A 224914-nucleotide genomic window follows, 5' to 3' on the forward strand; every position below is an offset into this window, starting at 1 on the left:
ATGTGGAAGCCCGGTAACGGGTGGAGCTGACTGGTACTAATAGGCCGAGGGCTTGTCCTCAGTTGCTCGCGTCCACTGTGTTGGTTCTGAAATAACGAACTGCCGTGTTGTTGTCCGGTGTTGTTTATTTCATAGTGTTTCGGTGGTCATTGCGTTAGGGAAACGCCCGGTTACATTCCGAACCCGGAAGCTAAGCCTTTCAGCGCCGATGGTACTGCAGGGGGGACCCTGTGGGAGAGTAGGACGCCGCCGAACTCCTTTTAGGAAGAGCCCCGTGCCCTTGTGGCACGGGGCTCTTCTGCGTTTACGGACCTCCTCGGCACCCCTGTGCACCCGCCTGACGGGGCTGAGGGTAGGGTCAGGGAGCATCATTGGCACGTTCTTGACACAGGAGGCCCCCGGGTGGAGGTCCAGGAGACCCGCGTGCAGACGGACCGGGTACTCACCATCCCCAACATCCTCAGCATGGCGCGCCTCGTCGGCGTACCTGTCTTCCTGTGGCTGATTCTCCGCCCCGAGTTCGGCGGGCCCCAGAGTGACGGCTGGGCATTGCTGGTCCTGATGTTCAGCGGCGTCAGCGACTACCTCGACGGCAAGCTCGCGCGCCGGTGGAACCAGATCAGCAGCCTCGGCCGGCTGCTCGACCCGGCCGCCGACCGTCTCTACATCCTTTCTACTCTCGTCGGGCTGACCTGGCGCGAGATCCTGCCCCTCTGGCTCACCGCCGCACTGCTCGCCCGCGAGCTGATGCTTCTCGTGATGGTGGGAATCCTGCGCCGTCACGGTTATCCGCCGCCGCAGGTGAACTTCCTGGGCAAGGCCGCCACGTTCAACCTCATGTACGCATTCCCCTTGTTGCTGCTCAGCGATGGAAGTGGTTGGCTGGCAGAGGTGGCCACCGTTTTCGGATGGGCGTTCGCAGGATGGGGTACAACGCTCTATTGGTGGGCAGGAATCCTCTACGTGGTTCAGGTCCGCCGACTCGTCAAGGCGGATGCAGTAGCCGATTGAGCTCGCTTCGTGTGTGCCGCGCAACGTCGCCGGCCCGCGGCTGATGTCACAGATGCTGCCCTGACGGGCGAGGTCGGCTCGACCGTCGTCTCTCAAGGAGGACGTTTCCGACATGAAGGCCGTCGTGATGGCTGGCGGCGAAGGCACTCGCCTTCGCCCCATGACCTCGAGCATGCCCAAGCCGCTCCTTCCCGTGGCCAATCGGCCGATCATGGAGCATGTGCTCCGACTGCTCAAACGGCACGGGCTCAATGAGACGGTCGTGACCGTCCAGTTCCTCGCCTCTCTGGTGAAGAACTATTTCGGAGACGGCGAAGAGCTCGGCATGGAGCTCAGCTACGCCAACGAGGAGAAGCCGCTCGGCACCGCGGGCAGCGTGAAGAATGCCGAAGAGGCGCTGAAGGACGACACCTTCCTCGTCATTTCCGGCGATGCGCTCACCGACTTCGACCTCACCGACCTCATCGCCTTTCACAAGGAAAAGGGCGGCCTGGTCACCGTCTGCCTCACGCGTGTTCCCAATCCTCTGGAATTCGGGATCACGATCGTGGACGAGGAGGGACAGGTCGAACGGTTCCTGGAGAAACCCACCTGGGGCCAGGTCTTCTCCGACACCGTCAACACGGGCATCTACGTCATGGAGCCCGAGGTCTTCAACTACGTCGAGGCCGATGTCTCCGTGGACTGGTCCGGAGACGTCTTCCCGCAGCTGATGAAGGAAGGCAAGCCCATCTACGGCTACGTCGCCGAGGGCTACTGGGAGGACGTCGGCACGCACGAGAGCTACGTGAAGGCCCAGGCCGACGTGCTCGAGCGCAAGGTCGACGTCGAGATCGACGGATTCGAGATCTCGCCCGGGGTCTGGGTGGCCGAAGGCGCGGACGTGCACCCCGACGCGGTGCTGCGGGGCCCGCTGTACATCGGCGACTACGCCAAGGTCGAGGCCGGCGTCGAGATCCGTGAGCACACGGTCATCGGGTCGAACGTCGTCGTGAAGAGCGGTGCCTTCCTGCACAAGGCCGTCGTCCACGACAACGTGTACATCGGAGACCACAGCAACCTGCGCGGCTGTGTGGTCGGCAAGAACACCGACATCATGCGAGCTTCCCGGATCGAGGACGGAGCCGTCATCGGCGACGAGTGCCTCGTCGGTGAGGAATCGATCATTCAGGGGAACGTGCGTGTCTACCCCTTCAAGACCATCGAGGCCGGCGCCTTCGTCAATACCTCGGTGATCTGGGAGTCCCGCGGACAGGCGCATCTCTTCGGGGCGCGCGGCGTCTCCGGAATCCTGAACGTGGAGATCACCCCGGAGCTGGCCGTCAGGCTGGCCGGTGCCTACGCGACGACCCTCAAGAAGGGCTCCACCGTCACCACCGCCCGGGACCACTCCCGGGGCGCCAGGGCCCTCAAACGGGCCGTGATCTCCGCCCTCCAGGCCAGTGCCATCGATGTCCGCGACCTGGAGAACGTACCGCTGCCCGTCGCGCGCCAGCAGACCGCGCGCGGAAGCGCAGGCGGGATCATGATCCGTACCTCCCAGGGCGTGCCCGACTCCGTCGACATCATGTTCTTCGACGAACGCGGCGCGGACCTCTCGCAGGCACGGCAGCGGAAGCTGGACCGGGTCTATGCCAGGCAGGAGTACCGGCGCGCCTTCCCGGGCGAGATCGGGGACATCTACTTCCCGTCCAGCGTCTTCGACTCGTACACCGGTGCCCTCCTGCGGAACGTGGACACGACGGGGGTCGCGGACGCCCAGCTCAAGGTCGTTGTCGACGCCTCCAACGGCAGCGCCGGACTCGTGCTGCCGAGCCTCCTGGGACGGCTGGGCGTGGACGCGCTCACCATCAACCCCGGCCTGGACGAATCACGCCCCACCGAGTCGGCCGAGACCCGGCGCAACGGGCTCGTACGCCTGGGGGAGATCGTCTCCTCGGCGCGGGCGGCCTTCGGCGTCCGGTTCGACCCCGTGGGCGAACGGCTCTCGCTGGTCGACGAGCGGGGCCGGATCGTGGAGGACGACCGGGCCCTGCTGGTCATGCTGGACCTCGTCGCCGCCGAGCGGCGCAGCGGACGGGTGGCGCTGCCGGTGACCACCACCAGGGTCGCCGAGCAGGTCGCCGCGTACCACGGAACCCAGGTCGAGTGGACGACGACATCGCCCGACGACCTGACCCGGGTGGGGCGTGAGGAAGGCACCATCTTCGGTGGAGACGGCCGCGGCGGCTTCATCGTTCCCGAATTCAGCAGCGTCTTCGACGGGACGGCCGCATTCGTGCGGCTCATCGGGCTCGTGGCCCGCACCCAGCTCACGCTCAGCCAGATCGACGCCCGCATCCCGCACGCCCACGTCCTGCGCCGCGACCTCGCGACGCCGTGGGCCGTGAAGGGCCTGGTGATGCGGCGGGTCGTGGAGGCCGCCGGGGACCGTGACGTCGATACGACGGACGGCGTACGGGTCGTGGAGGCGGACGGGCGCTGGGTGATGGTCCTGCCGGACAGGGCGGAAGCGGTCACCCACCTCTGGGCGGAAGGCCCCGACGACGAGTCGGCGCAGGCGCTGCTCGACGAGTGGGCGGCGGTCGTCGACAGCGCGGGCGACTGAGGTCCGGCCCCCGGGACGGGTGAGCGGGCAGCCGGCCGGCACCGGCTGCCCGCTCCCGCGCCGGACGGGCCATCGGTGGGGCCATTCGGCGTATGCCACCGCGACATGCGACGATGTGCGGCATGTCGCAGCAGCCCCCCGGTCGGAGCACGGCCCCGTCGCCCAAGCGCCCCGACGCGTCCATGCTGCTGCTGACCAACGTGATGGAGCACAGCCTCGACGACGGCTACGCCGAAGCGTCGGCCAGACGCGCGGCCGACGGGCAGGCGGGCATGCCCCGTACGCTCAAGGCGAAGCTCGGGTTCGCCGCCTGTCTCGTCCTGGCCGCCCTGGTCGTCACGCTCGGCGCCGCTCAGGCGCGGGTCGCGGCCCCGGTGCTGGCCAAGGAGCGCCAAGAACTCATCGACCGGATCGACGCGGAGACCGCGGCGGCCGACACCCTCGCCTCGCAGGTGGAGGAAGTCCGCGACGACGTGAGCGAGCGCCAGCGCAAGGCCCTGCAGGAGCACGGGGGCGACCAGGGCGAGCTGGTGGCACTGCTCTCCGGGGCAACGCCCGTGCGCGGCCCGGGGGTCAAGGTCGTCGTCGACGACGCCGAGGACACCGCGCAGGGTGGTGGCGGCGCGCGTGAGACCAGTAGCTTCTCCGACACGGGGCGGGTCAGGGACCGGGACATGCAGCGGGTCGTCAACGGGCTGTGGCAGTCGGGTGCCGAGGCCATCGCCATCAACGGACAGCGGCTGACGGCCCTGTCGGCGATCCGGGCCGCGGGCGACGCCATACTGGTCGACAACAGACCGCTCGTGCCCCCGTACACGGTGCTCGCGGTGGGGGACGGCAAGAAGCTGGGCGCGGCCTTCCGGGACAGCGCCGACGGGCAGTACCTGCAGTCGCTGAAGGACACCTTCGACATCAGGACCAGCATCTCCGTCCAGGAGAAGGTGGACCTTCCGGCCGCCCCGAGCCTGATCGTACGGACAGCAGAGCCATACAAGGCCGCAGACACAGGGAAGGGCACATCGTGATCGCCGTACTGGGCCTCGTCGTGGGAGTCGTGGTCGGACTGTTGGTCCGGCCCGAAGTGCCGGCGGTCGTCGAGCCCTATCTCCCGATCGCCGTCGTCGCCGCACTCGACGCGGTCTTCGGTGGTCTGCGGGCCATGCTCGACGGCATCTTCGTCGACAAGGTCTTCGTGGTCTCGTTCCTCTCGAATGTCGTCGTGGCGGCCCTCATCGTCTTCCTGGGCGACAAACTGGGCGTCGGAGCCCAGCTCTCCACAGGTGTGGTGGTCGTGCTCGGCATCCGGATCTTCTCCAACGCCGCGGCCATCCGCCGGCACGTCTTCCGGGCCTGATGCCGATGAGCAACGACGCCCTCAACGACGGCGGCGAGCAGCCCGGCGAGCAGCGGGCGAACTCCTCCCAGGAGCTCACCGGACGCCAGCGGCTGGCGGCCGGTATCTGGCCGCCCCGGGTCACCCGCGCCCAACTCGTCGTCGCCCTGCTGCTGTTCGTCCTCGGCCTCGGGCTCGCCATCCAGGTGCGGTCCAACAGCGACAACAGCGCCCTGCGTGGTGCCCGCCAGGAGGACCTGGTACGCATCCTGGACGAGGTGGACGAGCGCACCCAGCGGCTGGAGGACGAGAAGCAGCGCCTGGACGACCAGCGCACCGAGCTGGAGAACAGCTCGGACCAGGCCGAGGAGGCCCGGAAGCAGACGGTCGAGAAGGAGCGGCAACTCGGCGTGCTCGCGGGCACCGTGGCGGCGCACGGCCCGGGTATCACCGTGACGGTCAACGACCCCGGTGGAGCCGTGCGGCCGGACATGCTCCTCGACGCCCTTCAGGAGCTGAGGGCGGCCGGCGCGGAGGCGGTCGAGGTCAACGGCGTACGCGTCGTGGCCAATACGTACTTCTCCGGCGACGGAGGTGCCGTCAAGGTCGACGGCCGTAAGATCTCCGCCCCGTACGTGTTCAAGGTCATCGGCAAGCCGCAGGATCTGGAACCGGCGCTCAACATCCCCGGAGGTGTGGTGCAGACGCTGGAGAAGGAGCAGGCCACCGTGCATGTGGCGCGCACCGACGACATTGTCGTGGACGCCTTGCGACCGGCGGAGCGGCCTGACTACGCTCGGTCGTCGGGCCAGTGAGCCCCGGGAGTCCCGGCGCCGGGGGACACGAGCGGAAGGTTGCGGGGGGTCGCCGCATCGTAATCGTGGCGCGTGGTGGAAACTGTCGAGTGGATACGGACGTTGTGAAGATGTCCGGGTCGGCAGGTGTGTTCATTCAGGGTTCGTCCTGCCCCACGGGCGGGTCTGTTTCGGTCAAGGGGAATCGCCCGTGAAGTTGTTTGGGAAGTTGTTCGGCAAGAGCGCACGCGACGAGGCCGCACGGCATCGCGCGCCGCGCCATGGTCAGCCCGACGAGCAGGGTGCTGAGCGCCCGCTCTTCCGCGACCAGGTGGCGGGCCAGGGGGGTGACCACCCGGGCGGTTCCGGCGCGTCGTCCGTTGACCCTGCCGGTCCCGGCCGCATAGGTTTCGGAGCCCCGAGCCAGGAGGCTTCGTCCATGCCGGTCTGTACGAGGTGCGGGCACCGCAATGCCGAGGCCAGCCGTTTCTGCTCCAACTGCGGTGCGCCGCTGAGGGGCGGGGTCCCCGAGCGTGCCTCGGAGACGACGTCGACCATCTCCATCTCGGGGCTGGAGGCCTACGAGGCGGAGGCGACCGGCCAGACGGCCGTACCGTCGCTCTCGCCCGAGGCACAGGCGGCCGTAGACGCCCTGCCGCTCGGTTCGGCACTCCTGGTGGTGCGGCGCGGCCCGAATTCCGGCAGCCGCTTCCTGCTGGACGGTGACCTGACGACGGCCGGGCGTCACCCGCAGAGCGACATCTTCCTCGACGACGTGACGGTCTCGCGCCGGCATGTGGAGTTCCGCCGCAATGCCGACGGCAGCTTCACGGTCGGGGATGTCGGCAGCCTCAACGGCACCTACGTCAACCGCGAGCGGATCGACTCCGTCGCCCTGTCCAACGGCGACGAGGTGCAGATCGGTAAGTACCGGCTGGTCTTCTACGCGAGCCAGCGCGGCATCTGACCCGCCCCCGGACCGCGTCCGGGGGGACCCCTCAGGAAGGTCCATGCTGAGAACACCGAGTGGCGGTGCCGGCAACGGCACCGCCGCCGACGACCGGCCGATGAGCATCGGCACGGTGCTCCTGCACCTGCGGGAGGAGTTTCCCGAGGTCACCATCTCCAAGATCCGCTTCCTGGAGGCCGAGGGGCTCGTCGAGCCGCAGCGGACCCCTTCGGGCTATCGGAAGTTCAGCCCCGCCGATGTCGAGCGGCTCGCCCAGGTGCTGCGGATGCAGCGGGACCACTACCTCCCGCTCAAGGTCATCCGCGAGCATCTGGACGCCCTCGCCCGGGGCGAACGGGTGGTCCTGCCGTCCCCCGACGGGGAGCGGCAGGACGCGGCGGACGGCGACTGGACCAGTGTCCGGGGGCGGGCCACGGCCGCTCGCATCGGCCGCGCCGAGCTGCTCGTCGCCGCCGAGGTCACCGAGAGCGACCTCGACGCCTGGGAGTCCTACGGCCTTGTCGCACCGACGCCGGAGGGCGGCTACGACGCCGAGATGGTGACCGTCGCCAGGCTTGTGGCGGATCTGGGGCGATTCGGTCTGGAACCTCGTCACCTGAGGCCCATGCGGGCGGCCGCCGACCGGGAGGCGGGACTTATCGAGCAGGTCGTCGCGCCGCTGCGCCGGCACCGGAATCCGCAGACCAGAGCGCATGCCGAGGCCACCACCAAGGAGCTGGCGGAGCTCTCCGTACGGCTGCATTCCGCGCTCGTCCAGAGCGCTCTGCAGGTGCGGCTCAATTGATGCCGGCCGAGCCCGACTACCCAAACCTGCCGAGCACGTCCTAGGGTTGCTGTGTGAACGAGCTCGACGTTGTGGGTGTCCGGGTGGAAATGCCCTCCAACCAACCGATCGTGCTCCTGCGTGAAGTGGGAGGCGACCGGTACCTCCCCATTTGGATCGGTCCTGGTGAGGCGACCGCGATCGCCTTCGCTCAGCAGGGCATGGCTCCGGCCAGGCCGCTGACCCATGATCTCTTCAAGGATGTGCTCGAGGCCGTGGGCCAGGAGCTCACCGAGGTCCGCATCACGGACCTGCGTGAAGGGGTTTTCTACGCGGAGCTGGTCTTCGCCAGCGGCGTCGAGGTGAGCGCGCGTCCCTCGGACGCCATAGCGCTCGCCCTGCGCACCGGCACGCCGATCTACGGCAGTGACGGGGTGCTCGACGACGCGGGGATCGCGATCCCCGACGAGCAGGAGGACGAGGTGGAGAAGTTCCGCGAGTTCCTCGACCAGATCTCTCCGGAGGACTTCGGCACGAACAACAGTCAGTGACGTCCCCTGAGGCCGCCCGCCGGTACATCCGGAGAGCCTTTCCCCGCCGAGGGTCACGCGAAACCACCCTCAGGGTGATTATCACTCGGCGTGCCGAGTGTGGCGATCGTTGACGCACCCCGGGTGACTGCCTACCTTCGAGTGGGCAGGTCAAGGAGGGAGGTCGGCGTGAGAAGCAGCGGCGACGGTACGGCGGCGGGTGCGCCGTATCCGCAGCAGGGGAGTACAGCCGACCGCACCGTGAGGCAGTCGGCAGTGCCGGCTGCGGTGGCAGGGGGCGGCGTGGCATCGGCCGACGACATCGGCTATCGCGGGCCGACGGCGTGCGCGGCGGCGGGGATCACTTATCGGCAGCTCGACTACTGGGCCCGTACCGGCCTGGTCGAGCCGAGCGTCCGCCCGGCGTACGGATCGGGCACACAGCGGCTCTACAGCTTCCGGGACGTCGTCCTGCTGAAGATCGTGAAGCGCTTCCTGGACACCGGTGTGGCCCTCCAGAACATCCGCACCACGGTCCAGCACCTGCGGGCCCGCGGATTCCAGGATCTGGAGCGCATGACGCTGATGAGCGACGGGGCGACGGTCTACGAGTGCTCCTCGCCCGCCGAGGTCGTGGACCTGCTCCAGGGGGGCCAGGGCGTGTTCGGGATCGCCGTCGGGGTGGTGTGGCGGGACGTGGACGCCGCGCTGTCGCAGCTGCACGGGGAGCGTGTGGACACCGGGGAGACCCTCATCGGGCACAACCCCACCGACGAGCTCGCGCGGCGCCGGAACCGGGCCGTCTGAGGCGCCGAGCGCCCGGCCCGGCGAGGTAATCGCGGGCCGGCGGGCCGTGGTGGCGCGGCGATTGTCAGTGCCGTAGGGCAGCATCGGCTGGTGTGAGAGCCGCGCCGACCATCCTGCACCTGGACATGGATGCCTTCTACGCCTCGGCGGAGCAGGCGGCGAAGCCGAGCCTGCGCGGTAAACCGGTTGTGGTGGGCGGGCTCGGCCCCCGCGGGGTCGTCGCGACCGCCTCGTACGAGGCACGGCGGTTCGGGGTGCACTCGGCCATGCCGATGGCGCAGGCCAGACGGCTCGCGCCGAACGCCGCCTATCTGGTGCCGCGCTTCGCGCTGTACCGGTCCGTGAGCGACCAGGTCATGGAGCTGCTGGGCCGGCTCTCACCCCTGGTGGAGCCGCTCAGCCTGGACGAGGCCTTCGTGGACCTGGAAGCGGGCGGTACCGCCGACGACACCGCCTCGGCCCTGGAGATCGGGCGGCAGCTGCGCGAGGCGATCGAGGCCGTCACCGGACTGAGCGGTTCCGTGGGGCTCGCAGGCTCCAAGATGCTCGCCAAGATCGCCTCCGAGGAGGCGAAGCCCGACGGGATACGGGTGATCGAGCCGGGCACCGAGCGGGAACTGCTCGCGCCCATGCCGGTGCGTACGCTGCCGGGCGTCGGGCCCGCCACCGCGGACCATCTGCGCCGCGCCGGCATGACCACGGTGAACGATCTGGCCGAGGCGGGCGAGGCGGAGCTCGTACGGCTGCTGGGCAAGGCGCACGGCGGCTCCCTGCACCGGATGGCGTTCGGTTACGACGACCGGCCGGTGGTGTCCGAGCGCGACGCGAAATCGGTGTCGGTCGAGGACACCTTCGACATCGATCTGCACGACCGGGTCCGGGTGCGCACCGAGGTCGAGCGGCTGGCCGGCCGGTGCGTCCAGCGGCTGAGGGCCGCCGAGCGGTCGGGGCGCACGGTGGTGCTGAAGGTGCGCAGGTACGACTTCTCCACCCTGACCCGCTCGGAGACGCTGCGCGGGCCCACCGACGACCCCGCCGTGGTGCGGGAGGCCGCCGCGCGGCTCCTGGAGGCCGTGGACACCACAGGGGGCGTGCGGCTGCTCGGCGTCGGCGTCACCGGACTCGCCGACTTCACCCAGGAGGACCTGTTCGCCCAGGCCGCGGGCGAGCGGGCCGAGGCCGGCCTCGCGGACGGGGCGGAGGAGGGGGCGCAGGCCGCAGAGGAGGGCCAGGGGCGGGCGGATGCCGAGCCGGGGCCGGAGAGCGCCGAGCAGCTCGCCGCGCGGCGCTGGCCGGCCGGACACGACGTACGGCACGACACCCATGGACACGGCTGGGTGCAGGGGAGCGGGGTCGGCCGGGTGACCGTGCGGTTCGAGGAACCGGGATCGGTGCCCGGCCGGGTGCGTACGTTCCGGATCGACGATCCCGCGCTGCGGCCGGCCGAGCCGCTGCCGCTCGTGCGGGAGCCGCCGGACTACTCCTCCTGGCCGGCCAGCCTGCCGAAGTCGCGGTCCGGGGGCGGGGTGCCCGGGGCGGAGTCCAGGCCGTAGTGCCGGTAGAGCTGGAGTTCCTGTTCGGGGGAGAGGTGCCGGCCCACCCCGAAGTCGGGTGCGTCCTTGATCAGCGAACGCTCGAAGGGGACTCGCAGGGTGTCCCCGACGCATTCGCTGGGTTCCAGCGGGACGAACGCGTCCCGGCTGAACAGACCGGTGCGTACGGCTGCCCACTCGGGCACTCCGGTCGCGTCGTCGAGGTACACCTCGTCCACGGTCCCGATCTTGGTGCCGTTGCGGTCGAAGGCCTTGCGGCCGATCAGACTGCGCGGGTCGATGTCGGTCTGCACAGGCCCTCCCACTGGTTGCGGCTGTCCACAGGGACTACAGAAATGCAGTTCCGTGGTGTTGGCCACTTGAGAATTCTCGTCGTGTACCCCGCTGGTAGGGTGGTTATGGCTGCTGACCCCGTGCGGGAGAGTCCTCCGGAGTCGATCCGGAGGCGCCGAAGGAGCAAATCCTCCCCGGAATCTCTCAGGCCCCCGTACCGCACGGACGAGGTCACTCTGGAAAGCAGGGCGGGTTGCGCGCGGCCGAGGGCCGGGTGGGGCCTCTCCCTCACCGACGGTGAAAGCCGGCGCCCATGGTGCCGGTGAAGCTCTCAGGTTGAGATGACAGAGGGGGAGGCCGTTCGGGCACCCCGCGCCGTGGTGCCCCTCGCAGGTCGTGACAGACCAGGAGGCCTCCACCATGACCCCCCGTCGCATCCCGCTCGCCCAGCTGGAGCAGGGCATTCCGTTCGAGCAGCGCCATATCGGCCCCGACGCCGAGGCGCAGGCGAAGATGCTCGCCCAGGTCGGTTACGGCTCGCTCGACGAGCTGACCGCGGCCGCCGTGCCCGACGTGATCAAGAGCGCCGAGGCGCTGCGGCTGCCGGACGCCCGTACCGAGGCCGAGGTGCTGGCCGAGCTGCGCGGGCTCGCCGACCGCAACGAGGTCCTCGCCCCGATGATCGGGCTCGGCTACTACGGCACCTTCACCCCGCCGGTGATCCTGCGCAACGTCATGGAGAACCCCGCCTGGTACACGGCCTACACGCCGTACCAGCCCGAGATCTCCCAGGGCCGCCTCGAAGCCCTCCTGAACTTCCAGACGATGGTCGCCGAGCTCACCGGGCTGCCCACCTCCGGCGCCTCCCTGCTCGACGAGGGAACGGCCGCCGCCGAGGCCATGGCGCTGGCCCGGCGCGTCGGCAAGGTCAAGAACGGCGTCTTCCTGGTCGACGCCGACACCCTGCCGCAGACCGTCGCCGTCATCGAGACCCGGGCCGAGCCCACCGGTGTCGAGGTCGTCGTCGCCGACCTCGCCGACGGCATCCCGGCCGAGATCGCCGAGCGCGGTGTCTTCGGCGTGCTGCTCCAGTACCCCGGCGCCTCCGGGGCGGTCCGGGACATCAAGCCCGTGATCGACCAGGCGCACGAGCTCGGCGCGATCGTCACCGTGGCCGCCGACCTGCTGGCCCTCACCCTGCTCACCTCGCCCGGCGACCTGGGCGCGGACATCGCCGTCGGCACCACGCAGCGCTTCGGCGTGCCGATGGGCTTCGGCGGGCCGCACGCCGGCTTCATGGCGGTCCGCGACAAGTTCGCGCGCAGCCTCCCGGGGCGCCTCGTCGGCGTCTCCGTGGACGCCGACGGCAACAAGGCGTACCGACTGGCCCTCCAGACCCGCGAGCAGCACATCCGCCGCGAGAAGGCCACCAGTAACATCTGCACCGCGCAGGTGCTGCTCGCCGTGATGGCCGGCATGTACGCCGTCTACCACGGCCCCGAGGGGCTGCGGACGATCGCCCGGCGCACCCACCGCTACGCCGCGATCCTCGCCGAGGGCCTGCGCACGTCCGGGGTGGACGTGGTCACCGGGGCGTACTTCGACACGCTCACCGTCCGTGTGCCCGGCAAGGCGGCCGGCGTCGTCTCCGACGCCCGTGAGCGCGGCGTGAACCTGCGCCTCGTCGATGCCGACACCGTCTCGCTCGCCTGCGACGAGACCACGACCCGTACCCAGGTCGCCGCGGTCTGGGCGGCCTTCGATGCCGACGGGGACGTCGAGGCGCTGGACGCCGCGACCGAGGACGCGCTGCCCGGGGCGCTGCTGCGCACCGACGAGATCCTGACCCACCCGGTCTTCCACCAGCACCGGTCCGAGACCGCGATGCTGCGGTACCTGCGCAAGCTCGCCGACCGTGACTACGCGCTCGACCGCGGGATGATCCCGCTCGGCTCCTGCACCATGAAGCTGAACGCGACGGCCGAGATGGAGTCGATCACCTGGCCGGAGTTCGGCGCGCTGCACCCGTTCGCGCCGGCCGAGCAGGCTCAGGGCTTCCTGACGCTCATCCGTGAGCTGGAGGAGCGGCTGGCGGAGGTCACCGGCTACGACGCGGTCTCGATCCAGCCGAACGCCGGCTCGCAGGGCGAGTTCGCGGGGCTGCTGGCCGTCCGCGCGTACCACCGTGCCAACGGCGACGAGAAGCGGACCGTGTGTCTGATCCCGTCCTCGGCGCACGGCACCAACGCCGCCAGCGCCGTGATGGCCGGTATGAAGGTCGTCGTCGTGAAGACCGCCGACGACGGCGAGGTCGACATCGACGACCTGCGTGCCAAGATCGCGCAGCACCGCGACGAGCTGGCCGTGCTCATGATCACCTACCCCTCGACGCACGGTGTCTTCGAGGAGCACGTCGCCGACATCTGCGCCGAGGTGCACGACGCGGGCGGCCAGGTCTACGTCGACGGCGCCAACCTCAACGCGCTGGTCGGCCTCGCCAAGCCCGGCCGGTTCGGCGGCGACGTCTCGCACCTGAACCTGCACAAGACCTTCTGCATCCCGCACGGCGGCGGCGGCCCCGGCGTCGGCCCCGTCGGGGTGCGCGCGCACCTGGCGCCGTACCTGCCCAACCACCCGCTGCAGCCCGCGGCCGGCCCGAAGACGGGTGTCGGACCGATCTCGGCGGCCCCCTGGGGCTCGGCCGGCATCCTGCCGATCTCCTGGGCCTATGTGCGCCTGATGGGCGGCGAGGGGCTGAAGCGGGCGACGCAGGTCGCCGTGCTGGCCGCCAACTACATCGCCAAGCGCCTCGAACCCCACTACCCGATCCTCTACAACGGCCCGGCCGGTCTGGTCGCCCACGAGTGCATCGTGGACCTGCGGCCGATCTCCAAGGCGACCGGCGTCAGCATCGACGACGTCGCCAAGCGGCTCATCGACTACGGCTTCCACTCGCCGACCATGTCGTTCCCGGTCGCCGGGACGCTGATGATCGAGCCGACCGAGAGCGAGGACCTCGCCGAGCTGGACCGCTTCTGCGACACGATGATCGCCATCCGTGCCGAGATCGAGAAGGTCGCTTCGGGGGAGTGGAGCGCGCAGGACAACCCGCTGACCAACGCTCCGCACACCGCGGCGGCGCTGGGCGGGGAGTGGGAGCAGGGCTACAGCCGCGAGGTGGCGGTCTTCCCGGCCGGGGTCTCGGCCGCCGACAAGTACTGGCCGCCGGTGCGCCGGATCGACGGTGCGTTCGGTGACCGTAACCTCGTCTGCTCGTGCCCGCCGCTGGACGAGTACGACAACTGAGGCATGAGCGGGAAGTGACGCGGACATGCGTCGGGGCCGGTGCGGAGACTCCTCCGGGCCGGCCCCCTTCCGTTCCGGGCGGCTCTCAGGCCGCCTTCATCACCCGGCTTGCCGCCAGAGGCCTGTGCGGGGCGATGATCTGCCCGTCCGGAAGCAGCTCACCGGTGTCCTCGAAGAGCAGGACGCCGTTGCACAGCAGGCTCCAGCCCTGTTCCGGGTGGTGTGCCACCTGGCGGGCGGCCTCCCGGTCGGGTGAGTCGGCTGTCGGGCAGGGTGGCTGATGCTGGCACATGGATGGGTTCTTTCGCTGCGTCGAGTTGAGTGTCCCGCGGTGTGGCGAGGTCTTCATGGCCGCCCCCGTTTCGATCGGTCCGGTCCCAGTGTTGCCCTACGGCCGTCAATCCGCAGGGATTTCGCCGTAGCGCTAGCACTCCTCCCATGACGCATCACCCGGCCGGACGGTTCAACTCAACTGCACTGTCCCTTCGGGTGGTTCGGGGTGGCCGGATGGGACTAGTCCGGTTGGGCCGGGGCGGTGCGGGCCGAACCGCGCGCTGTGCCCCGCCGCCCGGGAGGGGGCAACGGGGCACAGCGCGCGGACGGGCCGCCGGCTTCAGGCGGGGGCCGGGGAGCCCAGGAGGGGGCCCGTGCCCGGCGTGACGCGGGTGGTGATCACGGGCAGCAGGTCGGCGGCCCGGTGCGGGCGGTGCGCCGCGATGCCCGGCGGGGCGGGGGCCAGCGGCACCAGCAGATCGGCCGGGCCGGGCGAGCCGCAGGACGCGTCGGCCTCGGGGTCGTCGTGCAGCCACAGGGCCAGCATGTAGAGGTCGGGGATGGACAGCAGCCTCGGCTGGTAGGGGTGGCTCATCCCCTCGGCCTGGCGCAGGGCGAGTTCCGTCGAGGCGATGTACGGGCCTTCGAAGAAGTGCGAGAAGGCCCAGCCGTCGGGCGTGAGCATGGTGTCCGCCGCCGCTACCGCCCGCTCCGTGCTGCGGATCTGGAAGCGCCAGGCGGCGAGCCGGGTGGCGGGCGCGTCTCCGCCCGGGAGGAGGTCCAGCACGTGGACGGGCAGCGGGTGTTCGGGGCTCAGAGGTCCCTGTGCGGACCGCAGGGCGGGGGTACGGGCCTCGCGGACTGCGGTCGGTGAACCGAGCGCCGTGAGAACGCTTCGCAGCGCGGGCGCGGGGGCCAGGGGAACATGCAGCGGCATAATTGGGTCGCCTCTCACTTCGGAGACACGGTGGTGCGCGGGCGGGTGCAGACGGCGCTGTCGGCGTGCGGGGCCAGAGGAGGCCGGTGACTGAGCCGGTGCGTCAACTCTCTGCCTCGTCCGCGGAGTTTATACGACACGTGTTCACGCGGTGTTTCCACTAGCCGCCACGGCTATTGCCGGCAAGGCGGTATCCGGACTTTATTATGCGGAGATCGTGCTGATTCGGCGCGAGCGGCGCAGCCGCCGCCTCGGGTTTTTCCCGCACCGCGGACGGCCGAAACCCATCGGAGCTTTGAGAGCCCTCTGTAGGGGGAAACGGGTCTCAGCTTCATGCCGAGTGAATGTGCCGGAGGCCCCGGCGCTCAGATTACCGGGTGCGCGCCGTCCGCGGGGCGTTACGGATCACGTCCTGCGGGCATTATCGATCGTGATGCGAGCGGCCCCGGCCGCGTGCTGTCCACTCGAGGAGGGACCCTTCAATGGGGGAGAAGGTCGTCGCCGGCGCCTTTGATCTGTCCGATCGGCAGAAGTACCGGAGGAAGCTGCACCAGTGCCTGGAGGCACTGTCCGGACTTCTGGCCGAGCGGCGGTTCGACCGGCCGCGCAACCTCATGGGTATGGAGATCGAGCTGAATCTCACGGGCTCCGACGCCATGCCGAAGATGTTGAATGGACAGGTCCTGGAGCGCATCGCGAGCCACGATTTCCAGACGGAACTGGGGATGTTCAATCTGGAGGTGAACATAGTCCCCCATCATCTGTCGGGGCGTGTTCTCGATCAGCTGGCCGAAGAGCTGAGGGCCGGGCTCGGATATGCCGACCGGAAGGCCGGTGAAGTCGATGCCGGGATCATGATGATCGGAATCCTTCCGACGCTGGGGCGCGACGACATGGTCCGGTCCAACCTCTCCGACGTGGACCGTTACGCCCTGCTGAACGATCAAATGGTCGCGGCCCGCGGCGAGGATTTCTCACTGGATATCGAGGGCGTCGAGCGGCTTGTCTGCACCTCCGGGTCGATCACTCCGGAGGCCGCCTGCACCTCGCTCCAGCTCCATCTCCAGGTGACTCCGGAGCGTTTCTCCGACGTGTGGAACGCGGCCCAGGCGGTCGCCGCCGTCCAGGTGGCCCTGGGCGCCAACTCGCCCTTCCTGTTCGGCCGCGAGGTGTGGCGGGAGTCCCGGCCGCCGCTGTTCGAGCAGGCCACCGACACCCGGCCGCCCGAACTGCGCAATCAGGGGGTACGGCCCCGGACCTGGTTCGGGGAGAAGTGGATCGGCTCGGTCCGCGAACTCTTCGAGGAGAACCTCCGCTACTTCCCCCCGCTGCTGCCCATCTGCGACGAGGAGGAGCCGCTGCGCGTCCTCGCCGACGGCGGGGTGCCGCGCCTCTCGGAGCTGGTCCTCCACAACGGCACGGTCTACCGCTGGAACCGGCCGGTGTACGGGCTGGCGGACGGCGTCCCCCACCTCCGGGTGGAGAACCGGGTGCTGCCCGCGGGGCCGACCGTCGCCGACGTCATGGCCAACACCGCGCTCTACTACGGGCTGGTCCGGGCCCTCGCCGAGGAGTCCCGTCCGGTGTGGACCAGGATGCCGTTCGCCGCCGCCGCGGAGAACTTCGAGACCGCCTGCCGCCAGGGCATCGACGCCGAGCTGCTGTGGCCGCGGCCGGGCCGCTCCGGGGGCCTCACCCGCGTACCGGTGGTGAAGCTGGTGCGGGACGAGCTGCTGCCGCTGGCCGCCGCGGGGCTCGACGCCTGGAACATCGAGCCGGCCGACCGGGACCACTACCTGGGGATCATCGAGGAGCGGTGCAAGCGGCGGACGAACGGCGCGTCCTGGCAGGCGGACACCTACCACCGGGCGCGCGAGGCCGGACTCGACCGGGGTGCCGCGCTCGCCTCGATGACCCGGCGCTACGCCGAGCTGATGCAGGGCGGCGACCCCGTGCACAGCTGGCCGGTGGGCATCCCGGCGCCGTAACGGGACGGGCGGACCCCGGACGGGGAGCCGGGCCGGGTCCGGGGCGCGTCGCGAGCGCCCCGGGCCCCGCCGCTACTCGGCCGAGCGGCCGTTCTGGCCGGCCGTCATCACGGCTTGCAGGATCACCGCCTGGATCTCGGCCGGGTCGGTCACCTGGTAGCCGCCACCACCGGTGACCCGGGCTATCTGATCCACCTCCTCCCGGTCCGCCTCCGGGCCGACCGCGATGGCCAGCACCGGAACCGGCCGCTCCGGGTCGGCGATGGCCTTCAGCTCGTCGATCAGGGCGGAGCGCGAGATGGACCGCTCGTCCTGGTTCGAACCGTCGGTGAGGATCACGACCGCGTTGAACTTGCCCTTCACATACGTGCGCTGCGCCTCCTTGTACGAGGCCAGGATCGTGTCGTACAGGCCGGTCGCGCCGTCCGGCACGGGCTGGAGCGCGGCGAACGCGGCGGCGAGCTTCTCCCGGTGGGTGCCGCCGCCCTTCTCCGTGGCACCGAGACGGGCGGTCGGCACCAGACGGCGGTAGTCCTTGTCGCCGTCGAGGGTGGTGGCGAACTCCCAGAGGCCGATCTCGTCGTTCGGCGTGAACTGGTTGAGCGCCTGGATCAGGGACGCCTTGGTGACGTCCATGCGGGACTGGTTGCGGCCCGGGACGATCGTGGCCATCGAGCCCGAGGCGTCGACGACGGTGGTGAGCCGCGCGCTCTGCACGGTGATCGTCCACATGCCGAGCGTCTCCTGGAGCGTCTCGTCCGACGGCGCGGGCGGCTGCTGCTCGGCGTAGGGCTGGGGTGCCCTGCCGCCCGCCGCCGCGACCACCGCCTTGTCCGCCGTGCCGTCCGTGGTGCGGAAGCCGTGCTCCCGGAGGACGCGCAGGGAGCTGTCCTCGGACAGCAGGGTCATGAAGCGCAGCGCGGCCCGGCTCTCGTCCGTGGTCTGCTTCTGCTCGTTGACCAGTGTGAACGGATAGTCGAGCAGCGGGGTGCCGTCCTTCGGGTAGAAGAGGTCGACCTTTCCGTCGCCCGTGGACTCGGCGTTGTGGGCGAAGGCGGCCTGCTCGGAGAGGAGCACCGCCTGGTTGCGTGCCGGATTGCCGTCCTCGGCGCCGGAGCCGTCCTGCGGCAGGGTCGCCACGACCTGGGTGTCTCCGTCGGACATCCGCTGGGCGAGCAGCTTCGCGGTGGCCGCGACCCTGGTGTCGCTGTCCCCGCCCTGCTTGTCGGCGGACGCGCCGATGGCGGCGAGAGCCAGCAGCCCGGTGGCGGAGCGCGCGGGGTCGGCCGAGCCGAGCCGGACCTTGTCGGACTCCATGGCCGCGCCGGTCAACTCGGCCCACGAGTACGTCTTCTTCGGCCAGCCGAGGCTCTTGGCGGCTCCGGGGACCACGGCCATCGTGACGGGGGAGGTGGCGATCGAGTCGCCCGGGGTGATCGCGACGGCGTCCCCGTCCCCCTTGGCCCGGCTCAGCCACAGATCGGAGTCGGGAAGCCATATCTGGTAGCCGGGGGCGCGGGTGCCACCGGCGAGCTCGTCCGCCACTTTGTACGAGTCGCGGGCCTCCACCTCCACATCGAGGCAGTGGCCGTCGGACCGCAGCTCGTCCTTGCGCGCCCGGTCGGCGACGGCGCGCACGGCGGGGGCGATGTCCGGCGAGGCCATCATGGACAGGTGTACGGCGCTGTCCTCGCACGACTTCGAGAACGAGAGCAGCCCGCCCTGTGCCGCGATCGCCGTTCCCCCCGCCACGGCGAGAACGAGCATGGTGGCGATGATCACGGTGCGACGGCGGCGCGGTGGACGGTCCCCGCCTCCGGTCGCGGCGTGGTCGTCGGGCAAGCTGTGACGTCCCATGTCGGTGGTGCCCCTCCTTGAGGATGAACAAGGAAATGGGGGACCACACCATCGGCAATGGTGCTCGTCCCCCGGCCTGTCGCGCATGATCTTCGTACCTGCATTCGAGACCCTAGCGGGGCGGCGAGGGGCTTGGGACGCGAATGCACAACTGAGAGCAGGTGTACAGGTGGAGGCGGGGCGTGTGGCTGATTCTTTTCCCCAGGAGGCCGTTTCGCGACGGATTCTCCGGTCCGAGACGGTGCTCGTACTGGCGCTCTCGCTGGGTGCGAGCGGAGTCTCTGCCCTCATCAGTTTTGTCGGGTCACTGACGAAACCAGGGGGGTTGAAGGATCAGGCGGCCACCCTCAACAGTTCGTACGCTCCGGGACGCCCTTGGCTGGATCTCGCCTGGCAGCTCTTCGGAATCGCGACGGCTCTGGTGCCCGTGGCCCTCGTGGCGCATCTGCTGATCCGGGAAGGGGCCGGGCTACGGGCCATCGGCTTCGACCGCACCCGGCCGGGGTGGGACCTGGCGCGCGGCACGGTGGTCGCGGCGGGCATCGGCAGCGCCGGGCTGGCGTTCTACCTGGTGGCCAGGGCCGCCGGTTTCAACCTCACCGTCGTCCCCGAGTCGCTGCCCGACGTCTGGTGGAAGTTCCCCGTCCTCATCCTCTCGGCGATCCAGAACTCGGTGCTGGAGGAAGTGATCGTCGTCGGCTACCTGCTGCGACGGCTCGGGCAGTTGGGGTGGACGCCGATGGCGGCACTGGCCGCGAGTTCGGTGCTGCGCGGCTCTTACCACCTCTACCAGGGCATCGGCGGGTTCATCGGCAACATGGTCATGGGGATCGTCTTCGTGCTGCTGTACCGCCGCTGGCAGCGGGTGGGACCGCTGGTCGCGGCGCACGCGCTCCTCGACATCGGCGCGTTCGTCGGGTACGCGCTGCTCGCCGGGAAGGTGGACTGGCTGCCCACGCCGTGAACGGCGGAGCGGCCGGCGGGGGGCGTGCGGGGTCCGTACCCCCCCGGCGCCGTCAGGGGGCGACGAGCAGCTCGCCGTCCAGGACCGTGACCGCGTGGCCCGTCAGCAGGGTGCGCGGCCCGCGCAGCGAGGTGCGGACGAGCCCGGAGCGGGCGGAGGCCTGGAGCCCGGTCAGTTCGTCGCGGCCGAGCCGGGCCGACCAGAACGGGGCCAGCGCGGTGTGGGCGCTGCCCGTCACCGGGTCCTCGTCGATGCCCACCCGGGGGAAGAAACCGCGCGACACGTAGTCGTACGCTCCGCCCGGCGCAGCGGCCGCCGTGGCGATGACGCCGCGCCGGGAACGGGCGGCCAGCGCCGCGAAGTCGGGGGCGAGGCCCCGTACGGTCGCCTCGTCCTCCAGCTCCACCAGCAGGTCGCCGATGTGCGGGCCGGTGTCGTGCACGGAAAGCGCCTCGGCGCCGAGGGCCTCGGTGAGTCCGGCCGGAGCGGCCTCGGGAGTCAGCGGTGCGGTGGGGAAGTCGAGCGTGACCGAGCCGTCCGGGCGGGCGGTGGAGGTGAGCGTTCCGCACCGGGCGGCGAAACGCACGGTGCCGCTCGCGGCTTTGGTGGTGTGCAGGACATGGGCGGTGGCGAGGGTGGCGTGGCCGCACATGTCGACCTCGGTGACCGGTGTGAACCACCGCAGTGCCCAGTCCGCGGCGCCGCCCGGCGGCAGGGGGTGGGCGAACGCGGTCTCGGAGAGGTTCAGCTCGGCGGCGACCCGTTGCAGCGAGCTGTCCTCGGGGAAGCCCTCGGGGCCGAACAGCAGGACGCCGGCCGGGTTGCCGGTGAAGGGGCGGTCGGTGAACGCGTCGACGGTACGAATCCTCATGCGCCGACCGTAGGCGCGGGGAGGAGCCGCCGGCCAAGGCCAATTCCGGGTCGGTGGCCCGGAAGGCGCGCCGGCCTCTCCCGGCCGGTCCCCCTCCGCGTGCCCGGCTTGACCTTGTCACAGTGGCAAGCACTTCACTGTGCGGACGAGGAGGTGGTCCGGATGACCATGAACAACGAGGACACGACCACGGCGCGTGCGCTGCGGGGGCTGGGGCACGCCGACGCGTCGGTCCGGCTGCGGTCGGCGCTGGCGGTGGGTTCGAACCCGGACCCGCGGTTCGTGGAGCGGCTGATCGACATGTGCGGGACCGAGCCGGACTTCTCCGTACGCGAGATGCTGACGTGGGCCCTGACCCGTCACCCGCCGGCTCTGACGGTTCCCCGGCTCGTCGGCGAACTCCGCTCACCGCTCGCACAGGCCCGCAGCCAGGCTCTCCACACGCTGTCCAAGACCGGGGACCTGATCGCGGAAGGCACCGGGGACCGGCAGGCGTGGCCGGCGATCACCCGGGCGCTGCTCGCCGACGCCGACGACGAAGTGGCACGGACCGCCTGGCGGGCGGCGGTCGCCCTCGTCCCCGGAGGCGAGGAGCCGGGGCTGGCCGAGACCCTGGCGGAACAGCTCGGGCGCGGCGGGCGGGAGACGCAGCTGAGCCTCAGCCGTGCGCTGACCGCGCTGGGCGAGGCGATCACCCCAGCCCTGATCGCCGCGGCGGCGCATCCCGATCCCGGTGTGCGGCAGCACGCCCTCGCCACGCAGCGGCTGCTCCGTGACCCGGACGCCGGGTTCGATTTCGCGATCGAGGAGGCGAAGCGCATCGTGGCCCTGGGCGGTTTCGGACAGGAGGGGTGAAACGCGGTGCTGATCGGTGAGGTGGCACGCAGGTCGGGGGTCAGCGCCCGCATGCTCCGGCATTACGAATCGCTCGGCCTGGTACGCCCCACGGGGCGCAACGACGTCGGTTACCGGGAGTACTCCGGGGCGGACGTCCGGCGGATCTTCCACATCGAGAGCCTGCGGTCCCTCGGGCTGACGCTGCGCGAGGTCGGGCGAGCGCTGGACGATCCCGGCTTCAGCCCCTCGGAGCTGGTCGACGATCTCGTACGCCGGACGCGGGAACGCATCGCGAGCGAGACGGAGCTGCTGACCCGGTTGAGCCGGATCGACGCCGCCGGGCCGGAGGGCTGGGAGGGGGTCCTCCGTACCGTCGCCCTCCTCCAGGCGCTGGGGTCCAGCAGCCCCGGCACGCGCCAACGCGCCGCGCTGTCCTCGGTGGGCGAGGTGCCGGTGCCGGTGCGGGCCCTGGTGGACGCGGTCCTGAGCGAGCGGGACCCGGTCGTGGCCGGTGCGCTCCGGTGGGCCCTGGCCCAGGCCGGCGGCGGGCTCGTCCTGCTCGCGGGAGGCCTTGCGGCACCCGGGGCCGAGGTCCGTGCGCGGGCGGTCCAGGCCATCGCGGAAGTCCCGGGCGACACGGCGACCGCGCTGCTCCGGGAGGCCCTGGCCGACCCGGACCCCGTGGTCCGCGGGCACGCGGCTCCGGCGCTCGGGGCGCGGGGGGTGGACGACGCGGTGCCGGTGCTCATCGAGATGGTCGCGGAGGAGGTCCGGGACGTGGACGCGGCCGACGCGCTGGGCGTGCTGGCCGCCGCCCCGGAGGCCGCCGAGCGCATCGCCGCCGGCCTCGTCGCCCGCCTCGCCGACGGCACGCTCGCCCCGTCCGCCCGCCGCCGCCTCACGCAGGCGCTCGCGGACATCCCCGGCGCGAGGGCGTCGCAGGCGCTCGCGGAACTGGCACGGGACGAGGACCGGGGCGTGGCGCTGACGGCCGGGTACGTGCTCGGGCTGCGGGGCGGGGAGGGCGGGTAGCCGTCTCCCCGCGCTCACTCCTTCGTGCCCGCGGAGCCGGTGGCCCCGGCCTGCGCGGCGGCTGCCGCCTCCAGCAGGCACCAGCCGTCGATCTCCACCACCCGCCGCCCTTCCGGCCGCCACCCGCGGGCCGACGCCGCGTCGAGCAGGGCCCGGACCGCGCCGGGCTCGTGCAGGTTGAGGGAGACACCCCGGACGTGGCCCACGTCTCCAGAACCCAGGGGAGCCCCGCCCGGGACGTATCGGCCGGGGCCTTCGGCGAAGACGATGCGCAGTGGGCGGCCGGTGCCGGCCGGCTGCGGGTACAGCGTGAGGGTCTGGCGGCACGATCCGCCCCCGGCCTCCGGACCGTGACTGTGACGGAGCGTCCACAGGTACGCGCGCCCATCGGTCACCAGTCGACGAGGCTTCTTGGGGTTTCGGGGCACGGACCCGAGAGTACGGGCCTGAGCCACAGGCCAAGTCCTCGGCGAAGCCCGATGCGACAGGACATCCCACCCGCCTGGACCGGTCTTTGCACACCCGAACGGGCGGCACGATCGGCACCTTGTCCCACCGGTTTCGCGGGGCCGCCGTCACCGCCATCCTCACCGGCACCGAAAAGACCACCGAAGCAGGACTGCCGGCCGTCGACCTCGACATCGCCCCCCGACGCCGTCCTGTCCCGAAGGAGAACGTGGGGAAGGCAGAACGGCGGTTGAAGATCGCGAGGCCTGTCGGCGGCAGCATCAGCCGTGGAGCGTCACGGACTCCACGTAGTCTCCGAAGCTCGATCGCCCGGATACATGCCGAAAGTCATATTCGGTGCGGACCGGCTCCGTCCCGCCAGCGGTAGAGGTCGCGCAGCAGGGAGATCTCGGCGCCGTGATGGATCAGCTCCCTGTTGACGTGCAGGACCCTGTTCTCCATGGGAAACCGCTCGGGGCCCACCGTGGGCGGATTGTCCAGGTCGGCGTCCGAGAGCCCCCGGACCCCCGCGTCCCATCTCCCGTACATCTCGTCGAGCTGTTCCAGCGCCTCGTCAGCGGTCCCCGCGTAGGCGAATGTCTGGGAGTCGACGTCCTGGCCGCCGAAGTACCAGCCGGCCCGGTAGCCCATGCACGAGACGATGATGTGCGCCAGCCGCCAGGCAATCGTGGTCACCGGTGCCGGCTCCGGGGCCGGGGACGCGGAGTCCATCGTCCATTCCCCCGGGCCTTCGAGCGTCGGTGCGGCCGACGTGCCACGTGGGCGGATGCTCCAGCAGTCGCGCACCGGCTCCCAGAAGTACTCCTCGTCAGTAAGACCGTCCAGCCGTGGCCGCAGGTTCTTGCGCCAGTACCAATCCAACTGGTCCGCGAGGTGCTCGCTTCTTGTCATTGCCGCACCCTACAGACCCGTCGAGCGGAGTGATCGTCGCCGTCCGCGGCCGTCCTCCACTGTCACCAACCCCGCGGACAGTCATCCCTGGATGGCACGGAAGCCAATCGATCGGCCTGCGTCGGCAATCGGTCGACACCCACCGGCGGGCTCTGTCGAACAAGCGGTACAACTCGGGTTGTTGGAGCTACTGGCGTGCTGCGGAGAGTCGGCCGTCGAAGGTGTTCAAGGCTGTCTTCCAGGGCATGGTCCCGCAGGCGTGTCCCTTGCCGGTCGGGTCCAGCGACACGATCGCCATGTGGACGCACTTCAAGACGGCCTGCTCGTTCGGGAAGTGCCCGCGGGCATTCACCGCTCGCCGGATCCGCGCGTTGACGGACTCGATGGCGTTGGTGGTACGGACGATGCGACGGATCTCGGTATCGAAGCGCAGGAACGGGGTGAACTCCTCCCAGGCTTTCTCCCGGAGCCGGAGGATTGCCGGGTACTTCCTGAGCGATATGAAGGATCGCGGGGAGAAGTGGGCGATGCTGACGGCGTACGACATGTACACCGCGGCGACCTTCGACGAAGCCGGCATCCCGGTGCTGCTGATCGGGGGAGATGGTGGCGCAGGTGGAGCTGCTGACCCGGTGCGGGATTCCGGTGATGGCGCACATCGGGTTCACTCCGCAGGCCGAGCACAGCCTCGGCGGCTACCGGGTGCAGAGTCGGGGTGAGGATGCGCAGCGGCTGGTGTCGGCGGCGAAGTCGCCGGAGGCGGCCGGTGCGTTCGCCGTCCTGATCGAGATGGTGCCCGAGGACGTCGGTACGGAGATCACGCGCAGCGTGGCGGTGCCGACCGTCGGTATCGGCGCGGGGAACGGATGCGACGGGCGGGTGCTGGTCTGGCAGGACATGCGGGCCTGCGGACACGGCGGCCGCCGCGGTTCGTGAAGCAGTACGCCGACGTGCACGGTGTGCTGTGCGAGGCGGCCCGGGACTTCGCGGCCGACGTGGCGGCGGGAACTCACCCGGTACCGGAGCACACTGTCTGACCGGAGCGTGCAGACAGAGGGCGGGCGAGCAGTTGGAGCCGCTCACCCGCCCTCGATCCCCCACGTGTCAGCGCGGCTCGGTCGCGGGCCAGGCTCGTGGGTAGGGCGTGCGCATCGCCTCGGGCACCACAGGCGTGTGGTCGGCGGCGGCGTGGATGCGGCCGTCGCGGAGGACTATGGCGCCGCTGCGGAGCATGGTGGTGACCAGTTCGCCGGCGAGGACCTCGGGGCGCGCGTCCAGGAGGCGGGCGGCGTCTGCCACCCAGGCACGAGCGTGGAGGTACGTCTCGACCTCGTCGGCCGGGATGCCGCCACGGATCATCAGGGCGAAGGCGAGGATCCGGCGGGCGCCGTACCAGACCGCTCCGTCGGGGTCGTCGACGAGGCGTTGGGCGCGGCGCAGGGAGACGGCGAACGCGGCTGCGGGGTCGGCGGGGATCGGGCCGTGGGAGGGCAGGATCAACCGGGGGCCGAGGTCGGCCATCCGCTTGAGGGAGGCGAGCGCGGTGGTGGCCGCGTCGGGGCCGTCGAGCGCGAGGTTGACCCAGCCGACGTCGTAGTCCGACAACGCGTCACCGACGACGAGGAGCCGCTCATCAGGCTGCCACAGTGCGAGGTGGCCCGGGGTGTGCCCGGGGGTTCGTACGACCTCCCAGTCGCTGTCCCCGAGGCGGAGGACGCGTCCGTCGTCGAGTGGGACGTCCACGGTGTACGGGGCGACCGGCTGGTCGAGGTACTCGGCCGCGCAGCAGCCGGGGTCTCGGCGGGTGATCGCCTCGGCCTCCGGTGTTCCGGCGGCGATGGCGGCGCCACGGGCCTGGAGGAGGGCGTTGCCGCCGACGTGGTCGGAGTGCCAGTGGGTGTTGACGACCAGGTTGACGGTGCCGGCGTGCGCGTGGGCCCAGGCGGCGGTCTCGTCGGCGTGGCCGACGAACCCGGTGTCGACCAGGGCAGGTTGCCGTCCGGGCAGCAGGAGGGTGTTGGCGTCGGGGAAGGGGCGCTGCCACCACGTGAGCCAGGACGGCAGGGCCGGAGTGGACGGCTGGGGGCTCATGCGGTGGGCCTGTTCACGCGGATCAGGGTCTGCTGCCCGTTGGCGACGAGCTTTTGCGCGCCGTCGGCCTGGACGCCGTAGACCTCCAGCCGGCAGACGGTCAGGGTGCGTCCGGGCTTGAGGACGGTGCCGATCGCTTCGAGGTGGTCGCCGGCGGCGGGCGCGAGGAGGTTGATCTTGTACTCGACGGTGAGGACCTCGCAATCCTCGTCGAACAGGGTGAGCGCGGCATAGCCACCGGCGCTGTCCGCGATGGCGCTGGTAGCACCGGCGTGAACGTAACCGTGCTGCTGGGTCACCTCGGGGCGAGCCGGGAGCACGATGTGTACGCGGCCGGGGCCGATGTGAGCGAGGCGCGCGCCGAGATGGGACATTAGGCCCTGCAGGTCGAAGCTGTCCTGGACGCGCTTGTGCACCGCGGGGCTCGCCTGTTCCTGCTGCATCCGGTCTTCCACGTGTGTGCTCTCCTTCGGGTCCGTGACGGGTGGAGCGGGACGGGTTTCTCAGTCGGCCAGGCGTTCCGCCAGCAGGAAGGCGCCGATGGCGATCATCATGGCACCGCTGATGCGGGTGACGACCCGGGCGGCCGAGGGCCTGGTGCTCAGGACCGTGCGGGCCAGGACGCCGACGGCGAGGTAGACGACGGCGCACGCGGTCAGGTGCATCGTGCTGAGCAGCCCGGTCTGCGCGGCGACCGGCCAGCCCGTGGCAGGGTCGATGAACTGCGGGAACAGCGAGAAGTACAGCAGGAGCGCCTTGGGGTTCAGGCCGCTGATCCCGGCCCCCTTGAGCATGACCCGCACGCGGGAGGCGTTCGCGCTCCCTCCAGCGGCCGCCGGAACGGACGGCTGCCGCAGGACACCCCAGCCCAGCCACAGCAGGTAGCCGGCGCCCGCCACGGTCAGAGCGGTGAGCGCGGCCGGGGAGCTCGCCACGATCACCGCCAGGCCCACGACGGCCACCAGCGCATAGGCCGCGTGCCCGGCGATCAGACCTGTGACTGCCGGGACGACCGAGCGTCCCCGCAGTCCGGCGGAGATCGAGTAGGCCCAGTCCGCGCCCGGCGTGAACACCAGCAGCAGGTCCACAGCCAGGAAGGCCGCCAGCGTCGTCGTGTCCATCAACCGCTCCCTCTCGCATGTCTCGCTCTGGAGGGAAGGCTAGGCCGGATATGTCCGAAGGTGTTTGCGTCTTTACCCCATGATCGCGCAATGTGAGGGAGAATCTTCTCCATGGATGCCATGGATCGGAAGATTCTTGCCGAGCTGGAGCGCGACGGCCGCCTGACGGTCACCGAGCTGGCCGCCCGCGTGCAGCTCAGCGTTTCACCCTGCCACCGCCGACTGCGCGACCTCGAACGCGAGGGCGCGATCCGCGGCTACCGGGCGATAGTGGATCCGGCCGCCGTCGGCCTGAACTTCGAGGCCCTCGTCTTCGCCACCCTGCGCTGGGAGGGCGCCGACACCGTCACCGCCTTCGAAGAGGCCGTGACCGCCGTCCCGCACGTGCTGCAGGCGCAGCGCCTGTTCGGTGAGCCCGACTACCTTCTACGGGTCGCGACTGCCGACCTGGCCGCGTTCCAGCACCTCTACGACCAGCAGCTCGCCCGGCTCCCCGGCGTCCAACGCCTGACTTCGACCCTCGTCATGAAGAACGTCGTCCAGGACAGACCGCTGCCCGAATAGCCGCCCCCCTGATCGCCCTCCCTGTCGGCAAACGATGGCGCCCTCAAGTGATCAACGCACCGTCCACGGATGCTCATGTGATCGTGGAGGCACGGGTGCGTGGCTACGGGTCGCCAGCTCCTCGCCCGCTGCCGGCCCCTCGACGGCAACCAAGGCGCCCCGACCGTCCCGGCGCAGCGCAAGGCCCGCCGCGAGTACGAGAACCGCGTCACCGCTCTCCTGCCACCCCAGCCGGACCATGATCGTTTTCACTGATAACCGGTGTACCGATGTTCCCCGAGGCCGTTGAGGTCCGTGGGTTCAGAGGAACTGAAGGGTGTTCACCGCGAACCCACGGGTGGATCTCCTGATTCTGGCGGTTGGGTCCGCGGGTTCGTGGTCAACCCGCTGGGCCGGACTCGGGGTGTGACCGAGATACGCGCCAGAAGGGGCAACGGGATGATCCTGAAGCCCTGAGCGCCGGGCCCGCCCCGTATTTCAGAGGGACACCCGTGCTGTTCTGCCAACGGCAGAACACCGGCCGGACCGGGCTCGACGATCACTACGGTCCAGTCTCATGACGAAGATTACGACGCGTACGGTCGAGTACCCGGCCGACGGTTTGACGATGATCGGGCACCTCGCGCTCCCGGCCGGTGCCGACCGCCGGCCCGCGGTGCTGCTCGGACCGGAGGGCATGGGGCTCAGCGATGTCGAGCGCCGCCGGGCCGATGCTCTCGCCGAGCTGGGATATGTAGCGCTGGCCTTCGACCTCCATGGCGGGCGTTATTTGGGTGACCCCGAGGAGATGCTGGCCCGTTGCATGCCACTGCTCGCTGATCCCGACCGGATGCGGGGGATCGGCCATGCGGCGCTCGATGTGTTGCGCGCCGAGCCCCGGACCGACCCCGACCGGATCGCCACCGTCGGCTACGGAACCGGGGGCGCCGTCGGGCTGGAACTCGGGCGCGGCGGCGCCAACCTGCGCGCGATCGGGACAGTCAACGCACTGACCACGGGACGACCGGGCGAGGCGGCGCGCATTCGCTGCCCGGTGTGGGCCGGGGTCGGGTCGGAAGACCCGATCATGCCGCCCGCACAACGGAACGCGTTTACCGCTGAGATGCAGGCCGCGGGCGTCGACTGGCGCCTCGCGGTCTACGGCGGAGCCTTGCACGCCTTCCACCACCCGCCGGTGGACCACCCGGTGGTACCCGGCGTCGGCTACCACCGACAGCACGCGCAGCGAGCCTGGCGCGACGTCGTCGACCTGCTCGCCGAGTGCCTGCCCGTGACGGAGGACCTGGGGGCATGACCCAGGCAAACATGCTGGTGCCAGGCCTGGTCGGCGTCGCGCGCTGACAGTCTTCTCCCCTCAAGCCCTCACAGCAGACCCGCATTCGGGTGGTTGTGCGGCCGCGGAGACGTATTCCCAACAACCGTAGTAAATACCGGATTCGCTGCGACGGAGCCCTGGCCGTGAGCGTCGCGGCCTGCGGCGGACCGTTCCGGCTTCCAGGGCGAGGTGTGCGCATTTACTGCGGCGTCACTGTGCTGACCACGTGTAAAGCCGCATCGGGATCCACTGGGACCCGTTCGCGCTGCATATCGCCGGGCGTGTTGCATTCCGAGAGGGTCGCTGTGATGCGGCTCACCCGGTGGGTGTCTGAGGCAGGGCACGGGCGATCGTTGAGCTCACCGTGGTGACGCGGTGAGCCAGCTCGCCGGCGGGAATGTCGATGAGCTCGTAGCCGAACGCGCGGTAGCTCTCTTCGTGGATCTTTTCGAAAGCCAGTGATTCCTGGAAACTGATCCGCCGGGCCGCGGTCGGCTCGCAGAACCCCAGATTGCGGACGAAGAGCACTTGCCGCTCGTAGATCCTTTCCGAGGTGATCCGTTCGAGCTCCGCGGCCAGCGCCGGAGACACTGGCCACCCCAAGTACGTGGCGAGGGCGTGGGTGCAGACCGGTGACCGGTCGAACACCTGAACGGGGCCGGTGGCCTCCAGCTGTCGCTGTCGCTGCAGAGCGACGATCTCGTCGATGAAGGACGCCCGTGTCCATGGCTGGTCCTCGCCCAGCGCCTGCGCTTGTGCGATGCCGGCCGTTGCCGCCTCCTCGACAACCCCGTAGCCAAGCTCCTCCAGGCACCGCAGGATTGATGTCTTGCCCGCGCCCGGCGTGCCAGTGAGAACGTACCGCCGCATGATCCGAGAACCCTTTCTTGCAGATCGAGACAGGTCCACTGGTCACCGTTTGAGCCTCCGGCGGAGGCAGCGAGCCGGCGGAGCCCTGGAGATGGGAATGGGGGACACGGGCGGATCCTCGAACGGCTGATATGCCGGAGACACCCCTGATGTCCAAGGTATTGAGCAAGGCAACCACGACCAGATTGCTCAACGGCCTGCTTCGTTCCAGTACATCCTGCCGACCGGAGTCTCGGCAACCACCGCTGAGTGAACCGGGTGGCAGGGCGAACGGTTCAGGAGTCCCGCCGCATCAACCGCATGTCCCGATGACGGTGGCCCAGCCGGGTGCCGCAGAACCTTCCCGAAATCACCGAACCGTCATCCACTTCGCATCCACCGGACCGGACCGCGGGGTGCGGAAGGCGGCGCCTCCGGCTGGCAGACCGCCGCGCTCGCCGACGGACAGCCTCCAGGTGATCGGCTTCTGAAGTGCGGCTTAGCAGGTGATCGATCACGGTCCCGGACGGTCGCCGAGGCGATCAGCCTTCACCGAGGCAGGTCAAGCACGCAACGGTCAGCCCGAGCCGGTACAAACAGCCATGCAGTCGCTCTTATCCGACACGAACAAGCTTTGACCAACTCTTCCTGGCGATCGATCGACGATCGCTGTCACGGGTCACCCGTGTCATGACGTCGAGGATTGCCATGCGAGCTATTCCGATATATCGTTGAGGCATCGCGACAGATCAGCGATACATGAAGACTCAACGCGAGAAGGAGAACGGTCATGCGTTCACATGGATACGAGCACGGACATGGTCATGGGCACGGACGCGGGCGCGGCCCGGGCGGGCCCGATGAGCGGCGGGGTGGCTTCGAAGGGGAGCGGGCGGCGTTTGGGCCGTTCGGTCCGCCGTTCGGGGGTGGCCCCTTCGGTGGCGGGCGTAATCGGGGCGGCGGCCGGGGGAGGGCGCGGCGCGGTGACGTGCGGGCGTCGATCCTGGCACTGCTCAAGGACCGGGCGATGCACGGTTACGAGATGATCCAGGAGATCGGCGAGCGCAGCGGCGGGGCCTGGCGGCCCAGTCCGGGGTCGGTGTACCCGACCCTCCAGCTGCTGGAGGACGAGGGCCTGATCACCAGTGCGAGCGAGGGCGGCAAGAAGCTGTTCACGCTCACCGACGCCGGTCGCACCGAGGCCGAGACGGGGCCCGAGGCGCCCTGGGAAGAGGCCGGGCGCGGCGTCGACTGGGAGGGTATGAACGAGGTCCGGCAGGCCGGCTTCGGCCTGATGGAGGCGTTCGGGCAGGTCTGGAAGACCGGCTCCGCCGATCAGCGCGAGAAGGCGCTCGCGGTCATCAACGACACCCGCAAGAAGCTGTACCTGATCCTCGCCGACGAGCACTGAGCCCCGGACCGGATCGTGGGCGGTGCGGCGGTCGGAGGGGGAGTGGCATGGAAGGGGCCCGGCGGCCTGGTCGCCGGGTCCCTTCCCGTGTGGGGCGGGTGGCCGCTCAGGCGACGATCAGGCCGTCCAGCTTGCGCAGCGACTCGTTGAGCGCGACCGTCGCCGAGTCCTTCAGCTTGCCGGCCATCAGTGAGACCGCCGCGCCCGTGAACTCGCCGTCGATGCGGAGCGCGGTGGCGTCCCCGTCCGGGGTCAGTGCGTAGCGCATCACCAGGTTCACGCCCATCGGGCCCTTGCCCGTGGTCGTCAGCAGCCGGCCGGTCTCCAGTTCCGACACCGTCCACGTCACCTCGGCCGGGAAGCCCATGAGCTTCATGTTCTCCTCGTAGGTCGCCGCCAGTTCCAGTGCGGCAGGACCGCCCTTGGGGAAACTGGTGTGCGTGGCGTTCCACTCCCCGTACCTGCTGAAGTCGGTCAGCTGGGCCCAGACCTTCTCGGCCGGTGCTCCGATGCGCGTCTCTGCACTGACTTCGGCCATGCGACCACCCCTTCTCTACGGGTTACGGTGTCGCGGAACGTAGTCGTATCGGCCAGAACATTCAATACTGATGAAGCGTCAGTTCTGTGCGGCCCGCTCGGGGCCCGTCCGCCAGATCAGTGCCGCGTCGAAGCGGTCGGACGCGCGCGGATGCGGGCCGTCGTCGTGGCAGTGGAACGCGGCCCAGAACAGATCCGCCGGCAGAGCGTCCAGGGGTGCGTGGACCCGGTAGACGTAATCGCGCCCGTCGAGCGCCGGCAGGGACACCAGCCAGCTCACCCCGGCTCCCTCCGTCGTGCCGCGAACAACCGCTCCCGCCTGTGGGACGTGTACGGGTGGGCCCCTGGTTGCTCCGTGGCCACGACGATGCGCGTGTCCGCGCGCGTCAGGGGCGCCGGCGACATCGGAGTGTTACCCCGGTCAGGTGTCACAGGGGTGACGCTCCTGACCTCAGCTGTCATGATGTGCCGATGCACGCGTCTCAGGGGAGAAGCGCCGGCCTGGGACTCGCCCTCGCCTCGGCCTTCGCATTCGGCGGTTCCGGAGTGGCGGCCAAGCCACTGATCGAGGCGGGGCTCGACCCGCTCCACGTGGTCTGGCTGCGCGTGGCGGGAGCCGCACTCGTCATGCTGCCCGTGGCCTGGCGCCACCGGCGGCTGGTGCGCAGCCGGCCCGTGCTGCTGCTGGGTTTCGGGCTGCTCGCCGTTGCCGGGGTGCAGGCCTGCTACTTCGCCGCCATCTCCCGTATCCCGGTGGGTGTGGCGCTGCTTGTCGAGTATCTGGCGCCCGCACTCGTCCTCGGCTGGGTCCGCTTCGTGCAGCGGCGTCCGGTGACCCGGGCGGCGGCCCTCGGCGTCGTGCTCGCGGTGGGTGGCCTCGCCTGCGTGGTCGAGGTGTGGGCCGGACTGAGCTTCGACATCGTCGGCCTGCTGCTCGCGCTCGGTGCCGCCTGCTGCCAGGTCGGCTACTTCGTCCTCTCCGACCAGGGCAGTGGCGAACCGTCGCCGGGTGGCGCGGAGCCCCCGCATCCGGTCGGGGTCATCGCCTACGGGCTGCTCATCGGAGCCCTCGTGCTCACCGTGGTCGCGCGCCCGTGGGGCATGGACTGGTCGGTGCTCGGCGGCGGCACGGCGATGGACGGCACCCAGGTGCCGGCCTGGCTGCTGCTGGTCTGGATCGTGCTGCTCGCCACCGTCGTCGCGTACGTGACCGGTGTGATCTCCGTACGCCTGCTGTCCCCGGCGGTCGCGGGTGTCGTCGCCTGCCTGGAGGCGGTCATCGCGACCGTGCTCGCCTGGGTACTGCTCGGCGAGCACCTGGCCGCCCCGCAGCTCATCGGCGGTGCGCTGGTCCTGACCGGTGCCTTCATCGCGCAGTCGGCCACCCCTCGGCCGCCGTCGGGCCCCGTTGCCTCGGGGCCGGGCGGTGCGGGCGTGGCGGCCGGCGAGGGCGCGCCCGGCGAGCGGGCCGCGGTGCGCCACAAAGGTCCGGGCGGCCGGTCGTCGCGGGTCGATACCTCCGTCGTCCGGAGATTCCTTCCGGTGTTCACGTAGCCCTCCGAGGGGCACGTGCGCCGGGCGGCCCGGGGTGCCGGCGCTCGTGGATCAGAGGGCGTTCAGATACGCGGGGACCTCGATCGCGGGGTCCAGGTCGTCAGCCGGGACCGGCGCGGCGAAGGCGGGGGCGACGGGGACGACGCCGGACCAGTGCGGCAGGCCGATGTCCTGGGGGTCGTCGTTCGGCCCGCCCGTGCGGATCTTGGCGGAGACCTCCCGCAGATCCAGCCGGATCACGGCCGTGGCCGCCAGCTCCTTGCCGTCGGCGGGCCGGGCGTCCTTCGAGCGGCCCGGCACCACCTGGTCCACGATCGCGTCGAGGGCGACGCGCCGCTCCTCGGGGTCGGTCACGGTGTGCGCGGTGCCGTGGACGACCACGGAACGGTAGTTGAGCGAGTGATGGAAGGCCGAGCGGGCCAGGACCAGGCCGTCGACGTGCGTCACCGTCAGGCATACGGGCAGCCCCGCATCGTTTCCGTCCGCCGCCCGCAGCGGCCGCGAGCCCGTCGATCCGTGGACGTAGAGGCGTTCGCCGACCCGGCCGAAGAGGGTCGGCAGGACGACGGGGGCGCCGTCGCGCACGAAGCCGAGGTGGCAGAGGCAGGCGGCGTCGAGTATCGAATGGACCGTTTCCCGGTCGTACGAGGCCCGCTCGCGCGACCGGGTGGGGATCGTGCGGCCGGTCGGCTCGTAGCCGGCCGCGGGGTCCGGTGACGTGGTCTGCTGGGATGCGGTCTCCGGCATTGCGGACTCCATTGCACTAGTGCATACTGTTGTTTGTGCTAGGAGAGTATCGGATCAGTGGGCGGCGTGCATCCGAAATTGCCGCCAGTGTGGAGCAGGGGGTCGGTTCCGGGGAGCTGATGCCCGGACAGGTCCTGCCGCCCATGAGGGAGTTGGCCGGCCAGCTGGATGTGAACCCCAATACGGTCGCGGCGGCCTACCGCATCCTGCGTGAGCGCGGGGTGATCGAGACCGCCGGGCGCCGGGGCAGCCGGGTCAGGCCGCGCCCGGCGAGCACGGCGCGTGGGTCGATGCGGGTCGAGGCGCCGCCGGGGGTCCGGGATCTCGGCGAGGGGAATCCGGACCCGGCGCTGCTGCCGCGCCTCGGCGAGGCGTTCGCCGCGGTCGCGGAGGCATACGCGCGGGAGCCCGGCATGTACGCGCGGGCGTCCGTCGACCCCGAGTTCGCCGCACTCGCGCGCGCCGCCATGGACGCCGACGACATCCCGGCCGGACCGGTGATAGCCACCTCCGGGTCGCTCGACGCGATCGAGCGGGTGCTCGTCGCCCACCTCCGGCCGGGGGACATGGTCGCGGTCGAGGACCCCGGCTGGGGCGGGCTGCTGGACCTCGTGCCCGCGCTCGGCATGCGTCCCGTCCCCATGGCGTTGGACGACGACGGGCCGCTGCCGGACGCGCTCGATCAGGCGCTGCGGGCGGGTGCGCGGGCGGTCGTCGTCACGGACCGGGCGCAGAATCCGACGGGTGCCGCGATCTCCGCGGGGCGCGCGACGGAGCTGCGGGCGGTCCTCGCCGGATACCGGGGCGTCCTGCTCATCGAGGACGACCACGGGCACGCCATAGTCGACCTGCCCCTGTATCCCCTGGCAGGGGCCACGGACCGCTGGGCCTTCGTCCGCTCGGTGGCCAAGGCGTACGGGCCGGACCTGCGGGTCGCCGTGATGACCGGTGACGTGGTCACGGCCGACCGGGTGTCCGGGCGTCAGCGGCTGGGCCCCGGCTGGGTCAGCCGGCTGTTGCAGCGGACCGTGGTGCACCTGTGGCGTACGGACGCCGTGGACACACGCGAGGTGGCACGGTCCTACGCCCGCCGCCGCGACGCGCTCGTGGGGGCACTGGCCGACCGGGGCGTCGAGGCGTACGGGCGCAGCGGGATGAACGTGTGGGTCCCGGTGAGCGACGAGACCGGGGCGGTGGCGCGGCTGCTGCACGCGGGCTGGGCGGCGGCGCCCGGGGCGCGGTTCCGTCTCTCCGCGCCCCAGGGCATCCGGCTCACCGTCTCGCCGCTCTCCGACGCCGACATCGGGCCCCTGGCGGACGCGGTGGCGGCCGCGGCGGGTCCCGCGAGTCCGCTGAGCTACGGGTAGCTACGGGTGAGGGGGTGAGCCGTGGGCGGATCGGCGCGGGGGCGGGGCGGCGGGTTCGCTGCGAGGAGGGGGCGAGACGGCGCGGGGCCGGCTCTGGGTCAGTGCGGCGCCGGCCAGGACGATGAGCGCGCCCACGGGGGTGTTCCAGCTCAACTGCTCGCCGAGCACGGCCACTCCGGCGGCGGTGGCGATCACCGGAATGAAATACGTGACCATCTGCGCGGTCGTCGGCCCGACCTCGTTGACCAGGCCGTACTGGAGCAGCACCGCGACCCCCGTGCCCAGGGCCCCGAGGGCGACGACAGCCAGGGTGGGGAGCAGCGGGAAGCTGCCGGGGGGAGAGGTGAACAAGGGCGTGACCAGGGCGAGTTGGGCCGTGCCGAGGAAGAGCTGACTGCCGGTGAGGGCGAGGGTGGACGAACCGCTGCCCGCCAGCGTCCGGCGCACGTAGATCCAGCCGACCGGATAGCTGAGCGAGGCCAGGAGCGCCATGGCCGTGCCGCTGAAGTCCAGCCCGGAGAAGCCCTGCCAGGCACCCAGCACCGTCAGGACGCCGAGGAAGCCGAGCCCGAGACCGGCGACGCGGCGGCGGGTCGGCCGGTCCTCCGAGAGGGCGACGAGCGACAGCGCCATGCCCCACAGGGGTGAGGTCGCGTTGCAGATGCCGGCCAGCGTCGACGGGATGCTCAGTTCGGCATAGGCGAAGAGGGAGAACGGGAGAGCGTTGAGGAAGAAGGCCGCGACGGCCAGATGGCCCCAGGTGCGGGCGGAGCGCGGCAGCCGCTCCCGCTTCACCACCATGACCACGGCGAGAACGGCGGTACCCGAGAACAGCCGGCCGAACGTGACCTGGAACGGGGCGTACCCGTCGGTCCCGACCTTGATGAGGAGGAAGCTGAAACCCCAGATGAGCGAGAGCGCCGCGAAGCGCAGCCGCCAGTCCAGCGCCGGCCTGCGCGCCGGGCCGGGGAGGGCGGCGGTCCGCGCCGGGGGCGGAGGGGCGGGTGTCCTGGGCGGGGCAGCCGGCGTCCGGGGTGGGGAAGCCGGTGCCGGGGTCGGCTCGGTGGTGGGCCCGGGTGCGGGCGGTGCGCTCATGAGGTCCACGATGACCATTCCCACCTCGTAGCACAAGTGAGAATTTGTGCTGGGATTCGCGTAGTATCGCTTATATGTTGAACCTGGAGCGCTTGCGCACCCTGGATGCCCTGGCCCGGCTCGGTTCGGTCAGTGGTGCCGCCGAGGGGCTGCACGTCACGACGTCGGCCGTGTCGCAGCAGATGGCGAAGCTGGAGCGGGAGGTGGGGCAGCAGCTTCTCGCCAAGAACGGGCGCGGGGTGCGGCTCACCGACGCGGGGCGGCTGCTCGCCGACCACGCGGCCCGCATCCTCTCGCAGGTCGAGCTGGCCCAGTCCGACATCGAGGCCCAGCGGGGCGAGGTGGTGGGGGAGATCCGGCTCGGAGCCTTTCCGACGGCGGCCCGGGGCCTCTTTCCCGCGACGCTGCTGGCCCTGCGCGCCGGACATCCCGAGCTTCGGGTACGCACCCTGGAGCTGGAGCCCGAGGCCGGTATCCGGGCGGTGCTCAGGGGCGACATCGATCTGGCGGTGGTGCTGGACTGGAGCAACAAGCGGCTCCCGGTGCCCGGCGGCCTGACCAAGGCGGAACTTCTGGACGACGCCCCGGACATCGCGATGGCGGCCGGGCATCCGCTCGCCGGGCGGACCGAGGTCGACCTGGAGGACTTCGCGGAGGACGACTGGGTGTCCTGGCCGGAGGGTGAATTCTGTTACGACTGGCTGATGTTCACCCTCCGCTCCAAGGGTATCGAGCCCCGCATCGCCCACCTCGCGGGCGAGCACCACACACAGCTCGCGCTGATCGCCGCCGGTATGGGCGTCTGTGTGGCGCCCAGGCTGGGGCGCGGGCCGGTGCCCGAAGGGGTGCGGCTCGTGCCGGTGCGCCAGAAGATGCGGCGGCACGTCCACGCGGTGTGGCGCACGGACGCGGACCGGCGGCCGTCGATCCGGGCGGCGGTCGCGGCTCTGCGCGAGGCGGGCCGGGAGCTGGACGAACCCTGGAGGGAGGGGGGCCGGTAGCGGCGGCGGTCACCCGTTGTCCGGGCCGGGGAGTTTGCTGAAGTCCCAGCTGGTGATGGTGGTGGGGGTGAGACGGAGCCAGGCGTGGCGGTTGTCGTGGGGCATTGTCTCCATGCCGAAGTACTTGGCCGCGAACAGCCTCTCGGGCGTGTCGAGTTCCGGGCAGGGCTCGCCGGTGCGGGGGGCCTCGCCGATGAAGGACGCGTCGCCCGCGAGTTCTACGCCGCGCAGCTCGCCGTACTCCACGCCGTCGTCGATCACCACGGCGATGCGCGGGTCGCGGCGCAGCTGTGACCACCGCAGGCTCCGGGTGATCGAGTAGAGCCAGAGCGAGCCGCCGTCCCAGCAGAACCAGAGCGCGCCGGCATGCGGGCGGCCGTCCGCGCCGACGGTGGCGACCCGGCAGGTCCGCTGCCGGGTGAGATAGGCGTCGCGCTCCTCGTCCGTCATCATGATCCGGCGGCCCCGGCGCTGGGTGACAGCCATGGATTGCCTCCTGCTGCTGGTCGAGGACGAAGGTGAACTGACTGAGTGTCAGGAATCATGGCGTCTCTTCCTTCGTCACGCAATGGGGGCTACCCTCGCGCGCCCCGGTCCGGCGCCGACCCCGGCCCGGCCGACCCGCCGCCGAGAGGGGCCGCAGTGCCGTCCAGGGAACAGCTCGCCGCGCAGACCGACCCGGCCACCACCGCACTGCTGACCGTGGAATGCCAGGAGGGGGTGGTGGGACCCGACAGCGCACTGCCCGAACTCGCCGGGGCGGCGGTGGCGTCGGGTGCGCTGCGGCAGGTGGCCCGGCTGGTCGCCGGAGCCCACGAGGCCGGTGTCCAGGTGGTGCACGCGGTCGCCGAGCGCCGTCCCGACGGCCGGGGCGCCAACCGCAACGCCCGCCTCTTCCGCGCCGCCGGCCGGCTTCCCGTGCAGCAGCACCCCGGCACCGCGGCGGTCCGGATCGCCGCACCCATCGAGGTCACCGGTGAGGACCTCGTCGTCCGGCGGCTGCACGGGCTGTCCCCGCTGGCGGGCACCGATGTGGACGCCCTCCTGCGCAACCTCGGCTGCCGCACCCTCGTGGTCACCGGGGTATCGGCCAACGTCGCCGTGCCCAACGCGGTCTTCGACGCGGTCAACCTCGGATACACCGCGGTCGTGCCGGCCGACGCCATCGCGGGCGTGCCCGCCGACTACACGCCCGTGATGGTCCGCAACACCCTGGCGCTCGTCGCGACGGTGACCACGACCGACGAGCTGCTCGACCGCTGGCGCAACGCGGGGGCCGGGGCCGGCACGCGGGCATGAACCCGGGCCTCCGGCCCCGCCCCCGTCAGGCTCCCAGGGACTTCCGCAGGAAATCCAGCTCCAGCCGCAACAGCCCGCTCGCGGTGCCGTCCCGGCCGACCAGGTGACCGGCGCCGGACAACGGCAGCACCGTGTGCGGGCGCCCGGCGGCCAGGAGGGCGGCCGAGAACCGGAGCGTGTGGGCGACGGCCACGTTGTCATCGGCGAGGCCGTGCACCAGCATGAGCGGACGGACCAGGGCCGCGGCCTCGTCCAGCAGTGAGTTGCGCGCGTAGTTCTCCGGCAGCACGTCCGGGTGGCCCAGGAACCGTTCCTCCCAGTGCGTGTCGTAGAGCCTCCGGTCCGCGGGCGCCGCGCCCGCCACCGCCGCGTGGAAGACGTCCGGATGACGCAGTACGGCGGCCGCCGCGAGGTATCCGCCGAACGACCAGCCGCGCACCGCGACCCGCGTCGTGTCCAGCTCCGGACGGTCCCCGGCGACCGCGTGCAGCGCGTCGATCTGATCCTCCAGTACAGCCGTCAGCCGGTCGCCGTGCACCGACTTCTCCCACGCCTCGCCCCGCCCCGGCGTGCCCCGCCCGTCCGTGACGAGCACCGCGAACCCCTGCTCCGCGAACCACTGGGCCACCGCCGTCCACCACGTCCGCACCTCCAGCACGACCTGCATGCCGTGACCGGCGTACGGGCTGAGCAGCACCGGCAGCGGACCCGACTCGGGGCGGTGCCAGGACGGCAGGTGGAGCCGGCTGCGCAGTTCCCGCCGGCCCAGGCGGAGCGCCAGTGGCCGGGGGGTGACGAGCGGTTCCTCGGCCAGGACGGCGATCCTGCCCGCCTCGGCTCCGGAGCGCAGCACCGTCACGGTCTGCCCCTTCGGGGTCCTGCTGTCGAGCACCACGGTCGGGCCGCCGACCGCCGCGGTGTGCACGCCGGGTGCGCCGGAGACCCGGACGGGGCCCTCGTCCCGGCCCGTGGTGTCGTACGACCAGACATGGATCTCGGTCGGTTCCCCGCCCGCCGTGAAGTACACCCGCCCGTCCGCCGCGCCGATCACCTCGCGGACCTCCAGGCCCGGTGGTGTGACGGTGTCGCCGATGGCGAGGCCTTGGGTGTCGCCGCCGGGCCGCGCCGGGACGACGAGTGCCCCGTCGGACAGCCGCAGCGGGGTGCCGGGGCGCAGCGCGACCCAGGCGGGGTCGTGGGCGTGGTGCAGCGTCCGGGTCGCACCGGACTCCGCGTCCACCGCCAGGACGTGGACGGACCGCTGGTCCCGGGTCTGTACGCAGACCAGCGGGCCCCGGCCGTCCCAGCGCGCCGCCACGACGTACTCGAACGCCCGGTCCGTCCACGCCGCTTCGGGATGCCCCTCGCCCGCGGCCTCGGGCAGACGGACAACGACCCGCTCGCCCGAGACCCGCACCACGTGCAGCGACACCTTCGCGTTGGCCGTACCGGCGGCCGGGTACGCCACCTCGCGGGGCGGCCGTCCCGGGTCGGAGGGGTCCGCGACGTACCGGCGTGCGACGCCGGCCGTGTCCACGCGGGCCACCAGCAACGCGTCCCCGTCCGGGGACCACCAGTAGCCGCGCGACCGGCCGATGGACTCCTGCGACACGTAGTCGGACAGGCCGTACGTGACGTGCTCGCCGTCCGGTCCGGCGAGCGCCCGGTCGCCCGTGCCGTCGGCCCGTACCGTGCGCAGCGCGCCCCCGGCGACGTACGCGATCAGGGAGCCGTCGGGCGAGGGGCGGGGGTCGACGGCCGGTCCGGCCGTGCGGACCCGGCGGGGCGCGCCGCCGTCCGTGGGGACCACCCAGAGGGCGCCGCGGAGCGCGAAGGCCGCCAGACGCACGGAGGCGTCGGTGGCGTAGGAGACCACGCCGGACGAGGTCTCGTGGGCCCGCTCCCGCCGGGCCCGTTCCTCCGGCGGCAGCTCACCGGCCGGCCCGTCCGCGAGACCGGGCCCGAGCGGGTCGGCCAGGAGCCTCTCCGCGCCGTTCTCGTGCAGCCAGAGCCGGCTCACCGGGTCGGTGCCCGACGTGCCCCGGACGAACAGCACCCGCGCGCCGTCGGGGGAGACGGTGAACTGCCGGGGCACCCCCAGCGAGAAGCGCCGGGTGCGGGCGAACTGGTCGGGGAAGCGGTCGACGGCGGCGGCGCGGGTGCCGGAGGGGTGGGTCATGGCGACACCATGGCAGGCGGAACGGCCCGCGCGGCGCCCGGGGGCCGCCCGCCCCGGTACGGGGGAGGGCGGACCCCGGGGAGGGGGTCAGTGCGTCGGGGCCGCGGCTGCCTTCGCCGCGGCGCTCTCCTCCGCGAGCCGCTCCATGCCGCTCTGGGTGCGCAGCGGCTTCTCCTTGATGAACAGGACCGCGATCAGCGCCAGGAACGCGAAGGGCGCGCCGATCAGGAAGACGTCGGCGGTCGCGACACCGTACGCGTGCTCGACCACCTGCCGCGCGGACTCCGGGAGCGTGGTGAGGTCGGGGACGCCGCTGCCGGCGCCTCCGTTGTCCGCCGCGCCGCCGAAGCCCTTCTTCATCTCGTCGGCCACCCGGTGGGCGAGGACGGCGCCCAGGGCGCTCGTACCGATGGCCCCGCCGAGGCTGCGGAAGAACGACAGCACCGAGGTGGCAGCGCCGAGTTCGGCGGCGGGGACGTCGTTCTGGGCGGCCAGCACGAGGTTCTGCATCAGCATGCCGACGCCGACGCCGAGCACCACCATGTAGAGGCTGAGCAGGCCGAACGAGGAGTCGGCGCCGATCGTGGACAGCAGACCCATGCCCGCGGTCATGATGACGCCGCCCGCGATGAGGAAGCCCTTCCACTTGCCCCGGGAGGAGATGATCTGCCCGGCCACGGTCGTGGAGACCATCAGACCGAGGATCATCGGAAGGCTCATCAGACCGGCGGTGGTCGGGGTCTTGCCCAGCGAGATCTGGAAGTACTGCGAGAGGAACACCGTGCCGCCGAACATGGCCACACCGACCAGCATGCTCGCCACCGTCGTCAGCGCCACGGTGCGGTTGCGGAAGATGTCCAGCGGGATGATCGGTTCCTGGACCCGGGACTCGACCCAGACCGCGGCGGCCAGCAGGACCACGCCCCCGGTGACGAGTGCGGCGGTCTGCCAGGAGGCCCAGTCGAAGCGGTTGCCGGCGAGGGTCACCCAGAGCAGCAGCGCGCTGACCCCGCTCATGATGAGGACGGCGCCGACGTAGTCGATCTTCACTTCGCGGCGGACCGTCGGCAGTTTCAGGGTCAGTTGGAGCAGGGCGATGGCGAGCAGCGCGAACGGCACCCCGATGAAGAAGCACCAGCGCCACCCCAGCCAGGAGGTGTCGACGAGCACACCGCCGATGAGCGGGCCCGCGACCGTGCCGACAGCGAAGACGGCGCCGAAGATGCCGGAGTAGCGGCCGAGTTCGCGCGGCGGGATGATCGCCGCCATCACGACCTGGGCGAGTGCGGTGAGACCGCCCGCGCCGATGCCCTGCACGACCCGGCTCACGATGAGCAGCCCGACGCTGTGCGAGAAGCCGGCGACGAGCGAGCCGGCGATGAACATCGACAGGGAGAGCTGGATGAGCAGTTTCTTGTCGTACAGGTCGGAGAGCTTGCCCCAGATCGGGACCGTCGCCGTCATGGCGAGCAGTTCGGCCGTGACGACCCAGGTGTACGAGGACTGGCTGCCGTGCAGATCGGCGATGATCCGGGGCAGGGCGTTGGAGACGACGGTGGAGGCCAGGATGGCCACGAACATGCCGGCCATCAGGCCCGACATGGCCTGGAGTATCTGGCGGCGCGTCATGCCTGACGCGGGCCCCTCGATCGCACCGGCGGCGCCGGTTTCGGGTGTGACGGCAGCGGTCATCGGCTGACGTTCCTCATTCTCTGGTGACTGGCTCCGCGGTCAGTGGTTCTGCGCGGAGGGGTGGTGCGGTGGGTGACGTGGGCCCGGCGGTGTGTGCCGGTCGCGCTCAGGTCCTCAGGCCGGCGGCCAGCGCGGCGAACGCCTCGCGGTACAGGCCCTGGAAGGTGCGCGTACGGCCCGACGCCACCCAGACCTCGACGGCGGCGCGCACGGCGGCCAGGGCCACATGCGCGAGGAGCCGGGGATAGAGGTCGGTCTCGGGGTCCTGGCCGAGGCGCTCGGCGACGACGGCGACCATCGCGGTCTCATCGGCGCCCCGGGCGGCCAGGAAGTTCGGGAGCAGGGCGGGGCTCTTGCGCAGGACCGCCATCTGGAGCTCCCAGCGCTCGTGGTCCTCCTCGATCTGGGCGAGTTCCTGGGCGATGGCCTCGCTGAGGGCTTCGAGCGCCGAGAGGTGCTCCGGGGCGTTGAGTACGGCCCGGCGGGTCCGTTCGGCGTTCTCCTGGCCGGGGCGCGTGATCGCGTCCTCCAGGCACGGGAAGTAGTTGAAGAACGTGCGGACGGAGACGCCGACGGCATCGGTGACCGCTTCCACGGTCACATGCTCGAAGCCGCGCTCGGCCGCCATGCGCAGCGCCGTGCCGGCCAGGGCGTCACGCGTGGCGCGCTTCTTGCGCTCACGCAGCCCCATGGGCGGGTCGTCGCTCATGAAGGTGCATGCTATGCAATTTTGCAGCCTGGGCAAAATTTTGAACCGGCCGTCCGCATCCCTTCCCGGCGGCCGGGGGCGCTGTTACATTCCGGAAAACCAGAATTCATTTCAGTCTGTGACTGGAGGCTCCCCATGACGGCTGTCCATGATGCTCCTCACGTGCATGTGCCGGTTCGTCGCGAGCTGCCGCCGTCGATGGTCGAGCGGGTGACGCTGATCATGGACGTCTTCGACGGCAGGACGGCCAGGCTGTCCCTGGAGGAGGTCGCCCGGTCCACCCACCTGCCCAGGTCGACGGCGCACCGCATCCTCGACCAGCTGGTACGGCTGCGCTGGCTGGAGCACACCGGCCTCGGCTACGGGCTCGGGCGTCGCGCGCTCGGCCTCGGCGGCGGGGACGGCGCGCACAGCAGGATCCGGGAGGCCGCCGCCGCCCGGCTGCACCACCTCCAGATCAGGACCGGCCTCGTCGTCCACCTGGCCGTCCTGGACGGGGCCGAGGTGCACTACCTGGACAAGGTCGGCGGGCGCTTCGCCGCTGCCGTCCCCTCCCGGGTCGGCGGCCGGGCACCGGCCCACTCGACCGCGCTCGGCAAAGCGATGCTGGCCTGGCTGGAGCCGGAGGACGTCGAGGCCAGGGCCGCCGGGCTCACCGGCCGGCTGACCCGGCGCACCATCGCCGATCTCGGCACCCTGCACCAGGAGCTCAACCGGGTCCGGCGCCGTCACGGCCTCGCCTTCGAGCGCGGCGAGTGCTTCCCGGACATCGCGTGCGTGGCCGCCGCCGTCCGGGGCCCGGAGGGGCCGGTCGCCGCGATCTCCCTGGTGGGGGACGCCTGGTCGCCCCTGGAGAAGGTGGCCCCGCTCGTCGTGGACGCGGCGCGGCAGGTGTCCGCCGAGCTGTTCCCGGAGCGGCAGACCCCGGTGCGGGGCGGGCGGCGGGTGGCGGACGCACCCGAGGAGACGTGGTCGCCGCAGGCCATGGACAGCCTGCTCGCGGCGGGGCAGTACGGGGACTGGCAGTAGGGCGGGAGCGGGGCGGGAACGTATACGGCCCTGCTGGTCCTGCCGGCCCTGCTGGTCTCGCCGGTCCCGCCGGTCCCGCCGGTCCCGCTGGTCCCGCTGGTCCCGCCGGTCCCGCTGGTCTCGCCGGTCTCGCCGGTCCCGCTGGTCCCGCTGGTCCCGCTGGTCTCGCCGGTCCCGTACGCGTTCGGCAGGTCCCGTACGAGTTCGGCAGGCGTCGCCGGCCCCGCCCGGTCCCGCCGGCCCCGGTGTGAGTGCTCACCCGGCGTTCTCGACCCCGTACGCGACCGCCCGGCGCTCGCTCCCCGTACCCGCCGCCCGGCGCTCTCACCCCCACAGGTCGCCCCACCCCCACGGGCCCGGAGGTGCCGGGGCCGCCGGGTCCCCGATGCCGAAGCCGCCGCGGAAGAAGAGCATCGGACGGCCCTCCTCGCTCAGGGTCTCCAGGGCGAGGACCCGGCCCAGCACCACATCGTGGTCGCCCGCGCCGTGCACGTCGTACACATCGGCGTGCACCCGCGTGAGGACGCCCGGCAGGGACGGCGTCCCCCAGCGGGAGACCTCCCAGTCCAGCCCCTCGTACTTGCGGCCCTTGCTCGAACCGAACCGGCCGCAGAGATCCGTCTGCCCCTCGGCCAGGATGTTCACGGCGAACCGCCCCGCTTCCCTGATCCTCGGCCAGGCACGCCCCCGGTGGTCGGCGCAGAACAGCACCAGGGCCGGTTCCAGCGAGACGGAAGCGAACGACTGGCAGGCGAAGCCGGCCGGGACGCCGTCCCGGCCGAGGCCCGTCACCACCGTGACCCCGGAGGCGAAACTCCCCATCGTGCGCCGCATCCGCGGAGGGGTCGGCTCGGTCTCCTCACATGCCTCGGGCGCGGACAGGGGCTCTGCGGTCATCGGGTTCACCTCTGGGGGACGGGGCGGGAACATCGCCCGGGGCCGGGCAGGGGGCCGACCCTAGGACCGCCGTCCGGACCGCCGGGAACGCGTTCCCGATCAGTGGAACGACGCCGCGCAAGGCCCTCCGGGAGGCGTCGGAACCCGCCCGGCAACGGGCATCCCGCTGACCGAGACGTCCGCCGCGCCGCCCGGCACCCCGTGGTTACCGTCCAGGAACCGTTCACACGGCACCCATGGGCCGCCCGGCCGCCGACGACCGTCGCCGGGCCCCTCGGGCCTTCAGGTCCACCGGACACCGAGCTCGACCGAGGCAGGGATGATGACGGAGCTCAGCCACGACTCCACACTCCGCGAACTCGCCACCGACCAAGGCGTGTTGCGATACCACGAGGCCGGCGACGGCCCGCCCCTGCTCCTGCTGCACGGCTCGGGGCCCGGCGTCACCGGCTGGCGCAACTACCGCCACAACCTCGGGGTGTTCGCCGAGCACTTCCGCTGCCTCGTCCTGGAATTCCCCGGCTTCGGGGTCAGCGACCCCGCCGACGGACACCCGATGGCGACGGCCGCGTCGGCCGTGACCCGGTTCCTGGACGGGCTCGGACTCGACCGGGTCGACATCATCGGCAACTCGATGGGCGGCATCATCGGCACCCGCTTCGCCCTCGCACAGCCGGACCGGGTGCGGCGCCTGGTCACGATCGGCGGCATCGGCCGCAACCTCTTCAGCCCCGGCCCCGGCGAGGGCATCAAGCTGCTCTCCGAGTTCACCGACCACCCCACCCGCGAGGGCCTGGTCCGCTGGCTCAGCTCCATGGTGTACGACCCGTCGCTGGTGACCGAGGAGCTGATCGAGGAGCGGTGGGCGCAGGCCACCGACCCCCAGACCCTCGCCGCAGCCCGCCGCATGTACGGCACCGAGGCGTTCGCCGCCCAGGCCGCCGCCGCTGCCGCTTCCGACACCGCGCCGTACTGGGCGATGCTCCACCGGCTGCGCGCGAAGACCCTGCTCACCTGGGGACGTGACGACCGGGTCAGCCCGGTCGACATGGCACTGCTGCCGATGCGCACCATCCCCGACGCGGAACTGCACGTGTTCCCCGACTGCGGGCACTGGGTGATGATCGAACAGAAGGCCGCCTGGGAGAGCGCGGTACTCGCCTTCCTCACCCGTCAGGACGCGGCGTGAGCGCCCCGGCCCGGAGCGCCTGGGACGAGGAGTTCGACTTCGTCGTGGTCGGCAGCGGCGGGGGCGGCATGGCCGCCGCGCTGACCGCGGCCGACAGCGGCCTTTCCACCCTCGTGGTGGAGAAGGGCGCCAAGTACGGCGGCACCACCGCCATCTCCGGCGGCGGCATCTGGATCCCGAACAACCCCACGCTGCGCGCCAAGGGCCACGACGACAGCCGTGAATCCGTACGCCGCTACCTGGACCGGCTCACCGAGGATCGGGTGCCCGGCGCACGCCTCGACGCGTACATCGACCAGGGGCCCGCCGCGATGGAATTCCTCGGCCGGAGCCGGTGGATGCGGTTCTTCTGGGTCAAGGGCTACGCCGACTACCACCCCGAGTACGACGGCGGACGCCCGCTCGGCCGGTCCGTCGAGGCGCTGCCCTTCGACACCCGCAAGCTCGGCGAGGACGAGAAGTACCAGCGGCCCAACAGCCTCAAGGGCCCGCTCGGACTGTGGATCACCGCGAAGGACTACCGCGACCTCGCCATGGTCAAGCGGACCTGGCGCGGACGCCGGGCCTCCCTGACCGCCGCCTGGCGGGTCTCCTCCAACATGATCCGCCGCCGCCACATGGCCACCGGAGGGCGCGCCCTGGTGGCCAGGATGCGCATGGCGCTGAAGGACGCGGCCGTCCCCCTCTGGCTGCGCACCCCGATGACCGAACTCGTCACCGAGGGCGGCGCGGTCACCGGCATCGTCGTCCAGCGGGACGGCCGGACCGTCCGGGTCGGCGCCCGGCACGGAGTGCTCCTGGCCACCGGAGGGTTCGACCACAACCAGGAGATGCGCGAGAAGTACCTCCCCGAGGGCAGCCGCGCCGACCACAGCGCCGGCGCCGTCGAGAACGTCGGCGACGGCATCATCGCCGGCCAGGCACTCGGCGCCGCACTCGACTTCATGGACGACGCCTGGTGGATGCCGTCCGTGCACCATCCGGCGGGCGCGACGATCCCGCTCGTCTCCGAGCGGTGCATCCCCCCGTCCGTGATCGTCTCCGGCGACGGCCACCGCTTCACCAACGAGTCGTCGCCGTACGTGAACTTCGTCCACGACCAGCTCGCCGGCGGACACGTCCCCGCCTGGTTCGTCATGGACGCCAAGGCCCGCGCCCGCTACCCGTTCGCCCAGATCCTGCCCGGCGTGCCCTTCCCCAAGGCGTTCTACGAGAACGGCACCGTGCACCGCGCCAACACCGTCGCGGAACTGGCCCGGAAGACCGGCATACCCGAGGACACCCTCACCGCCACCGTCGCACGGTTCAACGGCTTCGCCAGGTCCGGCAAGGACACCGACTTCGGGCGGGGCGACAGCGCGTACGACCGCTACTACGGCGACCCGACACTGAAGAACCCCAACCTGGACGAGATCGACAAGGCCCCCTACTACGCGGTCCGCATCGAGGTCGGCGACCTAGGAACCAAGGGGGGCCTGGTCTGCGACGAGCACAGCAGGGTGCTGCGCGAGGACGGCACGGCCATCACCGGCCTGTACGCCACCGGCAACACCTCCGCCTCCGTGATGGCCAACGAGTACGCGGGACCGGGCGCCACCATCGGCCCGTCCATCGTCTTCGGCTACGTCGCCGCCCGGCACGCCGCCACCGCCTCCGCGCCCCGCCCGTCCGGCGCCCACGGAGGCACGCCATGAGCCCGGCTCCGCTGACCGTGCGCGTCGTGGAGGTGATCCGCGAGACGGCCGACGCCCACTCCCTCGTCCTGGAACCGGCCGACGGACACCGGGACGCGTTCGGCTACGCGCCGGGCCAGTTCCTCACCGTCCGGGTGCCGTCCGAGCGCCCCGGCGGAGCCGCCCGCTGCTACTCCCTGTGCAGCTCCCCGGTGCGCGACCGGCACCTCAAGGTCACCGTCAAGCGCACCGCAGGGGGGTACGCCTCCCACTGGATCTGCGACCACGTCACCGCGGGCGACACCCTGGAGGTGCTGCCGCCCGCCGGCACCTTCACCCCCGACTCGCTCGACGCCGACTTCCTGCTGCTCGCCGCGGGCAGCGGCATCACCCCGGTGATGTCGATCCTCACCTCCGCCCTGCACGCCGGGACCGGCCACGTCACCCTGATCTACGCCAACCGCGACGAGCGGTCCGTCATCTTCCACGACGAACTCGCCCGCCTGGCAGCCGAATCCGGCGACCGGCTCACGGTGCTGCACTGGCTGGAGTCCGCCCGGGGCAGGCCCACCGCGTCCGGACTGCGGGCCCTGGCCGGTCCGTACGCCGGGCGGCCCGCGTTCGTCTGCGGGCCCGGCCCCTTCATGGACCTGGCCACCGGCGCGCTCACCGGCCTGGGGGTGCCGGCCCGGCTGATCACCGTGGAACGGTTCACCTCGCTGGCCGGCGACCCGTTCGCCGAGCGCGCCCCGATGCCGCGGTCCGCCACGCCCGTCAGCACCGCGGAGGTGGAGCTGGACGGGGAGCGCCGCACCGTCGAGTGGCCGCGGGACACGCCCCTGCTGGACGTGCTGCTCGCCGCCGGCCTGGACGCCCCGTACTCCTGCCGCGAGGGCAGTTGCAGCGCCTGCGCCTGCGTCCTGGTCGAGGGCGAGGCGGCGATGGAGCGCAACGACGTCCTGGACGCCCAGGACGTCGCCGACGGGCTGATCCTCGCCTGCCAGGCCCGCCCGGTCAGCGACCGGCTGCACATCACCTACGACGGCTGACCACCGCACCCCCGACCGCACCCCGTACCCACTCGACCCGGATGAGGTTCGAACCGTGACCAAGGCGACCGCCGCGATCGTCGGATCCGGCAACATCGGCACCGACCTGATGTACAAACTCCTGCGCTCGCAGTCCATCGAGCCACGCTGGATGATCGGCATCGACGCCGAGAGCCCCGGCCTCAAGCGCGCCGCGGACCACGGTCTGCACGCGAGCGCCGACGGCGTCGACGCCCTGCTGGACGGCGAGGACCGCCCCGACCTGGTGTTCGAGGCCACCTCCGCGTACGTGCACCGGGCCAACGCGCCCAAGTACGCCGCGCTCGGCATCCGGGCCATCGACCTGACGCCCGCCGCGATCGGCCCGGCGGTCGTGCCCGCCGTCAACCTCGGCGACCACCTCGACGCGCCGAACGTCTCCCTCATCACCTGCGGCGGACAGGCCACCATCCCGGTCGTGCACGCCGTCTCCCGGGTCACCGACGTCCCGTACGCGGAGATCGTCGCGAGCGTCGCCTCGCCGTCCGCCGGGCCCGGGACCCGCGCCAACATCGACGAGTTCACCCGCACCACGAGCCGGGGCATCGAGACGATCGGCGGCGCCGCCAAGGGCAAGGCCATCATCATCCTCAACCCGGCCGAGCCGCCGATGCTGATGCAGGACACCGTCTTCTGCGCCGTCCCGGCCGACGTCGACCGGGACGCCGTCACGGCCTCCGTCCACGAGACCGTCGCCCGCGTCGCCGCGTACGTACCCGGCTACCGGCTGCGCGCCGAGCCGCAGTTCGACGGGCCGACCGCGGTCAGCGGCGGCCTCGCCCGGGTCGCCGTCTTCATCGAGGTGGAGGGCGCGGGCGACTTCCTGCCGCCGTACTCCGGGAACCTCGACATCATGACCGCCGCCGCCACCCGGGTCGGCGAGGGCTTCGCCCAGCGGATCTCCGCCCGCCGTGCCGCTGCCTGACCCCCGCCCACCGAGGAGTACACGCGTCATGCCCTACAGCCCCGACCTGGACATCCGGGTCACCGACTCGTCCCTGAGGGACGGTTCGCACGCCAAGCAGCACCAGTTCACCGTCGACCACGTCAGCTCCATCGTCGCCGCCCTGGACGACGCCGGAGTGCCCGTCATCGAGGTCACCCACGGTGACGGCCTCGGCGGGTCCTCCTTCAACTACGGCTTCAGCCACACCCCCGAGCAGGAACTCATCAAGGCCGCCGTGAAGACCGCGCGCCGGGCGAAGATCGCCTTCCTGATGCTGCCGGGCCTCGGCCTCCAGGACGACATCCGCGAGGCCGCCGGCAACGGCGCAGCGATCTGTCGTATCGCCACCCACTGCACCGAGGCCGACATCTCCGTCCAGCACTTCGGCCTCGCACGCGAACTCGGCCTGGAGACCGTCGGGTTCCTGATGATGTCGCACAGCAGCCCGCCCGAGGCCCTGGCCCGCCAGGCGCGCATCATGGCCGACGCGGGATGCCAGTGCGTGTACGTGGTCGACTCCGCGGGCGCCCTCGTCATGGAGCAGACGAGCGACCGCATCGCCGCCCTCGTCGCCGAACTGGGCACCGACGCCCAGGTCGGTTTCCACGGACACGAGAACCTGGGCCTCGGCGTCGCCAACTCCATCCTCGCGGTACGCGCGGGAGCCACCCAGATCGACGGCTCGACCCGGCGGTTCGGCGCGGGCGCCGGCAACACCCCGGTCGAGGGGTTCGCCGCCGTCGCGGAGAAGCTGGGCATCCGCACCGGCATCGACGTACTGAAGATCATCGACGCGGCCGAGGACGTGGTCCGGCCCGTCATGGACGGCGAGTGCCTGCTCGACCGCCTCTCCCTGACCATGGGCTACGCCGGGGTCTACTCCAGTTTCCTGAAGCACGCCGCCCGGCAGGCCGCCACCTACCAGGTCTCCGGCGCCGAAATCCTCATGGAGGCGGGCCGCCGCAAGCTCGTCGGCGGCCAGGAGGACCAGCTCATCGAGATCGCGGTCGCCCTCGCGGCGAAGAACTCTTCCGGGAAGTGAGAACAGCCATGCCCAACCCCGTACTCGAAGCCGTCGAGCAGCGCGCCGACGAGATCCGCGCGCTGGGCCCCGCCAACGAGGCGCTCGGCAGGCTGGACGACCAGGCGGCGAAGATCCTCAAGGACGTCGGCGCGATCCGCATGCTCCAGCCGAAGACGTACGGCGGCCTCGAACTGCACCCGCGCGAGTTCGCCGAGACCGTCATGAGGATCGCCTCCTGCGACGGGGCGACCGGCTGGGTGGCGGGCGTCGTCGGCGTCCACCCCTGGGAGATGGCGATGGCCGACCCCCGGGTGCAGGAGGAGATCTGGGGCGAGGACCCCGACACCTGGATCGCGTCCCCCTACGCCCCGATGGGCCTGCTCCGGCCCGTCGACGGCGGCTACGTCTTCAACGGCCGCTGGCAGTTCTCCTCCGGCACCGACCACTGCCAGTGGATCTTCCTCGGCGGCTTCCTCGCCGACGCCGAAGGCAACCGGCTCAGCCCCCCGCGGTCCGTGCACGTCATCCTGCCCCGCGCCGACTACGAGATCGTGGACGACTCCTGGGACGTGGTCGGGCTGCGCGGCACCGGCAGCAAGGACGTCGTCGTCAAGGACGCCTTCGTGCCCGCCCACCGCGTCATCGAGTACGCCAAGGTGGTCGACGGCTCCCTGGCCGCCGAGTCCGGGCTGACCAACCCCGCCTACCGGCTGCCCTTCTCCGCCGCCTTCCCGCTCGGCATCACCGCCGCGGTCATCGGCATCTGCGAGGGCGCCCTCGCCCACCACCTCACCTACCAGCGCACCCGGGTCCAGATCACCGGCCAGGCCGTGCGCGACGACCCGTACGTCCTCTACGCGATCAGCGACGCGGCCGCCGAGATCGCGGCCTCCCGCGCCGCGCTCCTGGACAACGTCTCGCAGATGTACGACGCGGTCGCGGCCGGCCGGGAGATCACCTTCGAGCGTCGCGCCGTGGGCCGGCGCGCCCAGGCCGCCGCCGCCTGGCGGGCCGTCCGCGCGGTGGACGAGATCGTCGCCCGCTCCGGCGGCAACGCGATGCGCCTGGACAACCCCATCCAGCGGTTCTGGCGCGACGCGCACACCGGGCTCGCGCACGCCATCCACGTACCCGGCTCGGTCTTCCACGCCGCCGCCCTCACCGAGATCGGTGTCGAACCGCCGCAGGGGCCCATGCGCTCGATGATCTGAGGTCCCGGTCCGCAGCACGCCCGTTCAGAGAGGAACCCCCATGACACAGATCCGCGGACTCGGGTATCTCCGGGTCAGGACCCGCGACGTCGACCGCTGGCGCGAACTCGCCGTGGACGCCCTCGGCTTCGCCGTGGGCTCCGGGCCCGACCCCGACGGCCTGTACCTGCGCATGGACGAGCGCCGCTCCCGGCTCGTCGTCCTGCCCGGTGACACCGACCGGGTGCTGTCGGTCGGCTGGGAGGTGCGCGACCGCTTCGCCCTCGCCGCCGTCGGCCGCGCCGTCGAGGCATCCGGTACGCCCGTCAAGCCGCTCACCCAGGAGGAGGCCGACGACCGGGGAGTGGAGGAGGCCCTCACCTTCACCGACCCCGCCGGGGTGACCGTCGAGGTGTTCCACGCCCCGGTCCTCGACCACAGCCCCGTGCTGACCGGGCTCGGCCAGCGCTTCGTCACCGGGGAACAGGGCATGGGCCACATCGTCGTACCCACCACCAGCCCGGACGAGACGATCGCCTTCTACACCGAGGTGCTGGGCTTCCTGCCGCGCGGGGCCATGCGGCTCGGCGGCGGCTCGTCCTCGCGCCGGGTCCGCTTCATGGGCGTCAACCGACGCCACCACAGCCTCGCCGTCTGCCCCGCCCCGCACGGCGAGGCGCCCGGACTCGTCCATCTGATGGTCGAGGCGGACACCCTGGACGCGGTCGGCCGGGCCCTGGACAACGTGGCGAAGCACGGCTTCCCGCTGTCCTCCACACTGGGCCGGCACACCAACGACAAGATGGTGTCGTTCTACGTACGTGCCCCGGGCGGCTGGGACGTCGAGTACGGCTGCGAGGGCATGCTCGTGGACGAACGGCACTACACCGCCGAGGAGATCACCGCCGACAGCTACTGGGGCCACGACTGGTCCGGCTCCGAACCGCTGGCCGCCTTCACCCCGCCGGGCCCGTCCGCGTGAGCGACGCGCCGGCCGCCGGTTTCGACACCGTCCGGGGCCGGCGCCCGCCGGGAGGCCGGCCCGGCAGCACCGTAGGACGGTCACACCCCCCGAGCAGACCGTCGCTCGGGGGGTGTGACCGTCCTACGGATTCCGGCCGGGTGCCTCACCCCCGCCCGACCGGGCCGCCACCGTCCACGACCTCGATCGCCCCGGTCAGCGCCGCCGCGCGGATCGTCTCGCGCAGCGCGCCGCAGCCCTCGAAAGCCGGAGCCGTCGTGTCGCGTTCCGCGCAGGCGGCCACGGCCGGGGCGTCCCACTGCACGCTCGTCTGCTGCCAGCTGCTCTTGCGCACCAGGACCCGCGCGGCGCACCGCTCGCAGGACAGCGGCCGCATCGGGGCGCCGTCGGCGAGCCGGTTGTCGACCCGCGTCACGCCGGCCCTCCCGCCGCCGCGGCCCTGCGGGCGAGGTTCGCCTCGACCTCCTTCTGCCACGCCTCGACGGGCCGGGTGGTGTCCAGCTCGAACTCGAAGCGGTCGGTCATCTCCGGCCGCACATCGGCCACGTCCACGTAGAACTGCTCGTACCAGCGCCGCAGCTGGTAGACCGGGCCGTCCTCCTCGCAGAGCAGCGGGTTGTCGATGCGCGCCTTGTTCTTCCAGATCTCGATGTCCTGCTCGAACCCGAGCTTGATGAACTGCGCCATCCCGGAGGCCAGCTGGTCGGCCGCCTCGCCCCGCATGGCGGGCGAGCGCCGCACGATGATCCCGTACTGGAGGATGAACCGGTCCGCGTCGACCGGATAGTGACAGTTGATCAGGACGCAGTCCACGTCGCCGGTCTCGTAGTGGTACGTCAGGTCGTCGATCATGAACGACGGGCCGTGGTACGAGGCGACCGAGGTGCTGCCGATCGTCTTCTGCTGCTTGCCGTCCTCCTGGGGCCGGGCGTCGGGGCGGCCGGTGGCGCGCATGCGCTGGGTGGCGGTGTGCCCCTCGAAGACGTTCTCGAAGTACGTCGGGAAGGAGTAGTGGACGTAGAAGAAGTGGGCCATGTCCACCACGTTGTCCACGACTTCGCGGCAGTTGGCGTCCACGACGGTCTCGTACCAGAGCCAGTCGGTCCACTCGTCGCTCGTCGCGCCCCCGATGCGGGGGATACGCACGTCGTCGGGCGGCGGGTTGCCCTCCGGGTCGTTCCAGACGAAGAGCATCCCGTCCTGGTCCAGCGTTCGCCAGGCCGCCGTACGGGCCCGCAGCGGCACCCGCTTGGAGTACGGGATCTGCTTGCAGCGGCCGTCGCCGCCCCAGCGCCAGTCGTGGAACGGGCAGGCGACCTGGTCGCCCTTGACGGTGCCCTGCGAGAGGTCGCCGCCCATGTGGCGGCAGTGGGCGTCCAGGACGTTGAGGGTGCCGTCCCCCGCCTGGAACACCACGAGCTGCTGCCCGAAGGCGTGGACCGCGTGCGGCTCGCCGTCCTTGTACTTCTCCGACAGGCCCAGGCAGTGCCAGCCGCGTGCGAAACGGGCGGGTGCCGCGGTGGCCTCGATGGCCCTGACGTCGTCGTGTGCCGACTCGACTGCGCTCACGTTGCTCTCATCCCCTTCGAGGACCCTGGTCTCCGAGTCCCGGACGCTAGGCCCGCGTTCCGGTGCGCGGGCGGGGGAGTCCCACTGACCGGTACCCGGCTCCTCCCGCCCGCCGGCGGCCCGTCCCGGTCGGTGGGACGGCGCACGAGCCCCGGCGCGGGGCGCGCGTACAGTCCGCCGCCCCGTCCGACGGCACACACCGTGAAGGAGCCCCGCGGAGAGGGCCTCGGCCACTGAGCGGGACTGGCCCTTGCCTGGTTCGAGAATGAATTCTAGTTTTCGAATCCCAGCTTCCCGGCCCCCACGGGCCCCGCACACCTTACGGAGAGCCATGACCGAGGCCGTCATCGTCGAAGCCGCGCGCACACCGGTCGGCCGGCGCCGCGGCGTCCTGTCCGGGCTCCACCCGGCGCAGCTCCTCGGGCTCGCCCAGAAGGGCCTGGTGGAGCGCGCCGGCATCGCACCGGACACCGTCGAACAGGTCATCGGCGGCTGCGTCACCCAGGCCGGCGAGCAGTCCAACAACGTGACCCGCACCGCCTGGCTGCACGCCGGGCTCCCGCAGACCACCGCCTGCACCTCCATCGACTGCGCCTGCGGCTCCTCCCAGCAGGCCGTCCACCTCGTCGCGGGCCTCATCGCCTCCGGCGCGATCGAGACCGGCATCGGCTGCGGAGTCGAGTCCATGAGCCGCGTCTTCCTCGGCGCCGCGCTCACCCCCGGCAACGGCTCCCCGGTCCCGGAGGACTGGACCGTGGACATGCCCGACCAGTTCACCGCCGCCGAACGCATCGCCCGCAACCGTGGCATCACCAGGGCCGACGCCGACGCCCTCGGCCTCGCTTCCCAGCAGAAGGCCGCCCGCGCCTGGGCCGAAGGGCGCTTCGACACACAGATCATCGAGGTCCGGGCCCCTGTCACCGGCCCCGAGGGCCCCACCGGGGCGACCGCGTCCGTCACCCGCGACCAGGGGCTGCGCGACACCACCCCCGAGGCGCTGGCCGCACTGCGCCCGGTCCTGCCCGACGGCATCCACACCGCGGGGAACTCCTCGCAGATCAGCGACGGCGCCGCCGCCGTCCTGCTGATGAGCCGCGAGCGCGCCGCCCGCGAAGGACTGCGCCCGCGCGCCCGGATCGTCGCCTCCGCCATGGTCGGCTCCGACCCGTACTACCACCTCGACGGCCCCGTCGCGGCTACCGAACGGGTCCTGCGCAGCGCCGGGATGACCCTCGCCGACATCGACCTCGTGGAGATCAACGAGGCGTTCGCCTCCGTCGTCCTGTCCTGGGCCCAGGTCCACAAGGCCGACCTGGACAAGGTCAACGTCAACGGCGGCGCCATCGCGCTCGGACACGCCGTCGGCTCCACCGGAGCCCGGCTGATCACCCAGGCCCTGCACGAGCTGGAGCGCACCGGCAGGTCCACCGCGCTGATCACCATGTGCGCCGGCGGCGCGCACGCGACCGCCACCATCATCGAACGCATCTGAGGGGCGCCCCATGACCATCGGACTCACCGAGGAGCACCTCGACCTGCGCGACGCCGTGCGCGCCTACACCGCCCGGCACATCACCGAGGACACCCTCCACGCGGCGGCCGACGCCGACAAGGAGATCCTCCCCGCCCACTGGAGCGGCCTCGCCGCACAGGGCCTCCTCGGGCTGCACCTGCCCGAGGAGGACGGCGGCGCCGGCTACGGGCTCCTCGAACTCGCCGTCGTCACCGAGGAACTGGGCCGCGCCACCGCCCCCGGCCCCTTCCTGCCGACGACCCTCGCGTCGGCCGTCCTGCACACCGCCGGACACCGCACCCACCTCGCCCCGCTCGCCGCCGGCAGCACGCTCGGCGCGGTCGGGCTCGACGCGGGCACCCTCGCGCTGACCCGCGCCGCCGACGGCACGGTCACGGTCACCGGAACCTCGGGGCTCGTCGTCGGCGGCCACCTCGCCGACGTGTTCGTCCTGCCCGCGTCCGACGGCGCCACCACCACCTGGCTGGTGCTGCCACGCGCCGTCGTCGACACCGCCGACGTCCGCAGCCACGACCTGACCCGCCGCTCGTCCCGCGTGACGGCGCACTCCGTGCGCGTCCCGGCCGCCGACCTGCTCGGCCTCGACCCGCGGACGCCCCGCGACCTCGCCGCGGTCCTGTTCGCCGCCGAGGCCGCCGGCCTCGCCGACCACTGCGTCACCACCGCCGCCGAGTACGCCCGGGTCCGCGAGCAGTTCGGCCACCCCATCGGCGCCTTCCAGGGCGTCAAACACCGCTGCGCCCGCATGCTCGCTCGGGCCGAACAGGCCCGCGCCTGCGCCTGGGACGCCGCCCGCGCGACCGCACCCGGCGGCACGGACGACCCCCGGGAGGCCTCGCTGACCGCCGCCGTCGCCGCGGCGGTCGCCGTCGACGCCGCCTTCGACGTGGCGAAGGACTGCGTCCAGGTGCTCGGCGGCATCGGCTTCACCTGGGAGCACCCGGCGCACCTCGCGCTGCGCCGGGCCCAGACCCTGCGCATCACGCTCGGTCCCTCCGCCGCCTGGCGCCGCCGCGTCGCCGCCCTCACCCTGGACGGGGTCCGCCGCCCGCTGGGAGTGGAGCTGCCGCCGGAGGCCGAGGACGAGCGCGAGGGCATCCGTGCCGAACTCCGGGCGGCCCGGGTGCTGGAGGGCAAGGAGCGCACCGACCACCTCGCCGCCCACGGCTACACCGCGCCCCATCTGCCGGTGCCCTGGGGCAAGGGGGCGGGGCCGGTGACGCAACTGGTCATCGCCGAGGAACTGGCGGCCGCCGGGCTCACCCCCGTGGACATGATCATCGGCGGCTGGGTGGTGCCCACCCTCATCGCCCACGGCGACCCGGCCCAGCAGGAGCGGTTCCTCGCCCCGAGCCTGCGCGGCGATCTCGCCTGGTGCCAGCTGTTCAGCGAACCGGGCGCCGGCTCCGACCTGGCCGGCCTCACCACCCGCGCCGAGAAGGTGGACGGCGGCTGGCGCGTCACCGGTCAGAAGGTGTGGACGTCCATGGCCGTCGACGCCCACTGGGGCGTCCTGCTCGCCCGTACCGACACCGACGTGCCCAAGCACAAGGGCATCTCCTACTTCCTGCTCGACATGACGAGCCCAGGCATCGAGATCCGGCCGCTGCGGCAGATCACCGGCGACGCCGAGTTCAACGAGGTGTTCCTCGACGGGGTGTTCATCCCCGACGACCTCCTCGTGGCCGGCCCCGGCGACGGCTGGAAGCTCGCCAGGACCACCCTCGCCAACGAACGCGTCGCCCTGTCCCACGACTCGGTCGGCTCCGGCGCCGAAGCGCTGCTGGAGATCGCCGCCGCCCTGGACGGGCTCGACGACGAACAGCTCACCACGCTCGGCGCCCACCTCTGCGACGCGCAGACCGGCGCCGTCCTCGCCCTGCGTACCACCCTGCGCAGCGTCTCCGGGCAGCAGCCGGGCGCCGAGGCGTCCGTCGCGAAGCTGCTCGGCGTCGAACACCAGCAGCGGGTCTGGGAGACCTGCATGGACTGGCAGGGCACCGCCGCGCTCAGCGGCGAGGGCGAACGCCACGACACCACCTGGATGTTCCTCAACTCCCGCTGCCTGTCCATCGCGGGCGGGACGACGGAGGTCCAGCTGAACATCATCGGCGAGCGCATGCTCGGCCTGCCCCGCGACCCCGAGCCCACCCGGAAAGGCTGACATGCCCATCGACCGCGACAAGGCGCTGACCGCGGACCCCGCCGTCCGCACGATCCACTGGACCACCCGCGACGTCCTCCTCTACCACCTGAGCCTCGGAGCGGGCGCCGACCCGGCCACCGGGCCCGAGCTCCACCTGACCTACGAGAACGGCCTCACCGTGCTCCCCACCTTCGCCGTGGTGGCCGGCTCCGGGATCTCCGCGGGCGAGGCGGAGCCGCCCGGATTCCACCTGCCCGGCATCGACATCGACCTGCGGGCCGTCCTGCACGCGGGCCAGGAGCTGCGGGTCCACCGGCCGCTGCCCGCCTCCGGCACCGCGACGCTCACCTCCCGCGTGGCCGAGGTGTGGGACAAGGGCAAGGCGGCCCTCATCGTCCTGGAGTCCGCCGCGACCGGACCGGCCGGCGAACCCCTGTGGACCTCCACCACCCGGATCTGGGCGCGCGGCGAGGGCGGCTTCAGCCACGACCCCGGCCCCGACGAGGAGCCGGTGACACCGCCGGACCGCCCGGCCGACGCCGTCGTCACCTCCCCCACCACACCCCAGCAGGCCCTGTGGTACCGGCTCAACGGCGACCTCAACCCGCTGCACGCCGACCCGGAGTTCGCCCGCGCGGCCGGGCTCGACCGGCCGATCCTGCACGGCCTCGCCTCGTACGGACTGGTCTGCAAGGCCCTGGTCGACGGGGTCCTGGACGGCGACGCCGGCCGGCTCACCCACCTCGCCGTGCGCTTCGCCGGCCCCCTCGTCCCCGGCGAGTCCCTCACCACCTCCGTATGGCGCGACGGCCCTTCCGCCGATGGCACCGAACGGCTCGTGCTGCACACGTCCTGCCCCGAACGCGACGGGGCGCCCGTGCTCACCCACGCGACGGCGACGGTGACCGCGTGATGAGCGACAGCCCGGCGCACACCGCGCCCGCCGAAGGCCCCCGCCTGGTCGCCGAGCCGCACAAGGACGGTGTCGACGCCGCCGTGGCGGCGGCCCGCCGGGTCGTCGACGCCCTGCTGCACGCCGGGGACGGGACCGGCGCCGACATGGAGGAGATCGCCGGCCGGCTCGACGCCGTCGCGGACGGCCTCACGGAGGGGGCGCCCGCCCTGCGCGAACGCCTCGCCGAGATGTGGCGCGGCGAGGGAGTCACCCGCCACGACCCCGTCACCGGACCGGAGAACGCCCTCGCGCCCCCGCTCACCCTGCGCGGTCTGGAGGACGGCTCCGTCGAAGGCGTCGTCACGCTCGGCCTGCCCTACCAGGGGCCGCCGGGACATGTGCACGGCGGCGTCTCGGCGCTCCTGCTCGACCACACCCTCGGGGTCGCCAACCACTGGGGCGGCACCTCCGGGATGACCGCCGAACTGACCCTGCGCTATCTGCGGCCCACCCCGCTGTTCGAACCGCTGACCGTCACCGGCCGGCAGGTATCGGTGGACGGCCGGCGCATCCGTACGGTCGGTGAGATCACCGCCGGGGGCACCGCCTGCGTCACCGCCGAGGGGCTGTTCATCGCCAAACAGCTGCCCAGGCCGAGCTGAGGGGGCGGGAGAGATGGGACATCTCGACGGCAGGGTCGCGGTCGTCACCGGGGCCGGTCAGGGCGTCGGGCAGGGCATCGCCCTCGCCCTCGCCTCCGAAGGAGCCTCGGTGGCCGTCGTCGGCCGGACCGCGGCCAAGCTGGACGCCACCTGCGCGCTGCTGCGCGAGCGCGGGGCGAGGGCCGAACCCTTCGTGCTCGACGTCCTGGACACCGGGCGCATCCCCACTGTGGTCGGGGACGTCGCCGAGCGCTTCGGCCGCATCGACATCCTCGTCAACAACGCCTACAGCGGCTGCTACGGTCCGCTCCTGTCGCTGAGCGACGAGCAGTTCCGGCGGGGCTTCGAGAGCGGTCCGTTCGCGGCACTCGCCCTGATGAAGGCCGCGCACCCGCACCTGAAACGGGACGGCGGCGGCTCGGTCGTCAACCTCGTCACCTCCGCCATGGTCCGCTGGGACCTGAGCACCTACGGGGCGTACGCGGCAGCCAAGTCCGCGCTCCGCTCCCTGACCCGGGCCGCCGCGAGCGAGTGGGGCCGCGACGGAATCCGGGTCAACTCCATCGCCCCGCACGCCGCCTCACCCGCCTACGCGGGCTGGCAGGAGGCCAACCCCGAGGAGGCCGCCGCGTTCTGCGAGTCCATCCCGCTGGGGTACGTGGGCGACTGCGAGCAGGACATCGGCCGGGCCGTGGCGATGCTGTGCGGCCCGGACGCCCGCTACCTGACCGGCGCCACGATCCCGCTCGACGGCGGCCAGGCCAACTTCGGCTGACCGGTCCGGAGCCGTCTCCCGGTCAGCGGGACAGCCTCGTCGCAGCGGCCCCGGCCACGGCTAGCGTCGCTCCCGGCGCGGCGCGGACCGGGGTCCGGCCGCCGGGCGGACAGACCGCCGCCCCGGGGCGCCGGACCGGCCCGCGGACCCCCGCCGCCCGCCGGCCCGCGCCACGCCCGCGCCCCCTTCCGGCGCACCGCCCCACGACACCCCGCGCCCCGTCCGCGTACCGACACCGGCAGACCCGTCCACCGGGTGAGAGGGACCGACATTGCCACACGAGACGATCGCCGACCTGCTGCTCGCCCGCACCGGGGACGACCACCCGGGCCTGCTGACCCGTGGCAGGAGCTGGACCTGGGACGAGGTGGTCGAGGAGAGCGCCGTCCGGGCCGCCCTGGCCCGGGAACTGCACACCGAAGGGCCCTTCCACATCGGCGTACTCCTGGACAACGTCCCCGAGTACGTCTTCTGGCTGGGCGCCGCCGCTCTGGCCGGCGCGGCCGTCGTCGGCATCAACCCGACCCGGCGGGGCGCCGAACTGGAACGCGAGGTACGGCACACCGACTGCGCGATGATCGTCACCGACCGGGCCGGCCTCGCCCTGCTCGACGGGCTCGACATCGGCGTGGACCGCGACCGGTTCCTCGTGATCGACACCCCGGAGTACAGGGAGCTGCCCGTCCCGCCCGTCGACCGGCCGGTGACCCCCGCGCCCGGAGTCACCGCCACCACCCCGATGCTGCTCCTGCTGACCTCGGGCACCACCGGCACCTCCAAGGCAGCGATCTGCTCACAGGGCCGGCTCGCCGCGCTGGGCGCCGCCAACAGCGCCAAGTACGACATCACCCGCGCCGACACCTGCTACTGCCCGATGCCGCTGTTCCACGGCAACGCGCTGATGGCGCTGTGGGCCCCCGCCCTCACCGCAGGCGCCACCATCGCCCTCACCCCCAAGTTCTCCGCCTCCGGATTCCTCCCCGACGTCCGCCACTTCGGAGCCACCTACTTCACGTACGTCGGCAAGGCCATCGGCTACGTCCTGGCCAGGCCCGAGACCCCCGGGGACGCCGACAACCGCCTCACCCACGCCTTCGGCACCGAGGCGTCCCCCGAGGACGCGACCCGCTTCCTGGACCGCTTCGGCTGCCGCCTCGTCGAGGGCTACGGCTCCAGCGAGGGCGCCGGCATGCTCAAGCGGGTCTCCGACGCGCCCACGGGCGCGCTCGGCATGCCCGCCCGGCCCGGCGTCCGCATCGTCCACCCCACCACCCGGGAGACCTGCCCGCCCGCCCGGCTCGACGTCCACGGCCGGGTGCGCAACCCGGAGGAGGCCATCGGCGAGATCGTGGACACCGAGGGCGCCGCCCGCTTCGAGGGCTACTACAACAACGAGGCGGCCAACGCCGAACGCGTCCGCCACGGCTGGTACTGGACCGGCGACCTCGGTTACGTGGACGAGTCCGGCTACTTCTACTTCGCGGGCCGCTCCGGCGACTGGATACGGGTCGACGGCGAGAACACCTCGGCCCTGCTCACCGAGCGCGTCCTGCGCAGGCACCGGGACGTGGTGGCCGCCGGAGTCTTCGGCGTGCCCGACCCGCGCTCCGGCGACCAGGTCATGGCCGCACTCGAACTCCCGGGCCGCACCCGCTTCGAGGACCTGGACCTGCCCGGCTTCCTGGAGCGCCAGGAGGACCTGGGCAGCAAGGGCGTACCCCGCTTCGTCCGCGTCTCGCACGCCCTGCCCACCACCGGCTCCAACAAGCTCCGCAAGAAGGAGATGCAGCTGGAGGGGTGGCGCACCGGCGACCCGGTGTACCGCTGGGCGGGCCGCGGCCGGCCCGTGTACGAGCTGATGACCGAGGACGACAAGGCCGCGCTGCGCGGCGAGTTCCTGGCCAACGGGCGCGGACGCTTCCTGCCTTGACCCGCCCGCCACCCCCGCCGCCGCGACAACCGAGGAGAACCACACATGCAACTGCGCGAGAGCGCCGCGCACCAGGAGCTGCGGCGGGAACTGCGGGCGTACTTCGCGGGCCTGATGCCCGAGGACGAGCGCCGGCGCGTCGGCGAGGAGGGCGTGGGCGGCGACCGCTTCCGCGAGGTCGTCAAACGGCTCGGCTCCGACGGCTGGCTCGGCCTGGGCTGGCCCACCGAGTACGGCGGCCAGGGCCGGCCCGCCGAGGACCAGTACGTCTTCTTCGACGAGGTCCAGCGCGCGGGCCTGCCCTTCCCGTTCGTGACCGTCAACACCGTCGGGCCGACCCTCATGGCGCACGGCTCGGACGAGCACCGCAAGCGGTTCCTGCCCGGCATCCTCTCCGGCGACATCGTCTTCGCGATCGGCTACACCGAACCCGGGGCCGGCACCGACCTCGCCTCGCTGACGACCCGCGCGGTCCGCGACGGCGACGCGTACGTGGTCGACGGCAGCAAGATCTTCACCAGCGGCGCCAACACCGCCGACTACGTGTGGCTGGCCGCCCGCACCGACCCGGACGCGCCCAAGCACAAGGGCATCTCCATCCTGATCGTGCCGACATCGGCCGACGGCTTCTCCTGGAGCCCGATCCGCACCGTCGGCGGGATGACCGTCACCGCGACGTACTACAGCGGGATCCGCGTCCCCGCCGGTGACGTGGTCGGCGCGGTGGACGGCGGCTGGCGGCTGATCACCGCCCAGCTCAACCACGAACGCATCGGCCTCGCGGCCCTCGGCGGCCGCATGATCCAGCTGTGGGAACGCGTCCTCGACCTGGCCCGGGAAGACGGCACGGCCGGCATCCCCTGGGTCCGGGCGGAGTTCGCCCGCACGTACGCCCGGCTGGAGGCGATGCGGCTGATGAACTGGAAGATGACCGCTGCCGTCGCCGCGAACACCCTGACCGGCGCCGACGCGGGCGCCGCCAAGGTCTACGGCACCGAGACCCACATCGACGTCCAGCGCGGCCTCACCCAGATCCTCGGCGCGGCCGGCCGCATCCGCCCCGAATCACCCGGCGCGGCCCTCGCCGGCCAGATCGAACAGCTCTCCCGGCAGGGCATCGTCAACACCTTCGGCGGCGGCGTCAACGAGGTGCTGCGCGACATGGTCGCCACCCAGGGGCTCGGGCTGCCGCGCGCGGGGCGTGGCGCATGAGCGGCGAGGAGCGGCGAGCGGACTACGAGGAACGGCTCCAGGCCTTCACCGGTCGCGAACTGCGCCCCCGCACCCCGGGCCAGGACCCCGTCAACCAGCCGATGATCCGGCACTGGGCGGAGGCGATGGGCGACACCAACCCGGTGTACACGGACGCCGCCGCGGCCCGCGCCACCGGCCGCAAGGGGGTGGTGGCACCCGCGTCGATGGTCCAGGCGTGGACCATGCGCGGATACGCCGCCACCGTGGACCCGCGACCCGGCGACGGGGACGGCTTCGAGGCGCTGGTGGCCCTGCTGGACGAGGGCGGCTACACCTCCGTGGTCGCCACCGACTCCGAGTTCACCTTCCTGCGGGAACTGGCCCCCGGGGACCGCGTCGCCGTCCGCGAGACCGTCGAGTCCGTCTCGGCCGAGAAGCGGACCGGGCTCGGGCCCGGGCGCTTCGTCACCACCCTGAAGACCTACACCGACGATGACGGGGAGACGGTCGCCACCCAGCGGTGGCGCACCCTGAGGTTTCGCCCGGCGGCAGCGGAAGAGGACCCCGCGCCCCAGCCCGCCCCGCGCCCGCGCCCCGCCGTCAACCGGGACAACGCCTTCTTCTTCGAGGGCGCGAAGGACCACCGGCTGCTCATCCAGCGCTGCGCCGACTGCTCCCGGCTGCGCCACCCGCCGGGCCCCTGCTGCCCCGCGTGCGGGTCGACGGACTGGGACACCGTCGAGGCCGGCGGACGCGGCGAGGTGTACAGCTTCGTCGTCAGCCACCACCCGAAGCACCCCGCGTTCGACACGCCGTACCTCGTGGCCGTCGTCGCGCTCGCCGAGGGCACCCGGCTCATCACCAACCTGACCGGTGTCGCCCCCGAGGACGTCACCATCGGCATGCCCGTCGTCCTGGACTGGCTCGACGCCGACCCCGATCCGACCCTGCCGGTGTTCCGGCCCGCCCCGACGGAGGCGCCCTGATGGATTTCTCCCTGGGAGAAGAACTCGAAGCGGTCCGTGACCTGGCCCGGGAGATCCTCACCGACCACGCCACGCCCGAGCGGCTGCGCGAGGCCGAGTGCTCCCCGTCCCGGGTGGACGAGCGGCTGTGGGCGGACCTGGCCTCGGCCGGACTGCTCGCCGCCGTGCTCCCCGAAGCCGACGGGGGCGCCGGACTCGGCATGGCCGGCCTCTGCGTCCTGCTCCAGGAACAGGGCCGGGTGGTGGCCCCGGTCCCGCTGTGGCCCGCGCTGACCGGCGCGCTCACCGTGGCCGCCCACGGCACGGCCGGGCAGCGCTCGGCCCTGCTGCCGGGCCTGGCGGACGGCGGTGCGCGGCTCACCGTCGCGCTTGAGGAGTTCGGCCCGGCCGGTCCGCTCGCACCCCGGACCACCGCGGCCCAGGACGGTACCGGCTGGCTGCTCACCGGCGTCAAGGCCGTGGTGCCCGCCCCCGCCGGAGCGGCCCACGTCCTGGTCACCGCCGCGACGGACGCGGGACCCGGTCTCTTCCTGGTCGCCGCCGACGCCCCCGGGGCGAGCTGGGAGCACGCCGAGACCACCAGCCACGACCTGAGCGCCCACCTCACCCTCGACGGCGCGCCCGCCGCACCCGTCGGCACACCGGGCGGCGCGGCCTGTGCGGACCTCGTCCGGTATGCCCGGCTCGCCCTGGCCGCCGTCCAGACCGGGGTGGCACAGGGGGCGCTCGGCCATGCGGCCGGGCATCTGCGCGAGCGCGCCCAGTTCGGCCGCCCGCTCGCCACCTTCCAGGCCGTCCAGCACCAGCTGGCCGACTGCTACATCGACATCGAGGCCATGCGGGTCACGCTGTGGCACGCCGTGGACGCGCTGGCCGAGCCGTTCGACGCCGATGCGGCGGACCGGGCCGCGCTCGTCGCCGAGTGGTGGGCCGCCGAAGGGGGACTCGACACCGTCCACCGGGTGCAGCACGTGCACGGCGGCATCGGCGTCGACACCGACTACCCGGTCCACCGCCACTTCCTGTGGGGCAAGCAGATCTCCACCACCCTCGGCGGTGCGGGCGCGGGCCTGGACCACTTGGGGGTCCTGCTGACCGGCGGGGCGGTGACCGCATGAGCCCGCGGCAGGGCACCGCGCTCCCGCCCACCCGCACCTACGACGAGGTGGCCGTCGGGGAGGTGCTTCCCGAGCTGGCGATCCCCATCACCCGCACCCTGATCGTGGCCACCGCGCTCGCGAGCCGCGACTTCCAGGATGTGCACCACGACCCCGGACTCGCCCGGGAACGCGGCTCGAAGGACATCTTCATGAACATCCTGACCAGCAACGGCCTGGTCGACCGGTACGTCACCGGCTGGGCCGGCCCCGCCGCCGTCGTCAAGGCCATCCGCATCCGGCTCGGCGCCCCCAACCACCCCGGCGACACGATGGTGCTCACCGGCACCGTCACCGGGAAGTCCGGCGCCGACCGCCACGTCGAGATCGCCGTGCGGGGCACCAACAGCGTGGGCGCCCACATCACCGGCAGTGTGTCGGTGCAACTGCCCGGGGAGGGCCGATGAGCAGGACTGCGCTGTCGGGGGCCGCCGCGGTGGCCGGGATCGGCGCCACCGAATTCTCCAAGAACTCCGGCCGCAGTGAACTCCGGCTGGCCTGCGAGGCGGTGCTCGCCGCCCTGGACGACGCGGGGCTGACCCCCGCCGACGTCGACGGGCTCGTCACCTTCACCGCCGAGACCAACTCCGAGGTCCATGTAGCCCGGAACACGGGGATGGGCGAGCTGACGTTCTTCTCCCGTATCGGCTACGGAGGCGGCGCGGCCTGCGCGACCGTGCAGCAGGCGGCCATGGCCGTCGCCACCGGGGCCGCCGAAGTGGTCGTCTGCTACCGGGCGTTCAACGAACGCTCCGGCGAGCGCTACGGGCTGGGACAGGCCGACCGGCCCATGGACACCACCGCGGACCGGGCCGCCTACGCCTGGATGACACCGTTCGGGCTGAGCACCCCGGCCCAGTGGGTGGCCATGTTCGCCCGCCGCTACCTGCACGAGTACGGGGCCACCACCGACGACTTCGGCCGGGTCGCCGTCGTCGACCGCAAGCACGCCGCGAACAACCCGGCCGCCTGGTTCCACGGACGCCCCATCACCCTCCAGGACCACCGCGACTCCCGCTGGATCGCCGAGCCCCTGCGCCTGCTGGACTGCTGCCAGGAGACCGACGGCGGGCAGGCCCTCGTCATCGTCTCCGCCGAGCGCGCCCGTGACCTGCCCCACCCGCCGGCCGTGATCCGCTCCGCCGCCCAGGGACTCGGGGCCGACCAGCACATGATGACCAGCTACTACCGGCCCACCATCAGCGGAATCCCGGAAATGGGCCTGGTGGGACGGCAGTTGTACGGGCAGAGCGGCCTTCGCCCCGGGGACATCGACGCGGCCGTGCTCTACGACCACTTCACCCCGCTGGTCCTTCCCCAACTGGAGGAGCTGGGCTTCTGCGAGCGCGGCGAGGCCAAGGACTTCATCGCGGACGGCCACCTCGAACTCGGCGGCTCCCTGCCCTTCAACACCCATGGCGGACAGCTCGGAGAGGCGTATCTGCACGGCATGAACGGCGTCGCGGAGGGCGTCCGGCTGATCCGGGGCACCTCCGTCAACCAGCCCGACCGGACCGACCACGTCCTGGTCACCGCCGGCACCGGAGTCCCCACCAGCGGGCTGATCCTGGGGGCCGACCGATGACCGGGTCCCCCTGGCAGGGCCGCGCGCTCGGCAGCCGTACCGTCTCCTGGACCGCGCGGGACGCGATCCTCTACGCGCTCGCCGTCGGAGCCCCCGCCGAACGCCTCGACCTCGTGTACGAGCAGCGGCTGCGGGTGCTGCCGACCTTCGCCCTGACCCTGGCCCAGTGGGCGCCCGACGCGCTCGGCGCACTCGGTGCCTTCGACGTCACCACCGCCGTGCACGGCGGCCAGCGCCTCGTCGTGCACCGGCCGCTGGAGCCGGACGGGGAGCTGACCGCCACCGCCCGGGTCTCCCAGGTGCGGGACAAGGGATCGGCCGCCGTGTTCGATGTGGAGGTGGACTGCGTGTACTTCACGGCCACCTGGTCCCTCTTCGCCCCCGGTGCCGGCGGCTTCGGCGGCGAACGCGGACCGGCGGCCCCGCGCCGCCCCGGCCGCCCGCCCGAGCACACCGCGACCGTCGCCACCCACTCCCGGCAGGCGGCCTTCTACCGGCTCCTCGGCGACCGGCACGCCATGCACATCGACCCCGGCGCGGCGCAGGCGGCCGGCATGCCCCGGCCCTTCCTGCACGGGCTGTGCACCCTCGCCGCGAGCCTGCTGCCCCTGGCCGACCGCCTCGGCGCCCACCCCGCCGACCTGGTGGAGCTGGACGCCCGGTTCGCCGCCCCCGTCTTCCCCGGCGACCGGCTCGGCGTACGGGCCTGGAACGACACGAGCGGTCCCGCCGTGCTCTTCGAGGCCTCCGCGGGGGACCGCACGGTCCTGACCGGCGGACGGGCCCGCTTCGCCCCCGACGCAACCGCCCCCGAGGAGACCCCCGGTGCTTGAGACCGCCCGGCGCGCCGAGGCCGCCGACCTGCTGTGGGCCGCCCAGTGCGCGCGGACCCCCGTCGAGCCGCTGACCACCACGTACCCGGGCATCGACGCGGCCGACGCCTACGAGATCCAGCTCATCAACATCCGCAGACAGCTCGCCCTGGGCCGTACCGTCCACGGGCACAAGGTCGGCCTGTCCTCCGAGGTCATGCAGCGGATGATGGGCGTGGACGAACCCGACTACGGCCACCTGCTGTCCGACATGGTGCTCAGCGAGGACACCCCCGTCGACACCGGCCGCTACTGCTACCCCCGCATCGAGGTCGAGATCGGCTACGTGCTCGGCCGGAGCCTGCCCGGTGAGGGCTGCACCACCGCCGACGTCCTGGTCGCCACCGAGTACATCGTCCCCTCCATCGAACTCATCGACAGCCGGATCAAGGACTGGCGGATCGCGCTGGCCGACACCATCGCCGACAACGCCTCGTCCGCCGGGGTGCTCCTCGGCGCCGCCCGCGTAAGGCCGGCCGAGCTGGACCCCGCCGACATCGCCGCCGTGCTGTACCGGGACGGCGAGGAGATCGCCCGGGGCAACACCAGCGCGGTCCTCGGGGACCCGACGGAGGCCGTCGCCTGGCTGGCCCGCAAGGTGGCCTCCTTCGGGGTGACGCTGGAAGCCGGCCACGTCGTCCTGCCCGGCTCGTGCACCGCGGCGGTCGACGTACGGCCGGGCGAGACGTTCCGCGCCGACTTCGGGGGACTCGGCTCCGTGTCCGTCGCCTTCGCCCACTCAACGGGACAGGACGGCACCCAGAACTGAAATCAATACTAGTTTTCTGAGCCGAAGGCGCACCCCGGTCGCGAACACGGGGTGCGCCGCTCCATCCACCGGCTCGACGCCACACCGGAAAGAGGCAGCATGAGCGCGACGAACACCCCATCGGCGGGCACCCTGGAGGGGCGCACCGCCGTCGTCACCGGAGCCGGAGCGGGACTCGGCCGCGCCGAGGCACTGGCCCTGGCGGGGCTCGGGGCCAATGTGGTGGTCAACGACATCGGCCCGGCCGCCGACGACGTGGCCGCCGAGATCAAGGAGCTGGGCAGCGGCGCGGTCGCGGTGACCGGCGACGTGGGGGACTGGTCGATGGGCGACCGCCTGGTCCGGGCCGCAGTGGAGAGCTTCGGCGGCCTGGACATCGTCGTCAACAACGCGGGCGTCCTGCGCGACAAGATGCTCTTCAACCTCACCGAGTCCGACTGGGACGACGTCATCCGCATCCACCTCAAGGGGCACGCCGGGATCTCCCGCGCCGCCGCGGCGCACTGGCGCGCGGCGAGCAAGGCGTCCGGCACCCAGGTCTACGGCCGGGTCGTCAACACCTCCTCCGAGGCCTTCCTCTTCGGCGCCCCGGGCCAGCCCAACTACTCCGCCGCCAAGGCCGGCATCACCGCGCTGACCCTGGCCACCGCCCAGGGCCTGGCCCGCTACGGAGTGCGCGCCAACGCGATCTGCCCCCGGGCCCGCACCGCGATGACCGCCGAGGCCTTCGGCGAGGGCGACACCGCCCCCGGCGGCCTGGACATCATGGCCCCCGAGCGCGTCGCCACCCTCGTCGCACACCTGGCCTCACCGGCCGCCGACAAGATCAACGGGCAGGTCTTCGTCGTCTACGGCGACATGGTCGCCCTGCTCGCCCCACCCACCGTGGAGAAGAAGTTCACCGCCGCCGACGGCACCTTCACCCCCGAGGAGCTGGACGGCCTGCTGACGCCCCACTTCGAGGGCCGCGACCCGTACCGGAGCTTCGCCGCCTACAGCGTCGCCGGACTCGACACGACGGGCACCCAGCGGCAGCGCTGAAACGGCACACCGACGCACCGACCCGGCCGGCGCACCCGCGCGGGCCGGGTCAGTCCGCTTCCGGGGCCGGTGCCAGCAGCAGGTGACAGGCCATCCGCAGGTCGGCGTCGGCCTCGTGCGGGGTGAGCCGTTCGTTGAGCCGGGACTGAAGCACCCCGTACCAGAGCAGGATCAGCAGCCGCAGCCGGGCGACGTGGTGTTCCGTGGGCCGCTCGACCTCCCAGGCCCGCAGCAGCAGGTCGAGGAAGCCCGAGTCGATCCGGGCCAGATCCGGCACGGTCGAGGCGCGGGCGGCGTTCGCGGACTGGATCATCGCGGTGGCCAGCGCCGGCCTGCGCAGCAGGTTACGGGTGGCGCTGCCCAGCGTCTCGAACACGGCGTCCTCGGGCGAGGTGCCCGCCGGGCGCTTGGGCACCCGCGCGGCGAACCCCTCGATCTGGTCGGCCATCAACGCGGTGAACAGGTGCGTCTTCGACGGGAAGTACCGGTACAGGGTGCCGATGGCCACCCCCGCGCCCTTCGCCACCTCGTGCATCTGCACGCGTTCGAGACCGGTCTCGGCGGCGAGGTCCGCCGCCGCCCTCAGGATGCTCTGACGGCGTGCGCGCTGGCGGGGCGAACTGGGCTCGGCCCCTGCCCTGGCCTCGGCGATTCTGGGCACGCGCCCCTCCTCCCGGCGTTCGGTTTCATGTCAACGGCCTCCGACAATACGCGTCCCCGCCGCCCGCGTCAGGCGTCGCCCGCCCCGGGTACCGGTCAGCGGGACCGGACCCTCCGCGGCCGCCCGGGACGGGGTCTGCTGGCCCGGCACGACCACCGAGCGGCAGAAGGGGCACACCTCATGCGGGACGGCCAGGACTGGCACGCCACCCACGACGTGATCGTCGTCGGGTCCGGCGCGGGAGCGATGACCGGGGCCCTCACGGCCGCCGGGGACGGCCTCGACACCGTCGTACTGGAGCGGACCGCGCTGCTCGGCGGCACGTCCGCCTACTCCGGGGCCGCCTGCTGGCTGCCCGGCACCCAGGTGCAGGAACGCGCCGGCCTCGGCGACTCGGCCGAGGACGCCCGGGACTACCTGCGGACCCTGCTCGGCGACAGCGAGGCGGCCCGCCGGGACGCCTTCCTGGGGCACGCGCCCGGCCTGGTCGCCCGGCTGGAGAGCGACCCCGCCCTCGCCTTCCGCTGGCAGGCCTTCCCCGACTACGTCGCCGCCCCCGGCCGCATGGACGCGGGCCGCTCCTTCGTCCCGCTCGACCTGGACCCGGCCGAGCTGGGCGACCTCGCCGGCCTGGTGCGCCCCGCCGTCGACCGGGACCGGGCCGGCCAGGGGCACCCCGACGCCCCGCTCACCCAGGGCCGCGCCCTGATCGGCCGCCTCCTGCTGGCCCTCACCCGCACCGGCAACGCCCGCATCCGCACCCGGCACCACGTCACCGGGCTGACCAGCGAGGACGGCCGGATCACCGGGGTCGAGGCCCGCACCCCGCACGGCACCGTCCGGATACGGGCCAGGCGCGGGGTCCTGCTGGCGGCCGGCGGCTTCGAGGGCGACGACACCCTGCGCACCGAGCACGGCGTGCCCGGCCGGGCGGCGTGGAGCATGGCGCCGGGCGGCACCAACACCGGGGAGCTGCTGCGCGCCGCCACCGGGGCGGGCGCCGCCACCGCGCTCCTGGACGAGGCCTGGTGGTGCCCGGGGACCGAACTGCCCGACGGATCGGCCGCCTTCACCCTCGGCCTGCGCGGCGGTCTGATGGTGGACGGCTCGGGGCGGCGGTTCGCCAACGAGTCCCTGCCCTACGACCGCATGGGCCGGGCCATCGCGGAGGCGGGGGGAGCGGACGCCTCCGTCCACCTGGTCTTCGACTCACGCGAGGGCGGCGCGCTGCCCGCCATCACCGTGCCGCCCACCGCACCGGCCGGGCACCTGGCGGCCGGCACCTGGGTGCGGGCGGATACGCCGGCGGAACTCGCCGGGCTCATCGGGGTGCCGGCCGCCGCCCTCACCGCGACCCTCGCCCGCTTCAACGGGTTCGCCGCGTCCGGCACCGACGAGGACCACCACCGCGGCGAGGACCCGTACGACCTGTTCTTCGCGGACCGGGCCGGTGCCCCCGGGCCCAACCCGTGCCTGGTCCCGCTCGACCGTCCGCCGTACTACGCGGCCCGGCTGGTCCTCGCCGACCTCGGCACCAAGGGCGGCCTGCGCACGGACCCCGACGCGCGCGTCCTGGACACGGCGGGCCGCCCGCTGCCCGGCCTGTACGCCGCCGGCAACACCAGCGCCTCCTTCACCGGCCGTGTCTACCCGGGCCCCGGCGTGCCCATCGGCACCGCCATGGTCTTCGCCTCGCTGGCCGTGCGGCACATGGCCGGCCGGGCCCTCTGACCCCGGGCCCCGGGCATCCCGGCCAGTGGGATGCCCGGGGCACACCCCCGTACACCCGCTCTACGGTCGCGGCACCGGGTCCGGCCGGCACGAGAGAGGCACTCGATGATCGACAAGAACCTGTACGGACCGTGGGCGGTCGTCGCCGGAGGGTCCGAGGGCGTGGGCGCCTCCTTCGCCCACCAGCTCGCGGACGCCGGGATCAACCTGGTCCTGATCGCCCGCAAGCCCGGCCCCCTGGAGGAGACCGCCGCCCGGGTACGCGCCCGGGGCGTCGAGGTCCGCACCCTCGCGCTCGACCTGCTCGACCCCGGGGCCCCGGACGAGGTCGCGGCGGCCACGGACGGACTGGAGGTCGGCCTGCTGGTCTTCAACGCCGGGGCCAACAGCTACGGCCACGACTTCGTCTCCGGGGACCTGGAGCGGGTGCAGGGAGTCCTGGACCTCAACATCACCGCGCAGCTCGCCCTGACCCATCACTTCGGGGCTCCGATGAAGGAGCGGGGCCGGGGCGGCATCCTGCTCGTCGGCTCGCTCTCCGGCTACCTCGGACAGGCCCGCATCAGCGTCTACTCGGCGGCCAAGGCCTTCAGCCGGGTCTTCGCGGAGGGCCTGTGGCTGGAGCTGCGGCCGCACGGCGTGCACGTCCTGGAGCTGGTGCTCGGTGTGACCCGCACCCCCGCCATGGAGCGTGCCGGACTGCGCATGGACCTGCCGGGCCTGCGGGTCGCCGAACCGGACGACGTCGCCCGGGAGGGGCTGGAACACCTCGCCGACGGCCCCGTCCACATCGCGGGCGGCAATGCCCCGGCGGCCGAGAAGCGCAGCGGATTCCCGCGCGCCGAACTGGTGCTCGGGGCCGACGAGGCGTCCCGGCGGCTCCTGCCGCCGGCCTCCTGACACCACCGGCCCGCCGCACCCCCGACCGCCCCCTCCCGGAGAGCAGATGAGCGAGACCGAGCACCCCCTCACGATTCCCGGCGCCCTCGCCCTCGCCGCCGCCCACCACCCCGGCCGGGACGCGGTCGTGTCCGGTGACACCCGGCTGACCTGGGCGCAGTTGCGCGACCGGGTGCACGCCGCCGTGAAGTCGCTGATCGCGCTCGGTGTCCGGCCCGGCGACCGGGTCGCCGTCTGGGCACCCAACAGCCACCACTGGGTGGTCGCCGCGCTCGCCGCGACCTCGGCCGGGGCCGTGCTGGTCCCCGTCAACACCCGCTACCGGGGCGAGGAGGCGCGCCGGCTCCTGGAACGCGGCGGGGTGCGGCTGCTGTTCGTGGAGAACGGCTTCCTGGGAAAGGACTACCTCGCCATGCTCGGGGCGGGCCCGGAAGCCGGCGAGGAGGGCCGGCCGGTGCCCGGACTGCCCGCCGTGGAACGGGTCGTGGTCTTCGACGACGACACCCGCGGGCGTCCCGGCACCCAGCCGTGGGACGGGTTCCTGCGCGAGGGCGCGCACCTGTCCGACGCCGGGGCCGCCGCCCGGGGCGCCGCCGTACACCCCGACGACCCGTCCGACCTGCTCTTCACCTCGGGCACGACCGGCCGCCCCAAGGGCGCCCTGACCACGCACCGGCAGAACCTCACCACGTACCGGGCGTGGAGCAGCCGGACCGGGGTCACCGGAGACGACCGCTGTCTGGTCGTCAACCCGCTGTTCCACTGCTTCGGGTACAAGGCCGGGGTCCTCGCCTGCCTGGTGCGCGGCGCCACCATGGTCCTCCAGCCGGTCTTCGACGTGGAGCGGGTCCTGCGCGCCGTCGAGACCGAGCGGATCACCGTGCTCCCCGGCCCGCCCACCATCTACACCGAACTGCTGGACGCGCCCGCCCGGCACCGTCACGACCTGTCGTCGCTGCGGCTCGCGGTGACCGGCGCCGCCGTCGTGCCGGTCGCCCTCGTCCGGCGGATGCGGGCCGAACTCTTCCCCGACGTGCTCACCGCGTACGGACTGACCGAGAGCTGTGGCACGGTCAGCGTCTGCTCGGCCGACGACGACGCCGAGACCGTCGCGCTCACCTCGGGCCGCCCCATCGACGGCACCGAAGTACGGATCGGGGACGCCGAGGGCACCCCGCGGCCCGCCGGACGGGACGGCCGCATCCTGGTGCGCGGCTTCCACGTCATGCTCGGCTACCTGGACGACCCGGCGGCGACCGCGGCGGCCGTCGACGCCGAAGGATGGCTCGACACGGGCGACATCGGCCACCTCGACCCACGCGGCAACCTGGTGATCACCGGACGCTCCAAGGACCTCTTCGTGGTCGGCGGCTTCAACGTCTATCCGGCGGAGGTCGAGCAGGTGCTCGCCGCCCACGACGCCGTCGCCGAGGCCGCCGTGGTCGCGATGCCCGACGCCCGCCTCGGCGAGGTCGGCCGCGCGTTCGTGACGGTCAGACCAGGCACCGGGGCAGCCCCGGACGATCTGATCGCCCACTGCCGCGAACGGATCGCCAACTTCAAGGTCCCGCGCGAGGTCGTGGTCCTCGGGAGCCTGCCGCGCAACGCCACGGGCAAGGTGGACAAGGCCGCCTTGCGGACGATCTGACCGCACCCCGCACGGTGCGACGAGCGAGGGAGAGCGACGATGGGCAACGAGGTTCTGGAATCGGTACGCGCCCTGCTGCCGGCCATCGGGAAACGGGCCGTCACCACGGATGAGGAACGGCGGATACCGCAGGTCACCGTCCGCGAACTGGCCGGTGCCGGGGTGTTCCGGATGCTCCAGCCGGCCCGCTACGGCGGCCTGGAGGGGGACCCGGCCGACTTCTACCAGGTGGTGCGGGCGATCTCCGCCGTCTGCTGCTCCACCGGCTGGGTGGCCTCCGTCCTCGGCGTGCACCCCTGGCAGTTGGGCCTGTTCCCCAAGCAGGCGCAGGAGGACGTGTGGGGTGAGGACCCGGACACCCGCATCTCCTCCTCGTACGCGCCGGTCGGCCGGCTCACCCCCGTCGACGGCGGCTACGAACTGGCCGGGCGGTGGAGCTTCTCCTCCGGCTGCGACCACGCCTCCTGGGCGCTGCTGGGCGCCCTCGTCGTCGGCGCGCAGGGCCGGCCCGTCGACTTCCTCACCGTTCTGGTGCCCCGCCGCGACTACCGGATCGAGGACATGTGGGACGTGGTCGGGCTCCGGGGCACCGCCAGCAACGACATCATCGTCGAGAAGGCGTTCGTACCGGCCCACCGGGTGCTGCGCAACTACGAGCAGGCCAGGCTGAAGGTGCCGGGACAGCAGGTCAACCCGGGCCCGCTCTACCGGCTGCCGTTCGGTGCGATCTTCACGAGCGCCATCACCGCACCCGTGATCGGGGCGGTGTCCGGCGGCTACGACTCGTACGTGCGGCGGATGAAGGAGCGGGTACGCCTCAGCCTGGGCGGCGGCAGGTTCACCGAGGACCCCTTCGCCCAGGTCGCCATCGCCCGCGCCGCGTCCGACATCGACGCGACGGTGCTCCAGATGGACCGCAACCTGCGCGAACTGTCCGAACTCGCCGCCGCCGGCCGGGAGATACCCATGGAGCTGCGCCTGCGCACCCGCCGCGACCAGGTCCGGGGCACCGAACGGGCCGTCGCCGCGATCGACCTGCTCTTCAAGACCGCGGGCGGCAACGCGCTCCGGCGCGGCAACCCCGTCGAACGCGCCTGGCGCGACGCCCACGCGGGCAGCGTCCACGTCGCCAACGACGTGGAACGCGCGCTCGCCATGTACGGCCGGGGCGCCTTCGGCCTGACCGTCGAGGACAACCTCGTCTGAGCCCCGGCCGCGGGCCCGCGTCAGCCCTGCCGTTCCCGGAGCGCCTTGCGCGCCGGCAGGGTGACGGCGGCGAGGGCGAGGCACACCGCTGCCGCGGCGAAGGACCCGTACACGAGCGGGGGCACGTACGGGGCCTCGCCCGTCAGGCCGCGCGTCATCGGGATCAGGGTGGCCGAGGCGATGGCGGTGCCCAGGACGACGCCGGCCACCGCCACCAGCAGCCCCTCCCAGCGCAGCATGTCCATCACCTGGCGCCTGGTGGCGCCGACGAGGCGGAGCATGCCCAGCTCACGGCGGCGGTCGAGCACGGTCATCACGAGGGTGTTGGCGGCGGCGAGGGCGGCGAAACCGCCCAGGACCGCGGCCATGGTGTTGTTGGCCCAGGCGTTGAGCTCGCGGTCGGTGGTCTGCCCGACCGCGTAGCCGGCCGCGTCGGTGACCGTGCCCAGCGGGGCGAGGGCCTCCGCGTGCCCGCCGCGTACCAGCAGCGTGGTGTCGAACCCCGAGGTGACGTGGGCGGCGAGCGACGCGCGGTCCATGGTCACGGCCGCCAGGCCGAGCCCCCGGCCGTACACGGCGACGACCTCGGGGCTGGTCCTGGTGCCGTCCGGAAGGTACATCGGCAGCTTGTCGCCGACCCCGGCCCCGGCCGACATGGCGAGCGTCCGGTCGATGGCGATCCTGCCCTTGCCGATCCGGTCCAGACTGCCGCCGCGCACATCGAGGTCCTGCACCTGTGCGAGCCCCGCGCCGGAACCGGAGACGCCCTGGACCGACGAGCCCTCCAGCCACCGGTCGCCGCCCGACCCGACCGGCACGAGCACCTGTGTGTCGAGCAGACCCACCGCCGCCTCGACCCCGGGCGTGCGGGCGGCCCGGCGCACCGCGTCGGCGGGCAGTCCGGCGGGGTGGGTGACGACATGGTCCGCGATGACACCGGCGCGCAACTGCTTCGCCGCCACATGGCTCTCGCTCGTGTGCATGAAGGCGAGCGTCGACGCGAAGGCCATGGCCAGCACGATCGGGGTGATCGCGGAGGCCAGCCGGCGGGCGTTCGTACGGGAGTTGGCGGCGGCGAGCGTGGCCGGAGCGGCGCCGCGGGCGTCCAGCGCGAGCCCCAGCAGCGCCGCGCACAGCCGCGCCACCAGCGGGCCGAGCAGTGCCACGGCGAGCATGAACAGCATGACGACGCCGAGGGCGGCGTTGGCCGCGTCCTCCCCGGCCGAGCGGGCGGCGTAGACCGTGAAGAACCCGCCGCCGACCAGCGCGCCCAGGCCCAGCACGGTACGGATCACACCGGGCCGCAGCCGCTCCACCGATGCCTCGGCGAGCGCCTGGCCCGGCTTGGTCTTCGCCGGCCGGCGTCCGGCGGCCCAGCCCGCGGTGAGCGCGGTCAGCAGCACCGTACCGACGGCGACGACGAGCGGAATCCAGGAGACACGCAGGTCCACCGGGCCAGGGACGGCCCCGCGGTCCTTCAGCTGTGCGAACCACCAGTGCGCGAGTCCGATCCCGGGCAGACAGCCGATGAACCCGGCGAGCGGTGCGACGAGCAGCGCCTCGGAGGCGACCGCGCGGCGGATCTGCCGGGGGGTGGCACCGACGGCGCGCAGCAGCGCGAACTCCCGGGCGCGCTGGGCGACGGACAGCGCGACCGTGCCGGACGCCGTGAAGACCGCGACCATGGCGGCGATCCCGCCGAAGGAGCCGCCGAGCCCGGTGAGCGTCTCCCTGGCGTATCCGAGTCCGTGGTCCTCGACAGCGCCGCGGCCGTCGCCCGTGTGCACCCGGGCGCCGGTGCCGGAGAGCGCCTTCCGCACCCCGGCGGCGAGGGCCGTCCCGTCCGCGGGGGAGGCCCCCTCCTCTGCCAGGACGGCGATGGCGTCGGCCCTGCCGGGGTGGCCGGCGAGCACCGGGGACTGGGCGTCGGCGAACCAGCCCGTAGCTCCCTCGGTCACGTCGTCGCCGGCTCCGGCCCGCGCCAGCCCACAGACGCGGAAGGCGGTCCGCCCGGTGGCCGTTTCGAGCGTGACGGTGTCGCCGACGCCCGCCTTCGCGGCCCGTGCGGCGGCGGCGTCGAGCACGACCTCGCCGGACCGGGGCGCGGCACCGGAGGTGAGCGCGGTGCCGGTGAAGGCGTGCGACCCCCAGCCATGGCCCGTCAGTACGTCCTCGCCCAGGCGCGCCGGGAACGTGAAGTCCGCTACCGCGGCCCCGGCGCCGGGCACCCGGGCCGCCTTCCCCGCCAGCGAGGTGTCCACGCGTGCCGTGTCCGGGAGCGGGTTCGCCGACTCGGAGCGGCTGTCGCCACTGCCCGTGACGAGGCGGGCGTACTGGTCCGCCGCCACGACGACCGGTGCCCGCGCGTACCGCTGGGCCGGGACCGACGCGCGGGAGCCCGTCTCCAGGAGGATGCCGCAGGCGGAGATGATCAGCGCCGCCATCATCAGCGCCACGAACGTGCCGGCGAACGACGCGGGCTTGAAGCGGACGGCCGCGCGGGCGAGTCCGTTGGGGACGAGGAGACTCACGCGGCGGCCCCCGCCATCGCGCCGGGGCGGGAGACGAGCGTGGCCATGCGTGCCGAGATCCGCTCCGCCGTGGCGCGTTCCAGGGAGTCGGCGAAAGCGCCGTCGGCGAGGAAGAGCACGCGGTCGGCCCAGGCGGCGGCGGCCGGGTCGTGGGTGACCATGACGACGGTGGCGCCGAGGGTGTCGACCGCGTGCCGGAGCAGGCCGAGGACCTCGGCGGCGGTGACGGTGTCGAGGGCGCCGGTGGGCTCGTCGGCGAAGATCACGTCCGGTTCGGTGATCAGGGCGCGGGCGATGGCCACGCGCTGCTGCTGGCCGCCGGAGAGCTCGCCGGGCCGGCGCTTCGCCTTGTCGGCGAGCCCGACCCGCGCCAGGACCGCGGCCGCCCGGCGGCGGTCCTGGCGCTGCCCGGCCAGGCGCATGGGCAGGAGCACGTTCTGTTCCACGGTGAGGGAGGGCAGCAGGTTGAAGGACTGGAAGACGAAGCCGAGGCGGCTGCGGCGCAGTTCGGTGAGGCTGTTCTCGCCCATGCCGGTGATCTCCGTACCGCCCAGGCGCACCGAGCCCTCCGACGGGCGGTCGAGGCCGGCGGCGCACTGAAGGAAGGTGGACTTGCCGGACCCGGACGGGCCCATCACCGCCGTGAACGAGCCCCGCGGCAGGACCAGATCGATGCCCGCGAGAGCGTGCACGGCGCCCGCGCCCCGGCCGTACCGCCTGCGCACACCGCGCAGTTCGACGGCCGGTCCCAGGGCGCCCCGGTCCTCGGTCCGGCCGTCCGCCTGCTGTCCTGTGCCGCCGCGCTGCCACATGTCAGTCCCTCTCACGATCCTTCGAGCCGATGATCCGACGCTACGGATCACGGAGATGACGGGCCATGACGGCTGCTGGCGGATCGGGGGTGGGGATAACCTGAGGCCGGGGCCGTCGCCGCGTCGGCGACGAGGGCCCCGGCTCAGCGGCTCACCGCCCCGTCAGCGCCCGGTCGATCAGCCGCCGCCCGGCGGCGTCCTGCGCGTCCTGAGCCGGGTCGCCCATCCGCAGGGTGAAGGCCACACTCGTCGCGGCCCGCGCGCCGTCCGCCGTCACCCCGCTCTCGGAGACGGTCCCCAGATGGGTACCGCCGTGGAACCAGATCCCGTCGCGGCTCCCTGCCACCGGCCGCCAGGCGATGCCCAGGCCGTAGCGGACCCCGGGGACCGCGATCCAGTCGCCGGCCGGCACGGTCTCCTTCATCGCGGCGAGCTGGGCCGGGCCCAGCAGACGTCCGCCCATCAGCGCGCGCAGGAAGACCCCGTGGTCGTGGGTGGTGCTGATGACCGAGCCGTCCGCCCCGCCGCCGGCGGCCAGCGTCGTGTCCACCGGCCGGTCGGCGTCCGGGAACCAGGTGTACGCGGAGGCGGTGGGCGCCGGTAGGTAGGGCGAGGTGCCCGGTGTGAGGGTGTGGCGCAGGTCCAGTGGCTCGATGATCCGATCGTGGATCTCCCGCGCCCAGGAGCGGCCCGTCACCTGCTCGACGATCAGGCCGGCCACCACGTAGTTGGTGTTGGAGTAGCCGAAGCGCCTTTCCCGTTCCGGGTGCCGGGCCTCCGGCAGCCAGAGCGGCGGCCGGCTCACGGCGGCCTTCAGCTGGTCCTCGGGGGAGGTGTACCGGAAGCGGGAGCGGAGGTAGCCGTCCGGTGTGAACGCGTCGGCCGCGTCGGGCGAGACGGCGAGATAGTCGTTGAGCCCACTGGTCTGCCGCAGCAGATTGGCGACCGTGATCCTGCGGCCGTCGTTCCCCTCGCCCCGCACCGCGCCCGGCAGCCACCGCTCGACCGTGTCGGAGAGAGCGAGCTGCCCCTCCCGGACCAGCTGGAGGAGGAGCACGGCCGTGAAGGTCTTGGTGTCGCTGCCCAGTCGGTAGTACGCGTCCCAGGGCACCGGACGCGACGGGCCGGACAGGTCCCTGCACCCCGCCCGAGCCGTCGTCCGGCCCTCGGCGGTCTGCACCTCGGCCAGTACGGCGCCGGCGCCGGCGGCCAGGACCGCGTCCGCATCGTGCTGGAGACGTGCGCGTGGTCCGGCGCCCTCGCGGGGTCCCGCGGCTCCGGAAGCGGAGGTGGCGGACGCCCCGGTGAGAAGGGCCGCGGCCGCGGTGGCCAGGCCCGTGCGGCGGCTGATCACCGGACCACCTCCGTACGGCCGCAGGTGACGTCGGCGGCGGGGAGCGTGCCGTCACGCAGGTAGCCGACGACGGCGCGGTCGGCGCAGGGGACGGGCGTGAGGCCGTCGAGGCCGCGCCCGAACACCCCGTGTGCCCGCATGTCCGCCGTCACCAGCCGCGAACCGGTCAGCCGGCGGTGCAGAGCGAGCGCGCCCTCGTACGGGACGTTGTTGTCGCGCCTGGCCTGGAGCATCAGCAAGGGCACCTGGTTGCCGATCACCGTCGCGGGTTCGCGGGAGGTGCTCTTCCAGAACGCGCACGGCGCGGTCATGGCGTTCACGAGCGGACCGAACACCGGTTGACTCACGCGGCTGCTCTCCATGTTCCGCCAGTACGCCTCCGGGTCCTTCGGCCAGCCCCCGGCGGGCCAGCCGCTGTCCCCGCACATGAAGACCGCCCCGCCGAGCATGCTGTCCGCCAGCTCGGGGGAGGTGAGCAGTTCCAGCATGGCGGCGAGTTCCGGACCGGGCTCGACCGGCCGGCCCGCGGCGGCCTCGACCAGGTCGTGCACCGTGGAGGCGAGCGCCGGATCGTACTCCTCGTGCTGGATGAACTGTCTCAGGACCAGTCGCAGTACCGGTGCCGTGAGGCGGACGCCGGAGACCTCGACCGGCCGCCGCTCCGCCCCGTCGAGCAGCTCCTCGACCCCGGCGCGGACGCGGGCGGGCGTGCTGCCGAGCCGGTAGGTCCCGTCGTGCAGGGCGGCCCATCCGGCCCAGTCGTCCAGTGCCTCTTCGAGGGGCCGGCCGGCCCGCTGGAAGAGCTGGTACTGGGTGGCGGTGGGATCGGTCGACGAGTCGAGGACGATCCGGTCGGCGCGGTGGGGGAACATCTGGGCGTAGACGGCGCCCAGATCGGCGCCGTAGGAGACGCCGTAGTACGAGAGCCCGCGCTCGCCCAGCGCGGCGCGGATCGCGTCCATGTCGCGGGCGACGTTCCGGGACGTGGCATGCGGCAGGAGCCGGGCGTTGTCGTCGTGTCCCTCGCAGCGGCGCGCGGTGTCCCGGGCGTCGTCCACCGACCGGTCGAACTCCGCCCGGCGCGTCGTGGTGGGGCCGGGAGCGGGCACCGGGGTGGCCGGGTCGCAGATGACGGGCGTGGACTCACCCAGGAAGCGCGGGTCGAAGCCGATCAGGTCGTAGCGGTCGGCCGCGTCCTTCAACGCGGGACGCAGGTACAGCGTGTTGGCCAGTCCCGTGCCCCCGGGGCCGCCGGGGTTGGACAGCAGGATGCCCCGGCGCTTCCCGGGCCCCGCTTTCGCCGCGATCCGCGAGACGGCGATCTCGATCGTCGGGCCCCCGGGGCGGGCGTGGTCGAGGGGCACGGTCACCTTCGCGCAGCGTGCGCCGGCGGCTCGCAGCTCCTCCTGCCGCGCCGGGCAGGGTCCCCAGACGAGGGCCTGCCCGGCGGACGGACCGGGTGGGGCGGGTGAGGCGGACGCGGGTACGCCGCCCGCGAGTAAACAGGTCAGGCCGAGCCCCGCGGTGGCCAGACGGATGACGCGCATCGTGCTCCTCGGATCGGGTGGGAGGTACCCGCACGACGCTAGGAGCCCACGTGACCTGGGAACACCGGGCCAGCCGGTCGACGCGACCGGGGGAAAACCCCCGGCACCCGCCGGCTCACCCCGGCCCGCCGGCCGCCTTCGCCGCCAGGTAGCGCGCCGGGAACTCCCCGCCGCCGTGCACCGCCAGGTCCGCGCCGCTGATGTATCCGGAGAGCCCGCTCGCGAGGAACAGACAGGCACGCGCCACGTCCTGGGGCACCGCCATCCGTTCCATCGGGATGACCGCCGCCACCGACGCCCCGCCGTCCGCGCCGTAGACCGAGGCGGCGCTCTCGGTGCGGATCAGGCCCGTGGTGATGTGGTTGACGCGGACCGCCGGCGACCACTCCAGGGCGAGCGCCTTGGTGAGGGCCAGCAGCCCCGCCTTGGCGGCGGTGTACGCGGCGGTGCCGGGCTGCGGGTCATGGGCGGAGACGCTGCCGATGTTGATGACCGCGCCCCCGCCCTGCTGCGCCCGCATGACCCGGTGGGCCTGCTGCGCCACGTAGAACGGGGCGAGGAGGTTGAGCGCGACGATCTTCTCCACGAAACGCGGCGAGACGGTGGCCGCGTCCGCGTCCGGGGAGCCGCCCGCGTTGTTGACGAGGACGTCGAGCCGGCCGAACCGCTCCACCGCGGCGTCCACCAGCGCGGACGCCGCCTCCGGGTCGCGCACGTCGGCCGGGACGAAGACCGCCTCGCGGCCCTCGGCCGAGGGGAGGGCCCGCGGGGTGTTCCGGCCGCAGACCACCACGTCCGCGCCGGCGGCCAGGAACGCTTCGGCGACGGCCGCGCCGATGCCCTTGGTGCCTCCGGTGACCAGCACCACGTGCCCCGTGAAGTCCAGCGGGTTGCCGATGTCCATGGTGTCGCGTTCTCCTGTTCCGGTCCGTCGGGAGCCGTTCACCGGGCGGCCAGGCCGATCCCGGCGGCGAGCCGTTCCCGGTGGCGCGCGGGCGCGCCGAACAGCTCGCCCGCCCCGTGCGCCCGCTTGAAGTAGCGGTGCGCGTCGTGCTCCCAGGTGATGCCGATCCCGCCGTGCAGCTGGATCATCTCGCCGGCCACCGCCGAGAACGCCTCGGAGCAGACGGACTGGGCGACGGCGGCCGCCCGGGGCAGTGCGCCCGGGTCCTCGTCGGCGGCGAACGCGGCACCCAGCGCCGCCGAACGCGCCGACTCCACCAGCACATAGGCGTCCGCCAGCCGGTGCTTGACCGCCTGGAACGAACCGATGGACCGGCCGAACTGCACCCGCTCCCGGGCGTATTCCACCGTCAGCTCCAGACAGCGCTCGGCCGCCCCGGCCTGCTCCGCCGCGAGGGCCGCGCAGGCCAGGTCCCGTACGTGCTCCAGGCACCGCCCGCCGTCCCCGTCCCGGCCCAGCAGGCGTCCCTCGGCCCCGTCGAACACCCAGCGCGCCAGGGCGCGGGTGGAGTCCATGGCCACCACGGGTTCCCGGCGGACCCCGGCGGCGCCCGGGGCCACCTCGAAGAGCGAGATCCCGGCGTCCGTGCGGGCCGCGACGACCAGCACGCCGATGTCCGGCCAGTCCAGGACGTACTCCTTCACCCCGGTCACCAGCCGGCCGCCGCCCGGACCCGGCACGGCGCGGGCGCGGACCGCCGCCCCGTCCCACGAGCCCCGCTCCGCCCAGGCCAGGGCGCCCACCGATGTGCCCTCGGCGAGCCCCGGCAGCAGCCGGCCGCACGCCTCCTCGTCGCCGGACGCCAGCAGGGCGCCCGCGGTGAGCACGGCGGAGCCCAGACAGGGCAGCGGGCTCAGGCCCCGGCCCAGCTCCTCCATCAGCACATGGACATCCCGCGCCCCACCGCCCGCCCCGCCGTACGCCTCGGGCACGGCGAGCCCGGCGACCCCGATCTGCTCGGTCAACGGTGCCCAGGCAGCGCTGCCCTGATGGCGGGTCAGCAGCGACCGCACGGCCGCCCTCAGCTCTTCCTGCTCCTGCGTCAGCCTCATCGGACCGCTCCCCCCTCGGTGTCCGCCCGGTCGGCCAGTACCCGGGCCCGGCAGGCGGTCGGGGTGCCCCAGGCGTCGCGCAGCGGACGGGCCTTGCGCATCCACAGGGACAGGTCGAGTTCGTCGGTGTAGCCCACGGCCCCGTGCAGTTGCAGGGCGGTGCGCGCGGCCCCGTACGCGGCCTCGCCCGCGGTGACCTTGGCGGCGGCGATGTCGCGGCCCGCGCCCTCGTCGCCGGAGGCCAGGGCGAGCGCGGCGCCGTGCACCAGCGGCTCGGCGAACTCCAGGGCCAGCAGGGTGTCCGCCAGGCGGTGCTTGACGCTCTGGAAGGACCCGATCGCCACCCCGAACTGGGCGCGCGCGGTGACGTATTCGACGGTACGGGCCAGCAGCGTCCGGCCGACGCCGAGCGCCTGGGCCGCCGTGGCGAGCGCGGCGACCTCGGCCGCGTACGCGGCGGCGGCCGTCACCCCGGGGCCCCGGGCGACGACCGCGCCGCCCGACGGCCGGGCGAGGCGCCGCCCCGGGTCGGCCGAGGGCTGCACGGGCCCCGGGCCGTCGGCCACCCGCAGCGTGTCGCCGTCCACGACGAACACCGTGCCGGCCGCGTCCGCGTCCAGCGCGTACGGGCCGAGCGCCGTCACGCACAGGGAGACCAGGGACGCGCCCGAAGCGATGGCGGGCAGGTGCCCGGCGGCGAGGGACTTGTCCCCGAGGCGGTCCAGCAGGGCGGCGGCGGCCACCGTCTCGACCAGCGGCCCCGGGACGGCGTGCCGGCCCAGTGTCTCGAAGGCGACGGCCAGTTCGACGGGCAGCGGGCCGAGTCCCTCGTGCTCCGGGGGCACCGCGAGGGCGAAGAGCCCGGCCTCGGCGAGCCGCGCCCAGACGGCCCGCCCCGGTCCGTGGTCGCCGGCCGCCCAGGACCGGACCGTGGCCGGGACGCCGGACGAGGTGAGCAGGGCGTCGAGGGAGCGGGCGAACTCCCGCTGCTCCCTGTCGAGGAGGAAACGCATCAGCGGCGTCCCTTCGGAAGGCCGAGCAGCCGCTCGGCGATGATGTCGCGCTGGATCTCGTTGGTGCCCGCGTAGATCGGGCCCGCCAGCGCGAAGGTGTACCCCTCGGACCAGCCGCCGCCCTCCGGCGCCTCCGGGGCATGGCCGGCGAGTTCGCCGCGGGGGCCGAGCAGGTCGAGGGCCGTCTCGTGCAGGGCGATGTCCAGTTCGGACCAGTAGATCTTGTTGAGGCTGGAGGCGGCCCCGGCCCGGCCGCCCTCGCCGTGCAGGACACTGGAGGCACTCGCGTACGAGAACAGCTGGTAGGCGCGGGCGCCGATCACCGCGTCCGCGACCCGGTCGCGCAGCGCCGTGTCCGACGGGTCGCCGTGCTCGCGCCACAGGCCGGTGAGCCGGCCGGCGGCGGCGGTGAAGCGGCCGGGGCTGCGCAGGGTGAGCCCGCGCTCGTTGCCGGTGGTGCTCATCGCGACCCGCCAGCCCTGCCCCGGTTCGCCGATGACGTCCTCGTCGGGGACGAACACCTCGTCCAGGAAGAGTTCGGCGAAGGCGGGCTTCCCGTCGAGCCGCCCGATGGGCCGCACGGTGACGCCCTCGGCGTCCAGCGGGAACATCAGATACGTCAGCCCCCGGTGCGGCCGGTCCGCGTCCGGGTCGCTGCGGAACAGGCCGAAGGCCCGGTCGGCGAACGCCGCCCGCGACGACCAGGTCTTCTGCCCGCTGAGCAGCCAGCCGCCCTCGGTCCGTACCGCCGTCGAACGCAGCGACGCCAGGTCGGAGCCGGACTCCGGCTCGGACCAGGCCTGCGCCCAGATGACCTCGCCGCGCGCCATCGCGGGCAGGACGCGGGCCCGCTGTTCGGCGGTGCCGTGCTCGAAGAGGGTCGGGGCCAGTAGGTTGATGCCGTTCTGGCTGACCCGGCCCGGCGCCCCGGCCGCGTAGTACTCCTCCTCGAAGATCAGCCAGCGCAGCAGGGACGCGCCGCGCCCGCCGAACTCCTCGGGCCAGGAGACCACCGACCAGCGGTCGGCGGCCAGGACGGCCTCCCACTCCCGGTGCGCGGCGAAACCCGCGGCGGTCTCCAGGGAGGGCAGGGCGGTGGCGGGGACGTGCGCGGCGAGCCAGTCGCGTACCCCGGTACGGAATTCCTCGTCCGCCGGGTCGAAGTCGAGGTCCATCAGCCGCCCGCCTTCTTCATCGCCCGGATGTCCATGCCGCCCAGCGCGTCCGGCGCGGTCTCGGCGTTGTGGGCGTGCGCCAGGTGGTGCAGGCCGAACACCGAGTCCATGCCGGTGTGCATCCCCTGGAGGTCCTCGGCCTGATTGACCGCGCGCTTGGTCAGGGCCAGTCCCATGCGCGGCATCTCGGCGATGCGCAGCGCCAGTTCGTGGCTGCGGTCGGCCAGCTCCTCGCGGGACACGACCCGGTTGACCATGCCTACCTCGTACGCGCGCCGGGCGCTCATCCGGTCGCCCGTGAACAGGAACTCCTTGGCGATCCGGGGCGGCATCACCCACGGGTGGGCGAAGTACTCGACACCGGGGATGCCCATGCGGACCACCGGGTCGGCGAAGAACGCGTCCTCGGACGCCACGATCAGGTCGCACACCCAGGCCAGCATCAGACCGCCCGCCACGCACGCGCCCTGCACGGACGCGACGACCGGCTTCGGCAGCTCGCGCCAGCGCCGGCACATGCCGAGGTAGACCTCGGACTCGCGGGCGAAGCGGCTCTCCGCGCCCTCCTTGTCCGAGTGGTCCCACCACAGCCCAGCCCGCCGCTCGAACGGCAGATGCGCGTCGCGCCCGGGGGTGCCGATGTCGTGTCCGGCGGAGAAGTGCTTGCCCGCACCGGCCAGGACGACGGTCTTCACCTCGTTGTCCTCGGCCGCGCGGTAGAACGCCCGGTCCAGGGCGTAGGTCATCGCGGAGTTCTGCGCGTTGCGGTAGTCCGGGCGGTTCATGGTCACCGTCGCGACCGGGCCCCGCTTCTCGTAGCGCACCGGTTCGTCATGGGCAGCGGACATCGTGGCCCCTCCTTCCCTAACAAGTGTTTGGTAGATTAACGTACCCCCATGAGCAGCGTCGAGGAGTTCCGCACCGAGATCCGCGGCTGGCTGGCCGCCCGGCTCACCGGGTCCTTCGCGGACCTGCGGGGCCGGGGCGGCCCCGGCCGCGAGCACGAGGTCTTCACCGAACGGCTGGCCTGGGAACGGCACATGGCGGCCGAGGGCTGGACCTGTGTGGGCTGGCCGAAGGAGCACGGCGGCCGGGGCGCGACCATCGGGCAGCAGGTCGCCTTCCACGAGGAATACGCCCTGGCCGACGCCCCCGCGCGGGTCAACCACATCGGCGAGCAACTGCTCGGGCCGACGCTGGTGGCCTTCGGCACCCCTGAGCAGCGGGCCAGGTTCCTGCCGCCGATCGTCGCCGCCGACGAGCTGTGGTGCCAGGGCTACAGCGAGCCCGACGCCGGCTCCGACCTGGCGAACGTCCGCACCAGGGCCGAACGGGACGGCGCGGACTGGGTCGTCACCGGGCAGAAGACCTGGACGTCACTGGCCCACGAGGCGCAGTGGTGCTTCGTGGTCGCCCGCACCGAACCGGGCTCCACCCGCCACCGGGGCCTGTCCTACCTCCTGGTCCCACTGGACCAGCCCGGCGTCGAGATCCGGCCCATCACCCAGCTGACCGGCACCAGCGAATTCAACGAGGTCTTCTTCGACGGCGCCCGCACCCGCGCCGAGCACATCGTCGGCGCCCCGGGCGACGGCTGGCGCGTGGCCATGGCCACCCTCGGCTTCGAACGCGGCGTCTCCACCCTTGGCCAGCAGGTCGGCTTCCGCCGCGAGCTGGAGACCCTCATCGCCCTGGCCCGCCGCAACGGCGCCGCCGACGACCCGCTGATCCGCGACCGGCTCGCCCGCGCCTGGACCGGCCTGGAGACCATCCGCTGCAACGCCCTGCGCATGCTCGACGGCGTCGCGGCCGGCGCCCCCGGCCCCGAGGCGTCCATCGGGAAGATCTACTGGGCCACCTGGCACCGCGAACTCGGCGAACTGGCCATGAGCGTCCTGGGCGCCGGCGGGATGACCGCGCCCGATGAGCCCTACGAACTCGACGAGTGGCAGCGGCTGTTCCTCTTCTCCCGCGCCGACACCATCTACGCCGGGTCCAACGAGATCCAGCGCAACATCATCGCCGAGCGCGTCCTCGGCCTCCCCAAGGAGCTGCGCCCATGACCTCCCAGCCGGCCTACGTAGCGGGCCACCACCTCCTGGACGGACGCACCGCGGTGATCACCGCGGCGGCCGGCGCCGGAATCGGCGGCGCGACCGCCCGCAGATTCCTGGAGGAGGGCGCCCGGATCGTCATCGGCGACGCCCATGAACGCCGGCTGCGGGAGAGCGCCGAGGCGCTCGCCGGCGAGTTCGGCGCCGACCGGGTCGCCGCACTGCCCTGCGACGTCACCGACCAGACCCAGGTCGACGCCCTGTTCGCGCTCGCCGCCGAACGCCACGGCCGGCTCGACGTCGTCGTCAACAACGCCGGCCTCGGCGGCACCGCCGACCTCGTGGACATGACCGACGAGCAGTGGGCCAAAGTCCTCGACGTCACCCTCAACGGCACCTTCCGCTGCACCCGCACCGCCCTGCGCCACTTCAAGGACGGCGCCGCCGGGGGCGTCGTCGTCAACAACGCCTCCGTCATCGGCTGGCGCGCCCAGCGCGGCCAGGCCCACTACGCCGCCGCGAAGGCCGGCGTCATGGCGCTCACCCGCTGCGCCGCCCTGGAAGCCGCCGACTTCGGGGTCCGCGTCAACGCCGTCGCACCGAGCCTGGCCATGCACCCCCACCTGGTGAAGGCCACCACCCCCGAACTCCTCGCCGAACTCACCGAGCGCGAAGCCTTCGGCCGGTACGCCGAACCCTGGGAGATCGCCAACGTCATCGTCTTCCTGGCCAGCGGCTACTCCTCGTACATGACGGGCGAGACCGTCTCGGTGAGCAGCCAGAGGGCGTGAGCGCCATCGCCCCCAATCCCAACGCCGAGCGGCGCGCCGAACTCCTCGCCACCGCTGCCCGGGTCTTCGCCGAGCAGGGCTACAACGCCACCACCGTCCGCCGCATCGCGGACGCCGCCGGGATGCTCGCGGGCAGCCTCTACTACCACTTCGACTCCAAGGAGGCGATGCTCGACGAGATCCTCACCGCCTTCCTGGACGAGCTGTGGGCGTGCTACGACACCGTGCTAGCCGCCGGACTCGGCCCCCGGGACACCCTCGGCGCGCTCGTCACCCAGTCCTTCCGGCAGATCGACCGGCACGGTCCCGCGGTCGCCATCTACCAGAAGGAGTCCAGGCACCTATCCGCCCAGCCGCGCTTCGCCCATCTCGCCGGATCGCAGCCGAAGTTCGAGCACGCCTGGCTGCGCACGCTGGAACGCGGCGTCGCGGAACGGGACTTCCGGGCCGACCTGGACGTCCGGCTCGTCTACCGGTTCGTCCGCGACACCGTCTGGGTCGCCGCCTCCTGGTACCGGCCCGGCGGTGCCCACAGCGCGGAGGAGATCGCCCGCCAGTACCTGTCCATGGTTCTCGCCGGCATCACCACGCGCGGCTGACCCACCCATCACGTTCACCACGAAGGAGCAGTCATGGCCGAGGCCTACATCATCGAAGCGGTCCGCACCCCGGTCGGCCGGCGCAAGGGCGGCCTGTCCGCCGTCCACCCCGCCGACCTCGGCGCCCATGTCATCAAGGCGCTGGTCGAGCGCGGCGGCATCGACCCGGCCACCGTGGACGACGTCGTCTTCGGCTGCCTGGACACCGTCGGCCCGCAGGCCGGGGACATCGCCCGCACCGCCTGGCTCGCCGCCGGTCTGCCCGAGGAGGTGCCGGGCACCACCGTCGACCGGCAGTGCGGCTCGTCCCAGCAGGCCGTCCACTTCGCCGCCCAGGGCGTCATGTCCGGCACCCAGGACCTGGTCGTCGCCGGCGGCACGCAGAACATGTCGATGATCCCGATCGCCTTCGCCGGCCGCCAGGCCGCCGAGCCCCTCGGCCTCACCGACGGCCCCTACCTCGGCTCCCAGGGGTGGCGGGCCCGGTACGGCGACGCGCCCGTCAACCAGTTCCACGGCGCCGAACTCATCGCCGAGAAGTGGGGCATCTCCCGCGAGGACATGGAGCACTTCGCGCTCCGCTCGCACCAGCGTGCCCTGCGCGCCATCGACGAGGGCCGCTTCGCCCGCGAGACCGTCGCGTACGGGGACGTCACCGTGGACGAGGGGCCGCGCCGCGACACCTCGCTGGAGAAGATGGCGGGGCTCAAGCCGGTGGTGGAGGGCGGCCGGCTGACCGCGGGCGTCTCCTCGCAGGTCTCCGACGGCGCGTCCGCGCTGCTCATCGCGTCCGAGCGGGCCGTCGCCGAGCACGGCCTGACGCCCAGGGCCCGGATCCACCATCTCTCGGTGCGCGGCGAGGACCCGATCCGGATGCTGTCCGCGCCCATCCCGGCGACCGCGTACGCGCTGAAGAAGGCCGGCATGTCCATCGGCGACATGGACCTGGTGGAGATCAACGAGGCGTTCGCCCCGGTCGTCCTGGCCTGGCTGAAGGAGACCGGCGCCGACCCGGACAAGGTCAATGTCAACGGCGGCGCCATCGCGCTCGGTCACCCGCTCGGCGCCACCGGCACCAAGCTGATGACGACCCTCCTGCACGAACTGGAGCGCACGGGCGGCCGCTACGGCCTCCAGACCATGTGCGAGGGCGGCGGCCAGGCCAACGTCACGATCATCGAGCGCCTCTGACAGAACCGGCGGCCGGCCGGACCGGCCCCGCCACGCGGGGGCGGCCCGGCGCGCGCCTCATCCGCGCGAGGGAGACGATCCGGGCCCCGAAGCTCCTTCGGTGCTGCGAGACTTGGGGAGGGACAGGCCACGCGGTGGGCGGCCGACACGTGCGGCCGGCCCGACACACAGGCCGTCAATTCCTGCCTGGCGCCCGGAAGGAAAGCGATGCACGCGAACGAGACAGCCAAGACCTCCGAGGACAACAAGCGCTCCTCCGGCACCGCGAGAACCGTGACGCCGCGTGGGGGTACACCGGCCGGGCTGTCCGCGCTGCAGAGCACGGTGGGCAACGCGGTCGTCATCCAGAGGCTGCGGCAGGCGGGCCACCCCTGGGCGCAGGAGGAGCACCAGCACGAAGCGGGCTGTGGCCATCAGCGGTCCGAACGGCCCGCGGTACAGCGGTCGGCCGTCCACGACGTCCTGCGCGCCCCCGGCCGTCCTCTCGACGACGCCACCCGCACCGATATGGAAGCGCGGCTCGGGGCCGACTTCTCCGCCGTGCGCGTTCACACCGACAGCGCTGCCAGGGCCTCGGCCGCCGAGGTCGGTGCCCGTGCCTACACCTCGGGCAACCATGTCGTCATCGGCGACGGCGGCGCCGACAAGCACACCCTGGCCCACGAGCTCACGCACGTGATCCAGCAGAGCAGGGGCGCGGTCGCGGGCACCGACAACGGTGCGGGGCTGAAGGTCTCCGACCCCTCCGACCGCTACGAACGCGAAGCCGTGAGCAACGCCCGACGGGTGATGAGCGGGCCCAGCCCCCTCCAGCGGACGGCAGCCGCCGGCCCGGACAGGGCGGTCCGGCGTCCGGACGTGACCACCGCCGCCGTGCAGCGCGTCCATTACGGGGAGGGCGAAGACGTCACGGCCCATCCGAACTTCTCGGTGACCCTGCGGGCGACACTCAACGGCACGGCCATCGGAACGTTCAGCAGCGAGACCACCGCGTACTCACCCAAGGACCACGCGGAGGACCAACTGCTCGACGAACTGGACGCGACCATCGGCGGCCTCTACCCGAACGCTCAGATCGCGGCAGCCCTGGCGGCGGGCGGCCAGACGCACACGCTCCTGATAGACCTCTCGGCGAGCCCGTGCTCCAGCCGCCACGGAACGACGACGAAGACGGGCGGGGAGGGCTGCGCCGAGCGGCTCGCCGAGCTCGCCGGAAACGGCTACCTGGGCCACACCTTCACCATCACGGTCGTCGCCGACCACCTGTACGGCAGGAGCAACGCGGACCGGGGGAATTCCGTCCGGGCCATCAACGACATGAGGGCGGCGGGGATCACCGTGCAGTGTCCGGGCGCCTGAACCGAGGCCGCGAGACGGGGGCGCCCTCTCGCCGCGGCCATCCTCAACCTGGACATCTGATGTCTGACCTTGCGTAGAATGCGGCGCCATGGACATCGAACCGCCCTCCGCTCTCGTGGGTGCCTACGCGGCCCTGCCCTCTTCGCGCGCCGACCAGGAACGCTTCTACGAGGGGCTTGGCGACAGAGGTATCGCCGACGGGCTGGAGATCCCGTTCCGTGACGGCCTCGGTGACGACGCCCGGTGGCTGGCCGCGCGGATGCGCGGCCGTTTCACCCGTTCGGTGATCACGCTGATCCCGGGCACGATGGCGCGCGTGGCGGCCTCGGGCGGCTTCGGGCTGGCCTCCGGCGACCCTGACGGCCGGCGGGCCGCGCTCGGCTTCCTCCGTGAGGCCCGCATCGCCGCCGAGGAGTTGAACCAGCTCACGGGCGAGCAGTCGGTCTCCGTACTCCACATCCACACCGCGCCCTCGGTGACGGCCGTCGCGGACATGTTCGCCCGCTCGCTCGACGAGATCGCGGCAGGCGAAGGCGCTGTGGGCGGCTGGTCCACCCGGCTCGTCCTGGAGCACTGCGACGCGTACGCGACGGGCGTTCCGGGTGAGAAGCGGTTCCTGTCCCTGGAGGACGAGATCCCCCTCGCGCGTGAACGGGGGATCGGTATCGCCGTCAACTGGGGCCGTTCGGCGATCGAGGCACAGGACCCGGGCCGGCCGCTCGCCCAGATCACCCGGCTCGCCTCCGAGGGCCTGCTGGCGGGCGTCATGTTCTCCGGCGCCGGCCCGGCCGCCAACGCGTACGGGGGGCCATGGGCGGACGCGCATCTGCCTCTCACCGAGGACGAGCCCGCCTCCCTCATGGACGCCGACGAGGTACGCCGTTGCCTCCGCGCGGCAGGAGGCGCGCTCTCCTACGCGGGGGCCAAGATCCAGGTGCCCGGTGGTGCCCCGGTCGCCGAGAGGCTCGCGATGGTGGGCCGCGTCATGCGGCTCCTGCCCGGGCGCGGAGCCGCCCCGGCACCCGCGCCCTCCGGGGCCACCGTGCGCCCCTGAGCCCACCGCTGACGTCGCACGGCGAAACAGGTCGGCGACGCGGTCAGCTGTCGGCTCATGGAGAGACACGGAGAGACGGCGGTGGGAACACTCCGCCGGGCCCGGCCATGAGCCCCGCCATCGACGGTGACCGCCCCTGCCAACAGGACGCCGGTTCCATCGGACCGGGCGACGAGGCGACCGGTGGCCGAGGCGGGCGCCGACCAAGCCGCGGATCAGAGCGGATGCCTTACTGGTCCGGGCACATGGTGGAGTCGTGGGTCGTGCTCAGGATGCGGCGATTCCGGTCGCGGTCGTTGCTCATCGCGGACGCCAGCTGGGTGCGACCGCGGATCCTGAGTTTGCGGTAGATGCGGCTGAGCGTCGTCTCGACGGTCTTCACCGAGACGAATAACCGAGCGGCGGCATCCTGGTTGCTGGCGCCCTCGGACACGAGGCGGGCCAGGCGCCGTTCCACATCGGTGAGCGGGCCGGTGACCCCGGGGCTGCGACCGTTGATGCGGGTCAGCAGATCGCCGGTGAGCGTCGACCAGGGTGTGGCGTCGGCGGCATCGAACAGGGCAAGAGCCTTGTGCCAGCAGGCTCGCGCGGCGGCAACCCGGCGCCGGGAGCGTTCGAGACGGCCGATGGCCAGGAGCGTGCGGCCCTGCTCCATGGGCAGCCCGAGGGCGGCGAAATGGCCGGCGGCCTCGACGAGGAGCGGTTCGGCCTCGTCGAGTCGGCCCTGGGCGGTCAGGCACGCGGCGTGGGAGCGAAGCGCGGCCGCGGCGAGGCTGCTGCCGGGATGACGGGCGGCAGCCGGGGCCAGCCGTCGCAGCTCCGCCTCCGCGGCGGAGAAGTCCCGAGCGGCGGCCAGCGCCTCGGCCAGTTCCGGCTGCCAGACCAGGGCCCGCGCGTCGGTGACGTGCTGGCGCGCCTGCAACTCGGCGACGCGACGCAGGCAGACGACCGCCTCCTTCGGCCGGCCTGCCGCGAGGTGCGCGCTGCCGAGGGCGAGCAGGTTGCGGGAAGTGAACAACGCGTCGCCCTCCTCCTCGGAGGCGCGCAGGCCGTGCGTGGCACAGGCCACGGCCTGGCGGAACGTTCCGCCCGCCCACTCCGTCAGGGCCGCGGTGTACCAGGCTGGACCTGGCGACAGGCCCGTCGTCGTGCACAGGACGAGGGCGCGCTGCGCCCAGGTACGGGCGCGGGCGCAGCGTCCCGCGCGGGCGTCCACCTCGGCGAGACTGCGCAGCACCTCCTCCACGTCCTCGGTGTCGCCGCGCTGTTCCGCGACGGGCAGCAGACGCAGGAGGCTCGCGCGGGCCTCCGGCAGCCGGTCGTCGAACACGGCGTGCCGGACGGCGAGGTACTCGGGGCTGCCGCTCACCCCGATCGCGGACAGGGGCACCTTCAGCGCGAGGGCCCGGGTGAGGGTGCTCGCGGAGTCGTCGAAGTGGCCGAGGACGCGTTCGACGCGGGCCCGCATGGTGAGCGCGAGCGCTTCCGTGGCGTGGTCGGCGGCGCTGTGCGCCAGCCGGGCGGCGGTGTCGGCCGCCGCGCGCGCCCGGCGCGGATCGCCGTCGCAGACGTTCGCCTTGAGGGCGATGCGCAGGTGGACGGTAGCCGACAGGTTGGCGTCACCGGCGGCGAGGACGGCCGCATGCGCCAGGAGGTGGTCCAGCTCGTGCATGTTCTGCCCGGCCGCGTCCACCACGCCGAGCAGCGCCGCCACCTGGTCGGCCGGGCCGCCCCGGGCCGCCCCGATCGCGTCCGCCGCCTGCCGTGCCAGGGCGAGGCTGCTGCCCGTGGCGGCGTCCGTCACGGCCGCCCGCAGCCGGGCCAGCCTCGCCGCCGGGAACTCGGGGGGAGTGCGGTCGGCGGCGAGGAGGAGGAGCTGGGCGGCCTCGGCCGGGTGGCCGGTGCGGCGGGCGGTGGTCGCGGCCTCCTCCGCGTGTGCGGCGGCCACGGCGTCGAACCCCGACCTGGTCAGGGTGCGGTGCAGAACCGCCCGAACCGGATCGGGCTCGGCTGCCGCCAGCGCGGCATGGGCCTCGGCGCGGTGAGCGGTACTCGCGGTGGACGCCAGCGTGTCGCGGAGCCAGCGGGCCGCGAACTCCGGTTCCGGGGCGGGGTGATGAGGGTCGCTGTCCGGGGTGAGGGGGTCGGTCGCGCGGGCCGGGTGCGGGGGAGCGACGCGGAGGACGCCGGCCTCGATGGCCTCCGCCAGGTGGGCCTCCGCGTGGACGCCGCCGGCCCGCCGCGCGGTCGCCGGGTGCCGGGCCAGTGCGGTCAGGAGCAGGGTGTGGCGGGCGGCCGGGGACAGCAGCGCCGGCCAGTCCGCCGTGATGTCGGGCGGTGCTGTGGTGCCCTGCCGGGCGGCGGCGAACACCAGCGCCGCGTTGCCGCCCGAACCCCGGTGGACCTCGGCCGCCCAGCGCGTGGGTCTGCCGTGCCGCGCGAGGACGTCCACCACGTCGTCCAGGGTCAGTGGGCCGAGGTGCACGTGCGTCGCCGGGACGCCGAGGAGGAGCCCGGCCTCACGGGGAGGACGGTGACCGCGCACGGCGAAGACGGTCGGCACGAGTGCCGCCGGGGTGCTGCGCAGGACGTAGCCGATTGCTTCGGCGCTCGCCCCGTCCACCCATTGGGCGTTGTCGATGACGATCAGGTGCGGCGCGGTGGCGCCCGGTGGCGGGGCCAGCGCCGAGGCCAGGGCCGCACGTACGGCCAGGGCCGGTGGTGCGGCGCCGCCGTGCGGTGCGGTCAGCGCCGCGAGCGTGTCACGTTGGGGTGCGGAGAGGCGTGCGGTGGCGTGCGGGGGCAGTGCGGCGAGCAGTTCCGCTGCGGCGGACCAGGGCAGGGTTCGGTCGATGGGGCTGGGCGCGGCGCGCAGGACGGTGGCCCCGGTACGGCCCGGCATGGTGTCCGCCACGGCACGGAGCAGTGTCGACTTGCCGGAGCCCCACGTACCGGTCACCACGACGCGGCCACCGTTCTCCAGGGCGGCGTCGACGTCGGGGGTCATGGGGGGTGGTTGAAGGTCCATGCCAGCGCCTCCGGGTGGGTGCGCGCCAGTGTCTGTGATGGCACCGGCGACGTCAACGCCGTGCCGGTGCCGTTTTCCGTCTGCCACGGAGGCGAAACGAGGGGGAAGCCGGAGCCGTCGTCGCCGGTGACCGAGACGACGGTGCCACTCGGCGCCCAACCAGCACCCGCGACGTCCCGGCCGAGGGTGGAAGCGGAGAGGCGCCGCCGTGCGGGTGGCGCTCGCGCACCTCGCGGACGAGGTTGACAGCGGAGCGCGTCCCCAGCGGACGGTATGCAATATTCTTCGCGTCAGAAGACGGAGAGACCGGTGAGGGTGGTGAAGCGGTCCAGGGCCGCGACGCCCGCCACTGAGTTGCCGCGCCGGTCGAGCCCCGGGCTCCATACGCACAAGGTGCAGACGCCGGGCACGATCGCGATGATTCCACCGCCGACGCCGCTCTTTCCCGGCAGGCCCACTCGGTAGGCGAACTCACCTGCTGCGTCGTACGTGCCGCAGGTGAGCATGACGGCGTTGACCTGCTTGGCCTGGCTGCGGGTCAACAGGGCCGAGCCGTCGGCCCGGATCCCGCGGCGGGTGAGGAAGCCGGCGGCAAGGGCCAGGTCCGCACAGGACGCGGCGATCGAGCATTGCCGGAAATAGGCGGTGAGCAGTTCGGGGACCGGGATGGTGACGTTGCCGTAGGAGGCCATGAAGTGAGCCAGTGCCGCGTTGCGGTCCCCGTTCGCCGCCTCGGAGTCGGCCACCTTCTCCACGAAGTCGATGGCCGGGTTGCCGCTCTCGACGCGTAGCAGCTGTCGCACGTGGCCGGCCGCGTCCCCGGTCAGGGCCTGGAGCCGGTCGGTGACCACCAGGGCCCCGGCATTGATGAACGGGTTGCGCGGAACGCCGTCCTCGTATTCCAGCTGCACCAGCGAGTTGAAGGGGTTGCCCGAGGGCTCGCGGCCCACCCCGTTCCAGAGCCGTTCACCGTCCAGCGAGAGCGCCAGCGCCAGAGCGAAGACTTTGGTGATGGACTGCGTGGAGAAGGGCTGCTGCCAGTCGCCCACGCCGTAGACCGTACCGTCCGGTTCTGCGACGGCCATGCCGAACTGCCCGGGGTCGGCGCCGGCCAGACTCGGAATGTAGTGCGCGGGACTGCCGCGCTCACTGAGGGTGGCCATCTCCTTCTCTATGCAGTCCAGTACGGCGCCGAAGCGCCTGGGCTCCCCGGTGCCGGGTGCGGCCACCGCAGCCGGACGAGCGGAAGGGAGGCTGTCAGACATGGTGTATCCCCTGGAGGTGTGCACTGGCCGGGCGGAGGACGGGACGGTTCGACCGGCAGTCCGCCCCCGTCGGCCCGGTCCGGGTGAGGTGCAGCCTACGAGGCGTGCCCGCCGCCAGTGGCGGGCGGTCAGCGGGCCGGATGCGGAGGAGGGTGCCGCCCTCAAAAGATCTTGAGGGCGGCACCGGGCGCCGACGCCGAGGAGCTCGGGCACGCCGAGACGTGCGCGGCGACAGTTACGGGGAGGTCACCAGCGAGGCGCCGAACTTGCTCAGAGCCTCATTGACGGGCTGGAAGATGGTGTTCGTCTGGCCGCTGCCGCTGGAGCATGTGGCGAAGCTCCCTCCGGAGTGCAGACCCACCGCCTTGCCGGTCGCGGTGACGTAGCTCCCCCCGGAGTCCCCGCCGTCGGAACAGGCATTGGAGTACGACAGGCCGCCGATCGAAACATTGCCGTAGTTCACGGTCTGGTTGACCTTGGTCACCTGGCCGCAGCGCAACCCCGTGGTCTGCCCGGAGTGGCAGACGGCGGTGCCGACGACGGCTTGGGCGGAGCCCGTCACCCGGCGGTCGCCCTGGCCCCAGCCGGCCACCGTCGGCGCGAGCTGCCAGCCGGCCTGGTCGACGTCGACGATGCCGAAGTCGCCTTCGAAGGAGTTGACGCTGCCGGTGCCGGAGCGGTTGGAGACGCCGAGGCGGCTGTGGTCCTTCCCATAGGCGATCTGGTTGGCGTCGTTGGTGCAGTGCCCGGCCGTCAGGAACGCCTTGGCACCACCGGAGCGGGTGACGGAGAACCCGATCGAGCAAGCGCCCTCACTGCCGGGGTACCAGGCCTGCCCACCGATCACGCTTCCGCCCTGCTGGCGGGGGGCGTCGTGCACCTCGACGACACGCACACGGTCCCCCAGACCGGCCAGGCGCCGGCGCAGGGCAGCTGTCCCGACAGTGGCCCGGGCCGGGTCGACGCTGACCTCGATCCGGTCGGCGGAGGTGTCCGGTCCCCAGGAGACGACACCGGGTACGTCACGAGCCCAGCTGTCGACAGTGGCCAGGGTGGAGTCGAGCTGTGCCCGGCTGAGCCGGACTTGGTGGGCCACGGCTCCGGACCGCTCGACGACGGAGGCGTCGGCCGAACCGTGGACGGAGGCGTGCAGGCGTCCGTCCGAGGCGCTGAACCACATGGCGGTGATCCGGTCTCCTGCGGCGGACCGGATCGCGGTGGCGGTGCGTTCCGCCTTCTGTTCGGCGAGGACGCGTTCGCGGACACCGTCGGTGGTGAGGCCGAGGTCGCGGGCCATGGCCGCCTGCACGTCGGCCGGGACCGATGGTGCGGCAGGCGTCGGTGCCGCCGGGGGCGAGGCGTAGGCGGAGGAGGACGCCAGAGCGGCCAGGGTGGCTGTCGCTGCCAGACCGGCGGCGAAGGAGCGAAGTATGGCGGGAGGCATGAGATTCCTCTCGGGCAGAGCGGTGACGAGGCGCCACCGCGGTGGGGGCCTCCCCCGGGGCGGCGAACGGCGGGGCTCACCGGACTCGCGGCGCCCTGCGGGGAGGTGTACAGCGTCCCCGCGGCGGCCGGCTCCGGGATATCCGGCGGATCCCTTGCGTCTGCGGCGGCCCGGGGATTCGGACTGCCCCGCCGATCGCGCACACCAGGACCGTCAGCCCGCCCCCGGCAGGGCCTTCAGCGTCGCCCGCGCCTCGTCCATGACCCGCTCGACCAGTTCCGCGCAGGACGGCAGGTCGCCGATGAGCCCGGCGACCTGGCCCGAGGCCATCACGCCGATGTCCGTGCGGCCCTCCACCAGCGAGGCCTTGAGCAGCATCGGGGTGTTGGCGGCCAGCAGCACCTGACTCCAGGACAGGTCCTTGCCGTGCTTCATCGCGAGGCCGTCGCGCACCAGCTGCGGCCAGCTCGCACCGGACTCGCGGCGGAACGCCGAGGCGTGCCGCACCGCCCGCAGCAGCGAGGCGGCGCGGCCGGAACGCTCCAGCGAATCGACCATGGCGGTCCGCAGCATCCGGTGCGGCAGGCCGTCCACCTGGTCGGTGACCGTGACGTCCTTGACGGTGGCGGCGAGGTACTTCGCCTTCACCTGGCCGGGAACGGTGCTGTCGGAGGTGAGCAGGAAGCGCGTGCCCATCCCGATCCCGGCCGCCCCGTAGGCGAGCGCGGCGACCAGACCGCGGCCGTCGTGGAAGCCGCCCGCCGCGATCACCGGGATGCCCACGGCGTCCACGACCTGGGGGAGCAGCACCGTGGTGGCCACCTCGCCCGTGTGGCCGCCGCCCTCGCCGCCCTGGACCATCACCGCGTCCGCGCCCCATGCGGCGACCTTCTCCGCGTGCCGGCGGGCGCCGACGGAGGGGATGACGACGATACCGGCGTCCTTGAGGCGGGCGATCAGGTCCTTGGAGGGGGCGAGCGCGAAGGAGGCGACCCGCACCCCCTCCTCGATCATGATCCCGACCCGCTCGCCAGCGTCGCCCGCGTCCGCCCGCAGATTGACGCCGAACGGCGCGTCCGTACGGGACTTGACCTCACGGATCGCCGCACGCAGCTGCTCGACGCCCATCGTCGCGGAGGCCAGGATGCCGAGCGCCCCCGCCCGCGCGGACGCGGACACCAGACGGGGGCCGGCCACCCAGCCCATGCCCGTCTGCACGATCGGATACCGCACCCCGGTCAGCTCGGTGAGCGCGGTCGGCATCGGCGCAGGCCCGGTCATGCCGGGACCTCCCGCTCGCGCAGCCCCTTCGGGTCGATCACCTCGCGGATCAGCCGCAGTTCGGCCTCGGTGGGCTCGCGGGTGAGCGGCACGTCGTCGGGGACGGACAGGGCGAAGCCGGTGGCCGCGGTGACCTGGTCGACGGCGACGCCCGGGTGCAGGGAGCGGATGCGCATGGTGCGATCGGGGGTCTCGAAGTCGAAGACGCCCAGATCGGTGATGACGCCAGGGATGCGGTGGTAGCGGGTCGCGGACGGGCCGGCCGCCGCCGCCCGGTCGTAGCCGACCCCGCTCACCATGTCGACGTGCTCCACGAACACCCGCGCCGAGTGCCTGGGCACCCAGTAACTCGTCGGGTTGTTCAGGGTGTTGACGGGCGCACCGCGCACCCCGAGCAGCTGCCGGGTGGGCCTGGCCCAGTCGCCGATGCAGGAGATGTTCTGGTTGCCGTGCCGGTCGAGCTGGCTGGCGCCCATCATCACGTGCCGGCGGCCGGTGGCGGTGAGTGTCAGGTGCTGGCGGAACGGCAGCCAGCCCTCGACGCTCCCCGGCCGCGCCCCCATTGCCGGGGTGTCGCCCATCAGCAGGGCCTCCCCGTCGGTCAGCAGCAGGCCGGGGGAGAAGGTCAGCTTCGCCAGGCGGGCGCCGACCGCCGGGACGGTGCCCATCGGGCTGGCGAGGATCTCCCCGGCGTCGCGCCAGGCCTCGGCGCACGCCACCACGCAGTACTCGGCGCGGCTGGCCGGGGCGGCGGCGCCGGTCTCGGTGCGGCTCATGCTTCCTCCTCCTGGTGGAACGCGGTGACGGCGGCCTGGTAGGCGGCCTCGTCCCCGGACAGGAACCGGGCGACGAACGCGGGCCACGCCTCGGGGTCCCGGGCGGCCCGCACATAGGCGCGCTGGAAGGACTCGTCGCGGTCGTGGTCGGGCACGCAGGAGGTGAAGTGCGCGCCGTTCGGCGTCTCGACCACCCCGTCCACGAAGAGCCGCTTCACCAGCAGCGTCTGCGGCCCGTGCTCCTTCAGCAGATCCGCCGTCTCCACGATCCGCTCGCAGGAGACGTACGCCTGGTCCGCCGCCTCGCAGAACAGGTCGTCGAAGTACGGGTCGGGGCCCAGATACTGGCCGTTGCCCTGCGCGTCGCAGCGGTTGAGGTGGACCAGGGCCGCGTCCAGCCGCAGCGCCGGCGCCGCGACCAGCTTCTCCCCGTCCTCGTACGGCGAGGTGACCGTGCGCAGGGCCGGGTTGACCTCCATCAGGTCCGAGCCGAGACCGGCGCGCACCGGCATGAACGGCAGCCGCTGCGCGCCCGCCGTCAGGCCCCACATCATCATGGCCTCGTCCAGCTCGACCATCTCGAACGCGCCGCGCTGCCGGGCCGCCGTGAAGTGCGGCTCCAGCGGGACCGAGTCGAGCGTGCCGAACGCCGTGACCAGCTTGCGGATCCGCCCGGCCGCCGCGAGCAGGCCGACGTCCGGCCCGCCGTACGACACCACGGTCAGATCGGTGATGTCCGACCGCAGCAGCGCCCGGACCAGGGCCATCGGCTTGCGGCGCGAGCCCCAGCCGCCGATCCCGACCGTCATGCCGCTCTCCAGCCGGCCGACGACGTCGTCGGCCGTCATCGTCTTGTCCTGTGTCACGCCTGCTGCTCCTTGTCCGTGCCGAAGGTGTCGCGCACCCGGTCGGCCACGCCGCTGAGATTGGCCTCGAAGGTGAAGCCCTGCTCGAAGCGGTAGCTGCGGCGTACGTCGACGGGGTCGATGCCGTTGATGGCGGCCTTGGCCAGCCGGATCAGGTAGCCGTCCTTGGCGGCGATCTCCCGGGCGAGGCCGAGGGCTTCCGCGGCCAGCCGGTCGCGCGGGACGACGCTCCACACCGAGCCGTGCCGGTGCAGTTCCTGGGCCGTGACCGTGCGGGAGGTGTAGTACAGCGCCCGCATCAGGTGCTGCGGGACCAGCCGGGCCAGATGGGTTGCCGCGCCGAGCGCGCCCCGGTCCAGCTCGGGCAGGCCGAAGGTCGCGTCCTCACTGGCCACGATCGCGTCGGCGTTGCCCACCAGGCCGATGCCGCCGCCCAGGCAGAAGCCGTGCACGGCGGCGACCACCGGGACCTCGCAGTCGTACACCGCCGCGAACGCCTCGTAGCAGCCGCGGTTGGCGCCGATCAGCGCCTCGGGGCCGGTGGCGCGCTGCATCTCCTTGATGTCCACGCCCGCGTTGAAGCCGCGGCCTTCGGCGGTGAGGACCACGCACCGGATGTCCGGGTCGGAGCCGGCGGCCCGGACCGCCGCCGCGAGGTCGTACCAGCCCCGCACGGGCAGGGCGTTGACCGGGGGGAAGTCCACGGTGACGAGGGCGATGCCCTCTTCCGGGACGGAGGTGGAGACACCCATGAGCAGATCAGCTACCTTTCCACCTAACGTTTGTTTGGTTCAACGTAGCAGTGATGCGGACGCGGCGGGAGAGCGTCATACCACTCAGTGGTGACCGGCACCGCCGGTGGTGACGGCCCCCGCTCCCCGCTGACCCGCCGATGGAAAGGACACCCGTCATGACCTCATCGACCGCTCTGTGCACCGGACGCGTCGCCGCCGTGACCGGCGCGGGCCGGGGCCTCGGCCGCGCCCACGCCCTGGCCCTCGCCGCCGAGGGGGCGAAGGTCGTCGTCAACGACCTGGGCGTGGGCATCGACGGCTCGGGTACGGCCACCGGGCCCGCCCAGGAGGTCGTGGAGCGCATCCGCGCGGCCGGCGGCGAGGCCGTCGCGCACAACGGCGACATCGCCACCGACGCGGGCGCGGCCTCCCTCGTCGCCACCGCGCTCGACACCTTCGGCCGGCTCGACACGCTCGTCAACAACGCCGGATTCCTCCGCGACCGGATGCTGGTCAACCTGGACGAGGACGACTGGGACGCGGTCATGCGCGTCCACCTCAAGGGCCACTTCCTGCCGCTCAGGCACGCGGCGGCGCACTGGCGCGCCGAGGCGAAGGCCGGCCGCACCCCCTGCGCCCGCGTGATCAACACCAGCTCCGGGGCGGGGCTGCTGGGTAGTGTCGGCCAGGGCAACTACGCCGCCGCCAAGGCCGGGATCGTCGGACTGACCCTGGTGGCCGCCGCCGAGATGGGCAGGTACGGGGTCCAGGTCAACGCCATCGCCCCCGCCGCCCGCACCCGGATGACCGAGGACACCTTCGCGCAGACCATGGCGGCGCCCGCCGAGGGGGAGTTCGACGCGATGGCCCCGGAGAACGTCTCGCCGCTCGTCGTCTGGCTCGGCTCCCCGGGCTGCGAGGGGGTCAGCGGCCGGGTCTTCGAGACCGAGGGCGGCCGGATCACCGTGATGGAGGGCTGGCGGCCGGGCCCCACCGCGGACAAGGGCGCCCGGTGGAGCCCGGCCGAGGCCGGGGAGGCGGCGCTGAAGCTCCTCGGCCGGGCCGAGGCGCCGCAGCCGGTGTACGGGGCGCGCTGACGGCGTACGCGCACGCGGCGAGGCCCGGGTGACGGGCTGTCACCCGGGCCCCGCCCGCCGGAGGAGTCAGCCGCCCGCCGGCTCCCCGCGCACGCCCCGGGCCAGCAGCACGGGGGACTCCGCCCGGCCGTCCAGGACGCGGTTGGTACGGGTGACCACCTGCCAGCCCGCACCCCCCGGCGTACGGCACAGCCGCCAGTGGTTGGCGGTCGCCCGGCGCACGACGTACCGGCCCGCCTCGTGCACCACCATCAGCGAATGGCACACCGCCACCGCCTCGTCGCCCTCCACGGTGATGTGCGGCGGGCCCACCACATGCGCGCAGCCCTGCCGTATCCAGCCCCGGTGCGCGGGGGAGCGCACCATCTCGCCGATCCGCTCCCGGCCCGCGAGGTAGAGCTCGTCGATGTCGTACACCCCGTCCGGGGCCCAGAGCGCGGCCACCGCGTCCGCCTCGCCGCTGTCCACCAGCGGTCCGTACGAGGCCATCGCGCGGGCCACGGCGCGCTCGTCCTCCAGCAGCCTCAGCCGCGCCTCCAGGGCGGCGATCCGGTCCTCGCTCATGCCCGCGCCCCCGCCGGGAGGTCCGCGACGACGGCGAGCGCCTCCAGCTGTTCGGCGTAGTGGGCCGCCGAGCGCGCGCTCAACGACACGCTGACCAGCGTGGCACCGGCATCGGACACCTTCCGCAACGCCTCGGCCGCACCGTGCGCGTCGCCGGACGGGTCCAGCGGGCGGCCCGCGCTCAGCACCACCTCGAAGCCCTCCGGCAGTGCGGCGGCGCCCACCATCTCGCCCAGCCGGTCGAGCGGCAGCCCGAACGGCACCCAGCCGTCGCCGTGCGCGAGTGCCCGGCGCAGCGAACGCGGCGTACGCCCCCCGATCCACAGCGGCACCCGGTCCTGCACCGCGTGCGGCTCCACCACCAGCCCCGCGTAGTCGAAGTGCTCACCGTGGTAGGCCGGTTCACGCCGGGACAGCGAGGCCCGCAGCGCGGCGAGCGCGTCGTCCGCGAGGGCGCCCCGGCCCTCGAAGGCCGCACCGAGCAGCCGGAACTCCTCCTCCAGGCTGCCCACCCCCAGACCCAGGACGACCCGCCCGCCCGAGACGCGGTCCAGGGTGCCGTAGCGCTTCGCGATCTCCAGCGGATGGTGGTAGCCGAGGACCAGGACCTGGGTGGCGAACCTGATCCGGCTGGTCCGGGCGGCCAGATGGCCGAAGGTGGACAGCGGGTCCCAGTAGGTGCCGCCGCGCTGCTGTGCGATGTCAGCCGGCACCGCGACATGCTCCGAGCAGGTCAGATGGTGGAAGCCGAGCCGGTCGGCGGCCTCGGCGACCGCCCCCAGCTCCTCGATGCCGGCGGCGCGTTCCCAGGGGGAGTGGACGCCGGGGACGGCCGTGACGACGGGACTGTTGATGCCGAGCCGCATGGGGAAACCTCTCTCGGGCCGGACGGTAGGGGCAGCGAGACGCCATCCAAGCCGCCCCGCCGCGCACGCGAAGGCCGGGTCCCGGTGGGCGGGAGACCCTGCGCGCCGGGCGGCCCGTCCGGTCAGCGGGACGTCGCGCGACCACCCCGGCCCGCAGCTCCTACGGTGCGGGAGTCATCCACCGAGCTGAGGAGTACCCATGCCGCGCAATGTCGTCGTCACCGGATCGGGTTCCGGGATCGGTGCCGCCCTCACCGCACTGCTCCGCGCCCGGGGCGACCGGGTGATCGGGGTGGACCTGCGGGGCGGCGACCTGAATGCCGACCTGTCCACACCCGAAGGACGCGCCGCCGCCGCCGAGGCCGCGTCCCGGGCCGCCGGCTCCGTGGTCGACGCGGTCGTCACCTGTGCCGGCACCGCCGAACCGGGGCGCTCCATGGTGACCGTCAACTACTTCGGCACCACCGAGTTCCTGACGGCCCTGCGGCCGGCCCTCGCGGCGGCCGAGCGGCCCCGGGTCGTGGCCATCGGCTCCATCTCCGGCACCCGGACAGCCGACCCGGACGTCGTCGCCGCCTGCCTCGCGGGCGACGAGACCACGGCCCTGGCGCACGCCGACCGCGCGGTGGCCGAGGGCCGTGCGCGACAGCTGTACCCCTCGTCCAAGTCGGCGCTCGCCCAGTGGGCGAGGCGTACCGCGGTCGCCGAGGGCTGGGCGGACGCCGGAATCGCCGTGAACGTGGTGGCACCCGGCATCGTCCTCACCCCGATGAGCTCGGGCCTCTTCGACGACCCCGGGATGCGCGAGGTCATGGACGCGGCGGTCCCCATGCCCCTCAACGGCTACCTGGAGCCCGAGGACGTCGCCCGCGCCGTACTGTTCCTCGCCTCCGAGGCCAACAGCCACATCACCGGGCAGGTGGTGTACGTCGACGGGGGCGCCGAAGCGACCCTGCGCGGCCCCGGCGTGTTCTGAGCCTGCCCGCAGGGGCCCCGGTGGTCCGGGCCCCGGAAGACCGGCCACGGTGGACCGGCCCCTGAAGACCGGCCCCGGCAACACGAGGCCCCGTAAGCACCGCCCCGGGAACACGAGGCCCTCGTAAGCACCGCGCCCCGGGAACACGAGGCCCTGTAAGCACCGCGCCCCGCAAAACACGAGGCCCCGGCCGCCGAGTCCACCTCGGGCTGCCGGGGCCCACGCCTTCTCCGGGTTCAGACCCGCACCTTGTGCCGGGTCACCTTGCCCGTCGCGTTGCGCGGCAGCTCGTCGGCGGTCAGCCGCCACCGCGTGGGCACCTTGAAATAGGACAGCTCGCGCGCCACGTACTCCCGCAGCGCCTCCTCGGTGACCGTCGAGCCGGCGCCCAGGACCACGACAGCCGCGACCTCCTGGCCGAGGTCGGGATGCGGCGTCCCCAGCACCAGGCACTCGCGCACGTCCGGGTGCTCCGCGAGCACCGTCTCGATCTCGGCCGGATAGATGTTCTCGCCGCCCCGGATGATCAGGTCCGACCGGCGGCTGCCGAGATGGAGCCGGCCCTCGCGCAGCTGCCCCAGGTCGCCCGTGCGCAGCCAGCGGTCGGGCCCGATCGCCGCCGCGGTCGCCGCGGGGTCCCGCCAGTAACCCAGCATGTTGTACTGGCTGCGCACCCAGACCTCGCCCTCCTCGCCCTCCCCGAGCACCTGGCCCAGCGGGTCGCGGATCTCCAGCGTGACCCCCGTGACGGGCCGGCCGAGGGTGCCGGGCGCGGCGGCCAGCTCCTGCGGGCTCGCGGCGGCGACCGCGGTGCACGTCTCGGTCAGCCCGTAGCTGTCCACCAGCGAGTCCTTCGCGAACGGCAGGCTCTCGCGCAGCCGCTCCTTGAACGCCGTCGACGACGGCGCGGAGGCCAGTGCGAACGCGGTCAGCGAGGAGGTGTCGTAGCGGTGTGCCCCGCCGTGTTCCAGCATCCGGTGGGCCATGGTGGGCACCGCGCCCCAGTTGGTGACGCGCTCCCGCTCGACCGTGCCCAGCACGGCATCCACATCGAACGCCCCCTGGTACAGCGCGATCCGGCTTCCCGTGGCGAGGCGCGGTACGGCCAGGTTGTGCAGGCTCGCGATGTGGAACAGCGGCAGCGTCAGCAGGTAGACGCGGTCCTGCGGCTCCGTCGGATCGCCCAGGGCCTGGGCCAGCGCCTCGTTCAGGCGGTGGTATTCGACCACGGCCAGCAGATTGCGGTGGGTGTGCACGGCACCCTTGGGGCGGCCGGAGGTGCCCGACGTGTAGAGGATGACGGCCGGATCGTCCTCGGCCACATCGGCGGAGGGCAGCGGGGCGTCCGGGTGGGCCGCCGCGAAGCGGCTGATGTCGTCCTCCACGGAGAGGACCGGCACCGGGCAGCCGGTCAGCTTCGCCGCCCGCCGGGCGTCGGCCACCACGAGCGCGGGCTCCGCGTTGTCCAGACCGTGCGCCAGCTCGCGCTCGGTCCACCAGGCGTTGAACCCGACCGCGACCGCGCCGATGGACACGGTGGCCCAGAACGTGATGATCCACTCCGGTGAGTTGGCCGCGGCGATGGCCACCCGGTCGCCCTTCGCGACGCCGTACTCCTCACGCAGCACCCGGGCCAGTGACGCGGCCTGCCGCGCGTGCTCGGCGAAGGTGATCCGGCGGTCCGCCGTGACGATGAACTCACGGCCGGCGTGGGCGACGGAGGCGTGCAGCACCTCGTGCAGGGCCCGATGGCGGCGCGTGAACACCGGCAGCCGGCTGCCCAGCACCTCTTCGTCGGCAAGCTCGAACCGGCCGCCGGGGCCGGTGAGTGCGGCCACCTGGGCGAGGGCGGCGGCGCGGTGATCCGTTTCGCTGGGCATCGGGACTCCTGGGCGTCGTGAACTCCACTGGGATCGCGGACGACGCCAGTCTCGGCAGCCGGGGGCCCTCGCTCCCCGGCTGATTCCGGTCACTGGGACACCGTCCCACGGGCCGGCGAAGAGCGGAAGCACGCCCGCACCCCCCGCGCGCACACCCCCGGCCCGGGTTCCCGCTGAGTGGGATGCGTCACGGCGGCCGGATTTCGCCGGCCATAGCGTCCCCCCACGATCCGCCCCCGGGCACCCGCCCTCCGGCGTATCCGCACCCGCTCATCCCGCCCGCCTCCCGGGCACCGCTCTTCCCGCCCCCTCGGGCACCTGTTCTTCCCGACTTCGGGCTCCGGACAACTGGAGGATGCAATGAAGCGAACACCACGGGTCAGAGCCCGACTCGCCGCCGTCCTGGCCGCGGCGGCCCTGATCACCTCCGCCTGCGCCTCACCCGACGACGGGGCCGGCGGCAAGGAGCAGAAGACCGAACGCGGGCGGTACACGTTCGGCAGCATCGGTGAACAGCCGAAGGGCGGCACCCCGGTCCGCGGCGGCACCCTGCGCTTCGCGGACTACGGCGAGGCCCGCAGCCTCAGCCCCGCCGTCACCTTCGCGACCGGCGCCTCCGGCGGCTCGGCCCTGGCCGCCGTCTACGACGTACTGATGCGCTACGACACCGCGGCGAACACGTACGAACCGTGGCTGGCCGAGTCGCTGGAGAGCAGCGCCGACCTGAAGACCTGGACCCTGAAGCTCCGCGACGGCGTCAACTTCTCCGACGGCACCCCGCTCGACGCCGACGCCGTCGTCGCCAGCATCGCCTGGTACCAGAAGAACAAGGGCGCCGACACCGCGCTGCTGGCCCCGAACCTCGCGAAGACCGAGGCCACCGACGAGCACACCGTCGTCTTCACCCTCCGCCGCCCCTGGGCCACCTTCCCCGCGATGCTCGCCCAGGCACCCGGCATGATCGTCGCGCCGGCCGCGTACGCCACGAAGACCTTCCGCCCGATCGGCGCAGGACCCTTCACACTCGGTTCGTACGCCCCGCAGGAGGAGATGGTCCTCAAGGCGAACAAGAAGTACTGGAAGGGCGTGCCCCACCTCGACGCGCTGCGCTTCACCTGGCCGCAGGCCGACCGCGCCAAGCTGGAGGCGCTGAACGACGGCACCGCCGACGTGACGTACATGCGCAGCCCCGACGTCGTGGACGACGCCGTGAAGGAGGGCCACCCGGGGGAGCTGACCCTCACCGGCCTCGGCAACATGATCACCATCAACACCCGCAGCGGCCGGCCGGGCAGCGACCTGCGCGTCCGCAAGGCGATGGCGCTGGCGCTCGACCCGAAGCTCGACACCGAACGCGCCTACGACGGCAAGGGCCTGCCGGGCCAGGAGATCTTCCCGCCCGAATCACGCCTGCACTCGAAGACCGAGCCCCTCGGCATCGACCTCGAACAGGCGAAGAAGCTCCTCGCCGAGGCCAGGAAGGACGGCTACGACGGCAAGCTCACCTACATGGACGGCACCGACCCCGTCTCCCGGTCCAAGGCCGTCGTCACCAAGGCGATGCTGGAACGCGTCGGCTTCGAGGTGAAGCTCGACATGGTCCCCTCCATCGCGGACCGGGTCGCGAAGACCTATGTGGACCACGACTTCGACATCAGCCGGGGCGCGGCCAGCATCTCCGAGAGCGACCCCTACCACCGCCTCCAGAGCGTCCTGAACTCCGAGAGCTACGGCAACCCCGGCGGATACGCCAACAAGAAGATGGACGCGCTGCTCGTCGAGTTGCAGGCCGCCGACTCGGACGCGGAGACCCAGCGGATTCTGGACGACGTCCAGACCCTCTTCAACGAGGACGTCCCCCTGGTCAACCTCGGAGCCAGCGCCGGCTTCACCGCCTGGGGCAAGAACGTCCACGGCATCGTTCCGACCGACGAGTACATGGCCCTCTTCGGCGAGGCATGGATCAGCGAGTGACCCCGTCGACCGGCCTGCCTCCCCCGGCGGAACTGGAGGAACCATGAGCCCCGCCGCACTGCGCCGCCTCGCCCTGCGGGGCCTGGAACTGGTGGGCGTGCTCCTCGTCGCGAGCATCGGGGTGTTCTCCCTGGTGGTCCTGATGCCGTCGGACCCGGCCGTCGACATCCTCGGGGCGGGGCACTCGCCCGCCGAGTACGCCGAGGTCCGCCACGACCTCGGTCTCGACCAGCCGCTCGTCACCCGCTACTTCGACTGGCTGGGCAACGCCCTCACCGGGGACCTGGGCCACTCCGTCGTACCGCCGCAGAGCGGTGTCACCGACCGGGTGCTGTCCGCACTGCCCGTCAGCTTCGAGATCGCGGTGCTCGGACTGCTGATCGCCCTGGTCCTCGCGGTGCCGCTGGCCATGTGGTCGGCGTACCGGGAGGGTTCGGCGGCCGACCGGATCATCGGCGCCGGCACCTTCGGCGTGCTGTCCGTGCCGAGCTTCCTGGCCGGTCTGCTGCTGGTGCTCGTGCTGGTCGACTCGGCCGGCTGGTTCCCGCGCACCGAGTGGGTGCGCATCGGGGACGGAGACCTGGCGGGCAACCTGCACCACGCCTTCCTGCCGGCCCTGACCGTGGGGCTCGCCGAACTCGCCATGTTCACCCGGGTCCTGCGCGGCGACCTCATCGTCACCCTGCGCGAGGACTACATCCTCGCCGCCCGCGCCAAGGGCATGAACCCGCTGCGCGTCCTGTTCTCCGATGCCCTGCGCCCCTCCTCGTTCTCCCTGGTCACCCTTCTCGGGCTCAGCCTGGGCCGGCTCATCGGGAGCACCGTCGTCGTGGAGTACCTGTTCTCGCTGCCCGGCATGGGAACGCTCATCGTCAACGCGGCGGGCCAGGGCGACTACCCCATGGTCCAGGGCGCGGTGCTCACCATCGCCGTGATCTACGTGGTGATCAACGCCGGCATCGACCTCTCCTACGGCTACCTGGACCCGAGGACGCGACGTGTTCATGTCTGAGATCGTTCCGCGTGCGCGGACCTCCTTCCCGCTGCAACTGCTCACCGCCCTGGCCCTGACCGCCGCCGGCCTCGTCCTGCTGGTGTACGGGGCACGCACGGGCAGGCTCGTCCCGTTCGCCAGGACCGCCGTCGCCCTGGCCGGCCTCGGTCTGACGCTCGCCGGCGCCTCCCGGCTCGGGAAGCGGTGGGCGGGGCCCGGTTTCGACGTGGTGTTCTGGTTCGGCGCGGGCTGGCTGGTGCTGCTCGGCCTCGCGATGCTCGCCGCGCCCTGGCTGCCGCTCGCCGAGGACCGGGACGTCGCGACGACGGTCGCCGAACCCGTCTTCGGCGGACCGGTGTTCGCGGGCAGCCACCCGCTGGGCACCAACGCCTTCGGGCTCGACCTGCTGGCCCGGTCCCTGTACGGCGCCCGCTCCTCGCTGCTGATCTCCCTGTCGGCGGTCGCCATCGGTACGGTCGTCGGCGGCGCGATCGGCATGGCCGCCGGCTACTTCGGGAAGGCCGCCGACCGGGTGGTGGGCATGGCCACCAACTCGCTGCTCGCCGTGCCCCCGCTGATCCTGCTCATCGCCCTGGCGACCGTCCTCCAGCCGCACCTGCGCAACATCGCCTTCTCGCTGGCCCTGCTCACGATCCCCGGCATGGTCCGGCTCGCCCGCGCCACGACCATGGCGTACGCCAACCGCGAATTCGTCGTCGCCGCCCGCGCCATGGGAGCCACCCGCTCCCGCATCCTCCTGCGCGAACTGCTGCCCAACGTCCTGCTGCCCCTGCTGTCGCTGGCCGTCGTCATGATCTCGGTCCTCATCGTCGCCGAGGCGTCCCTCAGCTTCCTCGGACTCGGCATCCAGCCACCCGAACCCACCTGGGGAAACATGATCGCCGAAGGGGAGGGCCGGGTGTTCGAGCAGCACCCGCACATCGTGCTGGTACCCGGCGCGTTCCTCTTCCTCACCGTCTTCGCCTTCAACATCGTCGGCGAGAAGGCTCGCGGGCGCTGGGACTCCCGGAGCGTGAAACCGTGACCACCGAGCCCCTGTCCGCAGCGCCCCCGGCCGGCGCCGGCACCGAAACCCCCGCGCTGCTGAGCGCGACCGACGTACGGACCGTCTTCCACACCCACCGGGGGCCCGTGCAGGCCGTCGACGGCGTCTGCCTGGCCCTGCGCGAGGGCGAGACCCTCGGCATCGTCGGGGAGTCCGGCTCGGGCAAGTCCGTCCTCGGCCGCACCCTCATGGGCCTGATCACCGACGGCCCCGCCACCACCGTCTCCGGCACCGTCCTGCTCGGCGGCCAGGACGTCCACGCCCTCGGACCGGCAGGCCGCAGGGCCCTGTGGGGCACCGAGGTCGCCATGGTCTTCCAGGACCCGATGACCTCGCTCAACCCCGTGAAGAGGGTCGGCACCCACCTGTCCGAGAGCGTCCGGCTGCACCAGGGGCTGAGCCGTACGGCGGCCCGGGAACGCGCCGTCGACCTGCTCCGGCAGGTCGGCATCCCCGAACCGGCCCGCCGCGCCCGCCAGTACCCGCACGAACTCTCCGGCGGGATGCGGCAGCGCGTCGTCATCGCCATGGCCCTGGCCTGCGGGCCGCGCCTGCTCATCGCCGACGAACCGACCACCGCGCTCGACGTCACCGTGCAGAAACAGATCCTCGACCTGCTCCAGGCCCTGACCCGGGACCTCGGCATGGCGATGATCCTGATCAGCCACGACCTCGCCACGGTCGCCGGCCGCACCGACCGGGTCGCGGTGATGTACGCCGGCCGCCTCGTCGAATACGCCCCCACCGCCGCCGTGTTCGACCACCCCAGGCACCCGTACAGCAGCGCCCTCATCGCCTCCGTGCCGCGCATCGACCAGCCCCCGCACACCCTGCTGCCCACCATCGAGGGCCGCCCGCCCCATCTGCTGAACCCGCCCCCCGGCTGCCGCTTCGCCCCCCGCTGCGGCCACGCGAGCGACCGCTGCGCCACCGAGTCCCCCCGGCTCACCGGGGACCCCGGCTCCGGCGCCGTCGCCTGCCACCACCCCCTGGGAGCCGCCGAGGAGGCCGCCGTATGACGAGCACCCGACCCACCGCGCCCGCGCTCAGCGCCGAGGACCTCGTCGTGGAGTACCCGGCCGGCCGCGGACAGAAGGTGCACGCCGTCTCCGGGGTCGGCCTGGAGGTCGCGGCCGGCGAAACCCTCGGCATCCTCGGCGAGTCCGGCTGCGGCAAGTCCACCGTCGGCCGCTCCCTGATCCAGCTGCCGCCCCCGGACTCCGGCACCGTACGCCTCGGCGACGTGACCCTGACCGGGCTCGCCCCCAGGGAGCTGCGCCGGGCCCGCGCCCGGATGCAGATCATCATGCAGGACCCGGTCTCCGCCCTGAACCCCCGCCGCCGCGTCAAGGACCTGGTGTGGGAGGGCCCTTCGATCTGGGGGAGCGGCGAGGACACCCGCGACAAGGACGAGCGGATCGACACCGCCCTGCGCGACGTCGGCCTCGACCCGGCGACCGTACGCGAGCGCAGACCGCACGAACTCTCCGGCGGCCAGTGCCAGCGCGTCTGCGTCGCCCGCGCCCTGCTCCTCGACCCCGAGGTGCTGATCTGCGACGAACCCGTCTCCAGCCTCGACGTGTCCGTCCAGGCGCAGATCCTCAACCTGCTGGAGACGACGGTGCGCCGGCGCGGGCTGAGCATGGTGTTCATCGCCCACGACGTCGCCGTGGTGAAGAACATCAGCGACCGCGTCATGGTGATGTACCTCGGCAAGGTCTGCGAGGTCCTGCCCTCCGACGGCATGCACCACGAGGCCGTCCACCCCTACACCCGGCTGCTGCTCGCCTCGCTCCCCGAGGTCCAGCGCGGCCCACAACCGGCCGGAGCGCCCGAGCCCGGACCGGCCGGGACCGCCGCCGAACTCCCGTCCCCGCTGAACCCGCCGTCCGGCTGCCGCTTCCGCACCCGCTGCCCGCTCGCCACCGCCCGGTGCGCCGAGCGGGAGCCGCCGCTCAGGGAGATCCGCCCCGGCCACCGGATCGCCTGCCACCACGCCCCGCCCGAGAGGAACCCCGCATGACCACCACCGAGACCCCCGATGTCCTGGCACCCGCCCAGCTCGGCCCGCTCAAACTCCGCAACCGGGTCATCAAGGCCGCGACCTACGAAGGACTCAGCCACAAGTCCCTGGTCACCAAGGACCTCGTCGACTTCCACGTCGCCTACGCCAAGGGCGGCGTCGGCATGACGACCGTCGCCTACTGCGCCGTCGCCAAGGAAGGGCGCACCGACCGCCACCAGATCCACTGGACCGACGAGGCGATGCCCGGCCTGCGCGCGCTCACCGAGGCCGTCCACGCCGAGGGCGCCGCGGTCAGCGCGCAGATCGGCCACGGCGGCCCCGTCGCCAACCCCAAGGGCAACGGCGCCCCCGCGCTCTCCCCGTCCCGGCACTTCCACGCCACCACCATCAGCTGGGCCCGGGAGGCGACCCTCGACGACATCCGGCGCGTCACCGAGGCCCACGCCGAGGCCGCCCGCCGCGCCGTCGAGGCGGGCTTCGACGCCGTAGAGGTCCACCTCGGCCACAACTACCTGGCCAGCTCCTTCCTCAGTCCCAAGGTCAACCACCGCACCGACGCCTACGGCGGCAGCCTCAAGAACCGGGCCAGGTTCGCCCGGGAGATCATGCGGGCCGTCCACGACGCGGTCGGCGGCCGGATCGCCGTCATCGCCAAGATGAACATGGACGACGGGGTGCCCGGCGGCTTCTGGCTGGACGAGGCCATCCCCGTCACGCAGTGGCTCGAACAGGACGGCACGGTCGACGCCCTGGAGATGACCGCGGGCAGCTCCCTGCTCAACCCGATGTACCTCTTCAAGGGCGACGCCCCGCTGGACGACTTCTCCGCGATCATGCCGCAGCCCATCAAGCTCGGCGTCAAGCTCGTCGGCAAGCGGTTCCTGCGCAGCTACCCCTACCGCGACGGCTACCTCCTGGAGGACGCCCGCCAGATCCGGGCCGCGGTGAAACTCCCGATGATCCTGCTCGGAGGCATCACCACCAAGCCCGTCATGGACCTGGCCATGCGGGAGGGCTTCGAGTTCGTCGCGATGGCCCGCGCCCTGCTGCGCGAGCCCGACCTGGTCAACCGCATGCACGACGACGCCACCACACCCTCCCTGTGCATCCACTGCAACAAGTGCATGCCGACCAACTTCACCGGCACCCGCTGCGTCCTGGTCGACCGGAACACCACCCGCCGCGAGACCTGGGGCAAGCCCGCCGGGTACGTGTCATGAGCCGCCGGGACGCCGTCGCCACGGCCGGAGCGGTCCGCAGCGGTGCCACCGACGCCGCCACCGTCGCCGAACAGGCCATCGCCCGCATCGAGAAGGACAACCCCCGCCTGGGCGCGGTGGTCCACACCCGGTTCGACGCCGCACGCGCCGAGGTGGCGGCCGGACTCCCCGACGGCCCGCTGCACGGCGTCCCGGTCCTGGTCAAGGACCTCGGCACCGACGTCGCCGGCCTGCCCGCGACCAGTGGCAGCCGCCTCTTCGCCACCGCCACCGCCCGCCACGACAGCGAACTCGTGGCCCGCTACCGGCGTGCCGGAGCCGTCGTCCTCGGCACCACCAACACCCCCGAATTCGGGCTCAACGCCTCCACCGAACCCGCCCTCTTCGGCCCCACCCGCAACCCCTGGGACACCGAGCGCTCCCCGGGCGGCTCAAGCGGCGGTTCGGCGGCGGCCGTCGCCGCCGGGATGGTCCCCGTCGCGCACGCCAGCGACGGCGGCGGCTCGATCCGCATCCCGGCCGCCGCCTGCGGCCTGTTCGGCCTCAAGCCCAGCCGGGGACGCGTCTCGCCCGCGCCCCGCCCCACCACCCTCTCCGGCCTCGTCTCCGTCCACCACGCGCTCACCACGACCGTCCGGGACAGCGCCCTGCTCCTCGACGTCGTCGCCGGCCCCCTGCCCGGCGACGCCTACGCCACCCCGGCACCGGCGGCCCCCTTCTCCGAACTCGCCCGCCGCGACCCGGGCCGGCTGCGGATCGGCCTGCTCACCGCCCTCCCCGAAGGACCCGAGGTCCACCCGGAGTGCGCGCGGGCGGCCCGCGCCGCCGCCCTCCTGTGCCAACACCTCGGCCACGACGTCACCGAGACCACCGCCCGCTACCGCCCCGGCGACGTGGCCGCCACCTCCGCCGTCCTGATGGGCGCGGACCTGGTCGCCCAGATCGAGAGCCGCCTCACCGCCCTCGGCAGACCCCTCGCCGACGACGACATCGAACCCTTCACCCGCGTCGTGTACGACACCTACCGGGCCCTGGCGGCGGCCGACGTCAGCCGCGCACTGCGCCGCGCCCAGGAGATCGGCTGGGAGACCGGGGCCGCCTTCGGCCACTTCGACGTCCTGCTCAGCCCGACCCTCGCCCGGCCCACCCCGCTGCTCGGCACCCTGGACACCGCGGTCCCGGAGACCATCTACCGCCACGCCTCCGTCAGTTCCGCCTTCACCAGCGTCTACAACGTGACCGGGATGCCGGCCATGTCCGTCCCCTTCGGCCGGGACAGCCGGGGCCTGCCCCTCGGCGTCCAGTTCGGTGCCCCGCTCGGCGCGGAGGGCACACTGCTGGCCCTGGCGGCCCAGCTGGAGGCGGAGGCGCCCTGGGACACGGCGCCCTGAGGCGGACGGGCCGCAGGATCCCCGGCCGGGGGTGAGCGCCTCACAGCCGACGGCCTCAGCCGGGAAGGGCCGCGAGCCATTCGGTCAACAGGCCGTTGACCTCATCGGGGCGTTCCTGCTGGATCCAGTGACCGCAGCCTTCGAGCAGGTGCGAACCGGACAGGGCGGGGAGGGTGGAGGGGTACGCGTCGATGGCGTCCGCCATCCACGTGGTGGAGGCGTCCAGAGTGCCGCCGATGAACAAGGACGGCTGCTCGACCGGGGCTCCGCGCTGGGGCGCGAGGTCCTCCCAGTCACGGTCCATGTTCCGGTAGCGGTTGAGCGCCCCCGTCAGACCGGTGCGCTCGAACTCCCCGGCGTACACGTCGAGATCGTCCTCGCTCAGCCAGGCGGGCAGCCGGCCGGCCGGAAAGCGGTCACGCAGCCGGCCGCCGCGCGCGACGAAGTGCGGGTCCGGGGCGCCCGGGGCCGGCATGGTGTCGGCGGACAACGCCGCGTAGAAACCGGCGAGCCAGCCGCGCACACCGGGTTCGATCTCCGCCTCGGCGCGGCCGGGCTCCTGGAAGTAGGAGACGTAGAACTCCTCTTCGGGGCCGCCGATCCGGCCGAAGACGTCGGTCGGGCGGGGACCGCCCGGCGGTGCGTACGGAACGCTCAGCAGACCGACCGCGCGGAACACCTCGGGGTGGAGCAGGGCGGAAGCGGCGGCGATGTTGGAACCCCAGTCGTGGCCGACGACCACCGCCTTCTCCTCGCCGAGGGCGCGCACCACACAGACGTTGTCCTCCACCAGATCGAGCATCCGGTAGGCGTCGGCCGCTGCGGGCCGGGAGGAGCGGCCGTAGCCCCGTACGTCGATCGCCACCGCGCGGTAGCCGGCGGCGGCGAGGGCCGGGAGCTGGTGGCGCCAGGAGTACCAGGACTCGGGAAAGCCGTGCACGAGCAGGACCAGGGGGCCGGTGCCCTGCTCCACCAGGTGCAGGCGCCCGGCCGGGCTGTCGACGGTGCGGTGGCGGAAGCCGGCGGTCGGTTCGGGCTGCAAGGGTCTCTCCTCGGGTCATGGGCGGGCGGTCGCGCTTACGTGTCGATCATGCGACGGGCGGTCAATCGGCGCGATCGGCGTTGCCGTTCCGGCAAACTCGCGGCGGCGGGGCGGCGCCGTCCTCCACCCGCGCAAAGGCTTTCGCCCTGCCCCGCAGGGGAGTTGCTCCCCCTCAGGCTGGTGCGGATGTTGCACGTGAGGAAATATGGGCATGCGCGGTACGGAGTCTGTCCATGCCGCCGTCGTACGACGCGAAGAGGGCCGATGACTGACGGGCAGGGCATTCAGATGGCGGTGGACGGAATCGACACGGGTACGCCGCACTCGGCGCGGGTGTGGAACTTCTGGCTGGGTGGCAAGGACAACTACGAGGTGGACCGCCGGCTCGGGGCGACGATGGAGGAGCTGTACCCGCAGATCATCGAGATAGCGCGCGCCTCCCGGGCGTTCCAGGCACGCGCGGTGCGCTATCTGGCCGCCGAGGCGGGGGTGCGGCAGTTCCTGGACCTCGGCACCGGCCTGCCGACGGCGAACGCCACGCACGAGGTCGCCCAGGACGTCGACCCGACAGCACGCATCGTGTACGTCGACAACGACCCGATCGTCCTCGCCCACGCCCGAGCCCTGCTGACGAGTCGGCCCGAAGGGGCCACGGACTATGTGCACGCGGATCTGAGGGACGCGAAGACGGTGCTCCGCGAGGCCGCCCGCACGCTGGACCTCGACCGGCCGGTGGCCGTGATGGTGCTCTCGACGCTGGGACATCTGGCGGACGCCGACGAGGCCGCGGCGCTGCTCCGCAGCTACTTGGACGCGCTGCCCGCGGGCAGCCACCTGATGCTGTGCGACACCATCGAGACCCCGGAGACTCGGGCCGGGTCCGACGAGTACGCCAGTGGCGGCGCCATGCCCTACATCTCGCGCCCCAAGGAGATCATGGCGACCTTCGCGGACGGACTCGAACTGGTGGAGCCCGGCTTCGGCTCGATCAGCCTGTGGCGCCCCGAGGAGCCGGTCGTCACCGACCCGGTCGACCAATGGGGATTCGTGGCCGCCAAGCGGTAGCCGCCGCCCGCTGAGCGGGTGGCCGTGGCCGGCTGCGGAACGTCCTGGTTCATGGCCATGGCCTACGCCCGGTTGCGCGAGGGCAGCGGCCAGGGGGAGACCGACGCCTTCGCGGCATCGGAGTTCCCCATGGGCCGGCACTACGAACCGGGTCCTGGCGATCACCCGTTCCGGTACCACCTCGGAGGTGCTGGAACCGCTGTCCCGGCTGGGCGGCGCGGTGTCCGCGGTGGCCCTCACCGCGGACCCCGGCACTCCGATCATGGAGGCGGCCGACTCAGTGGTCGTGCCGGACTTCGTGGACGAGGAGTCAGTGGTCCAGACACGTCTCGCCACCAGCGTGCCGGCCCTGCTGCGCGGCCACCCGGAGTCGGCCGGCCCGCTGCCATCCGGGACGCATCCTCCGTCCCGTGCCATCCGGGACGCATCTCCCGTCCCGTGCCTTCCGGGACGCGGAACGGGCGGTGGCCGCACCGCTGGATCCGCAGCTGTGCGACGCCGGGCAGTCGACCTTCCTCGGCGCCGGCTGGATGTACGGGGCCCGGCCCCGGAGGCCGGGCTGAAGACGCGGGAGGCCGCCGGCGCCTGGACCGAGGCGTATCCGGCCATGGCGTACCGGCACGGGCCGATCAGCATCGCTGCCCCCGGCCGCGTCACCTGGATGTTCGGCACGGCTCCGCACGGCCTCGCCGACGGGGTCACCCGGGCGGGAGGCACGTTCGCCGGAGCGGAGACGGCGGAGGGCCGGGACCCGATGGCGGACCCGATCCTCGCGCAGCGGCTCTCGCCCGGACGCGTGGCCTGGACCCGGACCGCCCCCGCGACCTGACCCGCTCAGTGATCCTCGACGCCCATGCCTGACGCAGTCGCGAAGAGCGGTCACGTGCGCGACGGCAGCGGGGCGGAGAGGAGCCGGACACCGTGATCGTCACCGTCACCCTCAACGCCGCGCTCGACGTCACCTACGAGGCCGAGGCCTTGATCCCGCACGGGTCGCCCAGGGTGACCGGTGTCCCCCACAGGCGCGCCGGCGGCAAGGGCGCCGACGTCGCCCGAGTGCCGGCCGCGCTCGGTCACCCCGCCCTCGTGACCGGTTTCGCCGGCGGACCGACGGGCCGGGCCATCCGCGACGATCTTTGCGCTGCCGGACTCGCGGACGCCCTGGTGCCAGTGGCGGGCGACTCCCGCCGTACGCTCACCGTGGTCTCCCGCCGGGACTGCGACGCGACCGTCTTCAACGAGCCCGGGGCGACAGTGAGCACCGCCGAATGGGACGGCTTCGCGGACCGCTTCCCCCGCCTCGTGCAGGACGCCCACGTCGTAGTGCTCTCCGGCAGCCTGCCGCCGGGACTGCCGTGCGACGCCTACGCCGACCTGATCCGGGCATCCCACCAGGCGGGCGCGGCGACGGTCCTCAACACCAGCGGCGCCGCCCTGAGCGCGGGTCCGGACGTCGTCAAACCCAACGCCGCCGAACTCCTCGAAGGAACGGGCCGGCAGGACGTGGCCCCGGGCTGCGGCCGACCCGCGCACGCACGGCGCGAAGGCGGTGGTCGTCTCCCAGGGGCCCGAGGGTCTGCTCGCGGTCACGCGGACGGGGAGCCGGCACGCGTCCCAGCGGAGCGCTTGTCGGGAATCCCACCGGCGCGGGTGACGCCCGGGTGGCCGCGCTCGCCGCGGGTCTGGTGGACGGCCCGACTTGGGAGGCGGTCCTGCGGGAGGCGGTCGCCCTCTCCGCCGCGGCCGTGCCGTGCCCCCTGGCCGGCGACTTCGGCGCCCGCCTCCATCACCGTTTCCGCACCCACGTCGCTCTGGAGAAGATCCATGCCGCTCATACCTACTGACGACATCGTCGGCCCGGCCCACGAGGCAGGAAGGGGGTTGGCGCGTTCAACGTCGTGCAGCCGGAACACGCCGAGGCCATCGTGGCCGGGGCCGAACGGGCCGGACAGCCAGTCATCCTCCAGACCAGCGAGAACACCGCGCGCTACCTTCGCGCCCTGGCGCCCCTCGGCCACGCCTCGCTGGCCATCGCCCGTTCCTCACGTGTCCCGGTCGCCGTCCACCTCGATCACGCGGAATCCGTGGACCTGGTCCGCGAAGCCGTCGAACTCGGCTTCAGCTCGGTCATGTTCGACGCCTCCAAGCTGCCGTACGGGGAGAATCTCGCCGCCACCCGTGAGGTGACGCGGTACTGCCACCGGGCGGACGTGCGGGTCGAGGCCGAACCCGGCGAGGTCGCTGGCAAGGCCGGCGCCCACGCTCCCGGCGTACGGACCGACCCCGAGGAGGCAGCCGCCTTCACCGCGGCCACAGCGGTCGACGCCCCGGCCGTCGCAGTGGGCACTTCACACGCCATGGCCACCCGTGACGCCGCCGTCGACCTCACGCCGATCGCGCGGCTGCGCGAGGTGCTCGACGTGCCGAGGTGGCGAAGGCCTGGCCGTGGGCGGCGGCCCCGAAGGACGGGTTCCACGTGCTTCGGCACACCTGCGCCCCGATCATGCCGGAGGCCGGGGAGTCCGCCCTGGCCCTGGCTCGCCGGATCGGACGCTCACCGCCGGCGATCACCCTCGGTTACTATGCTCACTTCATGCCGGAAGCCGGCAGCAAGGGTCGCGGCACCATCGGCGGTCTGCCTGGGGAGCGGGAAGACCGGCTCGTGGGCCGAAACTCCCCGGACGCTCCCCGGCGCCGTTGACCCGTGATTCCTGCCGCTCCGCTCCGGAGAATCGATCCGTGGACTGTAAGGCTGAAGAGATGGGTGGCCTGGGAAAGTGCTGGAAGAGGTCGTAGCGACCCGCTATGTCACGCCCCTGCGTGAAGGCGGCTCGCTCCCCGGGATCGTCGAGGCCGACGATTTCGGTACGTACGTCATGAAATTCACCGGAGCCGGACAGGGTCGCAAGACCCTCGTCGCGGAGGTGATCTGCGGGCAGCTCGGGCGGCGGCTCGGGCTGCGTGTGCCCGAACTCGTGCGGATCCAGCTGGACCCGGTCATCGGGCTCGCCGAGCCCGACCAGGAGGTGCAGGAGCTGCTCAAGGCCAGCGGCGGCCTCAACCTGGGGATGGACTTCCTGCCCGGCTCGCTCGGCTTCGACGCGCTCGCCTACGAGGTGGACCCGCGCGAGGCCGGACGGGTCGTCTGGTTCGACGCGCTGATCAACAACGTCGACCGGTCCTGGCGCAATCCGAACATGCTGGTCTGGCACGGCGACCTCTGGCTCATCGACCACGGCGCCACCATGATCTGGCACCACAACTGGCCCGGCGCCCAGGCGTCCGCCGCCAAGCCGTACAACGCGTCCGACCACGCGCTCGCCCCCTTCGGGCCCGACATCGCCTCGGCCGCGGCCGAGCTGGCGCCGCTGGTCACCCCCGCACTCCTCGCCGAGGTCGCGGCCGAGGTGCCCGACGAGTGGCTGGTGGACGAGCCGGGCTTCGACTCGACGGACCAGCTGCGCCGGGCCTACGTGGACGCGCTGCTCGCGCGGGCCGCCACCATCCACGAGCGGATCGTCCTGGACGCGCCCACCCCCGACAAGCCGTCCCAGGCCCCGGGCTGGATCACCGAACGCCTGGCCCCGCGCCACGACCAGCAGAGCGACGAGCACAGCGACCAGGGCGGCCGGGCATGAACGAGCGCGATGTCTTCGAGTACGCCCTGCTGCGCGTGGTGCCCCGCGTCCAGCGCGGCGAGTGCTTCAACGCCGGGGTGGTGGTCTACTGCCGCGCGAAGGGCTTCGTGGCCGCCCGCACCGAACTCGACGAGGGAAAGCTGAGGGCGCTGGACCCCGGCGCGGACGTGACCGGGGTACGGGCCGCGCTGCACGCCGTCGAGGGGATCTGCCGCGGCGGCAGGGACGCGGGCCAGGCGGCCGGCGACGACGCAGGGCGGCGGTTCCGCTGGCTGATCGCGCCGCGCTCGACCGTCGTACAGCCCGGCCCCGTGCACAGCGGCCTCACCGCCGACCCCGCCGCCGAGGTGGAGCGGCTGCTCGACCTGCTGGTGCGCTGACACGGCACCGTTGCCGCCGTCCGCGCAGGGCGTGACGGCGGCCCGGCGGGGTGTGACATGCGCCGCTGCGCCCGTGGGCCGTTGACACCGGGTGCCAGGGCTTCTAGCGTCTCGTCTGCTGAAGGTACTAAGCGGTTGCTCAGTTATCGGGGCGGTTCTCGCGGGGAACGTCCCGACGTCCGCTGAGCCGCGATCCAAGGGCGAGGAGAGCCAAGCATGTCCACCAGCGAGCAGCGCGTAGCCATCGTGACGGGAGCGGCCCGGGGCATCGGTGCCGCCACCGCGGTACGTCTGGCGGCCGAGGGCCGCGCCGTCGCCGTACTCGACCTCGACGAGGCGGCCTGCAAGGACACGGTCGAGAAGATCACCGCCGCCGGGGGCAGGGCCCTCGCCGTCGGCTGTGACGTGTCGGACAGCGCCCAGGTGGAAGCCGCCGTCGCCCGGGTCGCCGCCGAGCTCGGCGCCCCGACCATCCTCGTCAACAACGCGGGTGTGCTCCGGGACAACCTGCTCTTCAAGATGAGCGAGTCCGACTGGGACATCGTGATGAACGTGCACCTCAAGGGCGCGTTCCTGATGGCCAAGGCCGTCCAGAAGCACATGGTGGACGCCAAGTTCGGCAGGATCGTGTCGCTGTCCTCCTCCTCGGCGCTCGGCAACCGCGGCCAGGCCAACTACGCGGCGGTCAAGGCGGGGCTCCAGGGCTTCACCAAGACCCTCGCCAAGGAGCTCGGCAAGTTCGGCGTCACCGCCAACGCCGTCGCGCCCGGTTTCATCGTCACCGAGATGACCGCGCAGACCGCGGCCCGGGTCGGCATGGGCTTCGAGGAGTTCCAGGCGGCCGCCGCCACCCAGATCCCGGTGCAGCGCGTCGGCTTCCCCGAGGACATCGCCAACGCCATCGCCTTCTTCACGGGCGACGACGCGGGCTTCGTCTCCGGCCAGGTCATGTACGTCGCCGGCGGACCGCTCAACTGACCAGAAGGGCTGCGGACATCATGACTGTGCAGGACAGCGGCAAGGTCGCGCTGATCACCGGCGCGAGCCGGGGCATCGGCTACGGCATCGCTCAGGCCCTCGTCGCGCGCGGCGACCGGGTGTGCATCACCGGGCGCGGCGAGGACGCCCTGAAGGAGGCCGTCGAGGCGCTCGGCGCGGACCGGGTCATCGGCGTCGCCGGCAAGGCGCACGACGAGGCGCACCAGGAAGCGGCCGTCGCCCGCACCATGGAGGCGTTCGGCCGGGTCGACTTCCTGGTCAACAACGCCGGCACCAACCCGGTCTTCGGGCCGATGGCGGAGCTCGACCTCGGGGTCGCCCGCAAGGTCTTCGAGACCAACGTCGTCTCGGCGCTCGGCTTCGCCCAGCAGACCTGGAAGGCCTGGCAGAAGGAGAACGGCGGGGCGATCGTCAACATCGCCTCCGTCGCCGGCGTCTCCGCCTCGCCCTTCATCGGCGCGTACGGGATGAGCAAGGCGGCCATGGTCAACCTGACCCTTCAGCTGGCGCACGAGTTCGCGCCGGTGGTCCGGGTCAACGCCATCGCGCCCGCGGTCGTCAAGACCCGGTTCGCCCAGGCGCTGTACGAGGGCCGTGAGGCGGAGGCGGCTGCCGCCTATCCGCTGGGCAGGCTCGGGGTGCCGGAGGACATCGGCGGCGCCGCGGCCTTCCTCACTTCCGGTCAGTCCGACTGGATCACCGGGCAGACCCTGGTGGTCGACGGCGGCATTTTCCTGAATGCCGGCGTGGGCTGAGATCGGCCTGGGCCGATATGGCCCTGATTGCCTCAAGTGCCCTGCCGGACCTCTCCATTGACCCGGCAGGGCGCTGCGGTATCGTCTGCCGACCCATGGCTGATCGAGGAGCGTGCACGTGTTCTACCGGGCCAGTCTGCAGGCTGCTGCAGCCCTTGCGTCCCTGTCCTTGCTGGCCGGCTGCGGGCTGCTGCCCGGCGGCGGCTCGGACGTGGATCAGAAGCTCGCCGTCGGGACGACGAGCGAGCCTTCGACCCTCGATCCGGCGGCGGCGTGGGACGGCTCCTGGGAGCTGATGCGCAACGTGTTCCAGACCCTGGTGAGCTTCCCCACCGGCAGTACGAAGCCCGAGCCGGACGCGGCGGAGGAGTGCAGGTTCACCGACCGCACCAGCACCGCCTACCGGTGCAGGCTCCGCAAGGGGCTGAAGTTCTCCAACGGGGACAAGCTCGACGCCGAGGCCGTGAAGTACTCCATCGACCGGATCTCGGAGATCGGGGTCAAGGGCGGACCGGTCGGCATGCTGGGCTCGCTCGACCGGGTGGAGACCAAGGGCGACGACGTCGTCATCTTCAACCTGAAAAAGCCGGACGCCACCTTCCCGTTCGTCCTGGCGACCCCGGCCATGTCGCTGGTGGCGCCGAGCGCCTACTCGAAGCACAAGATCCGCACCGACGGCAAGGTCACCGGCTCCGGCCCCTACCTGCTGGACTCCTACAAGCAGGGCGACCGCTCGGAGCTGGTGAGGAACCCCGACTACAAGGGGTTCGCCGACCGCAAGAACGACGCCGTGACCATCCGGTACTTCAAGGAGTCCGGCGCCATGGTGGCCGCGCTCAAGAAGAACGAGATCGACGCCACCTACCGCGGTCTGTCCGCCGAGGACGTCGTCAGCATCGAGGACAACCAGGACAAGGACAGCACGCTCCAGATCGTGGAGTCCGTCGGCGCCGACATCCGCTTCCTCGTCTTCAACCCGGACGACCCGGCCGCCGGGAAACCGGCCGTCCGCCGGGCGATAGCCCAGCTGGTGGACCGTGACGCGCTGGTCGCCAAGGTCTACCGGGGCACGGCCGAACCGCTGTACTCGATGGTCCCCAAGGGCATCGCCGGGCACACCACCAGCTTCTTCGACACCTTCGGCAACCCCAGCAAGGACAAGGCCCGCCAGATCCTCGCCGACGCGGACATCACCACACCCGTCCCGCTGACCTTCTGGTTCACGACCGACCGCTACGGTTCGTCCACGGCCCCCGAGTTCGACGAGCTCAAGCGCCAGCTCGATGCCTCCGGGCTGTTCCGCGTCACGCTGAAGAGCAGGCCCTGGAAGACCTTCCAGGAGGGCTTCACCAAGGGCGAGTACCCGGTCTTCGGCCGCGGCTGGTTCCCCGACTTCCCGGACCCGGACAACTTCATCGCCCCGTTCGTCGGCAAGGACAGCGTCACCGGCATGCCGTACGTGAAGGACGAGATCACCAAGCAGCTGCTGCCCCAGTCCCGCAAGGTCAGCGACCGCGGCGCCGTCGGCGAGGAGTTCGAGCGGGCCCAGAAGATCCTGGTGGACGACGTGCGGCTGCTGCCGTTGTGGCAGGGCAAGCTGTACGTCGCGGCGGGCGAGGACATCGGCGGCGGCGAGCGCGCGCTCGACCCGCAGACCGTCATGCAGATGTGGGAGCTGTACCGCAAGGCCAGCTGGTAGCCGCGCGTGAGCGGGCTCCGGCCCGCTCACGCACCTCGTTGTCAGTGGCGCCCGGTAGGTTCTGGCAGCAAGAACGGATCGCTACCGGAGGTTGTTTCACGTGACCGACACCGACCTGCTGCCCGAGTCCTGGCGCGGCGTCCTCGGCGAAGAGCTGCAGAAGCCGTACTTCAAGGAGCTCACCGAATTCGTCGAGGAGGAGCGGTCCGCCGGACCGGTCTACCCGCCCCGGGAGCAGGTGTTCGCGGCGCTGGACGCGACCCCGTACGACCAGGTGAAGGTCCTGGTCCTCGGCCAGGACCCCTACCACGGCGAGGGCCAGGGACACGGCCTGTGCTTCTCCGTCCGGCCGGGTGTGAAGACGCCGCCCTCGCTGCGCAACATCTACAAGGAGATGAAGGAGGAGCTCGGCCTGCCCGTCCCGGACAACGGATATCTCATGCCGTGGGCCGAGCAGGGCGTCCTGCTGCTCAACGCCGTGCTGACCGTCCGCGCGGGCGAGGCCAACTCCCACAAGGGCAAGGGCTGGGAGAAGGTCACGGACGCGGTGATCCGCGCGGTCGCCGCCCGCCCCGACCCGGCCGTCTTCGTGCTCTGGGGCAACTACGCGCAGAAGAAGCTCCCGCTCATCGACACCGAGCGCCACGTGGTGGTGAAGGGAGCCCACCCCTCACCGCTGTCCGCGAAGAGGTTCTTCGGCTCCCGCCCGTTCACCCGGATAAACGAGGCCGTCGCCCAGCAGGGCCACCAGCCCATCGACTGGCGCATCCCCGACCTGGGCTGAGCCGCCCGTGAGTCGAGCCTCACCGTGATCGCCCGCCCCGGCGCCCAAGGGGCTGTCCCGCCATTCCCGGTGGATCAGCGCGCGGCGTCGGATGCGGTGCACCGCAAGGCGGGGAGACGCCCGCATACTGGATGTATTCGGGCGTTTCGACAGCGCGGCGAGGTGCCGTAGCGAGCGTCGTGCGCCCGCCAGGAATTGCGGGACAGCCCTTGGCGTCGAAACCGGACGACCGTCCGGGACCGGCCGGGTGCGGGCGCAGAGGCGTGAAGGAGGCCGTGGTGACGGAGCAGCAGGAGATGTCGGAGGACGTCTTCATGACCAGGATCGGCCAGGCGGTCATGCTGCTGCACGGCGGCGACCGCGAAGAGGCCCGCAACCGCTTCGGCGCGCTCTGGGCGGAGATCGGCGAGGACGGTGACGCCCTGCACCGCTGCACGCTGGCGCACTACCTGGCCGATACGCAGGACGACCCGGCCGACGAGCTGGCCTGGGACCTCCGGGCGCTGACCGCCGCCCGGTCCCTGACCGACGCGCGCGCGGCCGGACACCGGGACGCGCTCGCGGTGCGCGCCTTCTACCCCTCGCTGCACCTCAACCTGGCGGCGGACTACGTGAAGCTCCGTCGCCCCGCGGCCGCCCGGCTCCATCTGGACCGGGCCAGGGCGGCCTCGGACGTGCTCGCGGACGACGGCGCGGACGACGGGTACGGGGGAGGCGTCCGCGCGGCCATCGGCAGGCTGGAGCGGCGGCTGCGGGAGTGGTGACGCGTGCTCCCGCGGCCCGTCGCAGCCCTCCCGTCACCGGCCGTACGTGTCGTCGCAGATCCGGGACTGGGGGCTGCCCGCCGGCCAGTTCCCGTACCCCCGCCCCAGGGCACACACCCCGTTCCCGGTGACGGGCGCGGGCAGGGCGGGGGCCGGTACGGAGGGGACGGCCCGGGGCGGCTGGGGCTCGGCCGGCGCGGCACCGCCCCGCTGTCGCGGAGCGCCGGGCCCGCCGGGCCGCGCGGCAGGGGGCGCCGCCGGACGCTGGGAGGCGACGGACGGGGCGGCGGAGGGTTTCGCCTTCGGCGCCGCCTCCAGGGTGTCGTGTACCGGGGGCCGGGCGGTCTGCGGGGAGAGGTCCTGGGCCGGCCGGCTGGTCTCCGGACGCGGCGGCGCGGCCGGCTGCGGCTGGACGGACACACACCCCGACAGGGCCGCGATCGCCACCCCGGCCAGGAGCTTCACGGTGGTTCTGGTTCGCTGCACCTGGTCAACTCTGGGTGCCCAGCCGCCCCCGGGTGGGCCGGAACGCCGGGATTGGCCCGCACGAGTGATCACGCGTCCGCGTATGCTGCCGGACGGCGCGCCGACGGGACCGCGGCGTACGGCGCCCTCCAGTGAGAGGAAGACTCTGTGAAGGTCGGCTGCATCGGGCTCGGCGACATCGCGCAGAAGGCGTACCTGCCGGTACTCGGCACCCTGCCGGAGGTCGAACTGCATCTGCAGACCCGCACCCCGGCCACCCTGGCCTCGGTCGCAGCCGCCCACCGCATCCCCGCCGGGCAGTGCCACCGGGACCTCGACTCGCTGCTCGCCCAAGGGCTGGACGCGGCGTTCGTGCACGCGCCGACCGCCGTGCACCCCGAGATCGCGAGCCGGCTGCTCGAAGCGGGTGTCCCGACCTACGTGGACAAGCCCCTCGCGTACACCCTGGAGGAGTCCACCCGCCTGGTGGAGCTCGCCGAGGCACGCGGCGTCGGCCTCGCGGTCGGCTTCAACCGGCGGCTGGCACCGGGGTACGCGCAGTGCGCGGAGCACCCGCGCGAGCTGATCCTCATGCAGAAGAACCGGGTCGGGCTCCCCGAGGAGCCCCGGGCCATGGTGCTGGACGACTTCATCCACGTCGTGGACACACTGCGCTTCCTCGTGCCGGGACCGGTCGAGCGCACCGTGGTGAGCGGGAGGACGGCCGACGGTCTGCTGCACCACGTCGTGCTCCAGCTGTCCGGTGACGGCTTCACCGCCATCGGCGCGATGAACCGGCTCAGCGGCTCCACCGAGGAGCGTCTTGAGGTCTCCGGGCAGGACACCAAGCGCGAGGTCCTCAACCTCGCGGAGGTGATCGACCACAAGGGTCGGCCGACCGTGCGGCGGCGCGGCGACTGGGTGCCGGTGGCCCGCCAGCGCGGCATCGAGCAGAGCGTGCTGGCATTCCTGGACGCCGTACGCGAGGGCAGGCAGCTGAGCGCCAGGGACGCCCTGGAGACCCACGAACTGTGCGAGCGAGTCCTGCGCGACCTGAACGTGGCCTAAGGGCTGTCCCGCAATTCCTGGCGGGCGCACGACGTCAGCTACGGCACCTCGCCGCGTTGTCGAAACGCCCGAATACATTCAGTATGCGGGCGCCTCTCCGCCTTGCGATGCACCGCATCTGACGCCGCGCGCTGATCCGCCAGGAATTGCGGGACAGCCCTTAGCGAAGAGCCGCCGGACAGGCCCTGGCCTCCTCAGGACCCGGCGGAGGCGGCCACCCCCACCGCCCGGGTACGCCCCCGGCCGCGCAGAGCCCGTACGCCCTCGAACGCGCAGTACACGGCCAGCACGCCCAGCGCCCCGTACAGCGGCCAGTCGCCCAGGCGTACGTACAGCGTCGTGCCCCGGGCCAGCGGCACCCCGTACACCGCGGTGCCGCTGGTGTCCGTACCGAGCGGGGCGCCGACGGCCTCGCCCCGGGGGCCGTACACCGCGCTCACGCCCGTGAGGGTGGCGTGCACCATCGGGCGGCCGCTCTCCGCCGCCCGCAGCGCGCCGAGCGAGGCGTGCTGGCCGGGGGCCCAGCCCTGCTGGAACGACGACGTGGAGGACTGGGCGACCAGGAGCTGGACCCCGTCCCGGGCGAGCCGGCGGCTCATGTCGGGGAACGCGGACTCGAAGCAGACCAGCGGGCCGAGCCGCAGGCCGTCCGCTCCGGGCAGCCGCATCGTCACCGGACCCGTGCCGCGAAGCCGGTCCTCACCCGCCGCCCGGCCCATCGAGGTCGCCCAGCCGAGAGCCGGCCTGGCCGGGATGTACTCGCCGAACGGGACGAGCCGCATCTTGTCGTAACGGTCCCCGGTCAGCCCGCGCGGACCCACCAGGACCGCGCTCTTGAAGATCCCGGTCCGCCCCGCCCCATCGGTCTGCCGGGCGTCCACGTTCACCAGCAGGTCGGCGCCCACCGTCCGCGACAGCGCGGCGAGCCGGGCCGCGACGTCGGGCCGCCGGGCCGGATCGACACCGAGACTGCTCTCGCCCCACACCACCAGGTCCAGATCCCGCCCCGCCAGCGAGCGCGTCAGCTCCTCGCTGCGCGCCAGACGGCGTTGCACACTGCCCGGACCCTCCACGACACCGGGCTGCACGACGGCGATCCGGGCCGTCCCCGACCACTCCGGCCGCGGCGCCCACATCCACGCCGAACCGACGGCCAGGGCGCCCACCACGAGCGAGACGACGGCCGCGGCGCGGGCGGCGGAGTGCGCGACCAGCACGGTGAGCGCGGTGTTCACCGCCACCACCAGCAGGCTCACCAGCCACACCCCACCCACCGAGGCCAGCCGGAGCGCGGGCGCCACCTGCCACTGGCTCGCTCCGAGCAGCCCCCAGGGGCCGCCCAGCGCCTCCCAGGAACGGACCAGTTCGATCATCAGCCAGCCGCACGGGACCACGACCACCGCCGCGGCCACCGAGACCCCGGTCATCGGCCCCCGCAGCAGCCGGCCCACCAGTAGCCCCCACGGGGCCCACAGCAGACCGAGCAGGGCCGCCAGGACCACGATGAACACATGGAGGCTCGGCATCAGCCAGTGGTGCACGGCGAGCATGTAGCCCGTCCCGCCCAGCCACCCGTCGAGCGCCGCCCGGCGAGCCGTACCGGCGGACCGGATCAGCAACAGCAGCGGCACCAGGCAGACATAGGCGAACCACCAGAGCGAAGGCGCCGGAAAGGCGAGCGCCGGCAGCGCACCGGCCACCAGCGCGGCGGCCGCACGCCACGATGCCCGGTCGAGCATCCGCGCGCCCCGCTCGCGCCACCCGGCCCACGAGTCCATGCCGCGCCTCCTCGTCCCGCCCCGGCAGGTCGGTCCCCGTCCGGTCCCGCTCTACTTCCCCAGTGTGGGGCAGCGGAAGCGGACCGGGCCGACCGGCCGTCAGCAGGGGACCACGGCGACCGGACCCATGGCGTGCGTGAGCGTCGTGTGCGCCACCGGTGAGAGCCCGAGCCCCAGGGACTCGCCGCCCCGCCGCCGCCCGATCACGGTCAGCGCGGCGGTCGCTGACGCGGTGACCAGGGTGCGGGTCGCGGAGCCGTTGACGGGTTCCTTCATGACCTCGACCTGCGGGTAGGCCGCGCGCCGGCCGGCGGTCAGCTCGGCCAGCGAACGCTCCGCCGCGTCCGCGGCCGCCTCCCGGTCGAAGACCGGACCGCCGGAGAGCATCGACGAGAACATCGTCCAGCCGTGCACGATCCGCAGCCGGGCGCCCGGACGCACCGCCGCCGTCCCGAACGCGAAGTCCAGCACCTCTTCGCTGCTCTCGTCGGCGGCCACCCCGGCGACGATGTCCCGGAACCCCTCGCCGGACGCCCGCTCCGGATCGTCGTCGGCCCGGCCGCCGTGCACGATCACCACGGGGCACTTCGCCATCGAGGCCGTCGCCAGACTGTTGGACCCCAGCATCAGGGAGCGGAACCCGCCGAGGCCGCGCGAACCGAGCACCAGGAGCGAGGCGTCCCGGCTCAGCGAGACCAGCGCCGCCGACGGGAAGTCGAGCGGTGCGAGCGTCGAGGGCCGCAGCCCGGGAGCCGTCCGGGCCACCTGGCGCAGGGCCGCCGCCAGCAACTCCCGCGCCTCCTGCTCCTGCACCTCCTGCCCGGTGCGCCGGCCCAGCTGCCGGACATGCACGACGAGCAGCGGCAGCCCCCGTAGGACCGCCTCGCGGGCCGCCCAGTCCAGCGCGTCCATGCTGTGCGAGGAACCGTCGACCGCCGCGATCACGGGAAGCTCGGTGCCGCTCATGGGTTCCTCTCCGCCGTCCGGACCTGTTGCGTACGTTACGGCGGACCTTGGCCGGATGCCGAGGCGGGAGAGGCCGTCCGGGCCCGCCTGCACCTATGCTCGCGGGATGGAGCAGAGCGAAGTCGTGAAGCGTGTGGTCGGCATCCTCACCGAAGCGGGAGAGATGCGCCGGCTCTTGGAGGAGAACCCCGACCGCGACGACCCCAGCACCGATTCCACCGTCGTCACCGCCCTCCTCAACGAGACGATGCCGCGGATCGCGATCCCGGAGGACGCCACCGTCGAGGACGTGGTGGTCCTGGTCGGCCGGGAGGTCGGCGGAGCGGTGGAGCAGCTCGTCGGCGCGTTCACGCTGGCGTTCGCGATGCTGGCGCAGGTGCACGACGCGGGGCAGATGGACGTGACCTCGGCGGACGTGCTTCAGGACCTGGCCCTGCGCGCCGAGCAGTTCGGCGCCGAGGGCCCCGACGAGACGGATCTCTGACCACGGTGGACCGACCGGCGTGGGTACTCCGACCGGCGTACCCCCGCCGCCTTCCCGCGTACGACGACGGGCGGGCGGCCCCCGGGAGATGCTCCGCACCATGGACCACCGGACCGCTCCAGCACCCGCCCCGCCCGGCCTCGCAGCCGGCCGCTCCCGCACCCGGCGTGAGGGCACGCCGCGGATCGAACGCCTCTGTCACGCCACCGGGGCCCTGCTCATCGGCTCCGGCCTCCTGCACCTGGCCGTCCTCGCCGTCGACGGGGGGCCGTGGGAGGGGCCGGTCTCCTGGCGCAAGCCCATCACCTTCGGAGTCTCCTTCGGCCTGACCCTGCTCGCGGTCGCGTGGATCTCCTCCTACCTGCGCATGGGCACCCGCCTCCGGGCCGTGCTGCTGGGCGTGTTCGCCGCCGACTGCGTGCTGGAGGTCGCCGGAATCACCGTGCAGGCCTGGCGCGGGGTGCCGTCCCACTTCAACATGGAGACCCCCTTCGACACCGCGGTCTCGATGTCGCTGGCCCTCGGCGGGGCGGTGCTGGTCGCCGTCCTGTCGACGCTCATGGCGGCCGCGTTCGCCCACCGCCCGGACGGACCGGCCGGCATGGCCCTCGCCCTGCGGGCCGGCTTCGCGATCCTCGGTGTCGGACTGCTCTCGGGGGCCGCCATGATCGCGCGGGGCGTGTATCTGACGCGTACGGGGCACCAGTTGGCCGGTTACGCCTCCACCGCGCCCCTCAAACCCCTGCACGGGGTGAGCCTGCACGCCGTACTGGTGCTCCCCGTGCTGGCCCGCGTCCTGGACACCACCTCCTGGAGCACGCGGACCCGGCTGCGCGCCGTGCGCACGGCCGTGGGCGCTTACGCACTGGCCGTGGCGGCCGCGCTGGCGTGGGCGGCCGTCACCTACTGATCGGCCGGGGAGGCGAATGCGCGGGCGGCCACGGCGACGGCGGCGACGGCCGGACCGGGAGCAGCGGATAGTCTCTGCGGGCCCCGTCAAAACCGGTGCCCCGGCGCGTCCGTGGGACCGGGACGGCGCCGCGCCCCCGCAGCCACGGTCCCCGGACCGGCGGCCCGGGGGCCTCCCACACCGACTGCGATGCAACAGGAGACTCGATGGCTGATACCCCGCCGCGTCAGGTTCAACGGCGCTCGGACGACAGCGCGGCGGCCGACGCCCAGGGCGGTGCGGAGGCCGTACCGGCACCGCGCTACCAGGGCCTGTTCGTCGAGCCCGACCTTCCGCCGTTCGCCGAGACCGACTGAGAGTCGCGCGGCACGGCCCTGCCACCCGCCCCACGGGCACCGGGCGGCAGGGCCATCGACGGGCTCAGGACCGCGCACGCGGAGTGGCTACCTGGGCCGCGAACACCGCGGCCTGCGCACCGTACTCAGGACCGCGCACGCGGAGTGGCTACGACCTTCCGTCGTCGCGCGGTGCGCCGGCTGCTGCCGCGGTTGTCAGTGGCTACTGCAACCATGGGCCCATGAACTCGGACGGCACGGAAAAGAAGACTCTGTCGGCGTTCCTCGCGGCACAGCGAGCCAGCGTGCCGGCCATCGTCGACGGGCTTGACACTCAGGCACTGACCACGTCGGTTCTGCCCTCCGGCTGGACACCCCTCGGACTCATGGAACACCTGGGACGTGCCGAGAGGTACTGGTTCCAGGAGATCGTCACCGGAGCAGCCGAGCCGTTGCCGTGGCCCGATGAACATGCTCCCCTGACGACACCACGAGGCGCGGTCTCTTCGATGACATGCATGATGATCGCGAACTGCTCGACGGACGAACAGGACTTGGACCTCGCTGAGCACCGGCCCATGGCCCGGACCCGAGACCAGCCCCACTGTCCCGACAGCCCCCGGGGCCGCTGCCCCGGCACCTGGCTCGTGGTGTCGGGGCAGCGGCGTCCGGTCAGCCCGCCGACTCGCCGGCGTGCGGGCTGAGCGCCCCGGCGCCGACCAGGGCGAAGAGCAGCACGCCCAGGATGATCCGGTAGATGACGAAGGGCATGAAGCTCTTGGTCGTGATGAACTTCATGAACCACGCGATGACCGCGTACCCGACACCGAACGCGATGAAGGTCGCGAAGATGGTCGGACCCCACGAGACATGGCCCTCGCCCGCGTCCTTCAGCTCGAAGACGCCCGAGGCGAGCACCGCCGGGACGGCGAGCAGGAACGAGTAACGCGCCGCCGCCTCACGGGTGTAGCCCATCAGCAGACCGCCGCTGATCGTGGCGCCGGAGCGGGAGACGCCCGGGACCAGGGCCATGGCCTGGCAGAAGCCGTAGATCAGGCCGTCCTTGACGCCCAGTTCCTTCAGGGTCTTGCGCTGCTTGATGGCGCGGTGCTTGCCACCCGTCTCGTCCCGGGCGGCCAGCCGGTCCGCGACGCCGAGGACGATGCCCATGACGATCAGCGTGGTGGCGATCAGCCGCAGATCGCGGAACGGGCCCTCGATCTGGTCCTTGAACGTCACACCGAGCACGCCGATGGGGATGGAACCGACGATGACGAGCCAGCCCATCTGCGCGTCGTGGTCGCCGCGCATCGAACGGTTCGTCAGCGACCTGAACCACGCCGAGACGATCCGGACGATGTCCTTGCGGAAGTAGATGAGGACCGCGGCCTCCGTCCCGATCTGGGTGATCGCGGTGAACGCCGCACCCGGGTCGTGCCAGCCGGCGAACGCCGCGGTGAGCCGCAGATGGGCGCTGGAGGAGATCGGCAGGAACTCGGTCAGTCCCTGTACGAGGCCGAGGACGAATGATTCGAACCAGCTCATGGGGCGTCGGCCATCCCGGGGTGCTCGTGCGGCGGCCGACGGCGTCGGCGGCGGGCGGATTGCGGTCGTGCGAGGACAGGGCCGCGCCGGGCCCCGCTTCGTCTGTCGGTCGCGGGCAGCGTATCGCCCCCGGGTGAACAGCCGACGACACCCCCCGCGCGGTCCGGCCCGTCGCGGGGGCCCTCACGGCCGGCGACGGAGCCCCGGGCGGTGACGGCGGCGCCACGCGATCACGGCCGCGCCGGCGCCCGTCAGCACGATGAATCCCATCGCCACGAGGAAGGCGGGCGAGGTGGGCGAGGAGGCCTCGCTGCCCGCCACGACGTACGCGGCCGTGTTCGGGATCGAGCCCAGACCGGTGGCCACCAGGAACGGCGGATAGCCCATGCGGGAGACGGCGGCACAGTAGTTGGCGGCGGCGAACGGCACCCCGGGGAAGAGGCGCAGCGCCAGCATCGAACGGAAGCCGTGCCGGCTCAGCTGCCCGTCCGCCGCCCGCAGCCAGCGTCCGCGCACCAGCGTGCGCAGCGCGTCCTGGCCCAGCACCCGGCCCAGCATGAAGGAGATCCCCGCGCCCAGCACGGTGCCCGCGAGCGCGGCCGCGAGACCGGCCTGCGAGCCGAACAGCGCGCCCGCCGCGAGGTTGAGCAGCGGCCGGGGCGCGAAGGCCACCGTGCAGACGCCGTACGCGAGTCCGAAGAGCGCGACCGTCGCGGCGCCACCGCTCAGCCGCGCGGGCGGGCCGGACATCAGCAGCCGTTGCGGCTCCATGAGCAGCATCACCGTCGTGGCGGCCAGCAACATCGCGACGAGCAGCGAGAGCCGGGACCACGGCGAGAGCAGCACCCGCGTGCAGCGCACGGCGAGACCGGGGGCGGGGCGGGGGACGGGGTCGAGCATTCGGGGAGAGTAACCGACATACGTGTGTGATCGCCGTAACGCGTCACCGGACACCGCCCGGCGCGCTGGGCGCCCCCGGACCGCCAATGCCCCTGGCCCCCGCCGTAATTCGCTCGACGGGCCGACGGGCCGTCGGAGATGATCGGGCCATGTTCCGGTACACCTTCCTCGCAGCGCGGTCCGCAGTCGCGGACGCGCCGAAGGCTGCCGTGAACACCCTCGCAGTCGCAGTCGCCGCAGCGCTCACCGCTGCCGCGGCGCCCTTCGGCGGCGCCCGAAGCTGACCCTCCCCCGACTGTCCGGCGGACCCCGCAAGGGGAGGGTCGGCCGGGCCCCGGGGTCCTCACGTCACGCTTCGCATCCAAGGAACGAACCATGCCCAAGACGGCCTACGTGCGCACCAAGCCGCACCTCAACATCGGCACCATGGGTCACGTCGACCACGGCAAGACGACCCTGACCGCCGCCATCACCAAAGTCCTCAGCGACCGGGGCACCGGCACCTTCGTCCCCTTCGACCGCATCGACCGTGCGCCGGAGGAGGCGCAGCGCGGCATCACCATCAACATCGCGCACGTCGAGTACGAGACCGGCACGCGGCACTACGCCCACGTCGACATGCCCGGCCACGCCGACTACATCAAGAACATGGTCACGGGCGCCGCGCAGCTCGACGGGGCGATCCTCGTCGTCTCCGCGCTCGACGGGATCATGCCGCAGACCGCGGAGCACGTGCTGCTCGCCCGCCAGGTGGGCGTGGACCACATCGTCGTCGCGCTGAACAAGGCGGACGCCGGTGACCCCGAGCTGACCGACCTGGTCGAGCTGGAGGTGCGCGAGCTGCTGTCCGCACACGGCTACGGCGGCGACACCGTGCCCGTCGTGCGGGTGTCGGGCCTGCGGGCACTGGAGGGCGACCCGCGCTGGACGGGGGCCATCGAGGCGCTGCTCGACGCCGTCGACACGTACGTACCGATGCCGGTGCGCTACACCGACGCGCCGTTCCTGCTGTCGGTGGAGAACGTCCTGACCATCACCGGCCGGGGCACGGTCGTCACCGGAGCCGTGGAACGGGGCACGGTCCGCGTCGGTGACAGGGTGTCGGTGCTCGGCGCGGACATCGAGACGGTCGTCACCGGTCTGGAGACGTTCGGCAAGCCGATGGAGTCCGCCGAGGCCGGGGACAACGTCGCGCTGCTCCTGCGCGGCGTCGAGCGCGACCGGGTGCGCCGGGGCCATGTGGTCGCGGCGCCGGGCAGCGTCACCCCGAGCCGTCGTTTCACCGCGCGGGTGTACGTCCTGTCGGGGCGCGAAGGCGGCCGCACCACCCCGGTCGCCACCGGGTACCGCCCGCAGTTCTACATCCGCACGGCCGACGTGGTCGGCGACGTGGACCTCGGCGAAGCGGCTGTCGCGCGGCCCGGCGAGACGGTCACCATGACCGTCGAGCTGGGCCGGGACATCCCGCTGGAGCCGGGCCTCGGCTTCGCCATCCGCGAGGGCGGCCGCACGGTCGGCGCGGGCACCGTCACGGAACTGCTCTGAGCCGTACGGGTGTTCGGGGCCCGCCTCGCCCGGAACCGGGGGAGGCGGGCCCGCCCGCGTACGGGGCGGCCGGCCGGGGCCCGCACAATGGGGGAGTGAACGAGTCGATACCCGTCATCCGCGACGTGGACCACGGCACCGCCCGACTGCTCCCGGACGTGGACCGGGAACGGGCCTGGCTGCTCACGGTCGACGGCGCACCGCAGTCGTACGTGGACCTCGACGCGCCCGAGCACCTGGAATTCGAGTACGCCCGGCGCCTCGGCCACGTCGTGGACTGCGCGGCCCAGCCGGGCGAGCCGTTGGACGTCCTGCACCTCGGCGGGGGCGGTCTCACGCTGCCCCGCTATGTCGCGGCCACCCGGCCCGGCTCCCGGCAGGAGGTCGCGGACGCGGACCGGGGGCTGATCGCACTCGTCGCCGAGCACCTGCCGCTGCCGGACCGCAGTGGCATCACCGTCCACGCGGCGGACGCCCGCGCCCGGCTGGAGGCGACCGCCCCCGGCTCGCTGGACCTTCTGGTCGCGGACGTCTTCGGCGGCTCACGGGTGCCCGCCCACCTCACCTCCGTCCCGTACGCCGGGGCGGCGGCGCGAGCGCTGCGCCCGGACGGGATCTACGCCGCCAATCTCGCCGACGGACCGCCGTTCGGCTTCCTGCGCTCGCAGCTGGCCACCTTCGCGACCGTCTTCGGTGAGCTGGCGCTGATCGCGGAGCCGGGCGTGCTGCGCGGCCGGCGCTTCGGCAACGTGGTGCTCGTCGCCTCCCGCTCCGCGTTCGACACGGCGGCGCTCACCCGCCGCTGCGCGGCCGACGCGTTCGCGGCGCGGGTGGAGTACGGCGACGCGCTGGCCGCGTTCGTCAAGGGCGCCCGGCCGGTCGGTGACGAGGAGGCGGTCGCCTCACCCGAGCCGCCCGACGGGGCCTTCAGCCTCGGCTGACGCGGGCGCCACGACCGGTGCGGCGGCCACCTCGACGGACACGGTCCGCCGGGTCAGGTTCCGTACGTCCGGCACGAACAGCACCGCGCCCGTGACCAGGACGACCAGGCCCGCGCACCCCCACAGCGCCTGGCCGCGTCCGACCAGTGACTCGACGGGGCCGGCCAGCGCGGTGGCGACCGGCACCATGGCCACCGAGCCGAACCAGTCGTAGGCCGAGACGCGCGACAGCTTCTCCTCCGGGATCTCCTGGTGCATGGCTGTCATCCAGGAGACGCCGAACACCTCGATCGCCGTACCGCTGACGAACATGACCACGCAGAGCCAGCCCGCGGACAGTGGCACGGCGAGCCCGGCGGACGGCAGGGCCAGCGGGAAGACGCAGAGGGTCCCGGCCAGCAGCAGCCGGCGCGGCTTCCACCGCGTCATCAGCAGCGCCCCGGCCAGGTTGCCGGCCCCGAACGCGGCCAGTGCGAAGCCCCAGGGCCGGGCGCCGCCCAGTGAGTCGCGGGCGACCAGCGGCCCGTAGACCGCCTCGGCGGCTCCGACGGCGGCGACCACCACGGAGAACTGGGCCACGATGGCCCAGAGCCACGGGCGGCCGGTGAACTCCTGCCAGCCGTCCCGCAGGTCCGCGAGCAGCCCGCCCCCGGGCTCCCGGGGCGGGATGTGGCTGACGTCGAGGAAGGCGCGCAGGGCTCCGGCCACCGCGAAGGCGGCGGCGTCCACGGCGAGTACCCAGCCCGGGTCCATCGCCGCGATCATCGCGCCGCCGAGGGCCGCACCGCCGATGGCCGCGCCCTGGGTGGACATCCGGAACAGGGCGAAGGCGCGGCTCGCCTGCTCACCGCTGACGCTCGACATCAGCATGCCCTCGGCCGCCGGGCCGAAGAACGCCTGCCCGGTGCCGCACAGCGCGGTGAGCACCATCATCTGCCACAGCTGGGGGTCGCCGGCCAGGACCAGCAGGGCGAAGAGGCCCTGCGAGACACAGTTGAGGGTGTTGGCCGCGACCATCACCCGGTGGCGCGGCAGCCGGTCCGCGACGGCCCCGCCGATCAGCAGGAAGAGGACCAGCGGCACCGTCCTGGCCGCCGCCACGAGACCCACGTCGCCGCCGTCGCCGCCCCCCTGGAGAACCGCGAACGCCGCCGCGATCAGCGCGCCGTGGGTACCCAGGCCCGTGATGATCGAGGCGGCGGTCAGCAGCCGGTAATTGCGGCCCGCGGGGGCGGGATGAGCGGAGGGGGGTACGGGGGCGGCTGCGTCGGTCACTCAGGGACTATCGCGGCCGCGCCCCGGTTGCGCAAATGCGTTTCTGCCAGGTCAGGAATCGGTTTCGGTGATCTCCACCAGGCGCACCGTGCTCAGGATCTTCTGGACCGTCGCCTCCGGCACCTCGTCATCGACCCCGGCGGCGGCGTACAGCACCCAGGAGGAGAACGCGCCGGAGCTGTTCCTGAAGGTGAACGCGTACGTCTTGCCGTCGCTGCTGCACTTCGTCTTCTTGGTGACGTTGGGCGCGGTGGCGGTGACCAGGCTTCCCGTGAGCCCCGACTTGGTGGTGTACTGCTTGGCCTTGCTGATCTTGATGGTCTTCTTCGGCATGTGCTGCGCGAACGCGCCCCACGCCCAGGTGCCCGCCTCGTTACGGGCGTTCACATCGGCGTCCTTGGCGCCCTCCGCGCCCCGGGTGCCGGTGCCGGCCAGGCTGTACTTGTCCTCGGTGCCGTCCTTGTCGTCGTCCTCGGTGCACCACTCCCGCTTGAGGTCCGCGGCCCCGGTGAACCCGATGAGCGGCGAGCCGTCGCCCTTCTCCTCGTCCTCGAAGTACGAGAGGACGCCGGGGGCGGACACCTCCCAGTCGCCGGGCACGTCGAACTGGGTGCCCCACTTGGGGTTGGTCACGACCTTCCAGCCCGCGATCTGCGGCTTGGCCTCCGCGTCGTCGCCGCGCGGGTTCGCCTCGGGCGACGAAGCCGAGTCGGACGGCTTGGCCGGCGCGGACGACTTCTTGTCGTCGGCGACGTTCTTGCCGTCCTTGTCGTCGTCCTTGTTCAGCACCACGACACCGGTGACGGCCGCGGCCACCACGACCGCGGTCGCCGCGATGATGGCCACCAGGGTCGTCTTCTTCTTGTCGTTGCCGGGCTGCGGTGCGCCGGGACCGGAGACCGCGTACTGCGGAACGGTCGGCTGCTGGTACGGGTTGGGCTGGCCGTAGCCCCCCGGTCCGCCCTGCTGCGGATAGCCGTAACCCGGCTGCTGCTCGGGGCCCGGCTGCTGATATCCCGGCTGCTGATAGGGATTCGGCTGCTGGTACCCCGGCTGCTGGTACGGGTTCTGGTTCTGGTCCTGCGGGTTCTGCTCGCCCCCGGGCGGCTGCTGTCCTGGCCACATGGCGAGTAACGATAGAGGTGCCGTGCCGGGGGTGCTACGCCCGCCCCCGTGTGCGAACGGTGAAGGCGCGTGCGACCGCTGCGCCGCCGAGGCATGGCCAAAGCGTTCTACTCATGAGTAACATCTCGCGCATGAGCGCTGAACAGATGACCGCGGGCGAGATGCTCGCCGCCACCGTCCCCATGGTCCGGACCCTCAACCTCGAATTCCTGGAGTCCACCGCGGACCGGGCGGTGGTCCGCATGCCGGACCAGGCCGACTACCACAACCACGTCGGCGGCCCGCACGCCGGAGCGATGTTCACGCTGGCGGAGTCGGCGAGCGGCGCCATCGTCATCGCCGCCTTCGGCGACCAGCTGACGCGGGCCGTGCCGCTCGCGGTGAGCGCCGAGATCGGCTACAAGAAGCTGGCCATGGGCGAGGTCACCGCGACCGCCACCCTCGGCCGCCCCGCCGCCGAGGTCGTCGCCGAACTCGACGCCGGCGAGCGCCCCGAGTTCCCGGTGTCCATACAGATCCGGCGCGCGGACGGCGCCGTGACCGGCGAGATGACCGTCATCTGGACGCTGCGCCCGAACTCCTGACCCCCGTACGGGCTGAAGGGCCGCCGCGCACCCGGCAGGGGCGGGGCGGCCCTTCGCGCTGTCCGCCCCGTGAGGCGCCGGGTAGGCTTTCCGCGGTGCGCCGATGAGTTGTCCGGCGGGCGACAGGACATCACTACGGAGGAACCGGCGTTGCACATCCAGGAATGGCTGGAGACCGTCCCCGCGATCAGCGTCTACCTCCTGGTGGGCGTCGTCATCGGACTGGAGAGCCTGGGCATCCCGCTGCCCGGCGAGATCGTCCTGATCAGCGCGGCGCTGCTGGCCGCGAGCCACGACGGCATCAACCCCTGGATCCTGGGTGCCTGCGCCACGGCCGGCGCCGTCATCGGCGACTCGATCGGCTACGCCATCGGCCGCAAGGGCGGGAGACCACTGCTGGCCTGGCTCGGCGGGAAGTTCCCCCGGCACTTCGGCGAGAGCCAGATCGCCCTGGCGGAGCGCTCGTTCCAGAAGTGGGGCATGTGGGCCGTGTTCTTCGGCCGCTTCGTCGCCCTGCTGCGCATCTTCGCCGGTCCGCTGGCCGGTGTCCTGCACATGCCGTACTGGAAGTTCCTGATCGCCAACGTCCTCGGCGGCATCGCCTGGGCCGGCGGCACCACGGCCGTCATCTACTCCGTGGGCGTCGTCGCCGAGGCCTGGCTCAAGCGGTTCTCCTACCTGGGCCTGGGCATCGCGGTGCTGATCGGGCTGGCCTCGATGCTGGTCCTGAAGAACCGTGCCAAGAAGGCCGCCGCCGCGCACTCCACGGCGGCCGCCGAGCCGGAAGCGGGAACGGTGCCGGTCGCCGACTGACCCGGCGGCCGGTCCTCAGCCCTCGAAGGCCGCGCGGTGGGCCTTGGCCAGCTCCACGTAGCCGACCGCGTTGAAGCGGACCCCCTCCAGCTCCTCCTCGGTCAACTGCCGCTTGACCTTCGCCGGTACGCCCGCCACCAGTGACCCCGGCGGGACGCGCATCCCCTGCGGGACGAGGGCCTGGGCCGCGATCAGTGAGCCCGCGCCGATGTGGGCGCCGTTGAGGACGGTGGCCCCCATGCCGACCAGGACGTCGTCCTCGATGGTGCAGCCGTGCAGGACGGCGTTGTGCCCGACCGAGACCCGCTCGCCGACCGTCACCGTGAAGCCGGGGTCGACGTGGACGCTGCAGTTGTCCTGGATGTTGGAGTCCGCGCCGATGACGATGGGGCCGCAGTCGGCGCGCAGCACCGCCTGGTACCAGAGGCTGGAGCCCGCCGCCATGGTGATGTCACCGATCGCCACCGAGGTCGGCGCGGTGAACGCGTCCGCGTCGATGGACGGCTCCTTGCCGCCCAGGCCCATGATCAACGCCTGCTCCGCCATCGCGTTCCTCCGTGCTCCGGTGCCCTGGGTCGCGGCTCCCCGGTGGGAACCGGCCGTCCGCCGGGGAAACGGTATGCGACGTACCGGGGCGCCACCGGCCTGTTGGGGTGAAGATCACAGGCCGGCGACGCCGACGCCCCGGTGGGCGCGGACTACCGTGAGCGCGTGCCCAAGAACAGAGACGTGTTCTCCTCGCTGACCGCCTGGCGGCGGCGCGCCCTGTCCGGGGCCGTCCACCGCTGCTGGCGCTGGGTGCGGGAGGCGGGCGCGGTCACCGCCGAGCAGCCCGGCCGTCTGCGGTTCGCCCGGATCGGCGAGGGCACCCGGCTGGCCTTCCCGCAGGGCACCGTCTTCGGCGAGCCGTGGATCGAGCTGGGCGACCACTGCGTCATCGGCGAACAGGTCACGCTGACCGCCGGGCTCATGCCCGACCTGGACCTGGGCCCCGAACCGATCCTGACCCTGGGCGACGGGGTGGTGCTGGGCCGCGGCAGCCACATCGTCGCCGACACGACGGTGGGCATCGGCTCGGACACGTACTGCGGGCCGTACGTCTACATCACCTCGACCAACCACAGCTACGACGACCCGCACGAGCCGGTCGGCAAGCAGTGGCCCCGGATGGAGCCGGTGTCCATCGGGCCGGGCTGCTGGATCGGGACCGGGGCGGTGATCCTCCCGGGCGCACGCCTCGGGCGCAACGTGGTCGTGGCGGCGGGCGCCGTGGTCCGGGGCGAGGTGCCCGACCGCGCTGTGGTGGCCGGCGCGCCCGCCCGGGTCGTACGGAGCTGGCACCCGGAGAAGGGCTGGCAGCCGCCCCTGCGGACGCCGGCCCCGGTGCCGATCCCCGCGGGCGTCACCCCCGAACAGCTGCTGGCCGTCGCCGAGCTCGAAGAGAGCTGACCGCCCGCCCGGTTCACCCGGTCGCGAGCAGCACCGTACCCACCAGGGCGAGCCCGGCACCCGCCGCCTGCACCCCGCGCAGCCGCTCCCCGGTCAAGCCCCGCGCGGCCAGGGCCGTGACCACCGGGTAGAGCGAGGCGAGTACGGCGGCGACGGTGACCGGGCCGTGGTGGGCGGCCATCGAGTAGGTGCCGTTGGCCGCGACGTCCGCGAGGCCCACGAACGCCAGCGCGGGCAGCGCCGCCCGGATCGCCGGTCCGCCCCCTTCGGGCAGTGCGCGCCCGCCGTGCCGCACCGAGGCGTACAGGGCGGAGCCACCCACCACCGTGTTGGTGACCCGCTGCACGAACAGCGCGAGGAACAGCCCGGTCACCGTGGCCGACGCCTCGGCGATCAACGACATCACGGCCCCGAAGCCGAAGGCCGCCACCAGCGTCAGCAGGATCGCGCGCCGCTGCACCGGCGCCCCGCGCAGCTGCGGGCCGCCCGCCAGCACGATGCCCGTGACGGCGACCGCGACCCCGCCGAACTGCAGGAGCCCCGGGCGTTCCCCGGCGATCAGCCCCACGCTCACCGGGACGGCGACGCCGAGCGAACCGAGCGGGGACACCACTCCCATCGGGCCCAGGGCGAGCGCCTTGTAGAAGCAGAGCATCGCCACCGGTCCCACGACACCCGCCGCGACCGCGAACCAGAGCTGCGGACCGGCCTCGCTCCAGCCGCCCGTGGCGGCCACGATCACGCCGAGCACCGTCACCGCCATGAGCTGCGAGACCACGACGACGGTGAGCGCGGGCACGCGCCGGGTCAGCAGGCCGCCCCCGAAGTCGGCCAGCCCCCACAGGAGGCTGGTGGCCAGGGCGAACAGTGCTGTCATCAGGGGCCTCGCAGTACAGTGCGGCGAACGGTTGGGTGCACCACACCGTAGTGCAGGATGCTTCACTGCGGCATACAAAATATTGGACGGAATGTGACTGACCTCGATCAGCTGACCCAGTCCCTCGCGCGGAACCTCAAGCGCTGGCGCGGTGAGCGCGGCTTCACCCTGGACGCGCTGGCCGCCCGCGCGGGGGTCAGCCGCGGCATGATCATCCAGATCGAGCAGGCCCGCACCAACCCGAGCGTCGGAACGACGGTCAAGCTCGCCGACGCGCTGGGCGTCAGCATCACCACGCTGCTCGACTACGAACAGGGATCGCCGGTCCGCCTGGTCCCCGCCGACCAGGCCGTACGCCTGTGGTCGACCGAGGCGGGCAGCGCCACCACCCTGCTGGTCGGCACGGAGGCCCGGGGCCCCCTCGAACTCTGGTCCTGGCGGCTGATGCCCGGCGACGGCAGCCGGTCCGACCCGCACCCCGAGGGCACGGTCGAACTGCTCCACGTCACCACGGGCACCCTCACCCTCGTCGTCGCCGACGCCCCGTACGCGGTGGCCGCCGGCACCTCCGCCACGTTCGAGGCCCACCATCCGCACGCCTACCGCAACGAGGGCACCGAACCGGTCGAACTCACCATGGCCGTCAGCATTCCGCCCGTCAGATGAGACACGGCCCAACCGGGCGGGCGGCGCTGTTAGCGTGACGCGCATGCGCGCACCCATCGGTTCCTTCGAGAACGCCTGCCCCGCCGCCGACCGTCAGGACCTGCTCACCGCCCCGGTGGCGAAGGCGGTGGGCACGGGCTGGGGAGGCATCCCCGCCGAGCAGATCATCCACGTGGACACGGACCCCGAGATCGCCGACACCGCGGTCTTCGTCGCGCACCACGGAGCCGACCTGCTGAACCACTCGGCGAACTGCGTCGTCCTCTCGGGCAAGCGCGGCGGCGAGGTCACGCTCGCGGCCTGCGTCGTCCTGTCGCACTCCCGCGTCGACGTGAACGGCGTCGCGCGCAAGCACCTCGGTCTGCGCAAGGCCCGCTTCGCCTCGATGGACACAGCGGTCGGCGAGACCGGTATGGAGTACGGCGGCATCACCCCCATCGGCCTCCCGGCCGCCTGGCCGCTGCTGATCGACTCCGCCGTCGTGGACGAGGAGTGGGTCCTGATCGGCAGCGGCTCGCGGCGCGGCAAGCTCATCGTCACCGGCAAGGCGCTGGCCGCGCTGCCGGGCGCGGTGGTGCTCGAAGGGCTCGGCGTCCGCGCGGAAGCGTCCTAGGGGCTGTCCGGCGGATCTTCGCGGGCCCGCGACGCCTGGCACGCACTCTCGCCGCACGCCCGAATCACCCGAGTACGTCCAGTACGAGGGCGACTCGCGCGCACGCCGAGGAGTGGGGTCTCCCCTGTTCGAGCGGAGCCGAGAACTCGGGGATGCACCGGACGCCGCGGGCTGATCCACGAAGATCCGCCGGACAGCCCTTAGCCGAGCCTCGGGATCTCGATGGCCGGGCAGCGGTCCATGACCATGTCGAGCCCGGCCGCCCGGGTGCGTTCGTACGCCTCCTCGTCGACCACGCCCAGCTGGAACCAGACGGCTCGGGCACCGGCCGCGACCGCCTCGTCCGCCACCGCGCCGGCCAGATCGCTGTTGACGAAGACGTCCACCACATCCACCGGGAACGGGATGTCCGCCAGCGAGGCGTACCCCTTCTCGCCGTGCACCCGCTCCGCCTTGGGGTGCACCGGCACCACCCGCTTGCCGAAGCGCTGGAGGACCTCGGCCACCCCGTAGGCCGCGCGTGAACGGTTGGCGGACAGCCCCACCACGGCCCAGGTGTCGCCGCTGTCTTCCAGAATCCTGCGGATCGTCTCCGTGTCTGCGTACATGAACCGGACAACCGGCGGCCCGCCCCGGCCATTCCCGCAGGTACGCATAGGGTGGCGGGATGCAGGAGCAGTACCGGACCGTCGCCCGCGCGGGCGTGCACGAGAGCGAGATCAACCGCTCCCGTTTCCTCTGCGCGCTCGCACCCGCGGCCACCGAGGAGGAGGCGCAGGAGTTCGTCGCCCGTGTCCGCAGGGAACATCCGACCGCCACGCACAACTGCTACGCCTACGTGATCGGCGCCGACGCCTCCGTACAGAAGGCGAGCGACGACGGCGAGCCCGGAGGCACCGCGGGCGTCCCCATGCTCCAGATGCTCACGCGCCGCGAGGTCTGCTACGTCGTCGCCGTCGTCACCCGCTACTACGGCGGCGTGAAACTGGGCGCCGGCGGGCTGATCCGGGCCTACGGGGGAGTGGTCGGCGAAGCACTCGACGCGCTCGGCACCCGTACCCGCCGGCGCTACCGCCTGGCCACCGTCACGGTCGGCCACCAGCGGGCCGGCCGGCTGGAGAACGAACTGCGGACCACCGGAAGAACCGTGCGCGAGGTGAGGTACGGGGCCGAGGTGAGCATCGGGATCGGGCTGCCGGAGGCCGAGGTCGAGGACTTCCGCCGCTGGCTGGCCGACGCGACGGCGGGGGAGGCACGGGTGGAGCTGGGCGGCGAGGCGTACGGCGACGCCTGACGCGGCTGCCCGCCCCCGCCGCTCCCCGGGTGATGGGAGACTGTGGGGCGTGAGGGCACAGGGGCGGAGGAAGCGAACCATGCGGGTCGGAGCCGGGTCTTGAGGATTTTGCACACATCGGACTGGCACCTGGGCCGGTCGTTCCACCGGGTCCCCCTGCTCGACGCGCAGGCCGCCTACCTGGACCACCTGGTGGCCACCGTGCACGCGCACGAGGTCGACGTCGTGCTCGTGGCGGGTGATGTGTACGACAGGGCGGTGCCCCCGCTCGGAGCCGTCCAGCTCTTCGACGACGCCCTGCACCGGCTCGCCGAAGCCGGAGTGCCGACGGTGATGATCTCCGGCAACCACGACTCGGCCCGCCGGCTCGGCGTCGGGGCCGGGCTCATCGGCCGGGCCGGCATCCACCTGCGGACCGACCCCGCGCACTGCGCCACCCCCGTCCTGCTTCCGGACGCGCACGGAGACGTGGCGTTCTACGGGCTCCCGTACCTCGAACCCGCCCTGGTCAAGGACGTGTTCAAGGCGGAGCGCGCCGGGCACGAGGCCGTGCTGGGCGCCGCCATGGACCGGGTGCGCGCCGACATCGCCGAGCGTCCCGCATCCACCCGGTCCGTGGTCCTCGCCCACGCCTTCGTCGCCGGCGGCGAGCCCAGCGACAGCGAACGCGACATCACCGTCGGCGGCGTCGCCGCCGTTCCCGCCGGGGTCTTCGACGGCGTGGACTACGCCGCCCTCGGCCATCTGCACGGCTGCCAGGCCGTCACGGACCGGGTCCGCTACTCCGGGTCCCCCCTCGCGTACTCCTTCTCCGAGGCCGGCCACCGCAAGACCATGTGGCTCATCGACCTGGACGCCGAAGGCACGGTCACCGGCCAACGCATCGACTGTCCGGTGCCCCGCTCCCTCGCCCGGCTCCGAGGCCGGCTCGACGACCTCCTGGAGGACCCGGCGCTGGACCGCCACGAGGAGGCGTGGGTGGAGGCGACGCTCACCGACTCCGTCCGCCCGCCCGACCCGATGGCCCGGCTCACCGAGCGCTTCCCCCACACCCTCAGCCTCGTCTTCGAACCGGAGCAGGCACCCGAGGACCCGCACACCTCCTACGCCGGCCGCCTGCGCGGACGCGACGACCAGAGCATCGCGGAAGACTTCGTGGCCCACGTCCGCGGCGGGTACGGCACCGACGAACGGGAGCGGGCGGTGTTGCGCCGCGCCTTCGACCACGTACGGGTCGAGGACGGCGTCCGCGAGGTGAACCGGTGAGGCTGCACACCCTTCACATCACCGCGTTCGGCCCGTTCGCAAGGGTCCAGGAGATCGACTTCGACGCCCTTTCCACCGCCGGTCTCTTCCTCCTGCACGGACCGACCGGCGCAGGGAAGACCTCCGTCCTGGACGCCGTCTGCTACGCCCTGTACGGCGCCGTCCCCGGCGCCCGGCAGGGCCCCGGCACCTCGCTGCGCAGCGACCACGCCCCCGCGGACCTGCCGACCGAGGTCCGCCTCGAACTCACCGTCGGCGGACGGCGCCTGGAGATCACCCGGCGCCCCGCCCAGCCCCGCCCCAAGAAGCGCGGCGGCGGCCACACCACGGAGAAGGCACAGAGCCTGCTGCGCGCCTACGACCCCGAGGACGGGTGGCAGGCGCTCAGCCGCTCGCACCAGGAGATCGGCGAGGAGATCACCCAGCTCATCGGGATGAGCCGCGAGCAGTTCTGCCAGGTCGTGCTCCTGCCCCAGGGCGACTTCGCCCGCTTCCTGCGCGCCGACGCCGAGGCACGCGGCCGGCTCCTCGGCAGACTCTTCGACACCCGCCGCTTCGCGGCCGTCGAAGAACGGCTGGCCGAACTGCGCCGCGCCGCCGAAGCCCAGGTCAGGGCCGGTGACGACCAGATCCTCGCCCTCGCCCAGCGCATCGCCCAGGCGGCCGGCCCCGCCGCGCGCGAGTCCCCGCTGCCCGACGCCCAGCCGGGCGAACCCGGTCTCGCGGACGCGGTCCTCGGCTGGGCCGCGACCGCCCGCTGCGGCGCCCGCGAACGCCTCGGCATCGCCGAGTCGGTGCTGGCCACGGCGGAGAGCCGGCACACCGCGGCCCGCCACGCCCTGGACGCCGCACGGGAACTGGCCGCGCTCCAGGAGCGGTACGCCGAGACCCGCCGCCGCGCGGACGCCGTGGAGGCCGGGCGCGCCGCGCACGACGAGGCGCGGGAGCGGCTGGGGCGCGCCCGCAAGGCCGACCTCGTCGCGCCCGCGCTGGAGCTGCGCGCGGAGGCCGAGCGCGCGTCCCGGAGGGCGAACGAGGCCCGGGACCGCTCCAGGGGGCGGCTGCCGGACACACTCGCCGACGCGGGAGCCGAACAGCTGACAGCCCTGGAGCGCAGGCTCCGCGAGGAGCTGGGCGGCCTGGAATCCGCGCGTCGCGCCGAACACCGCAGCGCCGGGATCGACAGCGAACGCGCCGCTCTGGATAGGCAGGCCGCCGCCGACGACGAACTGATCCGGGACACCGAGAGCTGGCTCGCCGGCTGGGAGACCACCCGGCAGGACCTCCAGGCCCGCATCGACGCGGCACTGGAGGCCGCGACCCGTACCGAAGCGCTGGCCCGCCGGCTCGACCCGGCCCGCCGCCGCCTGGACGCGGCGCGCCGCCGCGACGCCCTCGCCACGGAGGTGACCGCCGCGGCGGAGCGGCTCGCCGCGGCCCGTGAACACGCCATCGGGACCGGCGAGCACCGGCTCGACCTGCGTGAACGCCGGCTGCGCGGCATCGCGGCCGAACTGGCCCGGGGCCTGACCGAGGGCGAGCCCTGCGCGGTGTGCGGCTCGGCGGACCACCCCGACCCGGCCCGCGCCGGCGACGGACACGTCGACCGGGCGGCGGAGGAGGCGGCCGAGATCGCGCACCGGAGCGCCGAGCGGGCCAGGGCCGAAGCGGAGCAGGCACTCGCGGTCGTACAGGAGCGGCACGAAGCGGCCCGCGCGCAGGCCGCCGGAACCGGCGGCGCCGAGACCGCGACGGAAGGGGACGCCGCCGGGCCCACGGTGGACGCGCTCGCCGCCCTCGTGGACGCGCTGACCGGCGAGCACACCGAGGCCTACCGCACCGCCGCCGGGGCGCACGCCGCGCGCGAGGCCCTGACGGCGGCCGAACGCGAGCAGCGCCGCCGCGCCGACGACCGGCAGCAGGCCGACCGCCGCGCCGCCGCCCGCACCTCCCGGCGCGAGGGACTGGACAGCGAACAGGCCGCCCTGGACGAGGTGCTGGACCGGGCCCGCGCCGGCTACGCGAGCGTCGCCGAGCACACCGCGGTCCTCCAGGAACGGGTCGCCCTCCTCGTGGAGGCGGCGGGCACGGTGCGCGAGGAGGAGAGCGCGGCGGCACGGCTCAAGGAGGCCGACGACCGGCTCGCGGACGCCGCGTTCCGGGCCGGTTTCGACACCCCCCGGGCCGCCGCGGCGACGCTCCTGGACGAGGCGGGGCAGCGTACGCTCCAGCACCGGATCGACGCCTGGCAGGCCGAGGCGGCCGCGGTCGCCGACCGGCTCGCCGAGACCGACGCACGCGCGGCCGCCGACCGGCCGCCGGCCGCTTGGGAAGAGGCCCGGCAGGCGTACGACCGGGCCGAGCGGGCGCTGCGGGAGGCCGCGGCCGGCCTCGACGCCGCCCGGGAGCGCTGCGCCGAACTCCGCAGGCTCTCGCGCCGCGCGGCGGACGAGGTGCGCGCGCTGGGGCCCGTACGCGAGGAGCACGAACGGGTCGCACGGCTCGCCGGGCTCACCGCCGGCACGTCGGCGGACAACGCGCGCAAGATGCGCCTGGAGTCGTATGTGCTCGCGGCCCGGCTGGAGCAGGTCGCGGCGGCCGCCACCGCCCGGTTGCGGCGCATGTCCTCCGGCCGCTACCAGCTGGTGCACTCCGACGCCCGCACCGGAGGCCGCAGGGCCGGGCTCGGCCTGCACGTCATCGACGCCTGGACCGGCCGCGAGCGCGACACGGCGACGCTCTCGGGCGGCGAGACGTTCTTCGCCTCGCTGGCCCTGGCGCTGGGCCTCGCCGACGTGGTCACCGACGAGGCCGGCGGCGTACGGCTGGACACCCTCTTCATCGACGAGGGGTTCGGCAGCCTCGACGACCAGACCCTCGACGAAGTGCTCGACGTGCTCGACTCGCTGCGCGAACGGGACCGCAGCGTCGGCATCGTCAGCCATGTCGCGGACCTGCGCCGCCGCATCCCCGCCCAGCTCGAAGTGGTGAAGGAGCGGCACGGGTCGGCCGTGCGGCTGCGGGCCGCCGACGGGCTCAGCGACTGACCGGGCGCCCGGTCAGGGGCGAGGAGTAGACGACGCTGGTGGTGACGGAGCCGAGCGCGCCGATCTTCCCGGAGACGGCTTCCAGATGCCGCATGGAGCGGGCCGTCACCTTCAGTACGAAGCAGTCGTCGCCGGTGACGTGATGGGCCTCCACGATCTCCGGCGTGGTCTCCAGGAGGTCGTGGAACGGCTTGTAGTTGCCGTTCGGATACCGCAGCCGTACGAAGGCGAGGACCGGCAGCCCGAGGCGTTCCGGGTCGACCACGGCCGCGTACCCACTGATGATCCCGGCCTCCTCCAGCCGGCGGACCCGCTCCGTCACGGCGCTCGGCGACATGGCCACCGCCCGTGCGAGTTCCGCGAACGAGGCCCGCCCCTCACGCTGGAGCACATCGAGGATGCGCCAGTCGGTGGCGTCCGGGGAATAGTCGCTCATGGGGACAGACAACCGTGGAATCCACGGCTGATCAAGACGGGTGCCGGGGATCACGCCTTCCGGGCCGGAGCGGCCGACCGTAGATTTCCGGCATGACCCACCAGCCAGGCGTCACCGCCACCCACCCCGTCCTGCGCGTACCGCCCGCCGCCCCGGCCGAGGCGGTCGCCCATTTCCGGGCCTCGCTCGCCTTCCACACCGACGTCTCGGACGTCGCCGCCGCTCTGGACACCGGCGGCGACCCCAACTTCGTCCTGCTCGACTCCCGCTCCGCCGAGTCCTGGGACCAGGGGCACATCCCCGGAGCGGTGCACCTGCCGACGGCGCTCATCGCCGAACGGGCGCCGCACCTCCTCGACCCCGCCGTGCCGGTGGTCACCTACTGCTGGGGACCCGGATGCAACGGCGCCGCCCGAGCCGCACTCGCCCTCGCCGGGCTCGGCTACCAGGTCAAGGAGATGCTCGGCGGCTTCGAGTACTGGGCGCGCGAGGGCTTCGGGTACGAGACACGGGAGGGCGAGGGCCGGCGCGCGGCCGATCCGCTCACCGCCCCGGCCGGCGCCGGGCACTGCGGCTGCTGACGCCGGCCGGTCCCCGGACACCGCCCGGGGACCGGCCGCCGGCGGATCAGAGCTTCGACAGCTCGTCCACCAGATCGTCCAGACCCAGCGGGCCCTGGGAAAGGGCCGCCATGTGCCACGCCTTGAGGTCGAAGGCGTCACCGTGCGCAGCGCGGGCGTTCTCCCGGCCCAGCAGCCAGGCGCGCTCGCCCAGCTTGTAGCCGATCGCCTGGCCCGGCATCGAGAGGTAGCGGGTCAGCTCGCTCTCCACGAAGTCGGCGGGCCGGCCGCTGTGGTTGCCGAAGAACTCCTGGGCCAGCTCCGGCGTCCACCGCTCACCGGGGTGGAACGGCGAATCGGCCGGGATCTCCAGACCCACGTGCATGCCGATGTCCACGATCACCCGGCAGGCGCGCATCATCTGCGCGTCCAGATAACCGAGCCGGCGCTCCGCGTCGGGGAGGAAGCCCAGCTCGTCCATCAACCGCTCCGCGTACAGCGCCCAGCCCTCGGCGTTGGCGCTGACGATGCCGATGGACGCCTGGTAGCGCGAAAGGCTCTCCGCCACGTGCGCCCACTGGGCGAGCTGGAGGTGATGGCCGGGCACACCCTCGTGGTACCAGGTGGACACCAGGTCGTACACCGGGAACCGGGTCTCGCCCATGGTCGGCAGCCAGGTGCGGCCGGGCCGGGAGAAGTCCTCGGACGGGCCCGTGTAGTACGGGGCGGCGGCGCCGCCGGGCGGGGCGATCCGGGACTCCACCCGGCGGACCCGCTCGGCCAGTTCGAAGTGCGTCCCGTCCAGGGCGTCGATCGCCTCGTCCATCAGGCCCTGGAGCCACGCCTGCACCTCGTCCACCCCCTCGATGTGCTTGCCGTGCACATCGAGGTGGGCCAGCGCCTCCCACGGCCCGGCGCCGGGCAGCACCTTCTCGGCCTCGGTCTTCATCTCCGCGAGCAGCCGGTGGTACTCCGACCAGCCGTACGCGTACGCCTCGTCCAGGTCCAGGTCGGTGCCGTTGAAGTAGCGCGACCAGCGGGCGTACCGCTCACGGCCCACCGTGTCCGGCTCGCCCTCGACCGCGGGGGCGTACACCTCGCGCATCCACTGCCGCAGCCCGTCCAGGGCCCCGGCCGCCTGGGCGGCGGCCTCGTCCAGCTCCGCGCGCCGGGCGTCCGGGCCCGCGGCGGCGAAGTCCTGGAAGAAGCCCTTCGAACCGTCCCCGACCCACTCGTCGAGCTGCCCGATGAAGGTGGCGGTGGCGCGCGGGCCGCCGTACAGCTTGCGCTCGAGACCGAGCGCGAGGGACTCCTGATAACCGGCCAGAGCGGCCGGAACCGCCCGCAGGCGCTCCACGACGGCCGCCCAGTCCTCGTCGGTCTCGGTCGGCGTCACCGTGAACACCTCACGGAGCGAGTGGGCGGGGGAATGCAGATTGGAAACGGCCCGCAGAGCCTCGTCGGCCTCGTGCACGGCGAGTTCGGCCGTCAGGCGCTCGCGCAGCAGACGGCCGCAGCGGCGCTCGGAGTCCTCCGCCGCGCCGGGCAGCTGCTCCGCGCGGTCGAGCCGGGCGAGGGTGTCCCGGGCCAGCGCGGCCAGCTGCTCCTGGCCGGCGGGGGAGAAGTCGGGAAGGCGGCGCGAGCTTGCCGCGACACCGAGGTAGGTGCCGGAAATCGGGTCGAGTTCGATGAATGCGTCGACGTAGGCGTCGGCGACCTGACGGGGCAGCGCGCTGCTGGAAGAGTCTGACATGTGGACATCCTCGTACGGCGAGGGGGCCCACGTCACCATCAATCGGCGGGACGGACCTGCCCCGCGGCCGGACCGGCTGTCTGCCCGGCCGCTTCCGGCAGGGGCGGGAGCAGCGGGCCGCAGTCCCACTGCTGGAATATCAGCCGTGTCTCCACCCGGGCGACCTCGCGGCGGGAGGTGAACTCGTCCAGCACCAGCCGCTGCAGGTCCGCGGTGTCCGCCACCGCCACATGCACCAGATAGTCGTCCGGGCCCGTCAGATGGAACAGGGCGCGCGACTCGGGCAGCGACCTGATCCGTTCGACGAACGGCCCGATGAGCTCGCGGCGGTGCGGACGCACCTGCACGGAGAGCAGCGCCTCAAGACCCCGGCCGAGCCGGGCCGGGTCCAGGCGCAGCTGGTGCCCGAGGATGACACCCGTGCGGCGCAGCCGGGTCACCCGGTCCAGACAGGTAGAGGGAGCGACGCCGACCTCGGCCGCCAGCTCCCGGTACGTGGTCCGGGCGTCGTTCTGCAACAGCCGCAGAATATGCAGGTCCACCGTGTCGAGGACGACGGATTCGGTCATTCGCCGAACGTAGCACGGGTATGGGGCCACTCGTCCCGGCGAGCGTTCAGAGTACGGCCATGGACACCGAATCCGCGCTGCCGTCCGCGACGACAACCCCGTCCCGGGCGCTCGCCACCGAAGCCGTGCATGCCGGGCGCGACGACCTCGCGGCCCTCGGCCTGCACGCCGCGCCGATCGACTTGTCGACCACCTACCCCTCGTACGACTCCAGGGCGGAGGCGGAGAGGATCGACACCTTCGCCACCACCGGGGCCCGCCTCGACGGACCGCCCGTCTACGCGCGGCTCGACAACCCGACGACCGCACGTTTCGAGACGGCACTGGCCCGCCTCGAAGGGACCGCGAGCGCGGTGTCCTTCGCCAGCGGAATGGCCGCGCTGACCGCCGTGCTGCTGGCCCGCGCGAGCGCGGGGCTGCGCCACGTGGTGGCGGTGCGCCCCCTGTACGGGTGCAGCGACCACCTCCTGGGCGCGGGGCTCCTCGGCACCGAGGTGACGTGGACGGACCCGGCGGGCATCGCCGACGCCATCCGGCCCGACACGGGTCTGGTGATCGTGGAGACGCCCGCCAACCCGACCCTCGCCGAGGTGGACATCCGGGCCGTCGCGCACTCCTGCGGCTCCGTGCCGCTGCTGGTCGACAACACCTTCGCCACCCCGGTCCTCCAGCGGCCCGTCGAGCACGGGGCCCGGATCGTGCTGCACAGCGCGACCAAGTACCTGGGCGGTCACGGCGATGTGATGGGCGGGGTCGTCGCCTGTGACGAGGAGTTCGCCGCCGTGCTGCGCCGGGTCCGCTTCGCCACCGGCGGCGTCCTGCACCCCATGGCCGGCTACCTGCTGCTGCGCGGCCTCGCCACCCTGCCGGTGCGCGTCCGGGCCGCCTCCGCGAGCGCCGCCGAACTCGCCCGCAGGCTCTGCGCCGACCCGCGGATCGCCCGCGTGCACTACCCCGAACTGGGTGGTGCGATGGTCTCGTTCGAGGTCTACGGGGACCCGCACCAGGTGATCGCGGGGGTACGGCTGATCACACCCGCCGTCAGCCTCGGCAGTGTCGACACCCTCATCCAGCACCCGGCCTCCATCAGCCACCGCATTGTGGACGAGGGAGACCGGCAGGCTTCCGGCGTCGGCGACCGGCTGCTGCGCATGTCGGTCGGCCTTGAGGACGTCGAGGACCTGTGGGCCGACCTGTGCCAGGCCCTGAGCGGCGACGAACCCGGGGCGGGGAGCGTCAGCGCTCGGCCTGCTCGTACGGCGGCAGGGAGTGTGCCGGGGGCGCGTCAAGGCGTGCGGTGATGACGAGGGTGCCCTCCTCGATCTGGTAGTCGAGCGGCAGCGAGAGCGCGCGCATGGCGGCGACCATGCCGGTGTTCGACGCCTGGGTGACGGCGTAGACGTTGTCGCAGCCTGCCTCGACGGCGAGCGCCACGAGCCGGGCGAGCAGTTCGGATCCGATGCCCCGGCGTTGCCAGTCGTCCTCGACGAGCAGGGCGACCTCGGTCTCGTCGCCGTCCCAGAGCAGGTGGCCGAGGGCCACCAGCCTTCCGGAGGCCGTCTGCACGGCCAGGGTGCGGCCGAAGCGCGGGCTCAGCAGGTGGTCGAGGTAGCGGTCGGCGTCGCGGACCGGGCCGTGGTAGCGCAGCCGCAGGGTCTGTTCGGAGCAGCGCCCGTGCATGGCCACGGCTGCTTCGAGGTCGGCACGGTCCGCCCGGCGCACGGTGATCTCGTTGCCCTCGGGCAGGGTGAGCACCTGCTCGCCGCGCGGGACCCGGGGGCCGAGCCGGGCATCGAGCTCCACCAGCGCCCGCGCCCGCGCGAACTCCGTGGGCGTGAACGGGAGGTAGGGCCGCTCGACGGTGATGACCCCGCCGGACGGGTCGCGCAGCCGCATCGACGTGTCCTCCAGGACGCCTTCCACGGGTGCGGTCTCACCCGTGGCGCGTCCGGTGATGGACACGGCGGGCAGTGAGTGGATCGTGCACCGGCCGAGCAGCTGGCGCAGCGCGAGGGGCAGTTCGGCGGCGTCCAGGGCGGTACGGGTGGCGAGGCCGAGCACCCGGGTGGGGGCGTCGACCAGGTCGTGGGCGTCGGCCCGCTCGGTCCAGGTGGAGCGGCCCCCGGCGGCGGAGATCGCCCGGCTCAGCTGCTGGGCGGGCAGCGAGGCGGGCACCCGCAGCAGGAACTCGTCGACGGTGCCCTGTGCCAGCGGGTGCGTCTGGAGGGTCAGGATGTCGATGCCGTGCCGGGCCAGCACGGTGCACAGCGCGGCCAGGCTGCCCGGCGCGTCCCGCACGGTGGTCCGCATCCGCCACAGCGCGGTGTCCCCGGGGGCGGTGCCGACGCCGGTACTGATCGCGCCGGGGCCTGTGGCCGGGGTTGCGGCCAGGTCCAGATCCGGGCCCAGGTCCGAGTTCGGGTCCGGTTCCGGGGCGCCGGCCGGGGGCGGGGGCGCGTGGCTGTGACGCCGTGCCCACCAGGTGTGGAACGCGGCGGTCGCGGTCAGCGCCACGGCGGAGGCGATGAGCAGATACGGTCCGTCCGGCTGGTGCCCGATCAGGTTGGCGATCGCGTCGGCGACGGCCACCGCCGTGAAGAGCGCGGCGAGTTCGATCAGGTCCCGCCGCCAGTGGTGCGGGCGGCGGGCACTCTTCGCGGATGTCACATCAGTCATGGCATCCACTGTGACCGCACCGTGTTGCCTGATCACGAACGCTCTGTGACCGATGGGTTAAGTGCCCATTCAGCGGCCTATCGTCGGTTTGGGGTGAGTTGGCCGGTGATTCGACGGAGCGGAGGGGCGGGGGTGTGCGGGGCGCGGTCGCGGGCGCGGTTGCGGGCGCGATGCCTGCCCGGGGCGGCACCCGGGTGGTGCCGTCCCGGGGGACGGTGCCGCCTCGGGGGATGGTGCACCCCGTCCCGGGGGACGGGGCTGCCCCGGCGGTTGCGGGTGTCGGCCGGTTTGCCGCCCCCGGCCGGGCTGCCGGCCCGTCCGTCCGTCGGTCGCCGTCAGGCCGCCTCCGGCGTGCAGGCTGCCTCCAGGCGTATCGCCTGGCGCACCACCTGCGTCGTCCCGCCCCGTGCGGCGACCGCGGCGAGACCCGGGACCGGGCCGCTCGCCGGCGGGCCACAGCGTTCCGCGCAGTCGGCGGCCACGGCGAGCAGATCGCTCAGGCCCCGGGGCGCCCGCCGGCGGGCCAGCAACGCGGGCAGCACCGCCACCAGCACCGACAGCACGGTCCGGTACGCGCCCGTATCGGCTGCCGTACGCGCCGCGTCCGCCAACCTCCCCGCCTTCACCGCCTCGTCTTCGAGGAGCGCGGTCAGCTCGCTGCCCAGCAGCTCCGCGTCGAGCCGGCCCCGGGCGGCGAGAACCAGCAGGGCGTCCACCGCCGCGAGCCGGTCCTCCGCGTACCGCGCGCCCAGCCCGTATCCGAGGGCGAGATGCGTCGCCCCGGCCGCGGGCCCACCGGCCTCGGCGAGTGCGGGCAGCAGCCGGCCCCCGCCCCGCTGCTCCTCCACGCACGTCGTGACCGAGGGCAGCAGCCAGGCCGCGAGCGTCTCCCCGTCCTCGGGCAGGGTGGCGATCCAGCGCGGCGACCAGACGTCCCAGTGGTAGCAGCGCTGATTGCGGGGCGAGTGCGGGCGCCCGAGCCAGTGGAAGGCGCGGGGGAACCTCTGCTGGACGACCCGGTTCTCCCTCGTGGCCATCAGCCGGCGTCGCACCTCGGTCACCGTCTGCCGCAACCAGTCCCGGGCGACGGGCACATCCGTCTCCACCGGGCGGGGGACCACGGCCGCCACGGGCTCGTCCTCCCGCAGCCAGGCCGCCAGGCGGTCGCCCTCGGCGGTGCCGAGCGCGGCGGCCCGGGTGGCAGCCGCCTCCTCGCCGGTGCGCCTGACGCGCAGCAGGGCCTGGGCGAAGTCGACGGGCCCCGCCGTGACCCCCAGCGCCTGGTAACGGCGCAGCCGTTCGACCAGCTCCGCCGCGTCGATGGTGCCGGTGTCCCAGGTGGGCGTGGCCAGCAGATGGGGCAGCCGGCCGGTCCGTATCTCGGCGGCGGCCTCCCACAGACGTGCGTACAGGATTCCGTCGAGCGCCGCGTGACAGCAGCTGCCCGCCGCCGACCGGCCGGCCTGTCCGTCGCGCACGGCTCGCTGGGAGAGCCGCCCGAGCAGGGACGCCGTGACGATGTGCAGATCGTCGTGGTCGCGGGACATGCGCCGGTCGACCTCGTCCCGGGGGAGGGAGGCCCACCACTGTCCGCCGAGCGCGACCTCCAGGGCCTGGGCCAGCTCCTTCCGCCCGGTGTGGGCGCACCGGATCAAGCCGTCCAGCGCCCGTTCGAACGTGGTGACGTCGTCCGAGGCCGACCGGAGCAGGGCCACCACCTCCTCGGTCAGCTCGGCGAGGGAGACCGGGGCGGGTCCGAGCCGGCGGGGAACCGGGGGCGGCGGCAGGATCTCTTCGTAGGCGCCGCCCGCCGATTCGTCCGAGGGCAGCTCCCCGAACACGGCGAGGGCGGATCGCCGCTGCATCGGGCCCAGCCGCGAAGCCATCAGGGCGGCTTCCTCCCGCACGGCCGGGGAAGCGGCGGGAAGAGCGCGGGCGACCAGCTTGAGCGCCCGCTCCTGCGTATCGGTGTCGGGGTGCGCGAAGGCTTCGGCGATCACCGGCAACAGCTCGTCGGCCGTCGAAGGATCCCGGCGCAGGACCTTTCCCAGCCGCACCAGCTGGGCGCGCACGAGCTTCTTCTCGGTGCGGAACAGCACCGCGCCGGAGACCTCGGCCAGCTGCCGGACGGAGAGCGCCCCCTGCGTATCGAGCCGGGCCAGTACCTCCTGAGCGTGTCCCGCCACCGTCGACGGGCCGTCGGCCGCCATCGCCATCCAGTCGGCGGCCCGCTCCGCCTCCTCCTGGGCCGTGGGTTCGAGACCACGCAGCACCAGCAGGCAGAAGCGCAGGTCGATGGGTTTCCCGCCGCGCAGCAGACGCGTGACGCAGCTGTCGAGCAAGGTGCCTCGGTCGAGCACACCCTGCGCCGCGAGAGCGGTCAGCGCGGCCGGCCAGTACCCGGCGGGGGAGCGGCTGTCGACCCAGGCCACCGCCGACGGAAGCTCCGGCATGGTCAGCAGATGCGGGACCAGCACGTCGAGATGGGTGTCCGCCCGCAGGGCGTCGACGAGCGGCATCCGCGGCCCCGACTGCCATCTCGTACTGTTGACCCGCTCGGCCCAGGCACGGACCATGCCGTCGGACGCGGGCAGCGGGCAGTCCGCTCTGCGGGACAGCTCCACGACGAGCCGGTATTCGGCATCGGACTCCACGGCGCGCGCGGCCAGCCGCCGGGCGAGATCGGCGAGCCAGGCCGGATCGCGGTCGCCGAGCACCTCCAGCACCCATGGGTACGGCGAATGCGTCCAGTCACGCATGTCCCTGGCGCCGAGCCAGGCCGCGCAGCCCGCCGCCCCGTTGTGGCAGGCCGCGCCGGCCACAAGCACGGCCTTGCGGACTCTGGTGCGCTCGCCCCAGGACCAGCCCCGTGCCTCCTTGCGCAGAACCTTCAACTCATCGAGCGCCGCTCTGCGTTCCCCCCGGTCCAACCGGGCCAGCAGCGGGCGGATGTCGTCCAGGCGGCCCTCCCGTACCGCGTCCATCAGCGTGTTCATCGCGCACCTCCGGCGACCGTCGCGCCGCGGCGCACCATCCGGACGGCCAGCGCGTGCTTGCACGGGCCGCGGCGGCCCCGGTAGTCCGCCCACCACTGGCAGGTGCAGCTCAGCGCACCCGACCGCTCTCGCACCTGATAGCGCTGGTCGCCCGAGCGCACCGCCGCGACCTCGCCGTCCAGGACGACCGAGCCCTCCCGGGCCAGCTGCCGCGCGGCCACCAGCCGCGGGTTGTGCCGCTCGGCGCGGTCCGCGTCGTAGGGCAGTTCGCGGTGGAAGTACGCCGCGTCCGCGAGGTCGTACCCCACCCGCCCTGCCGTGCCCAGCCGGACGAGCGCGGCCCGTACCCGTTCCACCGGCAGGCCCGCCTGCTCCGCCAGCCGGTCCGGTTCGATCCGGGGCTCCCAGGTCAGCAGGACGGAGACCAGCTCGGCATCGGCGGAGGCGTCGTCCGTGGCGAGCGCCTCCAGCACCCCTCCCTCACCGGAGAAGCCGCGCGAGGCGTCGGGCGACAGCGTCAGGGTCAGCCGCATTCCGGGCAGCACCACCTCCCAGGCACTCGCGGTGGCGGCGCCGTCGGCCACCGGCCCGTACACGCGCAGCGCCGACGCGTACCGAAGGACCCGCTGCAACGTCACCAGCCGTTGGGGCCCGGGGAGGCAGACGGCACCGGCCACCGGCCGGGTCGTGGGGCGAAGGGTCTGCCCGACCGGCACCACCCACTGCGCGCCCCGCGAGGCAGGTCCGGACGACCTGGGCAGCGACCGCAGGAACCGTACGGCCTCCGCGGCGGGGAGCTCCGCCCGCAGATCGAAGGCGGCGGAGGCCACCTGGGCCTCGGCGAAGCCACGCAGCCATCGGTTCGGCAGCGGGACCTTCTTCTCCACGACGGGCCCGTCCATCGTGGTGACCGCCATCTCCTGCGGGCCCACCCGCAGATGCAGCGGGTCGTCACCCGCTATCCGCGAAAGGGCCTCCCGCAGCGGATTGTTCACATCCACATTGGTCGTGCCGTGACCCGTCCCGACCCCTTCCAAACCCTCACTCAGCACGTCGAGCCGTGCGTACACCCCGCAGCATCCGGAGAACGACTCGAAGCGCAGCCGGTCGCCGTTGCCCGTCACCACCGGGTCCAGCGAGGACAGCAGGGTCCGCTGGTAATAGCGCGCGGCGGCGACGTCCGCCACGCAGAGGAGCCCGCGGGCCGCGATCTGCGGCGAGGCGAGGAAGCCCTCGAAGAACCGGGGATGGGGCTCGAAGCCACGCGGCGTGGAGCCGCCCGCGGTCTCCAGGCCGAGCAACTGCCCGGCCTGTGAGGAAGCCAGGGCGGACGGACGTGAGTAGGCCAGGGCCTGCACGGTTCGGGTCATGGGAAAACGGTAGGACCCACCACTGACAATCGGCCTCCGTCGCAGGTCAACTGGGTTTCTGCCGGGGGCAGGCGGCCAGCGTGCGCACCCCGCGGAGGATGTCCGCCGGAGCCAGGTGGGCGTAGCCGAGTACCAGGCGTACGCAGCCGTCCGCAGGCCGCCGCGTCCTGTAGTCGCGCAGCAGGCGTACGGCGATCCCGGCATCGGCCGCGCGGGCGGCGAACTCCTCCTCCGGCCCCCACCGTTCGGGCAGCCGGGCGATGATGTGCAGGCCCGCCGCGATGCCGCTCACCTCGGTGCCGGGAAAGTGCTCGGCCAGCGCCCGCGTCAGTACGTCCCGCCGCTCGCGGTAGGCGCGCTGGCAGCGCCTCAGCTGGCGGTCGTAGCCCCCGCTCGTCATGAAACCGGCGAGAACCGCCTGGTCGAGAGCCGGGTTGCCGAGATCCATCGTCCGCTTCCGGTCGACGAGTTCGCCGGTCATGTCGGCGGGCGCGATCAGCCAGCCCAGCCGCAGCCCGGGTGCCAGCGACTTGCTCACCGAGCCCGTGTACGCGACGCGCTCGGGGTCGAGCCCCTGAAGGGCGCCGACGGGAGCGCGGTCGTAGCGGAAGTCACCGTCGTAGTCGTCCTCCACCACCAGCCCGTCCGCCTCACGCGCCCACTCCAGGAGCCGGCTGCGCCGAGCGGCGGAGTAGGCCACTCCGGTGGGGAACTGATGGGCCGGGGTCGTGACCACGGCGCGCACACCGGAGCGCACCAGCGGCTCCACGGCCAGGCCCTCGTCGTCGAGCGGCACCGGGGCGGTCGCCATACCGGCGGACGCGAAAAGCGCCGCGTGCTCCGGGCTCCCCGGGTCCTCCACGCCCACCGTGCGCATGCCGCGCCCGTGCAGGACGAACCCGAGCAGCGTCGTCGCCTGTGCCACCCCGGAACAGATCAGGAGCCGTTCGGGATCGGCGACGACTCCGCGCCGCCGTGTCAGCAGGGCCGCGAGGGCGTTGCGCAGCTCCGGGAGACCGCGCGGGTCCGGATAGCCGAGAGCGCGGTGCGGCAGCCGGCCGAGCACCGAGCGGTGGGCTGCCGCCCAGGCACTGCGCGGGAAGAGGGAGAGATCCGGTGTGCCCGGCCGGAAGTCGACGCGGACGCCGAGGGCGCGCGGGGCGAGGTCCCGGGCGCCGACCGCCGCCGCCCGCGCGGACCCGCTCACCCAGGTCCCGGCCCCACGCCCGCTGCGCAGATAGCTTTCGGCGGTCAGCTGTTCGTACGCCTGGGTCACCAGGCCGCGCGAGACCCCCAGATCGGCGGCCAGCTCACGGCTGGACGGCAGCCGGGTCCCCGGTGCCAGACGGCCGGAACGGACCGCCTCGCGCAGGGCCGACTGGAGCGCCCGGCCACGGCCCCGGGCCGGAGCGGATGCCACCGGCAACAGCAACTCCCAGGCCGTGGAAGCCGGGTCCCGCCCTCCGCCGTCGGCCTTGGTGCGCGCATTGGTCCCCGAAGACGTCATGGAAGTGGACCTTAAACCGGGCCGCCCGGCTCCCTAGCGTCGGTGCCATGAACGTGACCCATGTGCGCGGGGCTCTCTCGGCCGCCGTCGCCTGCCTCCTCGTCGGTGCCTCCTTCACCGCCAACAGCGTCCTCGGCGACTACCCGTACGCGGGAGGCCAGGTACTGCGCTACGGCCTCGCGGCGCTGCTTCTCCTGCCCCTGCTCCGCCGGGAGGCGGAGCCGTCGCCCGTCGCCACTCTGCGCGCGCTCTCGGGACGCCAGTGGAGGCGGCTCGCGCTGCTCGCGGCGGTCGGCATGGTCGGCTTCAACCTCGCCGTGCTGGCCGCCGAACGCTCCGCGGAACCAGCCGTTCCGGGCGTCTTCGTCGGCTGCGCGCCGATTCTCGTGGCGGTGCTCGTGCCTCTGCTCGACGGCCGCCGCCCCACTCGTGCCGTGCTGTACGCGGCTGCCCTGGTCGCAGCGGGTGCCTTTACGGTCCAGGGCTGGGGGCGTACGGACCTGGCGGGCATCCTGTGCTCCGTGGGGGCGCTCGCCGGTGAGGTGGGCTTCGCCGTCCTCGCGGTACCGGTGCTGCGCCCGCTGGGCCCGAAGCTGCTCTCCGCGACGGTCTGCGTGATCGCCGCGGCCGAGTCGGCGGCCCTGGGGCTGGTGCTGGACGGCGGCGGCTTCCTGCGGGTGCCGACCGGAGCCGAGGCGGCGGCGCTGATCTGGCAGGCGGCCGTGGTGACCGTCATCGGTTTCGTCTGCTGGTACATGGGGATGCAGCGCATCGGCGCCGAGCGCGCCACGCTCTTCTCCGGCCTGATCCCGGTCTCCGCCGCACTCACCGCCCCGCTGGTGGGAACCGGCTCCTACGGTGTCGCCCAGGCGGCCGGCTCCTGCCTGGTCGGGCTCGGTGTGGCGATCGGGTCGGGGGTGCTGGGGCGGCGCGGCGGGGAACGGGAGGCGGCTTCAGCGGCTGGTGTCGAGGATCACCCGGGCCACGAGCGCGGGGTCGTCGTTCATCGGGACATGGCCGCAGCCGGGCAGCCGGACGATCCGTGCGTCGGGAATGCTGTGCTTCGCCCTGATTCCCTGGCGCCGCAGGAGGAGCCGGTCGCGGCCGCCCCAGGCGATGGTGACCGGTAGTCCGGGCAGGTCGGCGGTGAACCGCACGCCGCGGCCGACGGCCAGGGTCTGGTGGAAGCCGGTCGCCTCGCGCAGCGCCAGGGTCTCGGAAACCGCCGCCTGTGGTGAACGGCGACCGGGCCGGGCGTAGATGGTGCTGGTCAGCGCCGTGCGACCGGCCGCCGTGCGGGAGAGCCGCTCGATCAGGGGCAGCGGCATCGACTGCGCGGCCAGCCGCATGGCGCGCAGGGTCCCGAACGCGTAGACGCGCTCGCGCTCGCTCCAGAACCCCGCGGGCGAGAGCGCGGTCACCGAGCGGGCGAGATCACGACGCCCCATCTCCAGCGCCAGCAGCCCGCCGAGGGAGTTGCCCGCCACATGGGGGCGGTCCACGTCGAGCGTCGCGCAGAAGGCTCCGAGCAGCGGCGCCACGGTCGCGAGATCGTACGGAACGCCGTCGGGCAGCGCCGGGGAGGCACCGAAACCGGGCAGGTCGACGGCTATCACCTCCCGCTCCACGGCCAGGATCGACGCCACCGGGTCCCAGGCCTGACGGTGGTGACCGATGCCGTGCAGGAGCAGCAACGGCTCCCCGGAGCCGGTCCGTTCGTACGCCACGGACACGGTCCGGGGCCCTTGGGGCGACTCGATGCTGAACGAGACCGTGCTGGCCATGGCGGTGCTCCCGGGGGTTGCGGTCGCGACACGGGGAGCCGTGCCCGCGAGCTGCTTAGACGTGGCGTCAACAACAATTACCGTCAGGTAGCTTCCAGTTCAAGAGGACGCACGCCGCGAGCACGCCCTTGCAGGCCCCGTCCGCCGGGGCTGCGCATCTCGCCGCTCCGGAGCCTCTCCCGCTCCCACTGTCGGCCGCCGCTCCGCGATGCGGGCCGCCCTCTGGCCTCTTTCGGTCGATTCGGTCGATTCCAGCCATTCGAATCAGAACTGTTCAGTAACCCCACGCACCCGCCCCGACGTGGGGCTTTGTGCTACGCGCGGCTCTCCGGTCCGCGAACGTCCTGTGAACGCTCTGCGGCAGACCCCCTATTCACAGCGTCACAGACGCAGGATTGGTCTTGACCAAGGGGGTGTGCCGTCCTAAGGTTCCAACGTTAAGACAGGAACCTTTAATAAATAACGTCGCGGAAAAGCCGCTGGGCGATTGCGGAGGACAGGGTGGGGACCACGCAGCTGGAAACGGTGCAGGAGCCGAAGTACTGGCACCTCAAGACCGTGCTCAGTGAGGCACTCGACTCGGACTTTGCGGTGGGGGAGATCCTCCCCAACGAGCGCGAGCTCGCCGCCCGGTTCGGTGTCGCCAGGGCAACGCTCCGGCAGGCTCTGGAGCAGCTCGAACTCGAAGGCAGGCTGCACCGCCGCCGTGGCGTCGGCACCACGGTCGCCCCGCCGCGCGTGGGCGTCGCGGTGTCGACGGGCCGGCACGACTGGACCGGCGGCGAGGCCGACGAGGCCTGGCAGTCGGTGGACTGCGAGAGCGCTCCAGCCCCGGCCGCGATCGCCGCGACGCTGAACGTGGGCGGCGAGGAGCCCCTGCACATCGTCCGCCGCATCCGGCTGAGCCACGGCCAGGTGGTCGCGGCGGAGCTGCTGTACGTGCCGTCGTCCTCCGTGCCGGAGCTGTCCGGCATAGACGCCCCGTCCGGCGCGGCCAGGGCCCGCAATGTCGTACGCGAACTGCACCGGCTCGGCCTCGACGGCCAGGACCGCTCCGTCGAGCTGGGTTCCGCCCGCGCCGACGACGCCAAGGAGCTCGACCGGCTTCCCGGCGCCCCCGTCCTCGTGGTCACCACCCGCTACCTCGCCGCGGGCGGCACCGCTGCCGTGTCGGTCGCCACATACCGGGCCGACACCTGCCGGCTCACCTTCGGCGACTCCGGCGACCTGGAGATCAGCCACTCCGCCGAGGAGCGCGTGGCCTCCTGACGCCCACCGTCACCGGCCCAGCCGTCCGGCGCCGCCGGACCGCACAATCCACAGCACGCACCACCCGGCCCGTCGCACTCAGCGGCGGGCCGTGACCGTTCCCTCCACGGCGAAGAGCTCTTCCTCGACGTGGTCGAGCGCGAGCCGCAGCGCGCCGGTCGCCACCGCGGCCTCGCCCAGGAGCGAGAGGGTCACCCGAGGGGGCCGCAGACAGTAGCGGGCCAGCTCACCGCGGAGCGGGTCCAGGACCCCGTCCAGGCCGGCGGCCCAGCCTCCGATCACCACCAGCTCGGGATCGAGCGCCAGCACCAGCGCCGCCACGTCGTGGACCAGCCGCTGAATGAACCGCTCCACCGCGGCCTGAGCCTGCTCGTCACCGTGCCGCGCCTTCGCGAACACCGCGGCGACGGCGTGCTCGTCCAGCGGGTCCAGCGGGGTGTCCGTCGTCGACAGCAGGTGCTCCGGCGTGACGTCCCGGCCCAGCAGGTGCAGCGCACCGATCTCCCCGGCCGCGCCCCCGAAGCCGCGGTGCAGCCGCCCCCCGATCAGGGAACCCGCTCCCGGGCTCAGTCCCGCCAGCACGAACACGATGTCGTCGGACTCCGTGGCCGCACCCTTCCAGTGCTCGGCGACGGCAGCCGCGTTGGCGTCGTTCTCCACGAGAACGGGGCAGCGGAAGGAGCGCCTCAGCCGCTCGCCCAGGGCCAGGCCCGTCCAGTCCGGCAGCGCGGTACCCAGCCGGACGGTGCCGTCGGCCTCCACGATGCCCGGACTGCCCACCCCCACCGCCCGCAGGCTGCTACGGGCCACGCCGGTGCGCCGCAGGACGTCCGCGACCACTGCCCGTACCCGGTCCAGGCGGTCGTCGGCACTCGCCGTCTCCGACACCTCCCGGGAACCGGCGCCGATGATCCGGCCGTCCAGCCCCGAGAGCAGGGCCGACACCCGGTGCGGGCCGATCTCGATGCCCAGCAGGTACCCCGCCTCGGCCCGGAACCGGAACCGCCGCGCCGGACGTCCCTGGCGGCGCGCCTCGGCCCCGTCGGGAGCGCACTCGACCACCAGCCCCGCTTCGAAGAGCCCCTCCACGACGCCCTCGACCGTTGGACGGGACAGCCCCGTGATGCGGGTCAGGTCCGTCAGGGTCGAGGAGGACGCGCCCCTGAGGGCATGCAGTACCACCGCGGAATTGATCCGACGCAACAGCGACGGGTCCCCACCGGTCAGCCGGCCCACGGTGTGTCCTCCCAGCTCGTGCGCATGTCAGGCGGATCGTACTCGCTGCTCAGGGGTAGGGCGACCGTGGGCGGCGATGCCGTTCCCGAAGGCCGTGATCAGCCGGGAGAGACGAACCCGGACTCGTAGGCGGCGATCACCGCCTGGGTGCGGTCGCGCGCGCCCAACTTCGCGAGCACGGCGCTGACATGAGACTTCACCGTCTCCACCCCCACCACGAGTTTGTCGGCGATCTCGGCATTGGTCAGGCCCCGGGCCATCAGCCGCAGCACCGTGGCCTCACGCTCGGTGAGCGAGGCCCGTCTCAGCAGCTCGCGCGCCCTGTTCGTGCCGTATTCGGCGGCGAGCCGCCGGACCGCCGCCGGAAACAGCAGAGACTCTCCCTCCGCCACCAGCCGTACGGCGTGGACGATCTCGGCCGGCCGGGCCCGCTTGAGGAGGAACCCGTCCGCCCCCGCGCGCAGCGCCTCGTAGACGTACTCGTCGTTCTCGAAGGTCGTCACCACCAGGATCTTCGGAGGCTCAGGCACGGTGCGCAGCACCACCCTGGTGGCCTCTATGCCGTCCATGAGCGGCATGCGGACGTCCATCGCCACTACATCGGGTCGCAGCTGCCTGACCAGGGGGATGACCGCGGCGCCGTCGCCGGCCTCACCCACCACCTCGATATCGGGCTGGGCCTCCAGGACCGCCCGCAGCCCCGTGCGGACCAGGGGCTCGTCGTCGACCAGAAGAACGGTTACCGGCATCACGTCAGCCTATTCCGTACAGCGGAAGGCTCGCCTGCACCCTCCATTCCCCGTCGGACGGACCTGTCCTGGCCTTTCCGCCCAGGAGAGCGGCTCGCTCCCGGATGCCCCGCAGCCCGCTCCCGCTGCCCGGAGCACCGGCCGCGCCCGTGAGCGGATTGCTCACCTCCAGCTCCAGCCGGCCGCCCGCGACCCGGATGCGGACGCGGACCGGGACGGCCCCCGAGTGCCGCAGGACGTTGGTGAGGGACTCCTGAAGGATGCGATACCCCTCCCGGGACACCGGCCCCGGCACCTGCTCCAGTGCCCCGGTCACCTTCGCGTCGACCTTCGCCCCCGACCCTCGCGCGGAGTCCAGCAGCCGGTCGGCCTCGATCAGCGAGGGCCGCTGCCCCGGCGGCGCATCAGCCTCGCGCAGTACTCTCAGGACCCTCTCCAGGTCCTCCAGGGCATTCCGTCCCGTCTCCTCGATCGCCGCCAGGGCCCGGTCCGTGAAGTCCGGATCGTGCGTCGCCCGCGCCGCACCCGCCTGCACCACGGCGACGGTCAGGGCGTGCCCGATCGAGTCGTGCAGCTCGCGTGCGATCCGATTGCGCTCCAGGAGCTGTTCGGTGCGCTCCTCCAGCGCGGTCAGCCGCTGTACCGGCGTCGGTCCCAGCAACCACCGCGCCGCCGCGGTGATCATCTCGCCGCAGCTCACCACCACGGCGAACAGCATCACGACGGGTACGGGCGACAGGACGGCGGCCCACCAATGCGTCCCCAGCCCGGTGGCGAACCCCTGCTCGGTAGGCGCCGAACCGAACGAGGACCGGACGAGGTCGACGGCCGTCGTCGACAACAACACGGTGGCCAGCCCGGCAAGCCCCGCACCGAGTAGCCGTACTTCGAGCCAGAGCGCGGTTCTCCAGCGCTCCGACCACGAATCCGACGGCGCCACCGAGATGGTGGCGGCCGGGTCACCGCGCTCCGCGGGGGTGAGCAGCAGCTGAGCCTGGATACCCTCCGCGAGGCGCATGCCCGGTATCAGGCCGACCATCGCCGCCAGAACCAGCGGCACCCAAGGCGTGTCCATCGAGATGAACAGCCACACGCTCACGACGGCACCGGGCATGAGCAGGTGCAGCCAGCGGGTGTAGGTGACCGAGGCGGTCAACGGGCGAAGGAACTGGTACATGCCGCCATCGTGCCAGTGGGGGCCGGCAGGGCAACTCCCCCGAGCGAGGGAGATGATCCACACGCGTGGGGGAGGAGCCGGGCCGGCCACGGCGGCGAGGCTGAGGACATGACCAGCATCGATGTCCACGAGCTCACCAAGGACTACGGCGCGACCCGCGCTGTGGACCGCCTTGCCTTCCAGGTACGGCCCGGCCGTGTGACCGGCTTCCTCGGCCCCAACGGCGCCGGGAAATCCACCACCATGCGGCTGGTGCTCGGCCTGGACCGCCCCACGAGCGGAACGGCGACGATCGGCGGACAGTCGTACGCGGCTCTGACCGACCCGCTGCGGCGCGTCGGAGCCCTGCTCGATCCGCAAGCCGCCCACGGCGCGCGGACGGCGCGCAACCACCTGCTGGCCCTTGCCGCGAGCAACGGCCTGGGCGCGCCCAGGGTCGAGGAGGTGCTGGAGGACACGGGTCTCGGCAAGGTGGGCGGGCGCCGGATCAAGACGTTCTCCCTCGGTATGCGCCAGCGCCTGGGCATAGCGGCCGCTCTGCTCGGGGACCCGGAAGTCATCATGCTGGACGAACCGTCGAATGGGCTGGATCCCGAAGGCATCGTGTGGATCCGCGAGCTGCTGAAGCGACTTGCCCGTGAGGGCCGCACGGTGCTGGTCTCCAGCCATCTGATGAACGAGACATCCTCGTTCGCCGACCATCTGATCGTTCTGGGCAGGGGCCGGCTGCTCGCCGATCTCCCGATGCGGGAGTTCCTGGACTCCCGCGGCAGGACCCGGGTGCGGATCCGCACGACCGAATCCGCTCGGCTCGGTGCGCTGCTGCGCCGCGAGGGATACCGAGCCGCGCAGAGCGAGGACGACGGTTGGGCTGTCGACGAGGTGACGGCCGAGGAGATAGGAGCGATGGCCGCGAGGGAAGGCATCCCGGTCGTGGAGCTCGTCGATGAGCGGCCCACGCTGGAGCAGGCCTATCTGGACCTCACCGCCGACACGACGGAATTCGCGTCCGCCGCTACGAGCCCCGCGGTGCCTTCGTCCACCAGCGGTCAGGAGGAATGACCATGTCGGCCACCGCTGTTCTGCGCTCGGAATGGATCAAGATCAGGTCGGTGCGGTCCGTATACGGACCGCTGGCGGCTGTCCTGCTCGTGACGATCGCGGTCACGATTCTCACCGCCGCCACCGTCGGCCGGGCAGAGGCGGACGGTGCCGACACCGAGCTCCTCTTCGGTGCCTTCTACGCCCTGAACTTCGGTCAGATCGCCGCCATCAGTTTCGGTGCGACGGCGATCTCGACCGAGTACGCGAACGGCGCCTTGCGCATGTCGCTAGCGGCGGTCCCACGCCGCACCCTCTTCTACGTGGCCAAGGTGTCCCTGGTCGGGGCGGCCGCGCTGGCCGTCGGGCTCGTCACCAGCTTCGGCGCGTTTGCCGTGGGCCAGCTGTTCATGGGGGAGCACGCGATCGGGCTGAGCGCACCGGGGGCACTGCGGGCAGCGTTCGGGGGCGGCGTCTACCTGGCGCTCATGGCCCTGTTCGCGGCAGGACTGACGTTCCTGCTGCGGAGTGCGGTCGCGGTTCTCAGCACGCTCATACCCTTCATCCTCATCGTCTCGTTCGTGGCCGGTGATGTCGTCGGCAGCGCCGCGGACTACCTGCCGGACCGAGCCGGTCAGCTGGTGTTGCACCAGCACCCCGAAGGCAGCATCGGCCCCTGGACGGGCCTGGCCGTCACCGCGGCCTGGGCCGCCGTCGCCCTGCTCGCCGGCTGGTGGGCGGTGAGGCGCCGGGACGCCTAGGTGTATTGCCCTGTCCGGCGGATCTTCGCGGGCCCGCGACGCCTGGCACGCACTCTCGCCGCGCACCCGATCGCCCAAGTACGTCCAGTACGAGGGCGACTCGGGCGCACGCCGATAGCACGCACCAGACGCCGCGGGCTGACCCACGAAGATCCGCCGGACAGGCCATAGGCGCACTCCGGCGGATCCCTTCGGATGAGCTGACCGCTGGTTGATGGGTGCCGTTGACCGAAGCCCAACGGCCACGGATCGAGCCGTGGCTGCGGACCGGACCGGACCGACGCCGCCCCAGGCCCATTGATCCCGCTCCTTGACCGTCAGCGCGGCGGCGGTAGGTGCTGATCGAGGCGCCGGCTCCAGCCGTCGCTCGATCATGAATCGCTCCACCACCTCGTCGGCATAGGTCGGCACCCAGCCGCATTGATCGAACCCACCGTCCCGGTCCTCGCCTGTCCGGCACCGATCACCGGAGGCAAGGGGCGGGGCGGAACCCAGTCGCCCGCCCGGCCGGTGGAGTGGCAGCCTTCGGGGCCATGGACAAGGAGACGGATATGGATGCAGACGTGTGGAACGAGCAGGTGGCGCGAGGCTACGACGAGTCGTCCGCGCACATGTACGCGCCCGAAGTCCTGGGCCCCGCGGTTTCCTTCCTTGAGCATCGAGCGGGTGGGAACGCAGCCCTGGAGTTCGCGGTCGGAACAGGACGGGTCGCTCTTCCGCTGAGCGCCTGCGGCGTTCGGGTCGCGGGGATCGAGAAGTCGGAACCCATGGCTCGGGAACTGGGCAACAAGCCTGGCGGTGACGACGTGGCCGTGACGATCGGAGACATGACGACCGCAAGTGCGCCCGGCCTCTTCGGCCTTGTCTACGTGGTCTACAACTCGATCACCTGTCTGCTCACACAGGAGGAACAGGTCGCGTGCTTCCGCAATGCGGCCAGGCACCTCGAACCCGGGGGCCGCTTCGTGATGGAGGTGTTCGTACCCGAACTGCAGCGCCTGCCGCCGGGTGAGACCGCGCGGCCCTTTCACATCGGCGACCAGCACGTAGGTTTCGACACATACGACTTGGTGAACCAGCGGCAGGTCTCGCACCACTACACGATCGCCGACGGGCGGGGCTCCACGTTCTCGTCGCCCCATCGATATGTCTGGCCCTCTGAACTCGACTTGATGGGGCAGCTCGCCGGCCTGGAGCTGTCCGAGCGGTGGGCCGACTGGAAGGAGGCACCTTTCACCGCGTCCAGCAGGTCGCACATCTCCGTGTGGCAGAAGCCGCTCCACGACCCGGTCACTCGCTGACGGGGCCTTGGCACCCCTCGTCTCCTTCGCACCGGGGAACGAGGTGGCTGAAATCATCTCAAAGTTCGGAGGGAAGCTCCGATTGTCAGTGGGGAGGGGTTTACTGACGGCATGACCACCGCACATCACCTCCGCCTCATCGACGGGATGCGCACCCGAGAGTTTCCGGCGGAACGTGTCCGATCGGGTTCGGGAGTCAGCGGGCCCGGCTACCACACGGCGTTCCTGTACACGGACGACGACGCCTGGGAGGACGATGAGGCCGGCCGGCTGGAGCGCCGGACTCAGTGCCTCGCGGACCACGAGGCACTGGTCACGCTGCTCGGAAGCCGCTGGGGTGCGCCGCAGATGATCAGTCTGTGGAGTGCCCAGGAGCGGATGATGTCCGGTGAGGAGATACCCGCCCCGTGGGCCGACACCGTGGCGGGATGCGAGTACCTGCGGCTGTGGCGCACGGAGGAGGAACGCTGGGTCGCGCTGGCGCTCTACTTGGAGGACGAGGGTGCCGGATGCGAGCTGAGCGTGCTCGTGACGGAGATCGATCCGCCCTGACCCGCAGAAGCCGACCGAGCGTGCCGGCTACGGGAACCAGCCGCCCGGACTACGCGGTGCCGTCCCCGTCCACGGCCATCCGCAGGCGCTTGTACTCCTCGGCCATGGTCTGAGCGGTCCAGTGGGCGTTGAGGCCGCTGGGGTTGGGCAGCGCCCAGACGCGGGCCCCGCCTATCGTCCGCTCCTGAGGGCCGATGCGGGCACGGCGGTCGCCGAACGCCGTGCGGTAGGCGGTGATGCCGACCACGGCCAGCCACCGTGGCCGCAGCCGCTCGACCTTGGAGGCCAGGATCTGTCCTCCGGCCCGGAATTCCTCGGCGGACAGTTCGTCGGCTCGGGCCGTGGCCCTGGCGACGACGTTGGTGATGCCCAGCCCGTACCGGAGCAGCTCGGCCTGGTCGGCGGGGCGCAACTGCCGTGGTGTGAAACCCGACAGGTGAAGCACGGGCCAGAAGCGGTTGCCGGGGAAGGCGAAGTGGTGGCCCGTGGCACCCGTCGTCAGGCTCGGGTTGATGCCGCAGAACAGCACGCGCAGGCCGCCCGCGACCACGTCGGGAACAACGCGGTCACGGGCAGCTTGGAGGTCCTCGGGCGTCATCGGCCGGCAGGGAAGGTCGTCACGGTCAGAGGATCGAGCCCGGGGTGTATCCGGCGGCCTCCGGGTGCTGCTTGGCGATCTCCTCGATCCGGGAGACGAGCGCGGTGACCTGGTCGCCCGCCGCACCGGTGAAGGAGAGCTTGTCCGCCATCAGCTCGTCGAGCTGGGCGCGGTCGAGCGGGATGCGCTCGTCGGCCGCGAGCTTGTCCAGCAGCTCGTTGCGCTCGGTGCCCTGCTCACGCATGGCCAGGGCGGAGGCGACGGCGTTCTCCTTGATGGCCTCATGGGCGACCTCGCGGCCGACACCCGCACGCACCGCGCCCATCAGCACCTTGGTCGTGGCGAGGAAAGGAAGGTAGCGGTCCAGCTCGCGGGCCACGACGGCGGGGAAGGCGCCGAATTCGTCGAGCACCGTCAGGAACGTCTCCACCAGCCCGTCGAACGCGAAGAACGCGTCCGGCAGGGCCACCCGGCGGACCACGGAGCAGGAGACGTCGCCTTCGTTCCACTGGTCGCCCGCCAGCTCACCGGTCATCGACGCGTAGCCGCGAAGGATCACCATGAGGCCGTTGACGCGCTCGCAGGAGCGGGTGTTCATCTTGTGGGGCATCGCGGACGAGCCGACCTGACCCGGCTTGAAGCCCTCGGTCACCAGCTCGTGGCCGGCCATCAGCCGGATGGTCTTCGCGACCGAGGAGGGCGCCGCCGCCAGCTGGACCAGGGCGGTCACGACGTCGTAGTCGAGCGAGCGGGGATAGACCTGGCCGACCGAGGTGAAGGCCTGGGCGAAGCCCAGGTGACCGGCGATGCGCTGTTCGAGCTCGGCCAGCTTCCCGGCGTCGCCGCCCAGCAGGTCGAGCATGTCCTGCGCCGTGCCGACCGGGCCCTTGATGCCACGGAGGGGGTAGCGCTCCAGCAGGTCTTCGAGCCGGCCGTAGGCCACCAGCAGCTCGTCGGCCGCGGTCGCGAAGCGCTTGCCGAGGGTCGTGGCCTGGGCGGCGACGTTGTGGGAGCGGCCGGCGACGACCAGCTCGCGGTATTCGGCCGCGAGCTTCCCGAGCCGGGCCAGGACCGCCACCGTGCGGTCGCGCATCAGTTCCAGGGAGAGCCGGATCTGGAGCTGCTCGACGTTCTCGGTGAGGTCGCGGGAGGTCATGCCCTTGTGGACGTGCTCATGGCCGGCGAGGGCGTTGAACTCCTCGATCCGGGCCTTCACGTCGTGCCGGGTGACCTTCTCGCGCTCGGCGATCGAGGCCAGGTCGACCTGGTCGACGACGCGCTCGTAATCGGCGAGGGCGGCGTCGGGTACCTCGATCCCGAGGTCCTTCTGGGCGCGCAGCACCGCCAGCCACAGCTGACGTTCCAGCTTCACCTTCTGCTCGGGGGACCAGAGGACGGCCAGCTCCGTGGAGGCGTAGCGGCCGGCCAGGACATTGGGGATGCGAGGCTTCGCAGACACAGCAGTCACGTGTCCTGATTCTACTGGCGGTTCGTGCAGCTCAGCGCCGCGGTCCGGTTTGTGGATTGCTACGAACGCGACGCGTCCGACGCCCCCCGCTCGCCGCTGTCCACGTCGCCGTGATCCAGACGGCGCCACGAGCCCACCGGAGCCGAGGCGCCGCCCTCCTCGGGGGTGACCCAGAAGGCCCGGCCCAGCTCGGCGCTGAACTGCGCCCCCGCCCGGCCGTCGCCCGACGAGCGCCCCGTCAGACGCCTCCCGATCCACGGCAGGAGATGCCGGCGGGCGAAGCGCACATCGTCCACGCGCCGGGCGGCCCAGCCAGGCGGGACGGCGGTGGGCAGTACGGCCTGCCAGTCGCTCTCCGGCGGCAGCCCCAGCGCCTGCCAGACCGCCTCGGCCACCCTGCGGTGCCCCTCGGCGGTCAGATGCAGCCGGTCGACGTCCCACAGACGGGGATCGCCCAGGGCCGGTGCGCCGTAGAGGTCGACGACGACCGCGTCATGCCGGGCGGCCAACTCGTCGACCAGGGCGAAAAGCTCCTCCATGCGCGGCCGGAACCGCTCCATCACCGGGCCGTTGCGCCCGGGGCTGCGCATCAGCACCAGCTTCTGGCACGACGGCGCCAGGCGCTCCACCGCCTCCTCCAGCCGCCCGCGGACCATACCCATGTCGCACTTGGGGCGCAGGGTGTCGTTGAGGCCGCCGACCAGCGTCACCACATCGGCCCGCATGGCCGCCGCCACGTCCACCTGCTCGTCCACGATCTGGCCGATGAGCTTGCCGCGTACCGCGAGATTGGCGTACCGGAAGCCGGGCGTGCGGGCGGCGAGCCGGGAGGCGAGCACATCGGCCCAGCCCCGGTACGAACCGTCGGGCAGCAGGTCCGACATGCCCTCGGTGAACGAGTCGCCGACCGCGACAAGACTGGTGTATGTGGCATTCATTTCCATGGCGATGCGATCGTATCGCGGTGCCCTCCGGCTCTGCCGGGGGAACGGGTGGCTCCGGGCACCGCGCCCGGAGCCACCCGGGTTCAGCGGGCCTGGGGGCGGCCCACCAACTCCCGCAGAACGTCCTCCATCGTCACCATGCCCGCCAGCCTGCCGTCCTCGTCGAGCACCGCCGCCAGGTGCGTACGGCTGCGCCGCAGCGCGGTCAGCGCGTCGTCGAGCGGTGTGGCCGCCCGGATCCTGGCGATCGGCCGCATCGAGCTGACCGGGAACGGCATGTCGCGCGGGGTGACGTCGAGGGCGTCCTTCACATGGAGGTACCCGAGGATGCGCTGCTCCGCGTCCATCACGGGGAAGCGCGAGAACCCCGTCTCGTACGAGAGACGCTCCAGCTCCTCGGGGGTCGCCCCGACCCGGATGTACATCACCCGGTCCACCGGCAGCACCACGTCCCGCACCGGCCGGCGGCCCAGCTCCAGCGCATGGTGCAGCCGCTCGGCCGCCCGGTCGTCGACCAGACCCGCATCGCCCGCGTCCTTCACCAGACGGGCCAGCTCGTCGTCGGAGAAGGTGGCCGACACCTCGTCCCTCGTCTCCACCCGCAGGAGCTTCAGCAGCGCGTTGGCGAACGCGTTGATCGCGAAGATCACCGGACGCAGCGCCCGTGCCAGCGCCACCAGCGGCGGCCCGAGCAGCAGTGCGGAGCGCACCGGCTCGGCCAGCGCGATGTTCTTCGGCACCATTTCGCCGAGCAGCATGTGCAGATAGGTCGCCACCGACAGCGCGATCACGAACGAGATCGGATGGACCAGCCCGTGCGGCACGCCCACGGTGTCGAAGACCGGCTCCAGCAGGTGCGCGATGGCGGGCTCGGCGACGATACCGAGGACCAGCGTGCACAGCGTGATGCCGAGCTGCGCCGCCGCGAGCAGCGCCGAGACGTGTTCGAGGCCCCAGATGACGCTGCGCGCCCGCCGGTTCCCCGCCTCGGCCTGCGGCTCGATCTGGCTGCGGCGTACGGAGATGAGGGCGAATTCCGCGCCGACGAAGAAGGCGTTCACGACGAGCGTCAGCAGGCCGATGAAAAGCTGTACGACGGTCATCGCTCATCCTCCGACGCGTCGTGGGCACCGGTGAGCGGTGCGTGCAGCAGCGCCCGCGCGGCGCGGCGTCCGGAGGCGTCGACCACGTCGAGCCGCCAGCCGCCCAGCTCGATGGAGTCACCCACCGTGGGGATGCGGCCCACCTCAGTCGCGATCAGGCCGGCGAGGGTCTCGTAGGGTCCGTCCGGGACTCTCAGCCCGATGCGCTCCAGCTGGTCGGTCCGCGCGGCGCCGTCGGCCGACCACAGGACGCGTCCGTCGGCGTCCTCACCGGCCGGTGCCAGGTCCGGTGTCTCGTGCGGGTCGTGCTCGTCCCGCACCTCCCCGACGACCTCCTCGACGATGTCCTCCAGCGTCACGACACCCGCCGTGCCGCCGTACTCGTCGATCACGACCGCCATCGCGAGCTTGCCGGACAGCCGGTCGAGCAGCCGGTCCACGGTCAGCGTCTCCGGGACGAGCACCGGTTCGCGCAGCATCTCGGCGACCCGCTTGCGGGGCCGCTGCTCGGCGGGGATCGCCAGGACGTCCTTGATGTGGGCGACGCCCACCACGGTGTCGAGGCTGCCCCGGTACACGGGGAAGCGGGAGAGCCCGGTGGCCCGTGTCGCGTTGGCGACGTCCTCGGCGGTCGCGTCCACCTCCAGCGCGGTGACCTGCACGCGGGGGGTCATCACGTTCTCCGCGGTGAGCTCCGGCAGGTTGAGGGTACGGACGAACAGTTCAGCGGTGTCCGCCTCCAGGGCGCCCTGCTTGGCGGAGTGCCTGGCCAGCGCCATCAGCTCCTGCGGGCTGCGCGCGGAGGCCAGCTCCTCGGCGGGTTCGAGCCCGAAACGGCGCACGATCCGGTTCGCCGTGTTGTTGAGGTGGCTGATGAAGGGCCGGAACACCGCCGTGAAGGCCCGCTGCGGGGTGGCGACCGTCTTCGCCACCGCGAGCGGCGAGGAGATGGCCCAGTTCTTGGGGACCAGCTCGCCGACGACCATCAGGAACACGGTGGACAGGGCCGTACCGATGACGAGCGCCACGGACGAGGCCGCACCGGGCGACAGCCCGACGGCCTCGACCGGTCCCCGGATCAGTTTCGCGATGGACGATTCGGAGAGCATGCCGACGACCAGATTGGTGACCGTGATGCCGAGCTGGGCCCCGGACAGCTGGAAGGTGAGGCTGCGCACGGCCTTCATGGCGCTCGCGGCACCGCGTTCACCCTGCTCGACGGCTCTCTCCAGCTGGCCGCGCTCGACCGTGGTCAGGGAGAACTCAGCCGCGACGAAGGCGCCACAGGCGAGGGAGAGCAGTACGGCGACGAGCAGCAGAAGCACTTCGGTCATCGGTTCACCTCCGTCCCATGATCGGGCAGGGACTGGCTGACCGCGCGACGTCGGCGGGTTCGGCTACTGGGAGGCTCGCCCATGGGCGGTGGCTCACACCTTTCGTCAGGAGGGGGAATTCAGGAGCGTGAACGCTGGGACCTCATGGTAAAGGATCGGCAAAGTGGGGAGGTGGGTCCGGTTCCTAGAGCGGTTTCACCCAGCGCCGCCAGTGGTCCTCGCGGTGGTAGCCGGCCGCCTGCCAGACATGGTGCGCGCGTTCGTTCCTCTCCAGGACCATGGCGTCCACCCGCCGGCCGCCCAGTGCGGCGAACCGTTGCGCCGCCGCGTCCAGCAGGGCGGCGGCGATGCCCTGCCGGCGGTGATCCGGGTGCACGGCCAGCCGGTAGGCGGAGCACCGCCAGCCGTCGAACCCGGCGATGACCGTTCCCACCGGCGTGCCGTCCCGCTCAGCGAGGAGCAGCGCCTCGGGATCGCGGGAGATGAGGCGGGCCACCCCGTCGTGGTCGTCGCTGATGCTCGTACCTTCGGCCGCCGTGCGCCAGAACCGCAGGACGGCATCGATGTCCGGCAGGGCGGCGTGGCGGATGCGGAGATCATTCATGGGGCGAGCCAACCAGAGGGCCGTTCCCTCGTGCGAGCGGTTTCCCCTTCCCGCGGCGGGGAAGCTCAGCGCAGACGTACCGGCAGCGCGTCGATGCCGTAGACGATCGACAGCTTGCGGAAGGTGAGGTCCTGCGGCGGAACGGCGAGCCGCATGTCCGGGAAGCGCCTGGCCAGGGCCGGGTAGACGGAGCGCAGCTCCATCCGGGCCAGCTCCGCGCCGATGCAGCGGTGGATGCCGTGCCCGAAGGCGAGGTGTCCGGCCGGAGTGACCCGGTCCACGTCGAAGCCCCCGTCGTCCGTGACATACGCGGGGTCCCGGTTGGCCCCACTCAGCGAGCAGAGCACCATGTCGCCGCGCGGAATCACCACCCCGGCGATCTCGATGTCCTCGCGGGCGAACCGGGGGAAGGCGATCTGCACGGCGGAGACGTAGCGCAGCACCTCCTCCACGAACGGAGCCGTCACACTGTCGTCCGTGCGCAGCCGGGCCAGGACGTCGGGGTTGCGCAGCAGCACGAGGGAACCGAGCGCGATCGTGCTCGCCGTGGTCTCGAAGCCGCCGGTGAGCACGCCGTCGGCGAGGCCCGCGAGTTCCTCGTCGTCGACGCTGTCCCCGTGCTCCCGCACGATCATGCCGAGCAGGCCGTCGCCGGGGTTGCGGCGCTGGGCCCTGACGACACCGCGGAAGTAGTCGAGCGACGCGGACATGGCCCCGAAGGGCGCCGTCGTACCGGCGAACAGGTCGAAGCGGTCCATCGCCAGCTGCTGGAAGTCGTCCCGGTCCTCGTAGGGCACTCCGAGCAGTTCGCAGATGGTCAGGGAGGGGACGGGCAGCGCGAAGGCGTGCACCAGGTCGACCGGTCCGGGCGCGGCCGCCATCGCGTCCAGGCGTTCCCCGACGATGGCGTCGATCCTGGGCGCCAGGCGGCGCAGCCTGCGCATCGTGAACTCGGGGGTCAGGATGCGGCGCAGCCGCGTGTGCACCGGTGGATCGCTGAACCCCAGCCCGCCGGGGCTGTGTTCGGCGACTATGCCCGCGTTGCCCGCCAGGTGGGCGAAGTCGGTGCTGAAGCCCTCGGCGGAGCCGAGCACGGCCTTCGACTCCTCGTAGCCGGTCACCACCCAGGCGTCCATGCCGAAGGGCAACGCCACCTTGGAGACCGGTGCGTTCGCCCGTGCGGTGGCCAGCCCCCGCACCGGATCGAGGCCGTCCCTGCGCAGCGGCATCAGCAACTGCTCGGGAAGCAGCTTCATCGTGGAGGACCCGAGTCCGTGCTTCTGGATCCTGGCCAGGTAGCTGCGTCCGAGCCGGGCGGTGAGGCGGGAACGGAACGTCGTCGTACTCAATGTCACTCCATGAGTCGTCGCGAATTCTGGTCGATTGGCGCCTCGGGCGCCAGGACGTGGCCGACTGCGGTGACTTCGGCTACCTGACCAGGAATTATGACCACTTGTTCGAGCAGACGGGTGCTGGGGTGCCGAATATGCCCCCGATACTTCGGCGGTACGGGAGGCGGCAGCCCCGCTCCTTCGCCGACGCCCCTTCTCCTTGCCGCGCCGACCGGGCCCGCAGCGCCGCCCCGCCCTCAGCCCTGGGGCCGGTCCCCGCCCAGCGGCTCAGCCAGCCAACTCCTCGACCGCATCCGGAAGTCCGCCGGTGCGAGCGACCCCGCCCCCTGCGGCACGACACCCAGCAGCGGCGCGCCCGCGGCCACCGGCAGATCCGCCACATTGCAGCGCGCCGCCAGATCGGGATCGTCCGGCATGCTGCCGATCACCACCCCGAGGCAGCCCAGCCCGCGGGCCCGCAGCGCCTCCGAGGTCAGAGCCGTGGAGTTCAGCGTGCCCAGTCCGGCCGGGGCCACCACCAGGACCGGAGCGGCCAGCAGCCGGGCCGCGTCCGCCAGGGTCGCGCCCTCGTCGTCGAACCGTACGAGCAGCCCGCCCGCCCCCTCGACCAGCACCAGGTCGTGATCGACCGCCAGCTTCTCGGCCGCCTCGGCGATCTCGTACGGCCGTACCGGCGTCATCCCGGCCCGCCGGGCGGCCGTCGCGGGCGCCAGCGGCTCGGGGAAACGCGCCAGCTCCACCGCCGTCACATGGCCGCCCGCCAGCCGTGCCACCTCGGCGGCATCGCCGGGCTCGCCCGGCTCCAGGCCCGTCTGGGCGGGCTTGAGGACCGCCACCCCGCGGCCCGCGGCCGCCGCCGCCACGGCCGCCGTCACGATCGTCTTGCCGATCTCCGTGCCGGTGCCCGTCACCACCAGAACGCCCACGTCAGCCCTCCCGCGCCGCCGCGCACACGGCGCGGCAGATCCGTGCCACATCGTCGTCACCGGTCACATACGGCGGCATGGTGTACACGAGGTCGCGGAACGGCCGCAGCCACACCCCTTCGCGCACCGCCGCCCGCGTCGCCGCCGCCATGTCCACCTCGTGATCGAGCTGTACGACACCGATGGCGCCGAGCACCCGCACGTCGCGCACCGCCGGCAGCTCCCGGGCCGCCGCCAGCCCTTCGTGCAGGCCGGCCTCGATGCGCTTGACCTCCTGCTCCCAGTCCTGGCCGAGCAGCAGGTCGATGGAGGCGCAGGCCACCGCCGACGCGAGGGGGTTGCCCATGAACGTCGGACCGTGGGCCAGCACCGGCACCTCGCCGCGTGAGATCCCCTCGGCCACCTCACCGGTGCACAGTGTCGCCGCCATCGTCAGATAGCCGCCGGTCAGCGCCTTGCCCACGCACATCACATCGGGGGACACCCCGGCGTGCCCGGCGGCGAACAGCTTCCCCGTACGGCCGAAGCCCGTCGCGATCTCGTCGAACACGAGCAGTACGCCGTACGCGTCGCACGCCTCGCGCAGCACGCGCAGATACGCGGGGGAGTGGAAGCGCATCCCGCCCGCCCCCTGGACCACCGGTTCCACGATCACCGCGGCCAGCTCGTCGGCGTGCCGCTCGATCAGGTCGCGCAGGTGCGCCGCGTACGCCGGGTCGGGCTCCGCGTCGTACCCGGCCGGCGGCTCGTCGGCGAAGACCTGGCGGGGCAGCGCCCCCGACCACAGCTCGTGCATCCCGCCCTCGGGGTCGCACACCGACATCGGCTGCCAGGTGTCCCCGTGGTAGCCGCCGCGCCAGGTCAGCAGCCGCTTCTTGGCCGGCCGCCCGGCCGAGCGCCAGTACTGGAGGCACATCTTCACGGCGACCTCGACCGAAACGGAGCCCGAGTCGGCGAGGAAGACGTGTCGCAGCGGTTCCGGGGTGATCTCCACCAGCCGGGTGGCCAGCCGGACGGCGGGCTCGTGCGTGAGCCCGCCGAACATCACATGGCTCATCCGGTCCAGCTGGCCGCGTGCCGCGTCGTTCAGCACCGGATGGTTGTACCCGTGCACCGCGGACCACCACGACGACATCCCGTCGACCAACTCGTGCTGCCCGTGCGCCGGTTCCGCGAGGCGGAGCCGGACCCCGGACGCGGATTCCACGACCAGCGGCTCCTGCCGGCCCGGCATCGGGCCGTACGGATGCCAGACGTGCGCCCGGTCCAGGTCCCGGAGCGCGCCGGGGGAGAGCGGCTCAGGCATTGGGGGCGAGATCCGTACCCGCGCCGCGGCGCCGGACCGCCACCAGATCCGTGCGGGCCCCTGGCACCTGCGCGTCCTGGGCCTCCTGCGCGGCGGCGGGCGCGGATTCCGGCTCCGGGGCCTCGCCGCACGGCGCGCAGCCGCCGGAGTGCGAGCCGCAGCTTTCGGTCTCCGGAGCACAGCCGCCGGAGTGCGAACCGCAGCCGGCGGCCGCGTCCGCACGGTGGCGGGGAAGCGTCGTCGTACCCGCGCCCTCGACCTCGAAACCGGCGTCCGCGATCATGTCCAGGTCGGCCTGACCGGCCTGGCCCTCACTGGTCAGATAGTCACCCAGGAAGATCGAGTTGACCAGGTGCAGGGCGAGCGGCTGCATCGAGCGCAGATGCACCTCGCGCCCGCCCGCGAGCCGTACCTCCACGTCCGGGCAGACGAACCGCACCATCGCCAGGATGCGCAGACACCGCTGCGGCGTCAGGTTCCACTCCTTGGCGAGCGGGGTGCCCTCGAACGGGATCAGGAAGTTGACCGGAACCGAGTCCGGGTCCAGCTCGCGCAGCGAGAAGACGACATCGACCAGATCGGCGTCGCTCTCGCCCATGCCCGCGATCAGGCCGGAGCACGCGGAGAGACCGGCGGCCTGCGCCTGGTGCACCGTGTCGACCCGGTCGGCATAGGTGTGGGTGGTCGTGATCTCCCCGTACGTCCCCTCGGACGTGTTGAGGTTGTGGTTGTAAGCGTCGGCGCCCGCCGACCGCAGCCGGTCGGCCTGGCCCGTGGAGAGCAGACCGAGGCAGGCGCACACCTCGACGCCCTCGTTCTGCTCCTTGATGGCCTCGATCGTCTGCGACACCCGGTCGACGTCCCGGTCCGTCGGGCCCCGGCCGCTGGCCACCAGGCAGACACGCTTGGCGCCACCGGCCACCCCGGCGGCGGCCGCCTTCGACGCCTCGTCGGGCTTCAGCCAGGTGTACTTGAGGATCTCGGCCTTGGAACCCAGCCGCTGCGAACAGTACGAGCAGTCCTCGGGACACAGCCCGGACTTCAGATTGACCAGATAGTTCAGCTTCACCCGCCGCCCGAACCACTGACGGCGCACCTTGCCGGCCGCGGCCACCACGTCGAGGAGTTCGTCGTCCGGGGTCGCCAGTACGGCGAGCGCTTCTTCACGGGTCGGCAGCTCGCGCCGCAGCCCCTTGTCCACCAGCGTGTTCAGGAGGTCCATGGCGATGATCCTGACGTACGGCACCACCCGGAGCCAAGGAGGATCCGGACAACAGAGCTCACCGAGGGTGTGTGCATTGCCACACCGTGGCTTGTCGAGGCCGCGGTTAGGGTCTGTGAGCTGCCTACAAAAGGGACCCGCCCATGCCCGCCACCCCGTTCGACTGGATCGACGACGAGGCGCGCCGCCGCGCGGACGCGGGGCTCGTGCGCGGGCTGCGGCCCCGTGACGCCGAAGCGGAACTCCTGGACCTCGCGAGCAACGACTACCTCGGCCTGACCCGGCACCCCGAGGTGACCGCCGCCGCGGCCGAGGCGGCGCGCCGCTGGGGCGGCGGAGCCACCGGCTCCCGTCTCGTCACGGGCTCGACCGCGCTCCACGCGGAACTGGAACGTGAGCTCGCCGCGTTCTGCGGGTTCGAGGCGGCTCTCGTCCTCTCCTCCGGTTACGCCGCCAACCTCGCGGCCCTCACCGCGCTCACCGGCCGCGGCTCCCTGATCGCGTCGGACGCGGGCAACCACGCCTCCATCGTCGACGGCTGCCGGCTCTCCCGGGCCGAGACCACCGTCGTCCCGCACGCCGACCCCGAAGCCGTCCGCAAGACGCTGCACGGCCACCCGGGCAGGAAGCTCGCCGTCACCGACTCGGTCTTCTCCGTCGACGGCGACGCCGCGCCGCTGGCCGCACTGGCCGACGTCTGCCGCGCGGAGAACGCCGCACTCCTCGTGGACGACGCGCACGGCCTTGGGGTCCTCGGGGAAGGCGGGCGAGGCGCGCTCGCCGCCGCCTTTCTCTCGGGCGGCGACGATGTCGTCGCCACGCTCACCCTCTCCAAGTCCCTGGGCAGCCAGGGCGGCGCGGTCCTCGGCCCCGCCCGGGTCATCGACCACCTCGTCAACACCGCCCGCACGTTCATCTTCGATACCGGGCTCGCCCCCGCCGCCGCCGGAGCGGCCCTCGGCGCACTGCGGCTGCTGCGCCGCGAACCGGAACGCGCGCTCAGGGCGCGTACGGTCGCCACCGCGCTGTACGGCGGACTGATCTCGGCCGGACTGACCGCCGTACGCCCCGACGCGGCCGTGGTCTCGGTCCGCGCGCCCTCGCCCGACGCCGCCGTCCGCTGGGCCGCCGGCTGCCGGGCGGCCGGCATGGCGGTCGGCTGCTTCCGGCCGCCGTCCGTGCCCGACGGCATCTCCCGGCTGCGGCTCACCGCCCGCGCCGACCTGACGGACGAGCAGATCGCGCAGGCGGTGGCGACCGTACGGCGGACCGCTCCGGAGGCGTGAGGCGGGGCTCGGCTCAGATCTTCAGACCGGTGACGAACGACGTCCAGGCCGTGGGGGAGAACGTCAGGGACGGCCTGGACACGTCCTTGGAGTCGCGCACGGCCAGCCGCCTGTCGAACGGGGCGGTCTCCACGCAGTTGTTCATCCCCGTGCTGCGGCTGCTGCGCCGCCACCGTAACGCCTGCTGTGCGGGGCAATCCGACATGACGATTCCTCCGGGCAGTGGGGGGTCAGCGATCGTCGCGGTCGATCGCGGCGATCAGATCCAGCGAGTGCTCCGGCGACAGCGCGTGTGTCTGAAGGGTGCGGAAGGCCGAGCTGTACGCCGCAAGGTCTTCTTTCCGTTCCAGATAGAGGCTACTCGTCAGGTGGTCAAGAACGACTACGTCAAGGTCGGAAGCGGTCGGAAAGGAAAAGATAACGAAAGGGCTGGTTAGGCTCACATAGCCGCCGACCGAGAACGGCAGTATCTGAAGTCGGACATGTGGCAGTTGTGACACCCGTGCGAGATGGCGCAGCTGCTCGCGCATCACCCGCCGGCCCCCTACCTCCCGGCGCAGCACCGCCTCGTCGAGCACCGCGCTCAGCCGTAGCGGCGGATCGCTGCGCAGCACTCCCTGCCGGGTCAGCCGTACCTCCACCAGTGAGTCCACCTGGCCGGCCGGAAGTCCGTCGAGGGAGGCCCGGGTCACCGCGCGGGCGTAGTCGGCCGTCTGCAGCAGACCGGGCACCACCGACGTCTCCAGCGTGCGGGCCGTGCGCGCCTGCGACTCCAGGCTGATGAAGTCGCGGTACTGCGGAGGGATGAGACCGCGGTACGCGTGCCACCAGCCGGCGCCGCCCCCGCCCGCCGAACCGGCGAGCGCGCCCAGCACCTCGCGCAGCTTGGGGTCCTTCATGCCGTACGCGTCCAGCAGCCGTTGCACGTCCTCGGGCCGCACCCCGCTGACGCCCGTCTCGATGCGGCTCACCTTCGACTGGTGCCAGCCGAGCAGTCCCGCGGCCTCCCGGCTCGTGAGACCCGACGCGTGGCGCAGACTCCGCAGCTCCTCCCCGAGCTTGCGGCGCCGCACCGCAGGACCGTGCTGCATCTGATGGCTCCCTCCCGCTGCCTGCCGAGGGGACAGTGTGGCGCCCGCGCGGGTCCGAGTGGGGAGAGTTCACCGGTTTGAGCGACAGATATATGCATATCTTGGTGGATCGCCGTCGCAGGGGGCAGCATCGATGGCAATCTGGCGCCAAGTACAACCGGACCGCTCGCCGGCCCGGAACAGGTGGGAAAGGGACGGCTCGCCATGGCAGACCATCAAGAAGCACGTGTCACTCTGCCGAGCGAGCCGCTCTCGGTCGCCGAGGCCCGCAGGTACGTGGGCCGGGTCCTGGCCGAATGGGGCCTGCCCGAGGGCGCGGAGACGGCCGAGACCGTACGGCTCATTGTCTCGGAGCTCGCCACCAACGCCGTCCTGCACACGTTCGGTCTTTCGCCCACGTTCACCGTGGACCTGCGGCTGGAGCGCGAGGAACAGCTGCGCCTCGGCGTGACGGACAGCCATCCCCGCCGGCCCCAGCGGCTGCCCGCAGCGGTCCAGCAGGACAACGGACGCGGCCTGGTCATCATCCGCTCCCTCGCCAAGGAGTACGGCGGCCGGCTGTCCGTCACGCCCGCGCCCGACGGCGGCAAGACCGTCTGGGTCGCGCTCCCCTGGCACGTCCCCGTCCAGCCCTGAGGTCCGAAGCGCCCACGCGCCCGGCCGGGTCCGGGCGTCAGCCGACCCGGCCGTAGTAGACGCTCTTGGTCCAGATCTTCTCCAGGCGGACCACGGCGCCGGTCTTCGGCGAGTGCCAGATCTTGCCGCTGCCGGCGTAGATCCCCACGTGGTAGACGCTGCTGCCGGAATGGAAGAAGACCAGGTCGCCGCGCTGTCGCTTGGAGGCGGAGACGTGGCGGGTCTTGTTGTACTGCTGCTGGGCCGTGCGCGGGAGTTGCTTGCCGGCCTTCTTGAACGAGTACAGCGTCAGCCCCGAGCAGTCGAAGCGGCTGGGGCCGGTGGCGCCCCACCGGTAGGGCGCCCCCTTCTTCGACGCGGCGATGTTCAGGGCCTTCATCGAATGACCGGCGGCCTGGGCCTCGGGGGCGGCGCCGGGGACGAACAGCGTGCCGCCGACGGCGGCGAGCGTCATGGCCGAGGCCGTAGTGGCCCGGACGAGCAGAGACGGGACATGAACCTGCGCACTCATGCGCAACCCTTCGTCAGCCGCCTGTGAAGGATGACCTGTCGGGTTCGGGCTGGCGAAGTCGCCCGGCCGCACAAGGCGGCTTCACCCCGAGGGACCTCCGGAAAACCGGTCGTCCCGTAGTGCTCGGGTCCTCCACTCCTGCCGATCCACTCCTGTCGACCAGGCATCCGGACGGCGGCAGGACTCGGCGTCCGCCCGGACCGCCCCGCCGCGGTGGCGGGGGCTTGTCGTCCCAGGGATCTTGACTCACCGAGTGCCGGATTTCCGAGGTGAAACGGCCATAAGTGAAGATCCTCACGGATCGTCCGTTCGGGTGGACAGGCGGGCTTCCACCGCTCTGCGAGCCCCTTCCGGCCGTCGCCGTACCAGCGGTGTCGCGAAAGATCCCGGCCCCCGTGCATCGGAAACACGCAAGTCGAGCGGTCGCTCGCGCGAGTCGATGCCTACGCCGAACGAGCGAGGAAATTCGTTTCGCCCGTCGGGCGTGTCAACTAAGGGCTGTCCCGCAATTCCTGGCGGATCAGCGCGCGGCGTCAGATGCGGTGCATCGCAAGGCGGAGAGGCGCCCGCATACTGGATGTATTCGGGCGTTTGGACAACGCGGCGAGGTGCCGTAGCTGACGTCGTGCGCCCGCCAGGAATTGCGGGACAGCCCTTAGACGGGCCGGACGGCAGGATCCCCGCCGGAGGACCGGCTCAGAGCGCCCGGTCGTGCTCCCGCAGCCAGGCGTCCTCCACCGCGTAGTCGAAAAGCCCTGTGCCGTACGCCCGCACCATCGCGGGATAGGCATCCTGCCAGTCACGCCCCGCCAGCTGCGCGGTGATCCATTCGACGGTCTCCGGCAGCGACTCGGCGTACCCCGTCACCGGCCGGTACCCCAGCTCCCGCTCGGCGGCCGTCATGTCGTAGACGATGGGGTGCGGCGCGCTCCACGGCGTCGAGCCGACGCCCTCGGCCGGGGGCGCTCCCGGAATCAGCACCGTCTCCGTGCTCCGGCCCAGCACCGCGTCCACGGCCTCGCCGATCTCCGCGACCGTCGGCGCCTGCGGATCCGCGGAGTTCAGCACCCGGGAGCCGGGCCGGAGTGCGGCCAGCCGGATCAGCTCGGCGACGTTGGCCGCGTGCACGGGATGGAAACGTGACTTGCCCTCGTACGCCAGCACGCGCCGGGTCCGGCCGTCCAGCGCCCGTTTGACGAAGTACAGCTCGCGCGGCGAGCGGCAGTGTGGGCCGTGGACCGCGCCGGCCCGCAGCAGGGTGACGGGCAGTGTGCCGCCGGCAGCGAGGAGATCGCGCTCCAGACGGATCTTGCGGGTCGCGTACGTGTCCTCGCCCGGTGCGACAGTGGGCTGCGACTCGGGGATCGGCACCGGGTAGCGGGGCGATCCGTCCGGCTCCGCCTGGGTGTCGAAACTGCGGCCCTGCCCGTCCTCGTACACCGCGCCGCTGGAGACGACCACCGCCGAACCGATCCGGTCCGCGAGCCCGGTCAGCTGCCGGGCGTGCTGCCGCCCGTACGCCACCATGTCGACCAGGACGTCACAGCCCGGCCCCAGCGCCGCCGCGAGCGCGCTGTCCTCGTCGCGGTCCAGCGCGACCGTCCGGACCTCTTCGCCCCACTCCTGGTCACGGCCCCCGCCGCGCGAGGCCGCCGTCACCTTCCAGCCGTCCGCGACGAGCGAGCGCACAGTGGTCCGCCCGATCTGTCCCGCCGCTCCCAGTACCCATGCGTGTCCTCTGCTCATGCACCGAAGCTAGATCGGTTCCAAGGCCGCGACCACGAAGGTTCACCGATCGCGAATCCGCCCTCAGCGTCGCAGTTTCGGGAACCTGCCCGGCTGCCGCGCCTGGACGGCTTCCTTCACCTTGGCCGCGTACTCGTCGACGTACTCCTGGCCGGAGAGTCCGAGGATCGCGTACATGATCTCGTCGGTCACCGCGCGGACCGCCGCCTTCTGGTTCTCCAGGCCGGCGTAGCGGGAGAAGTCCAGCGGTTCGCCGAAGCGGATGGTGACCTGCTTGATACGGGGAAGGACCTTGCCGGGCGGCTGGATCTCGAAGGTGCCGACCATGGCGCACGGCACCACCGGCACCTGGGCGCGGATGGCCATGACCGCGACGCCGACCTTGCCCTTGTAGAGCCGGCCGTCGTGCGAGCGGGTCCCCTCCGGATAGATGCCCAGCAGCTCTCCCCGGCCCAGGACCCCGAGCCCCTCGCGGATCGCGGCCTGCCCCGCCTCCTTGCCCGACCGGTCCACAGGGATCTGCCCCGCGCTGCGGAAGAACGCGGCGGTCAGCCGGCCCTTCACCCCGGGACCGGTGAAGTACTCCGCCTTGGCGAGGAAGGTGATGCGCCGCTTGATGATCGAGGGCATCAGGAAGTGGTCGGAGAACGACAGGTGGTTGCCGGCGACGATCGCGGCGCCGTCGTCCGGAATATGCTCCGCGCCCTCGATGACCGGCCGGAACAACAGCCTCAACAGCGGCCCGATGAAGACGTACTTGAGGACGTAGTAGAACACGGTCTCTCCCCGGTCTGCTGGGTCAGCGGGTCAGCGAAGCGGCAGCGGCCGGTCGGTCCGCCCGCGGCGGCCGATCGTAGCCCGGTGAGACATGTACCCCGCGCTCACGCCCGAAAGCCGGGGCCCCTCACAGCCCCGTGCCGAAGTCCTGGGTCCAGACGATGCCGCCGGAGCTGTTCTGGATACCCACGCCCAGCTCCTTGAACGCGCAGTTCAGGATGTTCGCGCGGTGGCCGGGGCTGTTCATCCAGGAGTTCATCACATCGGCCGGTGTGCGCTGCCCCTTGGCTATGTTCTCGCCGTACGTGCTCCACCGGTAGCCGGCGGCGGTGATCCGGTCTCCGGGGCCCGACCCGTCCTGCGAGGTGTGCGAGAAGTAGTCGTGCGCGGCCATGTCCTCGGAATGCCGCTGCGCGGCGGTCGTCAGCTGCGCGTTGCCGCTCACCGGCCCACAGCCCTCCTTGGCGCGTTCGGTGTTGACCAGCGCCACCACCTGCTGCGCGTCGGAGGCCGGGCTCGGCGGGGGCTGGGGCGGGGCCGGACGGGTGGTGGGCGACGACGGGGCCGTCGGGGGGCGGCTGCTCGCGGTGGCCGTCTTCTTCGGCTTCGGCTTCGCCTTCGTCTTCGTGGGGGTGGGGCTCGCGCTCCGGCTGGGGGACGGCGAGGAGGAGGCGGACGGCGACAACGAGGGGGAGGGGACGGACGAGGCCGGCGTGGGGGAGGCGACGGCCGAAGGGGCGGACGCCACCCGCGTCGCCTCGCCGCTGTCGCCCGTCGACAGATGGACGGCCGCGCCCCCGGCGCCCAGGGCCCCCACAGCGACCACCGAGGCCACCACGGCGTTGCGCCGGCGCCGCCGCGCCTGGTCGCGCCGGAGCTCGGCCCGTCCCATTCGGCCGGGCACCGGCGTGGCGTACGCCACCTCGGCGAACCTCGCCGTGTGTCCGGCGCCCGCCACCGCGAGCGGCACCAGTGCCAGCCCGACCAGCAGCCCCTCGGCCGGGACCAGGCCCGCGCCGAACCCCGAGCAGACCGTGCAGCCGCGGGCGTGCCGCGCGATGCGTTTGCGCCACAGCGGCGAGGGCACCCCGTCCCACCCGACGAGGATGTCCTCCAGCAGGACGCACCGGGGCTGCGCGGCCAGCGCGCCCACCACCACCCTCGCGGTGTCCAGCTGCGCCTTCATCCGCTGCACGCGCACGGCGGTGTGCTCGGGGGAGAGGTTCATCGCCGCCGCCACCTCGGCCCGGGACAGCTCCCCGGCCGCTTCGAGCCACCACAGCGAAAGCAGTGCCCGGTCGTCCTCGTCCACCCAGCGGGTCGCCTCGGCGACCTGCCGGCGCTGTCCGGACAGACCGAGCCGCAATATGGTCACATCGACGAAATCGGCACCGGGGTCGGCGGTGTCACGGCCGGTGGCCAGCGGCTCGGCGGGTATGGGCGCGGTCTGCCGCTCCCGCCAGTGCCCGCGTATCTCGTTCATCGCGATGGCCACCAGCCAGGAGCGGAAACGCTCCGGCGTCCGCAGGCCGGGCAGTGCGCGCAGCATGCGCAGGACGGTCTCCTGCACGACGTCGTCCACGTCGGCGTGCCCGTTCAGCGCACGCCCGACGATGTTGTACAGCAGCGGCAGATAGTCCGCGACGAGCTGGTCCTTGGCGTCGGCGTCCCCGGCCCGCGCAGCCTTGATCAACGCCCTCTCGCGGTCCTTGCCCATGCTGTGCTCACTCTTCCCGAGTCCTGTTCCGGCTTCACGCACACCTGGGAGATGCGGCCCGGCGGGGACCATAACAAAAACCGGTCGATCACTTGTGCGCAATGGGTCCGGCCCCGCCACGTGGGTGGCGGGGCCGGACGGAGTCACCGGATCATCCGGCGGGTGTTCAGGGCGCGGTGCCCCAGGAGAGCGCACCGGCCACGTAGACGCCGACCTTCGAGGCGTCGGCGAAGCTGGTGGAGGTCGAGTAGCTGTAGTCGTCCGCCTCGTCGAAGTTGGACCAGTCACTCTTGTTCAGACGCAGCTGCATCTCACCGGTGGAGGCACCGGCCGCGAGGCTGCCACTGCCGAAGGAGACCTCCAGGTAGTGGCTGGCACCTGCCTCCGAGCCGCCCGTCTTCACGCCGAGCGTCAGGTTGCCGCAGCCCAGGACCGCGTAGTCGCACGCGGTGCCGAAGGTGGACGAACCGGACTCCGGGGTGAACCAGTAGCGCAGCTTCACCGTGGACAGGTCGACCGCGGTGCTGCCGGTGTTGACCAGCTGGAGACCCATCCGGATCTGGTTGTCGGTCGCGGAGGAGTCATTGTTCTTGTACTGGACCTTCAGGGCGCCCGTACCGGTGCCGCCACCCGCGGAGGTGGTGGCCGAGAGGGCCGAGGAGGCCGCCGAGACGTTGCCGGCCGCGTCCTTCGCCTTGACCGTGTAGCTGTAGGCGGTCGAGGCCGAAAGGCCCGTGTCCGTGTACGAGGTCGTGGTGGAGGTGCCCACCTGGACGCCGTCGCGGTACACGGTGTAGCCCGTCACGCCGGTGTCGTCGCTCGACGCCGTCCAGGACAGCGAGACGCTGCTGCTGGTCTTCGCCGTGGCCGTCAGACCGGTCGGCGCGGTCGGCGCCTGGGTGTCATCGTCGCCGCCGCCGTTGTCACCGCCGCCGTTGTCGCCACCGCCGTTGTTGTCGATCGGCGGGTAGGCGTTGCGCACCAGCTCCTGGAACTGCGCGGAGAACCAGTGGCCAGCGACCGGGGAGTTCGGCAGCGCACCGCTCATGCTGTTGCCGTTGCGGCCGTTACCGGTGTACGTGGGGTCGCACATCCGGTCGAAGCCCTTGCCCTCGTCGTTGTCCTCGGGCTGGCTGCTGCCGTCCGACTCCCCCGGGGGCTTCGCCCACACGTAGGCGTCGATCCCGGCCTCCGGGGCGGTGGTGGGCCGCTCACCGATGCCGGCACCGGTCTGGTTGCACCAGTTCCCGGCGTGGATGCGCCGGTCGACCCGGCCACCGTCCACATACGCGTCCACGCTGGTCAGCGGGCCCGCCGAGGTGGGCCGGTCGGGGCCGCCCCAGCCGTTGCGGGCGGTGTCGATCAGCATGCCGATGTTCGAGTTGAAGCCCTCGCTCACCAGCAGGGTGCGCAGGGCCTGGGCGAACGACAGCTCATCGACGTAGTAGTTCCAGTCGACCCACTTCGACTGGCGCACGGTGGTGCCGTTCACCGAGTCGGTGACATCGAAGTTCGGCTCCTTGAGAGCCGAGTAGTTGGCCGTGTTCACAATGAAGCCGGCGACGTCGTCGACCGTGGCGCCCTCGGAGGTGGCCGCCTTCTTGAACTCGGTCGCGGCCGGGCCCATGTTGGAGTCCCAGCCCAGCCAGCCGTGGTGAGCCGCGTCCACGTAGTTGTAGACGTTGGGAATGGCACCCAGGGTGTGCAGGGCGTAGCCGACACCCTTCTCGTAGTTGCCGTTGGCCTTCATCACCGCGCAGGCGTCGGTCGAGCCCTCGGTGCCGCCCGCGTTGGTGACGAGGTTGGGCAGCGAGTCGGGCTCGATGATCGTGACGATGCGCAGGTCGGCGTAGGCCGGGTCGGCGAGGATCTCGGAGATCGGGTCGATGTACTCCGTCTTGTACCGGTCGAGCTCCGTGGGGCCGAGCTCGCCGTTGGACGCCAGCGCCGCGCAGTCGCGCCCCGGCAGGTCGTAGATGACGACCTGGAAGAGGTTCGCACCCTGGTCGAGGGCGGTGTCCAGGTGCTCGCGCAGGCTCATCGCCTCGGACGAGCCGCCGATGGCCGCGATACGGTCCATCCAGACGAAGCCCGGGGTGTCGGCGATGGCGGCGCCGCCCGGTTCGGCGGCGGCCTTGGCGGACCAGTCGGGGTTCACGTAGGCCTTGGCGCCGACGTAGGGGTTGTCGACCCGGGCAGCCGCCGCGTCGGCGGTGGTGGGGATGGCCACCGCCAGGGCTGCGCCCATGGCCAGGGCGGAGACTGCGGCCAGCCTCCTGCGTAGCCCTTGCTTGATGGTGCCTCTGGTACTCATGCGGCTCCGTGCTCCTCTCGTACGCCTGCGGAAACTCCCCGCAGACGGGTTCATGGGGGGTGCTGCCCGATGGCGGGCTCAGCGGGGTGAGTGATAGACCCGCCATCGGGAGTGGTGGGGTGACCGGTGTCTCAGCCGGTCAGGGCTCGACTCCCCAGGCCAGGGCGCCCGCGACGTAGGCGCCGACCTTGGAGGAGTCCGCGTACGCGGTGATGGTGGCCCGGCTGTAGTCGTCGCTCTCGTCGAAGTTCGACCAGTCGCTCTTGTTGATCCGCAGCTGGATCTCGCCCGTGGAGGCGCCGGCGGCCAGGGTGCCCGCCCCGCCCGTGAAGCCGATCTCCAGATAGCGGTCCGCACCGGCCTTCGGGCTCGGGACGGCCACCACCGTGTGCGTGATGTTGGACGAGCCGAGCGCGGCGTAGTCGCAGTACGTGCCGAAGGTGCTCGGACCGCCGTCGGCGGTGAACCAGTACCGCAGCTTCACCGTCGTCAGGTCGATCGGGGCGCTGCCGGTGTTCACCAGCTGGAGGGCCGGCCGGATCTGGTTGTCGCCTGCGGCGGAGTCGGTGTTCTTGTACTGCACCTTGACCGCGCCGGTCCCGGTCGAGCCGTCCGCCTTCGTGGTGGCGAGGACCGCGTCGGACAGCGCCGATGTGTTGCCGCCGGCGTCCCGCGCCGCGACCGCGTAGGTGTACTCGGTGGCAGCGGCGAGCCCGGTGTCGGTGAACGCCGGCCCGGTCGCGTTGCCGGCCAGCACACCGTTGCGGTACACGTCGTAGCCGGTCACCGCCACGTTGTCGGTGGCGGCCGACCAGGAGAGCGAGACGCTGTCCTTGGTGGTCGCGGACACCGTGACGCCCGTCGGGGACGTGGGGGGCTCGGTGTCGCCGCCCGGCTCACCGCCGCCGCCCTCCACCAGCAGCTCCGCGTAGATCGCGAAGGCGAGCGCGAGCGCCGCCTGCGCCCAGAACCGGTGGTAGGTGAAGGTCGGGGCGTCGCCGCCGTCGAGATAGGCCTGCACCTTCGGCCAGTCCGGATCGTCCTTGTACCAGCTGCGGATGCCGATGAAGGTCGAACCGGGCTGGATCGGGTCGCCGTTGGGCATGGTGCCCGACCAGCCGGAGGGGATGTACACCTCGTCGTCGAAGCGGTTGTAGTCGAGCCGCGTCTCCGGGACCGAGATGCCCTTGTCCGTGGTGTTCAGCGCCATCGCGTCCAGCAGCGCCTTCGCCAGCGCCGCCGCGTCCTCGTCACCCGACTTGGCGGCGTAGTAGGTGAGCGTCTTGACGTACGCGGCGCCCACGCCGACGTCGTTGGCGTAGTCGACGACCGAGACGTGCAGACCGGCGTTGTCGCCGGGCGAGGCCGCGTCCCAGGTGTCCGGCTGACCGGTCCAGTTCAGGGTGGAGGGGAAGCGGAAGCTCCCGTCGGCGCCCACCGTCGTCTCGCTCGACGCCCAGGCGACCCACTTGGACAGCACCGCTTCGGCGGCCGCGTTGCCGGTGACGTAGTAGTACGCGGCGACCCGCTCCATGCCCCAGGCCTGGAAACCGAACCAGTTGTTGCTCGCCGGGTCGTGGTAGACCGGCTGCCAGTCGTACGCCATCCCGTAGAAGGTCGGCGTCCCGGCCGGCGGTGTGCTGTAGCTGCCCTCCCAGCTGTTGGTGCAGCCGCCCGCGAGGGCGCCCTCGCTGGACTGGAGCCAGGTCAGGAACTCCAGCTGCCGGGTCAGGCTCTTGGACCAGTCCGATTTGGCGGTCGCGGACTTCGGGGTCAGCGACGGCACGTTGGACAGCGCCCACGCGGCCAGCGGGTTCTGGTAGCCCTGGTGCGAGGCACCGTCACCGATGCGCCACGCCCAGCCGCCGCCGCTGCCCGCCGCGGCCCCGCCCCAGGCGTAGTACCACGACAGCAGGTAGTGCTGGGAGTCCCGGCCGGACGCCGCGGGGCAGGAGTTCGGGTCGGTGCAGTCGCCGATCCGCTTGAAGTACTTGTCGAACATGGCGTAGCGCAGGTAGTCGCCCATCTTGGCGGCCTTCGCCACCGAGTCCGCGACCTGGCTCTCCTTGCCCTGCTCCGAGGCCCAGCGGTACGCCCAGTAGGCAGCCTGCACCGCGCGGGCGTCGGCGTCCGGCGCGTTGGTGTACTTCCACTGCTCGGCGTAGGCGGAGTCCCCGACGAACAGGTCGAGGTAGCCGTTGGGGCCGCCGTACTCGAAGAGGTCGGTGGTCGGCTGCGGGACCGTCTCCCACACCGACTCCTGCGCACCGCGCTGGTAGGTGTTGATGAAGGAGGCGCCGGCACCGGGCCCGGACTCGCCGCCGGTTCCCGGCTTGTTGCCGTAGCCGTAGACGTTGTCCAGGTCCATCAGCCAGTGCATGCCGTAGATGTCCATCGTCCCGTAGGACGAGGCGAGTTCGGACGAAAGGGGGTCGGTGCCCACCGCGACGTTGCCGTCCAGGGCTGAGGGGTAGCCGTCCGGCAGCGGGTGCTCCGGCGCGTACGTCGCGGGCGCCGACGGGTTGTAGGAATCGCTGGTGGACTGGTCGGCGTGCTGCGGGATGATGGTCTTCTCCGCCACCGCCCAGGCCGCGTTGAAGGGGGCCCAGTCACCCGTCACCCGACCGTACGCCGCCTCCAGCCACATCCAGAAGCTGACGGCCTCCGACGTGGTCTGGTGGCCGTGGTCGGGAGCCTCGACCATCAGGGTCTCGACCGAGTGGTAGGGGAGACCGTCGGGGCTGAAGTAGCCGTTGGCGGCTTCCTTGATCTTGCCGTACTGGGTGAGGAAGGCCTGGGTGTACGGGTCGTCGCCCGCGGCGGCGGCTCGGGTGCCGGTACCGGACTGCGCCGGGGCCGGCTTGGCGACGGCAGTGCCCTGCACCAGGCCCAGGGCGAGCACGCTGCCGCCCAGGGCGCTGCTGAACGTTCTCCGTGATATCGACACAAATCCTCCAGTGGCGGGTGTCGTCGGGGGAGGGGAGGAGGGAATCCGTGGGGACGGGGGTGCGGTGAATGCGGGGGAGGAGCAGAGGAAGGGAGGGGAGAGGGGGCCGGTGGTGGCCCGGGGGTCAGGGCTCGATGCCCCAGACCAGGTCGCCGCCGGCGTACACGGTGATCTTCGAGGCGTCCGCGTACGAGGTGCCGGCGCCGTAGCTGTAGTCGTCCGACTCGTCGAAGTTCGACCAGTCCGTCTTGCTCAGGCGCAGCTGGATCTCGCCGGTCGACGCTCCGGGGGCCAGGCTCCCGCTCGTGAAGCCCACTTCGAGGTAGTGGTCGGCCCCGGCCTTCGGGGTGCTCGCCGCGACCACCCGGTGCGTGACCGTGGAGCAGTCGAGGGGCGACCAGTCGCACCAACTGCCGTACGTCGTGGCGCCGTTGTCACCGGAGAACCAGTAGCGGACGGTCACCGACGGCAGGCTCACCGCGCCGGTGCCGGTGTTCACGAGTTGGAGACCGGGCTTGATCTGGTTGTCACCGGCCGAGGCGTCGCTGCTGCGGTACTGCACCTTCAGCGTCCCGGAGGTGGAACCGTCGTCGCCCCCGTCGTCCCCGCCGTCGTCGCCTCCGCCCGGCTCGCCGCCCAGCGAGGTGCGCACGGCGTCGTAGGCGGGCTTCGGGGCCAGGTCGTCGTCGTACAGATTGGCGGCGCCCTCGCCGGGGAAGGTGCTCGGAACCCAGGAGTACTTGTCCGTGTAGTCCCAGATGGTGATGCCGACGCAGCGCCCGACCGCGAGGCAGGCGTCGACGACCTGCCCGTAGTACGAGGACTGGGTGGCGAGCTTGGCGGCATCGGCCGGAAGCTGCATGCGCACGTCAAGTTCGGTGACGGCTACATCGAGTCCGAGATCGGCGAAGCGCTGCATGTTCGCCTGCATCTGGTACGGGAAGCCGTACTGGATCGCCAGGTGCGCCTGCATCCCGACCCCGTCGAGCGGTACGCCCTCGTCGAGCAGCTCGCTCACCAGCTCGTACATGGCATCGCTCTTCGCGCCCATGCCCTCGATGTTGTAGTCGTTGATATAGAGCTTGGCGTCCGGGTCGGCGGCGTGCGCCGCGCGCAGGGCGGTGGCGATGTAGTCACTGCCCATGGCCGTGTAGAACGGGCTCGTGCGGAAGGTCCCGTCCTCGTTGAACGGCTCGTTCACGACGTCCCAGGCGGCCACCTCGCCGCGGTAGTGGGTGGCCTCCGCGGTGATGTGGTCGGTCATGGCCGTCTCGACCTGCGCGGACGGCAGCGAGCCGACCCAGCCGGGCAGCTGGCTGTGCCAGACCAGGGTGTGTCCGCGCACGGTCTGGCCGTGCTGCTGGGCGAAGTCGGTGATCACGTCGCCCTTGGTGAAGTCGAACTGGCCCTGTGCGGGCTCGATGGTGTCCCACTTCATGGAGTTGCCCGGGGTGATCTGCCCGAACTCGGAGCCCAGGATCTCCGCGTAGGCGGCATCGGGCAGCTCGGGGTTGTCGGTGGCGGAACCGAAATACCTGCCCTGGGCGGCGGCGAGGTCGTGCAGTGTGTCCTGCGGGGCGGCTGACGCCGGCCCGCCCACCAGACCGGTGGCAAGGGCGAGAGTGCCGACCAGGAGGGCCGGGAGCCCTCCGGTGCGACGGGGCCTACAGCGCTTCACCAAGCTCATGACGAACGCCTTCCTCTGCCGGGCAGCGTGGATCGTCGCGGGGTGCGCGGCTGCGCCCCGCAACGCCCTTACCGCCAACCGGTGTTGGGGGAGAAGGGAGGGGGTGGAGTGTGCAAGTCTTGATTGTGGGAGCGCTCCCAAGGTGGCGTGGCGACAGGCACCTGTCAAGAGTTAAATCGCAACTGCCTTACGGGCACGTGAACGCGGCCACACGTCGAACGGGCCTGTAGCGCAGCGTTGTTGACGCGTGGGTAAGGAACGGCCGGCGCCCGCCGGGACGCCCGCCGCCACCCCTGCCCGACGCCGGCCCGGGGCGCCTGCGGAAGGGGCGGCCGGGCCCCGCTTCACGTGTTCGCGATCGCACGCGCGAGGCCGGCTGCGGGCACCTTCGGGGCCGGGGCACGGAAGCACCGACGTGCACGTGCCGTGACGGACGGTGAGGCCGACCGCCGCCGCCGTACCGGTGCGGGGCGGGGTGCCCGCACTCCCGGACCGGGCGCGAAGCGGCAGGAGAACGACGCCCTGAGCGCCGACGAGAGGCCCGACCGCGGCTCTCGCGCCCACGGCCCGCGGCGGCCGTCCGTGTACGGGTGGTAACGGAAAGTGGCCGAAGTGAGGGGTGATGCCCGAGGGATGAGCGAGCCCTTCGCGGTGCCCGGAAGCCGCTGTCGCCGTACGCGAAGGCGTACGTGGGCGGACACCGCGCCCACGGCCATGCCGGGCCCGCGAGGCGATCGGAGAGCCTCGCCGGGGCGCCCGCGAGCGGGTCCGCAGGCGGCGTCCGCGGGGGCGCGACGGATGGATTCGGGCGCCTCCGGGCGGGCACCGTATACGGCCGTTCACCCCGGCGTCATGCGGCGCGGGCCAGCGACCGCGCGGCCACGGACGCCGTCGCGGAGGCGGCCGATCACGCGCACACCACCCTCGCGGGCGGGCCGGATGCGCCGCCCGCGCCAAGGGCCTGTCCGGTCGTGCTCCGCCGGACAGGCCCCAGGAGGTGTCGGAACCGCTCTCCAGGTCAGGTCTCCCGGGTCGCGGCCATCCCTATCGTGATCAGTCCCAGCAGCACCCAGCCGAACCAGAGCCAGCCGTTGCTTCCCAGTGCCACCGTGTAGGCGGTCACCGCCACCAGAGCGCCTGCGGTGAGCATTCCCATCGTCTTCGTGGATCCGGACATGCGCGCACCCTCCTAGGTACCGTCCGGAGTTCCCCGTCCGCGCCCCGCCGTCCGGCACACACGCTCCGACCGCCGTCGCGCCCGCGCTCCGCGCGGACGACGGGGGAACTCCGGACAGGACCTCATCGGCCGCGCGGCCGTGACTCCATCGTCACCCGGATGGCGCCTCCGCCGCTACTGTCCGCGCGCCTGCAACGACGCGAGATACGCGTTGTACGCCTGGAGCTCCTGATCGCCGTCCCGGTCCGCGGCCCGGTCCGAGCGCTTCGCCGTCCGCTGCTCCGAGCGGTACCACTGGAACACCAGGGCCACCAGAACCAGCACCGAGGGGATCTCGCTGAACGCCCAGGCGATGCCGCCCGCCGCGCTCTGGTCGGACAGCGCGTCGATGCCGAGCGAGGCCGGAGGGTTCTTGTACACCTCCACCATCGGCTGGGACGCCATCATGAGCGCGATCCCGAAGAAGGCGTGGAACGGCATCCCGGCGAACAGCTCCAGCATCCGCATCACATACCCCGGCCGGTGCGGTCCGGGGTCGACGCCCATGATCGGCCAGAAGAAGACCAGACCGACCGCCAGGAAGTGGACCATCATTCCCAGATGCCCGGCCGTCGAGCCCATCAGATAGTCGAAGAGCGGGGTGAAGTACAGCGCGTACAGGCTGGCGATGAACAGCGGGATCGTGAACGCGGGATGCGTGACGACCTTCATGTACCGGCTGTGCAGCAGCATCAGGAGCAGCTCGCGCGGCCCCTTCGAACCACGCCGCGCCACCGGGAGCGCACGCAGCGCGAGCGTCACGGGAGCGCCCAGCAGCAGCAGGATCGGCGACAGCATGCTGATCACCATGTGCTGCACCATGTGCACGCTGAACATGACCATGCCGTAGTCGTTGAGCCGGGTGCACATCACCAGGGCGATGGTCAGCACCCCGACGACGAAGAGGACCGTGCGCGCCACCGGCCACTCGTCCCCGCGTCTGCGCAGCCGCAGCACCCCGTACCCGTACAGGAGCACGGCGAGGACGCAGCCGGTCAGGAAGAACGGGTCCGCGGAGAGGTGGAGCCCCCGTCCCAGCGTGAACGGCGGCAGGTCCATGTTCATGCCGTGCCCGCTGTGATCCATCTGTTCACTCCCGATGGGAACGCCGGGACGTCCCTGTTTCGTGCTGGTTGTCCCGACCAGAGTAGAACTGCCCCCGGCCGCGGATGCGGCCGGGGGCAGTCTCGGGTCGTGGTGTCGCTCAGAGCACGCACTCCACCTCGGCGTACCGCTCGGCGGGCACCGTCTTCAGCGTCTCCACGGCATGCGCCAGCGGGACCATGACGATGTCCGTGCCGCGCAGCGCCGTCATCATGCCGAACTCGCCGCGGTGCGCGGCCTCCACCGCGTGCCAGCCGAAGCGGGTCGCGAGGACCCTGTCGTACGCGGTCGGGGTGCCGCCGCGCTGCACATGGCCGAGGATCACCGGCCGGGCCTCCTTGCCGAGCCGCTGTTCCAGCTCGATGGAGAGCTGGGTCGCCACGCCCGTGAAGCGCTCGTGCCCGTAGATGTCCTTGACGCCCGACTCGAACTCCATGGAGCCCTCGCGCGGCTTCGCGCCCTCGGCGACCACCACGATCGCGAACTTCTTGCCGGCCGAGAAGCGGCGGCCCACCAGCTCCGTCAGCTCGTCGATGTCGAAGGGGCGCTCGGGGACGACGACGGCGTGCGCACCCGCCGCCATGCCCGAGTGCAGGGCGATCCAGCCGGTGTGCCGGCCCATGACCTCGACGATCATGACCCGCTGGTGCGACTCGGCGGTGGTCTTCAGCCGGTCGAGCGCCTCGGTGGCGACTCCGACGGCGGTGTCGAAGCCGAAGGTGACGTCGGTGGAGGCGATGTCGTTGTCGATGGTCTTCGGTACGCCGACGATCGGCAGCCCTGCCTCGGACAGCAGGTTCGCCGCCTTGAGGGTGCCCTCGCCGCCGATCGGAATGATCGCGTCGAGACCGAGATCCCGGACGTGGCCCCTGGCCTGCTCGATGCCGCCGCGCAGATGCGCGGGCTGGACCCGGGAGGAGCCGAGGATGGTGCCGCCGCGGGCGAGGATGCCGCCGACCGCGTCCAGGTCGAGCTTGCGGTAGTCGCACTCCAGGAGGCCCCGCCAGCCGTCGTGGAAGCCGATGACCTCGTCGCCGTGGTCGACCACAGCACGGTGGACGACGGACCGGATGACCGCATTGAGGCCGGGGCAGTCGCCGCCGGAGGTGAGCACACCAATTCGCATTGCCCGGGAAACCTTTGCAACGTGGGCCGACGACCGGACCACGTCGTCCGGTTGGATCCCCGCCACCCTACCGGCGCAGGGTGGCGGGACCGAACCGGGCGTCCGCCTGCTGGACTCCGCTCAACTGAGCCCGATCGACCTCATCGGACCGATCAGAAAAGGCCTGGTCAGGCGGGCTGTGTGGCGGCCGCGACGCGCTCCGCGCGCAGCGCCTCGTACCACCGGTCGTCGGTGGGCGGAAGAGCGTTCACATCGAGCGCCAGCTTCAGCAGCAGATCCGCGATCAGCGGGTTCCGCGCCATCACGGGACCGTGCATGTAGGTGCCGAAGACCGTGTCGTTGTACGCGCCCTCCGTGCCGTCGCCCGTGCCGTTGCCCCGGCCGAACCGCACCCGCGCGAACGGCCGTGCCGTCGGGCCGAGATGCGTGACGCCCTGGTGGTTCTCGAAGCCGGTCAGCGGCGGAAGACCGAGCTGCGGGTCGATGTCCCCCAGCACGTCGCCGACGCACCGCTCACCCTCGCCGCGGGTCGAGACCACGTCGAGCAGTCCGAGACCCTGCTCGCGCTCACCGAGGTCGTTCACGAACTCGTGGCCGAGGATCTGGTAGCCGGCGCAGACCGAGAAGATGATCGCGCCGTTGGACGCGGCCCGGCTGAGGCCGCCGTCACGCCGCAGCCGCTCCGCCGCGAGCCGCTGCGGCCGGTCCTCGCCGCCGCCGATCAGATAGATGTCCCCGGACGTGGGGACCGGCTGGTCGCTGCGGACATCGACGCGCGACACGTCGAGACCGCGCTGACGGGCCCGGCGCTCCACCACCAGGGCGTTGCCCTGATCGCCGTAGGTGCTCAGCAGGTCCGGGTAGACCCACACCAGCCGCAGGCTGTTGTTGCTCATGCTTCGTCCTCTCCGGAGGGGGCCGGGGCCGGGGTCAGTTGCCGACACGACGGCGCAGATCCTGGAAGGCGGTGTAGTTGGCGATGACCTCGATGCGTCCCGGCGGTGCCTGCTGCACGGCCTCATCGAGGTTCTCGCAGACCCGGAAGTCGAGCCCGGCCACTTCGAGCCGGACCGCGAGGTCCAGCTTGCGGTCGCCGAGCACGAAGATCGGGTGGCCCGCGAGCTGGGTGTAGTCGACGTCCCAGAGCCAGGAGGTGTCCGTGCCGTCCGCGCCGCGCGCGTTGACCGACAGGATCACCGGGGTGGGCGGCGGGTCGATCAGGGAGAACGTCTCCAGCCAGCCCGCCGGGTTCTTCGCCAGCAGGAGCCGCAGCTCACGGCCGAGGAAGCCCACCACGTCGTAGCGGCCGGCGACGGCCTGCACCTGGTACATGCGCTCCAGGGCCACCTGGGGCGGCACACCGAAGACGGCGGCGACGGCCGCCGAACTCGTCGCGTTGGCCTTGTTGGCGCGGCCGGGGAGCTGGAGGTGGATCGGCCACGCCGAACCGTGCGGGTCGAGCACGTAGTCCCCGTGCAGAACCCAGCTGGGCGGCGGGCGGCGGAAGCCGCACTCGCCGCAGAACCAGTCGTCGCCGGGGCGCTGCATCACGCCGCCGCAGGACGGGCAGGACCAGGCGTCGTCCTTCCACGCCTGGCCGGCTGCCACCCACACCACATTGGGGGAGGAGGAGGCCGCCCAGACGATCAGCGGGTCGTCGGCGTTGGCGACGATCACGGCCTTGGAGCCGGACAGCCCCTCGCGCCACTTCTCGGCCAGCATCCGCGTCTCGGCGGCCCGGTCCAGCTGGTCGCGCGAGAGGTTGAGCAGCGCGATCACCTTGGGCGTCGTGTCGCGGGCGACCCCCGCGAGGTACTTCTCGTCGACCTCGATCACGCCGTACTGCGCGTCGGAGCCGCCGGCCAGGGCCGAGGTGATGCCCGCGGGCATGTTGGCGCCCAGCGCGTTCGAGACGACCGGGCCCGCGGCCCGCAGCGCCTCGGCGATCAGCCGTGTGGTGGTCGTCTTGCCGTTCGTCGCCGACACGAGGATCACGTCCAGGTGCTGCGCCAGCCGCCCGAGCAGGTCGGGGTCGAGCTTGAGCGCCACCCGGCCGCCGATCACCGATCCGCTGCCCCGCCCGGCCGCCCGCGACACCGCCGCAGCGGCCTTGCCCGCCGTCACGGCCAGCTTGGCCCGCGGCGACAACGGCTCCGTGTTGCCTGCCATCGTCCTAGATCCTCCTTGCATCGGTCCGCCGCCCAGCCTATCGATGTCCGGCGCGGTGACGGCACCGCGGCACCGTCCGGCACGTGGAGTTCCCGTGGAATGCGCGGCGCGCGGGAGCGCCATCGCGTGGTCCGCGGGTGCGCCGGCCCGGAATTCCGGGTGCGCCGGCGGCCGGGAGCGCGTTACCGTCGCCGATATGAACGTCATCGGCCCGATCACCACCGCGACCGCGCGAGCGCCCGGCTCGCCGGTTGCCGCCGTCTGACATTCCCCTCCCCCGGCGACCGGAAACGGTCCGTCGGCAGTGCCGCGGTATTCGTGCCCCGGCCGGGTGACTGAACGGGTCCCGTTCTCCGGTGCCTCCCCGCTGCGATGCGAAGGAGTCATCCCCATGGATACGGAACAGCTGGCCCGCACGTTCGTCGAGTACTTCGAGGACCGCGGCCACCACCGCGTCGTCGGCTCGACCCTGCTGCCGCCGCCCGGCGACCCCGTGCTCTTCACCACGTCCGGCATGCACCCGCTCACCCCGTACCTGGAGGGCCGCCCCCACCCCGGGGGCAGCCGGCTCGTCAACGTACAGCGCTGTCTGCGGACCACCGACCTGGACGAGGTCGGGGACGCCACCCACCTGACCGTCTTCGAGATGCTCGGCACCTGGTCGCTGGGCGACTACGACGGCCCGCGCAGCCTCGACTGGGGATACGGCCTGCTCACCGAGGGGCTGGGGGTCGACCCCGGACGGCTGCACGCCACGGTGTACGCGGGTGACGACCGGACCGAGCGGGACATGGCCTCCCTGCGGCTGTGGCAGGCCCTCGGTGTCCCCGTCGAGCTCACCGTGGAGGACAACTGGTGGTCCAACGGCCCGGTCGGGCCCTGCGGCCCCGACTCGGAGATCTTCCTGTGGAACGGCGAGGGCCCGCCCGTCTCCACCCCCACCCGGGACGAGCGGTGGGTGGAGGTGTGGAACCACGTCACGATGAGCCACCGCCGGCTCGACGACGGCTCGCTCGTGCCACTGCCCCGGCGCAATGTCGACACCGGGCTCGGTCTTGAGCGGCTGGCCACGCTGCTCCAGGGCAGGCGGTCGGTCTTCGAGTGCGACGCCTTCGACCCCTGGCGCCGCCTCGTGCCGGGCCTGTGGCCGCTGGACGAGGTGTCGCTGCGGCTGGTCTGCGACCATCTGCGGTCCGCGGTCGTCGTCATCGGGGACGGGGTGCGCCCGGCCGCCACCGGGCGGGGGTACGTGCTGCGGCGCCTGCTGCGGCGGGTGCTGACCGTGCTCCGGCGCGACGATCCCTCGCGCACCCTCGGGGACCTGCCGCCCGAACTGGTCCGGCACACCCTGGACCACTTCCGGCAGGACCTGGACCCCGGTGTGGTGCCGCGGGTACTGGCCGAGGAGGAGCGCCGGTTCGCCGGGCTCCTGGAGCGGGGCCGTCAGGTGCTCGCCCGGCCCCGCTTCCGAGGGCCGCTGACCGACGAGGACTTCCACTACCTCCACGACACGCACGGTCTGCCGCGCGACCTGATCACGAGCCTGCGGGAGGGGTGAGGGGGAGCGGTGCCGGGGGTATGCCGTACCCCCGGCACCGCGGCCGGTCACGGCGTGACGATGTTCCCGCCGAACGACACCACGAGGCGGCCGTCCGAGGCGAACGACCACTGCATGGCGCCCTCGTACGCGGAGCACCGGGAGCCGTTCGATCCCGACCAGAACTGGTTGGAGCTGTCCGCGTCCCCGACGGTCTTGTCGTTGGAGCCGCTGCCGCTACGGCAGGAGGTGTTGTCGCGGAACACCGAAGTGCCCTTGTCGAAGGAGAAGTTGCGCTCCTCGTTGTCGATGCCGATGTTGTCCGACACGGTCATCGAGCCGGGGTTGCTGTTGTACGTGAACCCGTGGTGCCCGTTGTTGTAGGCGATGTTGCGCCGCACGATGTGGTCCACCTCGATGCCGTCGCCGCCGAGCTTGAAGCCGTTGCGGTCGCCGTCGTCGTTCACGGTCCCGTCGGAGAGGGTTCCGTTGTCGTAGGAGAGCGAGTCCTCGATGGTCACCGGACCGATGGGGCCGGTGTCCTTCTTGGTGTAGAGGTCCCAGCCGTCGTCGATGTTGTTGTGGGAGACGGTGTAGCGGAAGACGTTGCCGGGGCCCGAGGTGAGCTTGGACGCGAAGCCGTCGGCGTCCTCGCCGTCGGAGTCGGCGTTGTCGTGCGACTCCGAGCTCAGGATGAGGTTGTCGGCGGGCCACTCGTCGTCGGGGGTGCTGGAGGAGATCCGCGAGATCTGCAGGCCCGAGTCGTGGTTGAAGCGCGTCACGACGTGCTCGATGACGTTGTTGCTGCCGCCGACGAAGATGCCGTTGTCACCGGCGTGCTCGACCGTGATGCCGTCGATGTGCCAGTAGGCGCCGTTCACCGCGAGCCCGCGGTTGGCAGGGTCCTCGCTCATCTCCGAGAAGTTCAGCACCGGTTGCTCGCCCGGGTAGGCGGCCATCGTGGTGCGGGCGCCCGACGTGCCGTCGTTGCCCGGCTCGATGGTGACCGTCTGCCCGTAGTGGTACGTGCCGCCGCGCAGGTAGATCGTCCCTCCGGAGTCGACCCGGCCGATCGCCGAGGACAGCGTGGTGGGGTCCGACTCCGTGCCCGCCGCGTCGGCGGTACCGTCCGGCGCCACGTACAGCGCCGCCGCGGCCGCTCGCACGGAGGCCGTCTCGTGCGTCGGGGCGGCCTGCGCGGTGGCGCCCAGGGTGGCGAGCGAGCCGGCCAGCAGGCCGGCACATGCGAGAACAGTTTTGATCTGCATCGTTCGACTCCAGGTGGGGGGAGGGTAGGGCGCGGACTTGCGCCCGGCCCGGTGCAAGCGCTTTCCATCGACCGTAGAGTGGTGCCATGGGCACGTCAACGGTCATGCATGTGTGCGTTGGTCATGGACGTGAACGCGGGGGAGTCGCTGAGCGCCCGAACCGCTCACGTTCGGCACCCGCGTCACGCGTCACGTAGGCGGCCCCGGGGTCGTGCCCGGAGTCCGGCCGGGTGACCGGAGCGCGGGAGTTGACGGGGGTCGGGGGCGGGGTGCCCGGCGTGTCCGGGCGGTCGTGCGGAACGTACGATGGCCGCCATGCGAAACCGCCCGATCCCCGGCACTTCCGGAATCGTCCGGACCATGAGCCTGCTCGGCGACCCGGTCCTGCACGCGGCGTGCGAACCGGTCACGGACTTCGGTCCCGCGCTCGCCCGGCTCGTCGAGGACATGTACGCCACGATGTACGAGGCGCGGGGCGTCGGGCTCGCCGCGAACCAGATCGGTGTGCCGTCAAGGGTGTTCGTCTTCGACTGCCCCGACGACGAGGACGTGCGCCACCTGGGCCACGTGGTCAACCCCGTACTGGTGGAGGCGGACGGTGTCACCGTGCGCGGACCCGAGGGCTGCCTCTCGCTCCCGGGCCTGGAGGCCGGCACACCGCGCTTCGACCACGCCGTGGTGGAGGGGGTGACGGTGGGTGGCGAGCCGGTGCGGATCGCCGGGACCGGCTTCTTCGCGCGCTGCCTCCAGCACGAGTGCGACCACCTCGACGGCCGGGTCTACACCGACCGGCTGACCGGTCTGCGCCGGGCTCGGGTGCTGCGCGCCGCCCGCCGGGCACCCTGGGGGCGCACCGGCTGACCGGCTGACCGGTGGCTCGTCAGAAGCCGGGGCCGCCCGTGCGGTCGCCGGCGGCGGCCAGCCTGCCCCAGAGGAGATCGGCCAGGCTCCGCACCAACTGCTCGCGGGAGCACGGGCGTTCGCCCAGCCACCAGTCGCCCGCCGCGTGCATCATGCCGACGATGCCATGGCCCCAGATGCGGGCCATCGCCTGACTGTCCGGGCCGAGGTCCACCCGCTCGGCGATGACGGCCGCGAGCTCCTCGCCCAGGCGGCGCAGCAGCGGCGCGGAGTGCCGTCCGACGTCGAAACCCTGCTCGGGAGAAGGGGTGGCGTCGTCGGACGGGTGCATCAGGAAGCGGTAGACCTGAGGGCGTGCCTCGATGGCCGCGAGATAGGTGTCGAGGGTCGACTCGACCCGTTCGCGGCGGTCGGCGGGTGCGTCGAGGGCGGCGCGCAGGGCGCTCAGCAAGGCGTCGGTGTGCCGCTTGGCGAGGGCGCGGTAGAGGCCGCCCTTGTCGCCGAAGTGCCGGTAGAGGATGGGCTTGGTGATTCCCGCCTCGGCCGCGATGGCGTTCATCGAGGCCCCGGGGCCGTCCCTGAGTACCACGCGGTCGGCGGCTTCGAGCAGCTCACGGCGGCGGCGCTCCGCCGAGGTCCGCTGGCGCTCCGCCTGTCGTGTGGTCTCCATGTCGTTTCTCCCACCCCTGGCCGTGCCTGTCCGTCCTGCCTGCGCAACGTAACACCCTGTCCGGCGCGGCGCGGATGGCGTCTCACGTGGTTGACAGAGGCTACTTGCCGGTAACAGACTGTTGTTACCGCAAGTAACGAGGCGTTTCGAGGCAGCACGTGGAGGGGAACATGGCCGAGTTCACGCTCGAACTCAACGATGACCAGAAGGAGGTCCGTGACTGGCTTCACGGCTTTGCCGCTGACGTGATCCGTCCGGCCGCTTCGGAGTGGGACGAGCGTGAGGAAACGCCCTGGCCCGTCATCCAGGAGGCGGCGAAGGTCGGGATCTACTCCCTCGACTTCTACGCCCAGCAGTTCTTCGATCCTACGGGGCTCGGCATCCCGATGGCCATGGAGGAACTGTTCTGGGGCGACGCCGGCATCGCCCTGTCGATCGTCGGTACGGGGCTGGCGGCCGTCGGCGTCCTCGCCAACGGCACCGAGGAGCAGATCGGCACCTGGATCCCGCAGATGTACGGCGACGCCGACGACGTCAAGGTCGCGGCCTTCTGCTCCTCCGAGCCCGACGCCGGCTCCGACGTCGCCTCGATGCGCACCCGCGCGGTCTACGACCAGGCCAAGGACGAGTGGGTGCTCAACGGCACCAAGACCTGGGCGACCAACGGCGGCATCGCCAACGTCCACGTGGTCGTCGCCGTCGTCGACCCCGAACTCGGCTCCAAGGGGCACGCCTCCTTCATCGTCCCGCCGGACACCCCCGGCCTGTCGCAGGGCCAGAAGTTCAAGAAACACGGCATCCGCGCCTCGCACACCGCCGAAGTCGTCCTTGAGGACGTGCGCGTCCCCGGCCACTGCCTGCTCGGCGGCAAGGAGAAGCTCGACCAGCGCCTCGCCCGCGCCCGCGAGCGTGCCGCCTCCGGCGGCGAGCGTGTGAAGAACGCGGCGATGGCCACCTTCGAGGCCTCCCGCCCGGCCGTCGGCGCCATGGCCGTCGGTACCGCCCGTGCCGCGTACGAGGTGGCGCTGGACTACGCCAGGACCCGGACCCAGTTCGGCCGGCCGATCATCGACAACCAGGGCGTCGCCTTCCAGCTCGCCGACATGCGCACCCAGATCGACGCGGCCCGCCTCCTGGTCTGGCGCGCCTCCTGGATGGCCACCGCCGGCAAGCCCTTCGAGTCCGCCGAGGGCTCCATGTCCAAGCTGTACGCGAGCGAGACCGCCAAGAAGGTCACAGCCCAGGCGATCCAGATCCTCGGCGGCAACGGCTACACCCGTGAATACCCGGTCGAGCGCATGCACCGGGACGCCGCGATCTACACGATCTTCGAGGGAACGAGCGAGATCCAGCGCCTGGTCATCGCCCGCACCCTCTCCGGCATGCCGATCCGCTGACGGCCCTCAGCGGCCCGGAACGCGACCCGGCCCCCGCCCCCGGCACCACGTGCAGGGGGCGGGGGCCGGGTCGCGTGTACCGCTCACGATGGTGTGCACCTGCCATGTACCTGTAGATTCCCCGTGGAGATCGTGACCGGGTGATGGAGGGGGCAGAGCATGGTGGGGACCGGTGGAATACGGCTCGCGGCGGCCGTCGCTGCGGCGTTCGGGCTCGTCGTCACCGCCCAGGGAACGGCGTCCGCCGCGCCCCGGACGGTCGACGCGACATTCGGCGGCTACGGGGAATGGAACGCCGACCCCTACGGCGGCGCCCCCGGCGACTCGATCCGCGCCTGCGACACCTCGGCCGACGGCTGGAGCATCGAGGTGAAGCTCGACATCGGCGGGGACGGCACCTGGGACCGCATCGCCACCACCCGTGGCCACACCGCGCCCTACTGCACGTCGTGGAAGACCGGCAACATCAAGGAGGGCACCCCCGTCCGCGTCCAGGTGGCGAACGTGAACGGTGGTGCCACCTACCCCAAGGGCTCCCTGCTGCTGAGCCGCGCCTGAGGCCCGCGCCCCCTGAACAGGGAGCCGTGCCTCAAGCCGGGAGCTGCGCCTCGATCGCGGCCACCAGCTCCGGGGCCTCCGGCTCCGTACGCGGGCGGATACGGGCCACCGGCTCACCGGCCGGCGAGATCAGGAACTTCTCGAAATTCCACTGGACGTCCCCGGCCTCGCCGTCCGCGTCCGCGAGCCGCGTCAGCTCCGCGTACAGCGGGTGCCGGCCGGCGCCGTTGACGTCGGTCTTCTCCAGCAGCGGGAAGGTCACCCCGTACGTCGTCGAGCAGAACGTCCGGATCTCCTCCGCGCTCCCCGGCTCCTGGCCGGCGAACTGGTTGCACGGCACGCCGAGCACGGTCAGACCGCGGTCCCCGTACTCCTTCTGGAGGCGCTCCAGCCCGGCGTACTGCGGGGTCAGACCGCACTGCGATGCGACGTTCACCAGCAGCACGGCCCGGCCGCTGTAGGCGCCCAGGGTGGTCGGCTCGCCGCTGAGGGTGCGGAGCGGGATGTCGTACAGCGTCATGAAGGTCTCCTCGTCGGTGTCTTCCCGCCCATTCTTACGCCCGGGGCTCCCGGGGTGCGAAGCCGGCCGCCTTGTAGTAGAAGGTCGTCGGCTTCAGGACCCCGGCCGGGTCCGCCGCGTAGTCCGGGACGGACCCGCACTCCGTCCAGCCGGCCGACCGGTACAGCCCCTCCGCCAGGCCCCCGCTCTCCGTGTCCAGGACCAGCAGCGTGATGCCGTCCTCACCGGCCGCGCGCTCGACGGCGTCCAGCAGCTCCCGGCCGAGACCGCGGCCGCGGGCGGACGGGCGGACCATCAGCTTGGTCACCTCCGCGCGGTGGCGGGCATTGGGCAGGGGCGCCCTGACCAGGCCGACCGTTCCGGCGATGCGTTCCCCGTCCCGGGCCAGCCACACCTGCAGCCGTCCGGCGTCCACGGCGGCGGCCCGCTCCCGCCACCAGTCCGCGGCGGCACCCCGGTCCAGGGGCGCGAGGAAACCCACCGACGAACCGCCCTCGACGGTCTCCACCAGCAGAGCGGCCAGCTCATCGGCGTACGTGACCAGCTCGGGTCCGGACACCTGGACGATCTCGGTCATGGGGCGGGTCCTTTCACGGTGACGGCGGGATGCGGCGCCGTCGACGCCTCGACCATCCCTCCGCGCGGACCGGCAACGCGGCCGCGCGATCATAACTCCAGGTCGGCACGGGTGCGAGCAGCCCCGCACAGCTACTGCCCGCCGTTCTGCCGGACACGCGTGCCCATGCCACGCTGGAATCGGGACGCCCGGCGGGCACACCTCTCCTGCCGGGTGACCGAGCCAGTAAAGGAGGCCCCAGATGGCCGGCACCGGCAGTGCAGCACAGACGACCCGCGGCACCAGCGGCCCGCACCATCCGTTCAGAGCGGGCTGGACGGCGTTCGCGGCGGTCCTGATGATCTTCGGCGGGGCCATGGCGGTCCTCCAGGGGATCTCCGCCATCGCCAAGGACGACGTGTTCGTCGCCACGCGCGACTACGTCTTCCAGTTCAATCTGGCGGGCTGGGGCTGGATCCACCTCATCCTCGGCATCGTCATCGTGCTCGCCGGCTTCGCCCTGTTCACCGGGGCCCTGTGGGCGCGGGTCGTGGGCGTCGTACTCGCCGGACTCGGCGCACTCGCCAACTTCGCCTGGCTGCCGCACTACCCGCTGTGGTCTATCGTGCTCATCGCCATCGACGTCTTCATCATCTGGGCGCTGTGCTCGGACTCCGACCGCCGAGAAAGGGCCTGACGGCGCCTCACGGCTGCGTCGGCGGCACGAGCGTGCCACCCGGCGCGGACTCGGGGCCGCGAGTGCGCGCGGGCGGGCGGCCTCCGGTGGCACGGACCGGCGCGAGGACGAGGGCTCGCGCCACCGGGCGTTCCCGGGGCGGGTGTACCCCGTACGGCCAGGACCGGACAGCTGGGAGTATGACCACGTGGAGTCACCCGAAGCCGCCCCCGCGACCGAGCCGCTGCCCGGCACCGCCACGGCCACCGGCCCCCGCACCGTGCGTTGCCGCCTCTGCGGACGGCCGCTCACCGGCACAGCGTCCCGCCGCACCGGCCTCGGCCCCTCCTGCGACGCCAAACTGCACCCCGCGCCGCCCGCCATCCGCCACCGGCGGCACGAGGTCGAGCAGGACGTGCTGCCCGGCACCTGAGGCGTTACGCGGACGGGGCGTCGCCCAGCCGCCTGAACAGCCCCTCCTGCACCACCGACACCAGCAGACTGCCCGCACGGTCGTAGATCCGGCCGCGCGCCAGCCCCCGCCCGCCCGTGGCGATCGGCGACTCCTGGTCGTACAGGAACCACTCGTCCGCCCGGAACGGCCTGTGGAACCACATGGCATGGTCCAGGCTCGCCATGTCGAAGCCGCGCGGCCCCCACAACGGCTCCACCGGGATGCGGACCGCGTCCAGCAGCGTCATGTCACTCGCATACGTCAGCGCACACGTGTGCACCAGCGGATCGTCGCCCAGCGGACCCACCGCGCGCATCCACACAGCGCTGCGCGGGTCGGCGCCCTCGACCTCCTCCCGCGTCCAGCGCAGCCGGTCGACGTAGCGGATGTCGAACGGCTGGCGCCGCGCCATCCGCTCCAGGGCCTCCGGCAGACCGCCCAGGTGCTCGCGCACCTCTTCGGCGACCGTCGGCAGCTCCTCGGGACCGGGCACGACGCGGGCCGGCGGCAGCTGGTGCTCGAAGCTCGCCTCCTCGGGGCGGTGGAACGACGCCGTCAGGTTGAAGATCGTCCGGCCCTGCTGCACGGCCGTCACCCGGCGGGTGGTGAACGACCTGCCGTCCCTGACCCGCTCGACGTCGTAGACGATCGGCACCCCCGGTCGGCCCGGACGCAGGAAATAGGCGTGCAGCGAGTGCACCGGCCGGTCCCCGTCCGTGGTGCGGCCGGCGGCCACCAGAGCCTGCCCCGCCACCTGCCCGCCGAAGACCCGTTGCAGGGACTCGTCGGGGCTGCGGCCACGGAAGATGTTCACCTCGATCCGCTCCAGGTCGAGCAGGTCGACCAGGCTCTCGGCGGGGTTCGTCATGCCGTTCCTCTCCACTCTCGCGGTGACCTCGCGCGTCCGCTCACAGCTGGCCCACGGAGGTGACCCGCACGACCGCCCGGCCCTCTTCGTCCGACGCCGCGAGGTCGACCTCGGCGCTGATGCCCCAGTCATGGTCGCCGTTCGGGTCGGCGAACGTCTGACGGACCCGCCACAGACCGTGCTCGGCGTCCTCGTCGATCTTCAGCAGCTTCGGCCCGCGCGCGTCGGGACCGGTGCCCAGCTCCTCGTACTCGTCCCAGTACGCGTCCATCGCCTCGCCCCACGCGTCCTCGTCCCAGCCCGCGTCCTTGTCCAGCTCGCCGAGGTCACGCACCCGGTCCAGCGCGGCCAGCTCGACCCGGCGGAACATCGCGTTGCGCACCAGGACCCGGAAGGCGCGGGCGTTCGCCGTGACCGGCTTGACCTCGTCGGCCCGCTCCTGCGCCTGCTCGGCCGTCTCGACCTCCGGGTTGGCCAACTGCTCCCACTCGTCGAGAAGACTGGAGTCCACCTGACGGACCATCTCACCGAGCCAGGCGATCAGATCCTCCAGGTCCTCGGACTTGATGTCGTCCGGGATGGTGTGCTCCAGCGCCTTGTACGCGCTCGCCAGATAGCGCAGCACGATCCCCTCGGTGCGCGCCAGCTCGTAGTTGGAGGTGAACTCCGTGAACGTCATGGCCCGTTCATACATGTCACGGATCACCGACTTCGGCGACACCGGATGGTCGCCCACCCACGGGTGGCTGCGCCGGTAGACGTCGTACGCGTGCCACAGCAGCTCGCTCAGCGGCTTCGGGTACGTCACCTCCTGGAGCAGCTCCATCCGCTCCTCGTACTCGATCCCGTCGGCCTTCATCTGCCCGACCGCCTCGCCGCGCGCCTTGTTCTGCTGCGCGGCCAGGATCTGGCGCGGGTCGTCCAGCGTCGATTCCACGACCGAGACCATGTCCAGCGCGTACGACGGCGAGTCCGGGTCCAGCAGCTCGAACGCGGCGAGCGCGAACGTGGACAGCGGCTGGTTCAGCGCGAAGTCCTGCTGGAGGTCGACGGTCAGCCGCACGATACGGCCCTCCGCGTCCGGCTCGTCCAACTGCTCCACCACGCCACCGTCCAGCAGCGAACGGTAGATCGCGATGGCCCGGCGGATGTGGCGCAGCTGCGCCCGGCGCGGCTCGTGGTTGTCCTCCAGCAGGTGCCGCATGGCCTCGAAGGCGTTGCCCGGCCGGGCGATCACGGACAGCAGCATCGTGTGCGTGACCCGGAAACGGGAGGTCAGAGGCTCCGGATCGGACTGGATCAGCTTGTCGAAGGTGGTCTCCGACCAGGCCACGAAGCCCTCGGGAGCCTTCTTGCGGACGACCTTGCGCTTCTTCTTCGGGTCGTCGCCGGCCTTCTTGACCGCCTTCTCGTTCTCGATGACGTGCTCGGGCGCCTGGGCGACGACGAAGCCCGCCGTGTCGAAACCCGCCCGCCCTGCCCGGCCGGCGATCTGGTGGAACTCACGGGCCCGCAGCGTGCGCACCCGGGTGCCGTCGTACTTGGTGAGGGCGGTGAACAGCACGGTGCGGATGGGTACGTTGACGCCGACGCCGAGCGTGTCCGTACCGCAGATCACCTTCAGCAGACCGGCCTGAGCCAGCTTCTCCACCAGCCGGCGGTACTTCGGGAGCATGCCGGCGTGGTGCACACCGATGCCGTGCCGCACATAACGCGAGAGGTTCTGGCCGAACTTGGTGGTGAAGCGGAAGTTGCCGATCAGATCGGCGATCTTCTCCTTCTCCTCCTTGGTGCACATGTTGATGCTCATCAGCGACTGCGCCCGCTCCACCGCGGCGGCCTGGGTGAAGTGCACGATGTACACCGGCGACTGCCTGGTCTCCAGGAGCTCGGTCAGCGTCTCGGTGATCGGCGTCAGCCGGTACTCGTAGCTCAGCGGCACCGGACGGGTCGCCGAGCGGACCACGGAGGTGGGGCGGCCCGTACGCCGCGTCAGGTCCTCCTCGAACATCCGCACGTCGCCGAGCGTCGCCGACATCAGGATGAACTGCGCCTGCGGCAGCTCCAGGATCGGGATCTGCCAGGCCCAGCCCCGGTCCGCCTCCGCGTAGAAGTGGAACTCGTCCATCACGACCTGGCCGATGTCCGCGTACTTCCCGTCGCGCAGCGCGATGGAGGCCAGCACCTCGGCGGTGCAGCAGATCACCGGGGCGTCGGCGTTGACCGAGGCGTCCCCGGTGAGCATGCCGACGTTCTCCGTGCCGAACAGCTTGCACAGGTCGAAGAACTTCTCCGAGACCAGCGCCTTGATCGGGGCGGTGTAGAAGGTGACCTTGTCCTGGGCCAGGGCGGTGAAGTGCGCACCCGCCGCGACCAGGCTCTTCCCGGACCCGGTGGGCGTGGAAAGGATCACGTTGGCCCCGGAGACCACCTCGATCAGCGCCTCCTCCTGAGCGGGGTAGAGGGTGATCCCCTGCGTCTCGGTCCAGGACGAGAAGGCCTCGAAGAGGGCGTCGGGATCGTCGGTCGGGGGCAGCTGATCAATAAGGGTCACGCCCCCATCTTGCCTGCCTTCGGCCCCGATGAGGGAACCGGACGACAGCGGGAAGATCACGGACGATACGCTGCCCTCTCAACTCGGCCGCGCCGCAACGGCGGTGGCCGGGCCTCGCGCGCAGGTACCGCCTGGCGCACTCGGCGACACCCACGGGGGGCTCAGCAGTCATGATGGGACCGGCACACTCACTGTCCGGGGCAGCGGCCTGGCTGGGGGTGGGTGCCGCCGCGGCTGCCGCCGGCCACCCCATGCCGTGGCCCGTCCTCGTCGTCGGCGCGCTGATCAGCGCGGGCGCGGCGCTCGCCCCCGACCTCGACCACAAGTCGGCGACCATCTCGCGCGCCTTCGGGCCGGTCTCACGCACCCTGTGCGAGATCGTCGACAAGCTCTCGCACGCCGTCTACAAGGCCACCCGGATGCGGGGCGACTCCACGCGCAACGGCGGCCACCGCACCCTGACCCACACCTGGGCGTGGGCGGTCCTGATCGGCGCCGGCGCCTCCGGCGCGGCGTTCACCGGCGGCCGCTGGGCCGTGCTGGGCATCCTCTTCGTCCATCTGGTCCTCGCCGTCGAAGGCCTGCTGTGGCGGGCCGCCCGGGTCTCCAGCGACGTCCTGGTCTGGCTGCTGGGGGCGACCAGCGCGTGGATCCTCGCCGGCATCCTCGACCAGCCGGGCAACGGCTCCGACTGGCTCTTCACCGACCCCGGGCAGGAATACCTCTGGCTCGGGCTGCCCATCGTGCTCGGCGCCCTCATCCACGACATCGGTGACGCGCTGACCGTGTCCGGCTGCCCGATCCTGTGGCCGATCCCGGTCGGCCGCAAGCGCTGGTACCCCATCGGCCCGCCGAAGGCCATGCGTTTCAAGGCCGGCAGCTGGGTGGAGATCAAGGTGTTGATGCCGGTGTTCATGGTGCTCGGGGGAGTGGGCGCGGCGTTCGCGATGAACGTCATCTGACACCCGTACCCCGGGGGCCGGCCGGTCGGCCGGCCCCCGGGAGCGTCCACGGGCCCCGGACCGTCAGCCGTGCCAGGACCGCCACAGCGCCGCGTACGCGCCGTCCGCCGCCACCAGCTCGTCATGGCTGCCCAGCTCGCTGATCCGGCCCTCCTCGACCACGGCGATCACGTCCGCGTCGTGCGCGGTGTGCAGCCGGTGCGCGATCGCGATGACCGTACGCCCGTCCAGCACCCGGGCCAGCGACCGCTCCAGATGCCGGGCCGCGCGCGGATCGAGCAGCGAGGTCGCCTCGTCCAGGACCAGCGTGTGCGGGTCGGCCAGGACCAGCCGGGCCAGCGCGATCTGCTGTGCCTGTGCCGGTGTGATCACCAGACCGCCCGAGCCGACCTCGGCGTCGAGCCCCGCCTCCAGGGCCCTCGCCCAGCCGTCCGCGTCCACCGCCGCGAGCGACGCCCACAGCTCCGCGTCCTCGGCGTTCGTACGGGCCAGCAGCAGGTTGTCCCGCAGCGAACCGACGAACACATGGTGCTCCTGGTTGACCAGCGCCACATGCGAACGGACCCGCTCCGTCGCCATGCGCGCCAGCTGCGCGCCCCCGAGCGTGATCTCACCGGTCCGCGGGGCGTAGATCCCCGCCAGCAGCCGCCCCAGCGTCGACTTGCCCGCACCCGACGGGCCGACCAGCGCCAGCCGCGTACCCGGCGCGACGTCCAGCGACACCCGGTGCAGCACATCGACCCCGTCCACGTACCCGAACCGCACCTCGTCGGCCCGCACGTCCCCGCCGTCCGGGGCCACCGAGGCATCGCCCGCGTCCGGCTCGATCTCCCGGACACCCACCAGGCGCGCCAGCGACACCTGGGCGACCTGCAACTCGTCGTACCAGCGCAGGATCAGACCGATCGGGTCCACCATCATCTGGGCGAGCAGCGCACCGGTCGTGACCTGGCCGACGGTCAGATAGCCCTCGATGACGAACCAGCCGCCCAGCAGCAGGACCGCGCCCAGAATCGTCGCGTACGTGGCGTTGATGACGGGAAAGAGGACCGAGCGCAGGAACATCGTGTACCGCTCCCAGTAGCGATGCGCATTTGCGGTACCACGTCTGACGTGGCACGATCGGGGCATGACTCAGTCCGAGGGGGAGGACCCTTCGCTCCTCATCGATCTCTTCTGCCGGAAGAGCCGAGCGAAGGCAAGCAAGGGGAAGCGCGAGATCAGCATCAGCGCGCAGGAAACCCGGGGCCGGCTGATCGCCGATCGTCTGGGGCTCACGGTCCGGCACGTCTGGCGGGAGGTAGGCAGCGCCTCACGGTTCCGGACCGGCAAGAAAGCACGGACAGACCAGGACGCCGCCCTGCGCGCCCTGGAGCGTGGCGAGGTAGGGGCGCTATGGGTGTTCCGACTGGACCGCTGGGACCGCCGGGGGGCAGGCGCCATCCTCCGCATCATCGAGCCGGCGGACGGGCGGCCCCGGCGCATCCTGTTCGACAACGGCGATCCGGACAACCCCGGCGTCGGGCTTGACAGCTCCAACCCACGTGACCGTAAGGAGCTGATCCGACGGGCAGAAGACGCACGTGAGGAGACCGAGGTACTCAGCGAGCGAGTCAGGAACACCAAGACACACCAGCGGGCCAACGGCGAGTGGGTCAACCACTCTGCGCCCTACGGACTCAAGGTCGTCCTGGTGGAGGTGGAGGATGAAGACGGAGACCTTCTCGTCGAACGGAAGCTTGCCCTGGACGACGCACCGGCCGCACAGGGTGCCGACGCCCCGTCAAAGGCGAACATCGCATTCAAGGTGGCGTACGAACTGCCTGTGCAGAAGGAGAGCGGACGGGCGATTGCCCAGGCGATGAACAGGGCACACATCCCCTCTCCGTCGGGCGGTGAGTGGGCACACGCCACCGTGCGCGACATGGTGCGCAACCCTGCCTATGCCGGGTGGCAGACCACGGGGCGTCAGGACGGGCGCAGCCGGCGCGTCCTGTTCCGCGACGAGGCGGGGCGGAGGGTCAGCGTCATGCACGGGCCGGCGCTGCTCACCGACGAGCAGCAGACGGAGGCCATCGCCGCAATGCGCGGGACCGACGGGCGGGGAGTCTCGTCGGCAGGGCCGCACGACACGCGCGCCAAGTATCTACTCACCGGCCTGCTCATGTGCGGCGGGTGTGGGGGCCCCATGTCGTTCAGCGGAACGGGGTACAGGTGCTGGAAGCCGGCTGCGGGCAAGACCTGTCCGGCTCCCGCCTCCGTCGTCCGTCACCTGGCCGATGCCTTCGTACATCATCGCTGGGAAGCACGGCTGGCCGGTGCTGAGCCCGACGACCCCCTCGTGTACGCCGTGGCGGAGCGCTGGGCGGCTCGCGTGCAGCCGGTGGCGACCGAGGAGAGCCGGGCGGCCCTGGAGGCTCTGACAGCGGCAGAGAAGGCGTTGTCCCGCGTCTGGGCGGACCGCAAGGCGGGTCTGTACGAGGGCCCGTCGGAAGCCTTCTTTGCGCCGGCGCTCCGGGAGGTCACCGAGGACGTGGTGGCGGCGAAGAAGCGCGTCGAGGCCACCACCGCGCGACGGGGAGTGGACGTGTCCTTCCTCCTGGACCCCGCCATGTGTGAGGGCGCGTGGGAGGCGGCTGACGGTCAGTTGCGGCGCACACTGCTCCGACTGGCCATCGACAGCGTGACGGTGACCAAAGCACGGTCCCGGGGCGTGATGTTCGACGGGTGGAAGCAGACACGGTTCAAGTGGGCCGACGGGGAGGAGGACTAGTTGGTAAAGCCCAGGCAAAGGATTTGGGCGGGGCGGTGCACCATCGCGATCAAACCGAGCCGCCCTCGTCGCCCGCCCCCTCGTCGCCCGCAGCCTCCGCTGTCCACAGGGTGGTTGTGGATAACTGCGGAGGGTGACGGTGGTACCCGAGTTGTTCACCTTACGTAGCACCCTGTGTGCCAGATTGGCCATTTTGACAAGATGGACCCTTATTTTCATCTCTCCCTAACGCGCGAAGGGTCAAAGAGAAAATAGGGTCAGATTTGTCATTCTGTCCTCGGTCTGTCCAGGGGGCGGGGGAGGCGCGCATATAGAGAACACCCCGGCGAGAACTGCCGCCCCATAACAGAGTTAGGACGGGAAGCTTTTAGTGGCCGTCCTGAACGGTCGGCTTCGCTCCTGTGCTCCCGCACTCTCCTCCGGTTGAGCCGGTTGCAGCGAAGCCGACCGTCACATCTGCTGCCCATCGCCCCATAACTAAGGTGGCGGGGATCATCCCCTCCGATGAGGGAGGAGACGATGGAGACCTTCAGCTACCGGCAGGTGCCTGTTGTGGACACCTGCTCGTCCCCCGGATGTACCAGCGCGGCGGAGGTAGGCAGGCACTGTCCCGCCTGCGCTGTGCGACGGTACACACAGACGGCCATCCGCCCGGACACGCCGACGAGGTACGGTCCGGCGGAGCGTTCCGAATGCTCAGTTCCGGACTGCGCTCGAACCGCACCGAAGGGCCTCATGTGTGGCCGTCACAAGGCGCAGATGGAGCGGAAGGGACGCGTTCGACGTCTACCCCACAGCCGACGCCCTGGGGCCTCGCAGAGGCGAGACGACGAGGGCCGCAAAGAGTGCGGAATGTGCCTGCGGTGGCTGGTACCCGACGAGTACAACTCGTCGAAGCAGTACGCCGACGGTCTACAGCCCTACTGCTCCACCTGCAACACCGCAACCCGATACGGACTCACTCAGGCGGAACTCACCGCCATGCGGGAGGCGAGCGGGGGACGGTGCACCCTGTGCGGCAGGGAGAACACGACCGGGCGGCAGCTGGCTGTGGATCACGACCACGGGTGCTGCTCCGGGACCCGTTCATGCGGGAAGTGTGTCCGCGGGCTGCTCTGCGGTAGCTGCAACACAGGGCTTGGGATGTTCAAGGACTCCCCGGACCTGCTTCGAACTGCAATTGCGTACCTGGAGAAGTACGCCGCATAAGACTTCATGGCCCCGGCGAGCGACGGCGAGTGGCGCGACGCCCCGGGGCCATGATCAAGCTCCTGTAGCTCAGTGGTCAGAGCCCCCGCCTGTCGAGCGGGTAGCCGCCGGTTCGAGTCCGGCCAGAAGCGCGCTTGTCGGGTCCGACGTACGGCGGGCAGCCCGGCTTGCTGAAAGAGCCTTTCGCCGGCAATGGGGACAGGTCGACGTCACGCACTGCCGGCCAGCCAATCGGCGACCGGGAGCCAGCCTCTGACGTCTGCTGAGCCGCACGGCGCCCCGGGGCAGACCGGGAGCCGCGCGGAGGGATTCGTCAGGGCCGTGAACGGCGCCCTGGCTGACCGTGGGTTGGTGGGGACGCCACGGCACATGATCGTGTGGCGCAACTGGACAGCGCACCGCACTACGCATCGAAGTCGTACGACAGGGTGAAGGCGTTGGCGTCCATGACGAGATCGCTGACTTCAACAACCAGCTCATCAACGTCAAACGCTAGCCGACGGACCTCCAGTACCACAGCACTGCTCCGGAGATTCAGCTCCTGACGCTCAACCCCGGTCGCCAACCGACCCGTCACGGACTCGTTGAACCGCACTGGAGCGTGCCCCACGTCCGCCAGTCGGGCATAGATACCTCCGGGGCCGGTGTCCGCCTCCGCAATGGGCGTCCCGGCCGCGAGAGCCACCGGGATGCGGGAGACGGCGAGCATGACCGGGCGCACGCCGACGAGGTACCTGCGTGACCGCACGACGTCGGCGGAGTCCATCGTCACGCTGAGCCGGTCAATGACCAGGGCCTCCGAGCCCGTCTCCTTGTCCCACGGTGATGAGGCCGACCTCCAGACGCTTGATCGTGCTGGATTGGCCCTGACGATTCGCGGGACGACCGAGGAGGCCCGAACGAAGACGCCGGCGCCTTTCCGGGCGACGACGAGGCCCTCCTCCTGGAGGACTCCAAGAGCCTGGCGCGCGGTCATCCGGGCCACGCCGTACCGCTCCATGATGTCGTTCTCACCGGGTAGCCGATCGCCTTCGACAAGACGAGCTGATGCGATCTCGGAGCGCAGGTCATCAGCAATGCGGCGGTACTTCGGTCGGCTGTCGGTCATGGACCAACCCTAAACGCAGCCCCGCCAGGGAGGAGCGATCCTCTGGCGGGGCTGAGCTACTTCAGGAGGCTACGACCCCTGCCGGTGGAACGTCAGGCTGACGAACCGCTGGAGCCCTTCGCCCTGCGGGAACTGTGACGTCACCGTCCAGCCGATCGCTTCGACGCCGGCTATGGCCTCTGCCAGGTCGGTGTCATTTCGCGCCGGCCGCGGGTGGAACTTGTACGAGAAGACCCGGTCCCCCCGATCAAAAGCCACCCGGGCCACGTCTTCGATCGCCCCGTACCCACGTTTTGAAAGCCACCGCTTCAACATGCGGCCAGCCTACGGCCAACAACCAGGAGGTGGGGGCGGAATGGCATGGTCCGGGAGTGACCGGCGCAGCCAGCTGCCACGCAACTGGGCGGCCATCAGGCGGCGCATCATCCGGCGCGACGAAGGGCGCTGCACGGCCCTCTACAGCGACGGCCGGCGGTGCGAACTGCCCGGGACGGACGTGGACCACATCGTGCCCGGAGACGACCACAGGGACGTGAACCTGCGCCTTCTGTGCCCGTGGCACCACCAGCACAAGTCGTCATCGGAAGGCGGCACAGCAGCCGCCCTCACGCGGGTGAGCATTCATAAGCCACGTCCTGCGCACCCTGCCCTGGAGGATTGATGGACCCCCGCCCCACAAACAAGATCGGCATGTCCCCGGACGGCCACTCGGTGCCGGCCCTGCGCTCCCTGGCTCGCTCATGAGCGGCGCGCACGTGGTGCTGGAGGAGGCGGACGACACGGGCGAAGACGGGCTTCAGGTCACGCGCGTGAGGGTGAACGGGACCGACGTCGGCAGGCTGCATGTGGCCCCCGAGATCCACGTAGGGTCAGCGGGTGCACGAGACCTCACCACGATCACCCTGACGCTCGTGCCGGCTCACCTGGAGATCCGCGGCGAGCATGCCGACGGTGATCGTCGCGAGCCCCGAGCCGGCTTCACTGCCAAGATCAACTAGGGAATGCAATAAGTAATTGCGGTGTGAATTCATTTGAATTCGAATTGCATTTCAATTGCCTTTTGAATTGCCCTGGATAAAGTAATTTCAGGCTGCATGTATGTATGCTGCACCCAGGGGGATACCCCAAGA

The 224914-nt window shown here is 72.2% G+C and carries 206 protein-coding genes, 1 tRNA gene, 1 rRNA gene, 5 pseudogenes and 2 riboswitches; of the genes and pseudogenes, 115 read left to right on the forward strand and 98 right to left on the reverse strand.

The genetic code is table 11. The features are described 5' to 3' along the window. Window positions 1-138: 138 nt before the first annotated feature. From rrf to B082_RS0127800, 11 genes are all read left to right on the forward strand, one after another. Window positions 139-255: ribosomal RNA gene (rrf, locus tag B082_RS0127745) — 5S ribosomal RNA — on the forward strand. Window positions 256-402: 147 nt separating this feature from the next. Next, a complete protein-coding gene (locus B082_RS0127750) occupies window positions 403-1011 on the forward strand; it encodes a CDP-alcohol phosphatidyltransferase family protein (protein ID WP_018555060.1) in 609 nt (202 codons plus the stop codon). Window positions 1012-1123: 112 nt separating this feature from the next. Next, complete coding sequence (locus B082_RS0127755; protein WP_018555061.1) at window positions 1124-3619, forward strand: mannose-1-phosphate guanyltransferase; 2496 nt, start codon at window positions 1124-1126, stop codon at window positions 3617-3619. A 122-nt stretch (window positions 3620-3741) separates the two neighbouring features. Continuing rightward, window positions 3742-4644, forward strand: coding sequence for a DUF881 domain-containing protein (locus B082_RS0127760; protein WP_018555062.1), 903 nt, complete (start codon window positions 3742-3744; stop codon window positions 4642-4644). Beyond that, complete coding sequence (locus B082_RS0127765) at window positions 4641-4973, forward strand: small basic family protein (protein WP_003970459.1); 333 nt, start codon at window positions 4641-4643, stop codon at window positions 4971-4973. Before B082_RS0127760 ends, B082_RS0127765 begins: the two co-directional genes overlap by 4 nt. 5 nt (window positions 4974-4978) lie before the next feature. After that, on the forward strand, window positions 4979-5767 hold the full coding sequence (locus B082_RS0127770) for a DUF881 domain-containing protein (RefSeq protein WP_018555063.1): 789 nt from the start codon (window positions 4979-4981) through the stop codon (window positions 5765-5767). Window positions 5768-5849: 82 nt separating this feature from the next. Then, on the forward strand, window positions 5850-6713 hold the full coding sequence (locus B082_RS0127780; RefSeq protein ID WP_199783868.1) for an FHA domain-containing protein: 864 nt from the start codon (window positions 5850-5852) through the stop codon (window positions 6711-6713). Between the two features lie 43 nt (window positions 6714-6756). Further along, entirely contained in the window at window positions 6757-7500 is a 744-nt protein-coding gene (locus B082_RS0127785) for a MerR family transcriptional regulator (RefSeq protein WP_018555065.1), read from the forward strand. 53 nt (window positions 7501-7553) lie between these two features. Next, complete coding sequence (locus tag B082_RS0127790; protein ID WP_003946924.1) at window positions 7554-8030, forward strand: bifunctional nuclease family protein; 477 nt, start codon at window positions 7554-7556, stop codon at window positions 8028-8030. A 168-nt stretch (window positions 8031-8198) separates the two neighbouring features. Next, the gene (locus B082_RS0127795) at window positions 8199-8816 is read left to right on the forward strand and encodes a MerR family transcriptional regulator (RefSeq protein WP_026250276.1); all 618 of its coding nucleotides are present in this window, start codon (window positions 8199-8201) and stop codon (window positions 8814-8816) included. A 92-nt stretch (window positions 8817-8908) separates the two neighbouring features. Then, window positions 8909-10369: a DNA polymerase IV gene (locus B082_RS0127800; RefSeq protein ID WP_018555068.1), complete on the forward strand. Its 1461-nt coding sequence runs from the start codon at window positions 8909-8911 to the stop codon at window positions 10367-10369. Here B082_RS0127800 and B082_RS0127805 read toward each other — a convergent pair. After that, a complete protein-coding gene (locus B082_RS0127805) occupies window positions 10294-10662 on the reverse strand; it encodes a PRC-barrel domain-containing protein (RefSeq protein WP_018555069.1) in 369 nt (122 codons plus the stop codon). The genes B082_RS0127800 and B082_RS0127805 overlap by 76 nt on opposite strands. A 113-nt stretch (window positions 10663-10775) precedes the next feature. Beyond that, window positions 10776-10872: riboswitch (glycine riboswitch) on the forward strand. 190 nt (window positions 10873-11062) lie between these two features. Here B082_RS0127805 and gcvP point away from each other — a divergent pair. After that, entirely contained in the window at window positions 11063-13948 is a 2886-nt protein-coding gene (gene gcvP, locus B082_RS0127810) for an aminomethyl-transferring glycine dehydrogenase (RefSeq protein WP_018555070.1), read from the forward strand. An 85-nt stretch (window positions 13949-14033) separates the two neighbouring features. On the opposite strand, the gene B082_RS0127815 is transcribed toward gcvP, so the two are convergent. Together B082_RS0127815 and B082_RS0127820 are read right to left on the reverse strand one after the other, a co-directional pair. Next, window positions 14034-14240, reverse strand: coding sequence for a DUF5999 family protein (locus tag B082_RS0127815; RefSeq protein ID WP_026250277.1), 207 nt, complete (start codon window positions 14238-14240; stop codon window positions 14034-14036). Between the two features lie 321 nt (window positions 14241-14561). Further along, window positions 14562-15158 (reverse strand): hypothetical protein, encoded by a 597-nt coding sequence (locus B082_RS0127820; RefSeq protein ID WP_018555072.1) that lies wholly within the window; start codon window positions 15156-15158, stop codon window positions 14562-14564. A gap of 482 nt (window positions 15159-15640) precedes the next feature. On the opposite strand from B082_RS0127820, the gene B082_RS0127825 reads away from it, so the two are divergent. After that, complete coding sequence (locus B082_RS0127825) at window positions 15641-17146, forward strand: glutamate-cysteine ligase family protein (RefSeq protein WP_018555073.1); 1506 nt, start codon at window positions 15641-15643, stop codon at window positions 17144-17146. A gap of 72 nt (window positions 17147-17218) precedes the next feature. Here the strand turns inward: B082_RS0127825 and B082_RS0127830 are convergent, their stop codons facing one another. Further along, the gene (locus tag B082_RS0127830) at window positions 17219-19003 is read right to left on the reverse strand and encodes a substrate-binding and VWA domain-containing protein (protein WP_086023947.1); all 1785 of its coding nucleotides are present in this window, start codon (window positions 19001-19003) and stop codon (window positions 17219-17221) included. 184 nt (window positions 19004-19187) lie between these two features. Here B082_RS0127830 and B082_RS0127835 point away from each other — a divergent pair, with 184 nt between their 5' ends. Then, on the forward strand, window positions 19188-19967 hold the full coding sequence (locus B082_RS0127835; protein ID WP_026250279.1) for a CPBP family intramembrane glutamic endopeptidase: 780 nt from the start codon (window positions 19188-19190) through the stop codon (window positions 19965-19967). Window positions 19968-20019: 52 nt separating this feature from the next. On the opposite strand, the gene B082_RS0127840 is transcribed toward B082_RS0127835, so the two are convergent. Beyond that, on the reverse strand, window positions 20020-20838 hold the full coding sequence (locus B082_RS0127840) for a PhzF family phenazine biosynthesis protein (protein WP_018555076.1): 819 nt from the start codon (window positions 20836-20838) through the stop codon (window positions 20020-20022). A gap of 162 nt (window positions 20839-21000) precedes the next feature. Between B082_RS0127840 and B082_RS0127845 the strand changes: the two genes are divergently transcribed. Both B082_RS0127845 and B082_RS0127850 read left to right on the forward strand, forming a co-directional pair. Next, window positions 21001-21693, forward strand: a complete 693-nt coding sequence (locus B082_RS0127845) for a HEAT repeat domain-containing protein (protein WP_018555077.1) — start codon at window positions 21001-21003, stop codon at window positions 21691-21693. Between the two features lie 6 nt (window positions 21694-21699). Further along, on the forward strand, window positions 21700-22707 hold the full coding sequence (locus tag B082_RS0127850) for a HEAT repeat domain-containing protein (RefSeq protein WP_018555078.1): 1008 nt from the start codon (window positions 21700-21702) through the stop codon (window positions 22705-22707). Between the two features lie 14 nt (window positions 22708-22721). Here B082_RS0127850 and B082_RS0127855 read toward each other — a convergent pair whose 3' ends face one another. The 3 genes from B082_RS0127855 to B082_RS38345 form a co-directional block, all read right to left on the reverse strand. Further along, on the reverse strand, window positions 22722-23102 hold the full coding sequence (locus B082_RS0127855) for a hypothetical protein (RefSeq protein ID WP_018555079.1): 381 nt from the start codon (window positions 23100-23102) through the stop codon (window positions 22722-22724). A gap of 400 nt (window positions 23103-23502) precedes the next feature. Further along, window positions 23503-24066: a DinB family protein gene (locus tag B082_RS0127860; protein ID WP_026250280.1), complete on the reverse strand. Its 564-nt coding sequence runs from the start codon at window positions 24064-24066 to the stop codon at window positions 23503-23505. Window positions 24067-24253: 187 nt separating this feature from the next. Next, window positions 24254-24646 (reverse strand): transposase, encoded by a 393-nt coding sequence (locus B082_RS38345; protein ID WP_018555081.1) that lies wholly within the window; start codon window positions 24644-24646, stop codon window positions 24254-24256. Between B082_RS38345 and B082_RS40440 the strand changes: the two genes are divergently transcribed. Further along, entirely contained in the window at window positions 24567-24785 is a 219-nt protein-coding gene (locus tag B082_RS40440; protein ID WP_324608506.1) for a 3-methyl-2-oxobutanoate hydroxymethyltransferase, read from the forward strand. The two genes, B082_RS38345 and B082_RS40440, sit on opposite strands and share 80 nt — an antisense overlap. Further along, window positions 24682-25002: a 3-methyl-2-oxobutanoate hydroxymethyltransferase gene (locus tag B082_RS40445; protein ID WP_324608507.1), complete on the forward strand. Its 321-nt coding sequence runs from the start codon at window positions 24682-24684 to the stop codon at window positions 25000-25002. Before B082_RS40440 ends, B082_RS40445 begins: the two co-directional genes overlap by 104 nt. Window positions 25003-25170: 168 nt before the next feature. Here the strand turns inward: B082_RS40445 and B082_RS0127870 are convergent, their stop codons facing one another. Genes B082_RS0127870 through B082_RS0127880 form a run of 3 tightly spaced genes read right to left on the reverse strand, consistent with a single transcriptional unit; the run spans window position 25171 to window position 27278 of the window. Further along, window positions 25171-26157, reverse strand: coding sequence for an MBL fold metallo-hydrolase (locus B082_RS0127870; RefSeq protein ID WP_018555082.1), 987 nt, complete (start codon window positions 26155-26157; stop codon window positions 25171-25173). Continuing rightward, the gene (locus B082_RS0127875) at window positions 26154-26600 is read right to left on the reverse strand and encodes a PaaI family thioesterase (protein ID WP_202453511.1); all 447 of its coding nucleotides are present in this window, start codon (window positions 26598-26600) and stop codon (window positions 26154-26156) included. The genes B082_RS0127870 and B082_RS0127875 overlap by 4 nt, the downstream gene beginning before the upstream one ends. A gap of 60 nt (window positions 26601-26660) precedes the next feature. Then, entirely contained in the window at window positions 26661-27278 is a 618-nt protein-coding gene (locus tag B082_RS0127880; protein ID WP_018555084.1) for a LysE family translocator, read from the reverse strand. Window positions 27279-27389: 111 nt separating this feature from the next. Between B082_RS0127880 and B082_RS0127885 the strand changes: the two genes are divergently transcribed. The 3 genes from B082_RS0127885 to B082_RS0127890 all read left to right on the forward strand — a co-directional run bounded on the left by B082_RS0127885 (window position 27390) and on the right by B082_RS0127890 (window position 29136). Next, complete coding sequence (locus B082_RS0127885) at window positions 27390-27842, forward strand: Lrp/AsnC family transcriptional regulator (protein ID WP_018555085.1); 453 nt, start codon at window positions 27390-27392, stop codon at window positions 27840-27842. A gap of 99 nt (window positions 27843-27941) precedes the next feature. Further along, window positions 27942-28097: a hypothetical protein gene (locus tag B082_RS39300; protein ID WP_158688906.1), complete on the forward strand. Its 156-nt coding sequence runs from the start codon at window positions 27942-27944 to the stop codon at window positions 28095-28097. A gap of 301 nt (window positions 28098-28398) precedes the next feature. Then, on the forward strand, window positions 28399-29136 hold the full coding sequence (locus tag B082_RS0127890; RefSeq protein ID WP_018555086.1) for a dienelactone hydrolase family protein: 738 nt from the start codon (window positions 28399-28401) through the stop codon (window positions 29134-29136). A gap of 336 nt (window positions 29137-29472) precedes the next feature. Here B082_RS0127890 and B082_RS0127895 read toward each other — a convergent pair whose 3' ends face one another. Then, window positions 29473-30027: an ATP-binding protein gene (locus B082_RS0127895; protein ID WP_018555087.1), complete on the reverse strand. Its 555-nt coding sequence runs from the start codon at window positions 30025-30027 to the stop codon at window positions 29473-29475. 769 nt (window positions 30028-30796) lie between these two features. Between B082_RS0127895 and B082_RS36855 the strand changes: the two genes are divergently transcribed. Beyond that, the gene (locus tag B082_RS36855; RefSeq protein ID WP_026250281.1) at window positions 30797-31417 is read left to right on the forward strand and encodes a PadR family transcriptional regulator; all 621 of its coding nucleotides are present in this window, start codon (window positions 30797-30799) and stop codon (window positions 31415-31417) included. Between the two features lie 106 nt (window positions 31418-31523). Here B082_RS36855 and B082_RS0127905 read toward each other — a convergent pair whose 3' ends face one another. Together B082_RS0127905 and B082_RS0127910 are read right to left on the reverse strand one after the other, a co-directional pair. Then, on the reverse strand, window positions 31524-31955 hold the full coding sequence (locus B082_RS0127905) for an SRPBCC family protein (RefSeq protein ID WP_018555089.1): 432 nt from the start codon (window positions 31953-31955) through the stop codon (window positions 31524-31526). A 78-nt stretch (window positions 31956-32033) separates the two neighbouring features. Further along, window positions 32034-32234, reverse strand: a complete 201-nt coding sequence (locus B082_RS0127910; RefSeq protein ID WP_018555090.1) for a hypothetical protein — start codon at window positions 32232-32234, stop codon at window positions 32034-32036. Window positions 32235-32425: 191 nt separating this feature from the next. On the opposite strand from B082_RS0127910, the gene B082_RS0127915 reads away from it, so the two are divergent. Continuing rightward, the gene (locus tag B082_RS0127915) at window positions 32426-33508 is read left to right on the forward strand and encodes an EamA family transporter (protein WP_018555091.1); all 1083 of its coding nucleotides are present in this window, start codon (window positions 32426-32428) and stop codon (window positions 33506-33508) included. Window positions 33509-33559: 51 nt separating this feature from the next. On the opposite strand, the gene B082_RS0127920 is transcribed toward B082_RS0127915, so the two are convergent. Next, complete coding sequence (locus B082_RS0127920) at window positions 33560-34255, reverse strand: pyridoxamine 5'-phosphate oxidase family protein (protein ID WP_018555092.1); 696 nt, start codon at window positions 34253-34255, stop codon at window positions 33560-33562. A 35-nt stretch (window positions 34256-34290) separates the two neighbouring features. On the opposite strand from B082_RS0127920, the gene B082_RS0127925 reads away from it, so the two are divergent. Next, entirely contained in the window at window positions 34291-35622 is a 1332-nt protein-coding gene (locus B082_RS0127925; RefSeq protein ID WP_026250282.1) for an aminotransferase class I/II-fold pyridoxal phosphate-dependent enzyme, read from the forward strand. Here B082_RS0127925 and B082_RS0127930 read toward each other — a convergent pair whose 3' ends face one another. Next, window positions 35623-36753: a DMT family transporter gene (locus B082_RS0127930; RefSeq protein WP_234018250.1), complete on the reverse strand. Its 1131-nt coding sequence runs from the start codon at window positions 36751-36753 to the stop codon at window positions 35623-35625. 38 nt (window positions 36754-36791) lie between these two features. Between B082_RS0127930 and B082_RS0127935 the strand changes: the two genes are divergently transcribed. Next, window positions 36792-37718: a LysR family transcriptional regulator gene (locus B082_RS0127935; protein WP_018555095.1), complete on the forward strand. Its 927-nt coding sequence runs from the start codon at window positions 36792-36794 to the stop codon at window positions 37716-37718. Between the two features lie 9 nt (window positions 37719-37727). Here B082_RS0127935 and B082_RS0127940 read toward each other — a convergent pair whose 3' ends face one another. Then, a complete protein-coding gene (locus B082_RS0127940; protein ID WP_018555096.1) occupies window positions 37728-38204 on the reverse strand; it encodes a pyridoxamine 5'-phosphate oxidase family protein in 477 nt (158 codons plus the stop codon). 156 nt (window positions 38205-38360) lie between these two features. Here B082_RS0127940 and B082_RS0127945 point away from each other — a divergent pair, with 156 nt between their 5' ends. Continuing rightward, window positions 38361-39017 (forward strand): cysteine hydrolase, encoded by a 657-nt coding sequence (locus tag B082_RS0127945; RefSeq protein ID WP_018555097.1) that lies wholly within the window; start codon window positions 38361-38363, stop codon window positions 39015-39017. A gap of 25 nt (window positions 39018-39042) precedes the next feature. On the opposite strand, the gene B082_RS0127950 is transcribed toward B082_RS0127945, so the two are convergent. The 3 genes from B082_RS0127950 to B082_RS0127960 all read right to left on the reverse strand — a co-directional run bounded on the left by B082_RS0127950 (window position 39043) and on the right by B082_RS0127960 (window position 43597). Next, complete coding sequence (locus B082_RS0127950; protein ID WP_018555098.1) at window positions 39043-41196, reverse strand: prolyl oligopeptidase family serine peptidase; 2154 nt, start codon at window positions 41194-41196, stop codon at window positions 39043-39045. Window positions 41197-41283: 87 nt separating this feature from the next. Beyond that, on the reverse strand, window positions 41284-42888 hold the full coding sequence (locus B082_RS0127955; protein WP_018555099.1) for an MDR family MFS transporter: 1605 nt from the start codon (window positions 42886-42888) through the stop codon (window positions 41284-41286). Between the two features lie 106 nt (window positions 42889-42994). Beyond that, the gene (locus B082_RS0127960; protein ID WP_026250283.1) at window positions 42995-43597 is read right to left on the reverse strand and encodes a TetR family transcriptional regulator; all 603 of its coding nucleotides are present in this window, start codon (window positions 43595-43597) and stop codon (window positions 42995-42997) included. A gap of 198 nt (window positions 43598-43795) precedes the next feature. Between B082_RS0127960 and B082_RS0127965 the strand changes: the two genes are divergently transcribed. Further along, window positions 43796-44626 carry an IclR family transcriptional regulator gene (locus B082_RS0127965; protein WP_018555101.1) on the forward strand — a complete coding sequence of 277 codons (831 nt, stop codon included), beginning with the start codon at window positions 43796-43798 and terminating at the stop codon, window positions 44624-44626. 324 nt (window positions 44627-44950) lie between these two features. Here B082_RS0127965 and B082_RS0127970 read toward each other — a convergent pair whose 3' ends face one another. Next, complete coding sequence (locus tag B082_RS0127970; protein ID WP_051094706.1) at window positions 44951-45523, reverse strand: flavin reductase family protein; 573 nt, start codon at window positions 45521-45523, stop codon at window positions 44951-44953. A gap of 319 nt (window positions 45524-45842) precedes the next feature. On the opposite strand from B082_RS0127970, the gene B082_RS0127975 reads away from it, so the two are divergent. Genes B082_RS0127975 through B082_RS0128005 form a run of 7 tightly spaced genes read left to right on the forward strand, consistent with a single transcriptional unit; the run spans window position 45843 to window position 53615 of the window. Continuing rightward, window positions 45843-46712: an alpha/beta fold hydrolase gene (locus B082_RS0127975; RefSeq protein WP_018555103.1), complete on the forward strand. Its 870-nt coding sequence runs from the start codon at window positions 45843-45845 to the stop codon at window positions 46710-46712. Continuing rightward, complete coding sequence (locus B082_RS0127980) at window positions 46709-48406, forward strand: FAD-binding protein (protein WP_018555104.1); 1698 nt, start codon at window positions 46709-46711, stop codon at window positions 48404-48406. Before B082_RS0127975 ends, B082_RS0127980 begins: the two co-directional genes overlap by 4 nt. Continuing rightward, window positions 48403-49434 (forward strand): ferredoxin--NADP reductase, encoded by a 1032-nt coding sequence (locus B082_RS0127985; protein ID WP_018555105.1) that lies wholly within the window; start codon window positions 48403-48405, stop codon window positions 49432-49434. The genes B082_RS0127980 and B082_RS0127985 overlap by 4 nt, the downstream gene beginning before the upstream one ends. Window positions 49435-49489: 55 nt before the next feature. Further along, window positions 49490-50398, forward strand: coding sequence for an acetaldehyde dehydrogenase (acetylating) (locus B082_RS0127990; RefSeq protein WP_018555106.1), 909 nt, complete (start codon window positions 49490-49492; stop codon window positions 50396-50398). Window positions 50399-50426: 28 nt separating this feature from the next. Next, complete coding sequence (gene dmpG, locus B082_RS0127995) at window positions 50427-51461, forward strand: 4-hydroxy-2-oxovalerate aldolase (protein ID WP_018555107.1); 1035 nt, start codon at window positions 50427-50429, stop codon at window positions 51459-51461. 8 nt (window positions 51462-51469) lie between these two features. Then, window positions 51470-52654: an acyl-CoA dehydrogenase family protein gene (locus tag B082_RS0128000; protein WP_018555108.1), complete on the forward strand. Its 1185-nt coding sequence runs from the start codon at window positions 51470-51472 to the stop codon at window positions 52652-52654. Window positions 52655-52694: 40 nt separating this feature from the next. Then, on the forward strand, window positions 52695-53615 hold the full coding sequence (locus B082_RS0128005) for a VOC family protein (protein WP_018555109.1): 921 nt from the start codon (window positions 52695-52697) through the stop codon (window positions 53613-53615). A 145-nt stretch (window positions 53616-53760) separates the two neighbouring features. On the opposite strand, the gene B082_RS0128010 is transcribed toward B082_RS0128005, so the two are convergent. Together B082_RS0128010 and B082_RS0128015 are read right to left on the reverse strand one after the other, a co-directional pair. Next, window positions 53761-54030 (reverse strand): hypothetical protein, encoded by a 270-nt coding sequence (locus B082_RS0128010; protein ID WP_018555110.1) that lies wholly within the window; start codon window positions 54028-54030, stop codon window positions 53761-53763. Continuing rightward, a complete protein-coding gene (locus B082_RS0128015; protein WP_018555111.1) occupies window positions 54027-55184 on the reverse strand; it encodes a Rieske 2Fe-2S domain-containing protein in 1158 nt (385 codons plus the stop codon). The genes B082_RS0128010 and B082_RS0128015 overlap by 4 nt, the downstream gene beginning before the upstream one ends. 331 nt (window positions 55185-55515) lie before the next feature. On the opposite strand from B082_RS0128015, the gene B082_RS0128020 reads away from it, so the two are divergent. From B082_RS0128020 to B082_RS0128085, 14 genes are all read left to right on the forward strand, one after another. Further along, window positions 55516-56676 (forward strand): steroid 3-ketoacyl-CoA thiolase, encoded by a 1161-nt coding sequence (locus tag B082_RS0128020; RefSeq protein ID WP_018555112.1) that lies wholly within the window; start codon window positions 55516-55518, stop codon window positions 56674-56676. 10 nt (window positions 56677-56686) lie between these two features. Further along, window positions 56687-58882: an acyl-CoA dehydrogenase gene (locus B082_RS0128025; protein WP_018555113.1), complete on the forward strand. Its 2196-nt coding sequence runs from the start codon at window positions 56687-56689 to the stop codon at window positions 58880-58882. A 1-nt stretch (window position 58883) separates the two neighbouring features. Next, window positions 58884-59777 carry a MaoC/PaaZ C-terminal domain-containing protein gene (locus tag B082_RS0128030; RefSeq protein ID WP_018555114.1) on the forward strand — a complete coding sequence of 298 codons (894 nt, stop codon included), beginning with the start codon at window positions 58884-58886 and terminating at the stop codon, window positions 59775-59777. Beyond that, window positions 59777-60421, forward strand: a complete 645-nt coding sequence (locus B082_RS0128035) for a PaaI family thioesterase (protein WP_018555115.1) — start codon at window positions 59777-59779, stop codon at window positions 60419-60421. The genes B082_RS0128030 and B082_RS0128035 overlap by 1 nt, the downstream gene beginning before the upstream one ends. Before the next feature lie 13 nt (window positions 60422-60434). Continuing rightward, window positions 60435-61196 carry an SDR family NAD(P)-dependent oxidoreductase gene (locus B082_RS0128040; RefSeq protein ID WP_018555116.1) on the forward strand — a complete coding sequence of 254 codons (762 nt, stop codon included), beginning with the start codon at window positions 60435-60437 and terminating at the stop codon, window positions 61194-61196. Between the two features lie 271 nt (window positions 61197-61467). Further along, on the forward strand, window positions 61468-63126 hold the full coding sequence (locus B082_RS0128045) for an AMP-binding protein (protein ID WP_018555117.1): 1659 nt from the start codon (window positions 61468-61470) through the stop codon (window positions 63124-63126). 45 nt (window positions 63127-63171) lie between these two features. Further along, window positions 63172-64338 carry an acyl-CoA dehydrogenase family protein gene (locus tag B082_RS0128050; RefSeq protein WP_018555118.1) on the forward strand — a complete coding sequence of 389 codons (1167 nt, stop codon included), beginning with the start codon at window positions 63172-63174 and terminating at the stop codon, window positions 64336-64338. Then, on the forward strand, window positions 64335-65306 hold the full coding sequence (locus tag B082_RS0128055; RefSeq protein WP_018555119.1) for a bifunctional MaoC family dehydratase N-terminal/OB-fold nucleic acid binding domain-containing protein: 972 nt from the start codon (window positions 64335-64337) through the stop codon (window positions 65304-65306). The genes B082_RS0128050 and B082_RS0128055 overlap by 4 nt, the downstream gene beginning before the upstream one ends. Then, the gene (locus tag B082_RS0128060) at window positions 65306-66424 is read left to right on the forward strand and encodes an acyl-CoA dehydrogenase family protein (protein ID WP_018555120.1); all 1119 of its coding nucleotides are present in this window, start codon (window positions 65306-65308) and stop codon (window positions 66422-66424) included. The genes B082_RS0128055 and B082_RS0128060 overlap by 1 nt, the downstream gene beginning before the upstream one ends. Next, window positions 66421-66870, forward strand: a complete 450-nt coding sequence (locus B082_RS0128065; protein WP_018555121.1) for a MaoC family dehydratase — start codon at window positions 66421-66423, stop codon at window positions 66868-66870. Before B082_RS0128060 ends, B082_RS0128065 begins: the two co-directional genes overlap by 4 nt. Continuing rightward, entirely contained in the window at window positions 66867-68048 is a 1182-nt protein-coding gene (locus B082_RS0128070) for a lipid-transfer protein (RefSeq protein WP_026250285.1), read from the forward strand. The genes B082_RS0128065 and B082_RS0128070 overlap by 4 nt, the downstream gene beginning before the upstream one ends. Continuing rightward, window positions 68045-68881, forward strand: coding sequence for a MaoC/PaaZ C-terminal domain-containing protein (locus B082_RS0128075; protein ID WP_018555123.1), 837 nt, complete (start codon window positions 68045-68047; stop codon window positions 68879-68881). Before B082_RS0128070 ends, B082_RS0128075 begins: the two co-directional genes overlap by 4 nt. Then, window positions 68874-69689, forward strand: a complete 816-nt coding sequence (locus B082_RS0128080; protein ID WP_018555124.1) for a 2-keto-4-pentenoate hydratase — start codon at window positions 68874-68876, stop codon at window positions 69687-69689. Before B082_RS0128075 ends, B082_RS0128080 begins: the two co-directional genes overlap by 8 nt. Window positions 69690-69788: 99 nt before the next feature. Next, a complete protein-coding gene (locus B082_RS0128085) occupies window positions 69789-70730 on the forward strand; it encodes a 3-oxoacyl-ACP reductase (protein ID WP_018555125.1) in 942 nt (313 codons plus the stop codon). A 49-nt stretch (window positions 70731-70779) separates the two neighbouring features. On the opposite strand, the gene B082_RS0128090 is transcribed toward B082_RS0128085, so the two are convergent. After that, a complete protein-coding gene (locus B082_RS0128090; RefSeq protein WP_018555126.1) occupies window positions 70780-71391 on the reverse strand; it encodes a TetR family transcriptional regulator in 612 nt (203 codons plus the stop codon). 180 nt (window positions 71392-71571) lie between these two features. On the opposite strand from B082_RS0128090, the gene B082_RS0128095 reads away from it, so the two are divergent. The 4 genes from B082_RS0128095 to hsaA all read left to right on the forward strand — a co-directional run bounded on the left by B082_RS0128095 (window position 71572) and on the right by hsaA (window position 76876). After that, the gene (locus B082_RS0128095) at window positions 71572-73122 is read left to right on the forward strand and encodes an FAD-dependent oxidoreductase (protein ID WP_018555127.1); all 1551 of its coding nucleotides are present in this window, start codon (window positions 71572-71574) and stop codon (window positions 73120-73122) included. 105 nt (window positions 73123-73227) lie between these two features. Then, on the forward strand, window positions 73228-74022 hold the full coding sequence (locus B082_RS0128100) for an SDR family NAD(P)-dependent oxidoreductase (protein WP_018555128.1): 795 nt from the start codon (window positions 73228-73230) through the stop codon (window positions 74020-74022). A 46-nt stretch (window positions 74023-74068) separates the two neighbouring features. After that, window positions 74069-75670, forward strand: coding sequence for a FadD3 family acyl-CoA ligase (locus B082_RS0128105; RefSeq protein ID WP_018555129.1), 1602 nt, complete (start codon window positions 74069-74071; stop codon window positions 75668-75670). Between the two features lie 39 nt (window positions 75671-75709). Then, window positions 75710-76876: a 3-hydroxy-9,10-secoandrosta-1,3,5(10)-triene-9,17-dione monooxygenase oxygenase subunit gene (gene hsaA, locus B082_RS0128110; RefSeq protein ID WP_018555130.1), complete on the forward strand. Its 1167-nt coding sequence runs from the start codon at window positions 75710-75712 to the stop codon at window positions 76874-76876. A 20-nt stretch (window positions 76877-76896) separates the two neighbouring features. Here hsaA and B082_RS0128115 read toward each other — a convergent pair whose 3' ends face one another. The 9 genes from B082_RS0128115 to B082_RS0128155 form a co-directional block, all read right to left on the reverse strand. After that, window positions 76897-79407 (reverse strand): ABC transporter permease, encoded by a 2511-nt coding sequence (locus B082_RS0128115; protein ID WP_018555131.1) that lies wholly within the window; start codon window positions 79405-79407, stop codon window positions 76897-76899. Next, window positions 79404-80219 carry an ABC transporter ATP-binding protein gene (locus tag B082_RS0128120; RefSeq protein ID WP_018555132.1) on the reverse strand — a complete coding sequence of 272 codons (816 nt, stop codon included), beginning with the start codon at window positions 80217-80219 and terminating at the stop codon, window positions 79404-79406. The genes B082_RS0128115 and B082_RS0128120 overlap by 4 nt, the downstream gene beginning before the upstream one ends. 151 nt (window positions 80220-80370) lie before the next feature. Beyond that, entirely contained in the window at window positions 80371-81573 is a 1203-nt protein-coding gene (locus tag B082_RS0128125; protein WP_018555133.1) for a serine hydrolase domain-containing protein, read from the reverse strand. Further along, window positions 81570-83120, reverse strand: coding sequence for an alpha/beta hydrolase (locus B082_RS0128130; RefSeq protein ID WP_018555134.1), 1551 nt, complete (start codon window positions 83118-83120; stop codon window positions 81570-81572). The genes B082_RS0128125 and B082_RS0128130 overlap by 4 nt, the downstream gene beginning before the upstream one ends. 115 nt (window positions 83121-83235) lie before the next feature. Next, a complete protein-coding gene (locus B082_RS0128135; RefSeq protein WP_018555135.1) occupies window positions 83236-84024 on the reverse strand; it encodes an SDR family oxidoreductase in 789 nt (262 codons plus the stop codon). A gap of 38 nt (window positions 84025-84062) precedes the next feature. Then, a complete protein-coding gene (locus tag B082_RS0128140; protein WP_018555136.1) occupies window positions 84063-85136 on the reverse strand; it encodes an acyl-CoA dehydrogenase family protein in 1074 nt (357 codons plus the stop codon). Then, a complete protein-coding gene (locus B082_RS0128145; protein ID WP_018555137.1) occupies window positions 85133-86149 on the reverse strand; it encodes an acyl-CoA dehydrogenase family protein in 1017 nt (338 codons plus the stop codon). Before B082_RS0128145 ends, B082_RS0128140 begins: the two co-directional genes overlap by 4 nt. Next, window positions 86149-87324, reverse strand: a complete 1176-nt coding sequence (locus B082_RS0128150) for an acyl-CoA dehydrogenase family protein (protein ID WP_018555138.1) — start codon at window positions 87322-87324, stop codon at window positions 86149-86151. Before B082_RS0128150 ends, B082_RS0128145 begins: the two co-directional genes overlap by 1 nt. Then, window positions 87324-88172, reverse strand: coding sequence for an enoyl-CoA hydratase (locus B082_RS0128155; protein WP_018555139.1), 849 nt, complete (start codon window positions 88170-88172; stop codon window positions 87324-87326). The genes B082_RS0128150 and B082_RS0128155 overlap by 1 nt, the downstream gene beginning before the upstream one ends. Before the next feature lie 48 nt (window positions 88173-88220). Between B082_RS0128155 and B082_RS0128160 the strand changes: the two genes are divergently transcribed. The 6 genes from B082_RS0128160 (at window position 88221) to B082_RS0128185 (ending at window position 94372) form a co-directional block, all read left to right on the forward strand. After that, window positions 88221-89387 (forward strand): acyl-CoA dehydrogenase family protein, encoded by a 1167-nt coding sequence (locus tag B082_RS0128160; RefSeq protein WP_018555140.1) that lies wholly within the window; start codon window positions 88221-88223, stop codon window positions 89385-89387. Continuing rightward, window positions 89384-90169, forward strand: coding sequence for an SDR family oxidoreductase (locus B082_RS0128165; RefSeq protein ID WP_018555141.1), 786 nt, complete (start codon window positions 89384-89386; stop codon window positions 90167-90169). The genes B082_RS0128160 and B082_RS0128165 overlap by 4 nt, the downstream gene beginning before the upstream one ends. Beyond that, on the forward strand, window positions 90166-90768 hold the full coding sequence (locus B082_RS0128170) for a TetR/AcrR family transcriptional regulator (RefSeq protein WP_018555142.1): 603 nt from the start codon (window positions 90166-90168) through the stop codon (window positions 90766-90768). Before B082_RS0128165 ends, B082_RS0128170 begins: the two co-directional genes overlap by 4 nt. A gap of 33 nt (window positions 90769-90801) precedes the next feature. Then, window positions 90802-91959 carry an acetyl-CoA C-acetyltransferase gene (locus B082_RS0128175; protein ID WP_018555143.1) on the forward strand — a complete coding sequence of 386 codons (1158 nt, stop codon included), beginning with the start codon at window positions 90802-90804 and terminating at the stop codon, window positions 91957-91959. A gap of 207 nt (window positions 91960-92166) precedes the next feature. Further along, the gene (locus B082_RS40540) at window positions 92167-93318 is read left to right on the forward strand and encodes an eCIS core domain-containing protein (RefSeq protein WP_018555144.1); all 1152 of its coding nucleotides are present in this window, start codon (window positions 92167-92169) and stop codon (window positions 93316-93318) included. An 88-nt stretch (window positions 93319-93406) separates the two neighbouring features. Next, entirely contained in the window at window positions 93407-94372 is a 966-nt protein-coding gene (locus B082_RS0128185) for a DUF4862 family protein (protein WP_018555145.1), read from the forward strand. Between the two features lie 229 nt (window positions 94373-94601). On the opposite strand, the gene B082_RS36865 is transcribed toward B082_RS0128185, so the two are convergent. The 7 genes from B082_RS36865 to B082_RS0128220 all read right to left on the reverse strand — a co-directional run bounded on the left by B082_RS36865 (window position 94602) and on the right by B082_RS0128220 (window position 103784). Then, the gene (locus tag B082_RS36865) at window positions 94602-97379 is read right to left on the reverse strand and encodes a helix-turn-helix transcriptional regulator (RefSeq protein WP_018555146.1); all 2778 of its coding nucleotides are present in this window, start codon (window positions 97377-97379) and stop codon (window positions 94602-94604) included. Window positions 97380-97690: 311 nt separating this feature from the next. Continuing rightward, window positions 97691-98665 carry a glutaminase gene (locus tag B082_RS0128195; RefSeq protein ID WP_051094707.1) on the reverse strand — a complete coding sequence of 325 codons (975 nt, stop codon included), beginning with the start codon at window positions 98663-98665 and terminating at the stop codon, window positions 97691-97693. Window positions 98666-98900: 235 nt separating this feature from the next. Then, a complete protein-coding gene (locus B082_RS0128200; RefSeq protein ID WP_018555148.1) occupies window positions 98901-100109 on the reverse strand; it encodes a S1 family peptidase in 1209 nt (402 codons plus the stop codon). Between the two features lie 213 nt (window positions 100110-100322). Beyond that, the gene (locus tag B082_RS0128205; protein WP_018555149.1) at window positions 100323-101372 is read right to left on the reverse strand and encodes an NAD(P)H-dependent flavin oxidoreductase; all 1050 of its coding nucleotides are present in this window, start codon (window positions 101370-101372) and stop codon (window positions 100323-100325) included. 14 nt (window positions 101373-101386) lie between these two features. Then, window positions 101387-102166, reverse strand: coding sequence for a CoA-transferase subunit beta (locus tag B082_RS0128210; protein WP_018555150.1), 780 nt, complete (start codon window positions 102164-102166; stop codon window positions 101387-101389). Further along, on the reverse strand, window positions 102163-103014 hold the full coding sequence (locus B082_RS0128215) for a CoA transferase subunit A (RefSeq protein WP_037711124.1): 852 nt from the start codon (window positions 103012-103014) through the stop codon (window positions 102163-102165). The genes B082_RS0128210 and B082_RS0128215 overlap by 4 nt, the downstream gene beginning before the upstream one ends. Window positions 103015-103028: 14 nt before the next feature. Further along, the gene (locus tag B082_RS0128220) at window positions 103029-103784 is read right to left on the reverse strand and encodes an enoyl-CoA hydratase family protein (RefSeq protein ID WP_018555152.1); all 756 of its coding nucleotides are present in this window, start codon (window positions 103782-103784) and stop codon (window positions 103029-103031) included. 158 nt (window positions 103785-103942) lie between these two features. On the opposite strand from B082_RS0128220, the gene B082_RS0128225 reads away from it, so the two are divergent. Continuing rightward, entirely contained in the window at window positions 103943-104863 is a 921-nt protein-coding gene (locus tag B082_RS0128225) for an SDR family oxidoreductase (RefSeq protein ID WP_018555153.1), read from the forward strand. Window positions 104864-104929: 66 nt separating this feature from the next. Here B082_RS0128225 and B082_RS0128230 read toward each other — a convergent pair whose 3' ends face one another. Further along, the gene (locus B082_RS0128230; protein ID WP_018555154.1) at window positions 104930-105427 is read right to left on the reverse strand and encodes a nuclear transport factor 2 family protein; all 498 of its coding nucleotides are present in this window, start codon (window positions 105425-105427) and stop codon (window positions 104930-104932) included. Further along, window positions 105424-106293 carry a TIGR03619 family F420-dependent LLM class oxidoreductase gene (locus B082_RS0128235; RefSeq protein ID WP_018555155.1) on the reverse strand — a complete coding sequence of 290 codons (870 nt, stop codon included), beginning with the start codon at window positions 106291-106293 and terminating at the stop codon, window positions 105424-105426. Before B082_RS0128235 ends, B082_RS0128230 begins: the two co-directional genes overlap by 4 nt. 199 nt (window positions 106294-106492) lie before the next feature. Between B082_RS0128235 and B082_RS0128240 the strand changes: the two genes are divergently transcribed. Next, complete coding sequence (locus B082_RS0128240) at window positions 106493-107269, forward strand: SDR family oxidoreductase (protein ID WP_018555156.1); 777 nt, start codon at window positions 106493-106495, stop codon at window positions 107267-107269. 236 nt (window positions 107270-107505) lie between these two features. Here B082_RS0128240 and B082_RS0128245 read toward each other — a convergent pair whose 3' ends face one another. Then, complete coding sequence (locus B082_RS0128245; RefSeq protein WP_018555157.1) at window positions 107506-109149, reverse strand: class I adenylate-forming enzyme family protein; 1644 nt, start codon at window positions 109147-109149, stop codon at window positions 107506-107508. A 360-nt stretch (window positions 109150-109509) separates the two neighbouring features. On the opposite strand from B082_RS0128245, the gene B082_RS0128250 reads away from it, so the two are divergent. The 7 genes from B082_RS0128250 to B082_RS0128275 are packed head-to-tail and all read left to right on the forward strand — an operon-like array spanning window position 109510 to window position 117820. Then, window positions 109510-111123 carry an ABC transporter substrate-binding protein gene (locus B082_RS0128250; RefSeq protein WP_018555158.1) on the forward strand — a complete coding sequence of 538 codons (1614 nt, stop codon included), beginning with the start codon at window positions 109510-109512 and terminating at the stop codon, window positions 111121-111123. 43 nt (window positions 111124-111166) lie between these two features. After that, the gene (locus tag B082_RS0128255) at window positions 111167-112135 is read left to right on the forward strand and encodes an ABC transporter permease (RefSeq protein ID WP_018555159.1); all 969 of its coding nucleotides are present in this window, start codon (window positions 111167-111169) and stop codon (window positions 112133-112135) included. After that, window positions 112128-113162 (forward strand): ABC transporter permease, encoded by a 1035-nt coding sequence (locus tag B082_RS0128260; RefSeq protein ID WP_018555160.1) that lies wholly within the window; start codon window positions 112128-112130, stop codon window positions 113160-113162. Before B082_RS0128255 ends, B082_RS0128260 begins: the two co-directional genes overlap by 8 nt. Further along, window positions 113159-114202, forward strand: a complete 1044-nt coding sequence (locus tag B082_RS36870) for an ABC transporter ATP-binding protein (RefSeq protein WP_018555161.1) — start codon at window positions 113159-113161, stop codon at window positions 114200-114202. Before B082_RS0128260 ends, B082_RS36870 begins: the two co-directional genes overlap by 4 nt. Continuing rightward, the gene (locus B082_RS36875) at window positions 114199-115206 is read left to right on the forward strand and encodes an oligopeptide/dipeptide ABC transporter ATP-binding protein (protein ID WP_018555162.1); all 1008 of its coding nucleotides are present in this window, start codon (window positions 114199-114201) and stop codon (window positions 115204-115206) included. The genes B082_RS36870 and B082_RS36875 overlap by 4 nt, the downstream gene beginning before the upstream one ends. Continuing rightward, window positions 115203-116429, forward strand: a complete 1227-nt coding sequence (locus B082_RS0128270; RefSeq protein WP_018555163.1) for an NADH:flavin oxidoreductase — start codon at window positions 115203-115205, stop codon at window positions 116427-116429. Before B082_RS36875 ends, B082_RS0128270 begins: the two co-directional genes overlap by 4 nt. Next, on the forward strand, window positions 116426-117820 hold the full coding sequence (locus B082_RS0128275; protein WP_018555164.1) for an amidase: 1395 nt from the start codon (window positions 116426-116428) through the stop codon (window positions 117818-117820). Before B082_RS0128270 ends, B082_RS0128275 begins: the two co-directional genes overlap by 4 nt. 55 nt (window positions 117821-117875) lie before the next feature. Here B082_RS0128275 and B082_RS0128280 read toward each other — a convergent pair whose 3' ends face one another. Then, the gene (locus B082_RS0128280) at window positions 117876-118862 is read right to left on the reverse strand and encodes an alpha/beta hydrolase (RefSeq protein ID WP_018555165.1); all 987 of its coding nucleotides are present in this window, start codon (window positions 118860-118862) and stop codon (window positions 117876-117878) included. Between the two features lie 264 nt (window positions 118863-119126). On the opposite strand from B082_RS0128280, the gene B082_RS0128285 reads away from it, so the two are divergent. The 12 genes and pseudogenes from B082_RS0128285 to B082_RS0128345 all read left to right on the forward strand — a co-directional run bounded on the left by B082_RS0128285 (window position 119127) and on the right by B082_RS0128345 (window position 128946). Next, window positions 119127-119927 (forward strand): SAM-dependent methyltransferase, encoded by an 801-nt coding sequence (locus tag B082_RS0128285; protein WP_037711072.1) that lies wholly within the window; start codon window positions 119127-119129, stop codon window positions 119925-119927. A gap of 18 nt (window positions 119928-119945) precedes the next feature. After that, window positions 119946-120788 (forward strand): annotated as a pseudogene (locus B082_RS36880) (SIS domain-containing protein). A 195-nt stretch (window positions 120789-120983) separates the two neighbouring features. Next, window positions 120984-121370, forward strand: a pseudogene (locus tag B082_RS40450) (PfkB family carbohydrate kinase); the annotation flags it as partial. A gap of 218 nt (window positions 121371-121588) precedes the next feature. After that, window positions 121589-121771 carry a hypothetical protein gene (locus tag B082_RS40455; RefSeq protein WP_324608510.1) on the forward strand — a complete coding sequence of 61 codons (183 nt, stop codon included), beginning with the start codon at window positions 121589-121591 and terminating at the stop codon, window positions 121769-121771. Next, window positions 121752-122353 (forward strand): annotated as a pseudogene (locus tag B082_RS38360) (class II fructose-bisphosphate aldolase); the annotation flags it as partial. The gene B082_RS40455 and the pseudogene B082_RS38360, both read left to right, overlap by 20 nt. A 351-nt stretch (window positions 122354-122704) precedes the next feature. Further along, complete coding sequence (locus B082_RS0128315) at window positions 122705-123565, forward strand: HipA family kinase (protein ID WP_018555171.1); 861 nt, start codon at window positions 122705-122707, stop codon at window positions 123563-123565. Next, entirely contained in the window at window positions 123562-123945 is a 384-nt protein-coding gene (locus B082_RS0128320) for a DUF3037 domain-containing protein (RefSeq protein WP_018555172.1), read from the forward strand. The genes B082_RS0128315 and B082_RS0128320 overlap by 4 nt, the downstream gene beginning before the upstream one ends. A gap of 216 nt (window positions 123946-124161) precedes the next feature. Further along, the gene (gene fabG / locus B082_RS0128325) at window positions 124162-124923 is read left to right on the forward strand and encodes a 3-oxoacyl-ACP reductase FabG (protein ID WP_018555173.1); all 762 of its coding nucleotides are present in this window, start codon (window positions 124162-124164) and stop codon (window positions 124921-124923) included. Between the two features lie 20 nt (window positions 124924-124943). After that, entirely contained in the window at window positions 124944-125699 is a 756-nt protein-coding gene (locus B082_RS0128330) for an SDR family oxidoreductase (protein ID WP_026250290.1), read from the forward strand. A gap of 118 nt (window positions 125700-125817) precedes the next feature. Beyond that, on the forward strand, window positions 125818-127398 hold the full coding sequence (locus B082_RS0128335) for an ABC transporter substrate-binding protein (RefSeq protein ID WP_018555175.1): 1581 nt from the start codon (window positions 125818-125820) through the stop codon (window positions 127396-127398). Between the two features lie 100 nt (window positions 127399-127498). Continuing rightward, entirely contained in the window at window positions 127499-128182 is a 684-nt protein-coding gene (locus tag B082_RS0128340; protein WP_018555176.1) for a uracil-DNA glycosylase, read from the forward strand. Between the two features lie 278 nt (window positions 128183-128460). Next, window positions 128461-128946: a hypothetical protein gene (locus tag B082_RS0128345; protein ID WP_018555177.1), complete on the forward strand. Its 486-nt coding sequence runs from the start codon at window positions 128461-128463 to the stop codon at window positions 128944-128946. 33 nt (window positions 128947-128979) lie between these two features. Here B082_RS0128345 and B082_RS0128350 read toward each other — a convergent pair whose 3' ends face one another. After that, window positions 128980-129411, reverse strand: a complete 432-nt coding sequence (locus tag B082_RS0128350; RefSeq protein WP_018555178.1) for a hypothetical protein — start codon at window positions 129409-129411, stop codon at window positions 128980-128982. Between the two features lie 168 nt (window positions 129412-129579). Here B082_RS0128350 and B082_RS0128355 point away from each other — a divergent pair, with 168 nt between their 5' ends. Further along, a complete protein-coding gene (locus tag B082_RS0128355) occupies window positions 129580-130479 on the forward strand; it encodes a Gfo/Idh/MocA family protein (protein WP_018555179.1) in 900 nt (299 codons plus the stop codon). Between the two features lie 194 nt (window positions 130480-130673). Here the strand turns inward: B082_RS0128355 and lnt are convergent, their stop codons facing one another. Then, window positions 130674-132257, reverse strand: a complete 1584-nt coding sequence (gene lnt, locus B082_RS0128360; RefSeq protein ID WP_018555180.1) for an apolipoprotein N-acyltransferase — start codon at window positions 132255-132257, stop codon at window positions 130674-130676. Between the two features lie 99 nt (window positions 132258-132356). Continuing rightward, window positions 132357-133223, reverse strand: a complete 867-nt coding sequence (locus B082_RS0128365; protein WP_018555181.1) for a universal stress protein — start codon at window positions 133221-133223, stop codon at window positions 132357-132359. A gap of 106 nt (window positions 133224-133329) precedes the next feature. Between B082_RS0128365 and B082_RS0128370 the strand changes: the two genes are divergently transcribed. From B082_RS0128370 to B082_RS40100, 4 genes are all read left to right on the forward strand, one after another. Further along, window positions 133330-133707, forward strand: a complete 378-nt coding sequence (locus B082_RS0128370) for a hypothetical protein (RefSeq protein ID WP_026250291.1) — start codon at window positions 133330-133332, stop codon at window positions 133705-133707. A 100-nt stretch (window positions 133708-133807) separates the two neighbouring features. After that, a complete protein-coding gene (locus B082_RS0128375; protein WP_202453503.1) occupies window positions 133808-134617 on the forward strand; it encodes a hypothetical protein in 810 nt (269 codons plus the stop codon). A 206-nt stretch (window positions 134618-134823) separates the two neighbouring features. After that, window positions 134824-134973, forward strand: coding sequence for a hypothetical protein (locus B082_RS39305; protein ID WP_018555184.1), 150 nt, complete (start codon window positions 134824-134826; stop codon window positions 134971-134973). A 221-nt stretch (window positions 134974-135194) separates the two neighbouring features. Beyond that, the gene (locus B082_RS40100) at window positions 135195-135656 is read left to right on the forward strand and encodes a DUF664 domain-containing protein (protein WP_037711075.1); all 462 of its coding nucleotides are present in this window, start codon (window positions 135195-135197) and stop codon (window positions 135654-135656) included. Here B082_RS40100 and B082_RS0128390 read toward each other — a convergent pair. Further along, entirely contained in the window at window positions 135625-136497 is an 873-nt protein-coding gene (locus tag B082_RS0128390) for an undecaprenyl-diphosphate phosphatase (RefSeq protein WP_018555185.1), read from the reverse strand. The two genes, B082_RS40100 and B082_RS0128390, sit on opposite strands and share 32 nt — an antisense overlap. Window positions 136498-136680: 183 nt before the next feature. After that, window positions 136681-137397: a TVP38/TMEM64 family protein gene (locus tag B082_RS0128395; protein ID WP_018555186.1), complete on the reverse strand. Its 717-nt coding sequence runs from the start codon at window positions 137395-137397 to the stop codon at window positions 136681-136683. Window positions 137398-137772: 375 nt separating this feature from the next. Here B082_RS0128395 and tuf point away from each other — a divergent pair, with 375 nt between their 5' ends. Together tuf and B082_RS0128405 are read left to right on the forward strand one after the other, a co-directional pair. Further along, complete coding sequence (gene tuf, locus B082_RS0128400; RefSeq protein ID WP_018555187.1) at window positions 137773-138942, forward strand: elongation factor Tu; 1170 nt, start codon at window positions 137773-137775, stop codon at window positions 138940-138942. A gap of 95 nt (window positions 138943-139037) precedes the next feature. Further along, window positions 139038-139883 (forward strand): spermidine synthase, encoded by an 846-nt coding sequence (locus B082_RS0128405; RefSeq protein WP_018555188.1) that lies wholly within the window; start codon window positions 139038-139040, stop codon window positions 139881-139883. On the opposite strand, the gene B082_RS0128410 is transcribed toward B082_RS0128405, so the two are convergent. After that, the gene (locus B082_RS0128410) at window positions 139845-141158 is read right to left on the reverse strand and encodes an MFS transporter (RefSeq protein ID WP_018555189.1); all 1314 of its coding nucleotides are present in this window, start codon (window positions 141156-141158) and stop codon (window positions 139845-139847) included. The two genes, B082_RS0128405 and B082_RS0128410, sit on opposite strands and share 39 nt — an antisense overlap. A 51-nt stretch (window positions 141159-141209) precedes the next feature. Continuing rightward, window positions 141210-142283 (reverse strand): hypothetical protein, encoded by a 1074-nt coding sequence (locus tag B082_RS0128415; protein ID WP_018555190.1) that lies wholly within the window; start codon window positions 142281-142283, stop codon window positions 141210-141212. Window positions 142284-142429: 146 nt separating this feature from the next. Here B082_RS0128415 and B082_RS0128420 point away from each other — a divergent pair, with 146 nt between their 5' ends. Next, window positions 142430-142867 (forward strand): DUF4442 domain-containing protein, encoded by a 438-nt coding sequence (locus B082_RS0128420; protein WP_018555191.1) that lies wholly within the window; start codon window positions 142430-142432, stop codon window positions 142865-142867. A 150-nt stretch (window positions 142868-143017) separates the two neighbouring features. After that, window positions 143018-143680 carry a DedA family protein gene (locus tag B082_RS0128425; protein WP_018555192.1) on the forward strand — a complete coding sequence of 221 codons (663 nt, stop codon included), beginning with the start codon at window positions 143018-143020 and terminating at the stop codon, window positions 143678-143680. Window positions 143681-143695: 15 nt separating this feature from the next. On the opposite strand, the gene B082_RS0128430 is transcribed toward B082_RS0128425, so the two are convergent. Further along, the gene (locus tag B082_RS0128430; RefSeq protein WP_018555193.1) at window positions 143696-144226 is read right to left on the reverse strand and encodes a gamma carbonic anhydrase family protein; all 531 of its coding nucleotides are present in this window, start codon (window positions 144224-144226) and stop codon (window positions 143696-143698) included. A 165-nt stretch (window positions 144227-144391) separates the two neighbouring features. On the opposite strand from B082_RS0128430, the gene B082_RS0128435 reads away from it, so the two are divergent. Continuing rightward, a complete protein-coding gene (locus B082_RS0128435; protein WP_026250293.1) occupies window positions 144392-145129 on the forward strand; it encodes an acyltransferase in 738 nt (245 codons plus the stop codon). Between the two features lie 13 nt (window positions 145130-145142). Here B082_RS0128435 and B082_RS0128440 read toward each other — a convergent pair whose 3' ends face one another. Then, window positions 145143-146006: a DMT family transporter gene (locus tag B082_RS0128440; protein WP_018555195.1), complete on the reverse strand. Its 864-nt coding sequence runs from the start codon at window positions 146004-146006 to the stop codon at window positions 145143-145145. Between the two features lie 93 nt (window positions 146007-146099). Here B082_RS0128440 and B082_RS0128445 point away from each other — a divergent pair, with 93 nt between their 5' ends. After that, on the forward strand, window positions 146100-146672 hold the full coding sequence (locus B082_RS0128445) for a helix-turn-helix domain-containing protein (RefSeq protein WP_018555196.1): 573 nt from the start codon (window positions 146100-146102) through the stop codon (window positions 146670-146672). A gap of 43 nt (window positions 146673-146715) precedes the next feature. Then, window positions 146716-147285, forward strand: coding sequence for a YbaK/EbsC family protein (locus tag B082_RS0128450; protein WP_026250294.1), 570 nt, complete (start codon window positions 146716-146718; stop codon window positions 147283-147285). Window positions 147286-147485: 200 nt separating this feature from the next. Here the strand turns inward: B082_RS0128450 and B082_RS0128455 are convergent, their stop codons facing one another. Continuing rightward, the gene (locus B082_RS0128455; protein ID WP_018555198.1) at window positions 147486-147893 is read right to left on the reverse strand and encodes a CoA-binding protein; all 408 of its coding nucleotides are present in this window, start codon (window positions 147891-147893) and stop codon (window positions 147486-147488) included. A gap of 59 nt (window positions 147894-147952) precedes the next feature. Here B082_RS0128455 and B082_RS0128460 point away from each other — a divergent pair, with 59 nt between their 5' ends. The 3 genes from B082_RS0128460 to B082_RS0128470 all read left to right on the forward strand — a co-directional run bounded on the left by B082_RS0128460 (window position 147953) and on the right by B082_RS0128470 (window position 152892). Then, the gene (locus B082_RS0128460) at window positions 147953-148579 is read left to right on the forward strand and encodes a YigZ family protein (RefSeq protein ID WP_018555199.1); all 627 of its coding nucleotides are present in this window, start codon (window positions 147953-147955) and stop codon (window positions 148577-148579) included. A 99-nt stretch (window positions 148580-148678) separates the two neighbouring features. Then, window positions 148679-149845: an exonuclease SbcCD subunit D gene (locus tag B082_RS0128465; RefSeq protein WP_026250295.1), complete on the forward strand. Its 1167-nt coding sequence runs from the start codon at window positions 148679-148681 to the stop codon at window positions 149843-149845. Further along, window positions 149842-152892, forward strand: a complete 3051-nt coding sequence (locus tag B082_RS0128470; protein ID WP_018555201.1) for an AAA family ATPase — start codon at window positions 149842-149844, stop codon at window positions 152890-152892. Before B082_RS0128465 ends, B082_RS0128470 begins: the two co-directional genes overlap by 4 nt. Here the strand turns inward: B082_RS0128470 and B082_RS0128475 are convergent. Further along, window positions 152882-153328, reverse strand: a complete 447-nt coding sequence (locus tag B082_RS0128475; protein ID WP_018555202.1) for an Lrp/AsnC family transcriptional regulator — start codon at window positions 153326-153328, stop codon at window positions 152882-152884. The two genes, B082_RS0128470 and B082_RS0128475, sit on opposite strands and share 11 nt — an antisense overlap. A gap of 92 nt (window positions 153329-153420) precedes the next feature. Between B082_RS0128475 and B082_RS0128480 the strand changes: the two genes are divergently transcribed. Next, window positions 153421-153909, forward strand: coding sequence for a rhodanese-like domain-containing protein (locus B082_RS0128480; protein ID WP_018555203.1), 489 nt, complete (start codon window positions 153421-153423; stop codon window positions 153907-153909). A gap of 46 nt (window positions 153910-153955) precedes the next feature. Here the strand turns inward: B082_RS0128480 and B082_RS0128485 are convergent, their stop codons facing one another. Together B082_RS0128485 and B082_RS0128490 are read right to left on the reverse strand one after the other, a co-directional pair. Then, window positions 153956-155641, reverse strand: coding sequence for a DUF885 domain-containing protein (locus B082_RS0128485; protein ID WP_018555204.1), 1686 nt, complete (start codon window positions 155639-155641; stop codon window positions 153956-153958). A gap of 38 nt (window positions 155642-155679) precedes the next feature. Further along, window positions 155680-156210, reverse strand: a complete 531-nt coding sequence (locus tag B082_RS0128490; protein ID WP_018555205.1) for an Lrp/AsnC family transcriptional regulator — start codon at window positions 156208-156210, stop codon at window positions 155680-155682. Between the two features lie 59 nt (window positions 156211-156269). Here B082_RS0128490 and B082_RS0128495 point away from each other — a divergent pair, with 59 nt between their 5' ends. Then, window positions 156270-157511 carry a trans-sulfuration enzyme family protein gene (locus B082_RS0128495; RefSeq protein ID WP_018555206.1) on the forward strand — a complete coding sequence of 414 codons (1242 nt, stop codon included), beginning with the start codon at window positions 156270-156272 and terminating at the stop codon, window positions 157509-157511. Here the strand turns inward: B082_RS0128495 and B082_RS0128500 are convergent. The 4 genes from B082_RS0128500 to B082_RS0128515 form a co-directional block, all read right to left on the reverse strand. Beyond that, the gene (locus B082_RS0128500) at window positions 157447-158886 is read right to left on the reverse strand and encodes a GNAT family N-acetyltransferase (protein ID WP_199783864.1); all 1440 of its coding nucleotides are present in this window, start codon (window positions 158884-158886) and stop codon (window positions 157447-157449) included. The two genes, B082_RS0128495 and B082_RS0128500, sit on opposite strands and share 65 nt — an antisense overlap. A 335-nt stretch (window positions 158887-159221) precedes the next feature. After that, window positions 159222-161882 carry a DUF6493 family protein gene (locus B082_RS0128505; protein ID WP_018555208.1) on the reverse strand — a complete coding sequence of 887 codons (2661 nt, stop codon included), beginning with the start codon at window positions 161880-161882 and terminating at the stop codon, window positions 159222-159224. Then, a complete protein-coding gene (locus B082_RS0128510; RefSeq protein WP_018555209.1) occupies window positions 161879-163252 on the reverse strand; it encodes an SWIM zinc finger family protein in 1374 nt (457 codons plus the stop codon). Before B082_RS0128510 ends, B082_RS0128505 begins: the two co-directional genes overlap by 4 nt. 46 nt (window positions 163253-163298) lie before the next feature. Beyond that, window positions 163299-164759 carry a PLP-dependent aminotransferase family protein gene (locus B082_RS0128515; RefSeq protein ID WP_018555210.1) on the reverse strand — a complete coding sequence of 487 codons (1461 nt, stop codon included), beginning with the start codon at window positions 164757-164759 and terminating at the stop codon, window positions 163299-163301. 47 nt (window positions 164760-164806) lie between these two features. Between B082_RS0128515 and B082_RS36890 the strand changes: the two are divergent. Continuing rightward, a pseudogene (locus B082_RS36890) lies at window positions 164807-165655 on the forward strand (DMT family transporter); the annotation flags it as partial. A gap of 57 nt (window positions 165656-165712) precedes the next feature. Here B082_RS36890 and B082_RS38375 read toward each other — a convergent pair. Next, window positions 165713-166543 (reverse strand): alpha/beta fold hydrolase, encoded by an 831-nt coding sequence (locus tag B082_RS38375; protein ID WP_018555212.1) that lies wholly within the window; start codon window positions 166541-166543, stop codon window positions 165713-165715. 501 nt (window positions 166544-167044) lie between these two features. Between B082_RS38375 and B082_RS0128530 the strand changes: the two genes are divergently transcribed. Continuing rightward, window positions 167045-167812 carry a GntR family transcriptional regulator gene (locus tag B082_RS0128530; protein ID WP_018555213.1) on the forward strand — a complete coding sequence of 256 codons (768 nt, stop codon included), beginning with the start codon at window positions 167045-167047 and terminating at the stop codon, window positions 167810-167812. A gap of 78 nt (window positions 167813-167890) precedes the next feature. On the opposite strand, the gene B082_RS0128535 is transcribed toward B082_RS0128530, so the two are convergent. From B082_RS0128535 to B082_RS0128545, 3 genes are all read right to left on the reverse strand, one after another. After that, the gene (locus B082_RS0128535; protein WP_018555214.1) at window positions 167891-169048 is read right to left on the reverse strand and encodes an ROK family protein; all 1158 of its coding nucleotides are present in this window, start codon (window positions 169046-169048) and stop codon (window positions 167891-167893) included. A 98-nt stretch (window positions 169049-169146) separates the two neighbouring features. Further along, window positions 169147-169797 carry a response regulator transcription factor gene (locus B082_RS0128540; RefSeq protein ID WP_018555215.1) on the reverse strand — a complete coding sequence of 217 codons (651 nt, stop codon included), beginning with the start codon at window positions 169795-169797 and terminating at the stop codon, window positions 169147-169149. Window positions 169798-169801: 4 nt separating this feature from the next. Beyond that, a complete protein-coding gene (locus tag B082_RS0128545; protein ID WP_018555216.1) occupies window positions 169802-170974 on the reverse strand; it encodes a sensor histidine kinase in 1173 nt (390 codons plus the stop codon). 108 nt (window positions 170975-171082) lie between these two features. Here B082_RS0128545 and B082_RS0128550 point away from each other — a divergent pair, with 108 nt between their 5' ends. The 4 genes from B082_RS0128550 (at window position 171083) to B082_RS0128565 (ending at window position 174629) form a co-directional block, all read left to right on the forward strand. Then, window positions 171083-172036, forward strand: coding sequence for an ABC transporter ATP-binding protein (locus B082_RS0128550; RefSeq protein WP_018555217.1), 954 nt, complete (start codon window positions 171083-171085; stop codon window positions 172034-172036). After that, entirely contained in the window at window positions 172033-172776 is a 744-nt protein-coding gene (locus B082_RS0128555) for an ABC transporter permease (protein ID WP_018555218.1), read from the forward strand. Before B082_RS0128550 ends, B082_RS0128555 begins: the two co-directional genes overlap by 4 nt. Window positions 172777-173309: 533 nt before the next feature. After that, on the forward strand, window positions 173310-174077 hold the full coding sequence (locus tag B082_RS0128560) for a class I SAM-dependent methyltransferase (protein ID WP_026250297.1): 768 nt from the start codon (window positions 173310-173312) through the stop codon (window positions 174075-174077). Between the two features lie 111 nt (window positions 174078-174188). Next, window positions 174189-174629: a hypothetical protein gene (locus B082_RS0128565; RefSeq protein WP_018555220.1), complete on the forward strand. Its 441-nt coding sequence runs from the start codon at window positions 174189-174191 to the stop codon at window positions 174627-174629. A gap of 49 nt (window positions 174630-174678) precedes the next feature. Here B082_RS0128565 and mug read toward each other — a convergent pair whose 3' ends face one another. The 10 genes from mug to bioB all read right to left on the reverse strand — a co-directional run bounded on the left by mug (window position 174679) and on the right by bioB (window position 185486). Beyond that, window positions 174679-175227 carry a G/U mismatch-specific DNA glycosylase gene (gene mug, locus B082_RS0128570; RefSeq protein ID WP_026250298.1) on the reverse strand — a complete coding sequence of 183 codons (549 nt, stop codon included), beginning with the start codon at window positions 175225-175227 and terminating at the stop codon, window positions 174679-174681. A gap of 25 nt (window positions 175228-175252) precedes the next feature. Continuing rightward, complete coding sequence (gene purB, locus B082_RS0128575) at window positions 175253-176695, reverse strand: adenylosuccinate lyase (RefSeq protein ID WP_037711079.1); 1443 nt, start codon at window positions 176693-176695, stop codon at window positions 175253-175255. A 59-nt stretch (window positions 176696-176754) separates the two neighbouring features. Further along, the gene (locus B082_RS0128580) at window positions 176755-177639 is read right to left on the reverse strand and encodes an SGNH/GDSL hydrolase family protein (RefSeq protein WP_051094709.1); all 885 of its coding nucleotides are present in this window, start codon (window positions 177637-177639) and stop codon (window positions 176755-176757) included. An 83-nt stretch (window positions 177640-177722) separates the two neighbouring features. Next, on the reverse strand, window positions 177723-178742 hold the full coding sequence (locus B082_RS0128585; protein WP_018555224.1) for a hemolysin family protein: 1020 nt from the start codon (window positions 178740-178742) through the stop codon (window positions 177723-177725). Further along, a complete protein-coding gene (locus B082_RS0128590) occupies window positions 178739-180076 on the reverse strand; it encodes a hemolysin family protein (protein ID WP_018555225.1) in 1338 nt (445 codons plus the stop codon). The genes B082_RS0128585 and B082_RS0128590 overlap by 4 nt, the downstream gene beginning before the upstream one ends. 184 nt (window positions 180077-180260) lie before the next feature. Then, window positions 180261-180680 carry a GNAT family N-acetyltransferase gene (locus B082_RS0128595; RefSeq protein WP_018555226.1) on the reverse strand — a complete coding sequence of 140 codons (420 nt, stop codon included), beginning with the start codon at window positions 180678-180680 and terminating at the stop codon, window positions 180261-180263. 65 nt (window positions 180681-180745) lie between these two features. Then, on the reverse strand, window positions 180746-182029 hold the full coding sequence (locus B082_RS0128600) for a cytochrome P450 (RefSeq protein WP_018555227.1): 1284 nt from the start codon (window positions 182027-182029) through the stop codon (window positions 180746-180748). Between the two features lie 239 nt (window positions 182030-182268). Continuing rightward, a complete protein-coding gene (bioD, locus tag B082_RS0128605; RefSeq protein WP_018555228.1) occupies window positions 182269-182958 on the reverse strand; it encodes a dethiobiotin synthase in 690 nt (229 codons plus the stop codon). A gap of 1 nt (window position 182959) precedes the next feature. Continuing rightward, window positions 182960-184264, reverse strand: a complete 1305-nt coding sequence (locus B082_RS0128610) for an adenosylmethionine--8-amino-7-oxononanoate transaminase (protein ID WP_018555229.1) — start codon at window positions 184262-184264, stop codon at window positions 182960-182962. Then, window positions 184257-185486, reverse strand: a complete 1230-nt coding sequence (bioB, locus tag B082_RS0128615) for a biotin synthase BioB (protein ID WP_026250299.1) — start codon at window positions 185484-185486, stop codon at window positions 184257-184259. The genes B082_RS0128610 and bioB overlap by 8 nt, the downstream gene beginning before the upstream one ends. Window positions 185487-185629: 143 nt before the next feature. On the opposite strand from bioB, the gene B082_RS0128620 reads away from it, so the two are divergent. Continuing rightward, a complete protein-coding gene (locus B082_RS0128620; RefSeq protein ID WP_018555231.1) occupies window positions 185630-186772 on the forward strand; it encodes an 8-amino-7-oxononanoate synthase in 1143 nt (380 codons plus the stop codon). 13 nt (window positions 186773-186785) lie between these two features. Here the strand turns inward: B082_RS0128620 and B082_RS0128625 are convergent, their stop codons facing one another. Both B082_RS0128625 and B082_RS0128630 read right to left on the reverse strand, forming a co-directional pair. Further along, window positions 186786-186977, reverse strand: a complete 192-nt coding sequence (locus B082_RS0128625; RefSeq protein WP_026250300.1) for a DUF397 domain-containing protein — start codon at window positions 186975-186977, stop codon at window positions 186786-186788. A gap of 25 nt (window positions 186978-187002) precedes the next feature. After that, window positions 187003-187863 carry a helix-turn-helix domain-containing protein gene (locus B082_RS0128630; RefSeq protein ID WP_018555233.1) on the reverse strand — a complete coding sequence of 287 codons (861 nt, stop codon included), beginning with the start codon at window positions 187861-187863 and terminating at the stop codon, window positions 187003-187005. A 204-nt stretch (window positions 187864-188067) separates the two neighbouring features. On the opposite strand from B082_RS0128630, the gene B082_RS0128635 reads away from it, so the two are divergent. After that, window positions 188068-188499 (forward strand): ATP-binding protein, encoded by a 432-nt coding sequence (locus B082_RS0128635; protein ID WP_018555234.1) that lies wholly within the window; start codon window positions 188068-188070, stop codon window positions 188497-188499. A gap of 37 nt (window positions 188500-188536) precedes the next feature. Here B082_RS0128635 and B082_RS0128640 read toward each other — a convergent pair whose 3' ends face one another. From B082_RS0128640 to B082_RS0128700, 12 genes are all read right to left on the reverse strand, one after another. Then, window positions 188537-189010, reverse strand: a complete 474-nt coding sequence (locus B082_RS0128640; protein WP_018555235.1) for a C40 family peptidase — start codon at window positions 189008-189010, stop codon at window positions 188537-188539. Window positions 189011-189013: 3 nt separating this feature from the next. After that, a riboswitch (cyclic di-AMP (ydaO/yuaA leader) is annotated at window positions 189014-189210 on the reverse strand. A gap of 496 nt (window positions 189211-189706) precedes the next feature. Then, the gene (locus tag B082_RS0128645) at window positions 189707-190756 is read right to left on the reverse strand and encodes an NAD-dependent epimerase/dehydratase family protein (protein WP_037711082.1); all 1050 of its coding nucleotides are present in this window, start codon (window positions 190754-190756) and stop codon (window positions 189707-189709) included. 63 nt (window positions 190757-190819) lie between these two features. Continuing rightward, window positions 190820-191533 (reverse strand): lysophospholipid acyltransferase family protein, encoded by a 714-nt coding sequence (locus B082_RS0128650; protein ID WP_018555237.1) that lies wholly within the window; start codon window positions 191531-191533, stop codon window positions 190820-190822. A 127-nt stretch (window positions 191534-191660) separates the two neighbouring features. Further along, entirely contained in the window at window positions 191661-193250 is a 1590-nt protein-coding gene (locus B082_RS0128655) for a sigma-70 family RNA polymerase sigma factor (protein ID WP_018555238.1), read from the reverse strand. 166 nt (window positions 193251-193416) lie between these two features. Then, the gene (locus tag B082_RS0128660) at window positions 193417-195564 is read right to left on the reverse strand and encodes a glycoside hydrolase family 6 protein (protein ID WP_026250302.1); all 2148 of its coding nucleotides are present in this window, start codon (window positions 195562-195564) and stop codon (window positions 193417-193419) included. A 139-nt stretch (window positions 195565-195703) separates the two neighbouring features. After that, entirely contained in the window at window positions 195704-198466 is a 2763-nt protein-coding gene (locus B082_RS0128665; protein ID WP_018555240.1) for a glycoside hydrolase family 48 protein, read from the reverse strand. Window positions 198467-198635: 169 nt separating this feature from the next. After that, window positions 198636-200198, reverse strand: coding sequence for an endo-1,4-beta-xylanase (locus B082_RS0128670; RefSeq protein WP_018555241.1), 1563 nt, complete (start codon window positions 200196-200198; stop codon window positions 198636-198638). 1018 nt (window positions 200199-201216) lie between these two features. Beyond that, entirely contained in the window at window positions 201217-201375 is a 159-nt protein-coding gene (locus B082_RS39600; protein WP_018522815.1) for a hypothetical protein, read from the reverse strand. A 174-nt stretch (window positions 201376-201549) separates the two neighbouring features. Continuing rightward, window positions 201550-202500 carry a cytochrome c oxidase assembly protein gene (locus B082_RS0128685; protein WP_018555243.1) on the reverse strand — a complete coding sequence of 317 codons (951 nt, stop codon included), beginning with the start codon at window positions 202498-202500 and terminating at the stop codon, window positions 201550-201552. Between the two features lie 118 nt (window positions 202501-202618). Beyond that, on the reverse strand, window positions 202619-203644 hold the full coding sequence (locus B082_RS0128690) for a 6-phosphofructokinase (RefSeq protein WP_026250304.1): 1026 nt from the start codon (window positions 203642-203644) through the stop codon (window positions 202619-202621). 167 nt (window positions 203645-203811) lie between these two features. Next, window positions 203812-204540, reverse strand: a complete 729-nt coding sequence (locus B082_RS0128695) for a type 1 glutamine amidotransferase (RefSeq protein ID WP_018555245.1) — start codon at window positions 204538-204540, stop codon at window positions 203812-203814. A gap of 34 nt (window positions 204541-204574) precedes the next feature. Further along, window positions 204575-205813 (reverse strand): Mur ligase family protein, encoded by a 1239-nt coding sequence (locus B082_RS0128700; protein WP_018555246.1) that lies wholly within the window; start codon window positions 205811-205813, stop codon window positions 204575-204577. Between the two features lie 391 nt (window positions 205814-206204). Here B082_RS0128700 and B082_RS0128705 point away from each other — a divergent pair, with 391 nt between their 5' ends. Next, window positions 206205-207371, forward strand: a complete 1167-nt coding sequence (locus B082_RS0128705) for an alanine--tRNA ligase-related protein (protein WP_018555247.1) — start codon at window positions 206205-206207, stop codon at window positions 207369-207371. Window positions 207372-207418: 47 nt separating this feature from the next. Here B082_RS0128705 and B082_RS0128710 read toward each other — a convergent pair whose 3' ends face one another. Further along, window positions 207419-208618 (reverse strand): right-handed parallel beta-helix repeat-containing protein, encoded by a 1200-nt coding sequence (locus tag B082_RS0128710; RefSeq protein WP_018555248.1) that lies wholly within the window; start codon window positions 208616-208618, stop codon window positions 207419-207421. A 306-nt stretch (window positions 208619-208924) separates the two neighbouring features. Here B082_RS0128710 and def point away from each other — a divergent pair, with 306 nt between their 5' ends. Then, window positions 208925-209479 carry a peptide deformylase gene (gene def / locus B082_RS0128715; protein WP_018555249.1) on the forward strand — a complete coding sequence of 185 codons (555 nt, stop codon included), beginning with the start codon at window positions 208925-208927 and terminating at the stop codon, window positions 209477-209479. Between the two features lie 19 nt (window positions 209480-209498). On the opposite strand, the gene B082_RS0128720 is transcribed toward def, so the two are convergent. Continuing rightward, window positions 209499-210149: a TetR family transcriptional regulator gene (locus B082_RS0128720; protein WP_018555250.1), complete on the reverse strand. Its 651-nt coding sequence runs from the start codon at window positions 210147-210149 to the stop codon at window positions 209499-209501. 170 nt (window positions 210150-210319) lie between these two features. Here B082_RS0128720 and B082_RS0128725 point away from each other — a divergent pair, with 170 nt between their 5' ends. Further along, on the forward strand, window positions 210320-211546 hold the full coding sequence (locus tag B082_RS0128725; RefSeq protein WP_018555251.1) for an acyl-CoA dehydrogenase family protein: 1227 nt from the start codon (window positions 210320-210322) through the stop codon (window positions 211544-211546). A 159-nt stretch (window positions 211547-211705) separates the two neighbouring features. Beyond that, a complete protein-coding gene (locus B082_RS0128730) occupies window positions 211706-212104 on the forward strand; it encodes a hypothetical protein (RefSeq protein WP_018555252.1) in 399 nt (132 codons plus the stop codon). A 31-nt stretch (window positions 212105-212135) separates the two neighbouring features. Here B082_RS0128730 and B082_RS0128735 read toward each other — a convergent pair whose 3' ends face one another. Both B082_RS0128735 and B082_RS0128740 read right to left on the reverse strand, forming a co-directional pair. Next, the gene (locus B082_RS0128735; RefSeq protein ID WP_018555253.1) at window positions 212136-212624 is read right to left on the reverse strand and encodes a glutathione peroxidase; all 489 of its coding nucleotides are present in this window, start codon (window positions 212622-212624) and stop codon (window positions 212136-212138) included. 34 nt (window positions 212625-212658) lie between these two features. Continuing rightward, window positions 212659-213201 (reverse strand): GNAT family N-acetyltransferase, encoded by a 543-nt coding sequence (locus tag B082_RS0128740; protein ID WP_018555254.1) that lies wholly within the window; start codon window positions 213199-213201, stop codon window positions 212659-212661. Window positions 213202-213442: 241 nt separating this feature from the next. On the opposite strand from B082_RS0128740, the gene B082_RS0128745 reads away from it, so the two are divergent. Beyond that, entirely contained in the window at window positions 213443-213877 is a 435-nt protein-coding gene (locus B082_RS0128745) for a DUF7144 family membrane protein (RefSeq protein WP_018555255.1), read from the forward strand. 187 nt (window positions 213878-214064) lie between these two features. Further along, complete coding sequence (locus B082_RS0128750; protein WP_018555256.1) at window positions 214065-214289, forward strand: DUF6011 domain-containing protein; 225 nt, start codon at window positions 214065-214067, stop codon at window positions 214287-214289. Between the two features lie 4 nt (window positions 214290-214293). Here B082_RS0128750 and B082_RS0128755 read toward each other — a convergent pair whose 3' ends face one another. Together B082_RS0128755 and B082_RS0128760 are read right to left on the reverse strand one after the other, a co-directional pair. Beyond that, window positions 214294-215178 (reverse strand): acyl-CoA thioesterase, encoded by an 885-nt coding sequence (locus B082_RS0128755; protein WP_018555257.1) that lies wholly within the window; start codon window positions 215176-215178, stop codon window positions 214294-214296. Between the two features lie 40 nt (window positions 215179-215218). Continuing rightward, the gene (locus B082_RS0128760; protein ID WP_018555258.1) at window positions 215219-217732 is read right to left on the reverse strand and encodes a DEAD/DEAH box helicase; all 2514 of its coding nucleotides are present in this window, start codon (window positions 217730-217732) and stop codon (window positions 215219-215221) included. A 170-nt stretch (window positions 217733-217902) separates the two neighbouring features. Here B082_RS0128760 and B082_RS0128765 point away from each other — a divergent pair, with 170 nt between their 5' ends. Beyond that, window positions 217903-218694 carry a metal-dependent hydrolase gene (locus B082_RS0128765; RefSeq protein WP_026250306.1) on the forward strand — a complete coding sequence of 264 codons (792 nt, stop codon included), beginning with the start codon at window positions 217903-217905 and terminating at the stop codon, window positions 218692-218694. A 63-nt stretch (window positions 218695-218757) separates the two neighbouring features. Here B082_RS0128765 and B082_RS36900 read toward each other — a convergent pair. Further along, window positions 218758-219774: pseudogene (locus tag B082_RS36900) on the reverse strand (ABC transporter ATP-binding protein); the annotation flags it as partial. Between the two features lie 49 nt (window positions 219775-219823). Here B082_RS36900 and B082_RS0128775 point away from each other — a divergent pair. The 3 genes from B082_RS0128775 (at window position 219824) to B082_RS0128785 (ending at window position 222807) form a co-directional block, all read left to right on the forward strand. Further along, window positions 219824-221467: a recombinase family protein gene (locus B082_RS0128775; RefSeq protein WP_018555261.1), complete on the forward strand. Its 1644-nt coding sequence runs from the start codon at window positions 219824-219826 to the stop codon at window positions 221465-221467. 852 nt (window positions 221468-222319) lie between these two features. After that, window positions 222320-222676 carry an endonuclease VII domain-containing protein gene (locus B082_RS40305; protein ID WP_018555262.1) on the forward strand — a complete coding sequence of 119 codons (357 nt, stop codon included), beginning with the start codon at window positions 222320-222322 and terminating at the stop codon, window positions 222674-222676. A gap of 58 nt (window positions 222677-222734) precedes the next feature. Continuing rightward, window positions 222735-222807 (forward strand) — tRNA-Asp (locus B082_RS0128785). A 272-nt stretch (window positions 222808-223079) separates the two neighbouring features. On the opposite strand, the gene B082_RS0128790 is transcribed toward B082_RS0128785, so the two are convergent. After that, complete coding sequence (locus B082_RS0128790) at window positions 223080-223784, reverse strand: GntR family transcriptional regulator (protein ID WP_026250307.1); 705 nt, start codon at window positions 223782-223784, stop codon at window positions 223080-223082. A 69-nt stretch (window positions 223785-223853) separates the two neighbouring features. After that, on the reverse strand, window positions 223854-224099 hold the full coding sequence (locus tag B082_RS0128795) for a hypothetical protein (protein ID WP_051094710.1): 246 nt from the start codon (window positions 224097-224099) through the stop codon (window positions 223854-223856). 425 nt (window positions 224100-224524) lie between these two features. On the opposite strand from B082_RS0128795, the gene B082_RS0128805 reads away from it, so the two are divergent. Further along, a complete protein-coding gene (locus B082_RS0128805; RefSeq protein ID WP_037711085.1) occupies window positions 224525-224782 on the forward strand; it encodes a hypothetical protein in 258 nt (85 codons plus the stop codon). The last annotated feature ends 132 nt before the right edge of the window (window positions 224783-224914 follow it).

Source organism: Streptomyces sp. ATexAB-D23, assembly GCF_000373645.1.
GTDB classification, from domain to species: Bacteria; Actinomycetota; Actinomycetes; order Streptomycetales; family Streptomycetaceae; genus Streptomyces; species Streptomyces castrisilvae.

What these genes read in the sequence shown, in the direction of transcription:
- B082_RS0127755 (WP_018555061.1), top strand. Translation starts at nt 1,124, where the DNA reads ATGAAGGCCGTCGTGATGGCTGGCGGCGAAGGCACTCGCCTTCGCCCC.
- B082_RS0127760 (WP_018555062.1), top strand. Translation starts at nt 3,742, where the DNA reads ATGTCGCAGCAGCCCCCCGGTCGGAGCACGGCCCCGTCGCCCAAGCGC.
- B082_RS0127770 (WP_018555063.1), top strand. Translation starts at nt 4,979, where the DNA reads ATGAGCAACGACGCCCTCAACGACGGCGGCGAGCAGCCCGGCGAGCAG.
- B082_RS0127785 (WP_018555065.1), top strand. Translation starts at nt 6,757, where the DNA reads ATGCTGAGAACACCGAGTGGCGGTGCCGGCAACGGCACCGCCGCCGAC.
- gcvP (WP_018555070.1), top strand. Translation starts at nt 11,063, where the DNA reads ATGACCCCCCGTCGCATCCCGCTCGCCCAGCTGGAGCAGGGCATTCCG.
- B082_RS0127815 (WP_026250277.1), bottom strand. Translation starts at nt 14,240, where the DNA reads ATGTGCCAGCATCAGCCACCCTGCCCGACAGCCGACTCACCCGACCGG.
- B082_RS0127820 (WP_018555072.1), bottom strand. Translation starts at nt 15,158, where the DNA reads ATGCCGCTGCATGTTCCCCTGGCCCCCGCGCCCGCGCTGCGAAGCGTT.
- B082_RS0127825 (WP_018555073.1), top strand. Translation starts at nt 15,641, where the DNA reads ATGGGGGAGAAGGTCGTCGCCGGCGCCTTTGATCTGTCCGATCGGCAG.
- B082_RS0127830 (WP_086023947.1), bottom strand. Translation starts at nt 19,003, where the DNA reads ATGGGACGTCACAGCTTGCCCGACGACCACGCCGCGACCGGAGGCGGG.
- B082_RS0127840 (WP_018555076.1), bottom strand. Translation starts at nt 20,838, where the DNA reads ATGAGGATTCGTACCGTCGACGCGTTCACCGACCGCCCCTTCACCGGC.
- B082_RS0127845 (WP_018555077.1), top strand. Translation starts at nt 21,001, where the DNA reads ATGACCATGAACAACGAGGACACGACCACGGCGCGTGCGCTGCGGGGG.
- B082_RS0127860 (WP_026250280.1), bottom strand. Translation starts at nt 24,066, where the DNA reads ATGACAAGAAGCGAGCACCTCGCGGACCAGTTGGATTGGTACTGGCGC.
- B082_RS40440 (WP_324608506.1), top strand. Translation starts at nt 24,567, where the DNA reads ATGAAGGATCGCGGGGAGAAGTGGGCGATGCTGACGGCGTACGACATG.
- B082_RS38345 (WP_018555081.1), bottom strand. Translation starts at nt 24,646, where the DNA reads ATGCCGGCTTCGTCGAAGGTCGCCGCGGTGTACATGTCGTACGCCGTC.
- B082_RS0127870 (WP_018555082.1), bottom strand. Translation starts at nt 26,157, where the DNA reads ATGAGCCCCCAGCCGTCCACTCCGGCCCTGCCGTCCTGGCTCACGTGG.
- B082_RS0127875 (WP_202453511.1), bottom strand. Translation starts at nt 26,600, where the DNA reads ATGCAGCAGGAACAGGCGAGCCCCGCGGTGCACAAGCGCGTCCAGGAC.
- B082_RS0127880 (WP_018555084.1), bottom strand. Translation starts at nt 27,278, where the DNA reads ATGGACACGACGACGCTGGCGGCCTTCCTGGCTGTGGACCTGCTGCTG.
- B082_RS0127885 (WP_018555085.1), top strand. Translation starts at nt 27,390, where the DNA reads ATGGATGCCATGGATCGGAAGATTCTTGCCGAGCTGGAGCGCGACGGC.
- B082_RS0127890 (WP_018555086.1), top strand. Translation starts at nt 28,399, where the DNA reads ATGACGAAGATTACGACGCGTACGGTCGAGTACCCGGCCGACGGTTTG.
- B082_RS0127895 (WP_018555087.1), bottom strand. Translation starts at nt 30,027, where the DNA reads ATGCGGCGGTACGTTCTCACTGGCACGCCGGGCGCGGGCAAGACATCA.
- B082_RS36855 (WP_026250281.1), top strand. Translation starts at nt 30,797, where the DNA reads ATGCGTTCACATGGATACGAGCACGGACATGGTCATGGGCACGGACGC.
- B082_RS0127905 (WP_018555089.1), bottom strand. Translation starts at nt 31,955, where the DNA reads ATGGCCGAAGTCAGTGCAGAGACGCGCATCGGAGCACCGGCCGAGAAG.
- B082_RS0127915 (WP_018555091.1), top strand. Translation starts at nt 32,426, where the DNA reads ATGCACGCGTCTCAGGGGAGAAGCGCCGGCCTGGGACTCGCCCTCGCC.
- B082_RS0127920 (WP_018555092.1), bottom strand. Translation starts at nt 34,255, where the DNA reads ATGCCGGAGACCGCATCCCAGCAGACCACGTCACCGGACCCCGCGGCC.
- B082_RS0127935 (WP_018555095.1), top strand. Translation starts at nt 36,792, where the DNA reads ATGTTGAACCTGGAGCGCTTGCGCACCCTGGATGCCCTGGCCCGGCTC.
- B082_RS0127940 (WP_018555096.1), bottom strand. Translation starts at nt 38,204, where the DNA reads ATGGCTGTCACCCAGCGCCGGGGCCGCCGGATCATGATGACGGACGAG.
- B082_RS0127950 (WP_018555098.1), bottom strand. Translation starts at nt 41,196, where the DNA reads ATGACCCACCCCTCCGGCACCCGCGCCGCCGCCGTCGACCGCTTCCCC.
- B082_RS0127955 (WP_018555099.1), bottom strand. Translation starts at nt 42,888, where the DNA reads ATGACCGCTGCCGTCACACCCGAAACCGGCGCCGCCGGTGCGATCGAG.
- B082_RS0127960 (WP_026250283.1), bottom strand. Translation starts at nt 43,597, where the DNA reads ATGAGCGACGACCCGCCCATGGGGCTGCGTGAGCGCAAGAAGCGCGCC.
- B082_RS0127965 (WP_018555101.1), top strand. Translation starts at nt 43,796, where the DNA reads ATGGTCGAGCGGGTGACGCTGATCATGGACGTCTTCGACGGCAGGACG.
- B082_RS0127970 (WP_051094706.1), bottom strand. Translation starts at nt 45,523, where the DNA reads ATGACCGCAGAGCCCCTGTCCGCGCCCGAGGCATGTGAGGAGACCGAG.
- B082_RS0127975 (WP_018555103.1), top strand. Translation starts at nt 45,843, where the DNA reads ATGATGACGGAGCTCAGCCACGACTCCACACTCCGCGAACTCGCCACC.
- B082_RS0127985 (WP_018555105.1), top strand. Translation starts at nt 48,403, where the DNA reads ATGAGCCCGGCTCCGCTGACCGTGCGCGTCGTGGAGGTGATCCGCGAG.
- dmpG (WP_018555107.1), top strand. Translation starts at nt 50,427, where the DNA reads ATGCCCTACAGCCCCGACCTGGACATCCGGGTCACCGACTCGTCCCTG.
- B082_RS0128000 (WP_018555108.1), top strand. Translation starts at nt 51,470, where the DNA reads ATGCCCAACCCCGTACTCGAAGCCGTCGAGCAGCGCGCCGACGAGATC.
- B082_RS0128005 (WP_018555109.1), top strand. Translation starts at nt 52,695, where the DNA reads ATGACACAGATCCGCGGACTCGGGTATCTCCGGGTCAGGACCCGCGAC.
- B082_RS0128020 (WP_018555112.1), top strand. Translation starts at nt 55,516, where the DNA reads ATGACCGAGGCCGTCATCGTCGAAGCCGCGCGCACACCGGTCGGCCGG.
- B082_RS0128025 (WP_018555113.1), top strand. Translation starts at nt 56,687, where the DNA reads ATGACCATCGGACTCACCGAGGAGCACCTCGACCTGCGCGACGCCGTG.
- B082_RS0128030 (WP_018555114.1), top strand. Translation starts at nt 58,884, where the DNA reads ATGCCCATCGACCGCGACAAGGCGCTGACCGCGGACCCCGCCGTCCGC.
- B082_RS0128035 (WP_018555115.1), top strand. Translation starts at nt 59,777, where the DNA reads ATGAGCGACAGCCCGGCGCACACCGCGCCCGCCGAAGGCCCCCGCCTG.
- B082_RS0128040 (WP_018555116.1), top strand. Translation starts at nt 60,435, where the DNA reads ATGGGACATCTCGACGGCAGGGTCGCGGTCGTCACCGGGGCCGGTCAG.
- B082_RS0128050 (WP_018555118.1), top strand. Translation starts at nt 63,172, where the DNA reads ATGCAACTGCGCGAGAGCGCCGCGCACCAGGAGCTGCGGCGGGAACTG.
- B082_RS0128055 (WP_018555119.1), top strand. Translation starts at nt 64,335, where the DNA reads ATGAGCGGCGAGGAGCGGCGAGCGGACTACGAGGAACGGCTCCAGGCC.
- B082_RS0128060 (WP_018555120.1), top strand. Translation starts at nt 65,306, where the DNA reads ATGGATTTCTCCCTGGGAGAAGAACTCGAAGCGGTCCGTGACCTGGCC.
- B082_RS0128065 (WP_018555121.1), top strand. Translation starts at nt 66,421, where the DNA reads ATGAGCCCGCGGCAGGGCACCGCGCTCCCGCCCACCCGCACCTACGAC.
- B082_RS0128070 (WP_026250285.1), top strand. Translation starts at nt 66,867, where the DNA reads ATGAGCAGGACTGCGCTGTCGGGGGCCGCCGCGGTGGCCGGGATCGGC.
- B082_RS0128075 (WP_018555123.1), top strand. Translation starts at nt 68,045, where the DNA reads ATGACCGGGTCCCCCTGGCAGGGCCGCGCGCTCGGCAGCCGTACCGTC.
- B082_RS0128085 (WP_018555125.1), top strand. Translation starts at nt 69,789, where the DNA reads ATGAGCGCGACGAACACCCCATCGGCGGGCACCCTGGAGGGGCGCACC.
- B082_RS0128095 (WP_018555127.1), top strand. Translation starts at nt 71,572, where the DNA reads ATGCGGGACGGCCAGGACTGGCACGCCACCCACGACGTGATCGTCGTC.
- B082_RS0128100 (WP_018555128.1), top strand. Translation starts at nt 73,228, where the DNA reads ATGATCGACAAGAACCTGTACGGACCGTGGGCGGTCGTCGCCGGAGGG.
- B082_RS0128105 (WP_018555129.1), top strand. Translation starts at nt 74,069, where the DNA reads ATGAGCGAGACCGAGCACCCCCTCACGATTCCCGGCGCCCTCGCCCTC.
- hsaA (WP_018555130.1), top strand. Translation starts at nt 75,710, where the DNA reads ATGGGCAACGAGGTTCTGGAATCGGTACGCGCCCTGCTGCCGGCCATC.
- B082_RS0128120 (WP_018555132.1), bottom strand. Translation starts at nt 80,219, where the DNA reads ATGTGGCAGCGCGGCGGCACAGGACAGCAGGCGGACGGCCGGACCGAG.
- B082_RS0128130 (WP_018555134.1), bottom strand. Translation starts at nt 83,120, where the DNA reads ATGCGCGTCATCCGTCTGGCCACCGCGGGGCTCGGCCTGACCTGTTTA.
- B082_RS0128135 (WP_018555135.1), bottom strand. Translation starts at nt 84,024, where the DNA reads ATGGACATCGGCAACCCGCTGGACTTCACGGGGCACGTGGTGCTGGTC.
- B082_RS0128140 (WP_018555136.1), bottom strand. Translation starts at nt 85,136, where the DNA reads ATGAGGCTGACGCAGGAGCAGGAAGAGCTGAGGGCGGCCGTGCGGTCG.
- B082_RS0128145 (WP_018555137.1), bottom strand. Translation starts at nt 86,149, where the DNA reads ATGCGTTTCCTCCTCGACAGGGAGCAGCGGGAGTTCGCCCGCTCCCTC.
- B082_RS0128150 (WP_018555138.1), bottom strand. Translation starts at nt 87,324, where the DNA reads ATGGACCTCGACTTCGACCCGGCGGACGAGGAATTCCGTACCGGGGTA.
- B082_RS0128155 (WP_018555139.1), bottom strand. Translation starts at nt 88,172, where the DNA reads ATGTCCGCTGCCCATGACGAACCGGTGCGCTACGAGAAGCGGGGCCCG.
- B082_RS0128160 (WP_018555140.1), top strand. Translation starts at nt 88,221, where the DNA reads ATGAGCAGCGTCGAGGAGTTCCGCACCGAGATCCGCGGCTGGCTGGCC.
- B082_RS0128165 (WP_018555141.1), top strand. Translation starts at nt 89,384, where the DNA reads ATGACCTCCCAGCCGGCCTACGTAGCGGGCCACCACCTCCTGGACGGA.
- B082_RS0128175 (WP_018555143.1), top strand. Translation starts at nt 90,802, where the DNA reads ATGGCCGAGGCCTACATCATCGAAGCGGTCCGCACCCCGGTCGGCCGG.
- B082_RS40540 (WP_018555144.1), top strand. Translation starts at nt 92,167, where the DNA reads ATGCACGCGAACGAGACAGCCAAGACCTCCGAGGACAACAAGCGCTCC.
- B082_RS0128185 (WP_018555145.1), top strand. Translation starts at nt 93,407, where the DNA reads ATGGACATCGAACCGCCCTCCGCTCTCGTGGGTGCCTACGCGGCCCTG.
- B082_RS36865 (WP_018555146.1), bottom strand. Translation starts at nt 97,379, where the DNA reads ATGACCCCCGACGTCGACGCCGCCCTGGAGAACGGTGGCCGCGTCGTG.
- B082_RS0128195 (WP_051094707.1), bottom strand. Translation starts at nt 98,665, where the DNA reads ATGTCTGACAGCCTCCCTTCCGCTCGTCCGGCTGCGGTGGCCGCACCC.
- B082_RS0128200 (WP_018555148.1), bottom strand. Translation starts at nt 100,109, where the DNA reads ATGCCTCCCGCCATACTTCGCTCCTTCGCCGCCGGTCTGGCAGCGACA.
- B082_RS0128205 (WP_018555149.1), bottom strand. Translation starts at nt 101,372, where the DNA reads ATGCCGACCGCGCTCACCGAGCTGACCGGGGTGCGGTATCCGATCGTG.
- B082_RS0128210 (WP_018555150.1), bottom strand. Translation starts at nt 102,166, where the DNA reads ATGAGCCGCACCGAGACCGGCGCCGCCGCCCCGGCCAGCCGCGCCGAG.
- B082_RS0128215 (WP_037711124.1), bottom strand. Translation starts at nt 103,014, where the DNA reads ATGACGGCCGACGACGTCGTCGGCCGGCTGGAGAGCGGCATGACGGTC.
- B082_RS0128220 (WP_018555152.1), bottom strand. Translation starts at nt 103,784, where the DNA reads ATGGGTGTCTCCACCTCCGTCCCGGAAGAGGGCATCGCCCTCGTCACC.
- B082_RS0128225 (WP_018555153.1), top strand. Translation starts at nt 103,943, where the DNA reads ATGACCTCATCGACCGCTCTGTGCACCGGACGCGTCGCCGCCGTGACC.
- B082_RS0128230 (WP_018555154.1), bottom strand. Translation starts at nt 105,427, where the DNA reads ATGAGCGAGGACCGGATCGCCGCCCTGGAGGCGCGGCTGAGGCTGCTG.
- B082_RS0128235 (WP_018555155.1), bottom strand. Translation starts at nt 106,293, where the DNA reads ATGCGGCTCGGCATCAACAGTCCCGTCGTCACGGCCGTCCCCGGCGTC.
- B082_RS0128240 (WP_018555156.1), top strand. Translation starts at nt 106,493, where the DNA reads ATGCCGCGCAATGTCGTCGTCACCGGATCGGGTTCCGGGATCGGTGCC.
- B082_RS0128245 (WP_018555157.1), bottom strand. Translation starts at nt 109,149, where the DNA reads ATGCCCAGCGAAACGGATCACCGCGCCGCCGCCCTCGCCCAGGTGGCC.
- B082_RS0128250 (WP_018555158.1), top strand. Translation starts at nt 109,510, where the DNA reads ATGAAGCGAACACCACGGGTCAGAGCCCGACTCGCCGCCGTCCTGGCC.
- B082_RS0128255 (WP_018555159.1), top strand. Translation starts at nt 111,167, where the DNA reads ATGAGCCCCGCCGCACTGCGCCGCCTCGCCCTGCGGGGCCTGGAACTG.
- B082_RS0128260 (WP_018555160.1), top strand. Translation starts at nt 112,128, where the DNA reads ATGTCTGAGATCGTTCCGCGTGCGCGGACCTCCTTCCCGCTGCAACTG.
- B082_RS36875 (WP_018555162.1), top strand. Translation starts at nt 114,199, where the DNA reads ATGACGAGCACCCGACCCACCGCGCCCGCGCTCAGCGCCGAGGACCTC.
- B082_RS0128270 (WP_018555163.1), top strand. Translation starts at nt 115,203, where the DNA reads ATGACCACCACCGAGACCCCCGATGTCCTGGCACCCGCCCAGCTCGGC.
- B082_RS0128275 (WP_018555164.1), top strand. Translation starts at nt 116,426, where the DNA reads ATGAGCCGCCGGGACGCCGTCGCCACGGCCGGAGCGGTCCGCAGCGGT.
- B082_RS0128285 (WP_037711072.1), top strand. Translation starts at nt 119,127, where the DNA reads ATGACTGACGGGCAGGGCATTCAGATGGCGGTGGACGGAATCGACACG.
- B082_RS0128320 (WP_018555172.1), top strand. Translation starts at nt 123,562, where the DNA reads ATGAACGAGCGCGATGTCTTCGAGTACGCCCTGCTGCGCGTGGTGCCC.
- fabG (WP_018555173.1), top strand. Translation starts at nt 124,162, where the DNA reads ATGTCCACCAGCGAGCAGCGCGTAGCCATCGTGACGGGAGCGGCCCGG.
- B082_RS0128330 (WP_026250290.1), top strand. Translation starts at nt 124,944, where the DNA reads ATGACTGTGCAGGACAGCGGCAAGGTCGCGCTGATCACCGGCGCGAGC.
- lnt (WP_018555180.1), bottom strand. Translation starts at nt 132,257, where the DNA reads ATGGACTCGTGGGCCGGGTGGCGCGAGCGGGGCGCGCGGATGCTCGAC.
- B082_RS0128365 (WP_018555181.1), bottom strand. Translation starts at nt 133,223, where the DNA reads ATGAGCGGCACCGAGCTTCCCGTGATCGCGGCGGTCGACGGTTCCTCG.
- B082_RS0128370 (WP_026250291.1), top strand. Translation starts at nt 133,330, where the DNA reads ATGGAGCAGAGCGAAGTCGTGAAGCGTGTGGTCGGCATCCTCACCGAA.
- B082_RS0128375 (WP_202453503.1), top strand. Translation starts at nt 133,808, where the DNA reads ATGGACCACCGGACCGCTCCAGCACCCGCCCCGCCCGGCCTCGCAGCC.
- B082_RS39305 (WP_018555184.1), top strand. Translation starts at nt 134,824, where the DNA reads ATGGCTGATACCCCGCCGCGTCAGGTTCAACGGCGCTCGGACGACAGC.
- B082_RS40100 (WP_037711075.1), top strand. Translation starts at nt 135,195, where the DNA reads ATGAACTCGGACGGCACGGAAAAGAAGACTCTGTCGGCGTTCCTCGCG.
- B082_RS0128390 (WP_018555185.1), bottom strand. Translation starts at nt 136,497, where the DNA reads ATGAGCTGGTTCGAATCATTCGTCCTCGGCCTCGTACAGGGACTGACC.
- B082_RS0128395 (WP_018555186.1), bottom strand. Translation starts at nt 137,397, where the DNA reads ATGCTCGACCCCGTCCCCCGCCCCGCCCCCGGTCTCGCCGTGCGCTGC.
- tuf (WP_018555187.1), top strand. Translation starts at nt 137,773, where the DNA reads ATGCCCAAGACGGCCTACGTGCGCACCAAGCCGCACCTCAACATCGGC.
- B082_RS0128415 (WP_018555190.1), bottom strand. Translation starts at nt 142,283, where the DNA reads ATGTGGCCAGGACAGCAGCCGCCCGGGGGCGAGCAGAACCCGCAGGAC.
- B082_RS0128420 (WP_018555191.1), top strand. Translation starts at nt 142,430, where the DNA reads ATGACCGCGGGCGAGATGCTCGCCGCCACCGTCCCCATGGTCCGGACC.
- B082_RS0128430 (WP_018555193.1), bottom strand. Translation starts at nt 144,226, where the DNA reads ATGGCGGAGCAGGCGTTGATCATGGGCCTGGGCGGCAAGGAGCCGTCC.
- B082_RS0128440 (WP_018555195.1), bottom strand. Translation starts at nt 146,006, where the DNA reads ATGACAGCACTGTTCGCCCTGGCCACCAGCCTCCTGTGGGGGCTGGCC.
- B082_RS0128450 (WP_026250294.1), top strand. Translation starts at nt 146,716, where the DNA reads ATGCGCGCACCCATCGGTTCCTTCGAGAACGCCTGCCCCGCCGCCGAC.
- B082_RS0128455 (WP_018555198.1), bottom strand. Translation starts at nt 147,893, where the DNA reads ATGTACGCAGACACGGAGACGATCCGCAGGATTCTGGAAGACAGCGGC.
- B082_RS0128460 (WP_018555199.1), top strand. Translation starts at nt 147,953, where the DNA reads ATGCAGGAGCAGTACCGGACCGTCGCCCGCGCGGGCGTGCACGAGAGC.
- B082_RS0128475 (WP_018555202.1), bottom strand. Translation starts at nt 153,328, where the DNA reads ATGAGCGACTATTCCCCGGACGCCACCGACTGGCGCATCCTCGATGTG.
- B082_RS0128480 (WP_018555203.1), top strand. Translation starts at nt 153,421, where the DNA reads ATGACCCACCAGCCAGGCGTCACCGCCACCCACCCCGTCCTGCGCGTA.
- B082_RS0128485 (WP_018555204.1), bottom strand. Translation starts at nt 155,641, where the DNA reads ATGTCAGACTCTTCCAGCAGCGCGCTGCCCCGTCAGGTCGCCGACGCC.
- B082_RS0128490 (WP_018555205.1), bottom strand. Translation starts at nt 156,210, where the DNA reads ATGACCGAATCCGTCGTCCTCGACACGGTGGACCTGCATATTCTGCGG.
- B082_RS0128495 (WP_018555206.1), top strand. Translation starts at nt 156,270, where the DNA reads ATGGACACCGAATCCGCGCTGCCGTCCGCGACGACAACCCCGTCCCGG.
- B082_RS0128500 (WP_199783864.1), bottom strand. Translation starts at nt 158,886, where the DNA reads ATGACTGATGTGACATCCGCGAAGAGTGCCCGCCGCCCGCACCACTGG.
- B082_RS0128505 (WP_018555208.1), bottom strand. Translation starts at nt 161,882, where the DNA reads ATGAACACGCTGATGGACGCGGTACGGGAGGGCCGCCTGGACGACATC.
- B082_RS0128510 (WP_018555209.1), bottom strand. Translation starts at nt 163,252, where the DNA reads ATGACCCGAACCGTGCAGGCCCTGGCCTACTCACGTCCGTCCGCCCTG.
- B082_RS0128515 (WP_018555210.1), bottom strand. Translation starts at nt 164,759, where the DNA reads ATGACGTCTTCGGGGACCAATGCGCGCACCAAGGCCGACGGCGGAGGG.
- B082_RS38375 (WP_018555212.1), bottom strand. Translation starts at nt 166,543, where the DNA reads ATGGCCAGCACGGTCTCGTTCAGCATCGAGTCGCCCCAAGGGCCCCGG.
- B082_RS0128540 (WP_018555215.1), bottom strand. Translation starts at nt 169,797, where the DNA reads ATGCCGGTAACCGTTCTTCTGGTCGACGACGAGCCCCTGGTCCGCACG.
- B082_RS0128545 (WP_018555216.1), bottom strand. Translation starts at nt 170,974, where the DNA reads ATGTACCAGTTCCTTCGCCCGTTGACCGCCTCGGTCACCTACACCCGC.
- B082_RS0128550 (WP_018555217.1), top strand. Translation starts at nt 171,083, where the DNA reads ATGACCAGCATCGATGTCCACGAGCTCACCAAGGACTACGGCGCGACC.
- B082_RS0128555 (WP_018555218.1), top strand. Translation starts at nt 172,033, where the DNA reads ATGACCATGTCGGCCACCGCTGTTCTGCGCTCGGAATGGATCAAGATC.
- B082_RS0128560 (WP_026250297.1), top strand. Translation starts at nt 173,310, where the DNA reads ATGGACAAGGAGACGGATATGGATGCAGACGTGTGGAACGAGCAGGTG.
- B082_RS0128565 (WP_018555220.1), top strand. Translation starts at nt 174,189, where the DNA reads ATGACCACCGCACATCACCTCCGCCTCATCGACGGGATGCGCACCCGA.
- mug (WP_026250298.1), bottom strand. Translation starts at nt 175,227, where the DNA reads ATGACGCCCGAGGACCTCCAAGCTGCCCGTGACCGCGTTGTTCCCGAC.
- B082_RS0128580 (WP_051094709.1), bottom strand. Translation starts at nt 177,639, where the DNA reads ATGGAAATGAATGCCACATACACCAGTCTTGTCGCGGTCGGCGACTCG.
- B082_RS0128585 (WP_018555224.1), bottom strand. Translation starts at nt 178,742, where the DNA reads ATGACCGTCGTACAGCTTTTCATCGGCCTGCTGACGCTCGTCGTGAAC.
- B082_RS0128590 (WP_018555225.1), bottom strand. Translation starts at nt 180,076, where the DNA reads ATGACCGAAGTGCTTCTGCTGCTCGTCGCCGTACTGCTCTCCCTCGCC.
- B082_RS0128595 (WP_018555226.1), bottom strand. Translation starts at nt 180,680, where the DNA reads ATGAATGATCTCCGCATCCGCCACGCCGCCCTGCCGGACATCGATGCC.
- B082_RS0128610 (WP_018555229.1), bottom strand. Translation starts at nt 184,264, where the DNA reads ATGCCTGAGCCGCTCTCCCCCGGCGCGCTCCGGGACCTGGACCGGGCG.
- bioB (WP_026250299.1), bottom strand. Translation starts at nt 185,486, where the DNA reads ATGGACCTCCTGAACACGCTGGTGGACAAGGGGCTGCGGCGCGAGCTG.
- B082_RS0128620 (WP_018555231.1), top strand. Translation starts at nt 185,630, where the DNA reads ATGCCCGCCACCCCGTTCGACTGGATCGACGACGAGGCGCGCCGCCGC.
- B082_RS0128625 (WP_026250300.1), bottom strand. Translation starts at nt 186,977, where the DNA reads ATGTCGGATTGCCCCGCACAGCAGGCGTTACGGTGGCGGCGCAGCAGC.
- B082_RS0128630 (WP_018555233.1), bottom strand. Translation starts at nt 187,863, where the DNA reads ATGCAGCACGGTCCTGCGGTGCGGCGCCGCAAGCTCGGGGAGGAGCTG.
- B082_RS0128635 (WP_018555234.1), top strand. Translation starts at nt 188,068, where the DNA reads ATGGCAGACCATCAAGAAGCACGTGTCACTCTGCCGAGCGAGCCGCTC.
- B082_RS0128640 (WP_018555235.1), bottom strand. Translation starts at nt 189,010, where the DNA reads ATGAGTGCGCAGGTTCATGTCCCGTCTCTGCTCGTCCGGGCCACTACG.
- B082_RS0128645 (WP_037711082.1), bottom strand. Translation starts at nt 190,756, where the DNA reads ATGAGCAGAGGACACGCATGGGTACTGGGAGCGGCGGGACAGATCGGG.
- B082_RS0128655 (WP_018555238.1), bottom strand. Translation starts at nt 193,250, where the DNA reads ATGGGCAAGGACCGCGAGAGGGCGTTGATCAAGGCTGCGCGGGCCGGG.
- B082_RS0128660 (WP_026250302.1), bottom strand. Translation starts at nt 195,564, where the DNA reads ATGAGTACCAGAGGCACCATCAAGCAAGGGCTACGCAGGAGGCTGGCC.
- B082_RS0128670 (WP_018555241.1), bottom strand. Translation starts at nt 200,198, where the DNA reads ATGAGCTTGGTGAAGCGCTGTAGGCCCCGTCGCACCGGAGGGCTCCCG.
- B082_RS39600 (WP_018522815.1), bottom strand. Translation starts at nt 201,375, where the DNA reads ATGTCCGGATCCACGAAGACGATGGGAATGCTCACCGCAGGCGCTCTG.
- B082_RS0128685 (WP_018555243.1), bottom strand. Translation starts at nt 202,500, where the DNA reads ATGGATCACAGCGGGCACGGCATGAACATGGACCTGCCGCCGTTCACG.
- B082_RS0128690 (WP_026250304.1), bottom strand. Translation starts at nt 203,644, where the DNA reads ATGCGAATTGGTGTGCTCACCTCCGGCGGCGACTGCCCCGGCCTCAAT.
- B082_RS0128695 (WP_018555245.1), bottom strand. Translation starts at nt 204,540, where the DNA reads ATGAGCAACAACAGCCTGCGGCTGGTGTGGGTCTACCCGGACCTGCTG.
- B082_RS0128700 (WP_018555246.1), bottom strand. Translation starts at nt 205,813, where the DNA reads ATGGCAGGCAACACGGAGCCGTTGTCGCCGCGGGCCAAGCTGGCCGTG.
- B082_RS0128705 (WP_018555247.1), top strand. Translation starts at nt 206,205, where the DNA reads ATGGATACGGAACAGCTGGCCCGCACGTTCGTCGAGTACTTCGAGGAC.
- B082_RS0128710 (WP_018555248.1), bottom strand. Translation starts at nt 208,618, where the DNA reads ATGCAGATCAAAACTGTTCTCGCATGTGCCGGCCTGCTGGCCGGCTCG.
- def (WP_018555249.1), top strand. Translation starts at nt 208,925, where the DNA reads ATGGCCGCCATGCGAAACCGCCCGATCCCCGGCACTTCCGGAATCGTC.
- B082_RS0128720 (WP_018555250.1), bottom strand. Translation starts at nt 210,149, where the DNA reads ATGGAGACCACACGACAGGCGGAGCGCCAGCGGACCTCGGCGGAGCGC.
- B082_RS0128725 (WP_018555251.1), top strand. Translation starts at nt 210,320, where the DNA reads ATGGCCGAGTTCACGCTCGAACTCAACGATGACCAGAAGGAGGTCCGT.
- B082_RS0128730 (WP_018555252.1), top strand. Translation starts at nt 211,706, where the DNA reads ATGGTGGGGACCGGTGGAATACGGCTCGCGGCGGCCGTCGCTGCGGCG.
- B082_RS0128735 (WP_018555253.1), bottom strand. Translation starts at nt 212,624, where the DNA reads ATGACGCTGTACGACATCCCGCTCCGCACCCTCAGCGGCGAGCCGACC.
- B082_RS0128740 (WP_018555254.1), bottom strand. Translation starts at nt 213,201, where the DNA reads ATGACCGAGATCGTCCAGGTGTCCGGACCCGAGCTGGTCACGTACGCC.
- B082_RS0128745 (WP_018555255.1), top strand. Translation starts at nt 213,443, where the DNA reads ATGGCCGGCACCGGCAGTGCAGCACAGACGACCCGCGGCACCAGCGGC.
- B082_RS0128755 (WP_018555257.1), bottom strand. Translation starts at nt 215,178, where the DNA reads ATGACGAACCCCGCCGAGAGCCTGGTCGACCTGCTCGACCTGGAGCGG.
- B082_RS0128765 (WP_026250306.1), top strand. Translation starts at nt 217,903, where the DNA reads ATGATGGGACCGGCACACTCACTGTCCGGGGCAGCGGCCTGGCTGGGG.
- B082_RS0128775 (WP_018555261.1), top strand. Translation starts at nt 219,824, where the DNA reads ATGACTCAGTCCGAGGGGGAGGACCCTTCGCTCCTCATCGATCTCTTC.
- B082_RS40305 (WP_018555262.1), top strand. Translation starts at nt 222,320, where the DNA reads ATGTGCCTGCGGTGGCTGGTACCCGACGAGTACAACTCGTCGAAGCAG.
- B082_RS0128790 (WP_026250307.1), bottom strand. Translation starts at nt 223,784, where the DNA reads ATGACCGACAGCCGACCGAAGTACCGCCGCATTGCTGATGACCTGCGC.
- B082_RS0128795 (WP_051094710.1), bottom strand. Translation starts at nt 224,099, where the DNA reads ATGTTGAAGCGGTGGCTTTCAAAACGTGGGTACGGGGCGATCGAAGAC.
- B082_RS0128805 (WP_037711085.1), top strand. Translation starts at nt 224,525, where the DNA reads ATGAGCGGCGCGCACGTGGTGCTGGAGGAGGCGGACGACACGGGCGAA.